General features: G+C 35.6%; 176 protein-coding genes and 2 riboswitches (2 of these 178 cut by a window edge). Of the genes, 92 read left to right on the top strand and 84 right to left on the bottom strand.

All coding sequences use genetic code 11. The features are described from left to right. On the bottom strand, nt 1-794 hold the 5' portion of the coding sequence (locus AC3IS6_RS07140; protein ID WP_489164271.1) for a GYDIA family GHMP kinase. Its footprint begins 121 nt before the window's first position; 794 of the gene's 915 nt are visible here — the first part of the coding sequence; it begins with the start codon at nt 792-794; its stop codon lies off the left edge, out of view. A 103-nt stretch (nt 795-897) separates the two neighbouring features. Further along, complete coding sequence (locus tag AC3IS6_RS07145; RefSeq protein ID WP_489164272.1) at nt 898-2214, bottom strand: hydroxymethylglutaryl-CoA reductase, degradative; 1317 nt, start codon at nt 2212-2214, stop codon at nt 898-900. A 182-nt stretch (nt 2215-2396) separates the two neighbouring features. Between AC3IS6_RS07145 and AC3IS6_RS07150 the strand changes: the two genes are divergently transcribed. From AC3IS6_RS07150 to AC3IS6_RS07180, 7 genes are all read left to right on the top strand, one after another. Further along, on the top strand, nt 2397-4568 hold the full coding sequence (locus tag AC3IS6_RS07150) for a S9 family peptidase (protein ID WP_489164273.1): 2172 nt from the start codon (nt 2397-2399) through the stop codon (nt 4566-4568). Between the two features lie 36 nt (nt 4569-4604). Further along, nucleotides 4605-6281, top strand: a complete 1677-nt coding sequence (locus tag AC3IS6_RS07155) for a peptide MFS transporter (protein WP_489164274.1) — start codon at nt 4605-4607, stop codon at nt 6279-6281. 77 nt (nt 6282-6358) lie between these two features. Beyond that, a complete protein-coding gene (locus AC3IS6_RS07160; RefSeq protein ID WP_489164275.1) occupies nt 6359-8017 on the top strand; it encodes a peptide MFS transporter in 1659 nt (552 codons plus the stop codon). A 14-nt stretch (nt 8018-8031) separates the two neighbouring features. Continuing rightward, on the top strand, nt 8032-9516 hold the full coding sequence (locus AC3IS6_RS07165; protein WP_489164276.1) for a peptide MFS transporter: 1485 nt from the start codon (nt 8032-8034) through the stop codon (nt 9514-9516). A 52-nt stretch (nt 9517-9568) separates the two neighbouring features. After that, nucleotides 9569-10036 (top strand): thioredoxin family protein, encoded by a 468-nt coding sequence (locus AC3IS6_RS07170; protein ID WP_489164277.1) that lies wholly within the window; start codon nt 9569-9571, stop codon nt 10034-10036. A 225-nt stretch (nt 10037-10261) separates the two neighbouring features. Beyond that, a complete protein-coding gene (locus tag AC3IS6_RS07175; protein ID WP_173967106.1) occupies nt 10262-10714 on the top strand; it encodes a thioredoxin domain-containing protein in 453 nt (150 codons plus the stop codon). Nucleotides 10715-10985: 271 nt separating this feature from the next. Further along, nucleotides 10986-11432, top strand: coding sequence for a thioredoxin family protein (locus AC3IS6_RS07180; protein ID WP_489164278.1), 447 nt, complete (start codon nt 10986-10988; stop codon nt 11430-11432). A 126-nt stretch (nt 11433-11558) separates the two neighbouring features. Here the strand turns inward: AC3IS6_RS07180 and AC3IS6_RS07185 are convergent, their stop codons facing one another. The 4 genes from AC3IS6_RS07185 to surE form a co-directional block, all read right to left on the bottom strand. Next, nucleotides 11559-13598, bottom strand: a complete 2040-nt coding sequence (locus tag AC3IS6_RS07185) for a ComEC/Rec2 family competence protein (RefSeq protein WP_489164279.1) — start codon at nt 13596-13598, stop codon at nt 11559-11561. A 46-nt stretch (nt 13599-13644) separates the two neighbouring features. After that, a complete protein-coding gene (locus tag AC3IS6_RS07190) occupies nt 13645-14130 on the bottom strand; it encodes a C40 family peptidase (RefSeq protein WP_489164280.1) in 486 nt (161 codons plus the stop codon). Between the two features lie 12 nt (nt 14131-14142). Continuing rightward, nucleotides 14143-15261: a lipid-A-disaccharide synthase gene (gene lpxB / locus AC3IS6_RS07195; RefSeq protein ID WP_489164281.1), complete on the bottom strand. Its 1119-nt coding sequence runs from the start codon at nt 15259-15261 to the stop codon at nt 14143-14145. A 332-nt stretch (nt 15262-15593) separates the two neighbouring features. Continuing rightward, the gene (surE, locus tag AC3IS6_RS07200; protein WP_489164282.1) at nt 15594-16373 is read right to left on the bottom strand and encodes a 5'/3'-nucleotidase SurE; all 780 of its coding nucleotides are present in this window, start codon (nt 16371-16373) and stop codon (nt 15594-15596) included. 201 nt (nt 16374-16574) lie between these two features. Here surE and AC3IS6_RS07205 point away from each other — a divergent pair, with 201 nt between their 5' ends. Together AC3IS6_RS07205 and AC3IS6_RS07210 are read left to right on the top strand one after the other, a co-directional pair. Then, complete coding sequence (locus AC3IS6_RS07205; RefSeq protein ID WP_489164283.1) at nt 16575-18758, top strand: carboxy terminal-processing peptidase; 2184 nt, start codon at nt 16575-16577, stop codon at nt 18756-18758. Between the two features lie 105 nt (nt 18759-18863). Continuing rightward, entirely contained in the window at nt 18864-19646 is a 783-nt protein-coding gene (locus AC3IS6_RS07210; protein WP_489164284.1) for a DNA/RNA non-specific endonuclease, read from the top strand. An 11-nt stretch (nt 19647-19657) separates the two neighbouring features. On the opposite strand, the gene AC3IS6_RS07215 is transcribed toward AC3IS6_RS07210, so the two are convergent. Next, nucleotides 19658-21181: an MFS transporter gene (locus AC3IS6_RS07215; protein ID WP_489164285.1), complete on the bottom strand. Its 1524-nt coding sequence runs from the start codon at nt 21179-21181 to the stop codon at nt 19658-19660. A gap of 83 nt (nt 21182-21264) precedes the next feature. On the opposite strand from AC3IS6_RS07215, the gene AC3IS6_RS07220 reads away from it, so the two are divergent. Next, on the top strand, nt 21265-22104 hold the full coding sequence (locus AC3IS6_RS07220; RefSeq protein WP_489164286.1) for a helix-turn-helix domain-containing protein: 840 nt from the start codon (nt 21265-21267) through the stop codon (nt 22102-22104). An 88-nt stretch (nt 22105-22192) separates the two neighbouring features. On the opposite strand, the gene rpe is transcribed toward AC3IS6_RS07220, so the two are convergent. The 14 genes from rpe to AC3IS6_RS07290 form a co-directional block, all read right to left on the bottom strand. Further along, nucleotides 22193-22855: a ribulose-phosphate 3-epimerase gene (gene rpe, locus AC3IS6_RS07225; RefSeq protein ID WP_489164287.1), complete on the bottom strand. Its 663-nt coding sequence runs from the start codon at nt 22853-22855 to the stop codon at nt 22193-22195. Nucleotides 22856-23201: 346 nt separating this feature from the next. Further along, nucleotides 23202-24065: a sigma-70 family RNA polymerase sigma factor gene (locus AC3IS6_RS07230; protein WP_007804760.1), complete on the bottom strand. Its 864-nt coding sequence runs from the start codon at nt 24063-24065 to the stop codon at nt 23202-23204. A 122-nt stretch (nt 24066-24187) separates the two neighbouring features. Further along, nucleotides 24188-25924 (bottom strand): hypothetical protein, encoded by a 1737-nt coding sequence (locus AC3IS6_RS07235; protein WP_489164288.1) that lies wholly within the window; start codon nt 25922-25924, stop codon nt 24188-24190. Continuing rightward, nucleotides 25912-27138, bottom strand: a complete 1227-nt coding sequence (locus AC3IS6_RS07240) for a DUF4249 domain-containing protein (RefSeq protein ID WP_489164289.1) — start codon at nt 27136-27138, stop codon at nt 25912-25914. The genes AC3IS6_RS07235 and AC3IS6_RS07240 overlap by 13 nt, the downstream gene beginning before the upstream one ends. A 6-nt stretch (nt 27139-27144) precedes the next feature. Beyond that, nucleotides 27145-29880 (bottom strand): TonB-dependent receptor, encoded by a 2736-nt coding sequence (locus AC3IS6_RS07245; RefSeq protein WP_489164290.1) that lies wholly within the window; start codon nt 29878-29880, stop codon nt 27145-27147. A 20-nt stretch (nt 29881-29900) separates the two neighbouring features. Beyond that, complete coding sequence (locus tag AC3IS6_RS07250; protein WP_489164291.1) at nt 29901-30620, bottom strand: hypothetical protein; 720 nt, start codon at nt 30618-30620, stop codon at nt 29901-29903. A gap of 236 nt (nt 30621-30856) precedes the next feature. After that, on the bottom strand, nt 30857-31108 hold the full coding sequence (locus tag AC3IS6_RS07255) for a hypothetical protein (RefSeq protein WP_489164292.1): 252 nt from the start codon (nt 31106-31108) through the stop codon (nt 30857-30859). Between the two features lie 197 nt (nt 31109-31305). Then, nucleotides 31306-32052, bottom strand: a complete 747-nt coding sequence (locus tag AC3IS6_RS07260) for a LytR/AlgR family response regulator transcription factor (RefSeq protein WP_489164293.1) — start codon at nt 32050-32052, stop codon at nt 31306-31308. Beyond that, on the bottom strand, nt 32045-33592 hold the full coding sequence (locus AC3IS6_RS07265) for a tetratricopeptide repeat-containing sensor histidine kinase (protein WP_489164294.1): 1548 nt from the start codon (nt 33590-33592) through the stop codon (nt 32045-32047). The genes AC3IS6_RS07260 and AC3IS6_RS07265 overlap by 8 nt, the downstream gene beginning before the upstream one ends. A 285-nt stretch (nt 33593-33877) precedes the next feature. Further along, nucleotides 33878-34270 carry a hypothetical protein gene (locus AC3IS6_RS07270; protein ID WP_281923419.1) on the bottom strand — a complete coding sequence of 131 codons (393 nt, stop codon included), beginning with the start codon at nt 34268-34270 and terminating at the stop codon, nt 33878-33880. Between the two features lie 213 nt (nt 34271-34483). Further along, entirely contained in the window at nt 34484-36619 is a 2136-nt protein-coding gene (locus AC3IS6_RS07275) for a polyribonucleotide nucleotidyltransferase (RefSeq protein WP_489164295.1), read from the bottom strand. Nucleotides 36620-36782: 163 nt separating this feature from the next. After that, a complete protein-coding gene (gene rpsO / locus AC3IS6_RS07280; protein WP_026983900.1) occupies nt 36783-37049 on the bottom strand; it encodes a 30S ribosomal protein S15 in 267 nt (88 codons plus the stop codon). Nucleotides 37050-37136: 87 nt separating this feature from the next. Continuing rightward, nucleotides 37137-38090 carry an energy transducer TonB gene (locus tag AC3IS6_RS07285; RefSeq protein ID WP_489164297.1) on the bottom strand — a complete coding sequence of 318 codons (954 nt, stop codon included), beginning with the start codon at nt 38088-38090 and terminating at the stop codon, nt 37137-37139. Between the two features lie 39 nt (nt 38091-38129). Next, on the bottom strand, nt 38130-38585 hold the full coding sequence (locus tag AC3IS6_RS07290; protein ID WP_489164298.1) for a GAF domain-containing protein: 456 nt from the start codon (nt 38583-38585) through the stop codon (nt 38130-38132). 71 nt (nt 38586-38656) lie between these two features. Between AC3IS6_RS07290 and xrtF the strand changes: the two genes are divergently transcribed. The 6 genes from xrtF to AC3IS6_RS07320 all read left to right on the top strand — a co-directional run bounded on the left by xrtF (nt 38657) and on the right by AC3IS6_RS07320 (nt 43485). Then, complete coding sequence (gene xrtF / locus AC3IS6_RS07295; RefSeq protein ID WP_489164299.1) at nt 38657-39193, top strand: exosortase family protein XrtF; 537 nt, start codon at nt 38657-38659, stop codon at nt 39191-39193. Next, complete coding sequence (locus AC3IS6_RS07300; RefSeq protein ID WP_489164300.1) at nt 39183-39629, top strand: exosortase F system-associated membrane protein; 447 nt, start codon at nt 39183-39185, stop codon at nt 39627-39629. The genes xrtF and AC3IS6_RS07300 overlap by 11 nt, the downstream gene beginning before the upstream one ends. Before the next feature lie 45 nt (nt 39630-39674). Further along, the gene (locus tag AC3IS6_RS07305) at nt 39675-40070 is read left to right on the top strand and encodes an HYC_CC_PP family protein (protein WP_489164301.1); all 396 of its coding nucleotides are present in this window, start codon (nt 39675-39677) and stop codon (nt 40068-40070) included. A 114-nt stretch (nt 40071-40184) separates the two neighbouring features. Then, the gene (locus tag AC3IS6_RS07310; RefSeq protein ID WP_489164302.1) at nt 40185-42191 is read left to right on the top strand and encodes a TonB-dependent receptor plug domain-containing protein; all 2007 of its coding nucleotides are present in this window, start codon (nt 40185-40187) and stop codon (nt 42189-42191) included. A 142-nt stretch (nt 42192-42333) separates the two neighbouring features. Further along, the gene (locus tag AC3IS6_RS07315) at nt 42334-42675 is read left to right on the top strand and encodes a heavy-metal-associated domain-containing protein (RefSeq protein WP_489164303.1); all 342 of its coding nucleotides are present in this window, start codon (nt 42334-42336) and stop codon (nt 42673-42675) included. Between the two features lie 129 nt (nt 42676-42804). Next, nucleotides 42805-43485 carry a DedA family protein gene (locus AC3IS6_RS07320; protein WP_173966575.1) on the top strand — a complete coding sequence of 227 codons (681 nt, stop codon included), beginning with the start codon at nt 42805-42807 and terminating at the stop codon, nt 43483-43485. A 205-nt stretch (nt 43486-43690) separates the two neighbouring features. Here AC3IS6_RS07320 and rodA read toward each other — a convergent pair whose 3' ends face one another. The 6 genes from rodA to purH form a co-directional block, all read right to left on the bottom strand. After that, the gene (rodA, locus tag AC3IS6_RS07325; protein ID WP_173966574.1) at nt 43691-44926 is read right to left on the bottom strand and encodes a rod shape-determining protein RodA; all 1236 of its coding nucleotides are present in this window, start codon (nt 44924-44926) and stop codon (nt 43691-43693) included. A 15-nt stretch (nt 44927-44941) separates the two neighbouring features. Then, on the bottom strand, nt 44942-46906 hold the full coding sequence (gene mrdA, locus AC3IS6_RS07330; RefSeq protein WP_489164304.1) for a penicillin-binding protein 2: 1965 nt from the start codon (nt 46904-46906) through the stop codon (nt 44942-44944). Continuing rightward, nucleotides 46903-47409, bottom strand: coding sequence for a rod shape-determining protein MreD (locus tag AC3IS6_RS07335; protein WP_246253240.1), 507 nt, complete (start codon nt 47407-47409; stop codon nt 46903-46905). Before AC3IS6_RS07335 ends, mrdA begins: the two co-directional genes overlap by 4 nt. Further along, the gene (mreC, locus tag AC3IS6_RS07340) at nt 47402-48226 is read right to left on the bottom strand and encodes a rod shape-determining protein MreC (RefSeq protein WP_489164305.1); all 825 of its coding nucleotides are present in this window, start codon (nt 48224-48226) and stop codon (nt 47402-47404) included. The genes AC3IS6_RS07335 and mreC overlap by 8 nt, the downstream gene beginning before the upstream one ends. Nucleotides 48227-48335: 109 nt before the next feature. Then, a complete protein-coding gene (locus tag AC3IS6_RS07345; RefSeq protein WP_007804822.1) occupies nt 48336-49364 on the bottom strand; it encodes a rod shape-determining protein in 1029 nt (342 codons plus the stop codon). 54 nt (nt 49365-49418) lie between these two features. Beyond that, nucleotides 49419-50945, bottom strand: a complete 1527-nt coding sequence (gene purH, locus AC3IS6_RS07350; protein WP_489164306.1) for a bifunctional phosphoribosylaminoimidazolecarboxamide formyltransferase/IMP cyclohydrolase — start codon at nt 50943-50945, stop codon at nt 49419-49421. Nucleotides 50946-51111: 166 nt separating this feature from the next. On the opposite strand from purH, the gene AC3IS6_RS07355 reads away from it, so the two are divergent. Both AC3IS6_RS07355 and AC3IS6_RS07360 read left to right on the top strand, forming a co-directional pair. Beyond that, complete coding sequence (locus AC3IS6_RS07355) at nt 51112-52359, top strand: ABC transporter permease (protein ID WP_489164307.1); 1248 nt, start codon at nt 51112-51114, stop codon at nt 52357-52359. Between the two features lie 97 nt (nt 52360-52456). After that, nucleotides 52457-53503: an NAD(P)-dependent alcohol dehydrogenase gene (locus AC3IS6_RS07360; RefSeq protein WP_489164308.1), complete on the top strand. Its 1047-nt coding sequence runs from the start codon at nt 52457-52459 to the stop codon at nt 53501-53503. Between the two features lie 170 nt (nt 53504-53673). Here the strand turns inward: AC3IS6_RS07360 and AC3IS6_RS07365 are convergent, their stop codons facing one another. The 5 genes from AC3IS6_RS07365 to tamL form a co-directional block, all read right to left on the bottom strand. Continuing rightward, nucleotides 53674-54042 carry a lipocalin-like domain-containing protein gene (locus AC3IS6_RS07365; protein WP_489164309.1) on the bottom strand — a complete coding sequence of 123 codons (369 nt, stop codon included), beginning with the start codon at nt 54040-54042 and terminating at the stop codon, nt 53674-53676. Nucleotides 54043-54096: 54 nt separating this feature from the next. Then, nucleotides 54097-54498 (bottom strand): helix-turn-helix domain-containing protein, encoded by a 402-nt coding sequence (locus tag AC3IS6_RS07370; RefSeq protein ID WP_489164310.1) that lies wholly within the window; start codon nt 54496-54498, stop codon nt 54097-54099. A 428-nt stretch (nt 54499-54926) separates the two neighbouring features. Continuing rightward, nucleotides 54927-55781, bottom strand: a complete 855-nt coding sequence (accD, locus tag AC3IS6_RS07375) for an acetyl-CoA carboxylase, carboxyltransferase subunit beta (RefSeq protein ID WP_017498373.1) — start codon at nt 55779-55781, stop codon at nt 54927-54929. 82 nt (nt 55782-55863) lie between these two features. Then, entirely contained in the window at nt 55864-56931 is a 1068-nt protein-coding gene (fbaA, locus tag AC3IS6_RS07380) for a class II fructose-bisphosphate aldolase (RefSeq protein ID WP_173966567.1), read from the bottom strand. A gap of 58 nt (nt 56932-56989) precedes the next feature. After that, nucleotides 56990-59551: a translocation and assembly module lipoprotein TamL gene (gene tamL, locus AC3IS6_RS07385; protein ID WP_489164311.1), complete on the bottom strand. Its 2562-nt coding sequence runs from the start codon at nt 59549-59551 to the stop codon at nt 56990-56992. A 37-nt stretch (nt 59552-59588) separates the two neighbouring features. On the opposite strand from tamL, the gene AC3IS6_RS07390 reads away from it, so the two are divergent. Next, entirely contained in the window at nt 59589-60317 is a 729-nt protein-coding gene (locus AC3IS6_RS07390) for a TrmH family RNA methyltransferase (RefSeq protein ID WP_489164313.1), read from the top strand. 9 nt (nt 60318-60326) lie between these two features. Here AC3IS6_RS07390 and porT read toward each other — a convergent pair whose 3' ends face one another. The 4 genes from porT to AC3IS6_RS07410 all read right to left on the bottom strand — a co-directional run bounded on the left by porT (nt 60327) and on the right by AC3IS6_RS07410 (nt 63180). After that, nucleotides 60327-61037, bottom strand: a complete 711-nt coding sequence (porT, locus tag AC3IS6_RS07395) for a type IX secretion/gliding motility protein PorT/SprT (RefSeq protein ID WP_489164314.1) — start codon at nt 61035-61037, stop codon at nt 60327-60329. 1 nt (nt 61038) lies between these two features. Next, nucleotides 61039-61770, bottom strand: coding sequence for a bifunctional demethylmenaquinone methyltransferase/2-methoxy-6-polyprenyl-1,4-benzoquinol methylase UbiE (ubiE, locus tag AC3IS6_RS07400; protein ID WP_173966563.1), 732 nt, complete (start codon nt 61768-61770; stop codon nt 61039-61041). Nucleotides 61771-62341: 571 nt separating this feature from the next. Then, on the bottom strand, nt 62342-62824 hold the full coding sequence (locus AC3IS6_RS07405; RefSeq protein WP_489164315.1) for a dihydrofolate reductase: 483 nt from the start codon (nt 62822-62824) through the stop codon (nt 62342-62344). An 11-nt stretch (nt 62825-62835) separates the two neighbouring features. Then, on the bottom strand, nt 62836-63180 hold the full coding sequence (locus AC3IS6_RS07410) for a 2TM domain-containing protein (protein ID WP_173966561.1): 345 nt from the start codon (nt 63178-63180) through the stop codon (nt 62836-62838). Nucleotides 63181-63417: 237 nt separating this feature from the next. Between AC3IS6_RS07410 and AC3IS6_RS07415 the strand changes: the two genes are divergently transcribed. Continuing rightward, nucleotides 63418-63714: an isoamylase early set domain-containing protein gene (locus tag AC3IS6_RS07415; protein WP_173966560.1), complete on the top strand. Its 297-nt coding sequence runs from the start codon at nt 63418-63420 to the stop codon at nt 63712-63714. Between the two features lie 39 nt (nt 63715-63753). Here AC3IS6_RS07415 and AC3IS6_RS07420 read toward each other — a convergent pair whose 3' ends face one another. The 4 genes from AC3IS6_RS07420 to AC3IS6_RS07435 all read right to left on the bottom strand — a co-directional run bounded on the left by AC3IS6_RS07420 (nt 63754) and on the right by AC3IS6_RS07435 (nt 67292). After that, nucleotides 63754-64605 carry a thymidylate synthase gene (locus AC3IS6_RS07420; protein WP_017498364.1) on the bottom strand — a complete coding sequence of 284 codons (852 nt, stop codon included), beginning with the start codon at nt 64603-64605 and terminating at the stop codon, nt 63754-63756. Nucleotides 64606-64720: 115 nt separating this feature from the next. Continuing rightward, entirely contained in the window at nt 64721-65344 is a 624-nt protein-coding gene (locus AC3IS6_RS07425) for a bifunctional nuclease family protein (protein WP_173966558.1), read from the bottom strand. Between the two features lie 166 nt (nt 65345-65510). After that, a complete protein-coding gene (locus AC3IS6_RS07430) occupies nt 65511-66479 on the bottom strand; it encodes an electron transfer flavoprotein subunit alpha/FixB family protein (RefSeq protein ID WP_489164317.1) in 969 nt (322 codons plus the stop codon). A 66-nt stretch (nt 66480-66545) separates the two neighbouring features. Continuing rightward, nucleotides 66546-67292, bottom strand: coding sequence for an electron transfer flavoprotein subunit beta/FixA family protein (locus tag AC3IS6_RS07435; protein ID WP_173966556.1), 747 nt, complete (start codon nt 67290-67292; stop codon nt 66546-66548). 470 nt (nt 67293-67762) lie between these two features. Between AC3IS6_RS07435 and AC3IS6_RS07440 the strand changes: the two genes are divergently transcribed. The 6 genes from AC3IS6_RS07440 to AC3IS6_RS07465 all read left to right on the top strand — a co-directional run bounded on the left by AC3IS6_RS07440 (nt 67763) and on the right by AC3IS6_RS07465 (nt 76360). Beyond that, nucleotides 67763-68740 (top strand): pyruvate dehydrogenase complex E1 component subunit beta, encoded by a 978-nt coding sequence (locus AC3IS6_RS07440; RefSeq protein ID WP_173966555.1) that lies wholly within the window; start codon nt 67763-67765, stop codon nt 68738-68740. Between the two features lie 69 nt (nt 68741-68809). Next, entirely contained in the window at nt 68810-71311 is a 2502-nt protein-coding gene (locus tag AC3IS6_RS07445; protein WP_489164319.1) for a DUF5686 and carboxypeptidase-like regulatory domain-containing protein, read from the top strand. A gap of 34 nt (nt 71312-71345) precedes the next feature. Then, the gene (locus AC3IS6_RS07450) at nt 71346-72398 is read left to right on the top strand and encodes an acyltransferase (protein WP_489164320.1); all 1053 of its coding nucleotides are present in this window, start codon (nt 71346-71348) and stop codon (nt 72396-72398) included. A 48-nt stretch (nt 72399-72446) separates the two neighbouring features. Beyond that, a complete protein-coding gene (locus AC3IS6_RS07455) occupies nt 72447-73046 on the top strand; it encodes a DNA-3-methyladenine glycosylase family protein (protein WP_489164321.1) in 600 nt (199 codons plus the stop codon). A gap of 110 nt (nt 73047-73156) precedes the next feature. Next, nucleotides 73157-73687, top strand: a complete 531-nt coding sequence (locus AC3IS6_RS07460) for an inorganic diphosphatase (protein ID WP_173966547.1) — start codon at nt 73157-73159, stop codon at nt 73685-73687. Between the two features lie 123 nt (nt 73688-73810). Then, nucleotides 73811-76360, top strand: coding sequence for a sodium-translocating pyrophosphatase (locus AC3IS6_RS07465; RefSeq protein WP_489164322.1), 2550 nt, complete (start codon nt 73811-73813; stop codon nt 76358-76360). 249 nt (nt 76361-76609) lie between these two features. Here AC3IS6_RS07465 and AC3IS6_RS07470 read toward each other — a convergent pair whose 3' ends face one another. Together AC3IS6_RS07470 and AC3IS6_RS07475 are read right to left on the bottom strand one after the other, a co-directional pair. After that, the gene (locus AC3IS6_RS07470) at nt 76610-77224 is read right to left on the bottom strand and encodes a deoxynucleoside kinase (RefSeq protein WP_041516522.1); all 615 of its coding nucleotides are present in this window, start codon (nt 77222-77224) and stop codon (nt 76610-76612) included. Continuing rightward, complete coding sequence (locus AC3IS6_RS07475; RefSeq protein WP_489164323.1) at nt 77224-78042, bottom strand: hypothetical protein; 819 nt, start codon at nt 78040-78042, stop codon at nt 77224-77226. Before AC3IS6_RS07475 ends, AC3IS6_RS07470 begins: the two co-directional genes overlap by 1 nt. Before the next feature lie 223 nt (nt 78043-78265). On the opposite strand from AC3IS6_RS07475, the gene AC3IS6_RS07480 reads away from it, so the two are divergent. The 3 genes from AC3IS6_RS07480 (at nt 78266) to AC3IS6_RS07490 (ending at nt 84191) form a co-directional block, all read left to right on the top strand. Beyond that, the gene (locus tag AC3IS6_RS07480) at nt 78266-79180 is read left to right on the top strand and encodes a GLPGLI family protein (protein ID WP_489164324.1); all 915 of its coding nucleotides are present in this window, start codon (nt 78266-78268) and stop codon (nt 79178-79180) included. Between the two features lie 30 nt (nt 79181-79210). Then, nucleotides 79211-81898 carry a carboxypeptidase-like regulatory domain-containing protein gene (locus AC3IS6_RS07485; RefSeq protein ID WP_489164325.1) on the top strand — a complete coding sequence of 896 codons (2688 nt, stop codon included), beginning with the start codon at nt 79211-79213 and terminating at the stop codon, nt 81896-81898. Nucleotides 81899-81989: 91 nt separating this feature from the next. Continuing rightward, nucleotides 81990-84191 carry a CDC27 family protein gene (locus AC3IS6_RS07490; protein ID WP_489164326.1) on the top strand — a complete coding sequence of 734 codons (2202 nt, stop codon included), beginning with the start codon at nt 81990-81992 and terminating at the stop codon, nt 84189-84191. A 63-nt stretch (nt 84192-84254) separates the two neighbouring features. On the opposite strand, the gene AC3IS6_RS07495 is transcribed toward AC3IS6_RS07490, so the two are convergent. Further along, nucleotides 84255-86027 (bottom strand): DUF4153 domain-containing protein, encoded by a 1773-nt coding sequence (locus AC3IS6_RS07495; protein ID WP_489164327.1) that lies wholly within the window; start codon nt 86025-86027, stop codon nt 84255-84257. Between the two features lie 180 nt (nt 86028-86207). On the opposite strand from AC3IS6_RS07495, the gene AC3IS6_RS07500 reads away from it, so the two are divergent. After that, the gene (locus AC3IS6_RS07500; RefSeq protein ID WP_489164328.1) at nt 86208-87674 is read left to right on the top strand and encodes a M28 family metallopeptidase; all 1467 of its coding nucleotides are present in this window, start codon (nt 86208-86210) and stop codon (nt 87672-87674) included. A gap of 346 nt (nt 87675-88020) precedes the next feature. Here AC3IS6_RS07500 and AC3IS6_RS07505 read toward each other — a convergent pair whose 3' ends face one another. Then, entirely contained in the window at nt 88021-90390 is a 2370-nt protein-coding gene (locus AC3IS6_RS07505) for a tetratricopeptide repeat protein (protein ID WP_489164329.1), read from the bottom strand. A gap of 423 nt (nt 90391-90813) precedes the next feature. Continuing rightward, a complete protein-coding gene (gene metK, locus AC3IS6_RS07510; protein ID WP_173966537.1) occupies nt 90814-92064 on the bottom strand; it encodes a methionine adenosyltransferase in 1251 nt (416 codons plus the stop codon). Nucleotides 92065-92594: 530 nt separating this feature from the next. On the opposite strand from metK, the gene AC3IS6_RS07515 reads away from it, so the two are divergent. The 11 genes from AC3IS6_RS07515 to AC3IS6_RS07565 all read left to right on the top strand — a co-directional run bounded on the left by AC3IS6_RS07515 (nt 92595) and on the right by AC3IS6_RS07565 (nt 106683). Next, nucleotides 92595-95441 (top strand): TonB-dependent receptor plug domain-containing protein, encoded by a 2847-nt coding sequence (locus AC3IS6_RS07515; protein WP_489164330.1) that lies wholly within the window; start codon nt 92595-92597, stop codon nt 95439-95441. A gap of 514 nt (nt 95442-95955) precedes the next feature. Beyond that, nucleotides 95956-96144: a hypothetical protein gene (locus tag AC3IS6_RS07520; protein ID WP_173966535.1), complete on the top strand. Its 189-nt coding sequence runs from the start codon at nt 95956-95958 to the stop codon at nt 96142-96144. A gap of 68 nt (nt 96145-96212) precedes the next feature. Next, the gene (locus tag AC3IS6_RS07525; protein WP_489164331.1) at nt 96213-97517 is read left to right on the top strand and encodes an O-acetylhomoserine aminocarboxypropyltransferase/cysteine synthase family protein; all 1305 of its coding nucleotides are present in this window, start codon (nt 96213-96215) and stop codon (nt 97515-97517) included. Nucleotides 97518-97718: 201 nt separating this feature from the next. After that, entirely contained in the window at nt 97719-98807 is a 1089-nt protein-coding gene (locus tag AC3IS6_RS07530; RefSeq protein ID WP_489164332.1) for a homoserine dehydrogenase family protein, read from the top strand. A gap of 613 nt (nt 98808-99420) precedes the next feature. Continuing rightward, nucleotides 99421-99624 carry a hypothetical protein gene (locus tag AC3IS6_RS07535; protein WP_489164333.1) on the top strand — a complete coding sequence of 68 codons (204 nt, stop codon included), beginning with the start codon at nt 99421-99423 and terminating at the stop codon, nt 99622-99624. Nucleotides 99625-99812: 188 nt separating this feature from the next. Next, nucleotides 99813-99921, top strand: a riboswitch (SAM riboswitch). Nucleotides 99922-99998: 77 nt separating this feature from the next. Next, entirely contained in the window at nt 99999-100982 is a 984-nt protein-coding gene (locus AC3IS6_RS07540) for an alpha/beta fold hydrolase (RefSeq protein WP_489164334.1), read from the top strand. A 1-nt stretch (nt 100983) separates the two neighbouring features. Continuing rightward, complete coding sequence (gene thrA, locus AC3IS6_RS07545) at nt 100984-103398, top strand: bifunctional aspartate kinase/homoserine dehydrogenase I (protein ID WP_489164335.1); 2415 nt, start codon at nt 100984-100986, stop codon at nt 103396-103398. 168 nt (nt 103399-103566) lie between these two features. Continuing rightward, entirely contained in the window at nt 103567-103995 is a 429-nt protein-coding gene (locus tag AC3IS6_RS07550) for an OsmC family protein (protein WP_489164336.1), read from the top strand. Between the two features lie 303 nt (nt 103996-104298). Continuing rightward, entirely contained in the window at nt 104299-105471 is a 1173-nt protein-coding gene (locus AC3IS6_RS07555; protein ID WP_489164337.1) for a trans-sulfuration enzyme family protein, read from the top strand. A gap of 67 nt (nt 105472-105538) precedes the next feature. After that, on the top strand, nt 105539-106072 hold the full coding sequence (locus AC3IS6_RS07560; RefSeq protein ID WP_489164339.1) for an alpha/beta hydrolase: 534 nt from the start codon (nt 105539-105541) through the stop codon (nt 106070-106072). A gap of 200 nt (nt 106073-106272) precedes the next feature. After that, nucleotides 106273-106683 carry an RrF2 family transcriptional regulator gene (locus tag AC3IS6_RS07565; RefSeq protein ID WP_179003218.1) on the top strand — a complete coding sequence of 137 codons (411 nt, stop codon included), beginning with the start codon at nt 106273-106275 and terminating at the stop codon, nt 106681-106683. 109 nt (nt 106684-106792) lie between these two features. Here AC3IS6_RS07565 and AC3IS6_RS07570 read toward each other — a convergent pair whose 3' ends face one another. Beyond that, complete coding sequence (locus AC3IS6_RS07570; RefSeq protein ID WP_489164340.1) at nt 106793-107575, bottom strand: sulfite exporter TauE/SafE family protein; 783 nt, start codon at nt 107573-107575, stop codon at nt 106793-106795. 311 nt (nt 107576-107886) lie between these two features. Here AC3IS6_RS07570 and AC3IS6_RS07575 point away from each other — a divergent pair, with 311 nt between their 5' ends. The 17 genes from AC3IS6_RS07575 to AC3IS6_RS07655 all read left to right on the top strand — a co-directional run bounded on the left by AC3IS6_RS07575 (nt 107887) and on the right by AC3IS6_RS07655 (nt 131674). Beyond that, entirely contained in the window at nt 107887-108789 is a 903-nt protein-coding gene (locus AC3IS6_RS07575; RefSeq protein WP_489164341.1) for a sulfite exporter TauE/SafE family protein, read from the top strand. A gap of 27 nt (nt 108790-108816) precedes the next feature. Continuing rightward, entirely contained in the window at nt 108817-109527 is a 711-nt protein-coding gene (locus AC3IS6_RS07580) for a phosphoadenylyl-sulfate reductase (RefSeq protein ID WP_489164342.1), read from the top strand. Between the two features lie 87 nt (nt 109528-109614). Beyond that, nucleotides 109615-110532 (top strand): sulfate adenylyltransferase subunit CysD, encoded by a 918-nt coding sequence (gene cysD, locus AC3IS6_RS07585; protein WP_489164343.1) that lies wholly within the window; start codon nt 109615-109617, stop codon nt 110530-110532. Nucleotides 110533-110640: 108 nt separating this feature from the next. Further along, nucleotides 110641-111885: a sulfate adenylyltransferase subunit 1 gene (locus AC3IS6_RS07590; RefSeq protein WP_489164344.1), complete on the top strand. Its 1245-nt coding sequence runs from the start codon at nt 110641-110643 to the stop codon at nt 111883-111885. A 97-nt stretch (nt 111886-111982) separates the two neighbouring features. Continuing rightward, the gene (locus tag AC3IS6_RS07595; RefSeq protein WP_489164345.1) at nt 111983-114073 is read left to right on the top strand and encodes a nitrite reductase; all 2091 of its coding nucleotides are present in this window, start codon (nt 111983-111985) and stop codon (nt 114071-114073) included. After that, the gene (gene cobA / locus AC3IS6_RS07600; RefSeq protein WP_489164346.1) at nt 114066-114839 is read left to right on the top strand and encodes a uroporphyrinogen-III C-methyltransferase; all 774 of its coding nucleotides are present in this window, start codon (nt 114066-114068) and stop codon (nt 114837-114839) included. Before AC3IS6_RS07595 ends, cobA begins: the two co-directional genes overlap by 8 nt. 105 nt (nt 114840-114944) lie before the next feature. Next, nucleotides 114945-115526 (top strand): precorrin-2 dehydrogenase/sirohydrochlorin ferrochelatase family protein, encoded by a 582-nt coding sequence (locus tag AC3IS6_RS07605; protein WP_489164347.1) that lies wholly within the window; start codon nt 114945-114947, stop codon nt 115524-115526. A 96-nt stretch (nt 115527-115622) separates the two neighbouring features. Beyond that, nucleotides 115623-116675 (top strand): NAD(P)/FAD-dependent oxidoreductase, encoded by a 1053-nt coding sequence (locus AC3IS6_RS07610; RefSeq protein WP_489164348.1) that lies wholly within the window; start codon nt 115623-115625, stop codon nt 116673-116675. Between the two features lie 343 nt (nt 116676-117018). Beyond that, nucleotides 117019-117133: riboswitch (SAM riboswitch) on the top strand. A gap of 324 nt (nt 117134-117457) precedes the next feature. Beyond that, the gene (locus tag AC3IS6_RS07615) at nt 117458-118462 is read left to right on the top strand and encodes a homocysteine S-methyltransferase family protein (RefSeq protein ID WP_489164349.1); all 1005 of its coding nucleotides are present in this window, start codon (nt 117458-117460) and stop codon (nt 118460-118462) included. 335 nt (nt 118463-118797) lie between these two features. Next, on the top strand, nt 118798-121473 hold the full coding sequence (metH, locus tag AC3IS6_RS07620) for a methionine synthase (protein ID WP_489164350.1): 2676 nt from the start codon (nt 118798-118800) through the stop codon (nt 121471-121473). 159 nt (nt 121474-121632) lie between these two features. Next, nucleotides 121633-122589, top strand: a complete 957-nt coding sequence (gene metF, locus AC3IS6_RS07625) for a methylenetetrahydrofolate reductase [NAD(P)H] (RefSeq protein ID WP_489164351.1) — start codon at nt 121633-121635, stop codon at nt 122587-122589. A 133-nt stretch (nt 122590-122722) separates the two neighbouring features. Then, the gene (locus tag AC3IS6_RS07630) at nt 122723-123379 is read left to right on the top strand and encodes a class I SAM-dependent methyltransferase (RefSeq protein WP_489164352.1); all 657 of its coding nucleotides are present in this window, start codon (nt 122723-122725) and stop codon (nt 123377-123379) included. A gap of 168 nt (nt 123380-123547) precedes the next feature. Further along, nucleotides 123548-124810 carry a dicarboxylate/amino acid:cation symporter gene (locus tag AC3IS6_RS07635; protein WP_489164353.1) on the top strand — a complete coding sequence of 421 codons (1263 nt, stop codon included), beginning with the start codon at nt 123548-123550 and terminating at the stop codon, nt 124808-124810. 286 nt (nt 124811-125096) lie between these two features. Continuing rightward, nucleotides 125097-126506: a pyridoxal phosphate-dependent decarboxylase family protein gene (locus tag AC3IS6_RS07640; protein WP_489164354.1), complete on the top strand. Its 1410-nt coding sequence runs from the start codon at nt 125097-125099 to the stop codon at nt 126504-126506. A gap of 293 nt (nt 126507-126799) precedes the next feature. After that, nucleotides 126800-129148: a TonB-dependent receptor gene (locus tag AC3IS6_RS07645; RefSeq protein WP_489164355.1), complete on the top strand. Its 2349-nt coding sequence runs from the start codon at nt 126800-126802 to the stop codon at nt 129146-129148. Nucleotides 129149-129182: 34 nt separating this feature from the next. After that, nucleotides 129183-130427: a DUF4374 domain-containing protein gene (locus AC3IS6_RS07650; protein WP_489164356.1), complete on the top strand. Its 1245-nt coding sequence runs from the start codon at nt 129183-129185 to the stop codon at nt 130425-130427. Between the two features lie 92 nt (nt 130428-130519). Then, nucleotides 130520-131674: a PepSY-associated TM helix domain-containing protein gene (locus tag AC3IS6_RS07655; RefSeq protein ID WP_489164357.1), complete on the top strand. Its 1155-nt coding sequence runs from the start codon at nt 130520-130522 to the stop codon at nt 131672-131674. Between the two features lie 436 nt (nt 131675-132110). Here AC3IS6_RS07655 and AC3IS6_RS07660 read toward each other — a convergent pair whose 3' ends face one another. The 3 genes from AC3IS6_RS07660 to gldA all read right to left on the bottom strand — a co-directional run bounded on the left by AC3IS6_RS07660 (nt 132111) and on the right by gldA (nt 136842). Continuing rightward, nucleotides 132111-134231, bottom strand: a complete 2121-nt coding sequence (locus AC3IS6_RS07660) for a TonB-dependent receptor domain-containing protein (RefSeq protein ID WP_489164358.1) — start codon at nt 134229-134231, stop codon at nt 132111-132113. Between the two features lie 443 nt (nt 134232-134674). Then, entirely contained in the window at nt 134675-135871 is a 1197-nt protein-coding gene (locus tag AC3IS6_RS07665; protein WP_489164359.1) for a DUF8499 domain-containing protein, read from the bottom strand. A gap of 74 nt (nt 135872-135945) precedes the next feature. Beyond that, a complete protein-coding gene (gene gldA / locus AC3IS6_RS07670) occupies nt 135946-136842 on the bottom strand; it encodes a gliding motility-associated ABC transporter ATP-binding subunit GldA (RefSeq protein WP_489164360.1) in 897 nt (298 codons plus the stop codon). A gap of 144 nt (nt 136843-136986) precedes the next feature. On the opposite strand from gldA, the gene AC3IS6_RS07675 reads away from it, so the two are divergent. Both AC3IS6_RS07675 and AC3IS6_RS07680 read left to right on the top strand, forming a co-directional pair. Further along, nucleotides 136987-137565, top strand: coding sequence for an outer membrane beta-barrel protein (locus AC3IS6_RS07675; protein ID WP_489164361.1), 579 nt, complete (start codon nt 136987-136989; stop codon nt 137563-137565). A 595-nt stretch (nt 137566-138160) separates the two neighbouring features. Beyond that, complete coding sequence (locus tag AC3IS6_RS07680) at nt 138161-139507, top strand: deoxyguanosinetriphosphate triphosphohydrolase (RefSeq protein ID WP_489164362.1); 1347 nt, start codon at nt 138161-138163, stop codon at nt 139505-139507. A gap of 87 nt (nt 139508-139594) precedes the next feature. On the opposite strand, the gene AC3IS6_RS07685 is transcribed toward AC3IS6_RS07680, so the two are convergent. Further along, nucleotides 139595-140596 carry a DUF3078 domain-containing protein gene (locus AC3IS6_RS07685; protein ID WP_489164363.1) on the bottom strand — a complete coding sequence of 334 codons (1002 nt, stop codon included), beginning with the start codon at nt 140594-140596 and terminating at the stop codon, nt 139595-139597. A 33-nt stretch (nt 140597-140629) separates the two neighbouring features. Beyond that, complete coding sequence (locus AC3IS6_RS07690; RefSeq protein ID WP_489164364.1) at nt 140630-142417, bottom strand: 1-deoxy-D-xylulose-5-phosphate synthase; 1788 nt, start codon at nt 142415-142417, stop codon at nt 140630-140632. A 247-nt stretch (nt 142418-142664) separates the two neighbouring features. Here AC3IS6_RS07690 and AC3IS6_RS07695 point away from each other — a divergent pair, with 247 nt between their 5' ends. The 3 genes from AC3IS6_RS07695 to pbpC all read left to right on the top strand — a co-directional run bounded on the left by AC3IS6_RS07695 (nt 142665) and on the right by pbpC (nt 151468). Beyond that, nucleotides 142665-143108, top strand: coding sequence for a nucleoside deaminase (locus tag AC3IS6_RS07695; RefSeq protein ID WP_173964272.1), 444 nt, complete (start codon nt 142665-142667; stop codon nt 143106-143108). A 177-nt stretch (nt 143109-143285) separates the two neighbouring features. Next, nucleotides 143286-148955, top strand: coding sequence for an alpha-2-macroglobulin family protein (locus AC3IS6_RS07700; protein ID WP_489164365.1), 5670 nt, complete (start codon nt 143286-143288; stop codon nt 148953-148955). A gap of 137 nt (nt 148956-149092) precedes the next feature. After that, a complete protein-coding gene (gene pbpC / locus AC3IS6_RS07705; RefSeq protein WP_489164366.1) occupies nt 149093-151468 on the top strand; it encodes a penicillin-binding protein 1C in 2376 nt (791 codons plus the stop codon). A 321-nt stretch (nt 151469-151789) separates the two neighbouring features. On the opposite strand, the gene AC3IS6_RS07710 is transcribed toward pbpC, so the two are convergent. Both AC3IS6_RS07710 and AC3IS6_RS07715 read right to left on the bottom strand, forming a co-directional pair. Beyond that, entirely contained in the window at nt 151790-153334 is a 1545-nt protein-coding gene (locus AC3IS6_RS07710; RefSeq protein ID WP_173964268.1) for an Rne/Rng family ribonuclease, read from the bottom strand. A gap of 401 nt (nt 153335-153735) precedes the next feature. Next, nucleotides 153736-154026: an HU family DNA-binding protein gene (locus AC3IS6_RS07715; protein WP_007805026.1), complete on the bottom strand. Its 291-nt coding sequence runs from the start codon at nt 154024-154026 to the stop codon at nt 153736-153738. 140 nt (nt 154027-154166) lie between these two features. Between AC3IS6_RS07715 and mutY the strand changes: the two genes are divergently transcribed. Genes mutY through gldD form a run of 4 tightly spaced genes read left to right on the top strand, consistent with a single transcriptional unit; the run spans nt 154167 to nt 157573 of the window. Then, nucleotides 154167-155234: an A/G-specific adenine glycosylase gene (gene mutY / locus AC3IS6_RS07720; RefSeq protein ID WP_489164367.1), complete on the top strand. Its 1068-nt coding sequence runs from the start codon at nt 154167-154169 to the stop codon at nt 155232-155234. A gap of 16 nt (nt 155235-155250) precedes the next feature. Then, nucleotides 155251-155691, top strand: coding sequence for a single-stranded DNA-binding protein (locus AC3IS6_RS07725; protein WP_489164368.1), 441 nt, complete (start codon nt 155251-155253; stop codon nt 155689-155691). A 23-nt stretch (nt 155692-155714) separates the two neighbouring features. Next, a complete protein-coding gene (locus AC3IS6_RS07730; protein WP_489164369.1) occupies nt 155715-157010 on the top strand; it encodes a gliding motility-associated protein GldE in 1296 nt (431 codons plus the stop codon). Nucleotides 157011-157012: 2 nt separating this feature from the next. After that, entirely contained in the window at nt 157013-157573 is a 561-nt protein-coding gene (gldD, locus tag AC3IS6_RS07735) for a gliding motility lipoprotein GldD (protein ID WP_489164370.1), read from the top strand. A gap of 423 nt (nt 157574-157996) precedes the next feature. On the opposite strand, the gene AC3IS6_RS07740 is transcribed toward gldD, so the two are convergent. Continuing rightward, entirely contained in the window at nt 157997-158458 is a 462-nt protein-coding gene (locus AC3IS6_RS07740) for a VOC family protein (protein WP_489164371.1), read from the bottom strand. 118 nt (nt 158459-158576) lie between these two features. Next, nucleotides 158577-158954: a heavy-metal-associated domain-containing protein gene (locus tag AC3IS6_RS07745; protein WP_489164372.1), complete on the bottom strand. Its 378-nt coding sequence runs from the start codon at nt 158952-158954 to the stop codon at nt 158577-158579. A 101-nt stretch (nt 158955-159055) separates the two neighbouring features. Here AC3IS6_RS07745 and AC3IS6_RS07750 point away from each other — a divergent pair, with 101 nt between their 5' ends. Both AC3IS6_RS07750 and AC3IS6_RS07755 read left to right on the top strand, forming a co-directional pair. Then, on the top strand, nt 159056-159922 hold the full coding sequence (locus AC3IS6_RS07750; protein WP_489164373.1) for a DMT family transporter: 867 nt from the start codon (nt 159056-159058) through the stop codon (nt 159920-159922). A 479-nt stretch (nt 159923-160401) separates the two neighbouring features. After that, a complete protein-coding gene (locus AC3IS6_RS07755; protein WP_263362624.1) occupies nt 160402-160635 on the top strand; it encodes a hypothetical protein in 234 nt (77 codons plus the stop codon). A 210-nt stretch (nt 160636-160845) separates the two neighbouring features. Here the strand turns inward: AC3IS6_RS07755 and AC3IS6_RS07760 are convergent, their stop codons facing one another. Together AC3IS6_RS07760 and AC3IS6_RS07765 are read right to left on the bottom strand one after the other, a co-directional pair. After that, on the bottom strand, nt 160846-162894 hold the full coding sequence (locus AC3IS6_RS07760; RefSeq protein WP_489164374.1) for a M16 family metallopeptidase: 2049 nt from the start codon (nt 162892-162894) through the stop codon (nt 160846-160848). An 11-nt stretch (nt 162895-162905) separates the two neighbouring features. Continuing rightward, nucleotides 162906-164228 (bottom strand): M16 family metallopeptidase, encoded by a 1323-nt coding sequence (locus AC3IS6_RS07765; protein ID WP_173964340.1) that lies wholly within the window; start codon nt 164226-164228, stop codon nt 162906-162908. Between the two features lie 274 nt (nt 164229-164502). Between AC3IS6_RS07765 and rplU the strand changes: the two genes are divergently transcribed. Together rplU and rpmA are read left to right on the top strand one after the other, a co-directional pair. Beyond that, nucleotides 164503-164940 carry a 50S ribosomal protein L21 gene (rplU, locus tag AC3IS6_RS07770; protein WP_068844917.1) on the top strand — a complete coding sequence of 146 codons (438 nt, stop codon included), beginning with the start codon at nt 164503-164505 and terminating at the stop codon, nt 164938-164940. Between the two features lie 24 nt (nt 164941-164964). Continuing rightward, the gene (gene rpmA / locus AC3IS6_RS07775) at nt 164965-165225 is read left to right on the top strand and encodes a 50S ribosomal protein L27 (RefSeq protein ID WP_017497241.1); all 261 of its coding nucleotides are present in this window, start codon (nt 164965-164967) and stop codon (nt 165223-165225) included. A 716-nt stretch (nt 165226-165941) separates the two neighbouring features. Here the strand turns inward: rpmA and AC3IS6_RS07780 are convergent. The 4 genes from AC3IS6_RS07780 to AC3IS6_RS07795 form a co-directional block, all read right to left on the bottom strand. Further along, complete coding sequence (locus AC3IS6_RS07780) at nt 165942-167600, bottom strand: serine hydrolase domain-containing protein (protein ID WP_489164375.1); 1659 nt, start codon at nt 167598-167600, stop codon at nt 165942-165944. A gap of 76 nt (nt 167601-167676) precedes the next feature. Continuing rightward, nucleotides 167677-168489, bottom strand: a complete 813-nt coding sequence (locus tag AC3IS6_RS07785) for a helix-turn-helix domain-containing protein (protein WP_489164376.1) — start codon at nt 168487-168489, stop codon at nt 167677-167679. A gap of 85 nt (nt 168490-168574) precedes the next feature. Next, nucleotides 168575-171331, bottom strand: coding sequence for a hypothetical protein (locus AC3IS6_RS07790; RefSeq protein WP_489164377.1), 2757 nt, complete (start codon nt 171329-171331; stop codon nt 168575-168577). A gap of 51 nt (nt 171332-171382) precedes the next feature. Next, nucleotides 171383-171964, bottom strand: coding sequence for a MiaE family protein (locus AC3IS6_RS07795; protein ID WP_173964336.1), 582 nt, complete (start codon nt 171962-171964; stop codon nt 171383-171385). Between the two features lie 113 nt (nt 171965-172077). On the opposite strand from AC3IS6_RS07795, the gene AC3IS6_RS07800 reads away from it, so the two are divergent. Beyond that, the gene (locus AC3IS6_RS07800; protein ID WP_489164378.1) at nt 172078-173322 is read left to right on the top strand and encodes a glycosyltransferase family 4 protein; all 1245 of its coding nucleotides are present in this window, start codon (nt 172078-172080) and stop codon (nt 173320-173322) included. Nucleotides 173323-173510: 188 nt separating this feature from the next. Here AC3IS6_RS07800 and AC3IS6_RS07805 read toward each other — a convergent pair whose 3' ends face one another. From AC3IS6_RS07805 to porU, 6 genes are all read right to left on the bottom strand, one after another. After that, complete coding sequence (locus tag AC3IS6_RS07805) at nt 173511-175358, bottom strand: hydrolase/aminopeptidase (RefSeq protein ID WP_489164379.1); 1848 nt, start codon at nt 175356-175358, stop codon at nt 173511-173513. Nucleotides 175359-175474: 116 nt separating this feature from the next. Then, the gene (locus AC3IS6_RS07810; protein WP_489164380.1) at nt 175475-177121 is read right to left on the bottom strand and encodes a dihydrolipoyl dehydrogenase family protein; all 1647 of its coding nucleotides are present in this window, start codon (nt 177119-177121) and stop codon (nt 175475-175477) included. Nucleotides 177122-177125: 4 nt separating this feature from the next. Further along, the gene (pdhA, locus tag AC3IS6_RS07815; RefSeq protein ID WP_017497233.1) at nt 177126-178124 is read right to left on the bottom strand and encodes a pyruvate dehydrogenase (acetyl-transferring) E1 component subunit alpha; all 999 of its coding nucleotides are present in this window, start codon (nt 178122-178124) and stop codon (nt 177126-177128) included. A 158-nt stretch (nt 178125-178282) separates the two neighbouring features. Further along, the gene (gene cdd / locus AC3IS6_RS07820; RefSeq protein ID WP_489164381.1) at nt 178283-178765 is read right to left on the bottom strand and encodes a cytidine deaminase; all 483 of its coding nucleotides are present in this window, start codon (nt 178763-178765) and stop codon (nt 178283-178285) included. Between the two features lie 86 nt (nt 178766-178851). Further along, nucleotides 178852-180060 (bottom strand): type IX secretion system outer membrane channel protein PorV, encoded by a 1209-nt coding sequence (gene porV, locus AC3IS6_RS07825; protein ID WP_489164382.1) that lies wholly within the window; start codon nt 180058-180060, stop codon nt 178852-178854. A gap of 41 nt (nt 180061-180101) precedes the next feature. Then, entirely contained in the window at nt 180102-183941 is a 3840-nt protein-coding gene (gene porU, locus AC3IS6_RS07830; RefSeq protein WP_489164383.1) for a type IX secretion system sortase PorU, read from the bottom strand. 214 nt (nt 183942-184155) lie between these two features. Between porU and gldJ the strand changes: the two genes are divergently transcribed. Both gldJ and AC3IS6_RS07840 read left to right on the top strand, forming a co-directional pair. After that, entirely contained in the window at nt 184156-185841 is a 1686-nt protein-coding gene (gene gldJ, locus AC3IS6_RS07835; protein WP_173964329.1) for a gliding motility lipoprotein GldJ, read from the top strand. A 107-nt stretch (nt 185842-185948) separates the two neighbouring features. Next, nucleotides 185949-187235, top strand: coding sequence for a UDP-N-acetylmuramoyl-tripeptide--D-alanyl-D-alanine ligase (locus AC3IS6_RS07840; RefSeq protein ID WP_489164384.1), 1287 nt, complete (start codon nt 185949-185951; stop codon nt 187233-187235). A 35-nt stretch (nt 187236-187270) separates the two neighbouring features. Here AC3IS6_RS07840 and AC3IS6_RS07845 read toward each other — a convergent pair whose 3' ends face one another. Continuing rightward, complete coding sequence (locus AC3IS6_RS07845; protein WP_489164385.1) at nt 187271-190141, bottom strand: triple tyrosine motif-containing protein; 2871 nt, start codon at nt 190139-190141, stop codon at nt 187271-187273. Between the two features lie 345 nt (nt 190142-190486). Between AC3IS6_RS07845 and AC3IS6_RS07850 the strand changes: the two genes are divergently transcribed. The 8 genes from AC3IS6_RS07850 to AC3IS6_RS07885 all read left to right on the top strand — a co-directional run bounded on the left by AC3IS6_RS07850 (nt 190487) and on the right by AC3IS6_RS07885 (nt 205008). Next, the gene (locus tag AC3IS6_RS07850; RefSeq protein WP_489164387.1) at nt 190487-193597 is read left to right on the top strand and encodes a SusC/RagA family TonB-linked outer membrane protein; all 3111 of its coding nucleotides are present in this window, start codon (nt 190487-190489) and stop codon (nt 193595-193597) included. Between the two features lie 14 nt (nt 193598-193611). Next, nucleotides 193612-195120 (top strand): RagB/SusD family nutrient uptake outer membrane protein, encoded by a 1509-nt coding sequence (locus tag AC3IS6_RS07855; RefSeq protein ID WP_489164388.1) that lies wholly within the window; start codon nt 193612-193614, stop codon nt 195118-195120. A gap of 313 nt (nt 195121-195433) precedes the next feature. Beyond that, nucleotides 195434-196888: a glycoside hydrolase family 30 protein gene (locus AC3IS6_RS07860; RefSeq protein ID WP_489164389.1), complete on the top strand. Its 1455-nt coding sequence runs from the start codon at nt 195434-195436 to the stop codon at nt 196886-196888. 90 nt (nt 196889-196978) lie between these two features. After that, a complete protein-coding gene (locus AC3IS6_RS07865; RefSeq protein ID WP_489164390.1) occupies nt 196979-198421 on the top strand; it encodes a glycoside hydrolase family 30 protein in 1443 nt (480 codons plus the stop codon). A gap of 36 nt (nt 198422-198457) precedes the next feature. Then, the gene (locus tag AC3IS6_RS07870) at nt 198458-200200 is read left to right on the top strand and encodes a cellulase family glycosylhydrolase (RefSeq protein ID WP_489164391.1); all 1743 of its coding nucleotides are present in this window, start codon (nt 198458-198460) and stop codon (nt 200198-200200) included. A 303-nt stretch (nt 200201-200503) separates the two neighbouring features. Further along, nucleotides 200504-201343 (top strand): endonuclease/exonuclease/phosphatase family protein, encoded by an 840-nt coding sequence (locus AC3IS6_RS07875; protein ID WP_489164392.1) that lies wholly within the window; start codon nt 200504-200506, stop codon nt 201341-201343. 1 nt (nt 201344) lies between these two features. Continuing rightward, entirely contained in the window at nt 201345-202769 is a 1425-nt protein-coding gene (locus tag AC3IS6_RS07880; RefSeq protein WP_489164393.1) for a glycoside hydrolase family 30 protein, read from the top strand. Nucleotides 202770-202782: 13 nt separating this feature from the next. After that, nucleotides 202783-205008, top strand: a complete 2226-nt coding sequence (locus tag AC3IS6_RS07885; RefSeq protein WP_489164394.1) for a glycoside hydrolase family 3 N-terminal domain-containing protein — start codon at nt 202783-202785, stop codon at nt 205006-205008. Between the two features lie 714 nt (nt 205009-205722). On the opposite strand, the gene AC3IS6_RS07890 is transcribed toward AC3IS6_RS07885, so the two are convergent. Both AC3IS6_RS07890 and AC3IS6_RS07895 read right to left on the bottom strand, forming a co-directional pair. After that, nucleotides 205723-207744: a DUF3857 domain-containing protein gene (locus AC3IS6_RS07890; RefSeq protein WP_489164395.1), complete on the bottom strand. Its 2022-nt coding sequence runs from the start codon at nt 207742-207744 to the stop codon at nt 205723-205725. 308 nt (nt 207745-208052) lie between these two features. Next, the gene (locus AC3IS6_RS07895; RefSeq protein ID WP_173964317.1) at nt 208053-208310 is read right to left on the bottom strand and encodes a hypothetical protein; all 258 of its coding nucleotides are present in this window, start codon (nt 208308-208310) and stop codon (nt 208053-208055) included. 301 nt (nt 208311-208611) lie between these two features. Here AC3IS6_RS07895 and AC3IS6_RS07900 point away from each other — a divergent pair, with 301 nt between their 5' ends. Continuing rightward, nucleotides 208612-209367 (top strand): NUDIX hydrolase, encoded by a 756-nt coding sequence (locus AC3IS6_RS07900; protein WP_489164396.1) that lies wholly within the window; start codon nt 208612-208614, stop codon nt 209365-209367. A gap of 55 nt (nt 209368-209422) precedes the next feature. Further along, nucleotides 209423-209743 carry an MmcQ/YjbR family DNA-binding protein gene (locus AC3IS6_RS07905; RefSeq protein ID WP_173964315.1) on the top strand — a complete coding sequence of 107 codons (321 nt, stop codon included), beginning with the start codon at nt 209423-209425 and terminating at the stop codon, nt 209741-209743. Nucleotides 209744-209753: 10 nt separating this feature from the next. Here the strand turns inward: AC3IS6_RS07905 and AC3IS6_RS07910 are convergent, their stop codons facing one another. The 7 genes from AC3IS6_RS07910 to AC3IS6_RS07940 form a co-directional block, all read right to left on the bottom strand. Next, complete coding sequence (locus tag AC3IS6_RS07910; RefSeq protein WP_489164397.1) at nt 209754-210362, bottom strand: alpha-ketoglutarate-dependent dioxygenase AlkB family protein; 609 nt, start codon at nt 210360-210362, stop codon at nt 209754-209756. Next, the gene (locus AC3IS6_RS07915; RefSeq protein ID WP_489164398.1) at nt 210349-210594 is read right to left on the bottom strand and encodes an Ada metal-binding domain-containing protein; all 246 of its coding nucleotides are present in this window, start codon (nt 210592-210594) and stop codon (nt 210349-210351) included. The genes AC3IS6_RS07910 and AC3IS6_RS07915 overlap by 14 nt, the downstream gene beginning before the upstream one ends. A 195-nt stretch (nt 210595-210789) precedes the next feature. Then, nucleotides 210790-211503 carry a 2OG-Fe(II) oxygenase gene (locus AC3IS6_RS07920; RefSeq protein ID WP_489164399.1) on the bottom strand — a complete coding sequence of 238 codons (714 nt, stop codon included), beginning with the start codon at nt 211501-211503 and terminating at the stop codon, nt 210790-210792. Between the two features lie 153 nt (nt 211504-211656). Then, the gene (locus AC3IS6_RS07925) at nt 211657-212502 is read right to left on the bottom strand and encodes a methylated-DNA--[protein]-cysteine S-methyltransferase (protein ID WP_489164400.1); all 846 of its coding nucleotides are present in this window, start codon (nt 212500-212502) and stop codon (nt 211657-211659) included. A 126-nt stretch (nt 212503-212628) separates the two neighbouring features. After that, a complete protein-coding gene (locus AC3IS6_RS07930; RefSeq protein WP_489164401.1) occupies nt 212629-213090 on the bottom strand; it encodes a GNAT family N-acetyltransferase in 462 nt (153 codons plus the stop codon). A 17-nt stretch (nt 213091-213107) separates the two neighbouring features. After that, complete coding sequence (locus tag AC3IS6_RS07935; RefSeq protein ID WP_489164402.1) at nt 213108-213440, bottom strand: DMT family transporter; 333 nt, start codon at nt 213438-213440, stop codon at nt 213108-213110. A gap of 74 nt (nt 213441-213514) precedes the next feature. Next, nucleotides 213515-214597, bottom strand: a complete 1083-nt coding sequence (locus AC3IS6_RS07940; protein ID WP_489164403.1) for a hypothetical protein — start codon at nt 214595-214597, stop codon at nt 213515-213517. Between the two features lie 96 nt (nt 214598-214693). On the opposite strand from AC3IS6_RS07940, the gene AC3IS6_RS07945 reads away from it, so the two are divergent. After that, nucleotides 214694-216538, top strand: coding sequence for a hypothetical protein (locus AC3IS6_RS07945; RefSeq protein WP_489164404.1), 1845 nt, complete (start codon nt 214694-214696; stop codon nt 216536-216538). A gap of 78 nt (nt 216539-216616) precedes the next feature. Here AC3IS6_RS07945 and AC3IS6_RS07950 read toward each other — a convergent pair whose 3' ends face one another. The 3 genes from AC3IS6_RS07950 to ahcY form a co-directional block, all read right to left on the bottom strand. Further along, a complete protein-coding gene (locus AC3IS6_RS07950; RefSeq protein ID WP_489164405.1) occupies nt 216617-218935 on the bottom strand; it encodes a patatin-like phospholipase family protein in 2319 nt (772 codons plus the stop codon). 154 nt (nt 218936-219089) lie between these two features. After that, the gene (locus tag AC3IS6_RS07955) at nt 219090-219569 is read right to left on the bottom strand and encodes a hypothetical protein (RefSeq protein WP_489164406.1); all 480 of its coding nucleotides are present in this window, start codon (nt 219567-219569) and stop codon (nt 219090-219092) included. A 179-nt stretch (nt 219570-219748) separates the two neighbouring features. Then, nucleotides 219749-221065 carry an adenosylhomocysteinase gene (gene ahcY, locus AC3IS6_RS07960; protein ID WP_263762677.1) on the bottom strand — a complete coding sequence of 439 codons (1317 nt, stop codon included), beginning with the start codon at nt 221063-221065 and terminating at the stop codon, nt 219749-219751. A 286-nt stretch (nt 221066-221351) separates the two neighbouring features. Between ahcY and AC3IS6_RS07965 the strand changes: the two genes are divergently transcribed. Next, the gene (locus tag AC3IS6_RS07965; RefSeq protein WP_489164407.1) at nt 221352-222002 is read left to right on the top strand and encodes a 4'-phosphopantetheinyl transferase family protein; all 651 of its coding nucleotides are present in this window, start codon (nt 221352-221354) and stop codon (nt 222000-222002) included. A 238-nt stretch (nt 222003-222240) separates the two neighbouring features. On the opposite strand, the gene AC3IS6_RS07970 is transcribed toward AC3IS6_RS07965, so the two are convergent. The 3 genes from AC3IS6_RS07970 to AC3IS6_RS07980 form a co-directional block, all read right to left on the bottom strand. Next, on the bottom strand, nt 222241-222633 hold the full coding sequence (locus AC3IS6_RS07970; RefSeq protein ID WP_489164408.1) for a group III truncated hemoglobin: 393 nt from the start codon (nt 222631-222633) through the stop codon (nt 222241-222243). Further along, nucleotides 222630-222917 (bottom strand): hypothetical protein, encoded by a 288-nt coding sequence (locus tag AC3IS6_RS07975; protein ID WP_017497977.1) that lies wholly within the window; start codon nt 222915-222917, stop codon nt 222630-222632. Before AC3IS6_RS07975 ends, AC3IS6_RS07970 begins: the two co-directional genes overlap by 4 nt. Nucleotides 222918-222998: 81 nt before the next feature. Next, nucleotides 222999-223595: a Crp/Fnr family transcriptional regulator gene (locus AC3IS6_RS07980; protein WP_489164409.1), complete on the bottom strand. Its 597-nt coding sequence runs from the start codon at nt 223593-223595 to the stop codon at nt 222999-223001. Between the two features lie 81 nt (nt 223596-223676). On the opposite strand from AC3IS6_RS07980, the gene AC3IS6_RS07985 reads away from it, so the two are divergent. The 5 genes from AC3IS6_RS07985 to AC3IS6_RS08005 all read left to right on the top strand — a co-directional run bounded on the left by AC3IS6_RS07985 (nt 223677) and on the right by AC3IS6_RS08005 (nt 229998). Beyond that, nucleotides 223677-224405: a phosphoglycerol geranylgeranyltransferase gene (locus AC3IS6_RS07985; protein WP_173967965.1), complete on the top strand. Its 729-nt coding sequence runs from the start codon at nt 223677-223679 to the stop codon at nt 224403-224405. 32 nt (nt 224406-224437) lie between these two features. Next, nucleotides 224438-225061, top strand: a complete 624-nt coding sequence (gene pnuC, locus AC3IS6_RS07990; protein WP_489164410.1) for a nicotinamide riboside transporter PnuC — start codon at nt 224438-224440, stop codon at nt 225059-225061. After that, a complete protein-coding gene (locus AC3IS6_RS07995; protein WP_489164411.1) occupies nt 225022-227136 on the top strand; it encodes a DUF4301 family protein in 2115 nt (704 codons plus the stop codon). The genes pnuC and AC3IS6_RS07995 overlap by 40 nt, the downstream gene beginning before the upstream one ends. After that, on the top strand, nt 227136-227540 hold the full coding sequence (arfB, locus tag AC3IS6_RS08000; protein WP_489164412.1) for an alternative ribosome rescue aminoacyl-tRNA hydrolase ArfB: 405 nt from the start codon (nt 227136-227138) through the stop codon (nt 227538-227540). Before AC3IS6_RS07995 ends, arfB begins: the two co-directional genes overlap by 1 nt. A gap of 280 nt (nt 227541-227820) precedes the next feature. Further along, nucleotides 227821-229998, top strand: coding sequence for a TonB-dependent receptor (locus tag AC3IS6_RS08005; RefSeq protein ID WP_489164413.1), 2178 nt, complete (start codon nt 227821-227823; stop codon nt 229996-229998). Nucleotides 229999-230046: 48 nt separating this feature from the next. Here AC3IS6_RS08005 and AC3IS6_RS08010 read toward each other — a convergent pair whose 3' ends face one another. Next, on the bottom strand, nt 230047-230460 hold the full coding sequence (locus tag AC3IS6_RS08010) for a Rieske (2Fe-2S) protein (protein ID WP_489164414.1): 414 nt from the start codon (nt 230458-230460) through the stop codon (nt 230047-230049). Between the two features lie 155 nt (nt 230461-230615). Between AC3IS6_RS08010 and greA the strand changes: the two genes are divergently transcribed. Then, nucleotides 230616-230686, top strand: partial view of a transcription elongation factor GreA gene (gene greA, locus AC3IS6_RS08015; RefSeq protein ID WP_017497969.1) — the 5' end (the start) only. It continues 406 nt past the right edge of the window; 71 of the gene's 477 nt are visible here — the first part of the coding sequence; its start codon is at nt 230616-230618; its stop codon lies beyond the right edge, outside the window.

Genomic DNA, 230686 nt, shown 5'->3' on the forward strand with positions numbered 1-230686 from the left:
CTCTTTACAACACCATGAAAATCCGGAAAAGTGGCCTCTTTGATAGTTTGCATTTCCAGAATATTGCTCAAATGAATCTCATGTTTTTCTACAGCAAGAGCAAACTCCTTTGCTGTTTTAGCATTCAAAATTGCATTGGTAATTTTATTGTTTTCGGTGATATTTTGAGCTAAATTTTGATTCTTATTGTTGTAGTATGCTTTTATAGCAGCTTTGCTATTCTGTTTTTTATTGAGATACAAAAAATGAATCTTTTGTGTGAAATCGGGATGAAAAGAGATTTTTTTTACCGTATTATTTTCAATTTGGTAAGCTATTGGCGTATTATTTTGTGCACAGGCAATATCATAACCACTGCCTCCGAAACTGTTTTTTAACAAAGTAAAAGCATTAACTTTAGTCCATTGAGCAACATTGTTTAGCAAAGTTGAGGAAGTGCCTAATCCCCAGTTTTTAGGGAAACTAAGATGTGTGCTGATGTTGTAGCCCTCTGTATTTTTGAGAAAATCAGGATTTAAGCGGTAGGCTTCGTGCAGAATTTGAATTAAAGTTGTTTTTACAGTTTCAGGTTCCGATTTGGGGTTTTCTACAATCTCCGGGAAAGTGATGGTGTCTTCAAACCAAAGCTGTCCGTCAAAATCATAACTTTTCCAATTGATTTCCTGATTAGAGCCATTTTCGACTACTAAATCCTGACCAAATTTAGTTGGTAAGGCAAAAGCGTCGGCTCCGTCTAAAACAAGATATTCTCCGGAAATAAGCAATTTTCCGTTACTGTAAAAGGTCGTTTTCATTCTTTCAATTTTAAAATAAATTCCAATCCCGAAACGTCGGGATAAAATTCCAATTAACGTTGGAATTTGGAATTTTATTCGGAAATAATATTATTTGGAATTTTTATTTTTTTCTTAATTTTTCAATGAATTCCACCACAGCACTGTGCGAAACGGCATTTTTCTTAAAATGTGTTTTAATTAAATGACGTTCTTCCTCAGTCGCTTCAAATTGGTTGATAATATTGTTCAGGTGCATTTTCATATGTCCTTCCTGAATTCCGGTAGTGGTCAGGGAGCGTAAGGCAGCAAAGTTTTGCGCAAGACCAGCAACCGCTACAACTTCCATTAATTCTTTTGCTGAAGGTTTTTCAAGAATATCAAAACACAATTTTACCAATGGATGTAAAGAAGTTAATCCGCCTACAGTTCCCAGTGCTAATGGAATTTCAAGCCAGAAAGTAAAAATTCCGTCTTCGATTTTAGCGTGAGATAAACTTGAATATTGGCCGTTTTTGGAGGCATAAGCATGAACTCCTGCTTCAACTGCTCTGAAATCATTTCCGGTTGCAAGAATTACAGCGTCAATTCCGTTCATAATTCCTTTATTGTGTGTAACAGCCCTGAATGGTTCTACTTCCGCAATCTGAACAGCTTGTACAAAACGCTCGGCAAACTCTTGTGGATTTGAAATGTGTTTTTCTGTTAGATCTTCTATAGGACAAGAAACTTCTGCTTTAACAATGCAATTTGGAACGTAATTAGACAAAATGCTCATAATTACTTTTAAAGTTTCATCTTCTGAAAACAAATCAGAATGGTGAAATTCGTCTTTTAAGGTAGTGGCAAATTGCTCCAGGCAGGAATTGATGAAATTTGCTCCCATGCTGTCTTTGGTTTCAAAAGTTGCATGAAGTTGAAAGTAATTTTCGAGAAGACTTCTTTTATCTTTTAGTTTTATATCTAGAATTCCGCCACCTCGTTGTTGCATATTTTTGGTAATGCTTTGGGTGTCAGATAAAATTTTAGGTTTAATCTGGTTAAAAAAAGATTCTAGTTTTTGGGCATCTCCGTTGAAGGTAAAGTGAACTTGTCCGATTTTTTCTGTAGCGATTACGGTTGCTTTGAAACCGCCTCTCGTCGACCAGTATTTGGCTGCTTTTGATGCTGCGGCAACTACTGAACTTTCCTCAATTGCCATCGGAATTGTTTTGTATTTTCCGTTGATCAGAAAGTTAGGCGCTACTCCAAGCGGGATGTAAAGATTGGTAATGGTGTTTTCGATGAATTCATCGTGCAATTGTTGTAGCTTTTCGTCTGTATTCCAGTAATTTCTTATAATAGTCAGGGCCTCTTCAGGGCTTGAAAAATAGGTATTGGCAATCCAGTTTATTTTTTCTTTTTTGGATAATTTCGAAAATCCGGCAACAGCGTTGTTCATTCTCAGTATTTTAAATAATAAAGTTGCGGCAAAGATACTATTTTAAGACTTTTGTTTGCAATGTATTTGAAAATTGAAAAGTACGCAATCGTTATTTTTTTTAACATTTAACAATTATAATGGGTATTATGTTCATTTTTTTTACTAAAATTGGGCTCTTTTTTATATTTAAAATAATTCTAATGAATACAGGTAAAATTACTGTTATATTTTTGTTTTTAGTTGCGACTGTTTTCGGCCAACAAAAAATTACTGTCGAGAATATTTATAGTGGAGCATTTCGGGCAAAAGGAATGGATGAACTGAAATCGTTAAAAAACACAGAGCAATATACAGTTCTAAATGTAGATCAGGCCAGCAGAAGCATGCAAATCGATTTATATGACTTTGCAACATTAAAAAAAGTAGCTAATTTAATTGATACCAAGAATCACACAGCGCTTTCTGAAGGGATTGACAGTTATACTTTTGATGCCTCAGAAAAAAAGATTTTAATTGCCTGCAATACCAAAAAAATCTTCCGTCATTCGTTTACAGCAGATTATTTTTTATATGATATTAATACTAAATCGTTAACTAAACTGTTTGATTTTCAAATTCAGGAGCCGACTTTTTCTCCTGATGGGACTAAAATCGCATATGCAAAAGAAAATAACTTGTATGTATATGATCTGGCGTCAAAAAAATCAACAGCGGTTACAACCGATGGAAAGAAGAATGCCATTATCAACGGTATTACGGACTGGGTTTATGAAGAAGAGTTTGCGTTTGTACGTGCCTTCGACTGGAGTAAAGACAGTAAAAAAATAGCTTATATCCGTTTTGACGAAAGTGCCGTTCCGGAATTTTCGATGTCTATCTTTAAAAAAGATTTATACCCAACCATTGAAACGTTTAAATATCCTAAGGCAGGAGAAAAAAACTCGGTAGTATCTTTACATATATATGATGCGGTGGGTAATACGGGTAAAAAAGTAGATTTAGGAAACTACAATGACTTTTATATCGCAAGATTACAATGGACAAATGACAACAATTTATTGTCGGCTCAGGTTTTAAACCGTCACCAGAATAATTTGGATTTGTTGTTTGTAGATGGAACGACTGCAGCCGCAAAAGTGGTTCTAAATGAAAAAGACAAAGCTTATGTCGATGTTACCAGCGATTTGACCTTCTTAAAAGACAATAGCTTTATCTGGACAAGTGAAAAAGACGGGTTTAATCATATTTACGTGTATGATAAAAACGGAAAGCTTAAGAATCAGGTCACAAAAGGAAACTGGGAAGTAACTTCATACTACGGTTTCGACGAAAAAAACAAAACAGTTTTCTACCAATCTACAGAAAACGGTTCAATCAACAGAGATATTTATCGCGTTGCGTTAGATGGAAAGAACAAAGTTCGTTTGTCTAAAAATACAGGAACGAGCTCGGCAACTTTCAGCCCTAATTTTCAGTTCTTTATTAATACTTTTTCAAGTAATCTACAGCCAACTACTTATACTTTGAACGAGGCTAAAACGGGAAAAGAAATTCAGGTTATCGAAAACAATAAAGATCTTTCTTCTAAATTAGTAGCTTACAACTTACCGGCAAAAGAATTTTTCGTTTTAAAAACAGCAAAAGGAAATGAGCTTAATGCATGGATTTTAAAACCGAAAGATTTTGATCCTTCAAAAAAATATCCTGTTTTCATGTACCAGTATTCTGGTCCAGGTTCTCAACAGGTAAATAACGACTGGAACAATCCAGATGATTATTGGTTTGTATCTCTTACACAGCAAGGTTATATCGTAGCTTGTGTTGATGGTAGAGGAACAGGGTATAAAGGTGCTGATTTCAAAAAAGTAACTCAAAAAGAATTAGGAAAATACGAAGTAGAAGATCAGATTGATGCTGCAAAAGTAATCGGAGCTTATCCGTATGTTGATCCTGCAAGAATTGGAATCTTCGGATGGAGTTTTGGTGGATTTATGGCTTCAAATTGTATTTTTCAGGGGAACGATGTTTTCAAAATGGCAATCGCAGTTGCTCCGGTAACAAACTGGCGTTTTTATGACAGTGTTTACACAGAAAGATACATGCAGACTCCTCAGGAAAACGCAAGCGGTTACGATCAGAACTCTCCGATAAATCACGTTGATAAATTAAAAGGGAAATTCTTATTGATTCACGGATCGGCTGATGATAACGTGCATGTGCAAAATTCAATGCAAATGATGGAAGCTTTAATTCAAGCGAATAAACAATTTGATTCTCAGATTTATCCGGATAAAAACCACGGGATTCATGGCGGAAAGACCAGAATTCAGCTTTATAACAAAATGACTAACTTTATCAAAGAAAATTTATAACATAAAACTAAAAACCTTAAATAAATAATAAAGAATATGGGAGAAACTAAAGTAAAAACTGCACATCCAAAAGGACTTTGGGTATTATTTGGAACGGAGATGTGGGAGCGATTCAATTTTTATGGAATGCGAGCTTTATTAACTTTATTTCTTGTGAATTCATTATTGATGAAGGAAGAAGAGGCTTCTTTAATTTATGGAGGTTTCCTTGGACTTTGTTATCTAACACCTATGTTGGGTGGTTTTGTTGCCGATCGTTTTTTGGGAAACAGAAACTGTATTCTATTAGGCGGATTGTTAATGGCAATTGGACAGTTGTTGTTGTTTACCAGTGGTAGTGTTTTTGAAGGTAACAGAGCCTTTGCTACAATCATTATGTATACGGCGTTAGGAGTTATTGTTTTTGGTAACGGATTCTTCAAGCCAAACATTTCAAGTATGGTTGGAAGTTTGTATCCAAAACAGGAAAAAACAAAATTGGATAGTGCTTTTACTATTTTCTATATGGGTATCAATATTGGAGCTTTTTTAGGTCAGTCTATTTGTCCTTTATTAGGAGATGTAAAAGATGCTGGCGGAATTAGAGATATTCATGCTTTTAGATGGGGATTCCTTGCCGCTTCTATTGCAATGTTATTAGGGACGTTACTTTTTTACTTTTTAAAGAATAAATACGTAGTTTCTCCTGAAGGAAAACCATTAGGAGGTTTACCTTCTAAAAATGACGCTTCTGATTTTGAAGAAGGAGAAGCGCAAAAAGCAAATTTCTCAAATAAAGCGTTAGCAGTTGCCGGAATCGCATTTGTAGCTTTAGGATTCTTTTTTCATTATGTGGTAGGCCAAAACCTGATTTATACTTTAATCTACTCTAGTGGTTTATCATTAGCCGGATTAATTATTTCGGACACTTCTTTAACTAAAATTGAGAGAGACAGGATTATCGTTATTTATATCGTTTCCTTTTTTATCATTTTCTTTTGGGCAGCTTTTGAACAAGCTGGTTCATCACTGACTTTTATTGCAGACAATCAAACGGACAGAAACTTTTTTGGCTGGCAAATGCCACCGTCGATGGTTCAGATTTTTAACGGATTGTTTGTGGTAATCCTGGCGGTACCTTTTAGTATACTTTGGGATACTTTAAGAGCCAAAGGAACAGAGCCAATCTCACCGGTAAAATTAGCCGTTGGTTTAGTCGTGATTTCTATTAGTTTCTTCATGATTGCAACTCAGGTTTCTTATATTGGAACTTCAGGGTTGTTATTGGTGAAATGGTTGATTTTATTGTATTTCTTAAATACATGCGCTGAATTGTGTTTGTCTCCAATTGGTTTGTCATTGGTAGGTAAACTGTCTCCAAAACGTTTCGCTTCATTGTTATACGGGGTCTTTTTCTTGTCAAATGCATCCGGTTATGCTTTAGGAGGAACTTTAGGTTCTATCTTGCCTGCAACAGGAGATAAATTTGCAAAAGCAAAAGAATTAGGAATCGATCTTCAGGCAGTTTTAGACAACAAAATTACACCAACAGCGGAACAATTGGCTTTATTAGAAAAGCATCAGATTAGTTCACATAATCACTTCTTTGCTGGATTTGAAATCCATAATTTATACGAGTTTTTCATGGTATTCGTAGTACTTACAGGACTTGCTGCAATCATATTATTTGCGTTAACTCCATTTTTGAAAAAGATGATGCATGGCGTTCGATAATTAATAATTATTAGATATAAAAAATTACCTACAGGTCTAGGCTTGTAGGTAATTTTAATTTTAAAGACTGTATAGTTATGTGGAAAAAACACCCTAAAGCATTGCCTTTTTTGTTTTTATCTGAAATGTGGGAACGTTTTGGATATTACTTAATGATTGGAATATTTACTTTATATCTAAAAGATGTAAAGGATGGTTTTGCTATGACCGAGAAAGAAGCTTCTGACTTATACGGAACCTTTATCGCATTGGTTTTTTTAACTCCTTTTATTGGTGGACTTATCGCAGATCGATATTTAGGCTATAAAAAATCGATTGTTTTGGGAGGGATCTTAATGGGTATTGGTTATTTCTTAATGGGAGTTCATGATATAACGGTGCTCTATATTGCTATGACTTTGGTGATTGTAGGAAATGGTTTCTTTAAACCTAATATTTCTACACTATTGGGAAGTTTTTATTCTAATGAAGAATATAAAGATAAAAAAGACGAAGGCTACAATATTTTCTATATGGGAATTAATGTTGGAGGTTTTATTTGTAATTTCTTTGGTGCTGCACTGCAAATTCTATTAGGCTGGCATTGGGCCTTTATGGCTGCGGGTGTAGGTATGTTTATTGGTGTTATTGTGTTTTTATTGGGTACAAAACATTATGTAGGTCATGATCAGAAAAAAGGAGTACAGGAAGGCGATATGCCGTTTTACAAAATCATCCTGTTTATTTTATTACCATCGTTTGTTTTTGGAGCAATTGGCTGGTTGATAAAAGGAGTAACGTCAGAAACAAATTTAGACAGTTATATTTTTGGTTCAGATAGTACAGATGCCTTTATATTTGCCTGTATTCCGATAATTTTCTTTTACGGATCACTTTATTTTAAAGCGAAAGCAGAAGACAAACGACCAATAGGAGCTTTGTTGGCTATTTTTGGTGTTGTTATTTTATTTTGGGCGGTTTTTAAACTTAATGGCTCAGCGCTTACCACTTGGGCAGATCGCTATACAGACAGAGAAGTTACCGGAACAACGGGTGAGCTTGTTGGAAAATTAAAATTGGCCAAAGAAGTAGAATATAAAAAAGAATCGGTAGAACTTTACGATCATCAGTTTCGTTTGCAAAAAGTAAACGGTGAAGTTCAGAAAGAAGTAAATTATCCGCTATATTTTCGAAACGTTGCGCCAGAGAAACTTCCCGCAGAAGGAGGTAAAGTACATCTATGGGCAACTAATTTAAGTCAATCTATAAACCCTGCCTGGGTAATCATACTAACCCCTTTGATTGTTGCTTTTTTTTCTTTTTTACGTTCAAGAAAAAAAGAACCCTCAACACCTACTAAAATAGCCTTTGGGTTATTAATTTCTGCATTGTCGGTTTTAGTTATGATAGCTGCCGTTCAAATTGGTCATGATGGGGCGGAGAAAGTGAGTGTCTGGTGGTTGGTAGCCAATTACGGAATCATAACCATAGGAGAATTGTTTTTAAGTCCAATGGGATTATCGGTGGTATCTAAACTAAGTCCGGTAAATATTACATCCTTAATGATGGGAGGTTGGTTTTTATCTACTTCAATAGGGAATAAATTAAGCGGAGTTTTGGCTAGTATGTGGGACACCTACGATAATAAAGCTAACTTTTTTTGGGTTAATTTTGCATTGTTAATGTTTGCAACAGTGCTAATGTTTGCCTTGGTAAAGGAGCTTAATAAAGTGATGAAAGAAAAAGGAATTAATTAATTATTTATAAATAAATGGAAGAGAAGATCACTTTAGAGGAGATTCAAAATTTTGAAGGCACTTATCCAAGACAACTGTGGTATTTGTTTTTTGTTGAAATGTGGGAACGTTTTTGCTTTTACGGAATGCGTGGCGTACTTACGTTTTTTATGGTAGATCAGCTTTTGTTGAAAGATGAACACGCCAATTTACAATATGGAGCCATTCAGGCTTTTGTTTATGCTTTTACCTTTATCGGCGGTATTTTTGCTGATAAAGTATTAGGGTTTAAAAAATCATTATTCTTTGGAGGAATCGTTATGATTCTTGGAAATCTTTTGATTGCCTTCTCTCCCCAGGTGATGTTTTATTATGGTATTGCGTTTTCGATCATTGGAACAGGATTTTTTAAGCCAAATGTTTCTTCAATGGTAGGAGAGTTGTACCATGAAGAAGATGGTCGTAGAGACGCAGGTTACGGAATGTTTTATGCCGGAATAAATGTTGGAGGTCTTTTAGGGGGTGCTTTGTGTATTTATTTAGGAAAATACTACTCCTGGCAACTGTGCTTTTTGTCGGCCGCAATAGTGATGTTTTTGGGATTGATCACCTTTTTGTTTACAAAAAAACATTTGGGTCCAATTGGAGATTCTCCATTATTGCATCTGGATGCAGGTAAAAGAAGAATTCGTGAAATAATAGTGTATACAGTATCGATACTGAGTTTGCCATTTATTTTTATAATGGTGAAAAATACCGATTATACGGATTATTTCATGTATACGATTGGTATAATTGCCGTTCTCTATTTTGTTTATGAATTGATAAAACTAGGAGATGTAAAAATGCAGAAAAAGCTCTTCGCAGCCTTTTTGTTTGTATTTTTCTATTTGTTGTTTAACTCGATATACGAACAAAGCGGAGGGTCGTTATCGCTTTTTGCAAAAGACAATTTGAGTGATCAATTGTTGTTTTTTACGATAGACCCTAATGTAGTTAATAATAGTTCTAATACCTTTTTTGTAGTTGTTTTGAGTCCGCTTATTGGTTTATTGTGGATTTGGCTAGGAAAACGAAAAATTGAACCAAACACTTTGATTAAGTTTGGAATTGGGTTTTTATTCCTTGGAGCTTCCTTTTACATCTTTTATCTAACTAAGTTTTTTGCAAGCTCAGAAGGTATAGCTTCTTTAAATGTCTTTACGTTTGCTTATTTGATAACAACTATTGGAGAGCTTTGTTTAGGGCCAATCGGAATGTCAATTATTACCAAATTATCACCAAAAAGATTATTCGGAATGATGATGGGATTGTGGTTCCTGGCAAGTGCATTCGGACAATTATTTGCAGGGAAATTAGGTGCAGAAATATCAAGATCAAATACAGGAGATACATTGCTTTCTAAGCTGCAGTCTTATACAGAAGGATATTACCAATTGGCAATTTATTCGATTGTTGCAGGGGTTATATTAATTGCAATTTCGCCAATTATTAGAAAATTAATGCAAGAAGTAAAATAGACGACATTTTGCGATTCTTTTTTTGTTTAAATTTGTGAAAAATAAAAGGGATATGAAAAAAATATTTTTAATAACACTGTTTTTAACCGGAGCATTCGTAACACAGGCACAAGAGCTAAAATGGTATACAGACGTCAAAGAAGCCATAACAATAAGTAATAAGGAGAAAAAACCTTTGTTAATGTTCTTTACCGGAAGTGACTGGTGTGGATGGTGTATTCGTTTGCAGAATGAGGTTTTAAAAACAGCTGAATTCAAAAAATGGGCTGCCGAGAATGTAGTCTTGGTTGAGTTGGATTATCCAAGAAGAACACCCCAAACGCCAGAACTTAAAAATCAGAATAATGAATTGCAGCAAGCATTCGGAATTCAGGGGTTTCCGACCATTTATTTTACAAGTGCAGAATCCAAAGACGGGAAAGTCAATTTTAAAGGACTGGGTCAGACAGGATATGTTGCGGGAGGTCCGGCTGCATGGTTAACAGTTGCAGAAGGAATTGTACATCCGAAAAAATCTTAAAGTAAATACTCAAATACAATTATAGTTCAAAAAACTCCTTGCCTTTTGGTAGGGAGTTTTTTTGTTTAGTAAGAAAAAGGAATTACCAATTTTACACTTATTAAGTATTTGATATTTTATTTCATATAAAAAAAAGTATAATGCATTTTTTATATTAATAAAAATTGGAAAATTAAAATATTATGTTAATTTCGTTTTGATATTCTAACCAAAAACCAATTTAATATGACCAAAAAAATACTTATCCTACTGTTTTTTTTCGGTTCAATTTTTATGCAGGCACAGAACTTAGTTTGGAAGACGAACATGACGGATGCAATTGCACTTAGTAATGAACAGAAAAAACCGATGTTGATTTTATTCACTGCCTCAGGTGTACCGGAAAATCTTCAAAACGAAATTTTCAAAACTCCGGATTTTGCGGTTTGGTCACGAGACAATGTTATCCTTGTAAAGCTTGATTTGTCTGACAGTACTGCCGATGAAAGTGATAAAGAGCAAAAACTAAAATTAAAGAATGCTTTTGGAGTTGAGGACTTACCAGAGGTATGTTTCGCAAGTGCTTCGATCAGAAAAAATAAAACTACTTTTAGTGCTTTAGGAAAAATTGCCTATAAGCCAGGTGGTGCAAAAGCCTGGATTGCGGAATCAAATGCAATTCTACATCCAAGTGAATGATAAAATTTAAATTAAGTTTCTTAGTTTAATTTGTAGATTCCCTTTTTGCTCTCGGGTGAGAAGGGATTTTTTTTTGAACGGTTTGTTCTGTTGATCAGTGGTTTTGTCAATTAAAGCCGGATATATTTTTATTTTCTTAATAATTTGTGACTTTATTAGTGAATTTATGTTTCTGTTATTTTTTTTATCGTTTTTGTTTAGATATGTCTTGTTTGATAAAGATATTATGTTAATTTAGTCGCATTAACCTACTTAAAAAAACCAACTTAGTATGACCCGAAAACTACTTATCTTATTATTTTTTTTAGGTGCGTTTGGTCTGCATTCGCAAAATTTAATTTGGAAGACAGATATGAATGATGCCATCATGGCGAGTGATTCACAAAAACGGCCTTTATTGATTTTTTTTACTGCCGCTGGGGCACCGCAGAGGATTCAGAGTGAAATTTTTGTCACACCTGATTTTGCGGTATGGTCACGTGATAATGTTATTTTAGTAAAACTTGATATGTCTGATGATTCTGTGTCGGACATGGTAAAAGAGCAAAATCTAAAATTAAAAAATGCTTTAGGCATTGCAGAACTACCTCAAGTATGTCTTTTAATGGCTTCCGTTAGAAAAGGGAAAACGACTTTTAACAATTTAGGTTTGGTTCCTTATAGGCAGGGTGGCGCAAAAGCATGGATAGCAGATGCGAATTTAATTTTGAATCCATAAGCATTTTAGCTGTTTGATTTTGTAAAACTTCTTCGCATGTTAAATGAAAATGTAGTTGTTAGAATCAATCAAAGTATCCCGGACTTAAAAAGAGATTTATTTGTGTTTTCTAGAGTAATTAAAAAATTATTCATTCAAGGAGTAAAATCCCTTTTCGGCTGTGGCATGAAAAGGGATGTTTTTTTTATTACAGCTGCTTTTCCAGATTTTCTGAATAGCGTAAGAATTGGATCCGTCTGCAATTATAATTTTAGGATGTAACTCCTGTAAAACGCGCTCTAAGTTTATTTTTGGAGATTGAATCAACATCAGTATGTCAGGTTGAATTTTACTTTCATAAATTCCGGAACTGTCAATTATTAAGATTTTTTTGCCATTAAAAAACAGTATATTCTTAATTCTAGTAATAGTGTCTAATTTGCCGAAATTCCCCACCAAATAAGAATTTAGAATGGTTGCCTTTGATGTTTGAAGGGGTACTGCATCATTTGAATACACTTTGATTGTGCTTCCTTTTCTTTGAGATAGTAAAGTGCTTTTCTTTGTGTGGTAGACAATCATTTCCTGTTTGGTCTCTGTTTCTCTTTTGGTATAAAGTAGGGAAATTTGAAAGGTGATAATAGAAATCAGTAGAGCAAACGTTGTGTTGTAATTGGTTTTTTTACCCCAAATAATGGAAGTAAAAATTATAAAATAAGAAGTGATTAAAAGATAGAAGTTAAAGCTAATATTCCGTATAACAAACGATTCGTGCGAAGCAACGTAGTGAATCATAAGATTTAATAGAGAAACGCTTTTTTCAAATATCTCAATTAAGAGCATGGGAGGAGGACAAAAAACAGCAAGAAGCATTACTATAATTCCTGCGATCATTATAAAAGAAAGAATAGGAATCACAATAATATTGGTCACAAAAAATAATCCCGGAAATTGATGAAAGTAATACAGGCACAGAGGTAAGGTTCCTATTTGAGCAGCGAAAGAAACGGTTAACGCATTCCAGATGAATTTTGAAATTTTGAATTTTGGAGACCAGATGCTTTTTAACAAAGGCTGTAGCCAAAGAATAAAAAACAAAGCGAGATAACTTAACTGAAAACCAGCATCAAGCAGAAAATAAGGTTCGAAGAGTAGAATTAAAAGTAGAGAAACAAGTAAAGTATGGTAAATACTACCTGCTCTTCTAAGATGATTACCAACAGCCAGGAATGAAAACATGACAACAGAACGCAATACTGACGGAGACAGGCCTGAGAGTATCGCAAAAACTGAAAGAGACAGGAGAATCGAAATTAATTTTAATAAAGAGCCTTTTCGTGTATTGGGAACGGGTTTTAGAATAAAACTGATAAACAACATAATAAAACCAACGTGTAGCCCGGAAACGGAGAGGATGTGTGTGGCTCCCGAGAATTGATAATCCTGAACAAGATCGCTTGAAATTTCTTGTCGTTGCCCCAATATAAGAGCAAGAGCGACATTCATTTCCGTCGGATTAAAATCTGCCTTTTTCAGATTGTTATAGATCCTTGAATGTAAGCGACCTGAATAATACCAAATGTCTTTTGGAATTTTTTTGCTAACCGAGATTTCTGCTGTATTGAAATATACCTGAGCATAAATCTGTTTATCTGAAAGGTATTTTTCATAGTCAAACTGATTTGGATTTTTATTTGGGTTATTACGTTGTAAAATGGTTTTGGCTTTTATTATACTTCCAATAATGATTGGGTTTTTAGTGCTGTCCTTTTGAATGTTTACCAGAATTTTTCCGGAGTAATCTCTGCTATTGATCTTTTTGACTATTGCATTGTAGCGATCATTGTATGCATTGCCCTTTAATTTTTCACGTATGACAAAATTTATAGTCTGAGGAGCTGTAAAAGCTTCTTTGCAATGTGTATAATTGGATTTTTGTAGCGACTCGGTGTGAAATAAAAGTGTCACAACACCAATAAGAAACGAAACGAAATAAGTGCTTATACCGAAGAATAAAGGTGGCTTTTTATTTTTTTGAATCGAAAAATAAACAATTAAAAAAGCAATGAAACCAATAATAAAGGTTGGAACGGCCATCCAGAATGTGAGTGGATAATAATACGAAACTAAAATACCGCAAATAAACCAAATGGTAATTTTAGTTAAAGGGAAATCTAATACTTTCATGAGCTAAAAGTATTAAATTATTTGTAAGAAAAAGAATATAATTTATTTATTCAATTACTCTGTTGATTTGGGTAAATGAATTTTGATAATAAGCTTCTTTGGTTGATGAAATAATGACTCCCTTTGAAGTGGAAGAATGAACAAATTTGATTTCGTCTGACTTTACTTCTACAATCAGTCCGACATGATTGATCTGTTTGCTTCTATTTGTTTTAAAAAAAATAAGATCGCCTTTTTGGGCATCATTAAATTTAATAGTTCTGCCTACCTTGGCTTGTTCAAAAGAGTTTCTGGGTAGTTTTATATTTTCTGATTCAAAAGTAGTAAATACCAATCCGGAGCAGTCATAGCCGCTTTTTGTCGTACCGCCTGCTTTATATCGTACTCCAATATTGTCTGTTGCGTGCTCAATCAAATGATTTACAGTATATCTGTTTTCACGCTTCGATTCCTTATTGCTCACCGCTGTTGAAGCCGATTTACAAGAAGCGAAAAGGACGATGATGAGAATTAAAAGAGTTGCTTTTTTCAAATCAAAAAATATTTAAATTTGTTTTAGGTCAGCAACAATAAGTTTTGCCGTTTTTTTACTGGCACCTATTCCACCTAGTTTTTGCTCCAGGATGTCATAATTTTTTAGTAATTTCTCGCGATAATCAGGTGTTAGCAATTTGTGTAATTCTTCTTTAATTCGTTTGGTGTTACACTCACTTTGAATTAATTCTGTAACCACTTCTTCATCCATGATTAAATTAACAAGTGAAATGTATTTTAGCGTAATAATGCGTTTTGCAATCTGATAAGAAATAGCACTTCCTTTGTAACAAACAACTTCAGGAACTTTAAAAAGAGCCGTTTCCAGAGTAGCCGTTCCGGAGGTTACCAAAGCTGCTGTTGAAGAGCGCAACAAATCATAGGTTTTGTTCGAAATAAATTTAATGTTTTTGTTGCTGATAAATTGCTGATAAAACTCAAAATCCTGACTTGGAGCACCTGCAATTACAAATTCATAATCTTGAAAGTCATCAACCACACTAAGCATAACACTCAACATTTTTGTAATTTCCTGTTGACGGCTTCCGGGTAGAACTGCAATAATGGGTTTTTCTCCCAATTGGTTTTCTTTTCTGAAAATCGTTTCATCAAAGGAAGACTGATTTTGAATCGCATCAATTAAAGGATGTCCCACAAAATCGACTGGAAAATGATGCTTGTCTTCGTAAAAGCTTTTCTCGAAAGGTAAGATTACAAACATCTTGTCGATATCCTGTTTGATTGCCTTAATACGATTTTCTTTCCACGCCCAGATTTGTGGTGAAATATAATAATGAGTTTTGTAATTTAAAGCTTTGGCCCATTTGGCAATACGCATATTAAAACCCGGATAGTCTATGAAAATCAGAACATCAGGTTTGAAAGCTGTAATGTCTTTTTTGCAAATTTTAATATTGTTTAAAATCGTTTTCAAATTGAAAAGAACTTCAACAAATCCCATGAAAGCCAGTTCACGGTAATGTTTTACCAGAGTTCCACCGGCTTTTTGCATTAAATCACCGCCCCAAAATCTAATTTCTGCCTGAGGATCTTCCTCGTACAATGCTTTCATTAAATTAGAACCATGTAAATCTCCTGACGCTTCACCAGCTATTATGTAGTATTTCATATCGATTTTTTTGAAAGTGTGTTTCCAACTTTACACACAAAAGAATTTTTGCAGCACAAAGATAAGATTTAAATAAACAAAGTTGAAATTGCCAGAACAATGACTGCCAAAACAACGCCTCTAGCCATAAAATTCCGATTTGTTTTTAGGAAAATACCAAAAACGGCCAGGTCTAAAACCGTTCCAATTGTAAGTACTTTTCCAAGATATCCTTGTTGTCTGATCGTCTGGATTCCTATAAAACATCAAATTTTGTAAAGAACGAAACAAACAAAAAGCTTCCCGGTAGAGCAGTAAAAATTCCGGTTATAAAACCAACAACCATGTCTTTTTTATTCATTTAACTTCCAGGTATTAAGTTGCTGCATGGCATGATGTGCGGTTAAATCAAACTGCACCGGAACAACCGAAATATACCCGTTTTCTAAAGCCCATTCATCGGTATCTTCACCCTGATCTTCGTTTGTGAATTTTCCCGTAAGCCAGTAATAATCTTTCCCGAATGGAGTTTGTCTTTTGTCAAACTTCTGTGCGTAGTAGGCTTTTGCCTGACGACAAATTTTTATTCCTTTAATTTCTTCTTCTTTTAATTTTGGAAAATTTACATTTAAAACCACTCCGGGAGGTAGTTTGTTTTCGAGAGTTTGCAAAGTAATCTTTTTGACGAACGACTTGATCTGTTCAAAATCAGCGTTCCAGTCAAAATCCAGTAAAGAAAAACCTATTGCCTGAATCCCCTCTATTCCGGCCTCTACAGCAGCGCTCATAGTACCTGAATAAATCACATTTATAGAAGAGTTTGATCCGTGATTAATTCCGGAAACGCACAAGTCCGGTTTTCTTTTTAAAATTTCATTTACGGCCAGTTTGACGCAGTCTACAGGAGTTCCCGAACAGCTGTATTCAGTTACAACGTCTTCTTCTTTAGAAATTTTGTCAAGAAACAGTGTATTGTTTATTGTAATGGCATGCCCCATGGCACTCTGAGGTTTGTCTGGTGCGACCACCACTACTTCGCCAATCGTTTCCATCACACTTATTAAAGCTCTGATTCCAGGAGCTAAAATGCCATCATCGTTGGTAACTAATATTAGGGGTTTCTCATTTTTCATGCTAAAATCGTAAGGTTATATAAGGGTATTAAGCAAATGTAGTGACAGATTTTGGTAGAATACGAACAAATAAACCAAAATTTGTCAACTAATTTGAAGAAGATTTTTGCGCATCAAACATTTTTATATCTTTAACAAAAAATTATAGCGGGCTTGGCTTTGTTGGCACAGTTTTTACCGTAACTTAGATTAAAAAATTTGATGAATGCTATTATTAAGTTTATGAAAAGAAATTATAAAATACTTATAGCCGTATTATGCTTGTCATTGACTTTGTTTGCTTTTAAGATAAATGCAGACAAATCAGTAGATCCGGACCCGAATAGAGATAAAACACTTTTGGAATTATTAGCATTTGTTATTGAAAAAGGGCACTACAGTCCGGCAGAAATAAATGACGAGTTTTCTAAAGGAATTTTTAAAGATTATATCGAAGCATTAGACCCTTCAAAAAGATTCTTTTTGCAATCTGATATTGATGAATTCAAACAATATGAGTTGCAATTAGACGATCAGTTTTTGAATAAAGATTTAACGTTTTTCAATCTTACCTATACAAGATTGATGAAACGAATGGAAGAAAGTAAAAAACGTTATAAGACTATTTTAGCGCAACCTTTCAACTACGATGTGGATGAAACTTTTAATGCGGATTACGATAAACTGCCGTACGCAAAAAATACAGCAGAGATTAACGAAAGATGGAGAAAACAAATTAAATTGTCTACCCTTTCTTCATTGGTAACCAAACAAAAGTTAGAAGAAGATAAAAAGAAAACAGATCCTAATTATAAGGAGAAAACTTTTGAAACTTTAGAAAAAGAAACTCGTGAAAGTTCATTAAAATCTTTAGACGACAACTTTAGTTTGATTAAAGATCTAAATAAGGAAGATTGGTTTTCGGTATATGTAAACTCAATCATGACCCGTTTTGATCCGCATACAAGTTATTTTGCACCGGAAGATAAAGACCGTTTTGATGTTAACATCAGTGGGAAATTAGAAGGTATTGGAGCAAGATTAACCAAGAAAAATGATTTTACTCAAATTGATGAGTTAATTTCCGGAGGTCCGGCTTGGAAAGGAAAACAGCTTGAAGCCGGAGATTTAATTTTGAAAGTTGCACAAGGAAACGAAGAACCTGTAGATGTTGTTGGAATGCGTTTGGATGATGTTGTGAAAAAAATTAAAGGACACAAAGGAACAGAGGTTAAACTTACAGTTAAGAAAGTAGACGGTTCTATTAAGATAATTTCTATCATCAGAGATGTAGTTGAAATTGAAGAAACTTACGCTAAATCGAGTATTGTAGAAAGAAACGGATTGAAATACGGTGTAATCTATTTACCTAAATTTTATATCGATTTTGAAAATAAAGACGGTCGTGATGCCGGGAAAGACATTGCTCTTGAAGTAGAAAGACTTAAAAAAGAAGATATAAACGGTATCGTACTTGATGTACGTGACGATGGAGGTGGATCTTTATCAACGGTGGTGGATATTGCCGGATTGTTTATTGAAGAAGGACCAATCGTTCAGGTAAAATCGGCAGGAAAAAAGAAAGAAGTACTATACGACAAAGATAAAAAAGTCGAGTGGGACGGTCCGTTAGTAATCATGGTAAACAGCTTCTCGGCTTCGGCTTCAGAAATTTTAGCTGCTGCAATTCAGGATTACAAACGTGGAGTGATCATTGGTAGTAAACAAACTTACGGAAAAGGAACAGTTCAAAATGTATTGGATCTAAATCAGTTTGTACGAAATGCAAATTATGGAGATCTGGGTGCTTTGAAAATTACAGGACAAAAGTTTTACAGAATCAATGGAGGTTCAACTCAGTTAGAAGGAGTTCATAGTGATGTGGTAATGCCGGATCGTTATGCTTACTTAAAAATGGGAGAGCGCGATATTGATAATGCGATGCCGTGGGATAAAATAGATCCTGCTGATTACAGTACATGGCATTCGAATGGAAATTTCAACAAAGCAATTGAAAGCAGTAGAAATAGAATTGCTCAAAATGCGCAATTTAAATTAATTGAAGACAATGCAAAATGGATTGATGTTAAGAATAAAGAGAATACTTATAGCTTAAACATCAAAAGTTTCAAAGCCACTCAGGAGCAGGTAGAAAATGAAGGTAAAAAATACAAACCAATTTCTGATTATAAAAACAGTCTGGTTTTTAAATCATTGCCTTACGAAGAGCTTGAAATGAAAAGCGATGCAACACTAAAAGAAAAAAGAGATGCCTGGCATCAGGCACTATCGAAAGATGTTTATGTTGAAGAAGCATTGAATGTTTTAGATGATTTACAAGTTAAAAGTGTGGTAAAAAATACCAACACCACTAAAATCAAAAGAGATAAATTAGTAAAATCTTAGTTTTTTAAAGGATTAATTTGTTAAGAAAACGCTCCAAAAAGTATATTTTTTGGAGCGTTTTTTTGTAATTTAACAGGCTTCTTAGCAACTAAATATTGAAGAAAAATGAAAAACTATATCGTTTGGGGTGTATTGGGATTGGTATTGTTTTCGTGTAAAAAAGAAAGCAACGAAAGTGAAAAATTGCCTCAGCAACAGCAGGCTCCGTTTGTTGCAAACCAAAGCAGTACAGACTCTATATTTACAGTTGCGTATTTGCCAACTTCTACCACCAGACAAATCGTAAAGCACAAATACTACACCCTGTCCTACAATGAAAAGTTTGAACAGGCAGAGTGGGTTGCTTATGAATTAAAGAAAGAATATTTAAAAAATGCCGACTATAAACGCCCATATTTCATTGAAGATCCAAAAGTAACAACGGGCTCTGCCGATTGGAGGAATTATAAAAAATCGGGTTACGATAAAGGGCATCTTTGCCCGGCCGGAGATATGGAGTTTAATGAGAGTGCTTATAACGATACATTTTATACCTCAAACATTTCGCCTCAGGATCATGATTTCAATAGCGGAATCTGGAATAGATTGGAACAAAAAACACGTTACTGGGCTGAAAAGCACAACGATATTTATATTGTGACAGGCGGAGTTTTGAAAGATTCGGATAAAAAAATAGGAACAGAAAAGGTCGCTGTTCCTAAATATTTTTATAAAATCATTTTAACTAAAACCGGAAAAGAGCATAAGGTAATCGCTTTTTTGGTCCCGAATAAGGATAGCGATAAGTCACTTTATGATTTTGTAGTTCCGATTGAAACTCTTGAGAAAATGACCGGAATTGATTTCTTTCCGAATGTGAAGAATCTACAAAATAGTAAAGATTTCTAATTCATCGAAAATTAGATGTGATTTGTTGGTTTTCTCGGATTAAATAACGTGAAACTCATAAAAGCTAAAATCCAAACGCCAATTCCTCCATACAATAAAACCATCTCAAAGCCATAGGAAAGAGCTGAGCGCAAAATAGATGGTGAAAAATCTAATGTATGGTATTGATTATGAAAAGAAAAATTCCCTACAGCTATTTTTTCTGCAATAGAATGTAATGTTTTTTGATCTGCAGTTCTTGAAAAAGTAGTTTTTAAATAAGAGAAAATTCCGTTTACCAGAATAAAGCCCATCAAGGCAATATTAATAGACAAAGTGATTAATCTGGCACTCATGTCTATTCCTGATGCCATGCCGGAACGGTTTGCGGAAACTGAGCCTGTAGTGGTATTAGTAACCGGTGTGTTTGTTAGTCCTAATCCAATTCCTGCAAGTAATGATCCGGGAAGCATGGTGAGCCAGCTAGCATCTTCTGCACTACAGCCATATTTCATCAGGATAAAACCCAGCCCTATAACAAACAAACCTAGGGGAATTACAATTCCAGAACGAAATCTGGAAGAGAGATATTCTGCAAAAGGAGGAATAACCAATGTTGGCAGCGTATAGGCGAGTAGAGAAAGACCAACAGCTACAACATCGTAGTTCAGATAGCTTTGGAAATAAATAGGTAAATAAATTATAAATGGCCAAAAACTAAAATTCATACCTATAGAACCTAGAATGGCACCAGAAAATTCACGTATTTCAAATACCGAAAAATCAAACATCGGATAAGGATTTGTTTTTTCGATCCCAATAAATGTAACAAAGCTTAGTATTGCAATTGCTATAACGCCCAAAGCAGTAGAACTTGTAAAACCAAGATCTGGTCCCTGTGTAATAAAGTAAGTTAACCCAAAAACGGCAACAGATAAGGTAATCATACCCCAAAGGTCCATTTTTTTTGCATCAGGATCTTTAGATTCATCTACATAACCGTAAACAAGAATCGCAGCAAGAATGGCTATTGGAAAATGTATTAAAAATATCCATTTCCAGGATAATATGGCCAGTATCGTCCCGCCAATTATAGGGCCAAAACCTAATCCGATACCAAGAATAATTCCCCAGAGACTAAAAGCCCTGCTACGTTCTTTGCCTGCCTGAAATTGATGTGATAATGTGGCAACCTGGCAGATCAGCATTGCGCCGCCACTTATTCCCTGAAAGAAACGACTTATTATTAATAAAATTACGTTTTGTGCGAGACCGCAAATTAAGGACGAGATCCCAAATAAAATAATAGTAATTATAAGAATCCGTTTTCGTCCGTATCGATCTGCCAGCGTTCCGGCAGCCATTAAAACAGTGGTACAGCCTATGGTGTAGATATTCATAATCCATTGCATGTCTTTGAGGTTGGCACTCAGTACTTTTTCAAGCGTTGGTAATAGAACGGGCACACTTGAAATTTCAAGAGAAAACATTAAATTGGCGAGACAGATGGCAATCAATACGATATTGTTTTTACTGGAATAGAATTTTTGTTTCATTTTGTTTTTAATTTTTAGTAAAAATAAACTGAGTGCAGTTGTTTTTTCGGTACAATTAATGGTTAAAGGAGTACTTTTGCAGTATGAGAAAAGAAAATATGCATCAATCAGTTGAAGTGATTTATAAAAGGGTCGATCAATGTCCGTTGGTCAATTCGCAGTTAAGTTTTTTTCAGATGGTATATGTTATTTCTGGGTCTGGTTTTCTCCATATTAATGGAAATGCAATTTCGTATCTGACCGGAAATTTAATGTTACTAACACCAAATGATTACTATAGATTTGATATTATTACTACAACAGAGTTTTTACTGGTGAAGCTTAACAGTGAATATGCAAAAGAATATAAATCAAAAAGTATCGATCATATCGAATGCTTATTTCATTATGCATCACATTTATCAGGCTGTATTTTGAACCGAAAAGCCGATGAATATCTTGTTAAATCTATAGTAGAATCACTAGTATATACGATGGATAATACAGATATTTATGATGAAGATTTAATCATTCACTATGTAAATGCGCTTGTTGTCATTGCCGCCCGAAACATTGCGAAAATAAAACCATTAGGGATAAAAGAGAGTGCTGATAAAAGAATTTTAGAAATTATTAATTACATCCAGGAGAATATCTTCTTTCCTCAAAAAATAAAAGTGTCGGTAATAGCGGGGAAATTTGATATATCAGATACTTATTTGGGAAGTTATTTTAAGAACCATTGTGGAGAGACGATTCAGTCTTTTGTCTCAAACTATAAAATCCGATTGATAGAACATCGGTTAAGTTTTAGTGATATGAGGATTAATGAGATTGTAGATGAATTTGGTTTTTCTGATGAAAGTCATCTTAATAAATTTTTTAAAAAGCATAGAAACATTAGTTTAACAGGATATAGAAAAGCTAAGGCTTTATTGAATTGATCTTTTTGCTCAAAAATTTATTTTTAGAATTGACATAAAAAAACCGACAGGTTTTAAAATCTGCCGGTTTGTTATTTTTTTTAAGTCTTTAAAAACTAGTCAAAGCTTTTAATTCTGCAATAGTCTGAGTTGGATTTTCGGCTTTAAAGACAAAGCTTCCGGCAACCAGAACATCAGCACCGGCCTCTACTAATTGTTTTGCATTTTTACTGGTTACGCCACCATCAATTTCAATAATTGTAGAAGCATTTTTACGTGTGATTAAGGCTTTTAACTTCTCTACTTTAGCATAAGTATTTTCGATGAATGATTGACCTCCAAAACCAGGATTTACACTCATAATACATATTAAGTCAATATCGTTGATTACATCTTCTAATAAATCAATATTAGTGTGTGGGTTAATTGCAACTCCTGCTTTCATTCCTTCGGCTTTAATAGCCTGAAGTGTTCTATGCAAATGGGTACAGGCTTCATAATGTACGCTTAAGATATTTGCGCCCAAGTCGGCAAAAGTTTTGATGTATCGATCCGGGTCAACAATCATCAAATGTACATCTATAGTTTTTTTTGCATGTCTTGAAATCGCTTCTAAAACCGGCATTCCGAAAGAAATATTCGGAACAAAAACTCCGTCCATAATATCAATATGAAACCAGTCGGCCTGACTGTTATTGATCATTTCGATATCACGTTGTAAATTAGCGAAATCAGCTGCAAGAACAGAAGGAGCAATAAGTGTATTCTTCATTGTGTAGTTGTATGTTGTGTTATTTTTTGCAAAGATAAATTTTTTAATTGCAAAGTTCACAAGGATTAGCGCAAAGTTCTTTTATGAAGATGATTAACTGCAAAAGCAGCAAAGAATATGGATTAAATTAGATGAAAATCGTCCTTTGAGGTTAAACAATATTTTTCGAAATATGATATAATAAAAAACTCCGGTAATCAGCCGGAGTTTCAATCATCAATCAAAAAACGAACAGTCAATCAAACTGTTGTTTGCTTTCGGGTCCAATATAGGCAGTTTTGCAATAAATTCCAAATTCCAACAAAATTATCGGAATTTGGAATTACTATAGTTGGAACTATGGATATTATCCAAGATAAGTTTTTAAGATTTTACTTCTGGAAGTATGTTTTAATCTACGGATTGCTTTTTCTTTAATCTGACGAACACGCTCACGAGTTAAGTCGAAAGTTTCTCCAATTTCTTCTAAAGTCATTGGGTGTTGATCGCCAAGACCAAAATACAAACGAACAACATCAGCCTCTCTTGGAGTTAATGTTTCTAATGAACGCTCAATTTCAGTACGTAGCGATTCGTGAATTAGTTCTCTGTCCGGGTTTGGAGATTCTCCTGAACGTAAAACGTCGTAAAGGTTAGAATCTTCACCTTCAACAAGAGGTGCATCCATTGATAAGTGACGACCTGAGTTTTTCATAGACTCTTTTACGTCATTTACGGTCATGTCAAGTTCTTTTGCAATTTCTTCAGCAGAAGGTGGACGCTCGTTAGATTGCTCTAATAAAGCATACATTTTGTTGATTTTATTGATAGAACCGATTTTGTTTAATGGTAAACGAACAATACGAGATTGTTCTGCCAAAGCTTGAAGGATCGATTGACGAATCCACCATACAGCGTAAGAGATGAATTTGAAACCACGAGTTTCATCAAAACGTTGAGCCGCTTTAATTAAACCTAAGTTTCCTTCATTTATTAAGTCAGGAAGAGTTAATCCTTGATTTTGATATTGTTTAGCTACCGATACAACGAAACGTAGGTTAGCTTTTGTTAATTTTTCTAATGCTCTTTGATCACCGGCTTTTATTCTTTGTGCTAATTCTACCTCTTCATCGGCGGTAATTAGGTCAACTTTTCCAATTTCTTGTAGGTATTTGTCTAATGATGCAGTTTCACGATTGGTTACCTGCTTGGTGATTTTAAGTTGTCTCATGTTTTTTGTCTCCTCAATTTTTAAGTGTACAAGTAGTTATACGTAAGAAGTTGAAAAAAGGTTACAATTACTTTAAATTATTTTTAAAATTAATTGGTTTGTCTTCTTTAACTTGCTTACCTCTAATTTGAAACGGATTCTTTTACGATTATAGTTTCTTTTATAAAAACAGGTTTTCCTGTAGCAGAAAATCCTTCCAGTGTTATTTCAAATTTACCGGATACATCTGAGGTATAAAATTGTGTTTTTGAATTAGCATCACTTAAATCAACGTTGGAAATCCATAAAAGCTGATGTCTGTAATCAGGAATCCTTTCATTTTTATTGCTGGTATAATCAGGTTTAAAATATTCTTTTTTAGGCTGAGGCCTTAAAAGTTCAGGGCGTATAATAAAACTGCCTTTCAGTTTGGTTTCATAATCACCGTTTTTAGTGGTAAAAGAGACGACACCGTTAAAAGATTTAGCGCCATAGTAATAAATTCCTTTTACCACGTTTACTTTATAGATGTTTTTAGGGCTGTAATGAAAAAACTCGTTCAGGTCTTCTATAATCAGCCCATCTACTACTATTAGAGTAGGTAAGGCAGATTCATAGTTAGGATCGTAGTCGTAAACGTGAATGGCATAGGTGTTTTTGTCTTTTGAAAAATAAACACCGTTTACCACTTCGGTAATGGTTTCTTCCATGGTTGGAAATCGGGTAAAGGCATCCAGTTTAAACTCTTTTGATAATTTGTTGTAAAAAGGAATAGTGTCAGTAGAAGCTACTGTGCTGTCTTTTTTAACGTTATAATAAGCGTTTTCTATTTGAGTGGAAATCAATCTTTCGGAAATGTTTTGTTTGAATTCTGAATTGAACTGAAATTCCGGAAAGTTTAAATTCGAAAAATTAATATTTTTAGGTTTGTCCATTTCAATAGTATAATCCTGTTTGTTGTCCTCCAGAATTTGAATGACTACATTTGAATTTGAATTTGGTTTTTCGAGATTGAAAACAAAATTTCCTTCATTGTCAGTTTTTGCAAGCTTTAAAATAGAATTTTTGCCTACTATTGAAAGGGCGACTTTTTTATTTTTAGTTTCTGCGTTACTGGATTTTATTTTCCCTGAAATGATTTCACCTCGTAATTCTGGTAATATAAAATTAGGATTCTTTATTTTTGTTTCAATATTTTTAGCGGCAGTATTTGCAGCAATTTCCTCAAAATTTGTTTTCCTTTGGGCTGTAAAACCATCCGCTTTTCGTACCGAAAGAACATAATTGCCCTTTGTAAACTCATCAGAATTGGTGTTGATTTGTAACTCTGCTAAATCCCTGTTTTTATAGGTTTTGTTTTTTAAATCAAACGAGATGTTTGTATTTGTTATGCTTTCTGTTGAAACCGTTTCTTTTTGAGAAATGGCATTTATGGGCTTGTCTTTATAAGGGTTTAAGATGTAAATGTCAAGGTTAAAGTATTCGGCAGCATCTTTGTTCAACATCCAGTTGGTGTATCCTATTATCTTGTAGTTTCCGGTTTCCAGAGTTGTCGGAATGAAAAAATCACTACTGGCAGTTCCATCTTCAAGAAATAATTTATGAGTAAGAATTGTTGTTTTATTTTTGTCGATCAACTGTAAGTAAGCAATTTTACTATATTTCGATGTTTCGTTTGTTGTTTTATTGATGCAAAAAATTTTGTAGAATAAAGATTCCCCCGTTAGATATGAATTGGAGTTTGTGCTTATGTAAATGGACTCGTTTAGTTTTTTGTCTATTTCGTTCAGCTCAGTTGTAGCATTGTTTTTTTGAGCAAACGAAATTTGCTGAAAACTCATTGCTAAAGCTACGATGGTTATATATTTTAGTCTATCCAAAATGATGGTTTTATGTTTGATGAAAATGAAGTGCAATCTCCGCATTCTACGGGATACAATAAGTACTTTGGACTTTCGTCAGGAAAATAAACTCTAATCCCTGAGTTAAGCAGGTCCAGGACTACATTGCCCTGACATTCTGTTGAAGCACCGAAGCAGTAATTGTAATAAAATTCGTCAGCTTCGTTTTCGGGAATAGGGTAAGGACAATTGTATTGGTATTTAGGAAGAGGTTCCATAGGAAAAAGGTCTTTGTAATTAAAAAAGAGCCTTTTTTCGGAGTAAGAACACACATTGAAAAAACCAATCACTTTCTCACCGGGATTGTCAACAGGATTTATGTTTCCGTAAAAAAATCCAGGCTGGGTTTGCGACAGAATGCTTCCTATGTCGGATATATCTTTTAGTGTTTCATAAAATGTATGAGCAGCAAGATTTTGAACATATTGTTTGACTAAGATGCTATATCTGTTTCTGATGATCGGGTCTGTGCTGCTAATGAATTTGACAGGGAAATTAGTGACTTTATCTTCGCTTAACTGATTGGTATTGGTTAGGATTAATTCATTCGATTTCTTGTCTGAATAACAAGTTCTAACTTCTGTTGTTCTGTCTACAAAGACAACTTGTCCTTTGGGATTTGACCCTGGAGGGAAAAAAACAGCAACGGCTTTTTTCGAATAAGCTTTAGGTGCAATAATCTTATAGGTTTCGTCGTATTCGTATCTGTAATATCGGGATTTATTTGTTGGATCATTACTGCTTACAGTAATTTCAACACCTAATACACCTTTTTTTGTTACTGCTGTTGCTTCTAATTTTTCAATTTGAGTTTGTTGTGGTAGTTTCTCTTCATTCGAGACGTAGCTTCTTCCGTTTTTTGTAAGGATGTGTAATTGATAGGCTCTGTCGGGACTGGCCTGAAACGGATTCAGGGAAACATACGCTTCATTTTTTTCCTGAAAATCGTACTTATTACCCAGATCATCTGTTACATATACCACAGCTTTACTTTCAAAGATTGGTTTCTTGCTTTCAAGTTTATAGGTTCGGGATAATTTAATCTGCTGATTTTTTAATTCGTTCGTAATAGTTGCTTCTATTACAAGAGCATCTTCAAATCCATTGGTTTGATAGGAGTATGGTGTCGTACATCCAACTACCATCGAGAGGAGTATCGTTATAAGAAATCCAGAGAGTAAGATCTTTTTCATAACTTTTTAAAATTTAAAATTATAAGTAATTGTTGGTATCGGAACAGAAAAAATAGAGGTTTGGTAGGCTTTTACCTGTCCTTCTTTTGTTACGAAAAAGATAGAATAAGGATTGTTTCGCCCTAAAACATTGTAAATTGAAATGTTCCAGAAACTGTGTGCTAATTTTTTTATTTTATGGTTACCCTCAATATTTATCCCAATGTCTAATCTGTAATAGTCCGGTATTCTGTATTTATTTCGATCGCTGTACAGTGTATATTCGGCACCGTTATAATTATACTTTCCGATAGGATAGGTTATGGGTCTTCCGGTTTGATATACAAAATTCGAAGAAAAGCTATAACGGTGTGTAAATTTGTAATTCATTACAATGCTTACGTCATGCGGTTTGTCAAAGTTAGTTGGAAAATACGCCCCGTTGTTTACCTTTTCATCGTTAAATTGACTGTCCAGTTTTATAAAAGTTCTGGAATAGGTGTAACCAATCCAGCCGTTAAGCCTTCCGATTGATTTTTTTAGTAAAAACTCTACACCGTAAGCTTTCCCATTGCCTTGAAGTAATTCGGTTTCAAGATCTTTGTTTAAGAGTAAGTTTGCTCCAACTTTGTAATCCAGTATATTTTTAGAAGTTTTGTAATATCCTTCCAGACTTAACTCGATATCTTTATAATCCAGTTTCTTAAAAATACCCAGAGAGTATTGTAATCCACTTTGAGGTTTAACATTCAAATCAGATAATTTCCAGGTATCGGTAGGCGACTGGGTAGTGTTATTGGTTAATAAATGAATGTACTGATAGTTTTTATCAAAACCGGCCTTTGCAAATAAGCTTTCATCAAATATATAACGTAAAGCAACTCTGGGTTCAAAACCTCCGTAAGTGGTGATTACTTTATTATTGCCATACGTTTTTTCTTCTACAACCGTTGAAGGAGTCATGGGTACACCCTCCTGGTAAATTTTCTGAGTAGATGCTCCTAAAGCGGCATATAAAGAATATCGTGCTCCAACGTCTAATAACAGCTTTTCGGTAATTTTAAATTTATCAGAGAAAAACAAAGCTGACTCCAGTCCTTTTTCATCATCAACTTTTATAGGATTTACGATTGAAGATTCTCCATTTGGATTGAGTTCGCCGGGACTAACTTTGTATAATTTGCTTGATATTCCATAAGTGAATTTATGCTTACTACTAACTTCGCTATTGAATTTAAGGCTTGCCTGAGTTTCGTTTATTTTGTATTTGAAAATGAACGATTCAGGATTAACAGACTCATAGTCGATACTGAATTTGTATTCACTATTGGAAACATTAAGTTCGCTGCTGTTTTTCTCGTTGAAAGCGTGTTTCCATTTTAAAGAAATAAGACGGTTGCTATATTGGTACAACGAGTCAGGGGTAATGCTGTACTTGTCTTTGCTGTAGTATGCGGTACCTTCAACAGAATTGTTTTTGTTTATTTTGTGACTGTATTTTGCAAATAAATCATAAAAAGAAGCCTGGCTGTCTTTTAGGTTTTCATCGTCTAAAGTCTTCAGTATCCAGTCAGAGTAAGTGGCTCTGCCGCCTACTAATAAACTTGCTTTACCTTTTACAACCGGAATTGAAGCGGTAAGATTACTCGTAACCGGACCAATACCTCCTTCTCCTGAAAATTTCTCTGTGTTTCCGTTTTTAGAAGTAATATCAAAAACAGACGATAATCGCCCACCAAATTCTGAAGGGATACCTCCTTTGTAAATGTCAACCTTGTTGATAGTATAAGGATTAAGGGAGGAGAAAAAACCAAAAAGGTGAGAAGGATTGTAGATCGTTCCGTTATCCAGTAGCATCAGGTTTTGATCTTCTTTTCCTCCTCTAACATTAAAACCTGAGGAACCTTCTCCGGCAGTTTTAATTCCGGGAATGGTTAGTGCAATTTTTAAAACATCTCTTTCTCCAAGAACCAAAGGAACCGTTTTTACACCTTCGGCTTCAATGGTGGTAACTCCTGTTATGGCAGTTCTTATGTTCTGACTGTTTTTTCCTTTTACGACTACCTCTTTTAATTGGTTTATTTTCTCGATTAGAGAGAAATCCAGAGTACCATCGCTGTAGATCATTATTTTTCGGGTCGTATTATTATATAATATCGACTCGATTTCGATTGTTGCCAATCCAACAGGTAGTTTTAGGCTATAAAATCCCTGTGCATTTGTAATGGTTGTTGCCGCAGTGTTTTTTGCTTTTACCGTTATGTCTGCTAAAGGTTTTTCGCTTTTTAGATCGGTGATATGGCCTGAAATGGTGTAGAAATCCGTATCAGACTCGATGGTTTCCTTTCCAATTAATGCAATAGGAGCGGTTTGGCCTGTTTTGTTTTTCGTAACAGAATCGTATTGTTGAAAAAAGATCGGGATATTAACGGTCCTGACTTTATCATTTTGAAATTTGTCGTAGATGATACTGTTCTTCGTTAAGATGACTTTGTTCTTGGTGATAAAGAAATTAAGCTCAGTATCTTCAAAAACTTTGTTTAATACCTCTTGTAATGTTTTATTGGAGTAATCTCCGGATATTAAGACGTTATTATCGATCCATTCATTTTGAAAGTAGAATTTGTAGTTTGTAGAAGCTTCTATTTTTTTTAAAACTTCAACTCGATTGATGTTGCTGTAATTGATGTTAATTTTTTGATCTTGCGAATAGATTAATTGATTAAAACCGAAAAATAATAAAAAAAGGGTAAGTATTCTCATTTGGATAATTGCTACGGATTTTAGTTATTTATGTACTTCAGGAGGTTTTTCATAAATAGTGCAGCATCTTCCTTCTTTAAATTTCTATACATAAGATAAAAATCATTTATTTTCCTTTTATTATCCTGAAACAGCGTTGTGATTTCCTTTTTATCATTTATAGGATAGAATGTATTTTGCTTTAAGACAATAAATTCATGTTTGGGAGCATAATCTATTAAATCAACTTCGGCTTTGTTGATTTTTTTCTTTTCTTTAGAGTGCTTTATGTAAAGAATTATATTATTTCCTACCGGAACTTCTTCGTAATATCCCTTTCTAAAACTGGCTGAATTTGGAGCTTTAAGGTTGACAAATTTTTCATTGCCTATCGTAAAGGAATTGATGTTTTCGGTAAAAAGATTAACTTTAGTGGTGTTTGACTCTCCGTACGGTTTTATAACCAGTTCATCGCTGTAAGTATCGTAATTTAATAATAAATCAAAATAATTTTGATTATTATAGTTCATACTTCCTTTTTTGAAATCTTCGGAAATATAATAACGATTTTGATTGTTGATTGTTTTGTCGAAGTTTAAATGAGCTGGCCCGTTTTCAAATTCTAGTGATTCTACACCCAGGTTTTTGTCAAACCAGTTGTATACTGAGATTTCATTGTTTGTTTGTCCGTAAATGATGTATGCATTTAAGAATAAGACAAATAAAATTAGATAGTGGTTTTTTATTTGATTTTTCTTCAAAGGATTGGTTGTTTTGATTTTTTGGTTTATAGCTTCTCAAAAATATCAAAAAAATGTTAATAAGCGCAGTGTTTTTGTTAAATAATAATGATGTTGATGTTTTTTGACTTAAAAAGTGAATAATTTTATGAGATGTAGATGCAATCTGAGATATGTTTGGTCTAAAAATAAAAAAACACCCTGACTTAAAAGATTAAGCAGTAGTGTTTCATTAAAAAAGGGGCAAAAAATATTTTTTAGTCTGAAAAATCGTCTGAGGTGTCTAAAATGTCATCAAAGATTTTTTTAAGAGATTTTATATAGACTGGAAAAGCAAGAGCTAATAATAGATATTCTATTCTGAAAACTGTGATGTCGTCGAGAATTTTGTATAAACAAGGAATGATGAATAGAAGAGAGACAGTTACGCCAACCCAGGGGTTGTTTTTTATTTTTTTTAATATTGGTAAAGGCTTCATGTCTGATGGTCTGTTTAATTCAATTCTCATTTATGTTTTATGATTTGGGTTTCTTGGGGTAAAAGTAATTTTGATTTCCGGGAAGGAAATTAAAAATGTCACGAAAGCTGAATTTTCTGTCATGAAATCTTTCGGAACCTCTGTGTATAGGGATATTTCTTTTAAAACAAAAAAATCCTCCCGGATAGAGAGGATTTGTGGAGTCGTTATTTTTTGAACTATTGTTGTTATGACAAAATGTTCATTTTTTTTATAAAATCTTTATAGGTATCACTCAGGTTTATTTTGTGATCGCCTTTTAAAATAATGAGATTATCGGCTAGAATAATTTCCTCTATTTTATTAGTGTTTACAATGGTGTTTCGATGTGTTTTGATGAAACGGTTCTTGTCTAACAAATTACTGATTTTTGTCAATGAGATCAGAATTACAAATTTTTCTTTCTCGGTAATGATGTTGCAATAGCGTTCTTCTACATCAATATATAGAATATCATTAAGGGCTACTTTTTTTAAAGAGTTTTTCTTCTTTATAAATAAATAGTCATTGCTAATCACGGTATCTTGTTCTTCATTCTGAAAAACATTGGTTTGGGCATAAAACTTTTCTACAGCCATTTCTATGGCATAAAGAATTTCCAGTTCGTTAAAAGGTTTCAGTAAAAAACTGAAAGGTTTTGTAAGTTTGGCTCGTTCAAAAATCTGGCGGTCTTGTGAACTGGTTAAAAATACAAATGGTTTAGAAGCGTTTGGAATAATGTTGATTGATTCGGCAAACGTAATTCCTTCGGGTTTTCCGTCTAAAAAGACATCAATAATAATGATGTCTATCGTATTTTCGTAAAAAAGTTTCAGTGCATCTGTAAAATTGGTTGCAACTCCTACAATATTATAATTGTTTTGACGCAGCACCCGGCAAAGATCTTCGCTTTGCTCGGGGGTATCTTCTATAATTAGAACATGAATATTATCCATTGGTTATTGTTTTTGGGAAAGTCAAAATCATTTTAGTTCCTATATTGAGCTCGCTTTCTATGGCTAATGTTCCGCCATTTTTTCTGATCATTTGTTTGCACAGCTGCAAACCTAAACCGGTACCTATAATTTCAGAATTATTTTTTTTGGCGAGTAAAGAAGTATTATCGGTAAGTAATTCTTTAATGGTTTCCGGGCTCATTCCGATTCCGTTGTCCTCAAGGATCAGGTCACAAAAATCAGGATTGGTTTCCCGAGTGTAAAAGCTTATTTTGCCTTCTTCATTCGAAAATTTAATCGCATTGTCTAATAAATTACGAAGTATAATTTTTAACGAATCGAGGTCTACGAAGATAAAATTATTTTTTGAAACTAAATTCTCAAAAGTAATGGCTTTGTCCAGTAGCAAAGGTTTGTAGTTGTATTCGATTTGCTGGACGATAGAATACAAGTGAACGGATTCTTGGTGAAAGTACAATTGTTTGGTTTGCAACATGGCCCAATGCAGTAAATTGTCCAATAAGCTATAGGCACCGCTTGCAATAGTACTGTTTTGAATAATGAGCTGATTCAATTCATCATAATTCTTGGTTTCCAGTGTTGCCGATAACTTCGCGTTACTTGTTTTGAGCGCATTTACCGACGAGCGCAGATCATGGCTTACAATAGAGAACAATTGATCTTTGGTAGCGTTTAATTGATCGAGTTTGTTTTTTTGAAGCAATATGATTTTGCCGTTTTTTACTTTTTGAGCATAGAGATATACTCCCGCCGTTAAGATTAATAATAAGCCAATGGCGGCAAAAAAGAAACCGTTACGTTGGGTATTTTTAAGTCTATTCTCTACTTCAAGTACTTTTATTTGTTTTTGCTTTTGGGCTACAGCGAATTTTTTTTCATAGTCAGCGACTGCCCAGACTTTATTTTGGTTGTTGAGAGAGTCTTTCCATTGATCGTATTCTTTTCGATATTGAATTGCTTTCTTGAAATTGCCTCTGTTTTCTTCAATCATTCCCATGTTAAAAGCTGCGGTTAATTTCTGGTCAAAATCGTTTATTTTTTTTGATAGATTATAAGCTTTTTCAAAATAGGCAATTGCTTCTTTGTCCTTGTATTGTTCATAATATAGATTAGCAATGTTTTGATATAGTCGCACAAGAGAGAGAGGGGCGTTTTCTTTTTCTTTTAATTCTTTACTCTTTAGTAGGTATTCTTCGCTTTTGGTGAATAGATTGAGATGCAGGTAACAAAGTCCAATATTTTCATATACGGCACTTATTCTGTAGTCATTCTGTTTGGTTTTAAGTGCTACTTTTTCTACTTCTGAGAGGTAATAAATGGCTTTTTTGAATTCTTTTAATTCTATTGAGATTTGGCCTAATGCTTTGTTTACTAAAGGATAGAAAGTAAATTGTTTTGAAATTAGGTTCATTTCATATTTGGATTCGTCAAAGAGCTTTAATTCTCTAAATGAGTCTCCGCGAAGATAATGACAATAATCTGATAGTTCCTCATTTTCTCCTATGTTCAGTTGTCTCATGGAATAAACTAAAGTGGAATCCCATTTTTTGAGTAAAAAAAAATGTTGAGCTTTATTAAAGTTGGTTTCGTGTCGGAACTGAATTGCTTTTTTTTTAAGTACTTCGTGAAATGAAGATGTCCTTGTTTGTGCTTTCGTTGATAAAGTGATGAAAAATAAATACAGAACCGAAATAAAGATAATTCTTAGTTTGTACATCTTGAAACTGTATTAGTTTTGTTTAATAAAAAAATAGAAAGGAATGATTAGTTAGTTGTTTTAATCATTCCTTTTCCTTGATAGGGTTTAATTATCTACAGTAGTTCTTGTTCCTCTAGAGGTTTCAGGGTCTAAATTTCTTAAGTAAGATGTGACGCTCTTAATATTGTTAACTGTATCGGAGATATAATCCACTTCAACATACCAAACATCATAAGTATCTGGTGTGCTTTCGTCCCAGTCATAATCAAAATAGATTTCGATATTGGTATCATTTTCTATTAGTGTACGAACTGATGGTGGGGCTGAATCTTGAGAGTTGATGTAAACGGTAGCACATATTTTTAAAGTAAGTACACCTTGATTTCTGTAAAGTTGTGCTGAGGCTAGAGGTGGGACAGGGAAAGTAAGACTGCTTTGGTCAGAAAAGACAAAATCTTGCTCGTTAATTTTTGTGATTTGGGTAACGTTAAAGTACATAATTGTGTTTTAAGGATTATTAATTTGTTTTTTTGGTGTGTTAAAGATATTTTATTTTCTCGTATAAATGTAAGGTTTGTCGTGTTTTTTTGTGATTATTCGGGTATTTGAGGAGATATTTAGTGAAAAAATGCAGTAAAAACGAAAAACCCCAATTCAAAATACATGAATTGGGGTTTTCTATGAATAAACCTTTAGTAAACTAAGATCTGATTACTCTTTTTTCTCCTCACGTGGAGGTCTTTGTAAAAGTGCTTTTCTTGACACTTTTTCTTTTTTAGTTTTAGGATCCACACCTAAGTATTTCACTTGGAATACATCGCCCATGTTTACAACATCGGTAACATTTTCAGTGCGTTCCCATGCTAATTCAGAAACGTGTAATAAAACTTCGTTTCCTGGTGCAGCAGTATATTCTACTACAGCTCCAAAATCTAACATTTTAATTACTTTTACTTCGTAAGCTTCTCCCATTTGCGGTTTGAAAGTGATTGACTTGATTTTTGCCAATACTGCTTCAATTCCGGCAGGATCTGTACCTAAGATTTCAATCACACCTTGTTCGTCAACTTCGTTGATTACAATAGTAGTTCCTGTAGCTTTTTGTAATTCCTGAATTACTTTTCCACCAGGTCCGATCAATGCTCCAATAAAGTTTCCAGGAATAGTTCTGGTGATGATTTTTGGTGCATGTGCTTTTACGTCAGCTCTTGGAGTTGCAATTGTTTCAGTTAATTTACCCAGAATGTGTAAACGTCCTTCACGTGCTTGTCCTAAAGCTTGTTCCATAATGTCATAACGTAAACCATCAATTTTGATGTCCATTTGACAAGCAGTAATGCCATCAGCAGTTCCGGTTACTTTAAAGTCCATATCTCCTAAGTGATCTTCATCACCTAAAATGTCTGACAATACAGCAAATTTCTCACCGTCAGTAATTAATCCCATAGCAATTCCTGAAACCGGTTTTGTCATTTGAACTCCAGCATCCATTAAAGCCATAGTTCCTGCACAAACGGTTGCCATAGAAGAAGAACCGTTAGATTCTAATACTTCAGAAACAATACGAATGGTATACGGACAATCAGCAGGGATCATGTTTTTTAAAGCTCTTTGAGCTAAGTTACCGTGACCTACTTCTCTTCTTGAAGTTCCTCTTAGAGGTTTTGCTTCACCAGTTGAGAAAGGAGGGAAGTTGTAGTGTAAATAGAATTTCTCTTCACCTTGTTCAGATGGAGAGTCAATTTGATTTGCTTCTCTTGAAGTTCCAAGAGTTACAGTTGCCAATGCCTGAGTTTCTCCACGTGTAAACAATGAAGATCCGTGAACTCTTGGTAAATAATCAGTTTCACACCAGATTGGTCTGATATCTGTTGTTTTTCTACCGTCTAAACGAACGCCTAATTCCAACACTACGTTACGAACAGCTTCTTTGTTTGTTTTATAGAAATATTTAGAAACTAAATCTCCGTCAGCAGCCAATTCTTCTTCTGTAAATAAAGCTTTTACTTCTTCTTTTACTTCAGCAAATGCAGCGCTTCTTTCGTGTTTAGCCGAACCAACTTTTGCAATAGCATAGATTTTATCGTATGCTGCAGCTTTTACTTTTTTATAGATTTCTTCGTTTTCTTTCTCACCTTCGTAAGTACGAATTTCTTTTTTACCAAAAGCAGCTTGCAAACGCAATTGCGCCTGGATTTGTACTTTAATAGCTTCGTGAGCAAACTTAATAGCTTCTACCATTTCAGCTTCTGAAATTTCTTTCATCTCACCTTCAACCATAGCAACAGAATCTAATGAAGCGCCAATCATCATATCGATGTCAGATTTTTCTAATTCTACTCTGCTTGGGTTGATTACGAATTTTCCATCGATACGTGCAACACGTACTTCAGAAATTAAGTTATAAAAAGGGATATCTGAAACAGCTAATGCTGCAGATGCCGCTAAACCAGCTAAAGCGTCCGGCATAACCTCTTCGTCATGAGACATCAATTGAATCATAACCTGAGTTTCAGCATGGTAATCATCTGGGAAAAGTGGACGTAAAACACGGTCAACTAATCTCATTGTCAATACTTCGTTATCACTTGGACGAGCTTCTCTCTTAAAGAAACCACCCGGAAAACGACCTGCTGCTGCAAATTTTTCGCGGTAATCTACCGTTAATGGTAAAAAATCAACGCCTGGGTTAGAAGTGCGAGCTGAAACTGCTGTCGCAAGAATCATGGTATCGCCCATTCTTACTACTACAGAACCGTCTGCTTGTTTAGCTAAACGCCCTGTCTCGATTGTGATGCTTCTGCCATCACCTAAATCGATCTTTTCTACAAATAATTGTGGAATCATAATTTTTCCTTATTGGTTATACAATGGGTTTTAGTTGTGTTGTAGTTGTTGTTGTGTGTAGTTATTGTTCTAAAACCCAATGAAAAACCAAACTTTTTTTCTTATAAAATGCTTGTAATGTAAAAACAAAAAGAGGCACTCTCGCACCTCTTTTCTATATTGATTATTTTCTGATATTCAATACTTTGATAATCTCACGATATCTGTTGATCTCTTTCTTTTTCAAGTAGTCCAACAAAGCTCTTCTTTTACCTACTAATAGTACAAGTGAACGCTCAGTGTTGTAATCGTGACGATTTTTTTTCAAGTGTTCAGTTAAGTGTGAAATTCTGTAAGTGAACAATGCGATTTGACCTTCTGCGCTTCCAGTGTTTGTTGCAGCACCGTGTTGTGCGAAAATCTCTTCCTTTTTTTCTTTAGTTAAATACATTCCAATATTATTTAATGATTTTTATGTATGTCGTACAACTTTTGTAAGACGGTGCAAAATTAGAACTTTTTTTTGGAAAAACGAATTTTATAACCCATTTTTTACAATTGTAATAGGTATTGAGTAAAGGGCTCGTGACGGAATACCTCTTTCTATACCCGGAATCCACTTCTCGGCACCGGCAATTACCGCTATTGCGCTTTCGTCCAGGCCGTAACCAAGTCCTTTTAAAATTCGGGGATTTACCAAATTCCCTTCTGCATCTACAATAAAACTAAGGTAAATCTTCCCGGATACCTTATTTCTTGCCTCAACTGGAATGACCATATTACGGCTAAAGTATCTGTAGAATGAATCAATGCCTTTTTTAGGAACCGGCCTTTCACTTATGGTTTTATAGTGATGTTCAACGTTTAAAGAATCAATACTCGTTCCGGAGATTAATTTGCCGTTTTCATAATTTTCTGTAAAGGTGTATTTGCGTTTTAGGTTTTTACCTTTCCACTCACCATCGGGAAAACCATCTTTTATTATGCCGTTTTGTTCCAATTGATTGCTCGTGTCTTCGACTTTACCATTTCCGTTGATTACAGTTTGTTCTTTATTAAGAGTCCAGTAATTGTTAACTTTAAGTTGAACTTCTCCCTTTTTAGTTTCAAAATAGTCAAGCTCTGATTTTAAATTTCCGTTTTCATACCAATTGAACTCCCGGCCTGTTTTTTTTCTTTTTGAATATGTGACAGACAGTTTTTTATTGCCATTCTCATAATAGTAAAGAATTGGACCTTCTTCTTGTAGAATATCTCTGTCAGATGTTGCACCAATTGTTTTTAGTTTTTTAGACTTGAAATACTCTTTAAAAACATAGGTTTTTTGATTGGAGTAATATCCTTCAATAACTCTTATGTATTTATAGTTGTCAGGAGTGCTCTCTATCCAGGTCGAATCGAGGTAAATTACTTTGTCTTTTGAAGTAGGAGCTTGAGCAAACAATTTTGTTGAAATTGTCAAGAAAAAGAAGAGATGTAAAATCAGTTTCATAGAATTTGATAAAATTAAAATCACGTAAAAGTGCTATTTTTAGTATAGTTTAGCAACTTCCTGATTTACGAATTCTAAAAATCTCTCATCGGCTTCTGTAAAAGGATCAATTACATGGCTGTCGATATCGATTTGGCCAATATTTACACCCTCAACAAATAAGGGAACTACTATTTCTGATTTTACAGTAAAGCTACATGCAATATAATTGTCCTGAGCCGCAACATCCGGTACTACAAAATTGGCATTACTTTCTGCTACCTGACCGCAAATTCCTTTACCAAAAGGAATAACAGTATGATCTGTTTCTGCTCCCACATACGGGCCTAAATGCAGGGTTTTGTTCTCGTGATTGGCAAAATAAAAACCAACCCAGTTATAGTATTCAATATTTTCGTTTAGTAACTGGCAGATTGCTAATAATTTTTCGTTTCTAACTAATGCCGAATCAGAAACAATAGCGCTTATTTTTGGTTGTAATTCTTGAAATGTCATGATGTTAAAATTTTATACAAAAGTATTTAAAGCTAAACTCAAAAAATACATAAATTTGAAAAAAAAATCCGTTGAAAAAATATTTAGTACAGTTTAAGCCCTTTCTGATTTTTATAAGCACTTTTTTTGCGGCTTATATTGTACTAACCCTGTTGTATAAGTTCTATTTGAACGGTTTTGGGGCAAATGAAGTAGATGGAATAACCAATGTTGTGGGACGAAATGTAGAACAATTGATGCAGACATTTAATTGTGATATCAAAATTCACAAGAGTCTCACAGATTCTTGGTTGGAGGTGTGGTATAATAGACACTATTCTGTTCGAATCGTTGAAGGCTGCAATGCTGTAAGCGTTATGATTTTGTTTGTTGCTTTTGTGCTGGCGTTTTCCGGAAAATTTAAAGCCACATTGTTGTTTATACTATTTGGAATTTTTGCTATTTATGTTTTAAATGTTGCCAGAATTGCACTATTGGTGGTTTTACTATTTCATTTTCACGAGTACAATCATTTTTTACATGGGACTTTGTTTCCTTTAATTATTTACGGTTTCGTTTTTCTTTTGTGGATTATTTGGGTAAACAAATTTTCGAAGTATGCTAAATAAAATCCTCGATCACAAATTGAAGTTAATAATTGCGATTGTAATCGTATTGTGTTTTGCCGTTATTAGAGCTTTTGAAAATCAGCTTTTTTATGATCCTTTTCTGAGTTATTTTGACGGGAATTTTAAAGACTTGCCATTTCCGGAAGTAAAAACGTTTACTCTTTTTTTGAATCTTTTGCTGCGGTATGTATTGAATACTTTTCTGTCTCTGATATTGATCTATACCTTGTTTCAGGATCGTGACATGTTTAAATTCAGTTTGTTTTTATATGTGTTTTTTGCCGTGATACTTATGGGGATGTTTTTTGTTATTCTCGAATGTTTTCCAGACTGGAATTGGCTTCTTTTTTATGTACGACGATTTATTATTCAGCCCATATTTGTACTGTTATTTATTCCTGCGTTTTATTATCAGCAACAAAATTTAAAAAAATAACACTTTATACAGTCTTTTTTGGAGTCTTTTAAATAATTTTGCAGTATGAAACTAAAAAAGTGCACGGGATTATTTTTAGCCTTCCTACTGTTGGTCTCCAATATTGGGTTTGCTTTTGATGTGCACTATTGCGGAGGTGAGATTGCTTCCGTTTCGTTAAACACAACAGCTGCAGCTTCTGAAAAGAATTGTTGTGGAGTCTCTGAAAAAAAATCATCTTGCTGTAAAGACAAAGTAGTTCATTTTGAGAAAAAATCGGACAATGCTACTCTTAAGATTTTCTTTTTTCAGTTTGCTTTTCTTCCGGTGACTCAGGAATATAAGTCAATTGCTTTTCTTGCAATTCCAAAATTCAAAAGCAGCCAGGTTGCTTCGTATTATTCTGATGCAAATGCACCTCCCTTATTTAAATTATACCATCAGTACATCTTTTATTCCTGATTTTAATGTTTAGAATCAAGTCGTTTTGACTTGTGCTATGTTGTTTTGTTATTTCTTTTTTTTGAGAAATTTTGATAAAAACAGCCTTCTAATTAACATTAAAATCATTTTTTCATGCAAAAAAATATAATGCTTTTTGTTGTGTTTTTGCTTTCAGTATCCATGTTTTCGCAAGAAGATTTACAGGAAGTGAAAATTACAAAAAAACAGAAAGGAATAAAAAAATCCTATACCCTTACTGCCAATACATCTGTTATCACAAGCAAAGAGTTGCTAAAAGCAGCCTGCTGTAATCTAGCCGAGAGTTTTGAAACAAACCCTTCAATAGATGTGAATTTTTCTGATGCTTTAACAGGAACGAAACAAATTAAAATGCTTGGCTTGACAAGTCCTTATTTATTAATTAGCGAAGAGAATCTTCCTTCGGTACGAGGAGCTTCACAAGCTTACGGCTTATCGTTTACTCCGGGAACATGGATAGAAAGTGTTCAGATTACAAAGGGAGCGGGGAGTGTTATTAATGGTTACGAGAGTATTTCAGGACAAATTAATACTGAGCTTTTAAAGCCATTAAACGACATTCCATTTTTCTTAAATGCTTACGGTTCTACCGATGCCCGTTTTGAATTAAATACCCATTTTAATAAAAAATTATCGGATAAATGGGCGACGAGTTTATTTGTTCATGGTAATGCCCGTGTAGCAAAAAACGACATGAATGACGACGGCTTTTTAGACAATCCGTTGGGGAAACAAATTAACGTTTTAAACCGTTACCAGTATTATAATCCCGATAACGGTTTGGTGAGTTTTATCAATTTCAGATATATGAATGATAAGAAACAAACCGGAGAAGTAGATTTCGATAAAGATACCGATCGCGGGACAAAAAATCATTGGGGTTCAGAAATAAATACTGAGCGTTTTGATGTTTCTACTAAGATAGGATATGTGTTCAAAGACATGCCGTATCAAAGTATTGGTTTTCAGAATGCCTTTAATACCCATAATCAAAACTCTTATTTTGGTTTGAGTCTTTATGATATCAGACAAAATAGCTTTTATTCGAATTTAATTTTCAATTCGATTATTAACAATACGAAGCATAAATTCTCTACCGGTTTAAATTTTGCTTACGATCAGTATCAGGAATTTGTAAACGCAAATGATTACAGTCGAATTGATAATTCAGTTGGAGCGTTTTTCGAGTATACTTATGATAATACCGATAATTTTAGTTTGATTTTGGGAGGTAGAGTAGACAATCATAATCGATTGGGGCTATTTGTTACGCCGCGTCTGCACATGCGATACAATCCCTGGAAGTTTGGTGTGCTTCGTGTTTCTGCCGGAAGAGGGAAGCGTTCGGCTAATATTTTTGCCGAAAATCAGCAGCTTTTTGCAAGTTCCAGAACGTTTTCAATTTTAGATCAAAGTGGAAAAATTTATGGATTGAATCCCGAAATCGCATGGAATTATGGAGTGAGTTTTTCTCAGAAATTCCGTGTTTTTAATAAAAATGCTGAAGTTGGATTTGATTTCTATCGTACCGATTTTCAAAATCAGGCCGTTGTCGACTTGATGCAAAGTCCGCAGGATGTTTTGTTTTACAATCTGAAAGGAAGTTCGTTTGCCAATAGCTTTCAGTTAGAATTCAATTTTGAATTTATCCATAACCTGAATTTAAGAACGGCTTACAAGTATTATGATATTCAAACGGATTATTTGCGTGGTACTTTTCAGCGTCCCTTACAGGCGAAACACCGTTTTTTAGGGAATTTGGAATATGAAACCAAGCTGAACAATGATAAACAATGGAAATTTGATTATACTTTTAACTGGTCCGGAAAACAACAATTGCCTTATACAGCGTCAAACCCGACTGCAGATCAGTTTCCTGATTTTTCGCCTTCGTATGCGGTGATGAATGTTCAGATAACGAGAATTTTTTCGCCTGTTTTTGAAGTATATGTAGGAGGGGAGAATATTGGAAATTACAAACAGGACAAAGCCATTTTAGGAGCTTCAGATCCATTTGGTCCTAATTTTGATGCTTCTGTTGCGTATGCTCCTATTTTTGGACAGATGTATTACGCAGGATTACGATTTAAGATAAAATAGAGGTAAAATGTGAAATGTGATCTGTAAAAAGTGATCTGTAAAATGTAAAATATAAAAATTTATTCAACCATCTTACATCTAGCATCTCACATAAAACATCTCACATATAAGATAAAAATAATAACACTAAATAATAAACAAGATGAATAGAATAATTTTAATGGCGCTGATTACTTTTTTAGGATTCTCGGCTCAGGCACAAACGAAGAAAAACAAGAATTTAAAGTATACAACCGAGGTAAATGGTACCTGCGAGCAATGCAAAAAACGTATTGAAAAGGCGGCCTTTAGTGTTCCGGGAGTAAAATCGGCAAGCTGGGATATTAGTACGCATCAGCTTGCGGTGATTTTAAACGAAGAAAAATCATCTCCTGCAGATTTGAATGCTGCTGTAGCTAAAGTTGGACATGATACTAAGGACGTTAAAGCTACGGATACCGATTATGACAATTTGCATTCTTGCTGTAAGTATGTAAGAGAATAAAAAACAGCAGAGCCCGGGTTTATACTCGGGCTTTTAATAGTTAATTTATCTTTAAAATATGGCTTTTAATTGTGGTTGAAGCAAATTATTGCTAATTTCACAAACTTATAAATATAACCAAACGCATTTATGAATAATTTTGATTGGACGCAATTAATCAACCCTGAATTTTATATAACATTAAGCATTGGAGGGGTTCAAATTGGTTTATTTATTGTTCTCTTTATAGTTTTTGCAGAAACTGGACTTTTTGCAGGATTTTTTCTTCCGGGAGATAGTTTACTTTTCTTAGCAGGGATTTACAGTCGTGATTTAATGCAGAACGTTGTTGATATTCCGGCAGATTTTCTTAATGTCTTTATACTTTCAACCCTTGTTGCCATAATGGGAGTTTTGGGGAATATGACCGGATATTGGTTTGGAGCGAAAAGCGGTTACTATTTATTCAAAAAGGAAGATTCTTTCTGGTTCAAGAAAAAGTACTTACTGCAATCAAAAGATTTCTTTGAGAAGTACGGTGGAAAAGCGATTATCTATGCGCGTTTCCTTCCAATTTTCAGGACTTTTGCTCCTATTGTTGCAGGAATTGTTTCTATGGATAAACAAAAATTTATGTTCTATAATGTTTTGAGTTCTTTCTTATGGTCGTTTATATTGATCTTCGCAGGACACTATTTATATGGCGTGTTCCTGAAAGAAGGAATAGACTTAAAACATCACATTGAATACATCATTATTATAATTGTAATCATATCTACATTTCCGGTATTGGTAAAGCTTTTTAAAAAGAGACCAAGCGAAAAGATATAATTAAAATAGAAGGTATAAAAAAGTCCGAAACAGTTAAGTTTCGGACTTTTTTTATGGGATATATTTTCTTTTGTGAAATGTGAGATGTAAAGTGTGAAATGTGAGTTGTGAAATGCAACTCTAAATGTCAACTTCTGAATCGTTGTGCCTCCGAATAAAAACTTAGCACCTTAGTACCTCAGAACCTTAGCGTCTTAAGAAAAAACTACCATTCATTCACTTTATTGGCATCCATTTTTAAGAAGATAAACAACAGAATTGTGAATCCCCAGAGTCCGGAGCCTCCATAAGAAAAGAAAGGCAGAGGGACCCCAATTGTTGGGAAAATTCCAATAACCATGGCAATGTTAACAAAGAAGTGGGTGAATAAAATTCCAGCAACACAATATCCATATACCCTGCTAAATTTTGTTTTCTGTCTTTCAGCTAAGTAGATGACTCTTAGAAATAGCCCCACGAAAAGTGCAACTACAACTAAAGATCCTGCAAAACCCCATTCTTCACCAACGGTTGTAAAGATGTAATCGGTGTGTTGTTCAGGAACGAATCCTCCTTTGGTTTGAGTTCCTTCGAGGAAGCCTTTTCCGATCCATCCTCCTGATCCAATAGCAATTTCAGATTGATTGGTGTTGTATCCAATACCTTTCATATCTACACTTTTTCCTAATAAGATATTAAAACGGTCACGGTGATGCTGTTTAAAAACGTTATCAAAAACATAATCTACAGAGAAAACAAAACCTGAGATAATAAGCAGAAGAATACCGCTTAAGATAATGTTTCGGTCAACTACTCTTCCTTTAAAATGTATGATGGTTAAAACTCCCAGAGCAATTAGAATAACTACATAGGGCTCCAGAACGAGTGTTAATACAAATAATAGTATGGTGATAAAGCCGGTCCAAACATACCAGGATGGCAAACCTTCTCTATATAATACAACAATGAAAATACTGTAGATTAAGGCACTTCCCGGATCGGGTTGAGGTAAAATCAATAATACCGGTAAAAATACAATGGCCAGGGCCTGAATCTGTCGGTTGGTATCTTTCAGGTTGATTTGTGTATCACTTAAATATTTGGCCAATGCCAATGATGTAGCGGCTTTAGCAAACTCGGATGGTTGTAAAGTGAAGCTTCCTATGGCATACCAACATCTTTGTCCGGCAATAGTTTTTCCAAATAAAAATAAACCGGCTAAGGATAATAACGAAACTCCAAAAATAATAGTTGCGTATTTTTCGTAGAATTTTCCGTCCACAAAAAGCACCACAAAAATTAGAGGGATAGTACATCCAATAAAGATTAATTGCTTTTGGTAGGTTCCTTCTGTTGATAGTAATGATGAAGAATAGATATTTAGCCACCCTAATATCACCAACGAAATGTAGATAAAAACGCTTATCCAGTCAATGTTATTTTTTACACTTTGATTTTTCATTTGAAATAATCTTTGTTAGTTCTTTTTAGTGGTGTCTGATACTGTCTTCTTTACTTCTGCTTTAGGTGTTACCGGCTTAGGGGTAATAATTTTAGCTTTTAAAAGAGAATCTTTTGGAGTAGATTCAATCGCGCTGGCTTCGTTCATACCGCCTAATTTTGCATACTCACTTGCTAAGCTTTTGTTTAGGACCCGGGTTTCTAAATCGGTTCTTGTGATTTTATGTCTTAGATATTTTTCAATCATTAAACTGGCAATTGGACCTGCTACTGTTGCTCCGAATCCTCCATTTTCAATCATAATTGCGATTGCAATTTTCGGATTGTCTTTAGGTGCAAAAGCGACAAATATAGAGTGGTCTTTTAGCTGTGTTCTTTTTCCGTTAATTTTTGCAAAATTCTCTGCCGTACCCGTTTTTCCGCAAATATCAATACCCTCTACGCGAAGTGCGTAAGCCGTTCCTTTGTTATAAACATCAAACAAACCGCTTATGACCGGTGGGAAATACTTTTGGTCAATTGTGGTAACGTGTTTGGTGGTGAATTTAGCGTCAATTTTCTTTCCTTCAATTTTTTTAATAATGTGAGGCGTGTAATAGTAGCCTTGATTGGCTACAGTTGCCATCATATTGGCTAGTTGAATAGGAGTCATTAAAACTTCTCCCTGACCAATGGAATTGGATACAATGGTTGTGCTTCTCCAGCCTCCGTTAGGATAAATTTTCTTATATGTTTTTGATGTCGGAATGTTTCCTCTTTTACCTGTTGGTAAATCATACCCCATAAACTGTCCTAATCCAAAACTTTTTACGTGGTCACTCCAAACGTCAACCGCCTTAGCGGGATTTGAATATTTGTTTATAGTTAACATGTAAGATTGTGCAAAATAGGTATTACAGGAATTGTAAATTCCGTTATGTAATTGATGAGGTCCAAAACCGTGACATTTCATAAAGCGACCTCTACCATAACTAAATCCATGATGACACATAAAAGTAGTTTGTTCGTTTATAACGCCTTCCTGCAAAGCAACCAGACCTGTCAGGATTTTAAACGGAGAACCCGGAGGATACTCGGCCAAAAGCCCTCTGTCGTAGAGTGGTTTTGCAATTGAATCGTGATACAAAAGGGTATAGTTTTTAGAACGCTGTCTTCCAACTAAAATTCCAGGATCATAAGAAGGTGCAGTTACTAACGCCAGGATTTCCCCCGTTTTAGGTTCGATAGCGACAATTCCTCCTCTTTTATTGATCATTAGCTCTTCTCCGTATTTCTGAAGCTCAGCATCAATTGTTAGATTGATATCTTCTCCGGCTACGGCAATAGTATCGTACTTGCCATCTTTGTAAGAGCCAATTTCTCTGTTGTATTTGTCTTTCTGGATGTATTTTACGCCTTTAATACCGCGTAGGATGTCTTCATAGCTTTCTTCAACACCTTGACGTCCAATTAAATCCCCGCTATTGTAGTAAGGGTTTTTAGCGATCAAACGTTCGTTTACCTGAGTGATAAAGCCAAAAATGTTTGCACCGTAATCTACTTCATAGTCACGAAGAGAGCGCTTTTGAAAATAGAAACCTTCATACTTTCGAATTTTTTCCTGAAAAGCTGCAAACTCATTCTTGTTCAATTGTGATAAAAATACCGAAGGAAGTCTTGGGCTGTATACCTTAGCTTTTGCGATTCTTTTGTCGTAATCTTCTCGGGTAATGTTCAATAAAGCACAGAATTCAGGGATATTAAGGTCTTCCTTGATTTCTCTGGGAATTACCATGATGTCATAAGAGGCCTGATTGGCGACTAATAATTTTCCATGTCGGTCATAAATATAACCCCTTTCAGGATAGTCATATTTTTTCTTTATCGCATTATTTTCGGATTTTAACTTAAATGTATCATCGATAATTTGCAAATAAAAGATCCTAATCACTAGCAAAGATGCTGCAATAATAATTAAAGAGGGCAGCAGAACTTTTCTCATCGTTTATTAGGCTTAATAAGGTAAATTATGATAATTGAGGTGATTATTGTAAAGATAGAACTAAATAAAGTTCGGAGTAAAACATCCAGAATAAATTTAAACTGAAAAGCTTCTAGTATAAATAACACGATATGATGCAATACAACAGAAACCAGAATAAAAGAAAACCGTTCAGGGGTTAAGGAATCATTCAGCTTAATGGTTTGATATTCGTAACTAAGCCCAAAAGAGAATTTAAAAATGTAAGGTCTGTAATAAGCAAGTACAAGACAAGCTGTTGCGTGAATCCCGCCTGAATTACAAAACATGTCCATGATAATTCCAAGTAAAAAGCTCGATACAATCAAGCCGGTTCTGTTGCTGTTAACCGGATACAAAATAATGTACAAGATGTATGGGAAGGGACTTATGTACCCTAAAAAATTCATATTATTGAAAATAACAACCTGAATTGCTAGTAACATAATAAATCGAAAAATATTGAGTAACAAAGCGCTATTCATTTTTTCCCTTGTTTTCTAAATTAATAAGTTCTTCTCTGTCCTTACTTTTGATGATATATACGTGTCCAAGATTGGTCATGTCGTTAAATAGCTTAACTTTTATAACATAAAAACTTGAATTTTCCTTTTTGTATATATTTTCTACAGTACCAATATTAATTCCTTCCGGGAAAATTACAGATTGCCCTCCGGTTACGATGGTATCTCCTTTTCTTACAGAAGCTAATCTAGGAACATCTTCCAGTTGTACAAAGCCTGTGCTTTTTCCATCCCAGGTTAAAGAACCAAAGTGGTTTGTCTTTTTTAGTTTAGCATTTATCTGTGATTTCATATTCAAAATACTCACAACAGTTGCGTATCTTGGTGAAGTATTGTCTACAACCCCAATAATTCCTAAGCTATTGATTACTCCCATATCTGGTTTAACACCATCATTTGATCCCGAATTAAGCGTGATGAAATTTTCGTGTGTGTTGTAGGAATTGTGAATTACTTTTGAAACAATAATGTCCGCAGGCTTAACCCCTTTTACGCTGTCTGCTAAAGGTAGTTTTGAGGTGTCTTGTTTATTGAATAATAGACTTTTTAATCTTGCGTTTTCAAGTACAAGTTCGTCATTTTCAGTTCTTAAGTTCAAATATTCGTTTACGTGATTGATTTTCTCATAAACACCTCCGGTTAAAAAATTAGCCGAACTGATTATTTTACTTCTGTGGTAAGAATGTGATTGAACTGAGAGTGCTAACGAAATACCTAAAAGCAGCAAAAACAGCAATCGATTACTGTTTCTTATAATGAAATTAAAAATTTGCTGCATTTCTTGTTTGGTTATTTTGTTTCAGGATATGCTTTTGGTTTCAAAATTTATTAGAGTTGAATGTTTGAATTCAACTCTAATAAAAATATATTGATTGTTATTTTGAATCTTATTTGATTAAGATACTTTTAAATTTCGCAATGTTTTTAAGCGCCATTCCGGTTCCGCGAACAACAGCTCTTAACGGGTCTTCAGCAATATAAACAGGTAAATCTGTTTTTTGCGAAATACGCTTATCAAGGCCTCTTAACATAGATCCACCACCAGCTAAGTAAATACCTGTATTGTAAATATCGGCTGCTAATTCAGGAGGAGTCTGAGATAATGTTTCCATTACCGCGTCTTCGATACGTTGAATTGATTTGTCAAGTGCTTTTGCAATTTCACGGTAAGAAACATCTACCTGTTTAGGTTTACCTGTAAGTAAGTCTCTACCTTGAACTGACATATCTTCTGGTGGTCCGTCTAAATCTTCGATAGCGGCACCAATTTGAATTTTTATTTTTTCAGCAGTACTTTCTCCAACAAAAAGGTTGTGTTGTGTACGCATATAATAAACGATATCGTTTGTGAAAACGTCACCTGCAATTTTTACAGATTTGTCGCATACAATTCCGCCTAATGCAATAACTGCGATTTCAGTTGTACCTCCTCCAATATCAACAATCATGTTTCCTTTTGGTTGCATAATATCGATACCAATACCAATTGCAGCTGCCATTGGCTCATGAATTAAGTAAACTTCTTTTCCATTTACTCTTTCACAAGACTCTTTTACAGCTCTCATCTCAACCTCAGTAATACCAGAAGGGATGCAAACCACCATTCTTAAAGCTGGAGTAAACATTCTTTTTTTCAATGCAGGAATACTTTTGATGAACATATTGATCATCTTTTCTGAAGCATCAAAATCTGCAATTACACCATCTTTCAAAGGCCTTATGGTCTTGATGTTTTCATGCGTTTTACCTTGCATCATATTGGCTTCCTTACCAACAGCAATGATTTTGCCTGATATTCTATCACGTGCAACGATCGACGGACTATCAATAACAACTTTATCATTATGAATGATTAAAGTGTTTGCGGTACCAAGGTCTATCGCAATATCCTCGGTCATGAAATCAAAAAATCCCATAAGTTTTTTAGGGGTTTAAAATGTTATAAATTATTTTGAACAAAGTTAAACAAATTAATGTTTAAAATGACGTGTTCCCGTAAATACCATTGCAAGATTGTTTTCATTGCAATAATTTATGCTTAATTCGTCTTTTATTGAGCCTCCTGGCTGAATAACAGCAGTTATTCCTGCTTTTTTGGCTAATTCTACACAATCCGGAAACGGGAAAAATGCATCACTTGCCATTGAAGCACCGGTTAAATCAAATCCAAAGGCTTTTGCTTTGTCAACTGCTTGAACTAAAGCGTCTACTCTTGAAGTCTGACCTGTTCCTGACGAAATTAATGTTCCGTTTTTGGCAAATACGATTGTATTTGATTTGGTGTTTTTACAAATTTTTGAAGCAAATATTAAATCTTCTATCTCTTCAGCTGTAGGCTCAGTAATAGTAACGGTTTTTAAATGCTCTTTAGTATCTGTAATATTATTTCTGTCCTGAATTAACAAACCATTAAGACATGTTCTTACTTGTCTTGATGGTAATTCAACTTCATTTTGAATTAATATGATTCTGTTTTTCTTTTCTTGTAAAACAGCAATTGCTTCTTCATCATAACTTGGAGCAATTACTACTTCGCAGAACAACTTGTTGATTTCCTGTGCTGTATCCAGGTCGATTTTAGTATTTGCAATCAAAACACCTCCAAAAGCCGATGTAGGATCACAAGCCAAAGCTGCTAGATAAGCCTCGCTGATTGTTTTTCTTGAGGCCAAGCCACAAGCATTGTTGTGTTTTAAAATAGCAAATGTTGGTCCGTCAGTTTTAAACTCATTAATTAAGTTTACTGCGGCATCAACATCTAATAAGTTGTTGTATGATAATTCTTTTCCGTGAACTTTTTTGAACATAGCATCAAAATCACCAAAGAAAAATCCTTTTTGATGAGGGTTTTCCCCGTATCTTAAAACCTGACCATCTGCAATACTTTCTTTGTAAATGGTTTCGTCAGTATTGAAATAGTTAAAAATAGCGCCATCGTAGTGAGATGAGACGTGGAACGCTTTTGTAGCAAGTAATCCTCTGTTTTCAAGAGTTGTTGCTCCGTTTTGCTCTGTAATCAAATCTAAAAGCAGGCTGTATTCGTTTACTGAAGCTACAATTACGGTGTCTTTGAAGTTTTTTGCACCGGCACGGATTAATGAAATTCCGCCAATGTCAATTTTTTCAATAATATCCTGCTCGCTTGCACCTGAAGCAACAGTTTTCTCAAACGGATACAAATCAACAATTACCAAATCAATTTGTGGAATATCAAATTCCTTCATTTGCTGAACATCACTTTCGTTATCCTGACGGTTTAAAATTCCACCAAAGATTTTCGGGTGAAGTGTTTTTACTCTTCCTCCAAGAATCTCAGGGAAAGAAGTGATGTCTTCAACAGGAACAACAGGAATGCCAAGATTTTTTATAAAATCTTCAGTTCCTCCAGTCGAGTAAAGTGTTACGTTTTGTTCGTGTAATTTTCTAACGATTGGCTCTAAACCGTCTTTTGAAAAAACAGATATTAATGCCGATTGTATTGTTTTAGTTGTGCTCATCGTGTAGTTATGATTTTTGAGACTGCAAAAGTAGTTTTTTTAAACCTTATTTTAAAGAAAATTAATGTAACATTATGCTAAAAAAAACTACTGATGAGTAAGTTAACTTTTATTAGGTTTTTGATTTTAAATTATTGAATTTTACTTTATTGAAAAATACTACTATATGCTTGTTTATCTTAGATTATTAAAAGAAAGTTTGAGCTTTGCTGTTAATGCTTTGCGAAATAATAAACTACGAACTTTATTGTCTTTGTTGGGAGTAACAATTGGGATTTTTTCAATTATTGCTGTTTTGGCGGCAGTTGATTCTTTAGATCGTAAAATTTCTAAGGATTTAAGCAGCTTAGATAAAAATACGATTTATTTAGTGAAGATGTCTTTTGGCCCAACTGAAATTCCGCAATGGAAAAGAGATCAGTTTCCAAATGTGAAATACGACGAGTACATAGGACTTAAAAATTCTCTTACGAATACTGATCAGGTTGCTTATCAGCTTTTTGTAAAAAGGGAAAGTTTAAAATACGATTCGAAGACAGTTAGCGATGTAAATATTGTTCCTTCGTCAAATGAAATGGTTGATATTGACGGATTGACTTTAGAAAAAGGAAGATTTTATACCGAATCTGAATCGAATTCCGGAGCTGCGGTTATTGTTTTGGGATACGAAATTGCTGAAGGACTTTTTGGTACAAGTGATCCTATTGGAAAAAATATTCGTTTGTACGGACAACGTTTTACCGTTATTGGTGTAATTGCAAAGCAAGGTGCGGGTTTTTTTGGAGAAAGCTATGATACCACCGTTTATTTACCTGCTAATTTTCTTCGTCGAATGTATGGTGACAGTGATGCCATGACCCCCGTAATTGTTATAAAACCATCGAAAGGGATAGATATGGACGCTTATAAAGCGCAGGTTGCACAGAAATTAAGAGCAATGCGCGGAATGAAAGCCGGCGAAGCAGATAATTTTTTCATTAATGTACTTTCTGGTTTTACCGATTTTATAGATGGGATTTTGGGACAGATGAATGTTGTGGGATGGATTATTAGTGGATTTTCTCTTTTGGTTGGCGGTTTCGGAATTGCGAATATCATGTTTGTATCCGTAAAAGAAAGAACCCATTTAATTGGAATTCAGAAATCATTAGGAGCTAAAAATCGATTTATTCTATTTCAGTTTTTATTCGAAGCGGTTATTCTTTCTGTTATTGGCGGAATAATTGGCTTGCTGATGGTTTGGGGTATTGCCCTTATTTTGACAAAAGTACTTGACTTTGAATTTGTTTTAAGTACAGGAAATATAATTTTAGGGACCGGCCTGGCTGCAATTATCGGATTAATTTCCGGGATATTACCGGCTATCTCTGCCGCAAATTTAGATCCGGTTGAAGCGATTCGAACCGGGATGTAAGCACACTACAGAAAAAAATCATTTGTAGATCATTTTAATTTTGGTGTTGCTGTTGAATTTTATCGTAATTTTAATACCCTAATTTAAAAACGATAATATGATACCAGTAAAAGCTTATGCAGCCTATGATGCTGTAAATCCGTTAAAACCTTATACGTTTGAAAGAAAAGAAGTTGGTGCTCATCAGGTTCAGATCGAAATTTTATACAGTGGCGTTTGCCATTCTGATATTCATACTGCAAAAGGCGACTGGGGGCCTGTTGACTATCCTTTAGTTCCCGGTCATGAAATTGTTGGCCGAATTGTAGCTGTTGGAAGTGAAGTCTCTAAATTTAAAGTTGGAGAACTGGCTGGGGTAGGCTGTTTCGTAGATTCTTGCAGAGTTTGTCCAAGCTGTCAGTCGGGTGAAGAGCAATTTTGTGATGAAGGAATGACAGGAACTTATAACAGTGTCGAAAGAGGAACCAATATTCCAACCCGTGGAGGATACTCAAACAGTATTATTGTTGATGAAAGTTATACCCTTCATGTTTCTGAAAAACTGGATATTAAAGGAGTTGCTCCGCTACTCTGCGCAGGAATTACTACTTACTCTCCGTTACGATATTTAAAAGTAGGTAAAGGGCATAAAGTTGGAGTTTTGGGACTTGGCGGTTTAGGACATATGGCTGTGAAATTTGCAGTTTCTTTTGGTGCCGAAGTTACAATGTTAAGTCACTCTCCTTCAAAAGAAGCTGATGCGAAGAAATTAGGAGCACATAAATTTGCTTTAACCTCAAATCCTGAAACAATGGAATCGTTGGCGAATAGTTTCGATTTTATCCTCAACACTGTTTCTGCAAAACACGATCATAATGCCTATCTGAATTTATTAACTACTAACGGAACCATGATTGTTGTTGGAGCTCCACCAGCACCCGCTGAAATTCCTGTTTTTACTTTAATCATGAAAAGAAGAAGCATTATTGGAAGCTTGATTGGAGGAATAAAAGAAACTCAGGAAATGTTAGATTACTGTGCTGAACATAATATTACTTCTGATGTTGAGATTATCGATATGGGGTATATTAATGAAGCTTACGACCGAATGAATAAAAGCGATGTGAAGTATCGTTTTGTAATTGATATGGCTTCTTTGAAGTAGTTTTTTTAAGGTTCAGAGAGGCAAAGGTTCAAAGGTTTTTTTTCTTTGTGTAAACTTTGCGAGCCTTGCGGTTAAGATTTAAACGCAAGGCTCGAAGAGTTTTTTATTTTGAAGATTTGGTATAAATTTTAGTATTCCTTAATGTCTAAAGACTTCCGGTTTTTAAGGTATTAGTTGTCTACCTTTTTGTATTCTAGAGTTCCAAGCTGATCTTGAGTAATCACACGTTTTTGACTGTCGAAGTATTCAATTTGAAATTTCACAGGCATTAAATCAACCGTAACAGTTAAAGCATCGTTGTTTTTTGAGAGCTTCCATTTGCCGTTGATGCTTTTTTCTCCTACAATTCCTGTAAATTTCCCATCTTCATTGAAGACCTGAAAAACCTGATCACTTTTAAATTTCTCTTTTATATCTTTTTCTTTTCCGTTTTTAGTAAGTTTTACCAATTGCCATTTGCCTACCAATTCTTTTGACGTTTGTGCCTGGATGGAGAATGAAACTAACATAATTAGTGCTAAAAAAACAATCTTTTTCATAAGGTTATAATTTTAAAGTTAGGTTTTGAGGAACTAATATGTTTTTGAAAGAATTTATTTTTCTTTCAGTAATTTTTCTAAATACTCAACTTTTTCTTTTTCTGACTGAATCATACGCTCGTAAAGTTCAACTACTTTATCTATAGGATTGAAAGAACAGTGACTTGGGCTGAATATCCCATTTACTCCACTGCTAGTGCTGTTGTCGTAAAAATTATTGAAGTAACTAATCATATTTTCGTCTGTAAAGTTTTTTATAGCTTCAACACTTACGCCAAGTGCTTTTGCTACTTCTGCAAGTTTTGCATCGTCTATGGTCTCGCTGTTTTCTATTGCAGATACGGTCTGCTGAGATGTTCCTAAAGCTTGAGCCAAAGCTTCCTGCTTCATATCTCTTAGTTCACGAATACGACTAATTTTTCGTCCTATATGATTGGGTTTTGTTGCTGTGCTCATAGTTCAAAGATATTTATATTGCTTAAAAAAAAGTGGTTTTGGTAGAAAACAAGTTAGTTTTTGTTAAATACATTTTCTGGTAGTTCGCTTGGGTACAAAAACTGTTATTTATGTATCAAAAACAAAAATACAATTTTTCAGACAAGTATTAATTAGTTGCGATTAAAATTATAAGTTGCGAAAAATTCCGTATGAATGGAATATTGATAACAATATGATTTATCGCGTTGAAGTTGGAGTTAGGATTGAGGTCAAGCACCGATAAAAATTCCGTAGGAATGAAATGTTGGTAGCAACGGAATTTATTCCGTTGAAAAAATGAAAACGCAATTCAGAAGTTCCGTAGGAACGATACATTTTATCCCGCACAAAAAAATCCCAAGAAAAATATTTTTCTTGGGATTTGGTATAATTTAGAAGTTTAAAAACTATCTAATATCGTTATTCTGAATCAAATCGATATACAAGTTGATTTTGTCTTTTAATTCTTTTCTTGGCGTGATAAAGTCAAGGAAACCGTGCTCTAATAAGAACTCAGCAGTTTGGAAACCTTCCGGTAAATCTTTTCCTGTAGTATCACGAACAACACGTGGACCGGCAAAACCAATCAAAGCACCTGGCTCAGAGATGTTGATGTCTCCTAACATAGCGTATGATGCAGTTGTTCCTCCGGTTGTTGGATCTGTACAAAGTGAAATGTATGGTAGTTTAGCTTCTGCTAATTGCGCTAATTTCACAGATGTTTTTGCTAATTGCATTAAAGAATAAGCAGCTTCCATCATACGAGCTCCACCAGATTTAGAAATCATTACAAAAGGTAATTTGTTTTTGATCGCGTGATCAATACCTCTGGCGATTTTTTCTCCTACAACAGCTCCCATAGATCCACCGATAAAGGCGAAATCCATACAGCAAATTACAAGTTCTTTTCCTTTAGATTTTCCCACTCCGGTACGCACAGCGTCCTTTAAGTGTGTTTTCTCCATTACATCTTTTAATCGTTCTGCATATTTTTTTGTATCCACAAAATGCAGAGGATCTTTAGAAGTCATGTTTTTATCTAATTCAACAAACTCATTATTGTCGAATAAAATTTCAAAATAGGTTGCGCTTCCAATTCGAACATGAAAATCATCTTCCGGGCTTACAAATAAGTTTCGGGCTAATTCGTCAGCGTCAATAATTTTTCCTGTAGGAGATTTGTACCACAATCCTTTCGGAACGTCCATCTTGTCTTCAGTAGCAGTTGTAATCCCTTTTTCCTGTCTTTTAAACCAAGCCATATTGAGTGTTTTTTTTGTTTCAGGTCTCAAGTTTCAAGTTGCGAAACCTGAAACTTGAAACCTGAAACTTTCAACTTTTTTATTATAATGTATTTACGTTATTCAAGTCTGCAAAAGCTTGTTCAAGTCTTGTGTTGAACGTTACTTCGCTTTCACGTACCCATTTTCTTGGGTCGTAATATTTTTTGTTAGGAACATCAGCGCCTTCTGGGTTACCAATTTGAGTTTTTAAATAGTCAATGTTTTTAACCATATAATCACGAATTCCTTCTGTGTATGCAAATTGTAAATCGGTATCGATATTCATTTTGATTACTCCGTATCCAATTGCTTCTCTGATTTCTTCAAGTGTAGAACCTGAACCTCCGTGGAAAACGAAATCTACCGGATTATGACCAGTGTTGAATTTGTTTTGAACGAAATCCTGAGAATTTTTTAAGATTTTTGGAGTTAATTTTACGTTTCCTGGTTTGTAAACACCGTGAACGTTTCCAAAAGCAGCTGCAATTGTAAATTTAGGGCTTATTTTAGATAATTCTTCGTAAGCAAAAGCTACTTCTTCTGGTTGTGTGTATAATTTTGAACTGTCAACGTCAGAGTTGTCAACACCATCTTCTTCACCACCTGTAATACCAAGTTCGATTTCTAATGTCATTCCCATTTTGCTCATTCTTGCCAAGTACTCTTTACAGATTTCGATGTTTTCTTCGATTGGCTCTTCAGACAAATCGATCATATGAGAACTGTATAATGGTTTTCCTGTTTCTGCAAAATGTTTTTCAGAAGCATCTAATAAACCATCAATCCAAGGTAATAATTTTTTTGCACAGTGGTCAGTATGAAGAATTACAGTTGCTCCGTAAGCTTCTGCTAAAGTATGAATGTGTTTTGCTCCGGCGATTCCACCGGCAATTGCTGCTTTTTCTCCTGCATTAGATAATCCTTTTCCAGCGTTAAATTGTGCTCCTCCGTTTGAAAATTGGATAATAACCGGTGCGTTTAATTTTGCTGCAGTTTCAAGAACTCCATTGATTGTACTTGAACCAGTAACGTTTACTGCAGGTAAAGCAAATCCTTTTTCTTTCGCATAGTTAAAAATTTCCTGAACCTGATCTCCTGTAGCTACCCCCGGTTTAATATTGTGTGCCATTGTAATTTTTTTTAGTTGTTTTTAGTTTTTAGGTTGCAAAAATAAGAATTAATTAGCATTAGAATGGATAATTTATTCCAAAATTTAAAACCGAGTGTCCAAAATTGTATTCTTTAAACCAGCGATCTCCCTTCTCATGTGCTGGGTTATAGGTCTTAAAGCCCATATCCAAACGAATAACAAAAAAGCTCAAATCGTAACGTAAACCAAATCCCGTACCTAGTGCAATTTCAGCTAAATCGTTTACGCCAGAGAATTTTGCCTTCTCGTCAATCACATTATCGAGCACATTCCAGATATTTCCGGCGTCTGCGAAGATGGCTCCTTTAACACTTCCAAAAATTTTAAAACGAAGTTCGGCACTCATTGCAATTTTCATATTGGCCTCATTAAAATCGTTTACCGCATCGGTACTTCCCGGACCTAAAGCGTATGGCTGCCACGCGCGGTTGTCATTTGAACCTCCCGCATAATAACTTCGTGAAAACGGAATGTAGTTTGAGTTACCAAATGGAATTGCAATTCCGAAAAATGTTCGTACAGCCAGTACTTTTTCTTTTCCAAAATCCCAGTGTTTGATATAATCAAACTCGGTTTTGATGTATTCTGAATACTCGAGATTGAAAATTTCATAATTGTTGTTTACATTTTTTTGAAATTTTCCAACACTTGAAATAGCCGACAATAAAGTACCAGCCGATTCTATTTTAGTTTTAAACTGATAAAAAGTATTATCGGCAAGATCTTTTTTAGTGGTCTTGGTAAAAGTATAGCTTGTGGCTAATATAAAATCATTTTCGGTCAGACGGACTCTTCTTTCTTCGATGCTTTCTACATCTCTATAGTTCGGATCTGAAGGAGTCAGAGTTGTTTTAGCTGATAAGACATCACTAGTAAATCCGGTAGTTCCCTTTGGAATGGTTAAGTTCTGAGTATTTGGATCGTCAAAATACTCCTGATTTTTATTATAGATTTTCCCAATGTTATTTAACTCTCTATAAGAGGAGGTGTAAACGTTAAAATAGTTATTCGGATTTAAATTACGTACAAATTGTGCATTAAGCAATTCAAATTTTGCTGTATTTCCTCGTTTCGGAGACCAGTTATAAGCAATACCTCCGGTGAAATTTTCTTTGTCCAGACCAATGTTTCTTTGTTTGGAAAAACCTCCGGCAATACTGGTGGAAGGAATCATTCTTTTCGGAATAATTTTTTCAGTTCCGAAGGGCAATAAAATCCTTGGGAAATTTAGTTTTAAATCAACACCATATTCTGAAACGTTGAAGAAATTGTTGTTGGGATTTGCCATATCCCGTGATGAACCTAAATTCAAACGGGTAGAAATTTCTAAAGTTTCAGCTCTGTTAAAAACGTTTCGAATCGTTTCGGAAATACTGGCTCCGATACCAAAATCCTGAATGTTAGAATGCGTAACGTCAAAAGTAGCTCCGAAACTATATTTTTTTCTAGGTGTGAGGTAAACATTTGCAATTAAGGACTGTGCGGTCGAGTCGCGTTTGTCAACTTCATATTGAATAGACGGATAGTTGAAAATTTTCAAATTGTTCAGATATCTTGAAGAAAGGGTGGTTCTGGTATCCGAGAAAGTACTTCCCTTACTGATAAAAACCGCATCGGTAATGGCGCGTGGTTTGTATTTTAGTTTTTTATAACTGTATAGGTTAAAGTTGTTGTAAGTGGTGCTATCTGTAATTTTATTTTTTGCATTTGCAGCAGAATAATCGGTGTAGATGTTTACATCGCTGATTTTGTACAATTTAAAAGGTTCTGTTCTGCTGGAATCTCTTTCCTGGATGTTGTTGTTGTTTACAATTAGCATTACATTGGCTTTGTCTTTTTTGCCAATGGTATCAATATCAAAAGTCACATAGGTAGGTTGAAAATAATAAGCACCATGATTTCGAAAGTAGGTGGTAAGACGATTTTTTTCTTCTTCAAAATCACTGGTTTTGTATTGTTTTCCTGATTTTAAAGCTGAAGGATCGTTGTTAACTTTATATAATGAGTCTAAGGCAGGAGTCATTATTTTGGTTTTAATAGTATCTAAAGTATAGGCTGGACCAGTTTTGATATTGTAATTTATCTTTGCTTTCTTCCTTCCGACACTGTCAACGGTGTAATCTGTAGCAACTTTAAAATAACCATTGTTGAAATAATAATATTTTAAACGCAGGAGTGTTTTCTTTGTTTTTGAAGTATCAATAATTACTGGTGCTTCACCAGTGCTTTTTAAGAATTCATGAATACCTTTGTACATGAAAGATTGTCCAAGACGATCGACTTGTTTTGCTGATAAAAGTTTTGACTGGCGTTCGTATAAACCCGGATTGTTCTTGAATTTAGCCTGATACGTAGAATCCGGATTTAAATTTGCTAAGTTGTATAAATTCAAACGAAGACGATATCCTAATAGGGTACCATTTGGTTTTTGGTACATTTGATTAAAGGCAGTTTCGTCGTTAGTTGACTTGCCATTTACAAGAATAGTATTTTTAACAAGAAGATTTTTTCCATCAGGAACTCTTTTTACAGCATCACAAGCGCAAATAAATATTGCTATTAGGATAAATGCTATTATTTTTGTGGAATTCTTTTTCAAGTGTTCTTAAATATTTAATTCAAAAGTACATTATTTTATGGTTAGTAAAAACCAAATAAAACTTATCTCAGGTTTACATCAAAAAAAGCAACGTTTTGCAAATCAATTGTTTTTCGCCGAAGGAGTAAAAGTAATTCAAGAATTGTTGCAATCCAATTTTGAATTAGAGCATTTATACACGACTCTAAATGATTTTGAAGAGGTTCATTCTTCAAAGCGAACACTGATTTATGAGCAGGAACTTAAAAAAATAAGTGCTTTGTCTACTCCTAATTCCTGTTTGGCGGTCTTTAAAATCCCTGCTGAAAACGAAATAATCAATTCGGGCTTAATTTTGGCTTTAGATGATATTCGCGATCCCGGAAATTTAGGCACAATCTTGCGTCTTTGTGATTGGTTTGGCATCAAGCAAATTGTTTGCTCTAAAGAAACCGTTGATATTTACAATCCAAAAGTGGTGCAAGCTACAATGGGTTCTATCACCAGAGTAAATGTTAATTATGTTGATCTCGAAACTTTTATAACTCAAACAGAATTACCTGTATTTGGAACTTTTATGGATGGCGAAAACATCTATAGATCCAATTTGCCTCAGGATGGAATCATTATTATGGGTAATGAAGCCAATGGTATTTCGGCAGAAATTGAAAAAATGGTAACAAGCCGAATCACAATTCCAAGATTTGGGGAGCTACAAAAAACTGAAAGTTTAAATGTAGCTACAGCAACAGCAATTATCCTTAGTGAATTTAAACGAAATAGTTAAGTATTTGTTTTAATGAAAAGTGAAATTTATTAAAATAGCTCTTGATTTCATAGAATCGATATTATCCGTCCATGGACTAGGTCCATTTGCCGGATTATCACGAATAAGTTCATCGGATATACCAAACATTCCTCGTATAGAAGGAGAGAAGATGAAATATTCAGAGAAAATGTCAATTCCAAAGCCCAGTTCGTAAGCGGCGGTCCATTGTTTAACTCTGAATTTTCCTTCAAAGTTATCGTCTTTTGATTTGGCGTTACTTGATAAATTGAGTGTCGTAGACATCCCTCCAACTAAATATGGACGGATGTTTCCGGTACGCAAAGCAGAGAACTTTAAGAGTAAAGGAAAATGGATGTATGTACTGTTTACCTCTCTTAGATAGTCTTTCTGTAAAGGTAAATTTGGGAAGTATAAGTCGCGTTTTGTATAGTATAATCCAGGTTCAAAACGAAGATTGATGTATTCCTGTAATCTTAAATCGGCTACAACACCAACGTTAAATCCAGTAGTCTTTTTTGTCTGAATATCGGGGCCGGGAGCTTTGTAGTCAAACTTAAAATCGAAGCTGTTAAACCCAAGATAGTAACCAAAATACAGGCGCTGTTTTTGCCAGTTTTCAAGATTAATAATAGGATCTTTGCTAAACATACTCTTAGCAAATTGCGAATATCCTTGTGTCGATAAGACTAATAAAAGTAAGACTACAGTTTTTTTCATACTATTTTTTAGATGCAGAATAAATGGTTGCAACGCCAAAAGTTTGAGGCATCGCTACAACATCTATAAACCCAATTTTTCTTAAAATATTGTTCAATGCTTCTCCGTAAGGAAAAACTGCGGCAGATTCAGATAAATAACCGTATGCTGAATTGTCTTTAGAAAACAGTTTTCCTATAATTGGAAGGATATTTTTGCTGTAAAATTTATAACCTTGTTTGTAGGGTGTTTTGTCCGGAACCGAAGTTTCCAAAATTACAAAAACACCATTTGGTTTTAAAACTCTTAAGATTTCTGCAAAACCTTTTTCCAGATTTTCGAAATTTCGAACTCCAAATCCAACCGTTATAGCATCGAAATAATTGTCGTCAAAAGGTATTTTTTCAGAATCTCCTAAAACTAAATCGATAGTATTGGATAATCCTTTTGCCTGAACTTTTTTCTTTCCTACTTCAAGCATTCCGGCTGAAATGTCCAATCCAATGATTTTTTCAGCATTTGTTTGTGACATTAAGATAGCCAGATCACCTGTGCCGGTTGCTATGTCAAGAATGATTTTTGGTTTTGTATCCGAAACAATTTTGAGTACTTTTTTTCTCCATTTGGTATCAATTCCAAATGAGATCACACGATTTAAATTGTCATAGTTACCGGAGATGTTGTCAAACATTTGGGCAACCTGCTCTTTTTTACCTAAAGAAGAGTCTTTATATGGGGTTATTTTTTCAGACATTTTTTTTATTTACGCAAATATAATACAATCTGTCTTAACTGTAATTGGGTTTTTTATTTTGTGTCTTAATTGTTTTAAGAGTAGGTTTTTAATTGGTGCGGAATATCATATTTCTGAGCATCACCAAAAATGGTTATTTTGAAAAAATCACCAAAAGTGGGTATTGTGGGGTGATGGATTTATGTGCACTTTTGCCTTAGTAATAATGATGAAGTTTTAAAGATTGATCTTTTAAAATGGCTCAAAGCAATGTGAGTATTGTTTTGCACTTGTACTTAACTTGTTCAGGGAAGAGGTTAAAAAAGTATTGTTCTTGGGGGTCAATACTCTATTTTTTAAAAGTGTGAAATACGTTCTTAGGATTAAATTTGTTTTTGGAAAAATTGTCTTTAATATCTTAGTGGTATTTGTTATTAAAGACGCCCGTGAGATAAAATCTCAATAAACAGTGTTATTCAATTATTTCAAATGTTATTTTTAATATTTGTTATTTTATTAAACTTATTTCCTGAATGAGCCCATTTAAAAGATTAATTATTTTTGAAAACATCCTCAACAAGAGGATGTTTTTTTATTTCTTAATATAGGTTTCGTAGGTATAATCGTAAAGATGTTTTTCGTCTTTAAAGTTTTCTTCCGATTCTACAAGCTGCCAGTCGGTTTTGCTAATTTTAGGGAAGAAAGTGTCTGCGTCAAAAGTGTGATGTACTTTGGTAATTTCAATGATGTCTGTATAAGGTAGGCCAAGGTTGTAAATTTCACCGCCTCCAATAATATAGGAGTCTTCGTTTTCAGGGCAGATTGCTATTGCTTTTTCAATAGAGTCAACAACAATACAGCCTTCTGGTTGATAATCGCTTTGGCGTGTTATTACAACATGAACTCGGTTGGGTAAAGGTTTAGGGAAGCTTTCAAAAGTTTTTCTTCCCATTATAATGTGATGATTGGTAGTAAGAGATTTAAATCTTTTAAAATCATTTGGTAAATGCCAAACTAATTCATTGTTTTTCCCAAGTGCGTTATTTTCGGCAACAGCCGCTATCATTATAATCATGGCATTCTAAACTAAATTTTATTTTCAGAATCTTCATTTATTTTCGACTCTAACTGACTAATTCTTTTCTGTTGCAAAGCAACAAGCCGGTCAATTTGTTCTCTCTCCCATTTTTTGTTCATGAACCGGTCTGTAATATACACTTTGATGAAATGCAAAATAAAGACAAAGAACCAAATTGTTATGGCCCAAACGCACCAATTTTGTTCGCTGGTGGCTCCTAAATCGAAAAATCTATTGCCGATAAACAAAAATAAACTTCCTAAAAGAAAAAGTACAAAATGAAAATAAAGGATTTTCTTTTGTCTGATTCTTCTTCTGGCGTATTCGTATTGTTCGTGTACTTCCTTTTCCATAAGATATAAATGAGGTCATAAAGTTAGAATTTATTTTGTAATGACCCTATTTAGATTCGGGAATATTTCTGTCAAAGTAACTTAGAGCTTTGGAATCTAAAATTTTATGCGGATTTATTTATTGATATGGTTAAAAAAATATTGTGTTTTTGATATTATCACAAATCGCTTATGGGGGTGTCGGGAGTTCAGATGAATTTATGTAATTTAGTCTATGAATCTAAAAATTAAACAGTTATGTCTTTGAAGAAACAGTTTGTAAAAACAAAGCCGGTGTGTAAAGTTACTTTTACAGTCGATGCAAAAGATGCAAATTCGGCAGCAGTTGTTGGTGATTTTAACAATTGGAATCCCGAAGAAGGAACTTTAAGTAAGTTGAAAAACGGAACTTTTAAAGCAACTTATGACCTAGTGAAAGATGCCATTTACGAATTTAAGTACGTAATTGACGGAGTTTACGCGAACGATCCTGAGGCGGATTCGTATAAGTGGAATGATTTTGCCGGAAGTGAAAACAGTGTTCTGGTAGTATAAAAAAATCCGCTTAAATTTTAAGCGGATTTTTTTATGTTTTTATACAGCAACACTTCCTTTTATACCAGCATGTGGCTCGTAATCTAAAAGCGTGAAGTCGTTATAATCAAAATCAAAAATGTTTTTAATCTCCGGATTTAAAACCATTTTTGGTAAAGGTTTTGGCTCGCGTGTTAGTTGCAGTTCCAATTGTTCAAAATGATTGTTGTAAATGTGTGCGTCTCCAAAAGTATGGATAAATTCCCCCGGTTCAAGATCGCAAACCTGTGCAATCATTAAGGTAAGCAAAGCATAAGAAGCGATGTTAAACGGAACTCCTAAAAATATATCTGCACTTCGCTGGTACAATTGACAAGAAAGTTTTCCTTTTGTTTCTCCTTTTTCAGTGTCAGGACTTGTGACGTAAAATTGAAAAAAGGCATGACATGGAGGTAAAGCTGCTTTGTTATTAGCTACATTCTCTTCAAATGATTTTTTGGTATCCGGTAATACTGAAGGGTTCCATGCTGAAACTAACATTCTTCGGCTATTCGGGTTCGTTTTTAGTTCTGTAATCAATTCGGAGATCTGATCAATTTCTTCGCTGTTCCAATTGCGCCACTGATGTCCGTAAACAGGGCCTAAATCGCCATTAGAATCTGCCCAGGCATCCCAGATTTTTACTCCGTTTTCCTGAAGGTACTTTACATTCGTATCGCCTTTTAAGAACCAAAGTAGTTCATATATGATCGATTTTAAATGTAGTTTTTTGGTTGTAACCATTGGGAAACCTTCACTTAAATCAAATCTCATTTGGTAGCCAAAAACACTTTTGGTTCCCGTTCCCGTTCTATCTCCTTTTTGACAGCCGTTATCTAAAACATGCCGTACTAAATCTAAGTATTGTTTCATGATTGCTTTAAGCTTTAGGCTTTAAGCTTTAGGTTTTTTCCTAATGCTCTAAGCTTGTTTTTTATGTTTTTGCTTTAAGCTTGTAGCCTAAAGCTTACGGCTTACAGCCTTAAAATTATCTTTTCGAAATTTCGTCTCGAATTTTTGCTGCTTTTTCATAATCTTCCTGAGAAACGGCTTGATCTAAAAGTTCGTTTAGTTCCTGCAGGCTATGTTTGGCGTAAACATCTCCGGATTGATTACTTTCTTCTTCGCGACCAAAAGTCTCAGGGTTCGAGAGTACATCATCAATTTCCTGAGAACCCTGATCGGTTTCTGCAGTATTTGATTTTAAGTAAATTCCGGCTTTGTCTAAAATGTTTTTGTAAGTGAAAATTGGCGCGTTAAAACGTAAGGCCAATGCTATGGCGTCAGAAGTTCTGGCATCGATAATTTCCTCGATTTTGTCTCTTTCGCAGATTAAACTCGAATAAAAAACGCCGTCAACAAGTTTATGAATAATAACTTGTTTTACAACAATGTCAAATCTTTCAGCGAAGTTTTTGAACAAGTCGTGTGTTAACGGACGAGGGGGTTTAATTTCTTTTTCCAGGGCGATAGCAATAGATTGTGCTTCAAAAGCACCAATAACTATGGGTAATTTTCTTTCGCCATCAACTTCATTCAAAATTAAGGCATAAGCGCCATTTTGAGTTTGACTGTATGAAATTCCTTTTATAGATAATTTTACTAGACTCATATATGTGGGTAAAAAAGGGCAATTATTGCCTCATTTTAATACTTTTTTTGATTGAAAAATAAAGGTGCAATTTTAATCAAAAAATATGGAACAAAAAAGCTACCTAAAACAAAGATACGATTTATCTTGTTTTTAGGTAGCTATATTTTTATAGAGAATTTTTAAACTAAGAATGTTGTGCTTTAAAAGCTTTTAATTTCTCAATTAATTGCGGAACAATTTCGAAAGCATCACCAACTACTCCGTAATCAGCCACTTTAAAGAAAGGAGCCTCAGGATCATTGTTGATTACAACTTTTACTTTTGAAGAGTTGATACCTGCAATGTGCTGAATTGCACCGGAAATTCCTATTGCAATATATAAGTTAGTGGCAACCGGTTTTCCTGTTTGTCCAACGTGTTCACTGTGAGGTCTCCATCCTAAGTCAGAAACTGGTTTAGAACATGCTGTTGCAGCACCTAATACCGCAGCAAGATCTTCAACTAAGCCCCAGTTTTCCGGGCCTTTTAATCCACGTCCTCCAGAAACTACAACGTCAGCATCAGCGATAGATACTTTTCCGCTTACTTTTTCTACAGATTCTACTTTTACTCCAAAATCATTGTCACCAATAGATGGATTGAAATCTTCTTCGGTAGCAGATCCTGCACTTTCAAAAATTCCGTAAGAGTTTTTAGCCAGACCAAGAACTTTTATGTCTGTTGAGATTTCAGTAATGTTGAAAGCTTTATTAGAAAAAGCATTTCTTTTTACTTGAAAAGGAGAAGTACTTACCGGTAATCCAACTACATTTGAAGCGAAACCAGCGTTTAAAGCTACTGCAACTAATGAAGAAAGGTAAATACTGTCTGTTGTAGAAGAAAGTAAAACTACTTTTGTAGCTTCTTTTTCAGCAGCTTGTTTGATAACATCAGCATAAGCTTTAGCAGTAAAACCTGCTAATTTATCGTTATTTACTTTTAATACTTTATCAACTCCGTATTTTGATAATTCGCTTACATCGCTAATGTTTACAGTTAAAGCGGTAACCGTTGTTCCTAAAGTTTCGGCTACTTTTTTAGCGTAAGAAGCCAATTCGAAAGCTACTTTTTTAAATTTTCCTTCTGCAGATTCTGCATATATTAATATTGACATAATTTTTTGTTTAGAAGTTTAAAGTTTCAGGTTTCAGAGCTGAAAACTGAGACTGAATACTGATTACTAGATTACTTTCGCTTCGTTGTGTAATAAATTGATTAACTCATCTAAATTATCAGGAGAAACTAATTTTACTGCTGATTTAGGAGCTGGTTTTTCAAATTTCACCGCTTTTGTATTTACAGGAGCATCAACTGGTTCAAGAATAGTTAAAGCTTTTGTTCTTGCTGTCATAATTCCTCTCATGTTTGGAATACGCAGGTCTTTTTCTTCAACAAGACCTTTTTGACCACCAATGATTAAAGGTAAAGTAGTGCTTACAGTTTCTTTTCCACCATCGATTTCGCGAACGGCTTTTACATTGTTGCCTTCAACAGTGATAGCAGTACAAGAGTTTAAAAAGTTAGAGCCTAAGATTCCGGCGATCATTCCAGGAACCATTCCTCCGTTATAATCTAAAGATTCTTTTCCAGCAATTACTAAATCATAACCACCGTTTTTAATTACTTCTGCCAATTGTTTTGCAACAAAAAAACCATCAGTTGGGTTAGCATTTACACGAATTGCTTCGTTTGCACCAATTGCCAAAGCTTTACGTAAAGTAGGCTCAGTATCAGGTCCTCCAACATTTACAACGGTTACAGTTGCACCTTGTTGCTCCTGAAACCAGATTGCACGGGTAAGACCAAACTCGTCATTAGGATTAATTACATATTGAACACCATTGGTATCGAATTCTGAGTCACCATTGGAGAAGTTAATTTTTGAAGTAGTATCAGGCACATGGCTGATGCAAACTAATATTTTCATAAGTATATATTTTGATAAATTATAAAATGCTTCTACAAATTTAGAAATTAAAATTGAAATAATATACTATGCGTGCATAATATTTTTTAAAAACTATTACGTTTTCGCAGATTGTGCAATTATGAAAGTCTTTCGGAGTCACCGAATATTGATAATACATTGATACCGGCTGATTCTTAAGGATTTTGCAAAGAGGGTTTTATGGGAACTGTTAAAATTTGCTTCATTTTATACTATAATTTGAGTTGTTGCGTTAGAGAGGAAGAATTTTGCTGAATCAGAATCCAACAGAAAAAGTTTTTGGTGATAAAGTTGCAATTACATCGATTTCGTAAATATCACAATAAATTTTAAAAAGTTAAAAGCGCAAGACAGGAGGAAGTTCGTGTGATTTTAAATTCAATTTATGCTTTTAAGTTATTTAAAATATTTATTTTTGCTCTTCAGAAAATTCAACATACAATATAAATATGAGAACAATACAATTTAGAGAGGCCATTTGTGAAGCGATGAGCGAAGAAATGCGTCACGATGAATCCATATATTTAATGGGCGAAGAAGTTGCAGAATACAACGGAGCTTACAAAGCTTCAAAAGGAATGCTTGCTGAGTTTGGAGAAAAAAGAGTAATCGATACTCCAATTGCTGAGCTTGGTTTTACAGGGATTGCAGTAGGATCAGCGATGAACGGTTGTCGTCCTATTGTAGAGTACATGACTTTCAACTTCTGTTTAGTAGGTATTGATCAAATTATAAATAACGCTGCTAAAATGCGTCAAATGACAGGAGGACAATTTAATGTGCCTATCGTTTTTCGTGGACCAACTGCTTCTGCAGGTCAATTAGGAGCGACTCACTCGCAAGCTTTAGAAAACTGGTTTGCTAATACTCCGGGACTTAAGGTTGTTGTGCCTTCAACTCCTTATGATGCAAAAGGACTTTTAAAATCTGCTATTCGTGATAATGATCCTGTAATTTTTATGGAATCTGAGCAAATGTATGGTGACAAAGGTGAGGTGCCGGACGGAGAATATACAATTCCGTTAGGAGTTGCCGATGTTAAACGTGAAGGAAAAGATGTTACAATTGTTTCTTTTGGAAAAATTATCAAAGAAGCTTTTATTGCTGCTGATGAATTAGCTAAAGAAGGAATTTCTTGTGAAATTATCGATTTAAGAACAGTTCGTCCAATGGATAAAGAAACTATTCTTACTTCTGTTAAAAAAACGAACCGTTTGGTAATTTTAGAAGAAGCTTGGCCGTTTGCAAGTGTTTCATCTGAAATCACATACATCGTTCAGGAACAGGCTTTCGATTTTCTTGATGCGCCAATTCAACGTATTACAACAGCAGATACACCTGCGCCTTACTCTCCTGTTTTACTAAAAGACTGGTTGCCAAATGCAGCTGATGTAGTAAAAGCAGTAAAGAAAGTAATGTACAAATAGTAAATAAACGATACTTATAAAACTTCATCAGTCATACTTATTATTGATGAAGTTTTTTTTTGCCAGATTATGAAAAGAATAATTTTACTTAGCTTGTTTTTTGTACTCGCAATGGCGGGCAGCGTTATTGCACAAACTAAAGTGAGTGGAATTGTTTTGGACAAATCTAATCAGCCCATTCCGTTTGCTAATGTTGTTTTTAAAGGATCAAATACTGGAATCGTTTCTAATGAAGATGGGCGTTTCTATCTGGAATCACCTAATACTTATACCACTTTATTAGTAAGTTCGGCAGGATTCTCAGATCGGGAAGTTACACTGGAAAAAGCCGTAAACTATGACTTTAAGATAGTTTTAAGTGAAGCTGAAGCATTGAATGAAGTCGTAATTTTTACCGGAAAAACCTCTAAGAAGAATAATCCGGCACTAGATATTTTGAGAAAAATATGGGAGCGTAAACGTAAAAACGGACTGTACCAATTCAATCAGTATCAGATGCAAAAGTACGAAAAAGTCGAGTTTGATATGAACACGATTGATAGTGCTTTTATGAAGAATAAACTCTTCAAAGGAATGGAATTTGTATTCAAACACGTTGATACATCTGAAGTTACCGGGAAAACATATCTGCCGATTTTTATTAGCGAGTCGCTGTATGATGTGTATGGAGATAATAAATTAAAGAAAACAAAAGAGAACCTGACCGGAAATAAAACTTCGGGGTTCAATGGCAATCAGCAGATTTTATCTTTCGTGAAGGATCTGTACTCTGATTATAACATCTACGACAATCATCTTAAATTCTTCGACAAGAGCTTTACAAGTCCGCTTTCCAGAACAGGAATTGATGTCTACAATTACGTTTTAAAAGACAGTGCTTATGTCGATAAAAAATGGTGTTACAATATCGTTTTTTACCCAAGACGTAAAAACGAACTGACTTTTAAAGGAGATTTTTGGGTAAACGATACCACTTTTGCTATCAAAAAAATTAATATGGCTGTTACTAAAAGCGCCAATATTAACTGGGTAAAAGATATTTATATCGAACAGGAATTTGAGGTTGAGAATGATTCTGTATTTCTCTTGACCCGTGATTATATGATGTCTGATTTTGCTTTGAATAAAAAAGAAAAATCAAAAGGAGTTTACGGGAAACGAACAACTTTGTATAAAGATCATAAATTCAATCTTCAAAAACCGGAGAGTTTTTACAAGCAGGAAGTCAATTTTATTGATAATGCTGTTTACAACAAATCGAATGAATTTTGGGATGAAAACCGTTTTGAAAAACTCAATAAGGACGAGCAGGGTATTTACAAGATGCTCGATACGCTGCAAACGGTCAAAAGATTCAAGCAGCTCTATAGTTTAGTTTCTATTTTGGGTAGTGGTTATGTCGAGTTCAAGAATTTTGATTTTGGACCTATCTTCTCCACTTTCGGGTATAACGAAGTTGAAGGGTTGAGATTGCGAGCAGGAGGAAGGACTTATTTTGGACCTAATGATCCATGGCGTATACAAGCTTACACCGCATATGGTTTTGACGATAATAAATTCAAATATGGAGTTTCCGGAAAATGGATGGTGGACAAGAAAAGCCGAATCATTATTTCCGGAGGAAACAGGCGTGACATCGAGCAAATTGGTGCCAGCTTAACGACTACAAATGATATTTTAGGACGAAGTTTTGCTTCTTCCGCATTATTTACCACGGGAAGTAATGGAAAATTGACCAACATTAATCTGAGCAATATTTCGCTTGAAATGGAGCCTATGAAGAATTTCGTTGTTCAGGCCGGAGTTTCATACAGAACTTTAGAATCGGCTTCTCCGATCTTTAGTTTAGACTATTATACTACTTTGCCAACAGCAGCAAATCCGGCTGGTGTAATAGCAAACAAAGTAACACAGTCAGAAGCGAATATTCAGTTTGAGTTTATGCCTAATCGTAAGACAATCGGTTTTGGAGTAGAACGAAATATTGTTGACAGCCCGTTCAGTCATTTCTTTGTCAACTTTAGTTATGGTTTGAAAGGGGTTTTAAACAGCGATTTTGCGTACCAAAAAGTACAGTTGTTTTACAAGCAGCCTATTATTATCGGGCCATTAGGAAGATCGAATATTATCCTTGAAACCGGAAAAACCTTTGGTACCATTCCATTAGGATTGATGAGTGTAATTCCCGGAAATCAGACTTATTTTACCATCGAAAATACCTTTAGTAACTTAAATTTCTACGAGTTTATAACTGACCAGTATACTACTTTACAATGGAATCATGATTTTGGAGGAAGGCTGTTTGCAAGAATTCCGTTCATGAGAAAATTAAACTGGAGAGAATTTGTAGGAGTAAGAGCGGTACACGGAACTATTTCTAATGCTAACCGTGCCATTAATGCTTCAGGATTGCCTTATAATGCGCCGGAAAATGTGTATTGGGAATACAATGCCGGAATTGGAAATATCTTCAAAGTATTCCGTCTTGATTTCTCATGGAGAGGAAATTATATGAACATGCCGGACGCTACTAAGTTTGCGATAAAAGGATCGTTTGGTTTTTATTTTTAGATAAATTGTCAGATTTTTTCTTAATTTAGTTGCTATGAGTATAGCTATCGAAAGTAAGAATTTAAATTGGACAAATAATCTTAGAGTTTTAGCCACTGTCAGTGTAATTGTTGTACACGTAGCCTGTGATATTCTGTATCAGTATGGTACGATATCTAATTTTACCTGGTGGACTGGTAATGTTTATGATGGTCTGGTGCGTTTTTGCGTTCCGGTTTTCCTGATGCTTACCGGAGCATTAATGCTCAATAAAAAATACGAACTGAGTGATTTTTTGAAAAGAAAATTTTCAAGAATAATTCTACCCTTCCTGTTCTGGAGTTTCTTCTATATACTGTTAACCGTCAGAAGTGAATTTTTGGTGCAATCTGAAAAAGCATTTGGCGATATTTTTAATCGGGCCTTCACGCTTCTTATAGGAGGGAGTTCCTTTCATTTATGGTACATTTATATGATCATCGGGATTTATCTTTTTATTCCGATTATAAGCAAGTGGATTCAGAATGCTACTGAAAAAGAGATCTTGTATTTTTTGAGCATTTGGATTTTTGCTTTAATGCTTAATCAGCCCATTTTTGCTGCCTTTCGAATCAATGTTGATCTGACCTACTTTACAGGTTTTTTAGGTTATCTGGTTTTGGGATATTATTTGTCGGTTAAGTCCTTTCAATACGATGCCCGAAGACTGAAACAGATTTCGGTGTTGTTACTTTTTTTAGGTACTCTTATTACCATTCTCGGGACTTATTTCCTGTCGACAGAAGAAGACTGTTTCAATGAATATTTCTATGGCTATCTGACTTTTAATGTAATGCTGGTTTCTATTGGATTATTTGTTTTCTTTAAAAATTCGAAAATTTCAAATCCAATTCTCGTTCGGGTGATTGGTTTTATCAATAAATACAGCTATGGTATTTATCTGGTTCATATTTTGGTTCTCCGGTTTCTGGTGTCTTCAGGAATCGATTATGATTTTATAAATCCGGTTTTGGCTATTCCAATTACGACGCTATTGTGTTTGTTATTATCTTCTATCATTATTTATGCTGTGAATAAACTTCCTTACGGGGAATATATTTCAGGATAATTATTGCAGTAATTTTTATTTAATTTTGAATAAACTTAAAATAAGGTTATGCAAGAAGCCATCGATTTTTTATCTGCAAAGAATCCGATTTTTCTGGAAATTATCGAAAAATATGGACTGCCGCCAATTCCAAAGCGGCCGCAAGGTTTCGAGACCCTGGTATTGTTGATCCTGGAGCAACAAGTTTCAATCGATTCGGCGAAAGCTACATTCTTAAAAATAAAAGCTTATACCACCTGTAATCCTGAAACCATGGCGGTTTTATCGGACGAAGAGTTCCGCGCATTGGGTGTAAGCCGTCAAAAAACAAAATACATTAAAATATTGGCCGAAGCAGTCCTAAGTAAAGAGCTGGATATTGAAAGTTTGGCTGTAAAATCAGCAAATGAAGTTCGCGAAGAGCTTATTAAGCTGAAAGGGATCGGAAACTGGACGATTGATATTTATCTGATGTTTTGTCTTCAGGAGCCTGATTTGATTCCGTTGGGAGATATTGCAGTTGTCAACACCATCAAAGAATTATTGAACATTCACGACAGGCGGGAAATGGAAATTCATGCTGAACAATGGAGTCCGTATCGATCCTATGCAACCTATTTGCTTTGGCATTATTATCTAAACAAAAGAAATCGGAAGATTACCTATTAACTCCCTGTTTTTTAAAAGAAAAGTATATAGATAAATGCAGTTTTTTATTGTAAAAAGGGATTCTTTAGTTACTTTTGCAGTCGAAATTATAGAAACAATAAAAAACGAAAATGACCGCAGACAAACTAACAACTTTCGATGTGTTAATCGAAATACCAAGAGGAAGCAGAAATAAATACGAATACGATTTTGAAATTAAAAGAATGCGTTTCGACAGAATGTTATTCTCTTCAATGATGTACCCAGCTGATTACGGATTTATTCCGGAAACTTTAGCTCTTGATGGTGACCCTCTTGATGTATTGGTTTTAGTAAACGAACCAACTTTTCCAGGATGTGTTATGGAAGTAAAGCCAATTGGAGTTTTCCACATGGCAGATGATAAAGGTCCAGACGAAAAAATTATTTGTGTACCAGTTTCTGATCCAATCTGGAATTCATTAAATGATCTTTCTGATATCAACGGACACTTATTAAAAGAAATCGAGCATTTCTTCCAGGTATACAAAGATCTTGAAAACAAACAAGTAGATGTAGAAGGTTGGGGAGATGTAAACGAAGCATTTGCAATTATCGCTGAGTGTACAAAACGTTTTGATGATATTGAAAACAAACCGGAAGGATTATTTAGCATTAAATAATTTTTAGCCCGCTCTATTATAAAAAAAGCAATACTACCGTCAGGAGTATTGCTTTTTTGTTTAAATTCGTTTTAGTTAGACTATTGACTTTTAACTATTAACCAAAAAAACCATTACTATATTATGAATGCATTTATGATTTATTTGCCAATTGTTATGGCAATTTTAGGATTACTTTTCATGGGAATAAAAAGGGCTTGGGTTTTAAAACAAGATGCGGGCGACGGAAAAATGAAAGAGATTTCAGAACACATTTATGAAGGGGCTCTTGCCTTTTTAAAAGCAGAATATAAATTATTGACCATTTTTGTAATTATTGCCAGTATTGCTCTGGCCGGAATTACTTTTATTCCAGGAGTTAAAACGCATTTATTAATAGTAGTTGCTTTTATATTTGGAGCCTTATTTTCAGCTTATGCTGGTAATATAGGTATGAAAATCGCAACTAAAACAAATGTTAGGACTACACAGGCTGCCCGTACAAGTTTACCGCAGGCTTTAAAAGTTTCGTTTGGCGGAGGAACTGTAATGGGACTTGGTGTTGCAGGTTTAGCGGTTTTAGGACTTACAGGTTTCTTTATTATCTTCTTTAATATTTTATCCGGGGGTGTATGGAAAGATACAGAAACAATGACTATTGTTCTGGAAACGTTAGCTGGGTTCTCACTTGGTGCTGAATCAATTGCTTTGTTTGCAAGAGTAGGTGGTGGAATTTATACTAAAGCTGCCGATGTTGGTGCCGATTTAGTAGGTAAAGTGGAAGCCGGAATTCCGGAAGATGATCCTCGTAATCCGGCTACAATTGCAGATAACGTAGGAGATAACGTAGGAGACGTTGCTGGTATGGGAGCCGATTTATTTGGTTCGTATGTAGCGACAGTTCTGGCCGCAATGGTTTTAGGAAACTATGTGATTAAAGATATGGGAGGCAATATTCAGGATGCTTTTGGTGGAATCGGACCAATTTTGCTTCCAATGGCAATTGCCGGTTTCGGAATTCTATTTTCGATTATTGGAACGACGCTGGTAAAAATATCCGATGATAATGCCAAAGAAGCACAGGTACAAAAAGCACTAAATATAGGAAACTGGGTTTCAATTGTTTTAACCGCAATTGCCTGTTTCTTTTTAGTACAGCATATGCTGCCGGAAACTATGCAAATGAGTTTCTTCGGAGAAGGATCCAAAGACATCTCATCCATGCGTGTTTTTTATGCCACATTGGTCGGATTAGTGGTTGGTGGAGCTATTTCATCAGTAACAGAATATTATACCGGATTAGGAACAAAACCGGTTATGGCAATTGTACAAAAATCATCAACAGGAGCGGGAACAAATGTGATTGCAGGTTTGGCAACAGGAATGATTTCGACTTTCCCAACTGTTTTATTATTTGCGGCTGCTATCTGGATTTCTTATGCTTTAGCAGGATTTTATGGAGTTGCCTTAGCAGCTTCTGCAATGATGGCTACTACGGCTATGCAATTGGCGATCGATGCTTTCGGACCAATTTCAGATAACGCCGGAGGAATCGCCGAAATGAGTGAATTACCAAAAGAAGTTCGTACCCGAACAGATATTTTAGATTCAGTTGGTAATACTACCGCTGCAACCGGAAAAGGATTTGCTATTGCCTCAGCGGCTTTAACGTCTTTGGCTTTATTTGCAGCTTATGTAACTTTTACCGGAATTGACGGAATCAATATTTTTAAAGCACCGGTTTTGGCTATGTTGTTTGTGGGTGGAATGATCCCTGTAGTTTTCTCGGCATTGGCGATGAATTCTGTTGGAAAAGCAGCTATGGATATGGTATACGAAGTACGTCGTCAGTTTAAGGAAATTCCTGGAATTATGGAAGGAACCGGAAAACCTGAATATGGTAAATGTGTTGAAATTTCGACAAAGGCAGCTTTGCGCGAAATGATGCTTCCGGGAATTTTAACTATTGGTTTCCCAATTGCAATCGTGCTTTTAGGTAAACTGGTTTATGCAGACAACAATCAGTTAATAGCTGAAATGTTAGGAGGATATATGGCCGGAGTAACAGTGTCCGGAGTATTGTGGGCTGTTTTTCAAAACAATGCCGGTGGCGCCTGGGACAATGCTAAAAAATCATTTGAAGCTGGAGTCTTAATCAACGGTGAAATGACGTACAAAGGTTCTGATGCGCACAAAGCAGCAGTAACGGGAGATACAGTCGGAGATCCGTTTAAAGATACTTCAGGACCATCTATGAATATTTTAATCAAACTGACTTGTTTGATCGGTTTGGTAATTGCACCTATTTTAGGAGAAGGACATTCGTCTTCAGGAATGACCGAAAAAGGAACTTGCTGCAAAACGGAAATGCATGTAGCTGGTGTTTCGAAATGCGGTGATTTCTCATTGATGAGCAAAGAAGAATGTATAAAAATGTGCAAAGACAAAGGTTGTTCAGCAGAAGAAACAGCAAAATGCCTGTCACATTATGATGCAAACGGAAAATACATTCACCAAAAAACAGATTGTTTTGATACTACAAAATACAGTAAAAAAAGAGTAGAGGTAAACTTGTCTACTGCTAACGGTGTCACAGTAGGAACAGTAACCAAAACTGAAAACGGTAAAACCACTACAGAAGTTTTTGAAGGAACAGAAGCAGAAGTAAAAGCAAAAATTGAAGCAACAAAATAATACAATTATACCTAACAGGTTTTTAAAACCTGTTAGGTATAATTAGGTTTGGGAATCGGATAATGTATTTCTTCTTATTTTTCGATGAACATTCCCGAAAAAAAGAGCCATCGGCTCGATCTATTTTGTATGTTTCGAAATAAACACACAAAACAAAGAACCGTAGGTTCGAAACATATAAATCCATAAAAAATGCCTCTAAATATTTAGAGGCATTTTCATTGGTGTAAATTTGTGAAATTCGTGTTTCTAGAACAGTCCGTTCAACTCAGCATCAATTCTATTAATGATGTTTCCTAAGTCTTCAGGATTGTCTACGAAATTAATATTGTCAACGTCAATAATTAATAATTTTCCTTTGGTATAGGTTTGCACCCATGCTTCGTATCTTTCATTCAAACGACTTAGATAGTCGATTGAAATAGAATTTTCGTAATCACGGCCACGTTTGTGAATCTGACCCACTAAGTTTGGAATTGAACTTCTTAAATAAATTAATAAATCAGGAGCTTTTACTAAAGATTCCATTAATTCAAAAAGAGAGGTGTAATTTTCAAAGTCACGGCTTGTCATCAATCCCATCGAATACAGGTTGGGAGCAAAAATATAAGCATCTTCGTAAATAGTTCTGTCTTGAATAATTTTCTTTCCACTTTCGCGAATTTGCAGTACCTGACGGAAACGGCTGTTCAGGAAATAAATCTGAAGATTAAAAGACCAACGCTCCATCTGATGGTAAAAATCATCTAAATACGGATTATCAACTACATCTTCGTAATGGGGTTCCCATTTGAAATGTTTAGCCAACAATTTAGTTAAAGTAGTTTTTCCAGCTCCTATATTTCCTGCTATTGCTATGTGCATTACGGTGTTACGATTTTATAATTTGTGATTTCTTTAGTTGTAAAAATAGATAAAATTTGGTCTTTGTAGCAGAATTTGTCAAACGATTTTTCTAAAACTTCAATTTCAGAAAATGCATTTGAGTCCGTGGTAGTAATGTCTTTAAAATACAGCAAATTAGCCTTGCTAAAAATATACTGGTAATTGTTAACAATTTCGACAGCATCAAAATCGGGTACTTTCCCCAAAGCAGTGGTTTTTCCAAAAATAGTACACGAAAACCAATTGTTTTTTTTGTCGATCCAATAAAAAGTATTGAAATCGGTCTGGTAATATTTTATCGTTTCTGTTAAAGGTGTAGAAACGGTTTTGTATTCATTATTCAGATAATCAAAAAGACCAATTTGTTGATTTAGAGCATTGTAAATCCATAATTGGTTTTGTGTTGACATTCCGATTGCAGAAACAATAATTGGTGTATTGTTCAGGGAAAAATTAATCTCTGTGATTTTATTCAGTTGATTGTCCAGTAAAATAACTGTGTTGAAGTTTTCATAAAATAAAACTATTTTAAGCGGATTTTGTAAATCGACTTTCGTGATTGTTCCGAGTGAGACATTTTTATATTCAAAGATCTCTTTTTCTTTGATTTTGCTGAAGACATTATTTTTAATCTGATAGTAGTAGCCAAAAGAATCATAACCCAGAAATTGATCTGAAGTATTGGTAAAATGAGAAAGAGGCACCGTCTTTATTTTTTGACTTTGCGAAAAAACAGCTGAGAAAGAACAGACCACAAAAAGAAAAGATAAAAGAAATAAATGTGTCGCTCTGTTCATGATGTTTACGTTTCTAAAAGCCAAATTACGAAAAACTAAAGAAGAAATGGCGCAAAACACCAAGATTTAGACTTTGACACTTCAGAAATCATAATTGTCTGGCTAATAGATGATTTTGTCTATAAGATATAGGAGTTGATATATTTAACTTTCTGTATTTTAAAATAAACAATACATTTGAATATAAGTTTGTTACACTCTCTCACTTTTTAAAGAAAACACAATGAAAAAAGTAATCTATTATATGTCGATGCTGCTTGTAATTACACAGATGCAGGCTCAGAAAGAATTTCAGGGAATGGCGGTTTACGAATCAAAAACACAGGCGCCAAAATTTGAAGGCATGAGTACGAACCGCGATATTACGCCCGAAATGCAAAAGAACATAGAAGAGCGAATGAAGAAAATGCTTGAAAAAACATTTATTCTGAATTTTGACAAATCGGCTTCTATTTATAAAGAAGAAGAAAAGCTCGACGCTCCGGGACAACAGGGAGGAGGAATGCGTGTCATGGTAAATTCGTTTATGGGTGGTGGCGGAACCTTTTATAAAGATGTAAAGGCTAAAACCTACACTGTAGATAAGGAGTTTATGGGAAAAGAATTTCTGGTAATAGACTCTCTACCTAAGCTAAACTGGAAAATGGAAGCTGAAACAAAACAAATAGGAGGGTATACCTGTTACAAAGCAACGGCAGTAAAAGAAGCCAGTAAAACCGATTTCAGGAATTTCAGGCCTAAAAATAAGGAGGATAAACAACCTGAGGTGAAAAAAGGCGATGCAGGAAAAACTTCAGGAGAAACCAAAACGAACTTCGCAGACAATTTTGAAATGCCTAAAGAGATTATTATAACAGCCTGGTACTCGCCGGAGATTCCTGTAAATCAGGGTCCTGAGAATTATTGGGGATTACCGGGTTTAATTCTAGAAGTAAATGACGGAAGAACTACCATTTTATGTTCGAAAATCGTATTGAACGCCAAAGATAAAACAGAGATCAAACCTTCCAAAAAAGGGAAAGTGATTTCTCAAAAGGATTATGACGAAACGGTCATTAAGAAAATGGAAGAATTTAGAGAAATGAACCGTGGTCGCGAAGGCGGTCCTGGCGGTGGTCCTGTATTGATAAGACGTTAATATTTAGCACATCACCTTTAGTTTTTTCCAATGAAAAATATACTTGTCTTCGTGATTTTTTTAATGACCTCTCTTTGTGTTGCCCAAACGGTTCGGTTTGACGGCTTTATTCAGGATGAAAAAAAGAATCCGCTGGAAATGGCCAATGTTATGGCTGTTAACACCGCTACAAAAGCTATGGATTCTTACGGAATTACCAACGACAAAGGAAAGTTTCAATTGACATTGAAGCCAAACACTTCTTATTTGATTAAAATCAGTTACCTGGGGATGAAATCTAAAGAAATTGCGATTACAACGCAAAGCACTAATATCGTTCAGAATATTGTTATGGATGATGCTGGTATTGAGTTGGAAGGTGTTGAGATTGTTCACGAAATGCCTGTTTCGATAAAAGGCGATACCATCGTTTACAATGCCGATTCGTTTAAATCCGGAACCGAAAAAAAACTGGAAGATGTATTGAAAAAACTACCGGGTGTTGAGGTAAATGCCGATGGAGAAATCGAAGTTGAAGGAAAAAAAGTCAGCAAATTAATGGTCGAAGGAAAAGATTTTTTTGACGGAGATACCAAACTTGGAGTTAAAAATATTCCGGCAGACGCGATCGATAAAATTCAGGTTTTAAGAAATTACAATGAAGTTGGGGCATTAAAAGGATTAGAAAATGATCAGGATAACGTGGCGATGAATATTAAACTGAAAGAAGGTAAAAAGAACTTCTGGTTTGGTGATATGACAGCCGGAACCGGAGTTGGAGAACTGGAGAGTCGCTATATTATCAATCCGAAATTGTTTTACTACAGTCCGGAATACAGCATTAATTTGATTACGAATTTTAATAATATTGGTGAATTACCCCTTACAGCGCAGGACTATTTTAAATTTACAGGCGGATTTAAAAACATGATGAAAAAGGGAGGGAGTAATTTTAATGTTTCGTCTAATGATTTGGGAATATCCATTCTGAGAAATAATAGGGCGAAAGAAATTGAAACAAAATTCGGAGCCACAAACTTTGCCTACTCCATTACAAAAAAATGGAATATTAGCGGTTTTGGAATACTATCTACTTCAAAAACAGATCTGGAAACTAAATCACAAACCACTATTTTAGATTCGGGAGACGAGCAAAAAAGAGATGAACTCACCCATCAGAAAAATAACTTGGGATTGTTTAAACTCAGTTCGAGTTATAAACCCAACGACAAATTTCAGTTTGACTATGACATCCTCACAAAATTATCCTCACAAAATGAAGACACCAATCTGTTGCGGGAATCGGTTGTGAGCAATGTTTCGGCTTTAGAGACTATTTTAACCAATAAAAAACAGGACCCGACCTCAATAAATCAGGACCTGAGTTTGTATTATACCCAGAGCGACAAAAACATTTTTGCTTTTGAAATGCAACACTTGTATCAGGATGAAAATCCATTTTACAATGCTAATTTGCGCACACAGCCTTTTGATCTGGCAGGCTATACTTCAGGACAGGATAGAAACGATCTGAATCAGCAGCGATTTGTGAAAACTAATAAAGTAGATGCTAAATTGGATTATTACTATATGGTAACGCCAAAAAGCAACATCAATATTACCCTTGGAAACACATTTTCGTATCAGGATTTTAATTCGCATATTTTTCAGGTTCTGGACAATGGTATTAAAAATGATTTGAGCAATCCGGAGAATAACAATCGGGTAAAATACAATTTTAATGATGCGTTTCTGGGATTTCATTACAAGATACTGGCTGGAAAATTTACCTTGACACCCGGGGTGAGTGTGCATACTTACAACATGAAAAATACCCAATCCGGAACAGATTATTCGCAAAATTTCATCAAAGTACTTCCTGATTTTTTTGCCTTGTACCAAATCAAAAAATCAGAAACGCTGACCTATAATTTCTCTTTGTCGAACGATTTTACCGATATCAATCAATTGGCTTCAGGTTATGTTTTGTCCGATTACAGCAGTTTGTTTAGAGGAAATCGCTATCTCGAAAATGCCACTTCGCAGGTACATTCGTTGCGTTATTTCAAATACAATATGTTCAATTTTGAGAATATTTTTGCCAATGCAACCTATACAAGAAAAGTTGACGCCATTAAAACAAAAGCCAATTTTGAAGGAATTAACCAGTCTTCGTCGCCCTATAATTCGAATCTGGCCGATGAAACTTTTACAGGAATGGGAAATTACGGGCGTTCGTTTTTAAAGAATTATAAAGCTTCGGTAAATGCTAGTTTTAATTGGTCTAGATTCAATAATATTCAAAATGACCAATTGTCAACCACAGAAAGTTTCAGTCAAAGTTATACCGTCAAAGCTTCAACAAATTATAAAAAGCTTCCAAATATAGAATTTGGCTATAATCTTTTGGTTAACAAATACAGTGGTTCAACTTTTTATACCGACAAGCCATTTGCAAGATTGGATTATTATTTCTTAGACAGTTTTTCTTTTGTTTCAGAGTATGAGTTCTACCATTATTATAATGGAAACAAAACGGTTGACAACGAATATGATTTCTTAAGCGCGAGCTTAATTTATCAAAAAAAGGACAGCAAATGGGAGTATAAAATCGCGGCTACTAACCTCTTAAATACAAAATATCTTAATGATGATAGCTTTTCTCAGTTTTCTACAAGAGTTTCGCAATACACAGTGCAGCCTCGTTATATCATCTTTTCAATGAAATATAATTTATAGTATTTTAAGTACAAATGTTATATTTTTAGTACTCAATTTCAATTACAATAGGGTATCTTTGCGCGCGATATTAACAACCAAAATTTTAAACATGCGCAATTTTACATGGAGTTTTTTAATGTTTTTTTGTTTAGTTTTTACTTCTTTTTCTCAAACAAAAAGTATTGAAAAAGGAACTTATTTGTCGACGAACAGAGGGCAAAAGATCAAATTAAATTTATTAGAGAATAATAAGTATGAATTAATATTGTATTCGGGAGATTACAGTATAAAGGGAGATTCATTATCCTTCTCTCAAGAGTTGAGTACTGAAGAAGGTTTCGATCTTGCTATGATAAAGGATAAGAATGCAAAAAAAGTTAAAGTTAAATTTATAGATCCTTCTTTTTATCCATTTTATATAGGAACACAAAAAGGAAGCGGGGCAATTCAATATCAAAAACTGTTAGATATTAAGAATGAAATAGATCCAGAATGGAGAGATGCGGATATAGAATTTAAGATTGATAGAAGTGATTTTTTGTATTTAGTATTAGAAGGTTCTGAAACCGAAACTAAGCTTTATAAGTATGCTCTGCCGAAGGATGTTGCAGAAATAACAATTAAATACAATTCGGGTATTGAGAAGGACTTAAAGATTTCCGGTTTTTTGGATAAGAAAACAAATAAACTTCAGATTTCTGATAAAGGAGGGAAGAATCCGTTGTTTTTTGTAAATGAGAAAGAGCAGAAGCCTGAAAGTGAAGTAAAAGTTAGTGCTATTGAGAGTCAGAATATTCCTAATTGGACCTATCCAGGCAAAGAGTCGTTAGTTGATGAAAATTTTGGCAATGAAGCGGTTTCTACAGATAGTATAGCTGGTGTAGATGAAAACGATTCTCCGAAGTTCGATTTTAAACTTAAAATCGAAAATAATTTGAAGGATGCTATTGCGGCAACTAAAAATTCAAAAACGAAATTTTTGGTTGTTTATTCAAACGATAAAAATCCTTCCGCAAAAGCCGATTTTGATCAATTTGTGAAAGATAGGGAAGCAGAAATTTCAACTAATATGTATGATGCCTATCATGCTGAATTTGATGTTTTTAATTATTATTTAGCGAGTGCAGATGATAAAAACTGGCTTAAGAAAAATAAGTTTTCAGATACACCCAGTGTGATTGTTTTAAATAATGCCGGTGATGTTCTGACCAGTGTGAAATCTACTTTAGAGGAGGAGAAAGGAGTATTTAATTTTTATAACGGATTTCCAAAAAAGCTTGAGAAAGCAAATGCTTTCTATATTTTTAATAAGGTTATCAGAAATAAAAAAGCGACAGATGCTGATCTGATTGCGGCCTTTAACCAAGCAGCCATTTTAGGGGATTATGAGACAGGTTCCGAAACGGAAAATGGAGTAATTTCGACAGGCTTTAAACTGGGTAAGTTTGCTTTTGAAAAAAAGAATGTTTTGCAAATTTGGAAAAAAGTAATTGAAAACCATCAAAAAGATACAAAACCGAATATGCTTTTGGTTGAAACGATCCTTAAAGAAATTAATAATCAGGGGTTTTATAAGTTGTTTTTTAATGAAGACAGAGTGTTTAATACTACTGATTTTCTTGCGATTGATTATTTAATTAAGCATTATGATGCGATTGAAGCAACCAAAGGCGAAGAAAAAACAACTATACCGGTGGATTTTTCTTTAGTAGATCAAATTTCCAACGCTTTGTATACGAATGGTAACAGTTTAGGAGATGAAATTCCTGGTAAAACAAATAAAAACCAGACAATTAAGAGTTATAAAAAGCTAATCGAATCAGGCAAGGGTAGTTTATTTTTTTATAAAAACTATTTTGCTATTCTGGAAGATGAGCCTGCATATCCGAAAGAATTTAATGGTTTCTTTAATGAATATTTATCGTTAGAAAAAGGCAATCCGTTTGAAAGATTAGACGAATTGTACAATGCACTAGATTCTTCTGGTGAATTTTCTTTTGAAGGATGGAATTCTTTGAAAGCATATTTTTCTGATCTGTGCAATTCAGCAGCCTGGGAAGTTGTTTCAAAACAGGACAATGTTGATTTTGTAAAAAATGCAATTAATTGGTCTGAATACAGTCTGATTGTAACTAAAAACAATCCTTATTATTTAGATACATTAGCACAGCTGTATTATAAAAACGGGCAAAAAGAAAAAGCAATCCAAACTCAGGAAAAAGCATTGCAGTACTCCGGGACAGTTCAGGATGAAGAAACAGTAAGCGAGATGAAAGAAGTCTTAGAAAAAATGCAAAACGGAACCTACTAAAATAGGAGTCTTTCGTAAAGTAATACCCCGACAGTTTTCCGGTAAACTGTCGGGTTTATTTTTTTATTGATTCTTGATCTTCACCAGGACCTTTATGCTGTAATAATTTAATGTTTTCTTTTTGTTTTTCAGTGTGCCGCTCGCATTAAGATAAGTAATTAAAATTTTATAATGATCCGTTTCAACTTCCTGATTGATTTTTTTATTCGAATTGTGATTTGGACTGAACTTAGGATTTGCATTCACAAAATCAATAATGTTTAAAGGAATATTATCCTGATTGATCTTTAAGTTGAGGCCGTAATCTTCAGTTGTGGAGGTAATCGAATAACTCTTGTTGTCAATTTTGATGCAGTCGGTACATTCGAAAGAGTCATTATTGGAAAGGGTGAAAGCCATATCATAACCATGAATATTCTCCACCGTACTTAAGTCGTAGTTGGAATAATAAAATTGTTCACTTTTGTTTTCTTCGCGGGCATAGCTGGATTGATATTCATAGCCTAAAGCTTCCATGATTTCGTAATCACTCGGATCCTTATCTTTTTTAAGCAGCGCTTCCAGTTTGGTTTTAGCATAAGGGACCATAATTTCGACGCCATAATTATCCGTTAGAAAAGACACAATACTGCTTAGCTCCTGTTGCTGTTTGAAACTTAGTTTTTTGTCGTCTGTTCTCTGCATATAAGTTTCAAATCGGGTCAGCTGACTGTATTTCGAAATCGAATTGGCGCTTTGTGGTCCGGCTATAGAAAACAAACCTGCGAGGCATAAACTTATCGGAATGAACTTTATTTTAGGATGTTTTTGAATCAGAAAATAAGCCACTATAATCAATAACCAGATGGATAAGAGCAACACATAATAACGCTCATGTGTAAATCCGTAAAGATCGATTCGGTATAAAATGGCCCAAAAAAGTAATCCCAATAGCGGAATCAACAGAAAGTAAAACCAACGATTGAAAGTTCGCATCCAAAGATTGCCGGTTTCTGTCGCAATAGGATGAACCAATAAAAAGGAAAGGATTCCGAAAATTGCAAACACCAGAACGAGATAAGAAACCCAGCCGACAGGCAGTGAAAGGGTTATTATAATTTTTGCTTCATAACAGATTAGAATAACCAGATAAAGACTTATCAAAGGCAATAGTACAAACTGAGTAAAGTTTTTAAGTCCTTTAGGATAATTCAAAGCCAAAGGAACCTGAGGGTTATTAGTCTCGGGAACTCCGCTCAAAAAGAAAGTCGTATTGAAAATTCCGGCAATAATAAAAAAGACATGCAGATAAATATGATCGTAAAAATCAACATTAAAAAGCTTGTCAACGGCCAAAATTGCTAAGGCCAAACCTGAATAAAGTACGATGCTGTACAAACCGGCCGTTAGAATTCTAAGGAAAAGCTGTTTGTTGAATTCCCAAAATTCATCCTGATTATAAGTTCTGGGCAGAAAACCCGCAAATGAAACTAACAAATGGAATACAATATTCAGGACAAAAAACTGCTGTATTTCTACATCCGTTGTGTATTTATGAAAACTATTCACAAACAGAAAAACCAGGCTCCCTAAAACGATACTGACTGTAAAGCGCAGTACGTTATTTTTTTTAGAAGCGAGGAAAAATAAGCTGATGGAGAGAAATAAAACCAGACACAATGAACAGCTCATTAAAACTTTTTCGTAAAACTCTTTGTTGGGATTATTGTAACGCACTTCATTAAGAATGATGGCAAATATAGTTCCTGAAATGGCGGTGATTATTTCTAACGGAAATCGAAGAAGCGTTTTTAGCGTTGCGTTTAGAACGTTTTGTAAGGATGGAAGTCTGCTCATTTTTTATCAGTTATTTTGTACTAAGGAAGGTAAATTGTAAGAGATAAACAAATAAAAATGACAATGCTAAAAAAAGGATGCCGGCATTTTGCTGATTTTGTATTTTAGTAATGTTTCAGAGCCTGAGAAGCGTTTTTTTCTCTTTAAATCACTAAGTTTGGAATACTAAATTTAAAACGTATGAAAAATAAAATGATCCTCGTTTTAATGGCTTACGGAGGAGTAGTTTTTTCGCAGGCGATTAAAAAACCTTTAGTTTCAGCAATTACAGATAAAGACCTAAAAACCGATATGTACCAAATGGCCGGTGATCACTTTAACGGTCGTGAAGCAGGAACTTTAGATGAATTAAAAGTATCAATGTGGCTGGCCAATAAAGCCAAAGAAGCAGGAATGGCTCCGGCAGGTGATGACGGAACGTATTTTCAGTTTTTTGATATGTACAGGCATCAGGTGACACCCAATACAAAATTTAAAATTGGACAAAAAGAATACAAGTTGTGGAAAGATGTTTTAGTAGCAGAAACCACCAACATTAAAGTAGAAGCACCATTGCTTTATTTGGGTGCGGCTACAAAAGCAGAAATTGAAAAAGCCGATATCAAAGGAAAAGCAGTTGTATTACTTGCTTCCAAAGAAGGTATCGCAGACGATATTTCGCTTTTTGACAGACGTTATCCGGGTCTGGTTCGAAACAAATATTACGACCTTGTAGTCAAAAAGGGAGCAACAGCCTTGATTATGGTTGCCGATGAATTGGCAGAGCAAAGCTGGTCTCAAGTAGAACCGCAAATGACAAGAGGAATCTATGGAATTGAAGGTTTTCGTGATAAAATTGGTGGTACAATGCCTGTTTTCTGGGTGCACAACGATCAATTGGAATATTTAAAAAGTACCAAAGATCTCTTGTCGACAGAGGTAATTTCAGAAACCTATAAATATCCTTCGGTGAACGTTGTCGGTAAAATTGAAGGGACAGATCCTAAACTAAAAAACGAATATGTTCTTTTTAGCGGACATCAGGATCACGACGGTGTGAGACAAAAGTACGGACAGGATTCTATTTACAACGGAGCCGACGATAATGCGAGTACCTGCGTTGCCATGCTGGCCATTGCAAGAGCCTATAAAAAACAACCCGGAAAAAGAACTTCTTTATTTGTGTTTCATGGTTCAGAAGAAAGAGGATTATTAGGTTCAAGATGGTATGCCTCGCATCCAACAGTTCCTGAAAAAGACATTATAGCAGTATTAAACGGAGATATGATCGGAAGAAACAACGTCAATCAGGCGGCACTTTTAGGGTCCAGTTCTCCCCACGAAAATTCTTCAGATTTAGTCGCTATTGCTAAAAAGGCAAACGATGAAGGTCCTAAATTTGATTTAGACAAACTTTGGGACAGACCGGAACATCCGGAGTATTTTTATTTCCGCTCTGATCATTTGCCTTATGCCAGAAAAGGAATTCCATCTGTTTTTTATACCAGTGTTTTACACAGTCAGTATCATACACCGATGGACGAGTCTGAAAACATTGACTTCGTGAAACTGCACAAAATGACCGAATGGATCTACCGTACAGGCTGGATTTTATCGAATGATGCAGGTCGTCCTAAGACCTTACCAAACGTACAATTAGAGCGTTAGAAAATAGTGGTCTGCGTTGAATTTGAGACGCGGATAAAACGGATTTACTTCGTAAAAACGCTGAAAAAAACAGATTGAATTAGATTACTATCGATTTATGGAATGTAAAAGCTTTCAGGGATTTTTAGCAACTAATAAATCAGGAAAAAAATCTGTTTTTATCCGTGCTTTCGCGATAGCGAATCTGTTTCATCCGCGTTGAAATAACGCACAGATTTAAACATTAGAAAACGACCATATTCAATTAAAAAAGAGGCTGTCTAAAATGAATAGACAGCCTCTTTTTGTTTAGATCTGAGTTATTAGCCTTTTTTACTTCGATAGAGTTGTTGTTTTTAGTATTGTTTTATTTATTTGAATCAGAATAACTTCGAATAACTTTTCGTACACTTTTAGAAAAATCACCGATTCTTGGAAAATTTTCTGTAAAATCGCGTTTCTTTAAAACTTCTTTGGCTATTTCTGCCGAGATAAATTTTTTGGGAACATACATCAATTCATAAGGATGATGTTTTAAAAATGCATCAGCAATGGCTTGTGTATATTTTTCTTTAGGTATATCTGAACCAGATATACCCGTATATTTTTGGACAATTTCAGACAACAGTAATTTTTCATCCCAAAATACAGCCCAGCAATCATCTGCTAAACTTGGGTGATCGATATGTTCCCTAAAATTCGTACTATGCTTACGGGCTAGTTGAGCAAATATATCAGGATCGATACTGTTTTTAGCATGATTAAATACATGCTCATTAATGTATTTCCCGGAAATTCGATCAATAGCCATAGGGTTAATATCTATCGCTTTGCAGATCATTTCGGAACTGTAGTATAGTGATGGGATATAATAGCTTTTTTGATAGCTATAGGCCAAAGCTGTTAAATACATGTGTTCATCACGATATTGGTCCGGAACATTCTCAATAGAATGGGTTTTGTGCTGAACGGCTTTTAGGCATAAATTGTAATTTAATAAATGTTTGGGCAGTTTATTTAGTTCAGAGGTAACGGTAACCGCCCAATCACACAATTCCTGATCCCATAGCCCAGCAGGAATATATTTAGGATCAAGAAAATCACCTTTGGATTTAAGCAGCAGCTCTTTGGTAATACATTTTTTAGGAACATAATTAAGGCTACAGATGCTGTGTTCTAATAAAGCTTCGATAAGCTCATTAGTTTCAAGCAGGTTTTTTGGGAAATACTTAGCAATACTTACAATATAACCAGAGCGAATCATTTTTATAGCATTGATACAAAAGTCTAAAGTTCTGTATTCCTTAGGAACTTTATTAAACTCTTCATATCCTTCTCTTTTTAAATAATCTAACCAATACGCACCATCCTGAACAATTTCGGTTACTTCAATGTTCTCATCTGTCCAGTTTACTTTAGTAGGAGCTTTATAAAAGAAATCGGAACTGTTATTTATGTCATAATCTGCTTCAAACCTTTTATTTGTTTTTTTAGCCAGGTCATGGTATTTTTTTGCATTCTGTGCATCACCAAAATGATGAAATACCAAGCCTATCAGCCAATTTGAGGAACTATGGTCATGCATTATATCCAGCGCTGTTTCTAAGTCAGATTTTGCTTTGTTCCAATCTCCTTTGAGGAGATAAGCTTCTGCGCGTACGCGATACGAAAAATGCAGTTTATCTTCTTCATTATAATAATCATAAGCATCTTTATTTTTATCACGATCTGTCTTTTTATCGCCTATTGAAAAGTCAGTCCATTTTACCGCTTCATCTAATTGACGAAGACGTATTCTTGCCAGGGCAGTAAAATCGGCAGCTTGATTACTTAAATTTTTAAATTTATCCGGAAAGAGATTGGCTGCAGTATCTAAATAAGGGATTGCCTGCTCGTAAGCTCCAGTATTAAAAAGGAGTATTCCTGCCCTGAAGTATGGATCATAACAGGTGGGTGATAATGCTAATTGTTGTTTGCGTATAGCAAAAGCTTCTTTAGAGCGTTGTAAACGGGTATACTCTTTGGCTTGTTCCTCAAGAAGTAAGGAATCAGGATTAAAGCCCTCGATAAAGATGCTTTCGCCTTTTTGCAGTGTTTGAGATATCATGTCAAAATTCCATATTAGAGAATCATCGACAGCGCCATAGTAAATCGGATATAATAATTCGGGCTTTAGGACAAAAAATTCACTATGCCAGAAAAAACAAGGGTTTTTAAAAGCCATTTTTTGATAATCTGAGCCGTCGCAGAGGATAAAAACGATGGCATCACGATTTAATTTAATATTAGATAAATCGTAAAACCACGAAAAGACATATGGGGTTTCAATCTTTAATTTAGAGGTGGTCCACAATACTTCATGGTCTTCGGCTAAAAAAGAAACAAAATAACGGGCCGTTATTTTTCCTTTCACTCTTAAAGATGCAGCATTAGCCAGAGAGTCGCAATAAAGGTTACCAGTGACCCATAAATTATTACAGCCGGTATGAAAATGTCCTTCAAGGGTAAGATTTCCCTTTACAGCAATGTTAAAATGATAGTCTTTTTCTTTTAAGGTTTTAAGCTGATTTTCAGAAAGAGTGACATCGCCGTCAAAATACAGCATGTCTGGATTCTCTGTGTCATCTTCATCTTCGTCATAAATATAAAATCGGGATGGTGGTGGAAGTTTGCCTATCTTTTTTTCTATCTCACTTGCAGCGAGAATCTGGTACGGAGGTAATTCTTCTTTTTTCATATTATATTAATTTTGTTGTTCATTATCTGCGTTTATAAGTCAAAGACTAGTAAAGCTTTATTAAGAAACTTTGTTTTTTTTTCGTACAAAATAGGCGTAAATTTAATTTCTTATTGTAGATGATTTTGTGAGAATTAAATAAGTGGTACCAATGATGAAATAAATGGTCGAACAACGAAACAAGTGGTTATAATCAATTGAAGGAAGCGATAGAAAATATGTATTTGCGTTGAATTTGAGACGCGGATGATACGGATTTACTTCGTAAAAACGCAGTAAATCCGTATCATCCGCGTTGCAGTAAAATATAGATCTTCCCAAATAATGCAGGTCGTCAGATATTAAAATAAAAAAACCGATTTCTAAAAATAGAAACCGGTTTTTCTTATGCTTAAGACAAATAGTTGTCTAATAATCTAAGATCTATAATCCGAAAGCAGCTTTTACCTGGTCAACAAAATCAAGTTTTTCCCATGTAAACAATTCTACAGTAACTGTTTTTTCGTTTCCGCCCGGAGCAGAGAAAGTTTTAGTTACAGTTTCTGGTTTACGTCCCATGTGTCCGTAAGCTGCAGTTTCGCTGTAAATAGGGTTTCTTAATTTCAAACGTTGTTCGATAAAGTAAGGACGCATATCAAAGATAGCTTCTACTTTTTTAGCGATTTCACCATTAGTTAAGTTTACTTTAGAAGTTCCGTAAGTATCAATAAAAATACCCATTGGCTCAGCAACACCAATTGCGTAGGAAACCTGTACTAAAATCTCGTCAGCAACACCTGCTGCTACTAAGTTTTTAGCGATATGACGAGTTGCATAAGCAGCACTTCTGTCTACTTTACTTGGATCTTTTCCTGAGAATGCACCACCACCGTGAGCACCTTTTCCTCCGTAAGTATCCACAATAATTTTTCTTCCTGTTAAACCAGTATCTCCGTGAGGTCCTCCAATAACGAATTTTCCTGTTGGATTAATATGGTAGTTGATTTTATCATTGAATAAATGCGCGTGAGCTGGATTTTTAGCAATGATTCTTGGAATCAAAATTTCGATAATATCTTTTTTGATTTTAGCAAGCATTGTAGCTTCTTCATCAAAATCATCGTGTTGAGTTGAGATTACGATAGCATCAATACGAGTTGGTTTATTATCGTCGCTATATTCTAAAGTTACCTGTGATTTAGCATCAGGGCGTAAATAAGTGATTTCCTTATTTTCACGTCTTAAGATAGCTAACTCTTGTAATAATTTATGAGACAAATCAAGTGCCAATGGCATGAAGTTTTCGGTTTCGTTTGTAGCGTAACCAAACATCATTCCTTGATCTCCAGCACCTTGCTCTTCTGGCTTAGCTCTGTCAACCCCTTGATTAATATCTGCTGATTGCTCATGAATTGCCGAAAGAATTCCACAAGAATTAGCCTCAAACATATATTCGCTTTTAGTATATCCAATTTTACGGATTACTTCGCGAGCAATTTGCTGCACATCAAGATAAGTATTCGATTTTACTTCACCAGCTAAAATTACCTGACCTGTAGTAACCAGAGTTTCACAAGCTACTTTTGAGTCAGCATCAAATGCCAAAAAGTTATCAATTAATGCATCCGAAATTTGATCTGCAACTTTGTCTGGATGCCCTTCACTAACAGATTCTGACGTAAATAAATAAGCCATAATAATTTATTAAATTAAAATTAAGCGAGAAAAAATAATTGCTAAAAATGGCTAAAGGAGAATTTCTGCTTTAGCATTTTTTACTACCGAAATCAATGTTTCAGTACCCATAACGAACCGTTTCATTATGAAGAGGTTGCAATCAGTTCAAATTTTTCCTCTGTATTCGCGTGCAAAGGTATAAAACCATTTTGATTTGCAAATTAAACTTTGGTTTTTTTTGATTTTATAAGCAGAAATTTAACATATCATACTATTTTGATAGGGTAATAGAAATTATTTTGGTTTTTGTTTGGCCGATTAAAAAATAGTTCGCAAATTTGCCCCATCAAAACAAAACAAGAAATGAAATTAACAATTTGCAATATGTCATGTATGATGCCGGAGCCTTCCGCAGAGACGCTGTTGTAGTTTTTTTTTAAATATACATATAGAACCTCTGCCGCTCGCAGGGGTTTTTTTGTTTCAAAAAGAAACCAAATTGTAAATCACTTTTTAAGTCAGAAAACAATATAAACCAGTAGAAAGTAATGAAAAAAAATGTAGTATTAGCTTTAGGTCTTTTGACATTCTCGGGCATTTATGCACAGGAAAATAAAAAAGAGCAGGACAGTTTAAAGAATAATGAACTGACCGAAGTGACCATTGTAGGATCGCGCAGTAAAAACAGAGTAAAAACAGATGTACCGGTTCCGGTTGATGTTTTTAATATTTCCGAAATAACAAAAGGAGCACCACAAACCAGCGTGACCCAAATTTTAAATTATGTTGCACCTTCTTTCACTAGTAATGCAACTTCTACCGCTGATGCTACAGATCACGTTGACCCTGCGCAGTTAAGAGGTTTAGGACCAGATCAGGTTTTAATTCTGGTAAACGGAAAACGCAGACATACAAGTGCATTAGTAAACATTAACGGTTCGCCGGGAAGAGGATCGGTAGGAACGGATTTAAATGCTATACCTTCATTTGCTATCGAGAGAATCGAAGTACTGCGCGACGGTGCAGCGGCTCAGTACGGTTCAGACGCTATTGCGGGGGTTATTAATATAGTGCTGAAAAAGAATGCCAACTATCTTTCAGGAGACATACAGTATGGTACTAACTTGTCTTCGGGATCGAATAATTTTAAAGGAGGAGCCGACGGGCAAAATCTGCAAGTTGATTTAAATTACGGAACCTCTTTGGGGAAAGCAGGAAGTTATTTAAATGTTACTGGTAGTGCTGTGACCAGACAGGCAACAAGCCGTGCGGGAGTTAGAAGCAACGCAATTTTTAATGCTTACAATGCTGTTGAGAACAGAGCGGCTCAGGATGGTGTATACATTAATTCCTTCTTTAGTAATATCAACAACACAACAAATTCCGCACAAATTCTGAATTCGTTAAAACAGTATGCGCCAAAGGTTGGTTATTTTACACCGGCACAGCAAAGTGCAATTGCTTCGGCTGGTACTATCGCACAAATGCAAACCGCTTTGAATTTTGATACAACCAACAATGAATTGGCATACAGAGGTCAGGAAAGAAGCGACTATAACATGAGTGTGGGGCAGTCTGAATTGGCATCGGGACAACTGTATTATAATACAAAATATCCATTGACCGAAACAACCTCATTGTACTCTTTTGGAGGGCTTTCCTATAGAAATGGTAAATCGTATGCTTTCAACAGGCTTCCAAACGGTTCCGGAACCTTCACGCAAGTGTACCAAAACGGATTTTTACCAGAAATAGAATCTTCGATCTTAGACGCTTCTGCGGCGGTTGGAGTTACTACAGAATTATTTGGTTTTGATACAGATATCAGTACAAACCTTGGAACAAACTCTTTTAAATATGATGTAAATAATACTATTAATGCTACTTTGGGAACCAATTCGGCTTCAAGTTTTTATGCCGGTAAAGTTTCGTTTTTGCAAAGTACAACCAACTTGGATTTAAGTAAAAAGTACGATGTTTTAAATGGACTAAACGTTGCCTTTGGTGGAGAATTCAGATATGAAAATTATAAGATTCAACAAGGAGAAGAAGCTTCTTACGGGCTGTATGACACCAACGGAAATTTGGTTCCTGGAATTTTACCCAGTAACTCACCTTTAATAGTAACCGACTTTTTTGGAAACAAACGAGGAGCAGGAGCACAAGGATTTTCAGGATTTCAGCCTTCAGATGCTAAAGTTAAAGACCGAAAAAGTGGTGCCGCTTATGTAGATTTAGAGTTAAATGCGACCGAAAATTGGCTTATAAACGGAGCAGCACGTTACGAGAATTATTCAGATTTTGGAAGTACAGTTACCTTTAAACTGGCTTCTCTTTTAAAATTGACAGACAATATCAACTGGAGAATTTCAGGACAAACAGGTTTTAGAGCACCGTCTTTACAGCAAAAATATTTTGAAAGCAGTTCAACTCAGTTCATAAACGGTTCGCCTTATCAGGTGGGTTACTTCACAAACGATTCGCAAGCGGCCAAAAGTATTGGGGTTGAAAACTTAAAACCGGAGAAATCAAAAAGCATCAGTACAGGATTTACATTTAAAATTCCTGAAGCAAACATTACCATTGCAACAGATGCTTATTTTACCAGAATCGACGACAGAGTGGTATTAACCGGACAGTATGCCAGACCAACAGATGCACAGATAAATGGAGCAACATCACCGGAGCAAAAAGATGCTTTAACCTTATTTCAACAGGCATTTGATTTAAAAGGTGTTGAAAGAGCTTCGTTCTGGACAAACGGAATCAACTCTGAAACAAAAGGTATTGATGTTGTAATTTCACAGAAATACAATGTTATCCCGGATTTCACGATCAGAAACGATTTTGCATTGAGTTACAATACTACCAAAAGAGTAGGAGAATTAAATGTTCCGCAATCGATCATCAATGCAGGTGGAGAGCCTTTTAAATATTCATTCTTTCCGGAGTCAAGCCGAATTTATTTAGAAGAAGCCATTCCAAAATTGAAAGCAAATTTGATGACAACCTTCAGCATTAAAAAACTGGACATCTATTTAAGAAACAGTTATTTCGGTGCCGTTACAGATCCGGGAGCAACAGATGTAAATTTAGACGGATCGTCTTCTGTTTACGAACATCCGGAATACAGTGCTAAAGTGGTGACTGATTTGTCTTTTGGATATCAGATTAACGAGAAATTCAGATTCACAGTTGGTTTTAATAATATAGGTGATGTTTATCCGGACCGCAACAATCCAGCAACACCTGCCTTTACTAATACAACACCAACCTTGTCGCCGGCGCCAAGTACAGATTTAAGCAATGCCAACCAGTTTGCTTATTCCAGAGCAGTATCACAATTTGGATTAAACGGAAGATTTGGTTTTGCGCGTTTAAGTTTTAAATTCTAAAATATAAGAATTAAGATTGGCCACAGATTGTACGGATTAAACGGATTTGCACAGTTTTGTTTTATTCTTTGATTTGTGGCTAATTTTTTTTAATAGATACGGATGATCTTATAGCGAGTAGCTTCGGTATTAAGCTGAACAGGGAAATAAAAACCTGCGTTAATCCGTTTAATCCGTGATATCTGCGGCTGTTTTTTATAGCTTAAGGTCTATGTTTACAGGGAGTAATTAAATTTTCACATTAAATATTGATATTTAATTTGGTAGTTAGGAAAATACTTATTACATTTACTCTATAGAATTAGTCGAATTAAAAAAGCATTAATTTTAAATCAAATAAAAATGAAAACAATAGCAAATAGTATGATGATGTGTTGTGAGATGATGCAAATGTGCATCCCAAATTGCTGTTACCAAAAGTGAAAGAGTGAATCTTTGTTATAGTTAGAACTATAAGCCCTTTTGGTCGCCATCCGAAAGGGCTTTTTTTAATTCTGAAACTAAAACGAATATCATGAAAACACTACATATTATATTAAGAGAGATTTTATACCGATTGAAAACAGATTTTAAACGATTTGCAGGTATAGTTAAGAACAAAAGAGAGAATGCAGTTAAAATAAAAGGAGAGCTGTATTCGAGTGAATCAAACTCCCTGCTCTTTCAAATGTATTTACACGAAGAAGAAGATCTTTTTATATGAGATAAAAAACGACTTAAGAAATCAATAATAAACCAAAAGCTATTAACAATATCTAAAACTAAGAAATCATGAGCACACAAAAATTTGCCACAAACGCACTACACGCAGGACACGATGTTACTAAAAATGCAGGAACCAGAGCAGTTCCAATTTACCAGACATCCTCATATGTTTTTAACAACTCAGATCACGCAGCCAATTTATTTGGTCTTGCCGAAGCCGGATTTATTTACACCCGATTGAACAATCCGACAAACGATGTTTTGGAACAACGTCTTGCAGCGCTTGAGGGCGGAATTGGGGCAGTAGTTACAGCCTCAGGAGCCTCGGCAATTTCTACCGCTTTACTGACTTTGCTAAAAGCGGGAGATCATATTGTGGCTTCCAATAGTTTATATGGGGGAACTTATAATTTACTGAGTGTAACTTTACCGCGTTTAGGGATCACAACCACTTTTGTAGATCCTTCAAAACCTGAAAACTTTACTAATGCTGCCAAAGAAAACACACGTGCTTTTTTTGTAGAATCTTTAGGGAATCCAAAATTAGATGTATTGGATCTGAAAGGAATTTCGGTAGAAGCCAAAAAATTTAAAGTTCCTTTTATTGTAGACAATACAGTAGCAACACCTTATTTGTTAAACCCAATCGAACATGGGGCTGATATTGTTATTCACTCCCTAACCAAATATATTTCAGGAAACGGAACCTCGTTAGGAGGAGCTATTATCGATGCCGGAACTTTTGACTGGTCAAACGGTAAATTTCCTGAATTTACAGAGCCTTCACCAGGATATCATGGTCTGGTGTATCACGAAGCTTTAGGAAATGCAGCTTTCATAGCAAAAGCCAGAATCGAAGGTTTACGTGATTTTGGAGCAGCTCTGAGCCCGTTTAATGCTTTTCAAATCATCCAGGGCTTAGAAACCTTACCAATCCGAGTTCAGAAACACAGTGAAAATGCTTTGGCACTTGCTTCCTGGTTAGAAAAACAGGATGAGGTAGCCTGGGTGAATTATCCGGGATTAAAAACCAATAAGTATTACGACTTGTCACAACAGTACTTGCCAAAAGGGCAAAGTGGAGTCGTTACTTTTGGATTAAAAGGCGGTTTCGAAGCTGCTAAAAAAGTAGTAGATGAAACAAAACTCTTCTCGCTCTTGGCTAACATTGGTGATACAAAATCATTAATCATTCATCCTGCAAGTACAACCCATCAGCAATTGTCTGATGTGGAACAATTAGAAACGGGAGTTTCAAAAGATCTGGTGCGACTTTCTGTCGGACTGGAAGATATCGAAGATTTAATAGCTGATCTGCAAATTGTTTTTGCAAGCGTGACCCAGTCACAATACAGCATTAATAAAAATTAGGTTTTTTTGTTTTTTGTTTGAAAAATTGCCTTTAGCAGCGTGAGTTCTGCTAGAGGTGATTTTTTATAAAAAGTAAATCAGTATAAAAATTTTTAAATCCTATAAGCGATACGAGTAAGACTAAGAAAAGACAGAGTGTAACTCAAGCTTTACAGTGACCTGCATCGCTTATGTGGTTTGAAAAATTAAAAATTAAAAATTATGTCAAAGCTTAAAATAAATATCATTCTTTTTGGAATTGGAAATATCGGAAGCACTTTGATCAATCAAATTATCGAAAGTCAGGAGTTTTTTCTCGAAAGTAAAAATGTAGATTTTCATTTTCCGATTATCACAAATTCAACTGTAGCTTTTTTCGAGAAAGAAGGCGTAGGATATGCCTGGGAAACCAATTTTCTGGAATTGGCAGTGCCTTTTAAAGTGCAGGATATTATTGAATTTGCCAAAGAAAATGAATTTGAGAATTTAATTGCAGTAGATGCAACTGCGAGTGATGAGTTGATACATCATTACAATACATTGATCGAAAACGGATTTAATATTGTAGCGGTAAATAAAAAAGCCAATACATTACCGATTGATTTATACAAAGAGATCAGAGCAAACCTTAAAAAGTACGACAAGGAGTTTTTGTATGAAACATCAGTCGATACGGGGTTTCCGGTTTTACAGACCCTAAGAGATTTGTATTATTCAGGGGAAAAAATCACAAAAATCCGGGGTGTTTTTTCAGACAATCTGAGTTACGTATTTAATCGGTTTGCTGTTGAAGAAACAACTTTCTCTTCTCTCTTAAAAGATGCGAGTTTGCTTGGATTAATGCGTTCGACTTTTAAAGAAGATCTGTCCGGAAATGATACCGCCAGAAAACTGCTGATTCTCACAAGAGAAATTGGAAAAGATTTTGAGCTTTCGGATATAAAAATCAATTCACTTATACAAGAAGAGCATCTGGAGCAAAACGGCATTCTGAATAAGGAAGCGCTCGACAGATCGTTTAAAATTGCTAAAATTAGTCAGGCAGATAATAATGTCTTGCGATATGTAGGCGAATTTGATGTCGTAAAAAATACTTTAGAAGTTAAACTGGTTTCAGAACCTGTTTCCTCAGCAATAGGTCAACTGAAAGGATCAGATACCATTTTTGAAATTTATACGCAATCGTATGCCGATGTGCCAATAGTGATTCAAAGTGCTTCGGCATGTAAGCAAGCCATTTCGAGAGGGGTAATTACAGACATTTTGAAAGTGGCTGAAAAAATTAAAAACAAAGAAGCGGTCTGGCTGTAAGTGGTTCCAAAATAATAGTAAGTTGTTCTTTGATATAATGAAACAGGAAAGTTTTTTGTGTTATTATTTGTAAGATTTATCTTTTAAATAGTGATGTGTTAATTTTGTAAGATGTTTTTTAACGGAAAAAAGCTGTTTTTTAACGTTTTTTGGGATTAATTTGTTGAGTCCCACTTGTATAATTGAGAAAATATTCGCAAATTTGTAAGACTTCAAAACGAAAGAAAAAATAAATTTAGTATTCTTAGTAAAAGTTATGTCGATTGGAACAAAAGTGAAATAGGTTTTGTTTTTTGTTGATCTAAAAAAAAGAGTAAATAAAAATATTTTGAGAGTTTAAGGAAGTTTATTAAAATAGAAAAAATGCAAGAATTTTTTAAAATAGCAATTAAGTCCCAGATGAATAAATCCCTACAGATGAATAAGATGTTTAACGTCGCACGTATTTGTGTATGCGTCTGTTGATACTAAAAGTATATATAAGTTGTAAAAAACTTAAACCCTTTTGGTATTCAAATCCAAAAGGGTTTTTTTATTCCATTTGGTTACGATAACAAAGAGATAAACATAAAATAAAGATAATAACACGCAAACTAACATAAACTTAAATATCATGAGCACAATAAACTACTTAACAAAGACTTTTTCAACATTGAAAAACATTAGAGCTAAAAGAAACAATCCGCCACCACCAACAAATGAATTGGTACATCCGAGATTCGGAATGACTGAGACAGACAAAAAAGTGGAGAAAAAAAATCCGGACTCATTATTGTTTTTGATGTATTCAAAAGAGAATGAAACGCTTTTTATCTAAATCGGGAAGCATCATAAAATAGAGGGAAACCTGCTTAATTTTACTGGGCAAATTGTTCGGTAATTTTTTGCGTACACTAGTTTTTGTTTGAATTATGTTTAAGAAATTGAGGAATCAGTTTCGATAAAATTTGTTTGTTTGAGAAATTAGTAGTTAATTTGCACCTTTAAGTTCAAAAACGTATTGAAATGTTATAAAGAAAGGACGAGGGATTAGACCCGATGAATCCTTAGCAACCCTTCGTTAATTCGAAGAAGGTGCTGCATTCTACCACGCCCAAACGTGGAAAGATAACAACAAGAAATTTTCTGGTTTCACTCTAGACTTTCTTTCTAATATTTCCACATACAAATCAAAAATAAAAAGATTTGAAATTGGAAAATATACCAAGTCCCATTATAATTCAGGAATTCATCACCGAAAGCGGTGTGGCATATCCATCATTACCCTTAAGTTTTACGCTTTCCGGTTTACCATTATTTAGTGCGCCTATCGTTCTGGTCAATCATGCTTTGACAGGAAATGCTGAGGTCACCGGTGCAAATGGCTGGTGGAATGACCTTATTGGTGAAGACAAAACAATCGATACCCATAAATTTACCGTACTGGCTTTTAATGTGCCTGGAAACGGAAATGATTCCTTCATCATCGAAAACTATCAGGATTTCACTACCAGAGATATTGCCCGTATTTTTATTAAAGGTTTAGAGCTTTTAAATATTCACCAATTGCACACCATCATTGGAGGTTCGGTTGGCGGAGGCATTGCCTGGGAAATTCTTGCATTAGAACCTCACATTACTCAAAACCTTATTCCCATTGCAACGGATTGGAAGTCGACCGACTGGATGATCGCCAATTGCTATTTACAAGAGCAAATTTTGAATAATTCTTCAAAACCTATCGAAGATGCCAGAATTCATGCAATGTTGTGTTACAGGTCTCCTGAATCATTCAAAGAGAAATTTCAACGTACAATCAATGCCAATCATCCTGTTTTTAATATCGAAAGCTGGCTGGCACATCACGGCGAAAAACTGCAAAAAAGATACCAATTGGCTTCGTATAAACTCATGAACCAATTGCTTAAAACGATAGACATCACCAGAGATAGAGAGGATTTCGATACTTTGTTATCCAAAACAGATGCCGCGATTCACATTATCGGAATCAATTCGGATTTGTTTTTTATTCCCAAAGAAAATCGGGAAACTTTTAAGGAATTAAAAAAGTTCAAAGACAATGTTTTTTACAGCGAAATAGATTCTGTTCATGGACATGATGCTTTTTTAATCGAGTACAAACAATTAGATCATTTACTTGCCGATATTTTTAAGGCAGAAACAATAGAAAAATAAAATGAAAATATTAAAATTTGGCGGTAAATCGTTATCAAACGGAGAAGGACTTAATAAAGTAGTTTCAATTATTACGGATAAAGTACAGCAGAACGAAAAAATTGCCGTAGTAGTTTCCGCTCGCGGAAATGCTACAGATGAACTGGAATACATTTTAAAAATTGCAGCTAAAAACGGCAATTATAAACCTTTATTCGAGAATTTTAAAACGTATCAGATTTCAGATTACCCTGAGGTTGATTTGTCGGAAGAATTTAATGTATTGGATAAACTTTTTGAAGGAGTAAGTCTGATAGGAGATTACAGCAATAAAATTAAAGATCAGATTTTATCAAAAGGCGAGCTGCTTTCGGCTAAGTTATTGACAGCCATTTTAATTGGAAAAGGTGTTCCGGCAAATTTTGTAGATTCAAGAGAATTGTTGAAAACCGATTCTAAATTTGGAGATGCACAGCCTTTGGAACAACTTTCTAAGAAAAATGTAATCAATTATTTCAAAGAGCATAACGGTACAACAGTTAACATCGTAACCGGTTTTATTGGATCTAACAATAACAACGACACGACCACTCTAGGAAGAAACGGAAGTAATTATACGGCATCGCTAATTGCAAATTACCTAAATGCCGAAGAATTGCAAAACTTTACGCATGTTGATGGAATTTACACTGCAAATCCTGATCTGGTTGCTGATGCTAAAAAGATCGAATTTTTGTCGTTTAACGAAGCCAACGAATTAGCCAATTTTGGAGCCACCATTTTGCATGCTAAGACAATTATTCCATTATTGGAAAAAAATATCCCGCTTCGTATCTTAAATACTTTTAATCATGAAAATCGCGGGACTTTAATTACTTCAGACTCTGCTAAAGAAGGAATTAAAACACTCTCTGTTTTAGAGAATGTATCTTTGGTAAATCTGGAAGGTCGCGGATTATTAGGAAAATCAGGTGTAGATGCCCGAATTTTTAAAGTAATGGGCGATCACAATATCAGTGTTAGTATTATCTCGCAAGGTTCTTCGGAGCGAGGAATTGGTCTTGTTGTGGCGACTGAGAAAGCTACATTGGCCATGGTTGAATTAGAAAAAGAATTCGAAAACGACTTTTATTCCAAAGATGTAAATCAGATTACAGTAACAGATAATGTTTCGGTAATTTCGATTATCGGACAGGATTTGAGTACTTTCCATAAACCATACACGGCATTAATTAAAAATAAAATTGTTCCGATCTTATTTAACAACACCGTTACAGGTAAAAACGTGAGTTTGGTAGTTAAAAAGACGGAACTGCATAAAGCCTTAAATGTAATTCACGGTGAGATTTTTGGTGTTTCCAAAAAAATCAACATTGCCATTATTGGTCATGGACTAGTGGGAGGAACTCTAATCAATCAGATTTTAGAATCGACAGCCGCTATCGAAAAACGAAAAGACGTGAGACTGAATGTTTTTGCAATAGCCAATTCGAAAAAGGTACTTTTAAATAAAAACGGAGTAAGCTCAAACTGGAAAACAGATATTGATAAAGAAGGGCTTGCCTATACCATTCAGGACATTATTGCTTATGCCAACCAACATCATTTAGAAAATTTAATTGCTATTGATAATACAGCGAGCGCTTCTTTTGTTGAGAATTATATTCCGTTGGTTGAGAGTAGTTTCGATTTGATATCTTCTAATAAAGTAGCCAATACACTGAGTTATGGTTTTTATAAAGAATTGAGAAAAGCTTTAGCCGAAAACCAGAAGAATTATTTATACGAAACCAATGTTGGTGCAGGATTACCATTAATAGATACCATTAAATTATTGCATCTTTCGGGAGAAAATATCACAAAGATAAAAGGAGTATTCTCCGGAACATTGAGTTATTTATTCAATAATTTTTCGGCAAAAGACGCTCCGTTTAGTGAGATTTTACAAGAAGCGATTGATAATGGATACACAGAACCGGACCCTCGTGAGGATTTATGTGGAAATGATGTGGGAAGAAAATTATTGATCTTGGCAAGAGAATTGGACTTGCAGAACGAATTTGAAGAAATCTCAATTCAGAATTTAATTCCGGAGCATTTGCGTGAAGGAAACGTTGGAGATTTCTTAACTAAATTGAAAGAGTTCGATCCGATTTATGAAAAAATAAAAGCCGATCAAAAGCCAAACCACGTATTAAGATATATTGGTGAATTGTCAGGAGATTTACAAAACGATAAAGGAATTTTGGAAGTAAAATTAGTTTCAGTGCCTTCTGATACTGCCTTGGGTGGATTAAAAGGATCTGATTCTTTCTTCGAAATTTATACAGAATCTTACGGAGACCGTCCAATCGTAATTCAGGGAGCTGGCGCAGGCTCTGCTGTAACAGCGAGAGGTGTATTTGGAGATATTTTGAGATTATCTGATAAAGGGTAAGGGATTTAAGATTTTAGAGTTTAGATTTCTGATTTGTCATTTCGAGGAACGAGAAATCACATTAGATTATCGACAAAGATTAGGATTTTTCGTTTCGGAATTCCTGGTGTGATTTTTCCTTACGTCGAAATGACAAGATTGTAAAAAATAAAAAAAAATAACAACACAATGAAAGTAACTTTGAACAGAGTAAATGACGCGTTTCATTTTAAACTTAAAAACGAACGTGGTCATGTAGTGGATGTTGACAGCAGAGCCGAATTTGGCGGAAGCGATTTAGGTGCAAGTCCAATGGAATTAGTATTAATGGGGGTTGCGGGATGCAGCGCCATTGATATGATTTCGATCTTAAAAAAACAACGTCAGGAAATCACTTCATTTAACGCTGAGGTAGAAGGAGAGCGTGTGCAAGTTGGTGAAGCAAAACCTTTTAAAGAAATCAATGTGGTTTTTTATTTAGAAGGAGATATTAACCCTGAAAAAGCACATCGTGCAGCCCAGCTTTCTTTTGAGAAATATTGCTCGGTTTCTAAAACAATTGAGCCAACTGCTACTATAAAATATAAAGTGGTTCTGAACAACGAAGAATTAAAATAATTAGATAATTAGATAATTTTTTGATTTTTAATCACACAATGAAAATTCACATTAAACTCCAGGCGAAACACTGTGTTTTGCTTTGTGAATCTTTGTGAAATTTTATAAAAAGCGAATTTGTGCTAATCGGTGCAATTCGTGTTTTAGTCAATTAGATAATTTTTGGACCATTTTTATACAATGAAAATTCACATTAAACTTCTGGCGAAACGCTGTGTTTGGCTTTGTGAATCTTTGTGAAATTTTATAAAAAAAGCGAATTAGTGCTAATTAGTGCAATTCGTGTTAAACAAAAACAAAAAAATGAACACAGAAGAATTTGGTTTTGAAACACAAGCCATCAGAACACAATTAGAAAGAAGTCAGTATTTAGAGCATTCGGTGCCATTATACTTATCGTCAAGCTTTGTATTTGAGGATGCCGAAGATATGAGAGCTTCTTTTACAGAAGAAAAAGAAAGAAATATTTACAGCCGTTTCAGCAATCCGAACACGACAGAATTTGTTGATAAAATTTGTAAAATGGAAGGTGCCGAGGCGGGTTATGCTTTTGCAACCGGAATGGCAGCAGTATATTCTACTTTTGCAGCATTATTAAATTCAGGAGATCATATCGTGTCAGCGAGCAGCGTTTTTGGTTCGACACACGCTTTGTTTATGACTTATTTTCCGAAATGGAATATCGAAACCTCTTATTTTGATATTACTAAACCGGAAACAATTGAAGGATTCATTAAGCCTAATACAAAAATTTTATACGCAGAGTCGCCTACAAATCCGGGTGTTGATGTGATTGATTTGCAATTGCTGGGAGATCTTGCTAAAAAACACAACCTGATTTTAATTATCGATAACTGTTTTGCGACACCTTATCTTCAGCAACCTATAAAATTTGGAGCGCATTTAGTAGTGCATTCAGCAACTAAATTGATTGACGGTCAGGGTAGAGTTTTAGGAGGAGTTACGGTTGGAAGTGAAGATTTAATCAGACAAATTTATTTGTTCTCCAGAAATACAGGTCCTGCTTTGTCTCCGTTTAATGCATGGGTTTTGTCGAAAAGCTTAGAGACATTGGCAATTCGTGTTGAAAAACACTGTGAAAACGCTTTAAAAGTAGCGGAGTTTTTAGAAGCGCACCCAAATGTAAAAAGCATCAAATACCCGTTCCTGAAATCACATCCTCAATACGAAATTGCCAAAAAGCAAATGAAATTGGGAGGAAATATTATTGCCTTTGAAATTAAAGGCGGAATTGAAGCCGGAAGAAAATTTTTAGATAAAATAAAACTGTGTTCCCTATCGGCAAATATTGGCGATACGAGATCGATTGTGACGCATCCTGCTTCAACCACCCATAGTAAATTGTCTGAAGAAGATCAGCTGGCGGTTGGAATAACTCAGGGATTAGTGCGTGTTTCAGTAGGTTTGGAAACGGTAGAAGATGTGATTGCCGATTTAAAACAGGCGCTAAGTTAAATTTTAGATTAATGATTTTAGATATTAGATTTCTGAAAACTGATATCTAAAATCGTATCTTTTATATATGACTAAACCAAGACTAATCATTTTATCAGATTTATTTGGAGGTAAAGTCCCGGACTGGGTAAAAATCTATGCTGATTTATTAAAATCTGAATTTGAGATTCAGTATTATGATGTGCTTGAACTAGCCGGCATTAATGCTGATAACCTTGTGGAAAGCGATGTTCATAATCAATTTCTTAGCGGAGGAATGGATAGGGCAGTTGAAGCTTTATTGAAATTAGAAAATGATAAAGTAACGGTTTTAGGATTTAGTATTGGAGGAACAATCGCCTGGAAAGCTTCTTTGCGAGGATTGAATATTGTTGGTCTATTTGCTGTTTCTTCAACAAGATTGAGATACGAAACGGAAGCCCCAAATTGCAGTATAAAATTATATTTTGGAGAAGAAGATTCAAACAGACCGGACTCACAATGGTTTTTTGACTTGAATGTGGTCCATAAAATGATAAAAAAAGAGAATCATCAGCTATACAGAACGGAAAATAATGCGTTCTTGGTTTGCAATGATATTTTGAAAACTTTATTAAGATGACGGCCTTTAACTGGAAAAAAACAGTTAAAGGCCTTTTTTTATTGGGCTTTATTTAAACTATACTAATTTAGTAGAATTTAAATTTTTGTTCTATTACTATTCTCATTTAAAAAGTTTATTTTTGTGGCAGAAAAACAAGACGATTGTTGTTTTAGGTCAAAAGTCTAAGATTGGCAATCCACAATTAAAATAGATATAACGTGCTTTCAAAGAAAACAAAATACGGAATTAAAGCTTTAACTTATCTGGCCAGACGTGAAAACAATGAGCCTGTACAAATTGCTGAAATTGCGAAAAGTGAACATATTTCAATTAAGTTTTTAGAAAGTATTTTGCTGCTGCTTAGGAACTCAGGTTTTCTGGGAGCTAAAAAAGGAAAAGGCGGTGGTTATTATCTGATAAAAGATCCTAAAGATATTAGTATGGCTAAGGTGTATCGTATTCTCGAGGGGCCTATTGCATTGCTTCCCTGTGCAAGTCATAATTTTTATGAAAGATGCGACGACTGCGATGATGAGGCAAGCTGTGCTGCACGACGATTAATGACTGAGGTTAGGGATAATACCCTTAAAATTCTTGAAAGTAACTCGTTGGCGGATATTGCATTTTAATTCGATCTCTCCTTCAGAATTCTTATAAAAAAAAGACCATTTCAATATTTTTAATGAAATGGTCTTTTCTTTTTGGGTTCAGATTCTATTTTGAAAGGCTGTACTTAATTTAAAAAATCAATTTATAACCGGCCAGAAACAGCATTACGGCAATCGCATTTCTAAGAAATAAATCGGGTACTTTTCCGCTTAACATACTTCCGATAAAAATTCCAGGTAGTGATCCTAATAATAATTGTCCCAATAAAATAAGATCTAAATTTCCCATTGAGGCATGTCCGATTCCGGCGACCAGCGTTAAAGGTACAGCGTGTGCAATTTCGGTTCCTACCAAACGCGGAGTAGGCAAGAGCGGATATAAGAAAAACAAAGTAACGGTGCCCAGTGCCCCGGCTCCAATCGAAGTAAGAGTTACAGTTGCGCCCAGTAAAATTCCAATTCCAACCGTCAGCATATTTTGTGTGTGACTTTCACTGTGAAATTTGTCTCCCGCATGTTTTTGCGAAAACACCAATAGTCTTTTCTTGAATAGTATGGCAATCGAAGTAAACAGTAACGCCCATCCCAAACTGTATTTGATGACCGCATTTATAGTAGTAATATCTGTTTTGATACTGTTTAGGATCCATAAAGTCAGTAAAGCGGCAGGAACGCTGCCCAGAGTGAGCCATCCGGTGATAGACCAATTGATGTTGCCTTTTTTATGGTGGACAAAAACGCCTCCCATTTTGGTAAAAGCAGCATACAACAAATCGGTACCAACCGCTGTCGTTGGAGGGATGCCAAACCATAATAAAATGGGAGTCATCAAAGAGCCGCCTCCAACACCCGTCAGACCTACGACAAAACCTACAACTAAACCCGCAATTACAAGACCTATTTGAAAATCCATGAATAAAAATTTGAGGTAAAAATAGTAACAATTTTACAATTATCCTATAGATGTGGTAGACTTTAAAAAAGGTATTCTAAGAATACGAAAAGTTTAAGAGCTATAGTGTTGAAATACAATATAATGAGTTTTTTTACTTGTGAGAATGATTTGTTGATACCTTTGTGTGGGGCACTCCATTAGCCTTATATCAAATAGCCACGTAAAAATATCAAATATTGTTTTGATATTTAGAAATAAGTAGTAATTTTGCCATTCAATCTACTAACCCGATAGGGTAATGGATTTTTAAAATAAAACGAACCATTAGAATGGAAAAAGAGCTAAAAATAAATACCGTAGCAGTTAAGTCTGATACAGCAATAAAAGAAAGATTGTGGGTTTTAGTACCGGCTGTTTTACTAATCGGTTTGTTGACAACGTTGATTTACAATCACCATGCTGAATTTTCATGGAATGGGTTTATTGACGGTTTCAATCAGGAGTTTTTAGTGTTTTTTGCCATTGGAGTTTTTGCACAATTGGTCGACGGGACTTTAGGAATGGGTTATGGGGCTACTTCGACATCGTTTTTATTAGCGTACGGAGTTCCGCCAGTGATTAGTAGTGCCGCGGTTCACGTATCTGAAATGTTTACTACGGGAGCATCGGCACTTTCCCATCACCGATTTGGAAATATCAATAAAAAACTGGTTAAACATTTATTGATTCCGGGAGTTTTAGGTTCAATAATGGGAGCTTATTTATTATCGGATGTTATTAATGGTGATATTATAAAGCCTTTTATTGCAGTTTATATGATTGTTCTGGCCATTATAATTATTCGAAAAGCTTTAGTTAAAAAGATCATTAAAAAGAAAACTAAAAAATTAGGATTTCTGGCCATTTTTGGAGGTTTTATGGATTCAGTTGGAGGCGGAGGCTGGGGGCCGATTGTGACTTCAACATTATTGGGAAGAGGAAGAAATCCAAGATATACTATAGGTTCTGTAAATGCAGCAGAATTTGCAATTTCATTCGCAAGTGGTTTAACTTTCATGCTTTTTGGAGGGATCCACGGTTGGCAGGTTATTATAGGTTTGATTTTAGGAGGTGTAATCGCAGCGCCATTAGGAGCTTATCTTTTAAATAAAATCAGAAGAAAGCCAATGATGATTGCAGTTGGGATTTTAATAATACTATTGAGTTTAAAAACATTATCTAAATTATTGTAATATTTTTTAGAAGGAAAGAAAGAGAATATGAGTGCGACTATTATACAATCATTATTAGATAAAACGAAAGATTTTTCACTAGATGAAACCTTAGCTTTCTTAGCAGGTGAATATCCGGGGAAAGTAATTTTTTCGACATCTTTCGGACAGGAAGATCAGGTTATCACTGATTTTATTGCAAAAAGCAATCAGGATATTACGATTTTTACATTAGATACCGGAAGGTTGTTTCAGGAAACGTATGATGTTTTTCATAAAACATTAAAAAAGTACAAAAAGCCGATCGAGGTTTATTTTCCTGAAGCAGCAGCAGTAGAAAATTTACTAAAACATAAAGGCCCAAACAGTTTTTATGATTCAGTTGAGAACAGAAAAGAATGCTGTTTCATTCGAAAAGTAGTTCCGTTACGAAAAGCGTTGGCAGGAAATTCTATTTGGATTACAGGTTTAAGAGCAGAGCAATCAGAGAATAGAAACGATTTACAATTGTTCGAATACGACGGAGGTTTTGAAATTATAAAGTTCAACCCATTACTAAAATGGACTTTAGAAGAGGTTGATGTTTATTTATCAGAAAACAATGTTCCTCAAAATGCTTTACACAAACAAGGTTTCGTAAGCATTGGTTGTGCGCCTTGTACCAGAGCAATTTTCCCGGGTGAAGATATCAGAGCCGGAAGATGGTGGTGGGAATCAAGTCATAAAGAATGTGGTTTGCATAGTGCTAAGAAAGATTAGAGAGGATAGAAACAAGAGTATAGAGTAAAGAATAATAGTAGAAAGTTTTAGGAAACTCACAATAAACAACAACCTGAAACTTTAAACTTGAAACAAAAAAACAAAATGAGTTCAGTATTAAAAACAAACGCTTTAGAGAGCGAAGCAATATACATTTTCAGAGAAGTAATTTCACAGTTCGATAAACCGGTTTTGCTTTTTTCTGGAGGAAAAGATTCGATAACATTGGTACGTTTGGCACAAAAAGCATTTTTTCCGGCAAAAATTCCGTTTCCCCTTTTACATGTTGATACGGGACATAATTTTCCGGAGACCATTGCTTTCAGAGATAAATTGGTAGAAGAATTAGGATTGGAATTAATCGTACGTAACGTTCAGGATGCTATTGATGAAGGAAAAGTAGTTGAAGAAACTGGAAAATATTCTAGTAGAAACAGCTTACAGACAATTACACTTTTAGATGCAATCGAAGAATTTAAGTTCGATGCTTGTATTGGTGGAGCGCGTCGTGATGAAGAAAAAGCAAGAGCTAAGGAACGTATTTTTTCAGTTCGTGATGATTTTGGTCAATGGGATGAAAAAAATCAAAGACCTGAGTTATTTGATATTTTGAACGGAAAAATAGAAAATGGACAAAACGTTCGTGTTTTCCCAATTTCAAACTGGACAGAATTAGATGTTTGGAGTTATATCGAAAAAGAACACATCGAGATTCCATCAATCTATTTTTCACATAAAAGAAAAGTTTTTTTGAGAGACGGTTTAATCTGGTCGCATTCTCCTTATGTGTATCAGGAAGAAGACGAGCAAATCGAAGAAAGAATTGTTCGTTTTAGAACCGTTGGAGATATGAGCTGTACAGCAGCTGTTGAATCTTATGCAGCAACCATTGAGGAAGTGGTTGGTGAAATCAGAACTTCTACTATTTCAGAAAGAGGAGCAAGAATTGATGACAAACGTTCTGAAGCTGCGATGGAAAAGAGGAAACAACAGGGATATTTTTAATAATTATTAATTGTGAATTATTAATTAAAAAGTAAAGATCAAAAAAACATACAGATTTATAAGTTTTGAGGAAACCTGAAACTTTAAACCTGAAACAACATAATAAGAATGGAAGTTTTAAAAATAGCAACAGCAGGAAGTGTAGATGATGGAAAAAGTACTTTGATCGGAAGATTATTGTATGATACAAAATCATTGACTACAGATAAAATCGAAGCGATCGAGAAAAGCAGCAAACAAAAAGGATATGATTATCTTGATTTTTCATTGGCAACGGATGGATTAGTAGCCGAAAGAGAACAGGGAATTACAATTGATGTAGCACATATTTATTTTTCGACTGCAAAGAAAAGTTACATCATTGCCGATACTCCGGGTCACGTAGAATATACCAGAAACATGGTAACGGGAGCTTCAACTTCACAAGTATCGATCATCTTAATTGATGCGAGAAAAGGAGTAATTGAGCAAACGTACCGTCACTTTTTTATCAATAATTTATTGAGAGTAAAAGAGGTAATCGTTGCAATCAATAAAATGGACTTAGTGGATTATTCAGAGGAAGTCTTCAATAAAATCAAAGCCGATTTTCAAGCCTTAAATGCTAAGAGTACTTTCAAAGAACAAAATGTAAGCTACATTCCGCTTAGTGCGATCAATGGAGGAAACGTAGTGGATAAATCGGAGAACATGAAGTGGTACGATGGGCAAACTGTTTTGGAGCACTTAGAAGGATTGCATTCTTCAGATGTTTTTGAAGCAGGAAAAGCACGTTTTCCGGTTCAGACAGTAATTCGTCCTAAAACCGAAGAATACCATGATTTTAGAGGTTACGCCGGAAAATTATACGGAAACTCTATAAAAGTAGGAGATGCTGTTACCGTACTGCCTTCTTTAACAGAATCAAAAGTAACTAAAATTCATTTTTTCGATAAGCAATTTGATGAGGCTGTTGCAGGTTCTTCGATCACAATCGAATTAGAAAATGATATCAATGTGACGAGAGGTGATATGATTGTAAAATCGTCAGAACTTCCAAAAATTGAAAAAGAAATAAACACAACGGTATGCTGGATGGACAGTAAAAAACTTGTTCCGGGTACCAAATATATTGTTCAGCACAACACCAATTCGGTTTTGGCAAAAGTTGAAAGTATCAAAAATACGATCTCAACGGATTATTCGGGAACAAAAGAAGCTTCACAATTAGCAATCAATGAAATTGGAGAGGTAAACATCAAATTAAGCAAGCCTTTATATTTTGATGCCTACAACGACAATAAATCAAATGGGGCATTTATCTTAATTGATACTGCAACAAATACAACAGCAGGAGTAGGATTCATCAGGTAAACCTGCTATAAGCTTTAAGCTATAGGCTTTAGGCTAAAAATACAAAGTTAAAAAAGCCTAAAGCATACAGCTTAAAGCCTAAAGCAAGAGAAAGAAAATGGAAAGTTTTAGAACAGAAATAGAAAATCCGGTAGTTCAGAAAGAGATTATCGATTTAGAAAAAAAGATTCATTTGTTCCGTGGAGGAAAAATTGATGATGAACGTTTTCGTAGTCTTCGTTTAGCGCGTGGAATTTACGGACAGCGTCAGGAAGGTGTTCAAATGATTCGTATTAAATTGCCTTATGGTAAAGTAACCAGCGAACAATTGATTCGTATTACAAAAGTTTCTGATGAATATTCTACAGGACGTTTGCACATTACAACACGTCAGGACATTCAGATTCACTATGTAAGTCTGGACAGAACTCCGGAGCTTTGGGCAAATTTGGCTAAAGACGATGTTACTTTACGTGAAGCTTGTGGTAATACCGTTAGAAACATTACCGGAAGCGAATTAGCAGGTGTAGATGTAAACGAACCGTTTGACGTTTCGCCTTATGCACACGGACTTTTTCAATATCTGTTAAGAAACCCAATCTGTCAGGAAATGGGGCGTAAGTTCAAAATTTCGTTCTCGTCTTCAGACGAAGATACTGCTTTGAGTTATTTGCATGATTTAGGATTTATTCCAAAAATTGTCAATGGCGAGCGAGGTTTCAAAATTATGTTTGGTGGAGGATTAGGTTCTCAGCCAGCCCATGCCGAATTGCTTTCAGAGTTTGTGCCGGCGAATCAGATTATTCCAACGGCAGAAGGCATCATTCGTATTTTTGACAGATACGGGGAACGTGCGAAAAGAATGAAAGCCCGTATGAAATTTTTAATCAAAGAAATGGGAAGAGATGTCTTCCTTGATTTGGTTGAAAAAGAGAAAAAAGCAATCGCTTTTGAAACGTACGAAATTGATACAACTGCTTTTGACGGACCAATTTCGGAGCCGTTATTAGAAGTTCCGCAAGTTACGATCGAAGATACGGAAGCTTATGAAGCCTGGAAAAAATCAAATGTAATCGCTCAGAAACAAGCAGGTTATTATGCTATAGGAATTAAAGTTTTATTGGGAGATTTTTACACCGATAAAGCCAGATTATTAGCTGATTTAATTAAAAACTACGCCGCAAATGAACTTCGTTTTTCATTGCGTCAAAATATTGTAATACGCCATGTGAAAGAAGAGAACTTACCTTTCTTCTATCAGGAATTAGCGAAGTTGAATTTTGTTCATCTGGGATATAATTCAACGGCAGATATTACAGCATGTCCGGGTACAGATACTTGCAATTTGGGGATTGCAAGTAGTACCGGAATTGCAGAAGAATTAGAAAAAGTATTAAGTGCTGAATATCCTCAGTATTTAAACAACCGCGAAATTGAAATCAAAATCAGTGGTTGTATGAATGCTTGCGGGCAGCACAATATGTCGGCAATTGGTTTTCAGGGAATGTCAATTAATTCCGGAAAACTGGTAGCTCCGGCTTTACAGGTCTTGTTAGGCGGAGGAAGATTAGGAAATGGAGCTGGACGTTTTGCCGATAAAGTAATCAAAATTCCAAGCCGAAGAGGACCGGATGCTTTGCGTACCATTTTAAATGATTTTAATGCGAATGCAAACGGACAAAAATTCCTAGATTACTATGATGAAAAAGGAGAGAAATATTTCTATGAAATCTTAAAACCTTTATCAGACGTAACGAACTTAACCGAAGCTGATTTTGTAGATTGGGGTAATGCCGACAATTATGTAAAAGCTGTTGGAGTGGGTGAATGTGCCGGAGTAGTAATTGATTTGGTGGCGACTTTATTGTTGGAAGCCAAAGACAAACTGACTTTTGCTCAGGAATCTTTTGACGAAAATAAATGGTCGGATGCAATTTACCATGCTTACGCCGGATTTGTAAACGGCGCAAAAGCGTTGCTGCTTTCTGAAAACGAAAAAACAAACAATCACGCAGGAATCGTTGATTTATTTGATACCGTTTTCATTGCAGCCGGTAAAATTGAACTGGCAACATCATTCAGAGAATTAGTGTATCAAATTAATACAACACAGCCTTCAGAAGCTTTTGCAAAACAATACATTCAGGAAGGAATTGCATTTTTTGATACCATAGAAAAATATAGAGCTCAAGAATTAGAAAATGCATAATATCAAACCAAAAGTAACTTTAGTTGGTGCGGGTCCCGGCGATCCGGATTTACTTACGCTCAAAGCCGTAAAAGCACTTGCTGAAGCGAAGGTGGTTTTGTACGATGCATTGGCCAATGAAGAAATATTAGCACATGCACCTAAAAATGCAATCCGTATTTTTGTGGGAAAAAAAATAGGGAATCATGCTTACACACAGGATCAGATCAATCAATTGATTGTTGATAATGCATTAACGTACGGAAATGTGGTACGTTTAAAAGGTGGTGACCCGTTTATTTTTGGACGTGGAAGTGAAGAAATTGAATTTATAGAAAGTTTCGGAATCGAGACATTTGTAGTTCCTGGAATATCTTCGGTAGTGGCGGTTCCGGCAAGTCAGGGAATATCGATTACCAAAAGAGGAGTTTCCGAAAGTTTTTGGGCCATAACAGGCACAACTTCAGACAGGAAATTGTCTTCGGATGTTGCTTTGGCTGCACAATCATCAGCAACAGTCGTAATTTTGATGGGAATGCACAAATTGTCTCAGATTATCAGCTTGTTTCAAAAAGAAAACAAAGGAAATTTACCCGTAGCGATTATTCAAAACGGAACATTGGCCGATGAAAAAGTAGGTGTAGGAACGGTAGATTCGATTTTAGAAATTGTAAAGGAGAAGAAACTAAGCTCACCAGCAATTATCGTTCTTGGAGAGGTTGTTCGCGAAAGCAACAAACTAAAAGGGTTTTACGAAGAGTTTCTCTCAAAAGAAATGATTCGTTAATAATTGTTCCATCGGGAACGACCAATTTTGCAGCTTCAGGTTTTAATCCGATGTTTGCATGATAAATTGTTCTGAACGAACTTTATATCGGTAATAAAAATTAAAATGGAACAAAACGAATTATATCCCGTATTCCTAAAACTTCACAATCTAAATGTTCTGATTGTTGGCGGAGGAAATGTAGGATTAGAGAAGCTCTCTTTTTTGTTAAAGTCGAGCCCTAATGCCAATGTTGAGGTAGTAGCGCCAAATTTTCATTTAGAAATAAAGATTTTGGCCGAGAAACATCCTTCGATTACATTGACAAAATCGAAGTTCAAAAAGAAAATGCTTAAAAAACGCCATATGGTAATTGCCTGTACCGATGATTTAAAAGTCAATAAAAAGGTATACGAATTATCCCGAAAGCGTTATTTGATTTGCAATATAGCCGATACACCGGATTTGTGTGATTATTATTTGGGAGGAATTGTAACGAAAGGGAATGTAAAAATCGCCATTTCGACCAACGGAAAATCACCAACAACAGCCAAAAGGCTTCGGGAGTTTTTTGAAGAGGTAATCCCTGAAGATATCAATACAATGGTTGAAAACCTTAATGAATATCGAAAGACATTAAAAGGTAATTTTGAAGAGAAGGTTAAAAAAATGAACGAAATAACCGCTTCATTAAAAAATAAAGAGTAAAAAATTCCGCAAAGAAATCAATGACAAAAATCATTGAAAATAGAATAAATTATTCGTTCCTTTGCATTATTAAGAATGATTATAAACAACAACATAATGATTAAAACAGATATACTTATAATTGGAGCAGGCCCAACAGGTTTATTTGCCGTTTTCGAGGCAGGATTATTAAAATTAAAATGTCATATTTTAGATGCTTTGCCACAAGCGGGAGGGCAACTTTCAGAATTGTATCCTAAAAAACCTATTTATGATATTCCTGGTTTCCCGGAAGTTTTAGCCGGAGATCTGATTGATAACTTACAAGAACAAATTAAACAATTTGAACCTGGTTTTACTTTAGGAGAGCGTGCAGAAACGATTGACAAGCAAGAAGACGGAAGTTTTATTGTAACCTCAAATAAAGGGACTAAATTTCACGCACCGGTTATTGCTATCGCAGGAGGTTTGGGAAGTTTTGAACCACGTAAGCCACTTATCGAAGATATTGAGTTTTATGAAGATAAAGGAGTAAAATACTTTATCAAAAATCCGGAGAAATTCAGAGATAAAAGAGTAGTAATCGCCGGAGGAGGAGATTCAGCATTAGACTGGAGTATCTTTTTGGCGAATGTAGCTTCAGAAGTTACTTTGATTCACCGTAGAAACGAATTCAGAGGAGCTTTAGACTCTGTAGAAAAAGTACAGGAATTGAAGACCGCTGGAAAAATTAAATTAATTACACCGGCAGAAGTAATCGGAATCAATGGTGCTGAGCATATTGAATCATTAGATATCGAAGAAAATGGAGCACATCGTAAAATCGAAACGGATTATTTTATACCACTTTTCGGGCTAACGCCAAAGTTAGGACCAATCGGAGATTGGGGATTAGAAATCGAGAAAAATGCTATTAAAGTAAATAATGCATTAGATTATCAAACCAATATTCCGGGTATCTTCGCTATTGGAGATGTAAACACTTATCCAGGAAAATTAAAATTGATTCTTTGTGGATTCCACGAGGCAACTTTAATGTGTCAGGCAGCTTATCAGATTATCAATCCGGGTAAAAAATACGTTTTAAAATACACTACAGTTTCGGGTGTAGACGGTTTTGACGGAACTCGTAAAGAAGCTCCGAAAGCAGTTGTGAAAGCGATTGTTTAATCTGAGGTTCTGAGTTGCTAAGCGACTAAGGTTCTAAGATTTTATATAGAAAGCCCAAACCATTATGGTTTGGGCTTTATTTTTTTAAAATATACAAAACATAGCCGGTGGTTTCAACCACAGGAACACAACGCATTGATGTAAAAACAATTTGTTACCATGCGTGTCCCACGGTTGAAACCGTGGGCTATATTTGAAAAACAATAGCCCAAACTTAAACTCAGTATCTTAGAGTCTTAGTCTCTCAGCACCTTAAAAAGAACCTTAGCCCCTCAGAAACTTAAAAAAAACTTGCAATTGTTAAGCTTATGTCTTTACTTTGCACTGTTCTTAAAATTATTGAAAGTTATCACGAAAGGCGGAGGGAAAGACCCAATGAAACCTTAGCAACCCTTTATCATAAAGAAGGTGCTACATTCTACTTAATACAAATTCATTGTATTTAAGATAGATAACACAAATACATTACCAGTATTTCTCAAACTTTTCCTGACAACCTTACAATATTATTTTACTGAATTCAGTATCATGAGCGAATCATTGGCGCATTTTTGCCGTCAATCGTTCCCGCTTTTCGTTGCAATCTTTTATCCGCCGCTGCGGACAAAAGGATTTCCACTTCAATCGGGGCTAATGAGCCATCAATAGTGAATTTTTGGAATTAATGTGAATCAAAATAACGTGTCCTATCAGGTTTCAAAAACCTGTTAGGTATGATCAAGTAAGTAAAAAACTTAGCCTCTTAGCGCCTTAGCGCCTTAGTAGCTAAAAGATAAAAAGTCATGGCAATAACAATTCAGGAAGCAATAAAAAAAAATATCCTAATCCTTGACGGGGCAATGGGAACGATGTTGCAGCGCTATAATTTCTCGGAAGAAGATTTTAGAGGAGAGCGTTTCAAAGATTTTCCTCATCCGTTAAAAGGAAACAACGATTTACTATCCATAACACAACCACAAGCCATTCGCGATGTTCACGCTGCTTATTATGAAGCAGGTGCAGACATTGTAGAAACCAATACTTTTTCAGGAACTACGATCGGTATGGCCGACTATTTCCTGGAAGATTTGGTTTATGAATTGAACTACGAATCGGCTAAAATTGCCCGTGAAGTAGCAGATGAATTTACCGCTAAAAATCCGGACAAACCACGTTTTGTTGCAGGTTCAATCGGACCAACAAACAGAACGGCAAGTATGTCACCGGATGTAAACGACCCGGGATACAGAGCCGTAACGTTTGATGATTTGCGAATAGCCTACAAACAACAGGCAGAAGCCCTAATGGATGGTGGATGTGATTTACTTTTGGTAGAAACCATCTTTGATACGCTAAATGCCAAAGCGGCACTTTTTGCGATTGAAGAAGTAAAAGAAGAACGTAATCTGGATATTCCAATCATGGTTTCAGGAACCATCACTGATGCTTCGGGAAGAACACTTTCAGGGCAAACGGTTGAGGCATTCCTGATTTCGGTATCTCATATTCCGTTATTGAGTGTAGGTTTCAATTGTGCTTTAGGAGCCGATTTGTTGAAACCGTATTTGAAAACATTATCACAACACACACAGTTTAATGTTTCGGCACATCCAAATGCAGGTCTGCCAAACGCTTTCGGACAATACGATGAAACCCCGGAGCAGACTCAAGCCTTAATCAAAGAATATTTAGATGATAATTTAATCAATATTATTGGCGGTTGTTGCGGAACTACTCCGGATCATATTCGATTAATTGCTGAGGTTGCAAAGGATTATAAGCCGAGAGTAGCGCCTGTTTTTGCATAATATAATTTTATTGATTTTGGGAAATGGATTAAAATTCATCTCTACAAAATAGCCCGAGCCTAAGGCTCTTAAAAAGTTCCGTAGGAACGATATATTTTATAGCAACGGAATTTATTCCGTTGAAGACGATGATTCATCAGTAAGAGTTCCGTAGGAACGAAACATTATATATGTTGCGGTTGTAACATACAAATGGAAATAAATGTTCCGTTAGGAACAACATATCGGTAAAACGAATATACCTACAAGGTTTTAAAAACCTCGCAGGAAATAAAATAGAATAAAATAAAAAACTTAGAACCTAAGCAACTTAGGACCTTCGTAACATAAATAAAATGGCAGAAAACAGAAGAGACCTTGTATTAGCAGGATTAGAACCGTTAATTATTACACCTACCAGTGTTTTTGTAAACATTGGAGAGCGTACGAATGTGACGGGTTCAAGAAAATTCCTTCGCTTAATCAAGGAAGAGAAATATGATGAGGCACTTGATATTGCAAGGCAACAGGTAGAAGGAGGAGCACAAATCATCGATATTAATATGGATGAGGGAATGCTTGATGGTGTTCAGGCAATGACTAAATTTTTGAATTTAATTGCCTCAGAACCGGACATTTCGAGAGTGCCTATTATGATTGACAGCTCGAAATGGGAAATCATAGAGGCGGGTCTGAAAGTAGTACAAGGAAAAAGCGTTGTAAACTCGATTTCGTTAAAAGAAGGAGAAGAAGCTTTTATTCATCATGCTAAATTAATCAAGCGCTACGGAGCGGCAGCCATAATCATGGCTTTTGACGAAGTAGGTCAGGCTGATAACTTCGAACGAAGAGTGGAGATTTGCCAGCGTTCGTATGATATTTTGGTAAACAAAGTTGACTTTCCTCCACAGGATATCATTTTTGATTTGAATATTTTCCCGGTTGCAACCGGAATGGAAGAGCATCGCCTCAATGCGATTGACTTTTTTAGAGGAACAAAATGGGTTCGTGATAACTTACCACACGCACATATTAGTGGGGGAGTAAGTAACGTTTCGTTTTCTTTCAGAGGAAATGACACCGTTCGTGAAGCGATGCACTCGGTATTTTTGTACCATGCCATCAAGAACGGAATGACTATGGGAATCGTGAATCCCGAAATGCTTTCGATTTACGATGATATTCCAAAAGATTTATTGGAGCATGTTGAGGATGTAATTCTGGACAGACGTGACGATGCAACCGAACGACTTTTAGATTTTGCCGAGAACGTAAAAGGGGAAGTAAAATCAGATGAAAAAGCAATTCAGGAATGGCGTTTGGGAACCGTTCAGGAACGTATTACACACTCACTGGTAAAAGGAGTAGATGCTTTTATTGAAGAAGATGTAGAAGAAGCACGTTTGGCTGCTAAAAAACCAATTGAAGTTATCGAAATCAATTTGATGACCGGAATGAATGTCGTGGGAGATTTGTTCGGAAGCGGAAAAATGTTCCTTCCACAGGTAGTAAAATCGGCACGTGTAATGAAAAAAGCGGTAGCCTATTTATTGCCTTATATCGAAGCCAGTAAACAGGCCGGAGACAAACAAGGAAACGGAAAAATCCTGATGGCTACTGTAAAAGGAGACGTTCACGACATTGGTAAAAACATTGTTTCGGTGGTTTTGGCCTGTAACAATTACGAGATTGTAGATCTTGGCGTTATGGTGCCTCCGGAAAAAATTATTGCAGCTGCCTTAGAACACAATGTAGATATCATTGGTTTAAGCGGATTGATTACGCCTTCGCTGGACGAAATGGTGTATCTGGCCAAAGAATTAGACAAACAAGGAATTAAAATTCCGATTATGATTGGTGGAGCAACCACTTCGCGCGCGCATACAGCCGTGAAAATTGCGCCTCAATATAGAGAAACTGTAATTCACGTAAACGATGCTTCGAGAGCCGTTACCGTTGCAGGGAATTTATTAGATCATAACCGTAAAATATATGCAAGCGATATTCGTGCAGAGTATGATTCTTTTAGAGAAACATTCCTGAACCGTTCAAGAGATAAAAATTTCCTAAACATCGAAGACGCCCGTAAAAATAAATTGCAATTGGATTGGGAAAATTTCAATCCAGTTAAACCGAATATAATTGGAGAGCAGATTGTTGAAGTCGACCTGGACGTTTTGGTTCCGTATATCGACTGGACACCGTTTTTCAGAACCTGGGAATTGTTTGGTAAATACCCGGCAATTTTAACAGATGAGGTTGTGGGGAAAGAAGCGACTTCTGTTTTTGCAGATGCTCAGGCGATGCTGAAAGTAATTTTGGAAGAGAAAAAACTATCTGCGAAAGGGATTTATGGAATATTTCCGGCCAATCAGATCAACGATGATGATATTGAATTGACGGATGAAAACGGAAAACCACTTCAGACATTTTTGACTTTACGTCAGCAATCACAAAAGACAAAAGGGGCACCTAATATTGCATTAGCTGATTTTATCGCTCCAAAAGAAAGTGGGAAAGTTGATTATATGGGGGCATTCTGCGTAACAACCGGTTTTGGTGTTGACGAATGGGCAGCTGAATTTGAAAAAGACCTGGATGATTATAATTCGATTATGGTAAAAGCACTGGCAGATCGTTTTGCTGAAGCTTTCGCTGAATATCTTCATGAAAAAGTGCGTAAGGAAATTTGGGGTTACTCGTCAGATGAAAACTTAAGTACCGAAGAAATGATTTCTGAAGATTACAAAGGAATTCGTCCTGCTCCGGGTTATCCGGCTTGTCCTGACCATTTGGAGAAACCAACGATCTGGAAACTTTTAAATGTAGAAAAAGAAATAGGTGTTACCCTAACCGAAAGTATGGCAATGTGGCCGGCTTCATCAGTTTCGGGATACTATTTTGGAAACCCGGAAAGTAAATATTTCGGACTGGGGAAAATAAAAGAAGATCAGGTGGTCGATTACGCCAAACGACGTAATGTTCCGACCGATTATGCAATGAAATGGTTAAACCCTAATATAGCGGATTAATATAGAGTCATAAAGTCAAAAGTCATAAAGTCTCAAAGAAAGTGACTTTCGACTTTTGACATTCGGACTTTAGACTAAAAGATATTTGATTTATGTTTTTGATTCAGATTTTTTACACAATTTTTCAAAACACATAATTCATAACACATAATTTAAAAAATGAAAGTAACAGAACATATAGAAAACGCGAAGGGAGATACATTATTCTCGTTTGAACTTATTCCGCCTCAAAAAGGAAAAAGTATTCAGGAATTATATGATAACATCGATCCTTTGATGGAATTTAAACCACCATTTATCGATGTAACGACTTCACGTGAAGAGTATATCTATATTGATAAAGGCAACGGGCTTTTAGACAAAAAGCTAACGCGTATGCGTCCGGGAACACTCGGAATTTGTGCTTCTATAAAACATAAATACAATGTTGATACGGTGCCACATTTGCTTTGTGGAGGCTTTACGCAGGAAGAAACGGAATACATGCTGGTAGATTGCCAGTATTTAGGAATCAATAATGTAATGGCACTTCGCGGTGACGCTATGAAAGACGAACAATCTTTTGTACCAAAAGCCGGTGGGAATAGTTACGCTATAGATTTGGTACGTCAGATCAACGATCTAAATAGCGGAAAGTACCTTCATGAATTAATGGATACTGATAATAAAGCCGATTTTTGTATTGGTGTTGCGGGTTATCCGGAAAAACATCTGGAATCCCCTTCTTTGCAATCTGATTTAAAAAGATTGAAAGAAAAAGTAGATGCGGGAGCCGATTATGTGGTGACGCAAATGTTTTTTGATAATGCTAAATATTTTGCCTTTGTAGAAAAAGCAAGAGAAATTGGTATCACAATTCCGATTATTCCGGGAATCAAGCCCATTGCCGTTCAAAGACATTTACAGATTTTACCTCAGGTTTTTAGAATCGATTTGCCTGAAGATTTGATTGATGCTGTGGATAAATGTAAAAATAATGCAGAAATCAAGCAAGTCGGAATCGAGTGGGCCGTTCAGCAATCATTAGAATTAAAAGCTGCCGGAGTCCCTGTTTTACATTATTATTCAATGGGGAAATCAGAGAATATTCGCCAGATTGCAAGGCAGATTTTTTAAGAGTTTCAGCATAAAGTTTATCGTTTCGACCAAAGGGAGAAATCACAATCACTCGAGTCTCCCTTCGGTTGAAAAGACAAAATTTTACCGATAATTACTTTTTAGGACTAATTTTGAATTTATTTTAAAGACGATGAAAAAAGAAGAATTACAGGCAATAGCCTCTCAGCTAAAGCATCCTACAGGAGAAAAAGGAATAGAAATGGCGAATATGATGCATGAAATCAACATCAATATGACGCGCCATTCCGTTCAAAATCTGCACGTAATATCGGGAAATACAATTTTAGAATTAGGCCACGGAAATGCCGGACATTTAGAGTATGTACTAGAGCAAGCTCAGGATCTGACTTACTACGGACTTGAAATGTCGGAGTTAATGTGTCAGGAAGCACAACAAATTAATGTCGCTTTTGTAGCTAAAAAACAGGCTCACTTTTCTCTTTATAACGGAACCGATATTCCATTTGAAGAAGCCTCTTTTGATAAAATATTCACGGTAAACACCATTTACTTTTGGCAGGAACCGGAGAAGTTACTCTCAGAAATTTACAGAGTTTTAAAACCGGAGGGTACTTTTTGCATCACCTTTGCTGAAGAAAGTTTTATGAAACAGCTTCCTTTTACTCAGTTCGAATTCAATCTTTACAGTACTGAAAAAGCGGAAAGTTTGATTGAAAAAACAGCTTTTCAAGTCGTGCATAAAGAAACACTGACTGAAAGTGTAAAAAGTAAGCTAGGCGAATGGGTAGACAGAGATTTTACCACTTTGGTATTAGGAAAACCTTGATCTCCGGATCTTTATCACCATGTTTTTTTTGCATATTTTCATAGATTCCGGAGTAATTTGACTCTTTGGAATTAAAAAAATGATACCGTTAATTTTAGTACTCCTTTTTTGAGTAATTTAATTGACTTTATTTTATGTTGCTATTTCTGAATGTAATCCTTTAAAATTATGGAGATTAAAAAGATCGATTTTCTAAAAAGTTACAGCAGTATTCTATTGCTTTTAGGTGGAATCCTGCTCGGAAGTATTCTGGGATTAGTTTTCAAAGAAAAAGTTGAGGTCATAAAACCACTTGGAGATATTTTCCTCAACCTGCTCTTTACGGCCATTATCCCTTTAATTTTCTTTACCATTGCGTCTTCAATTGCCAGTCTGGAAAGAACAGAGAAATTGGGAAAACTGTTTGTAATCATGGTTCTGGTTTTTTTAAGCACCATTTTAATTTCGGCAATTGTAATGATTTTGGCAGTATATCTTTTTCCAATTCATCAGAATATTATATTATCTAAAGTCCCGATAGAAAACATCCAATCAGGAAGTATTGGTGAGCAAATAGCACAGCTGGTTACCGTAAATGATTTCTTTGAATTGCTTTCCCGAAAAAGTATGCTGGCGCTTATTATTTTTTCTTTTCTAATTGGTTTTGCCAGTCTGCAATCCGGAGAAAAAGGAAGCGCTTTCAGAAGTTTTCTGGATTCCGGTAACGAAGTCATGAAGCAGCTTTTGAACCTTATTATGAAATTGGCTCCAATTGGTTTGGGGGCTTATTTTTCCTATCAGGTTGGAGTTTTTGGTCCGCAATTGTTTGGCGTTTATGCCAAGCCTTTAGGGGTTTATTATGCGGCCTGTATATTCTATTTCTTTGTGTTTTTCAGTTTGTACGCCTTAGTGGCTGGAGGGAAAAGAGCTTTTGTGGTATTTTGGAGCAATAATATTACGCCGGCTTTAACGGCGGTTGGAACCTGCAGCAGTATTGCCACCATCCCTGCGAATCTGGAAGCCGCTGAGAAGATGAACATTCCTAAGCACGTTCGCAATTTGGTCATTCCACTTGGAGCGCCTTTGCATAAAGACGGTTCGAGTATGTCTTCTATTCTTAAAATAACCGTTCTTTTTGCCATGTTTGGAAAAGATTTCACTGCACCTTCGACCATACTTTTAGCGCTCGGAATCACCGTAATCGTTTCAATTGTAGAAGGAGGAATTCCAAATGGAGGTTATATCGGAGAAGTTCTGGCCATCACAGTTTATGGACTGCCAATGGAACAAGCCCTGCCGGTCGCTATGATTTTAGGAACTCTGGTCGACCCGATAGCGACTTTATTAAATGTCAATGGCGATCTCATTTGTTCGATGGTGGTCTCGAGGTTTTCTGAAAAAACGAAGTGGCAGCGGGTTTCCTTCATAACAAAAAAAGGACTTGACATATAGGAGCATCGATTTTAGGATGTGAAATGCGAGATGTGAAATGTAAGATGTGAGATGTGAAAAGAAGGTTTAGAAGAAACTTATTTTTTTCATGCCGTTTCTGTTTTATTAAAAGTGAACGTCTTTTTTCGGCTGGAAAAATCTATGTTCCTATGTGTTAAAATAAATTATACCCAACGAATTAACTTAAATACTAAAATCAGCGTTAATCTGCTTAACCTGTAAAATCCGTGTGCTAATTTTTAGCAGTAAGGAAGTCTTACAGCTAGGCATAAAAAAGTAGTTTACAATGAATTCAATACTTCAAAATGATCTTAATGATCTTGAAAACATTCTGGAAAAAACAAAACAATACGGAATAGCATTTCTGGACAATCTTGAAAACATTCCGACTTCCAGTAAAAAAACAATTGATCCAACACGAAAGCTAAACGAGACAGGTTTAGGATCGTTGGTGGCTTTAGAAGAATTTAATCAAAGACTGGCACCCTTGATGGTCGCTTCACCAGGTCCTAGATATTTGGGTTTTGTAACGGGAGGATCTACGCCGGCGGCTATTGTTGGAGATTGGCTGTCTACCGTATACGATCAGAATACACAGGCGGTAAAAGGACAGGGAGGTACGTCGGCTCTAATTGAGTTCGAGACCATCCATTTATTACGACAGTTATTGGGGTTGCCGGAGTCATTTTTAGGAGGATTTGTTACGGGAGCTACAATGTCAAATTTTACCTGTCTGGGTGTGGCAAGACAATGGTTAGGGGCACAGTCCGGAAAAGACTTTGCTAAAAACGGAATTTCTGAACCCATACATATCTTAACCGCGACACCTCATTCGTCTTCGGTAAAAACCTTATCGATGCTGGGGATCGGCAGCAACAATTACACTGTAATTAAAACTGCAGAAGGCAACCGTGAAGCAATTGATATCGATGATCTACAAAAGAACATTGAGGCTTTAAATGGAAAACCATTCCTCTTGATTTCGAGTGCAGGAACGGTTAATACTGCTGATTTTGATGATTTTACTGCTATTGCAAAACTTAGAGAGAAATATAAGTTCTGGTGGCATATTGATGCTGCTTTTGGTGGATTTGCTGCGGTTTCTGAAAAATTCAGACATCTTGTGGAAGGATGGGATGGAGCAGACAGTATTACAATTGATTGCCATAAATGGTTAAACGTACCTTATGAAAGCGCTTTTTATTTAATTAAAAAAGAGCATATTGGACTGCAAATCGAAACGTTTCAGAATTCTAATGCTCCTTATTTAGGGAATCCGCTCGAAAATTTTAACTACCTGAACGTGCTGCCCGAGAATTCACGCCGATTAAGAGCATTACCGGTTTGGTTTTCTTTACTGGCGTACGGAAAAGAAGGGTTTCAGGACATTGTAGAAAAAAGTGCTTCATTGGCGCTGCACTTTGCAAACGCCCTGATTGAAGATGATAATTTTGAACTTTTAGCTCCAATCCGACTGAATAATGTTTGTTTTACGCTAAAAGGAGACGATAATCAGGAGAATATAAGTAAATTCTTGACGCATCTAAATGATACGGGGAAAGTATTTATGACACCAACCGTTTACCAAAACCGTAAAGGAATCAGAGCCTCTTTTGTCAACTGGCGTACGACAGAAAATGACATCAGAATAATTATGGAAGAAGTAAAAAACACCATTTCGGAATTGGATTTATAATCCGGTTAAACGAATTTTTGAAAGCCTGATTGCATTGTGATCGGGCTTTTTTTTGTTCTTTTTTGAGATTTCAAAGAAGAAAGTACTGGAAATTTTAGCTTTTACTTGAAAAAAAATTAATGAAATCTTAGGCTAAATTTAATTATTCTTTAAGAATTAGCCTGTTCGTTATTTATTCTTAGGTTTAAAAGTTAATTATTATTCTTATTTAGAATAATTAAAAATAACTTGGAAAAAACTTATTGAGAGCCTAATTTTGTTGCTAATTTAATTTTCAAACCAAAATTTAACGGATGCAAATAAGTAGATTAATGTTCTTGATCACCATTTCTTTGACTTCACTTCAGGGGTACTCGCAAAAGAACAAAGTAAATTTAACCGGAGTTATTGTTACCCATTTGGGAAAAACTGCCGAAGGAGTTTCGGTAGCTTTAAAAGGAACAGCATACAGGACTCTAACCAACAATAAAGGAGAATATAAAATTAGCGCCGAACCGGGAGATTATATTTTGCTCGTTACTCATGTAGGCTATAAAACAACTGAAGCGGCAATTTTTTTGAAGCAGGGAGGAAAACCAACTCAAAATATAACGATGGAAGAAGATATGGCGGCTCTAAACGAAGTAGCTGTAACAGGAAAGTCCAAAGTTCAAAGAGTACGTGAGCAGGCTTACAACATTACTGCCATAGATTTAAAGAAAATCTACAATACATCCGCCGATTTAAATCAGGTTTTGAATAAAACGACCGGAGTCCGCATTCGTGAATATGGCGGATTGGGATCCACTTTTAACTTTTCGCTGAATGGTTTCTCCGGCAATCAGGTTAAATTCTTTTTAGACGGAGTGCCTATGGACAGCTATGGTTCTGCGCTTACGCTGAATAATATTCCGGTAAATATGGCCGAACGAATTGATGTTTACAAAGGAGTTGTTCCTATAGAACTGGGAGCAGATGCCCTTGGAGGTGCTGTTAATATTGTAACCAACAAAAATGTAAACCGATATATTGATGCTTCTTATAGCTACGGTTCGTTTAACACCCACAGAGCTGCAATAAATACCAGGTTCTCAGGAAGAGATGGTTTTATCGCCAACATTAATGCTTTTGCGAATTATGCCGATAACGATTATAAAGTAGATGTAAGTGTGGTTGATAAAAATACTTCGAAGTTTTTGCCGGAACAAAAATACAAGCACTTTCATGATGCTTATAAATCCGGAACCATAATGGCCGAAGCAGGATTTAAAAATAAAAATTTTGCCGATTATCTGCTTGTTGGTTTTGCCATGGCGGGAAACAAAAAAGAAATTCAGCAAGGTAAGACGATGCAAACAGCCGTTGGACAGGCTTTTATGGATAGTAACAGTTTTATTACGTCTTTAAAATATAAAAAAGACAACCTGTTTACGAAGGGATTATCTGTAAATATTAATTCGACTTATGCTTTGGTAAACAGTCGTTCTGTAGATACTTCGTCAAGAGTATACGACTGGACAGGAAATTATGTATACAGACAATTTGCCGGAGCGAATGATAGAGGAGAATTGAGTAACACCAAAAGGCTGTACGTTTATGATGAAACAAATGCTCAGTTAACATCAAACTTGAAATACCAGTTGAGTGAACAACATATCGTAATGCTAAATTATTCTTACCAAGACTATAAGCGTAAACAATCGAACGAATATCTAAAGGCTGTTGACCTTGGCAGACCAAGGATTACTAAAAATATCTTAGGGTTAAGTTACAATTTTAGCGGTTTGGATAATAGGTTGGCCATTTCAGTTTTTGGAAAAATGTTTGATTTAAGTACTGAGATGATTTCTAATAGTATAATTCAATCTTCATCAACAACAAATTACGGTTATGGGGCAACTTTGGCTTATCGTTTATCCGATAAACTTCAAGTAAAAGGATCTTATGAACATGCCTATCGTTTGCCTTCTGCTGAAGAAATGTTGGGCAATGGATTAACCGTGCTTAGTAATACAGGATTGAAACCTGAAAATAGTGAAAATGTTAATTTAGGTTTAGCTTTTCTTACTCAAAAAAATAACAATCAAATTAGCGCCGAAACGAGTTTGATTTACAGAGAAGCAAAAGATTTTATAAGAGAAGAATTGTTAGTTAATACTTCTGTTTATGAAAATCTGGCAAATGTGCAAATAACGGGTGTTGATGGTGTTCTTAGATATGGATATAGAGACTTCGTAAATTTTGAAGTAAACGGAACCTATCAAAAAAGCTTAAACAGAAACAAATTTAAAAAGGGAACAACCAGCCCTGATGTATTGTATAATGCACAATTGCCTAACGTACCGATCTTCTACGGAAACGCCGATCTGACGTTTAATTTTAAAAACATCAGACACCAGGACGACAGACTTTCTTTAAACTTAAGTGCTAATTATGTAGATGCTTTTTATCTGACCTGGCCAGTGTTAGGAAGTCGGGAAACCAAAAAAGCAATTCCCGAGCAGTTTACACAAAGTGCTATGGTGGCTTATTCTTTCTTGCACGGCAAATACAATCTGGCTTTCGAGTGTCGAAATATTACCGATATAAAGGTGTACGACTACTTTAAGGTTCAAAAACCGGGACGTGCTTTTTCTGTTAAGTTCAGATACTTTCTACAGTAATCAATTTTAATAATAACCCTTAATAATTATAATCATGTTTGTAAACAAATTCGCAAAATGCTTTGCATTGGCTTTTCTGTCATTATCTATCTTTTCATGCAGCAGTGATGATTCGTCTAAAGATGAAGTGCCAACTGTAAATGGAACTAAATATGTTGCATCGTACTGGTTGGCCGATTATACTCAGTATATCTTAGATTTTAATTCTACAGATCAGTTAATGACTGGAGAAATCAGTGCAAAAGGAGTTGGAATTGAACAGGATGGAAGCTGTTTTCCAGTGAGTAACACATTTTTTGCCCTAAGTACAGGTGATGAAGGATCGGTATCTTTTCGTTTAAATAATACAGGAAAGTTAGCAGCTGGTGATAAGCTTTCTTTCGAGTCTTCTTATGCAGTTGGTTATACTGACGATAAAAAAATGATCAATATTGGTGCAACCTGGGATGGTAGTTCATCTGATTATGAATTGATGATTTACAACCCTGCTACCGTTTCTATTGATGGTCGTAAGTTTAACGATTTTAGTGTTAATCCGGCAAATAAAAAGATATTATACTGGCCAACAGGAGCGGCAGTTTCGGGAGATAAACTTTTTGTTCCGGTTTATACGAAAGATGTTAGTGACGGAAGTAATAAAGTATTGTCATCAGATGCTACAGTAAGAGTTTACAAATACCCATCTTTAGAATATGTAAGCACAATAAAAGATGCGAGAACAACCGCAATTGGACTGTACTATACCAATACCGGAATTGTTCAGACAGAATCCGGAGATGTTTATACGTTCTCTTCAAATGCCCGTGCCGGAGGTTATCCAGTTACAGGTGTTTCTTCCGGAGTTTTACGTATTAGAAAAGGGGATGCCAAGTTTGACCCGGGTTACTTTTTCGATCTTCAGTCAAGCACGTTAAAAGGAAAAGTTCTTGCTGCGTATCCTTTAGGTGGAGAAAAAGTTTTTATCTCTTATATTCCTAACGAGGTTGATGCTGTCAATTCAGTTTATAGTTTCCTTAGCACTAAAACTATTTTCAAGTCGGCCATACTTGATTTATCTGCTAAAACAATTTTAGCCGTTACCGGATTGCCGGATCATGGAGGAGATGAATTCTTCGGATTAGGTAGTATGTTTGTGGAAAACGGAAAAGCATACAAAAGTTTTGTAACAGGAGATCAGGCCCGTGTGTACCAAATTGATATTGCAACCGGTACTGCAAAAGCCGGAGCGCTTATTAAAGAAGGTCTTTACTTGCCTTCAATTGGTAAACTTACCTACTAAATTAATGCCCCTTCAAACGGTTTGAGGATTATTTATAAATCCTCAAACCGTTTTGTTTATAAATCCTGTCCTAGTTTCTAATTATCATTGCAATGAATATTTTTAAAAGCCGTACCGGCAAGCCACCCAATAAAGGGAAATCACGTTTTAGTAAAATTAATGCCTGGCTACACTTATGGCTGGGGCTTGTTTCAGGAATAATTGTATTTATCATGGCAATTACCGGTTGTATATTGGTTTTTGAGCATGAAATCAAACAGTTTACCTCTCCCTGGCTCAACGTCGAAGCACAAAGTCCGGAGCGATTGTTACCCCCTTCTCAAATTTATGCAGCTGTTCAAAAAGTACTGCCCAACAAAGAAATTCATGGGGTCTGGTATAATGGTTTAGACAAATCAGTTAAAGTCGATATCGAATCGGATTCGTTGATTTATGTAAATCCTTATAATGGTAAAATTACCGGAATGGTAGATCATGAAGATTTTTTTCATATTATCGATGAAGGACATCGAAACCTTTGGCTGGAACGGGATATTGGAGCACAGATAACAGCCTGGGCAACCTTTATTTTTTTCTTTTTACTGATAAGTGGGCTTATACTGTGGTTCCCTAAAAAATGGAACAAAACAACCCTTAACGGCAGTTTTAAAGTAAAGTGGGATGCTAAGTTCAAACGTCTCAACTATGATTTGCATAATGTAATGGGGTTTTATGTGCTCATTCTGGCCCTACTAATTTCGTTTACCGGATTGTTAATGAGTTTTCATTGGTTAAGAGAAGGTACTTACTGGATCAGTGGAGGATGGACAGAGGTAAAAGAACAAACCGTTTCGGTTACAAAGCCCCTGTCTAAGCAACAACTGGACAAACTGGCTGCAGCCGATTTTATTTGGAAAAAAGTTCGCACAGAAATTGCCAAAGAAAATAAAGAAGCGGTCATCATTCATTTTCCGGATGATCCAAAAGAAGATTTTTATGCCTGTACGGATATGCATAAAGGCATTTGGAGAGATTTGTATTTTGATTCCAAAACACTTCAATTACTTCCAAAATCAGAAAAATATATTGGCAACGAACGTTTTTCAGATTGGTTAATGCGATCAAATTACAGTCTTCATATTGGTGCAATAGGAGGATTGTCGACCAAGATAATTTATTTCACCGCCAGTTTAATCTGTGCCAGTTTGCCCATCACCGGATTTTATATCTGGTGGGGAAGAAAGAAAAAACTAAAATCAAAAAAGTAAATCCATTTTATTTTAGTTGTTTAGTGTTAGTTAGTTTTCTTAAAGTCTTTTGTGTGAAGTAAGATTCCTCAAAAGACTTTTTTTTGCTTGGTAAGTAAAGAAAAGCAGTTATGTCTGTTCAATTTGTCAGACGAATTGAAGTAGAAATTTTGTGTGTCGAATCACTTTGGGGGGACTTCGACTTCGCTCAGTCTGGCAAAGTTATCAATAATGTTTTCAAGACTTTTTTAGTTGTGGCAGTGTGGCTGCAGGATAAATAATCTCAACAAGATGTTAAGCGCCAGAAAATTAAACTTTGCGTCTCTGCGTCTTAGCGAGCAAAAAACACTATGCCTGCTTTGCGGTTAACCCCACAAACAAAAAGAGCCTGCTAACTACAAACAGGCTCTTTCATTCAAAAAAAAAACAAAAACAAGGAAACTAAAGATCCAAAATATTAAATTCTATATGTAAAGGCTATGGTGGCAATACGGTTGTCAAGATCATATCTTTTATTGATGCTCGTTTGAGCTATAACCGAATTGATGTGAAAATTATTGGTATTAAAAATGTCTGTAATATTAAATTTGATATTTCCTTTTTTAGCCAGTACCTGTTTTGAAATACCAATACTAAAATCAAAAAAAGCATCTCTTTCGTAAATACCAAGATTCGATTTTGACTGGTATTGTGCATTGGCTTCGGCTTTCAGGGTTTCGGTAATCGTAAAGGAGTTCTGAACACTTAGATTCAAAGTAACAATTGGGGCAATCTTATCCGTATTTACCACATTCCCCATAAATCTATTCTCGAAAATATTGAAAAGAGTATTCACTGACCACCATTTGTAAATTTCGGCTGTATTGGTAATATTTACACCATAATTGTACGATTTGTCCACGTTTATTTGGGATGTCACAGTGGTATTATTGGCGGGATTGTAATCGTAAACCTCTGTAAAAACGTCTTTGGTTTTGCTAAAATACAGCGAAGCCATAAAAGCACTTTTCCAGGAATATCCAATTTCTGCCGAATGTGTAATCTCAGGAACCAGATTCGGATTTCCTTGTGAATAATTGAATGAATCATCGTAAAAACGAAACGGATTCAAATCAAACTGACTCGGTCTGTTGATTCTTTTACTGTAGGAGGCATGCAAAGAGTGATCGTTGCTTAATTCATATTTCAAAGAAACACTTGGAAACCATTTTAAATAATCGTCTTTATGCGTCTCATTTAAGGTCTTCTGTAAAATATTTATAGCAGTATATTCCGTTCTTAAACCTCCCTGAATATTGAAATTCTCCAATTGGTATTTATAATTGGCGTAAGCGGCATAAATTTGCTCTTTGTACTCAAAATGATTGGTCGAGTTAAGGTCAACGATCCACTGATTGTTGTCATAATACTCATAAACCGATGGATTGTCATTGTTTTTTATGCTGGCTTTAACTCCCCATTCGATAGATTGTTTTTCCTTTAACGGATTGACGAAATCAATCTTTCCCGTAAAAACACTCAATTGCGATGGAATAAACCCTTTGCGGTCATTAACAGCTACAGCTGCAGGATCTGTATTTTTGGCACTTTGAAACTGATTCGATCTGAACTTTGACGTTTCATACTCAAAATCAAAAGACATGTTTTTTCCTTCCGTATTAAACTTATGAACGCCGGAAAAAGCATAAGTATAGTCATTCCATTTTTCTTTGCTGTCATTGTAGGTAAAAGCATCAAATTGTGCCTGATCTAAGGCATTAAGCAAGGTATTTCTACCGTTGGCCATGTTTTCGTAACGGCCTAGTTTTGCATCCACATAAACTTCTAAATTTGTTTTTGGAGAAACCTCATAAGTGGTTCCGATCTTAAAGTTATTAGAAGTCAGTGGTTCATCTGTAACCGATGTTTGATGGTTTTTTGTCGCAATAGTTTGACGGGTGCTGTTTGTGTATTGAATCTGATCAAATTCTTTGCGTTCTTCCTCACCTCTAAAAGTGTAACTGTAATTTCCGTAAACACCAAACTTATCTTTGTTGTAACTCAGGTTTATACCTGAATTTGTTCTGTTTTTGCGGCCTCTTCCATAATTGGTAAATACCGTTCCTTTAAGTCCGCCCGCATTGGGTTTTTTAAGAATAATATTAATGATTCCGGCTTTTCCGGTGGCATCGTATTTTGAAGAAGGATTGGTGATCACCTCGATTTGTTTGATATTGGATGAGGTTGTAGACTTTAGGTAATTCGCCAGTTCTTTTTGCGAAAGCTGCGTTAATTTACCATTAATCATCACCCCGACACCTTGTTGTCCGCGAATGGATAACTCTCCGTCCTGTGATACCACAACACCGGGAGCGCGCGATAAAACGTCTAAGGCAGTACCACCTTCAGAAACAATACTATTTTCTACATTAAAAACCAATCGATCTGATTTTTGAGTATATAAAACCTTCTTTTTTGTGATTACAATTTCATCTAAAGCATTGATCGAGGTTTCGACGATGCTGTCTCTTCCTTTTTCCGTCTGCGAGTATCCGTAGACTGAAAATACGAGTAAAATAGATGTTATAATATTCTTCATGATGTTTGTAATGTTTTTTGCAATGGGGGATTTAAAGTAATTTGTTAATCTGGGCGGATAAGCAGTAGCCAATATTTTGTAGCAGATAAGTTCTACTGTAAAACGAGTTGTTCGAGTTTGTCAGAAAGCATGTTTTGAAGAAGTGACAAGCGGTTTGATAACTTGTAAATTGTGGTTTTTATAGGAAGGATTGTGGAAAACATAGGAGTGATATTTGATTTCAGTTGTCAAATATAACACTATTTATATTAAGTCTAAATAAATATAGATGTAAAATTTATAAAAAAACATTAAAAGCCTGGAAATAAGATGTGTTTTTTAATGTAATAGATTAAACTTCAAATAAAAAAAGTGGAGTATTATGAAATTCAAGGATAGGATAAATGAAAGAAAGGCTCATTGATTAAATCAATGAGCCTTTTCAATAATACTTTAAGAAGGATTTATTTGAAATCTAATAGTACTGAATCACCATATCTCCCATTGTAATAAACACTTACTCTCGTGGTTCTTGGAGATTGTTGTCCCATTGAAGAAGGAAACATTTGATAAGCATCCATATAATATTTTAATATTGTTTTTTCTGAGTTTAAAGAGACATAGTGGTCAGTTAAGTTATATATACTAGCATTAGCAGGGATACTAACTCCCGGAATAAGATCTGTTCCAGTAAGGATTAAAGTGTCATAATTAGTGTATGAAGTCTGATTCGCTGATATGATTTTTGGAGCATTTTCAGCTAAGACATCAATTGTGTAATTGGTTTCAGCTTTAATTTCCCCATTTAGTTTAATTCTTAATTTATAATTGCTGGCCGTTAGTATTTTTTCATCAAATTTAAAGTCAAAATAACTATTTGTTCCATTCTTACCAATATCGGTTCGAACATTAAAGGAATTTAACAAATAAGAATTTTTATCATTTTCAAGATATAATTTATAATTGGAATTAGATAGTAAATCGATGTTATTTACTCGTGCTGATGATACTGCTCTGATATAACATTTGATAAGAGTTGATGTAATTTCTGGTTTTGTAACATGAATCTTGTATACATTACTTGAACCATTTTGAGCAGTAACTTTATATTCTACATCAAAGGCGAAATTCTGATTTATTTCTCCAGCTGGTGAAATACTGGCAAAGGGTGATACCGTTATTTTTGGAGAAATATTTGAAATATCTTTATATGTGGTAATATTAATTAATAAATTAGTATGATCTATTGTTCCTGCATATGTTTCATTATCAATGTTAAATTTAAAATCAAGAATTTTCTTTTCACTTGATAAGGGAGTATTGTTCGTAATAATAGTATAAATAGCATTATCGCCATTTTCAGCAGTAATAGTATATTTAATCTGCATATTGAAATCTTGCGCAATTTTTTCTGGAGAAATCGTTGCTTTCTCAGAAATTTGGATGTTTGGAATTAGTTTATTTTCTAACTCAAGACCTTTTGTTGTTAAAGTAATTGTCTTAGCTATATCATCAATTTTGCCAATATAGATATCACCTTTTGGGGAGGTCAATTTAAAGGATAAGATTTTGTTTTCAGAGCTTAATTTTGGGGAATCATCTTTTGAGCAATTAAATAATAATAAACTGGTAAGAAAAATTAGGAATGTTTTTAGTTTCAATGTCTTGGTTTTGAGTTTTTAATAAATCTATTTCGTTTTGGTAATATGATTCTTTTTAGTTTTATTCAAGGAACTTATTTTGTAATTTCTCTAAAAACGGCTTCCAGATTTTTATTCTTCTGATTTAGCTGAAGAGTCTTTAATCCATTTGCATTGGCAAAATCAAAAATAGCCGGACGCATGTCTTTTTCGGAAACAAAAGTCAGCTCCCAGGTCATATCGTGAGTGTTTTTATAAGCAGTAATATTTTCAAGTTTTGCCAAAAGCTGTTCTTCGATTTGATAATCAAATTCAACTTCAATCACTTGCGCTTTATCTTCAGAAACCAGGTGGTCTAATTTTTTATCGGCAACAATTTGTCCTTTGTCAATAATAATGACACGATCACAAATGGCTTCAACCTCTTGCATAATATGAGTAGATAGAAAAACGGTTTTATTTTTCCCTACATTTTTAATTACATTTCGAATTTCCATCAACTGGTTGGGGTCCAGTCCTGTAGTAGGTTCGTCCAGAATTAAAACTTCCGGATCGTGCAGTAAAGCATTGGCAAGGCCTACACGTTGGCGGTATCCTTTAGACAATTGTCCTATTTTTTTATGACTTTCAACTGACAGTCCTGTCAGTTGAATGACTTCTTCAATTCTTGATTTTGGAACTTGATAAACATCGGCATTAAAAGCCAAATATTCACGAACATACAAATCTAAATACAATGGATTATGCTCCGGTAAATAGCCAATAGAACGTTGAACTGCTTTCGCATTCGTCATGACATCATGACCGTTTACAAGGGCTGAGCCGTTATCTGCCAACAAGTAGGTGGTCAAAATTTTCATTAATGTAGATTTTCCTGCTCCGTTTGGCCCAAGAAATCCAACAATTTCTCCTTTTTCAATAGAGAATGAAATTCCGTTTAACGCTTTTTGAGTTCCGTAACTTTTTGATATGTTGTTTACTGCTATCGACATGACTTTTTATTTGCTACAAAAGTAAACAGAAATACGCTCGATTGCTACATTTTTGTCTTTTAAAGAAATCATAAAAAAATCATAAAAGCCAGTCGTTGCGGCATCGTTCTTGTTAAAGGGATATTAAATTTAAAATAATTTATAATGAAAAAAATGTTGGTGGTTCTTGCATTAGCTATGGTTAGCTTTGCAAACGCACAAAAAGGAACAATCTTAGTTGGTGGTGGTATTGGTTACAAGTCTCAAACCAAAACTTTAGGAAACAATGAGGTTAAAACGAATGAATTTGATTTTTCTCCAAAAGTAGGTTACCAATTTCACGACAACTGGACTGTAGGGGGTGAGGCTTCTTTTGGTTCAAGCAAAACTGAGCAAGGAGTAAACGAAGTGAAACACAACACTACTAAATTAGGTGCATTTTTACGTTACACTATGCCATTGAACCAAACTTTCGCTTTCTTCGCTGAATTAGGAACTGGTTTTCAAAGTGCAAAAGACAAAACGTACACAGGACCACTTACTTCAACTGCTAAAGCAGACGGTATGTACATTGGTATAACACCAGCTCTTTTCATCGATATGAAAAAAGGTTTTGGTTTAAACTTTAATATCGGTGGTTTAGGTTACAACACCTTAAACTATGATAACAACGGACCAGAAGTTAAAAACTTCGATTTTAATTTTGGTAGAACATTTAACATTGGAGTTTCTAAAAACTTCTAGTCTTAAATACTATTCAATTTCAGAAAAGCATCCGCCGCGGCGGATGCTTTTTTTTGTTTATTGAATATCTTATGAAAAGTAAGAATTTGTCGTTTAGCCCCGATAGGAGTGATATCCTTTTGTGGCGGGGTTCGCCATAAAAGATATAACGGATAGCGGGACTGAAGTTTTTTTGAAAAAGGATCTTCTGCTTCTAAAAAAATAATGCCAATAATAGCGAAGTCGAAAAAAATCATAACTACAAGAATTTCGACTCCGCTGGTTGACAATAAAAAAACAAAATATATTCAAAATAGAAACTCGTTGCGCGAAATTGTTTTAACACATAGAGACATAGTTTTTGTTGCATTAAAAGGCGTTACACTTGTTTGAAGGATACATAAACTACTATGTGAAAGAAATATATTTCTTTATTTTACGGCTAAGATCTATGTCTCTATGTGTTTAGTGAAATTTTGGAATTGACTTATGATATTCAAAATGCAATTTTGTTTTACAAGTATATTTTTGTCCCGGTAAAATCCTAAAATAAAACGTATTTTTGACGTTTAGATCAAAAAGTCTAAAATCAACCATCTGAAATTTAAAATTGAAAATGAACTGGGAACAACTTTTATCACTCAAGCGCCAAGGCGACACTAGCAAGAGATTACGTGCAGAACAAGATGATACGCGATTGGGATTTGAGGTTGATTATGACCGAATTATATTTTCGGCGGCTTTTCGCTCTTTACAGGATAAAACTCAGGTAATTCCGCTTTCAAAAACAGATTTTGTACATACCAGATTAACACACAGTTTAGAGGTTTCGGTTGTAGGGCGTTCTCTGGGGCGTTTGGTAGGGAAAAAAATAATTGAAAAATATCCACATCTAAAAGAAGTTCACGGATACCACATGAATGATTTTGGAGCCATTGTGGCTGCGGCTTCTCTGGCACATGATATTGGGAATCCTCCTTTTGGACATTCAGGAGAAAAAGCAATTGGCGAATATTTTTCGATAGGAAACGGATTGAAATACAAAGAGCAGCTAACGGCAAAACAATGGCAGGATTTAATTGATTTTGAAGGTAATGCAAACGGTTTCTCAGTTCTCACGGCAAGTCGGCCGGGGATTGAAGGCGGACTTAGAATTTCGTATGCTACGCTAGGGGCTTTTATGAAATATCCAAAAGAGAGTTTGCCTAAAAAACCAACGCAGAATATTGCCGATAAAAAATACGGTTTCTTTCAAACAGACAAATCATTTTTTGAAGAAGTTGCTAAAGATATGGGTTTGATTGTCAATAAATCCGGAGACGATATTGGTTTTGAGAGACATCCTTTGGCCTATTTAGTCGAAGCGGCTGACGACATTTGTTATACTATTATCGATTTTGAAGATGGAATAAATCTGGGATTAGTTTCGGAAGATTATGCGCTCGAATATTTAATCAAACTGGTAAAAGACAATATCGGAGTAGCCAAATACAAGACTTTAACAACAAAAGAAGACCGAATTAGTTATTTACGTGCTTTGGCTATCGGAACCCTGATTAATGACGCTGTAAATGTTTTTGTTGAAAATGAAGAGGCTATTCTGGATGGTAAATTTCCTTTTGCTTTAACCGATAAAAGCAAATACAAAGCACAAATGGATGATATTATCAAACTAAGTGTCGATAAAATCTACCAAAGCCGGGAAGTTGTTGAAAAAGAAATTGTAGGATATCAGATTATCCAGACCTTGCTGGACAAGTTTATAATAGCTTTTAACAATAAATACGAAGGAACAGCTTCAAACTATGATAAATTGATTTTGAAAATGCTGCCTGAAAAACACCATTTAGAGAAAACCAATTTATACGAACGTTTGCTGCATATTTGTCACTACGTTTCTTTATTGACAGATGGGAATGCTCTTGAATTGTTTGAAACAATCAACGGAAGAAAAAATAAATAATATGCTTTAATTAGCAAGAAAATGCTTTAACACACAGAACCTATGTCATTATGTGTTAAAATGAATTACCTTCAAATTGATAATAATTTATTGAAAAGCATAAACCAGACCTACGCCTAAGACTTGTCTTAGCTGGGCTCTTGGTCCGTTGTTAACCTGTGAAGTTGCTCCGGTAGCAGGGTCAACCACGTCTTTTTTTGTCTTGATATCGTCGTCATAAACTAGGTGTACACCAATATTAGCTTTTACATAAGCATTTACTACAAGATCCAGACGAGTATCATAATCGATGTCGACGTTTCCAAATTTGTTCAGATAATCAGTATACAAACTCAGTCTGTTTTCGTAAAAGATATTTTTGTAAATCTCGCTTTTCATGTATCCGGTAAGCAGAATACCAAATTCGGCTTTAACCTTCTGTCCGTTTTCTAGTAAAATTTTAGAATTTGGATCCATAGGGTCTACCATATAAGTCGCTTTTCGAACCCCAAAAGCTCCCTGATTTGCTAAATACTGATCCAGAACCAAAGTAGTTTTTAAGGTTATTGGAGAGAAATAAAGTGTTCTGTTTTTCTTTTTATTTGAGTTTTCAGCTCCTGCTCCAAGAAAGACATAGGCCGGTGCAAAAGGTTTAGAGATCGCAACATCTTTATTTGGGTAATTGTATCCGTCAGTAAATTGAGTATTGAAGTTGAATTTTGCCGAGTAATACCAATTAGAGATCGTATCTTTTCTAAAACCGTAAGTCGAGTTGAATAAAAAAGCATCATCGGTTTTTCGCAGTTCGGTACCGTCTTGTTGGTTTAAACCGTATTTTATAATAAGTTCATTCGCCCATTTGTGATTTCCTTTAACGTAAGTTCGGTTAAATTCGCCTTTAAAAAGACCTGAAATCGAACTTGTCCCCCCTGCACTCCAGTTTACAAAAGCAATCTCGGAAATGTCAAAGCCCAACTGATTTTTTTTTGTCCAGTTTGACGGTGGCTCAGGTAATTCGCCCGGGTCTAAGGTCGTTTGGATGATTTGGGCAAAGTTATTTGAAGTACACAAAAGCAACAGAAGCAAAAGGGTAGAACGCAATAATTTCATTAGGATTTTTTATTTTTTGACAGCGCAAAATAATTATTTTGTGTCGTTTGAAAAAAGATTTATCAAACTTTTAACGTCAATTTTGCACAATTGTTGTAACTGATTTACAGTTCCGTGCTCTATAAACCTGTCTGGAACACCTAAAACCTCAATGGTATTTTTGAAATTATTAGAGGCTGCAAACTCTAAAATTGCACTTCCAAAACCACCGTTTATACTGCCGTCTTCGATAGTAATTATCTTCTCGAAATTAAAAAAAACATAGCTTAATGTGTTGGTATTTAATGGTTTGATAAAAGGAAAGTCGTAGTGAGCAATTGTTTCGGAATTGGGACATTCGTTTATCGCTGCAATCACATTATTCCCAATTGTTCCGGTGGATAAAACGGCCGTTTTTGTTCCTTTTTTTAAGCAGGTTGTCGCGCCAATTTCAATTTTTTTATAATGTCCGAAATTTTCTACTTCCCAATTTGGTAAAACACCTCGACCTCTTGGATATCGAATTGCAATAGGATGATTTAATCCTAATTGAGCGGTATATAAAATATCTTGTAAAGCAATTTCATTGAGGGGAGCGTAAATAATCATGTTTGGAATAGCGCGTAAATAGGCAATATCAAAAACACCATGATGTGTCGCACCATCTTCACCAACTAAGCCTGCGCGATCCAGACAAAAAATAACGGGTAAGTTTTGTAATGCAACATCGTGAATGACCTGATCGTAAGCACGCTGTAAAAAAGTCGAATAGATATTGCAATAGACAATCATACCCTGTGTGACCATCCCGGCAGCAAGTGTTACCGCATGCTGTTCGGCTATTCCCACATCAAAAGCACGTTCCGGAAGTTCATCCATCATAAATTTAAGAGAACTTCCGGATGGCATCGCAGGAGTGATCCCGATTATCTTTCCGTTCTTTTTGGCTAAATCTAAAATAGTCAGGCCAAAAACATCCTGATATTTCGGAGGTAAGTTTTCTTCCGATTTTGAATGAAGTTCTCCGGTTGAAGCGTCAAATTTTCCGGGTGCATGATACTTTACCTGATTTTCTTCGGCTTGCTGTAAACCTTTTCCTTTTGTGGTAACAATATGTAGAAATTTTGGACCTTTTATTTTCTTTAAGCGATTGAGCTCTTTGATTAATACCGGAAGATCATGACCATCAATCGGACCCGAATAATCAAAGTTTAACGATTTTATGATGTTATTTTGCTTCGGGTTTTTTCCGTTTTTAACTGCTGTTAAATACTTTTTCAAAGCACCAACACTCGGATCAATTCCGATCGCATTATCGTTTAAAATCACTAAAAGATTAGCATCTGTAACCCCGGCATGATTTAAACCTTCAAAAGCCATCCCTGAAGCAATTGATGCATCGCCAATCACGGCAACATGCTGTTTGTCGAAATCGCCCTTTAGTTTTGATGCAATGGCCATTCCAAGAGCTGCAGAAATAGAAGTCGAGGAGTGTCCCACACCAAATGTATCGTAAACACTTTCACTTCTTTTTGGAAAACCGGATATGCCTTCCAGTTGCCTGTTGGTATGAAAAATTTCTCTTCTCTCCGTCAAAATTTTATGACCGTAAGCTTGGTGACCAACGTCCCAAACCAATAAATCGTCGGGAGTATTAAATACATAATGCAACGCTATAGTCAATTCGATCACGCCCAGACTGGATCCTAAATGTCCTTCTTTGACCGAAACAATATCAATAATAAAATCGCGTAATTCTTGTGCGACCTGAGTAAGTTGCGCTTCGGGTAACAAGCGTAAATCAGAGGGATTGTGAATGTTGGAGAGTAAGTTATTTTTCATTGTAAGGTAAAAAGCAAATTTACGGTTTTAAATTTAATTATTATTTCTTGAATGTTTAACGTAAACTTTAATACAGGGCTTTTATGGAAATGAGGTAATTAACGCTATTAATAGCTTTAAATAAGCACCATTTCTGAGGTGATTAATTTTATTGAATTAAACTTTATTGGAAAAAGATAAGGTTTGATTGCTACTTTCTTGATTTTAGGTCAGGGGAAATTATTTCAAAAAACCTATTTTTGCACTTATGATAAATCCCTTCACCGACGAATATTTTATGAAAAAAGCTTTGCAGGAAGCTGAAATGGCTTTTGATAAAGGCGAAATTCCTGTTGGCGCAATCATTGTGGTTGCAGATAAAATCATTGCTAGAAGTCACAATTTAACCGAACTGCTTAACGATGTTACAGCTCATGCCGAAATGCAGGCCATAACTGCTGCGGCTAACTTTTTAGGCGGAAAATATCTCAAAGACTGTACTTTATATGTCACCCTCGAACCTTGTCAGATGTGTGCGGGAGCTTTGTATTGGAGTCAGATTTCTAAAATTGTTTTTGGTGCACGCGATGAACAACGTGGCTTTATGACCATGGGAACCAAATTACATCCAAAAACGACTGTTGTTTCCGGTATCATGGCAAATGAAGCTGCCGATTTAATGAAACGTTTTTTTGTGGAGAGACGAAAATAGCTTTTCTTCTAAGGTTTAGAAAAAAATCAATTCACTGAATTTTCCTCTTAAAAGATTTAGAAAATTACGTTATATTTATGCAATATAATTGACGTACTACTAGTTTATCTGTTTAATGGTAAAAGTTAGACAGTACTGTCAATTTCCAAATTCATAAACCTGTAATTCTAAATTAAAGTGAAAGTAAAAGGACTATTTCTCGCGTTTTTTGTGTTTTTTATTTTTCAATCCTGCGGTAGAAAATCAGCTGCCGATTTCAATTCCGATTTTTCATTATTCAAAGAGTACATTGTTAGTTTTACGGGGGGCATCGTCTCTTCGGAATCTGACATTAGAGTCGTTTTGGCTTTTGATAAAAAAGAATGGAAAGTCAATCAGGAATTAGATGACGATTTATTTGATATTTCGCCCAATGTCCGCGGAAAAGTAGTGGCGCTTTCAACTAATACCATTGCTTTTATTCCTGAGAAAAAATTAGAAGCAGGAACAGAATATCAGGTGACTTTAAACTTAGACAAACTCATCACTATTCCGAAAGAGAAGGAGGAAACACTTTCGAAATTCAACTTTACAGTCAAAACAATCAAGCAGGATTTCACCATCAATACGATGGATATTCAGTCGTACAGCAAAGATTACCAATATCTGAACTGCGTTTTAAAAACGGCAGATAATATGGATATTGAAACGGCTAAAAAAATAATTACGGCCCGTCAGAATGGGAGTGACCTTAAAATTAAATTCGAGAAAAAAACAGGTTCAGCCAAAGAATTCAATTTTAGAATTGACAGTATTCAACGCTATTTAGAAGCTTCGAATCTGGAAATTGCATACGATGGCGGTGATTTTGATATTGAGCAAAAAGGGCAATTGGATTATGCTGTTACTGGTTTAAAAGAATTTAAAATTGTAAAAGTCGATATTCCGGAAGGAAGCAATCAGTCGATTTTAATTAATTTTTCGGAACCCTTAGAAAAAGGACAGGATTTTAAAGGATTGGTTTCGATTCAGAATACCAACAATCTGAAATTTTCGACGCAGGGAAATGTGCTGAAAGTATATTTTAGTAATACAGCTCCTGCGAAAAAGGAAGTACCGGTAGTTGTAGAAGAAAGTGCAGTTGCAGCTGTTGATTCCGCTGCGGTCGTTGTTGATTCTGTAGCAACCGTAACGGATAGTGCTGTGGTGGTAGTTCAGAACGAGGAAGAGACTCAGGAACCGGAACCAGTTTTATCGGGGGAGTTGCTGCTTGAAGTTTTTCAGGGAATTGAAAGCCAGTATGGCAAAAAGATGGACGCAAATTATACTGAAAAAATCACTTTTGACCAGATAAAACCTAATGTCAGATTTGTTAAAAACGGAACGATTCTGCCAAGTTCAAACAATTTGAAATTGAATTTTGAAGCGGTAAATTTAAGTGCTGTCGATGTAAAAGTGTATAAAATTTACAAGAATAACATTCTTCAGTTTCTTCAGTATAATGAATTGAATGGAAGCCAGAACCTCAAAAAAGTAGCACAGCCGGTGGCGAAAACCACGCTTAATTTAATCGAAAGCAAATTGATAAATCCTGCTAAATGGAACACCTTTGCTTTGGATTTGTCTAAAATAATTACACCTGAACCGGGAGCTATTTATCGCGTAGAATTTGTTTACAAAAAGAAATATTCACTGTACAAATGTGAAACGTCTGAAGGAGATTCAGAAGGCGAAGAGGAAGAAGAGGTAGATGAAGATGATGTAAACTACAGTGGCAATTCGTATGATGATTACTATTATGACGATTACGACTGGAGAGAAAGTCAGGACCCTTGTTCAGGATCTTACTATTACAATGCCCGAATTGCGACAAATATTTTAGCAACAGATCTGGGAGTTATAGCTAAAAGAGGTGAAAACAAATCGTACTTATTTGCCGTAAATAATATTGTAACCACAGAACCTGTTTCGAACGCAAGAGTGGATCTGTACACCTTTCAACAGCAAAAAATTGCGACTGCCGCTACGAGCAGCGAAGGAATTGCCTCGTTTCAGCTCAATAAATTCGCCTATTTCGCTATTGTTACTTTGGGGGATCAATCGACTTATGTGAAACTGGATGACGGATATTCGTTATCGGTGAGTAATTTTGATGTTGCCGGGGAGACTTTGCAAAAAGGTTTAAAAGGGTTTATCTATGGAGAGCGTGGCGTTTGGCGTCCGGGAGATAATGTGTATTTGTCCTTTATCTTAAACGATGTGTCGAATAAACTTCCGAAATCACATCCAATTAAATTGCGACTGAACGATCCGAATGGTAAAACGACCTATCAAACCATTCAGAAAACAAATGACCTGAATCATTATAGTTTTATAGTTCCGACAAGTGCTGATGCTCCAACCGGAAATTGGGAAGCAATGATAAGTGTAGGAGGTGCTAAGTTTTACAAAAGCATTAAAATTGAAACGATCAAACCTAATCGTTTAAAAATCAAAAATACTTTCTTAAGAAAAACATTATCATCATCTTATCCTAATACCAGTAATCTTGAAGTGACCTGGCTTCATGGTGCCATTGCAAAAAATCTGAATGTAGAAATGCAGGCAAAATTTTCGCAGCAAACGACTACTTTTAAAGGATATGAGAAATTTAATTTTGACGATCTGGTACGCCAGTTCAGCACGGAAGAAATCAATGTTTTCTCCGGGAAATTAAATGAGAGTGGAAGAGCTTCAGTCAATATTCAGCCAAAATTGCAAGGACAGGCTCCCGGAATGCTTCGCGCTTCATTTATTACAAAAGTATATGAAGAAGGAGGTGATTTTAGTACCGATGTTATTTCGACTACCTATTCGCCATACAAAACCTATGTAGGAATAAAGGCGCCGGAAGCTAATAAATATGGAATGCTGGAAACTAGAACGAACAATCGTTTTGATATTGTTACTGTTGATGAAAATGGAAGGCCAAAATCAGTTAGAAATCTGGAAGTAAAAGTATATAAAGTAGAGTGGCGTTGGTGGTGGGATGCTTCGAGTGATAATCTCTCTAATTATAATTCATCGAATGCGACAACTTCATATCAAACTTTCGTGGTTAATACAGATTCCAGTGGGAAAGGAAGTGTTCAGTTTTCTTTAACCGATGAAGAATGGGGGCGTTACTTAATACGTGTTGCAGATAATACTGATGGACATGCAACTGCTTTAACCGTGAATATTGACTGGCCAATCTGGTCCGGAAAAACCCGTAACAGAGATGCATCAACCGCCAATATGTTAGTGTTTTCTACCGATAAGAAAAATTATGCGGTAGGCGAAAAGGCGCAAATATCTTTCCCTTCAAGTGAAGGTGGCCGTGCTTTGATTTCTATTGAAAACGGATCAAAAGTGGTACAGACAATCTGGGCTAAAACAAAACAGGGAGAAACCAAAGTTGAGATTCCAATTACGGCCGCAATGGCACCAAACGTATATTTTAATATCACACTTTTACAGCCACACGCTTCTACTAAAAACGATTCGCCTATTCGTATGTACGGAATCGTTCCGATCGAAGTGGTGGATAAAAATACCATTCTCGCACCAACCCTTTCAATGCCGGATGTCTTAAAACCGGAGCAGACTTTTACTGTGAAAGTTGGAGAGAAAACAGGGAAAGAAATGACCTATACGATTGCAGTTGTAGATGAAGGACTCTTGGATTTAACTCGTTTTAAGACACCAAATGCCTGGGACAGTTTTTATGTTCGCGAAGCATTGGGGGTTAAAACCTGGGATGTTTACGATGATGTAATCGGGGCCTATGGCGGAAAAATAAATCAAATTTTCAGTATTGGAGGAGATCAGGATTTAGGAGGCGGTAAAGCCAAAAAAGCCAACCGATTTAAACCTGTAGTGTTGTATTACGGACCGTTTAAATTAGAAAAAGGCCAAACAAAAGCACATCAGTTAAAACTACCTAAGTATATAGGTTCTGTTCGAACCATGGTTGTGGCGGGTGATGCCAATACAAGTGCCTACGGAAGTGTAGAAAAAGCAACTCCGGTTAAAAGTCCGCTGATGGTATTGGCTTCGTTGCCAAGAAAAATATCACCTTCAGAAAAAGTGACGCTTCCGGTTACCGTTTTTGCGACCGAAAAGAATATTAAAAAAGTAACCCTTCAGCTTAGAACCAGCAACGGATTAAAAGTAATGGGAAGTGCCATCCAAAGCCTGAATTTTGCACAGCCTGATGAAAAAATGGCGTATTTTAATCTCGTAGTAGGTTCTGCTACCGGAATTGCTAAGGTTCAGGTAATTGCGACCTCCGGAAAAGAGAGATCGGTTTATGATGTCGAGATTGATATGACCAATCCTAATCCGGTTACCAATACCTATACCGATGTTGTTTTACCTCCAAACAGTACCAAAACAATTACATGGAAAACCTTTGGAGTTTCGGGAAGTAATAAAGCCAGATTGGAAGTTTCGTCAATGCCAACCATCAATTTGAATGGAAGACTGCAATACCTTATTCAGTATCCGCATGGCTGTGTAGAGCAAACTACTTCGTCTGTTTTTCCACAGTTGTTTTTAAGTGATATTGTCGATGTGGACAATACCCGAAAAGGAATTATCCAGAAAAATATAACAGCCGGGATTACCAAATTAGGAAGTTTTCAATTGCCTTCCGGTGGCTTATCGTATTGGCAGGGAAATACAACCGCCGATGATTGGGGATCTTCATATGCCGGACATTTCCTGATTGAAGCAGAGAAAAAAGGATATGTTTTACCGATTAACTTCAAATCAAAATGGATTTCATACCAGCAAAAAGAAGCCAAACAATGGCGTTTTGAAGCGAAGTATGGCAATGATCTTGCTCAGGCCTATAGATTGTATACATTAGCTCTGGCAGGCAATGCAGATTTGTCTTCGATGAACAGATTGCGTGAAACAAAAGGTATTTCAAATGAAAGTATGCTTCGTCTGGCAGCTGCGTATGTTTTAGCCGGGCAGAAATCGGCCGGACAAAATTTATTATTGCGTAGCAGTATCGATAATGAATCCAGTGAGTATAGTTATTACTACTATGGTTCAAGCGAAAGAAACAGAGCAATGGCCTTAGAAACGATGCTGCTTTTAGGACAAAAACAAAAAGCATTCACTATGGCTTCAAAACTGGCTAAAGAAATGTCGACGAACCAATGGATGAGCACACAAACAACAGCTTACTGCCTGTATGCCATGTCTAAATTTGCTGCGAGCAACGGACCAAAAGGAATTAATCTCCAATTTAGTAAAAACGGAAAAGTTGAAACTATTAGTACACAAAAAACTATCGCAGACAGAAGTTTAATCGTTCAGACAGGTGTAAATAGTGTTGTTTTGAAGAATCTTAAAAACAATACCGTTTATGTTCGTGTTTTAAATACCGGAATATTACCAATAGGACAGGAAAATGCAATTCAGAGTGATGTCTCTGCCAATATTGTTTTCAAAAACAGAAAAGGAAGTGTCATTAATGTTTCGAAAATCAGTCAGGGAACCGAGTTTGTTGCAGAAGTTACGGTAAGAAATCAAAGAAATGAAAGCGTTCAGAATGTGGCACTGTCGCAAATTTTGCCTTCAGGATTTGAAATCGTTAATACCCGTTTCACAGATTATGGTGATGCAACAAATAATATTGCAGATTATATTGATATTCGTGACGACAGAACCAATTTCTATTTTGGAATGAAAGCCAGAGAAGCCAAAGTATTCCGAATTTTGTTAAACGCATCGTATTTAGGGAATTATTATTTGCCGGGATTACAGTGTGAAGCCATGTACGACAATACATTTCTGGCCCGAACAAAAGGGTTCTGGGTTGAGGTCGTGAAATAGAAAATAAAATGGCCCATGGGTTTTACGGATTAAGCGGATGTTCACTGATTAAATTTAATCCAGTCTAATCCAATAAAAAAGATCTGTGCGAACCTGTTTAATCCGTAAAACCCGTGGGCTAAAATTATTACTAAACTTTGAAAAATAAATTAAAAGCGTTTTTACAGCGCATTATAAACTGGATAAAAAAGAATAAAATAAAATCAGCAATTGCATTTGTGCTCTTGCTGATTTATTATTTCTCTATACCCCGAACGTTGTTTAAAGAGCCGTACTCAACGGTTATTGAAAGTAAAGAAGGAGAATTACTTGGTGCTAAAATTGCCCGTGACGGACAATGGCGTTTTCCGGCACAGGACAGCGTACCGGATAAATTCAAAAAATGTATCGTTTATTTTGAAGACGAGTACTTTTATAAACATCCCGGTTTTAACCCGGTTGCGATGGTAAATGCGATCAAGCAAAACCGAAAAGCAGGAAAAGTAGTTCGTGGCGGAAGTACACTGACACAGCAGGTGATCCGATTGTCCCGAAAAGGAAAGGGAAGAACTTATTTTGAAAAACTGATCGAAATGATTCTCGCAACCCGATTGGAATTGGGGTATTCTAAGAATGAAATTCTCGAATTGTATGCAGCTCATGCTCCGTTTGGAGGAAATGTTGTAGGCCTTGAAATGGCCGCGTGGCGCTATTTTGGTGTGCAATCGAATCAATTGTCTTGGGCAGAAAATGCTACACTGGCAGTTTTACCCAATGCGCCGAGTCTGATTTATCCGGGTAAAAATCAAATAAAATTATTGAACAAACGAAACAGGCTTTTGCTGAAACTGTATCAGGAAGGCGTAATTGACAAACAAACCTATGAACTTGCAGTTGAGGAACCTTTACCGCAAAAGCCATACGATTTACCTCAAATAGCACCGCATCTGTTGCAGAGGGTTGCTAAAGATGAGGAAGGAACCAAGGTGAAAACAACAATTGATTATGCTTTACAAAACAGAGTCAATCAAATTGCCAGGTACAATTACAATCAATACAAACAGAATGAAGTGCATAATCTGGCTATTCTGGTAATTGATGTTTCCAATAGAAATGTGATTAGTTATGTTGGGAATGCTCCAACGGATAAAGATCACCAAAAAGATGTTGATATTATTGATGCCCCAAGAAGTACAGGAAGTATCCTGAAACCGCTTTTATATGCCGGAATGCTGGACGATGGTGAATTACTGCCGAATACTTTGGTTGCCGACATTCCAACGCAGATTGCAGGTTATACTCCGCAAAATTTCAATCTGACCTTTGATGGCGCGGTACCGGCACATCGGGCTTTATCACGTTCGCTAAACATTCCGTCAGTTTTAATGTTGCAGGAGTTTGGAGTCAATAAATTCTATGAGGAATTGCAAAAGTTCAAATTACGCGATATTAATAAAACACCGGATCACTACGGATTGTCCCTTATCTTGGGAGGAGCCGAAAGTAATTTGTGGGATTTATGCCGAACGTATGCGAATCTGTCTTCTACATTAAACTATTATGTTAAGAATCAGGCACAATACCGAACGAATGAATTTACAGAATTAAATTATAAGAGCAATTTTGAGCCTGATTTTGGCTCGGAAAGTGATCAGAAGAACATCTTGGGCGCCGGATCAATTTGGGCGGCTTACAATGCCATGGAAGAAGTAAACAGACCAGAAGGAGATGAAGCTTGGAAGTTTTACGACAGCTCTCTTAAAATTGCCTGGAAAACCGGAACTAGTTTTGGTAATCGTGATGCGTGGGCAATTGGTACCAATTCAAAATATGTAGTAGGCATCTGGGTTGGAAATGCAACAGGCGAGGGCAGGCCTACCTTAACGGGAGTTACAAGTGCTGCGCCAATTTTATTTGATATTTTTAATTTACTGCCGAGACAAAAATGGTTTCAAACGCCTTATAAGGATTTAGAAGAAGTTGAGGTGTGTCGTTTAAGTGGCTACTTAGCCAAAGACGAATGTCCTAAAATGAAACAATGGGTTCCTAAAAAAGGAAAATCAACAGGTGTTTGTCCGTATCATAAAACCGTTCATTTGGATAGGGCCGAACAGTTTCAGGTAAATAGCAGCTGCGAAAACATTGATAATATAGTGACTAAAAACTGGTTTATTTTGCCTCCGGTTATGGCATGGTATTACAAGAGCCAACATATCGAATACCTGCCTCTGCCTCCGTTTAAAGAAGGCTGTGAGGGTACGCAAGCCAAAACAATGGATTTTATTTATCCAAAAACTAATGGTAAAATTTATTTAACGAAGAATTTTAATAGTGAAGTCCAGCCTGTCATTCTAAAAGTAGCCTATTCTGAACGGGATAAAGAACTCTTTTGGTACGTGGATGATGTTTATAAAGCAACCACAAAAACCTTTCACGAATTGCCTGTTGCCCCAACTTCAGGAACGCATTATATCACAGTTGTAGATGCTTTTGGAAATGAAATTAGGAGAAAAATAGAAATTGTTAGGGAATAGAAGGAAAAAATAAACGCCAATTTTTAAATTCCAAATTCCACACTGTTTGTTATTTGTTTTCGGAATGACAGAAAAACTTCTTATGAAAACGAGTTCGTAGCCTAGATAGGAGCGGTATCCTTTTTCTGGCTTCTTTAGACAGGAAAAGATACAAGCGGATAGCTGGAAATTGCTCCTAAATAAAATCATTCACCACGACTCGGGCGATAGTGAGCAGGTGAAGCAATTCACAAATTATTGCAAAAATTAATTCGTGTAATTCGTGGCTAAAAAAAAAACACATAAAAAAACCGCCAGTCTTTCGAAAGGCGGTTTTGATTTTTATTCTGAAATAACATTTCCTTTTTTATCATAGAAATGGTATTCTAAGTACGTGTAAGCGTCACGAGGTATGATTTTCACCCATTTCTTATGTTCAAAAAACCATTTTGAACGTAATGATGGAAAACCTTTGCTGAGGTATGCAGCCACAAACGGATGTACATTAAGTACAACACCCTTGTGGGTTTTTAAGATTCTATCTAAATCAGATGAGATTTTATCAATGATTAAAATTGGCGCTTCAATTTCGCCATGTTCATTGTTTGGATCTTCTTCTCTAGTTTTAATATTAACTTCTGGTCTTACGCGTTGTCTGGTAATTTGAACTAAACCAAATTTACTAGGCGGTAAGATTTTATGCTTTGCTTTATCGTCGCTCATTTCTTCTCGCAAGAAGTCGAACAAAACCTTCCTGTTTTCAGGATTAGACATATCGATAAAATCAACTACGATTATTCCCCCCATATCACGCAAACGAAGTTGTCTGGCAATTTCGGCGGCGGCAATCATATTCACCTCCATGGCAGTGTCTTCCTGGTTGGTTGCTTTATTCGAACGATTTCCGCTGTTTACGTCTATAACGTGAAGAGCTTCAGTGTGTTCGATGATAAGATAAGCACCTTTACTCATGGAGACGGTTCTTCCAAATGAAGTTTTGATTTGTCTCTCTATATTGTATTTCTCAAAAATTGGAGTGTCATTTGATTGATAAAACTTAACAATCGATTGTTTTGAAGGTGCAATTTCTTGCAGATATTCCTTCGTTTGATGGTACAACTCTTCGTCATCTATTTGAATACCGCTAAAGGTATCATTGAATACATCTCTTAATATTGAAGAAGCTCTGTTGAGTTCTCCTAATACTTTTGAGGGATGATGAGCAGTTGGTAATTTTTTACACATTGCAGTCCATCTGCCAAGCAGGTTCTGCAAATCTTTTTCTAATTCGGCTACGTTTTTGCCTTCGGCTACTGTGCGAACAATAACACCAAATCCTTTAGGTTTGATCGATAGAACAAGTTTTTTTAGGCGATCCTTTTCTTTTTTGTCTTCTATTTTTTGAGAAATAGAAACACGGTCAGAAAACGGAACGAGAACAATAAATCTTCCTGCCAATGAAAGCTCAGCGCTTATTCTTGGACCTTTGGTCGATATAGGTTCTTTTACAACTTGAACTAAAACAGATTGATTGGCACTTAAAATATCAGTAATGATGCCATCTTTGTCAATCTCTTTTTCAAACTGAAAGGTTTTTAGGGAGAAATCTTTTATTTTACCTGCGCTTACAAGTTTTATGAATTTCAGTTGAGAAGCTAAGTTAGGTCCTAAATCGTGATAATGTAAAAAGGCATCTTTTTCGAAGCCTACATTTACAAAAGCAGCATTAAGTCCAGCAACTGGTTTTCGTATCTTGGCGATAAAAATATCACCAACCTGAAAATTGCTTTTCTCTTCTTCTTTGTGTAATTCAATTAGTTTTCCATCTTTTAATAAGGCAAAATCTACGGCTTCAGAACTAGATCTAATGATTAATTCTTTATTCACACTGTAAATTTTTATCTGTTTTTTCAGAAAATAGAGTATAGAGAAAAGAGCATAGACTTTAAGAAAATCTAAAATCTAAAATCTAAGATCTAAAATCTTATTTACAGATGGATTAAACAATATTTTTAACAGGTATTGAACCCGGGGAAAAGAAGATTAATAGAGAACAGAGTATAGAAGATAGATTTTTACGTCTATATTCTATTTTCTTTTCTCTTTTCTCTTTCGTCTTTTTTCAATTTCAATGAACGTTTAAAAAGAAAAAAGTAGTTTAAAACTACTTTTTCTTCTTGTGACGGTTAGCTCTCGCTCTTTTTTTACGTTTGTGAGTAGCTACCTTATGTCTCTTTCTTTTTTTACCACTTGGCATATCGTGTCGATTTTATAATTAATTAATAGTATTATTTTGCTTCGTTATTTGTTTTTACTCCTTCTACAAAAACTTTTGCAGGTTTAAACGCAGGAATGTTGTGTGCTGGAATCTTGATAGTTGTATTCTTAGAAATGTTTCTACCAGTCTTTTCAGCTCTGGTTTTTACGATAAAACTTCCAAAACCTCTTAGGTAAACATTGTCTCCAGTTTCTAGTGAAGTTTTAACTTCTTCCATAAAAGTTTCTACTGTTGCTTGAACATCTCCTTTTTCAAGACCTAGTTTCTCTGAAATTTTCGCTACGATATCTGCTTTCGTCATTTTCTTTCCTATTTTATTTTATAAATGGTGTACTATTTTTTTGAGTTTGCAAATATAGGAATTAAAAAAATAATTAATCAAGCTAAATCGTTAAATTTTAATTACATAAACATTTACTTTTGTATTCTAAGTATTTTGCAATGAATTTTTCTAACATATTGATAAAATGGTATTTACAAAACAAACGTGATTTGCCATGGCGAAAAACGACCAATCCATACCATATTTGGCTCTCAGAAATTATGTTGCAACAGACGCGAGTTGCGCAAGGAACTCCATATTTTTTTGCATTTACGAAGGAATTTCCTACTGTATATGATTTAGCAAATGCTTCAGAAGAACAGGTTTTGAAACTTTGGCAGGGATTAGGTTATTATTCTCGTGCCCGAAATTTGCATAAAACGGCTCAATATGTCGCAAATGAACTAAATGGAATTTTCCCTCCTAATTATAAAGAACTTTTAAAATTAAAAGGAGTTGGCGAATATACAGCTGCTGCAATCGCTTCTTTTTCTTACAATGAAGCTGTTCCTGTTGTTGATGGAAATGTATTTAGAGTATTTTCCCGTTATTTTGATATCGAATCGGATATTGCTGCACCCGCAACTAAAAAAGAATTTACTGAATTGGCGCACGAATTAATGCCAAAAGACAATCCTGCTGTTTTTAATCAGGCGATAATGGAATTTGGGGCTTTACAGTGCGTACCTAAAAGTCCGGATTGTACCGTTTGTGACTTTAATGATAGCTGTGCAGCATTACAAAAGAAAAAGGTTGCTGTTTTACCGGTTAAGTCTAAGAAAGTTAAAGTAATAAATCGTTTCTTTAATTATCTGATTTTAGAAGACGTTTTAGGGAATACTTTAATTCAGAAAAGAACGGCAAAAGGAATCTGGCATAACTTATATGAGTTTCCGCTTTTAGAAACTACTGAAATTGTAGACTTTGATGTGGTTTCAAAAGCTGTTAAAGACAGTGTTTTTTCGTCGTATACAATAATAGGTATAGAAGATTATGCAGAGAGCACTGTTATTCATAAACTTTCGCACCAACATTTACACATACAGTTCTGGAAGGTTAAAATAAAGGAGGTGATAGTAAATGGGTTGAATGCCAGTGATTTAAAAAGTTTTCCTTTTCCAATTGTGATTTATAATTTTATCGAAAAGCAGGAAATAATTTGCAAAAAAAATGTATCTTTGGGATAAATACCACTAATAAATTATGAACGGAACATTAAACAAAGTGATGTTAATTGGCCATTTAGGTGATGATGTAAAAATGCATTATTTTGATGGAGGAAATTGCATCGGACGTTTTCAGTTGGCTACAAATGAGGTTTATATCAATAAAACGACCAATGAAAAAATAACGTCAACAGAATGGCACAATTTGGTTGTACGTAATAAGGCGGCCGAAATTTGCGAGAAATACTTGTCTAAAGGTGACAAGATCTATATTGAAGGACGTATAAAATCACGTCAATGGCAAGCTGAAGATGGTACTACAAAATATACTACAGAAATTCAGGTTACGGAGTTTACCTTCTTGACTACCAAAAAAGAAACCGGAAATCATAAACCTATTCCCGATACAGAACCGGCAAAAAACACTAACTTTGACGCGGCGAACGAAGGCTTACCTGTTAATGATTTGCCTTTTTGATTGTTTAACTAATCTTTTTTAATTTGGACCCGGAGCCCAGTTTGTTTTTTAATACGACACTAGACATCAATTTGATAATTGGTTTTGTCGGAATATTTGTTTTGCTGTTTTTATCGGCAATAGTTTCAGGTGCCGAAGTGGCACTTTTCTCTTTGTCTCAAAAAGACATCGACAACACATTACAGGAAAATCAGTCGAAAGGAAAGATTATTTCTAATCTTTTAGATAAACCCAAGAAACTTTTAGCGACCTTATTAGTAGCAAATAACTTTTTTAATATTGGAGTTGTTATTTTGTTCTCTTATACAGGGCAAAGTATTTTTGCTAATATTGATTCGCCAATCCTTAAGTTTATTCTCGAGATCATTCTGGTTACTTCCCTGATCTTGCTGTTTGGAGAAATACTTCCTAAAGTTTATGCGAGCCGTAATAATGTAAAATTTGCGAAACGAATGGCTTATCCGTTGCTGGTTTTGGATAAATTACTATCGCCAATCAGTTTGCCTATGCGTAGTGTTACCTTATATTTGCACAACAAATTGGGAAAACAGAAAAACAATTTCTCTATTAATCAGCTTTCACAAGCATTAGAATTGACAGATTCTGAAGGTACATCAAGCGAAGAGCAAAAGATACTGGAAGGTATAGTGTCTTTTGGTAATACCGATACAAAACAGGTAATGAGTCCGAGGATTGATATTTTTGCATTAGAAATGTCTGAGTCGTTTGCTGGGATTTGTCCAAAAATAATTGAAAAAGGATTTTCGAGAATTCCGGTATACCGTGACAATATTGATCAGATAGAAGGCGTTTTGTTTGTGAAGGATTTACTGCCTCATATTGATAAGGAAGAATTTGACTGGACGTCGTTAATCAGAGAAGCATTTTTTGTTCCGGAAAATAAGAAACTGGATAATTTGCTGAAAGATTTCCAAAGCCTTAAAAGCCATTTGGCGATCGTAGTTGATGAATATGGAGGAACATCAGGTTTAGTTTCGCTGGAAGATGTTATCGAGGAGATTGTAGGAGATATTAGTGACGAGTTCGACGATGAGAACCTCAATTTTTCTCAGATTGATGAAAAGAATTTTCTTTTTGAAGGAAAAATTAATCTCAAGGATTTTTACAGAATTGTAGATGTTAACGAAGAAATCTTTGAATCTCGTAAAGGTGAGGCCGAGACACTGGCGGGGTTTATTTTGGAAATCCTTGGTAATTTCCCTAAAAAAGATCAAAAAATAGCGTTTGAAAACTGCATTTTTACTATAGAAACTGTGGATAAGAAACGTGTAAAACAAATAAAAGTAACAATAGATTAAGAATGCTAAAAAAGACAATTTCGATAGCAACAATTTTACTGGCATTGACGGTTATAAGCTGTAAAGATGATGTGGTACCAAAGCCCGCAAGTTTCCTTCGTTTGGATTATCCTGAAGCAAAATACGTAGGTTTTGAAAATAATTGCCCGTTTACTTTTGAAATGAATGAAGCGGCCGTAATCAAAGGAGAGAAAAATTGCGGATTTGCGATTACCTATCCAAAGATGAAAGCTACAATTTACCTGACTTACAAGCCGGTTCATGGTGATATTGAAAAATTGCTTAAAGATGCTCAGAAATTAACTTATGAGCATGTTATTAAAGCCGATGATATCTTAGAACAGCCATATTTAAACCCGGAAAAAAAGGTCTACGGCATGTTTTACCGAGTAGATGGAAACGCTGCTACAAACTCACAATTTTACGTGACCGACAGTACAAAACATTTTATCACAGGATCGGTTTATTTTTATGCTAAACCTAATTTTGATTCCGTTATGCCGGCTGCGAGTTACATCAGAAATGATATGCAGCGATTGATGGAAACATTAAAGTGGAAATAAAAGATACACTCAATTTTATACTGCCCCCAAAAAGTTAGACACTGTTTGGGGGCATTTTATTTGAAAGCCTTTTTGGGTCAGTCTGAAAATCTGTGGAATCAGAAAATTTACGATCAGGTATAAAAATTTCGGATTAAGCGGGCTGAAAGCCCAAAAGAAAAATGAGCATAGTGCAACGCACTATGAACTAAATAAATGGGGGTATTGCCCTGAAAGGGCAAGAGCAGGTTTACGTGATATTGATTCTACTCAAAATCGGCTCGCTTAAAAAAAATGGTAAGCCAGACTTGAATAGGCATTTTCCTTTGAGCTTAGGCTTTTGCCCTTTCAGGGCGAAAAAAATAATTATTATAATCCATATAGTGCGTTGCACTATACTATTGCTAAGGCTCTTTCAGAGCAGCGAATTTTATTATTTACAAATCAGGGAGCAGAAAAGGCTTCATTCATAAATTGTTGAAGTCCTGCTTCTTCGAGGATTTCAATCGAGAATTCTCCAAAACGTTTCGGAAGCCAGATGATTCTAACGCCACTTGGAGAGTTAAGACTTTCTCGTGACAAGGCATTTCCGTTTTCATCTTCCGGCTGCACGCCTGAATTTACTAATTCGTCAAAAGCAGCTTCGATGTCGGGAGTAGAATAACAATGACGGTAAATTGTTCCTTCGCCCTTTGAGATTATTAGGTTCTTTAGATTTCCGGAAAAAGGCTGCACTAGCATAAATCGTTCCTCACTAATTTTTACAACAGCGTAGGTAACGCGTAACTCGCCTCTCTCCCAGGTGAATTTTTTCGAGATCGTTGCTCCGAGGATCTTTGCATAATAGTCGCATGCCAATTGCAGATCGTTAACTAAGATGTCTATGTGGCTAAATTTAAGTTCCATTGTTTTTAAGGGCTGTATTGAAGGTGATTTGTAAAAAAAAACAGTAGCAAGCCTGAGTTTACTACTGTTTAAAGATTTGTTTTTTGTCAATTCTTTTAGAACTGAATAATCGCCTAATTTACGATTTGATATCTAAAACTTTATACGTTTTGCCGTCTCCGGTTGCCTGAACTGTCTTGGTTAAATTTTCCTGGTTTTGAACCGTTTTGTCAAAAACCACAGTTGCTGTTTTTTTCTCAAAATCAACGGTTGCTTTTTCTACACCGTCCAGATTTGATAATTCTTTCTCGATCGTTTTGGCGCATCCCATTGCACAAGTCATTCCTTCGATTTTAAAACTTGAAGTCTGTACATTTTCGGCAGCAATTGCTTTGTGTTGTTTAGGAGCTGTGTTCTCTGATTTTATATTAGCCAGATTTTTATCTTCTTCTTTTTTGCAGCTTACCATTACTAAACCTGCGATGGCAATAGCAGCGATGATTTTTGTAAATTTCATATTATAAGATTTTAATTTGCGAATAATGTTCTTTGCAAAATTAGTAAAAAGGAAGAGGTCAATTCGTAAAATTATTACAAATTTGCAGTAAAATACGATTTATGGACGCAAAACAATTAAAGTGGGCTTATTTATTGGTACTCTCGCTAATCTGGGGAAGTTCTTTTATCCTCATCAAAAGAGGTTTGGTGGGATTGACAGCGGTTCAGGTTGGTTCGTTCCGAATTATATTTGCAGCTTTGTTTTTGCTGATTGTTGGCTTTAAGAGTTTGAAGAAGATTTCGCGTCGTCAATGGAAATTTGTTGCCATAACTTCTTTCTTTGGGACCTTTATACCAGCATTTCTTTTTGCAATTGCCGAAACGGAAGTCGACAGTTCGATCGTGGCTATTATGAATTCGCTTACGCCTTTAAATACATTGGTTTTAGGTGTACTTATTTTTGGAATCCAATTTCAAAAAAGGCAGGTTGTCGGCGTTTTTGTTGGTTTGGTTGGGTGTTTGTTGTTGGTTTTAAGTGGGGCATCTTCACATCCTGGGCAAAATTATTATTATGTTATTCTTGTTGTTATTGCAACGCTTAGTTATGCGATAAATGTCAATTTGATTAAGAAATATCTATCCGATTTAAATTCACTGAGCATCACCACGGGAAATTTTGCGGTGTTGCTTGTTCCGGCTTTGCTTATTTTAAGTACAACCGATTTTCCTCAAAGAATAAGTCTTGAAGCGACGCAGCATTCTATTTTGTTTGTGATGATTTTAGGGGTTCTGGGAACTGGAATCGCCAATGTTTTGTTTTTTAAATTAATACAAATGTCATCGCCTGTATTTGCAACTTCGGTAACGTATTTAATTCCGATCGTGGCATTTTTCTGGGGACTGTTGGATAATGAAATGCTTACACCGATTCAGTTTTTTGGCGCTTTTATAATCCTGATTGGGGTGTATTTATCGGCTAAAAAGTAGATTTCAGGTGTGAAGTGCTATTGTTGGTCTTGATCAAATTTTCTTTCAGGAGCTAATCCCGCTATTCGTTCCAATCTTTTGTGGCGAACCCCGCCACAAAAGGATTTCCACTTCTATCGGGGCTAGGACAGTTATTTTCATCTGAATATTTTTGTTAAGTTTGTCATTTTGAAGCTGAAGTAACATCGAAAAAACTTATACCCGTATGATATGCTGGTGGTATTGGAAACAACTGCAACGCTATCTTAACTGCATAGGACAGCTAAGGCATATGGGGTTGTATTTAATTTATTAAAGAAAATTCGTACTTATTTAATTGGTTTTAGGTATCTTTGTGATCCTAACTGTTCTAATTATGATTTACGAAAAAACTTTTGCCCGTGCAATATGGTGGCGATATTGGAAACATTCGCAACGCCTTGAACAGCGTAGGACACCTAAAATGTGCGGGCTTCCTATTTTCCTAACTGTTCTAAATTATGAGTACAAACACCCTTTCGAAAGAGACAGAATTGAAATTGATTGATTTTTTCAGCAAATCAGTAGATCCTGAATTTATGGCAAAGACAATTCGAAAAGTAAATTATCTGCTTGCTTTAAGTATGATGAGAGAATGTGAAACATTTGAGACAGACAAAACAAGCCTTGAAAACGGCTTTTACTGGCTGAATGAATTAGCGGAAATTTTAAGCCCTTATTTAGAGGTTGAATGATTAAGATGAGAAAGGCTGTCGTAACTGACAGCCTTTCTTTTGTTTTGTTTTGTTTTGTTTTGTCGCCCTGAGCGGAGTCGAAGGGCGCATCAATTGGGGCGGGGGACTTCGACTTTGCTGTGCCTGTCAAAAAAGAAGAGGTTTAGTCAAAGTTTTAAACTTTGACTAAACCTCAAAAATCTTAGTGTCTCAGGACCTTAGTACCTTATCTTATAAGAAATCTGCTTCAGAAACTCCTTCGTTGATTTTGATATCAGACATTTTGATGTCTAATTCAAAACCTACATTCTGAACAATGTTAAAAGGAACTTTTATCCCTTTTACATCTTTATAGTCGTTGAAGTTTGTGATTTGTGTAGTTGCTTTTCCACCTTGTTCACGATCTTTTGATTCGGCCAGTTTAAGCCCTGAATTAACATCGTAGAAATAAGTTGTTTTACCTTCTTTGATTGCATAAGCATCTTTACCATTAATAGGCTCGATACGGTCTACTTTTAAGTCGGCTCTTTTTGCAAGTTGAAGTTCTTCAAAAGGAGCAGCACTAGCTTTCATTTCTGCAAGATCGGTTCCTTCAAGGTTTTTACGTTGTCCTTGTTGTTCGATATAAGCACCTTTGTCATTCACCACTTGTTTCATTAAATTCATTGTTCCCATTGCAAGAGAAACCATCATTTTTCCTTTTGAATCTAATTTAGAAGTAAATGTTAATGGGGCAGGAGCTTGCGGAACAGTTGTAGATCCAGTCATCGAAAGTGTTTTAACGGCCGTAACTGCTTTTTCTCCACCAATTGCTTTAAGGTAGTTTTCGAAAACTGTTTTAGCGGTAATTCCGGCTGGAACTTCTTTTTTGGTTACTGGTTTTTCAACAGGATTTCCGTATTTATCGAAATAGAAAATCGGAATTTGAAGTTTCTCTAAACCTGTAATCACGTCAGAACCTTTTCCGGCAATAACAATTCGCATATTGTCCAGTAAAAAGTATTTGTTGGCAACGCGGTAAATATCGTCAGCGGTTACATTGTTTATGGTTTGAATGTATTTTTCGTAGAAATCAGCAGGAAGTTTTTCTGTTTCAATGTTTAAAGCATATTGAGCAACGGTTTGTGGTTTTTCAATCTGCATTACAAAACGTCCAATATATCCGGCTTTTACATTTTTCAAAATGTCTTCAGAAACTTTCTCAGTTCTGATTCTTTTGATTTCTTTAATAAATTGCACTACTGCACTATCAGTTACAGTGTTTCTAACGGCAGAAGAAGCTCTAAATTTGGTTACATATTTTCCGCTTCCAATGTTGGAGCGAGCACCATACGTCCAGGCATGTTTCTCACGTAAATTCATGTTTAGGTAACTGTTGAAATCACCTCCTAAAATTTGATTCGCAATTACAGCAGGGAAAAAATCAGGATCGCTCATTTTTAAATTTACGATATTTACCAATGAAATTTCAGATTGAACCGCATTCGGAACATCAACAAAATCAATTTGAAGTTTAGAAGCGTTCTCCGGAGTAGGGTAAGTGTTTTTTGGAGCGGCTTGTTTTTTCCATCCGCTAAAAAGTTTTTCTACCGCTGCTTTGGTTTCTTTAAATTTAACATCACCAATAATTACCAAATAAGCATTTTCAGGAACAAAATGAGTCGCATAATTGGACTGAACATCAGCAAGAGTCACATTTTTTACGGTTTCTTCTGAAAGATATTCTCCTGAAGGGTGATTTTTTCCAAAAGCCAGAACATCAACAACTCTGTTTGCAATTGCAGGAACGCTTTTTTCGTCGGCTTTAAGTCCTTCGATTAATTTTGCTTTTTCCTTATCAAATTCTGCCTGAGTAAAATTCGGTTGGAAAGCTCCTTCGGCTAAAAGTTCTAAAACACGTCCTGAGTATTTAGAAAGCGAACTTGCAGAAGCTCCTGAAGAAGAAAAATTAATATTTGCTCCGTAAAAGTCGATCTCTTCGTTGAAAGCTTCTTTGGTTGTTTTTTTAGTTCCGTTACCAATCAAACTGCTTGTTAAATCATCAACACCTTTTTTGTTTCCTTCTGTAAAAGGAGCGTTGTCTAGTGTTAGGTTAAAGCTTACTCGGGGTAATTTATGATTTTCAACTACCAAAACCTTCATCCCGTTTGCCAAAACAAAAGTTTGTGGTTTTTTGATGTTGACTACAGGCGAGTTCCCTGGTTTTGGTTGTGGACGGTCTTGTGCTTGCATAATTCCAGTTAGGAATAAAAGGATTAAAAATGTATGTATTTTTTTCATGATTCGATGACTTAGTTTTGAGCTTTAGTTGAAGGGATATAGTCTAAAATTAAACGCTGGTTAGGGTTTAGGTACTTCTTGGCTACTTCTCTGATTTCTTCTCTAGTGATAGAATGGTAAAGATCGATCTCCGTATTAATCAAGTTTACATCTCCGTAAAGCAGGTAGAAAGAAGCAAGATTTTCTGCAATTCCTTCAACGCTTGCATTGGCATTCACAAAATTATTATCGAATTTGTTTTGTAATTTTTGATAATCCTTCTCAGAAATCAAATCCGTTTGAATTTTTACGATCTCTTCGTCCATTTCTTTCAAAATGTCAGCTGTTGTATTGGGAGCCATTGGTAAACCATACAAAATGTACATTCCGTAATCTTCCTGACTAAATCCTACCGCTCCAATCTGAAGAGCCATTTTTTTGTCGTCGACTATTTTTTTGTACAATTTTGAGCTTTTCCCATCACTTAAATAAGAAGAAATTAAGTCTAAAACTCTGGCATCTCTGGTTTTCATAGATGGAGTTCTGTACGAAGCAACTACCATTGGAATCTGAATGTTCGGGTCTTCGTAAGTGGCTTTTATTGTCTGATTGATTGGCTCTTCTACGTAAGTTTGTTTTTTTACTTCTTCGCCTCTCGGAATTGGTGCAAAATATTTCTGAATCCATTCTTTTGTTTTGGCTTTGTCAAAATCACCTGCTACGACTAAAACAGCATTGTTTGGCGTGTAGAATTTTTTATTAAATGCCTGAAATTCTTCAAGAGTTGCAGCATCCAAATCTTTCATAGAACCGATAGTAGTCCAACGGTACGGGTGTTTTTTGAACATGTTTTCTTTTACAACCGGGAGGATGTTTCCGTAAGGCTGATTGTCGTAACGCATTCTTTTTTCTTCCTTAACCACTTCATTTTGTGTGTCGACACCAATTTTATTGATCACCGGATGCATTAATCTTTCTGATTCCATCCATAAACCAAGTTCTAGGCTGTTTGAAGGGAAAACTTCGTAGTAATAGGTTCTATCATCAGTAGTGTTGGCGTTGTTTACACCTCCATTAGCGGTAACAATCTTCATCCATTCGCCACGTTTGATGTTTTTAGTTCCTTCAAACAACAAATGTTCAAAGAAATGTGCAAAACCTGTTCGGTCCGGACGTTCGTCTTTTGATCCTACATGGTACATGACCGAGGTGATCACAACCGGAGCTGAGGGATCATTATGCAAAATGACGTGCATTCCGTTATCTAAATTGTATTCTTCAAAAGCTACCTTTTGAGCATGAGCCACTCCGCCGAGCATTAGTGCCGCACTTAACATAATTATTGAATTTTTCATAAAGATTAATAAATTTATATTTACCTAAATAAATAGGTAGTCAAGAGTTGATTATAGTTACACCAAAAATAACTTTTTTTAATTAGCATTCAGGGATACGGGGGTAAAATGATTAAATATTAACAGTCTTTTACTTCTAAATGTCTTTTTTGGAGTACAGAAATGCCTTGAAAAACAGCTGTAAAGCGGAAATAAATATTTTTGGAATAAGGGATTGCATAGTAAATTAATAGTTGTATATTTGCAACCTTAAAAATCAATAAATCAATTTGGTATGTATGCAATCGTAGAGATAGCAGGGCAACAATTTAAAGTAAGCAAAGACTTAAAGGTTTATGTTCACCGTTTGGCTAATGAAGAAGGTTCAAAAGTTTCTTTTGACAAAGTTCTTTTATTAGACGATAACGGAAATGTAACTTTAGGCGCCCCAGCTATAGAAGGTGCTTCAGTAGAAGCTAAAGTGTTACAACACTTAAAAGGAGATAAAGTTATCGTTTTCAAAAAGAAAAGAAGAAAAGGATACAAAAAAAGAAATGGTCACAGACAATATCTTACTCAAATTGTAATTGAAGGTATTACTGCAGCAGGAGGAACTAAAAAAGCAGCAGCTAAAAAAGCAGTTGTAGCAGAAGATGCAGCTACTGAAGAAGTAGAAGCTCCAAAAGCGAAAAAAGCAGCTCCAAAAGCAAAAAAAGAAGCTACTAAAGAATAATAACAATATTTAAACTCATACGTCATGGCTCACAAGAAAGGTGTCGGTAGTTCGAAGAATGGTAGAGAATCAGAATCAAAACGTCTAGGCGTTAAGATTTTTGGTGGTCAAGCTGCTATTGCTGGGAACATCATCGTTAGACAAAGAGGTTCAAAACATAATCCAGGTGAAAACGTTTACATCAGTAAAGATCACACACTACACGCAAGAGTAGCTGGAGTTGTTAAGTTCCAAAAGAAAAAAGATAACAAATCTTATGTATCTATCCTTCCATTCGAAGCATAAGCATTAGACTACTTATTACAAAACCCGTTCTGAAAAGAGCGGGTTTTTTGGTTTAAGTCCGTTAGTAGTATAATGGGGAGTTGTAGTTGAATAAAAAATATTCCGTATATCAATATCATCAGCTCTCCATTTTTTTAAGGTCCTATTTTTATTGAAGGTTGTTTTATCACAGTTGATCTTATTTGTAGCATTACCTTGTGGTATAAGTATTCGAAACCGCTAAACAGGGCTGAAAGCCCAAAAGCACTAACATAGTGCAACGCACTGTGAATTAGGATAACGAGTCAGGCAGCCCTGAAAGGGCAAGAGCAGGAGGATGCAATATGAAGGTTTTACAAAAGAACCTCTTGTCTTAAAAAATATGGGAAGTGTTTTCGCGGTCAGGCTTTCGCCCTTACAGGGCTTAAACAATTATTATTATTATTATTATTCATGATGCTTCGCAACATGTTATTGCTGAGGCTCTTTCAGAGCAACAATTTTTAAGTGTTTACTTCTTAAGAGGTAAAGCATCATGCTATTGCTGGGGCTTTTTCGGAGCAACAGGTTTCAAGTGCTTATGTTCTACGAGATAAAATGTACATTAAATCTTTTGTGACAGGACAGGTGATTTTAGAAAAAACAAAGCTATTAGAGATCGCAAAAGATCAGTTATCGCCATCTCTAACGTGCTTTATAGTAAAGAGAATACCTTTTTTTGAACCTGATTCTGAATTTTATTTTAATAGTGATGGAAGTATATAGTTCTGTACAATTCTTTCAGCTTGTGCATGTCCATAAGGTTTGTTGTAGGCTTTTGAAGTAATGATAACAACGAGAGGAAGATTCTTGAAAATCATAAGCTCATTTCCTCCATTTCCGGCGCAGTAATAAGTTTCGTAAGGAGTGTTTTTATAAGTAAAAGTTCTGTTCCAAAACAGGTAACCATAATATTCGTTTTCTCTTTCCGGAATCTGCAACTGGTGGGTTAGAGTTTTTTGGACCCAACCGGTAGTAAGGATTTGTTTGCCATTCCAAAGACCATTATTTTGGTATAATTGAGCATATTTGGCATATTCCAATGAGGTCATTTGTAGGCTTCCTGCTGTATTGGCTACTTTCTGTGGAGTATACTGCCATTGGTAATGTGTTATGTTTAGGGGTTTGAAAAGCTTTTCGTTTGCATATTTTTCTAATCCGCCAGGAACTGATTTGTGGATGATGTCGCCCAGTAAAACAACACCTGCTGTAAAATAATCCCATTGACCGCCGTTGGTTTTGGATTTATCCATAGGTAAGTCTAAAGTGAACTTCACCCAATTGTCTGTAGGATACATGTTTTCTTCGTTTCCGGGAGAATCGCTATTTTGATCAGAACCCTCAAAGGCGGAGCTCATGTTGAGTAGGTCTTTTATTTTTACGCTGTCTTTTTTAGACTCATAATTGGCATAGTTCTTTAAATCGTAGAACTGATTCAGCGTTTGATTTTCATTTTTAAGATAACCATCGTTTATGGCAATTCCTGCTAGGGTTGAGGCGAAAGATTTTCCTGCCGATCGGGTATCGTGCAAAGTGTTTCTGTCGGCATCATTAAAATATTCTTCAAGCAGCAGTTTTTTATCGTAAATGACAACTACACTTGTGATTTCCTTCAAATCGTAACTGGCAATAGCTGCGTTGAGTTGTTCAATTTTCTTTTTGTCAAAAGTAAAGTTTGAAACTTCCCAGCCGCTGTTGGGTTGAATGGGCTGAATTTCGATTTGTTTGGCTGTCAGTTTGGGCGCTTTTAAGATTAGTTGAATTTCTCCTTTTGCAATTAAATCCCCCGTTTTGATTGCTCCATTTTGATTCGTTTGATAAGGACGAATTTCGATTTTTAGTTTATGCTTGCCATTGGTTAGTGCTTTCTCTCCACCATTAAGTTTAAATCGCTCCCAGAGGTAAATGGACCACCAGTCTTCTTTTTTGGAACTTGTTAAAGGAACTCTGAAGGTTGTTGAAGTATCTTTGCTGCCTCCCGATCCAAAACTGCATCCGTAGTTAAGGTTTTCGGTATAGAGAAGTTTATTGTCGATGTAAAAGGTAAATTGAAGGTTTCCTGTCGTTAAAAGTTGATCTGCGGGTAATTCCGGATTCAATTGATGCAGGTAATTTGTAACAGAGTTGTTCATGAAAACCCTAATGTTCAGGTCGGATTTATAAGTTAGTTCAAAGGATTTGAGAAAATCAGCTTCTTTATACTGGTCTAGTGGAATATTGCCTTTCATAAAAGTAATTTTACCTACATTATTTTTATGCAGTTCAGTTGTAATTCCATCGGTTTTGAACAGGTCATTGTTTTGTGCTGAAATAATGTTGTTGCAAAATAGCAGGGCAAGTAAAAGAATGTGTTTCATTTGATTGATTGTAAGGATTGAAATGCAAATCTACCGTACAATAAACTTTGAAAATTGTACAGGATTAACATTTGATTTATTTTTTGAAAAGTAATTTTTTGTGTGCTGACGGATTGAGTCCGTTTATTTCTCTGAAAGACCGGGTGAGATGACTTTGGTCGGAGAAACCACATTCGTAAGCAATTTCCGTTAGAGATTTGCTTTGCATTGCAATGAGCGACAATGCTTTTTCTACTTTTAATTTTCGGATGTATTCTCCTAAGTTGCAATGAAAATACTTTGAAAAATCTCTTGAAAGGTGAATAGGGTGTATTCCTAATGTTTTCGACAAATAATCCAGTGTCATGGTTTCGGTAAGCTGATCGTGAAGGATTTCGTCAATCATTGAAACCCATTTGGGATTTTTATGTAGGACCGACTGAAAATCACCATTTAGTTTTGACATGATCTCGATCAATAATGTTTGGGTTGGCAGATCAAAATGAAAGTCATCAACCTTGGTTGCTCTGAAAATTTTATACATCAGAAGTTTGATGTCGGGGTTCAGGATGGTTGCGCTTCCTTGTAGGTTGTCGCTGTTCATGGTCAGGTCATCAAGCCATTTTTTTTCGATTTCGAGATGAAAACCTCTTGTGAAACCTTCCGGTTTAATGTTATAGTGTGGTTCCTGCCAGTTGTGAAAAAGGAGGCTTCCGGGGGCACAATTATAAACTTCTTTTTTGTTTCCTTCAATTACATTTCCTTGCAGAATAAAGGTAAAGTAAGCATGCTCGTGATAATGCCAATCTACTTTAGGATGTGTATATACGGTATCTGTTAACGTTATTCCTTCGAGGGAAATCGTTTTGTTTGTCTGGCCGTAAAACTCTCCTTTTTTTGATTGTTTCATGAGTAAGTTGCATTGCTGTTCAAAACTATAAATATAATTTGATTTAAATGAAAAAACCTGTTCATTATGAACAGGTTTTTAGTTTTTATTCCTCGGTATCTTTTGTTTCTTCTAAATTTTGAGATTTTCTTCCCACTTTTATTTTTGGATTGTCCTGAGTTCCGGTAATGGTCAGCGGAATTCCGAAGATTCCCAATGGAGGAAGGCCTAAACGCATTTTTAAGTTCAGTTTTCCGTCTAAACTTGTTGTACCTTCGATTCTTGGTCGGAAGCCTGCAAACTTAAACTTAAAGCGTTCTACGGTCATGATATTGTTTTTGATCGTAGTTTTAATGTCTACTTTTGAAAGATCCGGATTTTTTATCGATTCGGTATTGGTTTGTTTGCTTACGGCACTAAACATTTTCAATCCCCTAACTTTTACCTCTTTTATCGAAAGAGTTCCTCCACCGGCAAGCGACGGATAAACCGGTTCCATATTGCTGTTTAAACGGCCTTTTAACTGGTAGTCTAAAGAAACAATTCCTTGTGCTTTTTCGGCAGCACTTGCCATTTTTCTAAAAACTTCAATTTCGTTGTAGGCCCTTTTAATGTCAAAATCAGAAGCTTTAATCGCGTAATCAAAATTGGCTTTTTTAGGAGTTATCGCCTGATAATTAGCGTTCATGCTCACGTCGCATCCAATTAGATTAAAACCGGTATTCTGCATATTCAGTTTGCCTTTGTTCATGCTTAAATTTCCAACTGCATTTAAAAGATTCAATTTGTCGAAATTTACTTTTTGGGCATTCGCTGTAAATTGCAGATTTAAATTGGAAGGAATAATAATAACTCCTGTTTGTGTCGTTTGCTTTTGAGGCTGAGTTTCTGTTTTGGCTTCGGTAGTCGAAGTAGTTGTCGGAGTAGCCGACATAAATTCATCCACATTAATATAACGTGATGTCGATTTGAAAGAACCTTTTAGGACACCGGTATTGGTAGTTGCATAATTAAAAACGTTCTGTAAATAACCATTTAACCTAAAGTCAGATTGGCCGTAGGCTGCCAAAAAATTATTGAAGGACATTTTATCCTGATTGATCTTAAAAATACCTTCTTTGATGATGAATTTCTTCGGAAGATATTCAGAAGCAATTCCGATATTTCTAAGTTCAAGGGTTCCTTTGTTGTACAGCTTGCGGTAGTTTCCTTTTTCGGCATCGCTTTGTTTACCTTTTAAAACCAAATCAGCTTTTACAAAACCGTCTAAATCAAGTCCTTTTTGAGAGAAAACTTTATAAATTTTGTTGACATCCAGTTCTCCTTTCGCTTTAATGTTATAAGTCAAATCATTAAAATTGCTAAGATCAGCTTCTACAAAAACAGGTTTTCCTTCAAAAGTAAACTGAGTAGGTTTTAGACTTATTTTTAAGTCACTAAAAGTCCCTTTTTGATTCTCAACCTTAGATTTGATGGTGATGTCTGTGATAGGATTTGGATAGTAAGGTGTTTTTAAATAACCGTTTTCCAAATCAATAACTCCCTTGGTAACCGGAAGAAGTTTGTTTTTTAAATCAAATTTCCCGTTTGCTTTCACATCTCCTGTTAAGTTTCCTTTCAAGACGATGGTTGGAATTCCAAGTGCCTGTATTAATTTCCCAAGATCAATTTTAGCTTTAAAATCGGCGTTGATATCCGGTGTTTTTACACCTTTAACGTTGAATTTCGTTTTTAAATAATCTTGCTTGATGTTTAAAGACAGGTTTTTGGCATCAACAATAAGCAGGTCCGGATTTAAAGACGGAACTTTTGTCTTTATGTCTAAATTCAGATTGGAAACCGGAAAAGCACTTTTGTTGTAATTAACAAATCCGCTGTCAACTTTTACATCCACATTAAGATCCGGAGCAATGTTTTGTGCTGCAATATAGTCACCTTTTAAAGTTAAAAGCAGGTTGGTATTTCCTTTCAATTCTGTTTTAGACAGCCAGGTAATGTATTTTGGAGGGAAGGCGGTAAAAACATCGTGTAAATCACTGTTGTCTGATTTTATCACAAAATCCATATTGTATCCATCTTTCAGGAAGTTGAATTTTCCAATAAAGTCAACGATAAGGTCATTTATTTTAAGGTTATTTTGTTGGAAATAAAAAGACAAAGAGTTTACATTTACTTTTGTGATCAGATCTGCATTCACCTTTTTGTTCATCAAATAGGGTTCATTTTCATAAACAATATTTAATTTTTCAATTTTTGCTTTCGAATACAAATCAAAAACGGCTTTGTTTAAATCTCCTTTTCCTAAATAATCAAATCCAAAAGCATCAAAATGTATTTTCGTTGATTTGTCATCGTAAACAATCTTACTGTTTAAAATCTCGATTCGTTCCAGTTTTAAGGCAGTTTCAGTGCTGTCTTTAGGGTTTGAATCCTGTGAAGATCCTTTATAGATGTTGTAATTGGCTTCTCCTTCTTCATTTACCTTTACATTGATAAAAGAATCAGACAAATAAATTTGGTCAATTTTTACCTCTTTGCTAAAAACCAGACTGGCTACATTTATGCCAAAAGAAACTTCTTTTGCGGTAATGAATTTTTCGCTCTTATAAGGTGCAGATCCGTTAAGGTGTAAATCGCTTAAGGTTAGAGTAAGAGAAGGGAAATGTTGAAAAAACGAAACCGCAACATCGGAATAATTTAATTCAGCACTAAGTTTTTCGTTGGCAGTTTTTTTGATCTGTTCCTTGATCGTATCTTCAAAAATAATGGGAGTAAGGAACAGTAATCCTATAATGACAACAAAAGTAATCCCAAGGTATTTGGCCGTTTTTAGTAAAATGGTCTTTATTTTATTTGCAGACATAACAAATTGTGGTATTTATAGGTAAAAATGAAAATCGATTTTTAAGAATTATTATCCGTGTACGGTTTCACTTTTTCCGTAGTTGGTGATAATTGAACCTTCGTATTCAATCCATTCTTTCCAGCGTTTATCAATATCTATATTGTCGGTATATTTTCTTGCAAAACCTAAAAATGTAGTGTAATGTCCGGCTTCAGAAATCATTAAATCACGGTAGAATTTAGCCAGTTCTTCGTCTTTTATGTTTTCTGAAAGTACTTTAAAACGCTCGCAGCTTCTGGCTTCAATCATAGCCGAAAACAACAGGCGATCGCAAAGAGCATCTCTGCGGCTGCCGTCTTTTTTCATGAATTTAAAAAGTTCATTTACATAGTGATCTTTTCTTTCACGTCCCAAAGTCAAGCCTCTTTTTTTGATGATATCGTGCACCATTTGCAAATGCTCTAGCTCTTCCCTCGCGATCACAAGCATTTCTGTCACCAGCTCTTCCAATTCAGAATTGTAAGTAACTAAGCTGATTGCATTTGAAGCGGCTTTTTGTTCGCACCAGGCATGATCCGTCAAAATTTCTTCGATATTTGATTCTACGATATTGACCCAGCGAGGGTCTGTGGCTAATTTTAATCCTAACATAATTGCTTCCGAAATTTGTATTTGGCAAAATTAGTCTTTTTTCGACCAAAAACAGGAAATATCGTGCGAATACGCTCGAAAAAGCATTATTTTGCAGGTTGAAGTGAATATAAATGAATACAGTGCGTAAACTTTTAATTATCGGTTCTGTCTGGCCCGAGCCAAATTCGTCTGCTGCCGGAGGAAGAATGATGCAGTTAATTTCCATTTTTAAGCAAAATGGATTTGAGATTACATTCGTTAGTACGGCCCTAGACAGCGATTTTATGGTGGACTTGTCTGCTTTTGGAGTTGATAAAAAAAGTATCGAACTCAATTCCGCCAGTTTTGATGATTTTATAGTTGAATTAAATCCGAATGTCGTTTTATTTGATCGTTTTATGATTGAGGAACAATTTGGATGGCGTGTGACGGAAAATTGTCCGGAAGCAATCCGGATTCTCGATACCGAAGATTTACATTGTTTGCGTGCAGCAAGACAAAACGCTTTTAAGAAAGGCCGAAAATTTGAATTGACAGATTTGTTTTCAGAAGAAGTCGCGAAACGAGAAATTGCCAGTATTTTAAGGTGTGATTTGTCTTTAATTATTTCAGAATTTGAGATGAATATTTTGAAAGAGATGTTCAGGATCAATAACGAGCTGCTTTTGTATCTCCCTTTTCTAGTGGAGGCAATGCCGGATGATGCTCTTTTGAAATTGCCTTCCTTTGAAGAAAGGAAAAAGTTTGTTTTTATTGGAAATTTCTTTCATGAACCCAATTGGAATACAGTTCAGTATTTAAAAGAAACCATCTGGCCTTTGATTAAAAAGGATTTTCCGGAAGCTGTTTTAGAGGTTTATGGAGCTTATCCGTCGCAAAAAGTAGTACAGCTGCATCAGCCCAAAAATGGGTTTTATATAATGGGCAGGGCAGAAGATGCTACTGAGGTAGTGAAAAATGCCAGGATTGTTCTGGCGCCTATTCGGTTTGGAGCCGGTTTAAAAGGTAAATTGCTTGAGGCAATGCAATGCGGAACACCTAGCGTAACTACAACAATTGGTGCTGAAGCCATGCATGCCAACTTGCCTTGGAATGGATTTATAGTCGATGATGTGTCTGAATTTGTTAAAAATGCAATTGCACTTTATCAGGATGAAAATCTTTGGAAAGAAGCTCAGAAAAAAGGTGTCGCTATTATTAACGAATGTTATTTGAAGGATAAAATTTCAATTGGATTAGTAGCTGTGGTCAATTCATTGTTGATAGATTCTAAAAATCATCGTCTGCATAATTTTATGGGTAATTTATTGCAGCATCACGCGTATAGAAGTACGATGTACATGTCAAAATGGATCGAAGCGAAGAATAAGAACTAAAAAAAACCAGATTGCACGAAATGTAATCTGGTTTTTTTTAGTTTTCAGTCGCGGTTTTCAGTCTCAGTTTTCGGTCTCAGTCTCAGTTTTCAAGCAGCACCGTGTACTGTGACTGAAAACTGAGACTGTTCACTGCAACTGCCTACTGCGACTGAAAACTGCGACTAAAAACTGCGACTAAAAAAAGTCTATTTTAAAACCCCTTCAACAGCCTGAATAGTAGTAGCATGATAACCTGATTTCGCTTTTTCGAAAATCTGTTTTGCCCAAACTTTTCCTTCCGGAGTTTTTACCATTTCTTTGTAAAGCATCATTACTGATCCTGTTCGGCTTATTCCGATTAGAAATTGCTCAATTGCTGGATTGGCTGCTTTGTATTGATGTTCAATGGCCTGAACAAACCATTGGCGTTTAATGATGAAATTACCGCCTTTTGTAAAGTTGAATTCTTTGTCAATCGCTTCCATTTCTGTTGCTGTAATGTCAGCCGGAAGATGGTCTATAAAATGCTGTTTTTCGGCAGTTGTTGTAATTTTTTTGCTTAAACCTGCTACGCCAGTTTCTCTCCAGGTTTTTTGGATTTGATCAATTGCATCAAAATCAGGAGAACTTACCGGAAGGATGTTTGACGGAATTCCCGGTTTGTAGATCCAGTCTTCTAATTTGATTTTATCCGCTAAAGCTTTGTCGCCTTTAATCAGGTTTTCATTAATATATTTTACAAAATCTTCTGTTGTGATTGATTTGAACGCATGAGAATCGAAATAGTTTTTAATAAACGGATCGAATTTCTCACGGCCAACGGCATTCTCAATAACTCTTAAAAAGGCATACCCTTTTACGTAAGGAATCATGCTGATACCATCGTCAGGATTTCTTCCTGTAAGGCTTACTTTTAATCGGGTATCCGGACTATCTGCTCCATATTCGGCTACATTATCCACTAATTCTTTGTTGGTGATAACGTTTTGCATTTCAAATTCTTTCTTTCCGAAGATGGCTTCTCCAATTCTGTGTTCTACATAAGTGGTAAATCCTTCGTTTAACCAGATATCATCCCATGTTGTATTTGTAACAAGATTTCCGCTCCAGCTGTGTCCTAGCTCATGTGCTAAAAGACTTGTTAGAGAACGATCTCCTGCAATTACGCCCGGAGTTAAGAAAGTTAGGTTCGGGTTTTCCATTCCGCCATAAGGAAAGCTTGGAGGTAAAACCAATACATCATAACGTCCCCAACGGTATGGGCCGTATAGTTTTTCGGCAGCAACGACCATTTTTCCAAGTTCAGCAAATTCCCAAGCCGATTTTTTCAGCATTGAAGGTTCTGCGTAAACCCCGGTTCTGTTATCGATTGCCTGGAATTCAATATCTCCAACGGCAATTGCCATTAAATAAGACGGAATTGCTTTGTCCTGCTTGAAAGTATAAACTCCGGTATCGTTTTTCTTTTGTGGATTCACAGCACTCATAACAGCTAATAAATCTTTAGGAACGGTAACTTTTGCATTGTAAGTAAAGCGAATTCCCGGTGAATCCTGACACGGAATCCAGGTTCTTGACCAAACGCTTTCGCCCTGAGAGAATAAGAATGGTTTCTTTTTGTCTGCAGTTTGTTCTGGTTTCAGCCATTGTAATGCTACAGCATCTTTGGTGGTGTTGTAGTAGATGTTTACTTTGGTTGTGTTTGGTTCAATAGTAATGCGAAGCGGTTTTCCGTGAAATTCAGTGTCCGCACCAAGCTCGAATTTGGTTTCTTTCTCTTCGTCTCCTAAGGTTACTTTGGTAATGTTAAGGGTGTTTTCGTCGAAGATAATTTCATTTCCTTTACTGATGTTGTCAATTTGCCAGGAAGCTTTTCCTGTGATGGTTTGGGTATTGAAATCGACTTTAATGTCAAGATCGAGGTGTTTAACAACAGCCAATTCCGGTTTAGAATAGCTGTGTTCGTCAATGACGGCTGTATTTTTTTCGGTTTGTTCTTTTTTCTGGCAGGCAAGAGCTGTTAAGAATAAAGTTACAAGGATTATTTTCTTCATTTTTATGTGTTTTGGATTTGCGGATGAAAATTAAACAAAAAATCCCGTTTTGAATGAACAAAACGGGATTTTATTATGGGGTCTTCGACTTCGCTCAGACGGACATGGCATAAAAATTATGCTAACATGGTCACCGGGCTTTCGATGTATTGTTTTAGTGTTTGTAAAAATTGAGCTCCGGTTGCGCCGTCAATCGTTCTGTGGTCACAAGCTAATGATAACATCATGGTGTTTCCAACTACGATTTGACCATTTTTTACTACCGGTTTCTCAACAATTGCACCTACAGAAAGGATAGCAGAGTTTGGCTGGTTGATGATCGAATTGAATTCAGTGATGCCAAACATTCCAAGGTTAGAAACTGTAAAAGTGCTTCCTTCCATTTCCTGTGGTCCTAGTTTTTTGTTTTTAGCTCTTCCGGCAAGATCTCTTACTGAAGCGCCAATTTGAGATAAACTCATGGCGTCTGTAAATTTCAATACTGGAACTACTAATCCGTCTTCAACAGCTACAGCAACACCAATATTTACGTGGTGGTTGATGATGATAGCATCTTCTTTCCACTGAGAGTTGATTTTTGGATGTTTTTTCAAGGCTAATGCACAAGCTTTGATTACCATATCGTTAAAAGATACTTTTGTATCCGGAACGGTATTGATTGTTGCTCTCGCACCCATAGCTTCGTCCATGCTTACTTCGATCACTAGGTTGTAGTGAGGAGCTGTAAATAAAGATTCAGCCAAACGTTTTGCGATAATTTTACGCATTTGAGAGTTTTTGATCTCTTCGGTGAAAACTTCTCCGGCAGGAACAAATACTTTTGGTGCAGCAGCAGGAGCAGCTTCTTGCGGTTTAGCAGCAGCTGTTGCAGTTGCAGCAGGTGCCTGAGCGGCAGCTGGAGTAAAGTTTTCGATATCGCTTTTTACAATACGTCCGTTTTCTCCTGAACCCTTAACCTGAGTCAATTGGATTCCTTTGTCAGAAGCGATTTTCTTTGCTAATGGTGAAGCTAAGATTCTTCCTCCGTTTGAAGTTTCGGCTACAGTTTCTGTTGCTTTTTCAGCAGCAGGAGCAGCTTTTACTTCTTCAGTTGCAGGAGTGCTTGAAGCACCTCCGGCAGTATAGTTTGCAGAAATTCCCGAAACATCAGTTCCGGCAGGTCCGATGATAGCTAATAAGCTGTCAACAGGAGCTGTATTTCCTTCCTGAATTCCAATGTGTAATAAGGTTCCGGCATTGAAAGACTCAAACTCCATAGTCGCTTTGTCTGTTTCAATTTCGGCTAAGATGTCTCCTTCAGCAATAGTATCACCTACTTTTTTCAACCAGGAAGCTACAGTTCCTTCGGTCATGGTATCGCTCAAACGTGGCATGGTAACCACTACAACACCTTTTGGTAATTCAGTTGCAGCTTTTGCAGGAGTAGCAGTTTCTGTTTTTGTTTCTGCAGCAGGGGCAGCTTCCGCTTTTGGAGCTTCTGTAGCAGGGGCAGCACCACCAGCTAAAAGAGCAGAGATGTCTTCTCCTTCGTTACCAATGATTGCTAATAAAGAGTCAACAGGGGCAGTTTCTCCTGCTGGTATTCCAATATGCAAAAGAGTTCCTTCGTTGAAAGACTCAAATTCCATTGTTGCTTTGTCTGTTTCAATCTCAGCTAAGATGTCTCCTTCGCTAATTTTGTCGCCTACTTTTTTAAGCCAAGTCGCTACCGTTCCTTCCGTCATTGTATCGCTCAAACGAGGCATTGTAATAATTGTTGCCATTGATTTATAGTTTATGAGGTGTAAATGGATAGTCTTCTTGTGCGTATACTACATCATATAATTGTTGTAATTCAGGATATGGAGATTCTTCAGCAAATTTCACACATTCTTCAACCAAATCTTTTACTCTTTGGTCGATTACTTCAATTTCTTCTTCTGTAGCATATTTTTGATCCATAATTACATCTAAAACCTGAGTAATAGGGTCAATTTTTTTGTATTCTTCTACTTCTTCTTTTGAGCGGTACAATTGTGCATCAGACATTGAGTGTCCTCTGTAACGGTACGTTTTCATTTCAAGGAAAGTTGGTCCGTCGCCACGACGTGCTCTGTCAATTGCTTCTGTCATTGCTTCTGCAACTTTTACAGGATTCATTCCGTCAACAGGTCCGCAAGGCATTTCGTATCCTAAACCAAGTTTCCAGATGTCTGTGTGGTTTGCAGTTCTTTCAACAGAAGTTCCCATAGCATAACCGTTGTTTTCAACGATAAATACAACAGGTAATTTCCATAACATGGCCATGTTGAAAGCTTCGTGTAAAGAACCTTGTCTGGCAGCACCATCACCAAAGTAAGTCATAGTAACTCCGCCAGTGTTGAAATATTTATCTGCAAAAGCCAAACCAGCTCCAACAGGAATTTGTCCACCTACGATTCCGTGACCTCCGTAAAAACGGTGTTCTTTAGAGAAAATATGCATAGAACCTCCCATACCTTTAGAAGTTCCTGTTGCTTTTCCTAAAAGCTCTGCCATTACGTTTCTGGGATCAACTCCCATACCAATTGGCTGAACGTGGTTTCTGTAAGCAGTAATCATTTTGTCTTTTGTCAGGTCCATAGCGTGCAATGCACCCGCTAATACAGCTTCCTGACCATTATATAGGTGTAAAAAACCTCTAACTTTTTGTTGAATGTATAATGCTGCAAGTTTGTCTTCAAACTTTCTCCAAAGTAGCATGTCTTCGTACCACTTTAAATATACTTCTTTTGTAACTTCTTTCATCTGAATTCTTTCTTTTGCTAAAGTTTGTTTGTGTTATCAATTGTTGCCTATAACGCAAAATAGTTTCCTCCCACAAATTTGCGCCCGAAAGGTCGGGATGCAAAAATAAGACATTCCTATTAAGAAGTAAAATTTAAAAGCCACTTTTTGGCTTTTTTTTACAAGAACTTTTTATCAAACATAAAAGGGAGTAAATTTTTTAGGGATGCCGATTTGTAAACTTCACCAATTTCACCCATAAAATAGATTTCGATAGGGGTATCCTGTCTGATCTCGTATTCTGCAATAGATTGTCGACAAGAACCACATGGCGGAATGGGTGCCGTTGTCTGGTTGGTGTCTGAAGCTGCTGTAATGGCTATTTTTAGAATTTTTGCTTCCGGATATACACTCCCGGCATGATAAATGGCAACACGCTCTGCGCATAATCCTGAAGGATAGGCTGCGTTTTCCTGATTAGATCCGATCACTATTTTTCCATTGTCTAAAAGTAAAGCGGCTCCAACCCGAAATTGCGAATAGGGAGCGTAGGCATTTTTACGAACTTCGACTGCCTGACGCATTAAGTCCTGAATGTCGATTGGAAGCTCTTCAAGGTTATTGTAAATGTTAAAGGATGATGTAATGCTTATTTCTTTCATTTGTTTTTAAGGGAAAAAAAATCCAAATCTCTAACTTAATAGAAATTTGGATTGTTATTATTTTTTTATTTTCTTATTTTCTGGTTTTAATAAACTTCGTATTTGTCGCCAAAGTTAAAGGTTAAAGAAAAACGAAGTGTATTTTCTAACGGATTTTTAACTTTTGATGTTGAAAATAAATACGAAACGTCAACTTTTACAACATTATATTTGAATCCGGCTCCTAAAGAGAAGAATTGTCTTGCTCCTTTTTGCGGGCTTTCGTGAAAATATCCTGCACGTAATGCAAATGCATCCTGATACATATATTCTGCACCTACGCTATAAGTGATTTCTTTTAGTTCTTCACTGAAACCTCCTGGTGCATCTCCAAAAGATTTGAAAATTCCAGATACCCATCCGATGTCTTTATAGTTTTTGTAGTTTGATGCATTAGCTTGTTCCTGAGAGATATCTCCAGGATCTGTAAAATCGCCATCGCCATTTGCGTCTACAGGAGTTCCAGGTCCCGGTGGAGTTGGAACTAAAAGTTTGGTGAATTCGACACTAAGACCTACTTTGTTGTAATCGTCTAAGATAAAGTCGAAACCTCCTCCTAATCTAAGATTGGCTGGTAAAAAGTTAGAACTGATATCGTCGTTATCATAGCTTATCTTTTGTCCAAGGTTTTGCAGGTTGAAACCACCTCTCCATCTTCCGTTAAAATCAGAATAGGCAATTTCTTCCGATTGGTAGAATCCGGCAACGTCTACGGCAAAAGAACCTGAGGCTGACGCATCGACATCTTCCGAAGCAATTTTTAGGTTAGAACGAATGTATCTTGCAGCTACTGCCATTGAGAATTTTTCACTTAATTTCAGAGAGTAAGATCCGTCGAAAGCAAATTCATTCGGAGAAACGATTCTTGCAGCTTCATTTGGGTCTCCAGTTGTTCTTAACTCAATATCTCCAAAGCCGAAATAACGGAAACTTCCCGCAAAGGCGCTTCGCTCATTGATTTTGTTGTAGTAGGTTACCTGACCTAATGAAATGTCATTGGCTAAGTCTGTTAAATAAGGAGTGTAGCTGATAGAAAATCCTTGCTTGTCTACAGAGAAAGCATATTTTGCAGGATTCCATTGTTGTGAATAGGCATCGGCTGATGTAGCGACACCCTGATCGGCTAAACCAGCGGCTCTTGCGTCTGCTGCGACTAGTAAAAAAGGTACTCCGGTAGTGATGGGGCGCTCAATGTTTTGGGCTTTTGCGTACGGAATAATTAAAAAACAAATTAATAAAAGTGATATTTTTTTCATTTACGTAATTAATGGAGTTGGTGATACAAATATATAGATTATTATAAGATGACAAGCTTTTCGTATTTTTCTGCCTTTTTATTTGTCAAATTTGATTTGACGGTGAGTTTGTAAATGTATACGCCTTTCCCGATTCGATCACCAAAATCATCCTTTCCGTCCCAGGTTATTTCTCTTGACAAGAAGCCTTCTGTGGTGACTATCTGGTTTTTTGTCCAGACTACTTTTCCTGTTATGGTCATTACCTGAACCTGAACGTCTAAAGGTTCGTAAGGTCTGTTGTGTGAAAACCAAAATTGGGTATAAGTTGAAAAAGGGTTAGGGTAATTAAGAACGTGAGTTAAGGTTAGTGATTCATCTCCAACGACTATAAACTGTATTTCACTGGTTACAGGATTGTTGTAAACATCCCATGCTGTAAAAGTTATAGTGTGCATTCCAGCAGTCAGATTTCGCAATGGAAAACGTAAATTTCCATTGGTGTAATCGTCTAGTTTTGTCTGATAATAATCATTTAGAACAAAAGGATTGCTTACATCGCCATCCAGCACTGCTATAATATCATGCCCGATTCCGCTTGCTGTATTGATTCCGTTTTCATCTTCAAGAAACGCTAATAAAAATGGCGATTCGTTTGTAATTCCTCCCGATACAAAAGTTTCATCGTTCATATATAACTTCACTTTTGGACTTATATTGTCTTGTGGAGCATTTTCATTTATTCCTCCAATTTTTATATTGGTGTTGTAACCTGTTTGGTTTTCAAGTATTTGGATCTTCTTTGAGTAAAAGCTAATTCGGCCGTAATCAACAGGAACGCGAATGTCTCTTGGTACGACAAAGCTAAATTCAAACTGACCGTTAGTTACCGATGCATTTCCTCTGAAAATAGTTTCACCTAATATTTTGAATGACATTGCAGGGCTATATCCATCGTTATTCAGGGTTGTGGTTGTGATTAATTTGTCGAAAATAGCTGTTGCTAATTCGCCATTGTAATTGCTTAAAAGGTTGTTGTTCTCGTCGGTAATTTCTCCTGTGATCTTGATTTTTGATAATGATTTAAAATCGGGAATTGCCTGAGAAATTGCAATATCATTGATTTTTGTTAAATTGATTTTTGGTTTCGGAATGGCCAGCATCAAGGCAGGATCTCCAATGTAAAAAATAACATTACTGGCAGAGCTTGGGTTTTCGTTTTTAGAAATTCGGAGCGCTTCTGCGATGGTAGTGTATTGACTTGATCCGTAAGAAAGTAGGTTTTTGTTAAGGCTGTCGTTAAAGTTTTCGGCATTGTATTGTCCGATGGCGCGAATGGTGGTTAGCATTGAAATGGCGCCGCCTTTCGGATTCCAAAAAGTGTATTCCCCTGCGGTTGGTCTTGTAGGGTCGTCAAATCTTGAAAACTCGCAGGTTATGGTAATAAATAAAGGGTATTTGTATTGATTGCTTAGGTTTTGGCCATCTGATTTTTCCCAGATTCGTTCGCCTGCGAGGCCATCTTCTCCACCATGTCCAAGATAGTTGAAAACTAAAGCACCTTTTTCAAAAGCATTAAACATATCAGTTCTGGCTTTAGGGTATCTTGCGCCTCCTGCAGAAGCTTCCTGAGTGTAAGAGTCGAGAAGGATTTTGTCGATATTAAAGAATGGTTTTTGGGTAGAGATTGCATCGGCAAGGTTGTTTTGGCGGGATTGCAGACTCGCATCTGAAGGCCCGTCGGAGTCATCGCTTATCATGACAATGTTGTTGCGCCAGTTTCCAAATGATTTTTGGTCGTGGTACTCTAAAACTTTATTGACCATTTCGCCTGCCTGTGCATTGTCTGAAATTAACATTCTGCCTACTGCGATATCAATTCCTCCAAAAGGAAAAACGACAACTCCTTCGTTGGTATCCATTAGCCCGTAAAAATCATCAGATGCAAATGAGGCTTCTCCGGTAGAGTTGCTAATTGCAGATTGATATATAGGTACGATGTTGGTGTTGTTTGTAATTCGATCTTTATAGTCAAATGAGGCGTCTCCGAATAAGTTTACATATTTAAGTTTTTTGTCGGGAGATGAAGCATTATTATAAAGGTATCGAATGCAATTTCGGATGGCTGCTACATCTTGTTTTCCTGAAGAGAATTCCTGATAGATATTTTCTAATGTAATTACTTTTACATTTAAATTGGAGTTAAGTCGGTGAAAATTGGCTAGTTTTTCCGCTTGGGAAGTTAGAAATTTCGGAGTTATAATAACGTAGTCGATATCCTGAAAGCTATTTTGGGCATTCCTGAAAAGTGTTCCTTTTAAGTTTTGATTAACGATTTTAGATTGGTTCTCTTTTGAAGGAGCAAAATAATCTGCGGGGTCAATCGCTATGTATTTTCTGACTTCTCCTAAAGATGCTTTAAAGCTAAAATTGGTTTGGCGGGAGTTTTCTATTTTTAAGGTATTGGTTGGATCTGTGATATCCCAAATTTGAGAAATACTGGCGGCGTTTCCTATAGTGTAATTGACTATTCCTGGGGTTGAACCTGCTAAGTCGTATTGAAATTTAAATTGTTTGCCGGTGCCCAGGAGTTTTCTTTTCGCAATTAGATTAATGAAATCAAGGTATCCTTTTGATCCCGGAACACCATTGTTCGTATAAGTAAGTTTTATTTTTACATTTTCGGCTCCGGTAAAGGCTGCATTAGCGGGTAGTTCCTGAGCGTAAAATTTTATATCGGAATTGAGGACCAATGGTTGAAAATTGAGATTGCCAATATTTTGTCCGTTGGCGGAAATGGCAAACGAAGTAGGAGTATATGCCGCCGAAGCCGCTTTGACGTCTATTTTAATAGGAGTCGATGTGTCAATATTTGGAAAGTTGAAGTTGAACTCCTGTTCCTGAGTAATGTCGAAAGATTCGCCATACCATTCGCGGCCTAAGTGAGCGATGTTTGTTTTGTCGATCTCATGAAACTGGTAATCGTCAAAAGTGTTTAATTCTAAAGTGCTGTTTCCGGTTGGTTGATTTAACGGGGAGATTCGTTTTCCGTCGCCGCCTGTAATGGTGATGTAATAGTAAGACTTGGTGTCGTACAGGTTTAAGTTGGTCTGGCTTTCTGTATTCCAGTTTTCAATTCCTTCACCATAAAAAAGAATGTAATCTTCGTTGTTGAAAACGCCATCTGCTTCACCGATAATCTGAATGGCATTTTCTGCCAGATCCTCCGGATAATAAACATTGTTGGCCAGAGGAAGCATTTTTCCTCCATTTCCATAGATTTTGATTCTTCTTGGGTCCGTTTTTCCCGGGTCAAATCCCAAGCTTTGTAAAAAGGATCTGGAGATTTTATAAACGCCCGATTTTTCGATGTAAAAGCGGTACCAGTCTCCGGAAGATAATATAGAATTGTAGACCGTATTTGTTTTTTGAAAAGAAGAAGAGGTGTTGCTTTTTGTTGCTGTGTTGGTGGTTGTGCTGTAAGAAAAAGATCGTATTCTTTTAAAGCTGTTTCCTTCTTTGATAATAGGTGACAAAGATAAGAACACCTGTTTCAGGTCTCTTGAAGTGGTCGTTTTTAAGGTTTCATTTGGTTTTTCAGGGATGTTTTCAAGTGAAAGATCACCAAGATCAGTAATTGAAACAGATTCGTAAATAATGTTAGAAATTTGAATCGAATTGTAGTTTGTGTAACCTGATTCAGTCAGATTCAGTAATAATATTATGCTTTTTTTAGTAGTATCATACCGAAAACCGTTTCCTGAAAAGTACGGTATTTTTAATTTTGAGTCGCCAAAGCTCATCTCTTTTTTGTTTTGCCAATCTAACGTAAAGCCTCCATTTATCTGGGAAAATGAGATAAAGGGAATAAGAAAAAGGTATAAAATCAGGGCTTGTTTCATTAGTGGATAAAACGGTTTTTAATTAAAAATATTTTAGTAGGTAAAAATATAGTATTTCATGTTATAGTAAATAATAAAAAGTATATTTTTGCGTTCGTAACAATAGGTTATTTTCTGGTAAAAAACAGCTAAATAAAATTATTAGACCGGATGTTGCTAATTAAATGTTAATTATTATATTGCAGCACCTAAATTTATCACCTACAGAATGAGTATGAAAGTAAACAAAATTGTAGTCTTGCAATTAATGATGTCAATGGTATTGATGTTAGGCACGGCTAGTTGTAGCAAAAAATCGAGTTCCAGTCATGCTTCCAGGGCAACTGGTTGGGACGTAGACAGTCAGAATGGAACTGCTGCCAGAAATGCAGGAAAAAAACAACAGGCTGGTCCTGGTTTAGTTTTTGTTGAAGGAGGTACATTTACAATGGGTAAAGTACAGGATGATGTTATGCACGATTGGAATAACACACCAACTCAACAACACGTTCAGTCATTCTATATGGATGAAACTGAAGTTACCAACGGTATGTACTTAGAATACCTAGAGTGGTTAAAGAAAGTTTTCCCACCAACAGAAGAAAATTACAAGAACATTTACGAAGGAGCATCTCCTGATACTCTTGTGTGGAGAAATCGTTTAGGATATAACGAAACGATGACAAACAACTACTTGAGACACCCATCTTACGCAAACTACCCGGTAGTAGGTGTAAACTGGATTCAGGCTGTTGAATTTGCTAAATGGAGAACTGACCGTGTGAACGAAGCAGTTTTAGAAAAAAACGGTTACCTTAAAAAAGGAGCAAAAACTCAGGATGTTAGCGCTGAAAGTTTATTTAATACAGAAGGTTATGTTGCCTCTCCAAGTACTACTTACGGTGGTAACGAAGAACTTGTATTAAAGAAAAATCCTAACGGAAGAAGACCTAAAGCAGGTAAAGATGGAGTAGTTCCGGAAGAGAAAAATGTGTACGCACAACGTTCTTCAGGTATTATCTTACCGGAGTACAGACTTCCTACCGAAGCAGAGTGGGAGTATGCTGCTGCTGCTGACGTTGGACAAAGAGAATACAACATCTATAAAGGACAAAAGAAATATCCTTGGTCCGGAGATTATACGCGTTCTTCAAAACGTAAAAACAAAGGAGATCAATTGGCTAACTTTAAACAAGGAAACGGTGACTACGGTGGAATTGCAGGTTGGTCTGATGATGGAGCAGATATTACAAATTCTGTAAAAAGCTACGCTCCTAATGATTTCGGATTGTACGATATGGCTGGAAACGTAGCCGAATGGGTTGCCGATGTTTACAGACCTATTATTGATAACGAAGCAAATGATTTTAACTACTTTAGAGGAAATCAATATGCTAAAAACAAAATCGGGAAAGATGGTAAAATTGAAATTATCACTAAAGATAATATTCAATACAAAACATTAAGTAACGGTAAAAAAATTGCAACAAATTTACCTGGAGAAATTGCTCAGGTTCCAGTTGATGAAAATGAAACTTATCTAAGAACAAACTTCGATACTAGTAACAACATCAATTACAGAGATGGTGACAAACAATCTTCTAAGTATTTTGATTTTGGAGATTCTGAATCAGGATCTAAAGCAGATCAGACGATGTACAACTCTCCTAAGCACAATATCACTACAGATAGTTTAGGTCAGATGGTTAAAAAATATGACAACTCAAGTAAACGTACAACATTAATCGATGATAATGTAAGAGTTTACAAAGGAGGTTCATGGAGAGACAGAGCTTATTGGTTGGATCCGGGTCAAAGAAGATATTTCCCTCAGGATATGGCAACTGATTATATCGGATTTAGATGTGCGATGTCTAGAGTAGGAGCTAAATCTGAAAAAAGAAAATCGCCTAGAAACTAAATTCTGGCAAATTCAATAAAAAAATTCCAAATTCCAACTGATTTACTCAGCTTTTGGAATTTGGAATTTTTTTATTGCTTATTTTTAATATGTAAATATTTTTATAAATGAATATCCAGGACATTCATAGCTTGTTTTTAAAATGCAAATCAGTTTCAATTGATACCAGAAAAATTGAGAAGGATTCTATGTTTTTTGCCATTAAAGGTGAAAATTTTGATGCTAATACGTTTGCTGATCAAGCAATAGAATTAGGTGCTTTATTTGTTGTTATTGATAATGCGGCTTATGCTATTGACGACAGAACAATTCTGGTTGAAAACAGCTTAGAAACGTTGCAGGAATTAGCTAGGTATCACAGAGCTTATTTAAAACTTCCAATTATTGCCCTGACGGGAAGTAACGGGAAAACAACTACCAAAGAACTTATCAATGTAGTTTTGTCGAAAAAATATAAAACCAAAGCAACAGTTGGAAATTTAAATAACCATATTGGTGTTCCCTTAACTTTGTTGTCTTTTACAAAAGATACAGAAATTGGAATCGTTGAAATGGGCGCTAATCATAAGAAAGAAATAGCATTCTTATGTGATATTGCACAGCCTGATTTTGGTTATATCACCAATTTTGGAAAGGCACACCTCGAAGGTTTTGGCGGTGTTGAAGGGGTGATTATTGGGAAAAGCGAGATGTACCAGTATTTAGCAAAAAAGGATAAAATTGCTTTTGTTAATCTGGAAGATCCAATTCAGATTGAAAAATCGGCGGGAATTAAGTCTTTTACTTTTGGGGTAAACAATGCTCAGGCAAACTTAAACATCAAGAATATTAAGGCTAACCCTTTTGTTGTGATCGAATACGATAACTTTAATGTTAAATCACATTTAATAGGGCTTTACAATGCAAATAACATTAATGCGGCTGTAGCAATAGGGTCTTATTTTAAAGTTGAAGATACTGCAGTAAAACACGCTATCGAGAATTATATTCCGGAGAATAATAGGTCTCAGCTCTTGAAGAAAGGATTAAACGAAATTATTCTAGACGCCTACAATGCAAATCCGAGTAGTATGGCGGTGGCGATTGCCAATTTCCTGCAATTGGAAAACGGGAATAAGGTTATGATTTTAGGAGATATGTTTGAGCTTGGTGATGAAAGCAGGCAGGAGCACCAATTAATTGTGGATTCATTATCAGATCAGGATAAATCCATTTGTTATCTGATAGGGAAATCTTTTTACGAAACGAAAGTAAGCAGAGATAATCTTCATTTTTTTGAAACCTTCGATACTTTTGCGGAGTTTTTAAAGACGATACATTTTGAAGAAAATACAATTCTGATAAAAGGCTCCAGGGGAATGGCTTTGGAACGAACGTTGGAATTTATTAATTAACAAAAGGGCATTCTGTAAAGAATGCCTTTTTGCTTTTAAATACTCATTAAAAAACCAATCAGGTTTTCTTTTTTATTCAGTCCTAGCTTTTTTCTCAGTCGATAACGGGCTAGTTCGACTCCTCCGGTAGAAATATTCATAATTTCGGCTATTTCTTTCGTTGACATATTCATAAGTAAATAGGTCGATAAATCCAGTTCACGTGGGGATATCGTCGGATATTTTTCTTTTAAGCGTTTTAAAAATTCAAAATGCACATTTTTAATGTGTTTTTCAAGGTCTTTCCAGCTTTTGTCAGTGTTGACTTCTTTGACAATGCTTTTGTTTAATTTACTCACTTGAAATTTTGTTGATTCGTCAAGAGCTTCAATATCAATTTCTTTGAGTTTGTGTATGATTCCGTTCAGGATCTTGTTTTTCTTCACTACTTGTAAAGAGTTGTTTACGAGTTCTTTGTCTTTTGCCAGAATTTTGATTTGTAGTTTGTCATTTTTTAGTTTTTCAATTTCTTTTGCCAGCTCATATTGTTCTTGTTTTATTTTTGATTCTTTTTCGAGATACAGCTTTCTTTGTAGAAGGATTTCATAGAGTTTGTTTTTTCGAATTTTTACTTTTATTCGATTGGAAACGAGGTAAATTAAGATTATAAGTAATAAAAAATAGAGCATAAAGGCTAAAAAGTGCCTGTACCAGGGCGGCGCAATCGTAAATAAAAGCGTCGACGGTTCGGACTGTATTCCGTAACTATTTCTAACCTTAACGTTCATCGTATATTCTCCTTCCCGAAGGTTGGTGTATTCTTTTATAGAAATGGTAGACCAATTGCTCCATTTATCATCAAAAGGCTCTAGCTGATAAGAGAATTGCACATTTTCCAGATTTTCGTAGGTAGGAGAGGAGAATGTAAAGCGTACATGGTTTGACGAATAAGGAATGCGAATTTTTTTTATTTTATTTTGATTGTTCCCCAAAACAATTGTGTCACCGGGAAATGAAAAGCTTCGGATGAAAGCCTTTGGTTTGGTTACAAAATTGGTTAATAATTTAGAATTATAATGCGCCAGTCCATCTGTTAGTCCTATAAAAATGTTTTGAGGGTCAATGGTGTTTATAGATAAATAGTTGCTCACCAGATTGCCTGTTAAATTCGAGAATGGTACAACAACATTTTTGTAGGTATTGTTTTCTTTCATTAAGACTCCAATAGACTCGTCAAAGGCATACCATAAATTAGATTGGGAATCTTCGCTTAGCGCATTTATAAGAGGTATGTTTTTGAACAGCCTGGATAGCGCCTTGTCTTCAAAAAACAAGTCTTGTTGTTTGACGTACTGATAAAAATGATTGTTGGATTGAAAGTATATTTTGTTGTCAATTTTCTGAATGCTTCCAATGTTTTTGTAAGCAGGAGTTAATTGGTCTATTTTTTTTATGTATGAAAAATGGGTTAGTTCGTCGTTTAAAGACATCCTGTAAATAGACTCATCTCTTTTAAGCCATAAATAAGACTCGTCAACCTCGAAACTGTTGGATGATTTGTCAAAACCGTTAATCTGATTTTTATATACTAAACCGCCTGCTGTTTTTTCAAAAATGGCAAATCCATCATAATTTGAGCCGATAAAATAGGTGGGGCGATTTGGGATCCTCTTAAAACCATAGTAACCTTTTGAATCGATCATTCGGGTTACTTTTCCTTCCTTTATAACTAATGCCCCTCTGTTGTTTGAACATATAAGTTCATTTTCTATCACTTGTACATTCCAGGTTTGTGCGGTTGTTCCTTCTACAAGTTTAAAAACCCCTTCTTTAGAAGTATTGTTCCAGGCATGATAAAAAAGACCCTGATTGGTTGCCACATATAAATTTCCCTGATCAATTACAGAAGCATAAACGGTACTGATGTCGTAGCTGAATCCAAAATAGGTAAAGGGAGAGTTTTCGTTAATGTAGGCAATACCGTTGTCCAGGCCAAGCCAGAGATTGCTCTTGTTGTCTATAAAAGAAGTCAGGATGGTATTGTTTTGCAGTCCTTTTTTACGGTTAACATGTTGAATGATTTTACCGTTAAAGTCGCAAATAATCACACCGTCTAAGACTGAATTTAAAACAATAAAGTTGTTCTTAATAATAGATCCGCCAAGAGAATTGTTCTTTTTTACAAAATCATTGGCTTCCGTATTCCATGGTTTTATAGTGTTGTTTTCGTAGAGAAATAATCCTTTTTCAAGGGTAATTATTAGTGTTTTGTTTTTCTCTAACGGATACATGGCCCAAATCTCAGTATTGTTTAGGGACTTAGTGTTGGGTAAAGTATAGAGTCGATTGTTTCGGTACTCTAAAATACCGTTTTCGACATCCTGAAAATAAAGCCTGCCGTTTACCAAAAATGAAAATTGAAAACGTTTTGGTGCTTTTAGGATCGAAAGCTTTCCATTTTTGAAAAGATAAGCTCGTGCAAAGGACTGAAAGACGATCTCATTGTTTATAGCATGAATTTTCCATATAAAATCAATGATCTTGATTTTGTTTTTGTCTACTTTTTGAGCCAATGAGGTGTATTTAAGTCTGCCTTTTGCGTCTGGTTGAAAGTATCCAAACTCATTGTAGCCTCCAACAAAAATTTTTCCTGAAGCGTCAATTTTTAAACAGCGAACTGAGGTTCGATTAGGAAGAGGGTATTTTCGCCATGAAGCTCCATCAAATTGTAAAAGACCATTATTGTTTGCGAAGTAAAGATTTCCATTTTTATCCTGACCAATATTCCAGTTTTGTGTTCCTCCTTTGTATTCGTTACGCTTGTAATTTCTTACATCCGGTAATCCTATGCTTTTAACCTGACCGAAAAACGTAATTGAGAATAAAGTAAAAAAAGTTATAATAAAATGTGATTTTATCAATTTCATGTTTTTTTTGAGTTGTTATGGTTTTTGGTGGTTAAGTTGTTTGTTTTTAATTGTTTATGGTGTGTTTTTGCCTACTATCACGATGTAGGAGCCTGTTTTTTTTATAAAAATAAGCATTAAAGGGTAAGTGTAGTGTTTGTTTTTGAAATTAACATTTTGATAACATCTTAAAATTAAATATTAATTAGTTGTAAATTAGTTGTTTATAAAAAAAATGATGTGTTTTTGTATGGCATGTAAATTTAGTTTGATGTGTTTTTGTAGTGAATGTTAATTGCCGATAGTAGAAATTTAGGATTATTATTGCATCAAATTACTAATTAATTAACCAAAATTTTTAGAAAAATGAAATTAACAAAATTACTTACTTTTTGTATTTCGTCTCTATTGTTTTCAGTTATCGCAATGGCACAGGATATTACGGTAAGCGGAACCATAAATGATGAAAGTGGAATGCCAGTTCCGGGTGCGTCTATTTTATTAAAAGGCACAACCAAAGCAACAGCATCTGATTTTGATGGAAAATTCCAAATACAAGTTCCTTCAAATGGAACGTTAACGATCACTTTTATTGGATATGCTCCAGTTAATGAAGCTGTAAATGGAAGAACAAAAATTTCAATTAAGTTAATACCGGAATCACAGTCGTTAAATGAGGTTGTGGTAGTCGGATATGGTACTCAAAAGAAATCAGTGGTCACAGGAGCAATCTCCAGCGTAAAATCTGCCGATTTGGAAAAAGTGCCAAATGGTAGAGTGGAACAATCTTTACAAGGTAGAGTCGCCGGTGTATCAGTAGCTGCTACATCAGGACAACCGGGCTCTGCTTCAAAAGTTCGTGTTAGAGGTGTAACTACTTTTAGAGAAGGAGGTAATGATCCTCTATGGGTTGTTGATGGTATTGCTGTAGATGCAAACGCAATTGGTTTTATCAATCAGAGTGATATCGAGTCTATCGAAGTCCTTAAAGATGCTGCTTCTGCCGCAATCTATGGTACTCGTGCTGCAACCGGGGTTATTCTGGTAACCACTAAAAAAGGAAAGTCAGGAAAAATTTCTGTGAATTATAATGGTTTTGCAGGGACTTCAGCTCCGGCAAAAAGATTGGATCTGTTAAATGCGGAGCAATATGGAAGAATAATGAATGATAAGTCTGTAGCAGACGGTGGTGCTATCAAGTATCCTAATCCGGCATCGTTAGGAAAAGGTACAGATTGGCAGGATGCGATTTTTAATAATTCTGCTTTTAGATATACACATGAATTAAGCATCAGCGGAGGTAGTGAAAAATCTACTTTTTATGTTTCTTTCGGAATACAGGATCAGGAAGGAATTGTTGCAACAGATATTTCAAACTATACCAAGAAAAACTTCCGTTTAAACTCTACCCATAAAATTTCGGACTACTTTACGTTTGGACAAACTTTTGGTTATACGCATCAAAAAACCAAAGGTATCGGAAACACAAACAGCGAGTTTGGAGGTCCTTTAAGTTCGGCAATTAACTTAGATCCGCTTACCCCGTTAACCGTGACAGATCCGGCAGTTGCAGGTACTGGTTTTTACACCAATCCAAATGCAGTTAGAGATGCAAACGGAAATCTTTACGGAATTTCGTCATTGGTACAACAGGAGATGACCAATCCTTTGGCTTATACTCAGACAAGACTGGGAGGTTTTGACTGGTCAGATGATTTTGTTGGAAACGCTTATTTAGAGGCAAACATCACAAGTCATTTAAAATTTAGAACTACACTTGGTGGTAAGATCGCTTATTGGGGGAAACAAGGTTTTACTCCGATCTTCTTCTTAAATCCAAACATGAAAGAGGACCGAAACAATTACAGTCAGGACAATAACAAATCATTCTCTTGGACTCTTGAAAATACATTGGCGTACTCTAATAAGTTTGGTAGTCATAGTGTAAATGTTTTGGCAGGGCAAGGTGCTTATGTGGAAAACATTGGGGGTACGATTGGGGTAACTATGTTTGGTTTGCCAATTACAAGCTACAAAGATGCGTCTTTCAATTTTGATATTCCTCAAACGGATCGTGTAAACAGAGCAACTGATCTTGTAGAACATAAATTAGCGTCCTTGTTTTTGCGCGCCAATTATGATTATTTAGAAAAATATCTTTTTACAGGGATCATTCGTCGTGACGGATCGACCCGTTTTGGTGAGAACAAAAAATGGGGTGTTTTTCCATCATTCTCTTTAGGATGGGTGATTTCGAAAGAAGGCTTCTGGAAAGAGAATAATGCAGTGAATAGTTTAAAATTGCGAGGCGGATATGGAGTTGTTGGTAATGATAATATAGAGGATTTCAAATACAGAGGTTTGGTTGTTGGAGGATACAATTATTCTGTTGGAAATACAGGTTCAATCACAACCGGTTATGGAAACTCTACTTTACCTAACGCAGATTTAGGATGGGAAGAAACCTCACAGACTACAGTAGGTCTTGATGCAAAGATTTTTAGTGATTTTTCTCTAACTCTGGATTACTTCAAAAAGAGCACGAAAGGAATTTTAAGAAATGTTGTTATTCCGGGATATGTTGGAGTTGTTGATGCTCCTTCGGCTAATATTGCAGATATGGATAACAGTGGTTTTGAAGTTGAATTGGGCTACAGAAAAAAACTTGGGGATTTCAATTTGGGGATTAATGCCAATTTTGCCTATTTAAAAAATGAAATCACTTACGTTGGATCGTCTACCAATTACATTGTTGGAGACGCTACTTTCCAGTCTATGGGACCGGTAACAAGAACACAGGTTGGTCATTCATTCAATGAGTTTTATGGTTTTAAAACAGCAGGTATTTTTCAGAATGATGCCGAAGTTGCTGCCTACAAAAATGCTGCAGGAGGTTTAATTCAGCCAAATGCCAAACCGGGAGATTTCCGTTGGACAGATACCAATGGTGACGGAGCCATTACAGATGATGACAAACAATTCTTAGGAACTAATATCCCAAAATATAGTTTTGGATTTACTGTAAATCTGGATTATAAAAACTTTGATTTCATGGCATTTGCTCAGGGAGCTGCGGGAAGTAAAATTTTTCAGGGATTACGAAGACTGGATATCCTGAATGCAAACTATCAGACAAGCGCTTTAGGACACTGGTCAGGAGAAGGAACTTCAAATGATTATCCTAGATTAACAAATAATGATCCAAATAAAAACTTCAGTAATATGTCTGATTTTTATCTTGAAAACGGCAATTACCTGCGTTTAAAAATCGTTCAGCTTGGATACACACTTCCGACTAACTTATCTTCTAAGATCGGTTCAGACAAAGTTCGTTTTTACTTAACGGGAGAAAACTTGCTCACTTTTACGAAATACAGTGGATTTGATCCGGAAATTGGAGGACAGGTTTATGGTGTAGATAAGGGAGTTTATCCACAAGCCAGATCTATTTTGTTAGGAGCTAACGTTCAATTCTAAAAATTAAAAGCATCATGAAAACTATAAAATTTAAATACTTATACATTGCTGCTGCAATGGCTGTTCTTGGATCTTGTTCTGAAGATTTTGTAACGATTGATCCGCAGGGAAAATTTGATACCAGTACTTATTTCTCTAACGAACAACAATGTTACGCCGCATTAATGGGAGTTTACGATCCAATAAGAAAAAATACCGGCGGTTTCGAAAACCTTGTCGCAATGCTAAATGCCGGATCGGACGATTTCTATGCCGGAGGCGGAAGCGCGACAGACGGAAACGGAATCCAGAATTTCTCTACGCACTCTCTTACTTCTATCAGTATTCCGGGAAGTTACTGGAACGATCATTACCAGGGAGTTTCAAGAGCAAATATTTTATTAGATAAACTTCCGGGCGCTACTATGAGCGAAACGGTAAGAGCCAGATTTGCTGCAGAAGCTAAAACCTTACGTGCACTTTACTATTTCAATTTAGTGCGATTGTTTAAAAACATTCCTTTGGTTTTGGTGCCTTTAAATACGCAGACTATTTTCGACCCGGAGCAAGTTGCGCCAACGGTAATTTATGCACAAATTGAAAAAGATTTATTAGAAGCTATTGCTGCTTTGCCTAATACCGTTGTTGCCGAGACTGAAGCCGGGAGATTGAACAAAGGGGCAGCACAAGCGATATTAGGAAAAGTATATTTGTTTGAAGGTAAAAATCCTGAGGCAGCGGCTGTTTTAGCACAAGTAAATGGTACACCGGGGCAGGTAAATCAATACGGAAATAAATTACTATCTGAGTTTAGTGATCTGTGGGTGACTACTAATAAATTTAATGCAGAGTCATTATTAGAAGTATCTCATACCAGCGCAGGGAATTCTGACTGGACATTTTGGGGAACAGGTAGAGATGAAGGAAATACACTAAACATTATGGTTGGACCAAGAGGATATTCAAGACCAACAGGTTCTACTGCGCCTGATCTTCCTTCAGGATGGGCTTTTAATGTGGCTACTCAAAAGCTGTATGACGTAATGAAAGATGATCCAAGATTTGGAGCTACTATATTAGATTTAAAAGCTTTAAAAGCAGCAGGTAAGGCAAACTACATTCCGGCTTATCAGGATACCGGTTACTTCCTTAACAAATACCTTCCAAGACAGTCAGACGTTCGTACTGGTGGAGGTAATGCGGAGTTGAACTACAAACAAAATTCTTATATAATCAGACTTGCTGACACCTATTTAATGGAAGCCGAGGCTTTAGGATCAGGAGCCAGAGCGCAGGCATTGCTTGACGAAGTTAGAAAAAGAGCGCATTTGCCTTCAGTTCCTGTAACCTTAGCGGCAATTAAAAACGAGAGAAGAATGGAGTTAGCCGGTGAGGGGCATCGATTTTTTGATTTGGTACGTTGGGGAGATGCAGCCTCTGCACTGGCCGACAGAGGGTTTAATGCCGGTACAGACGAAATTTTCCCGATACCTTATACAGAACTTAATGGTACAAAGTTGAAACAAAATCCGAATTACCAATAGAGCACTGGTAGTTCAAAAACTAAAAATAATCCAGCTATAAAGGGTATTCCTAATGACGCCTTTAGCATTAGGAATACCAGATAGTTGCGATAATAAAGCAACAGCAATTTCTTCGCTGTTCGCAACACTACGATAACAAGCGTTGAAAGACGCTGAAAAGGAAGTTTTGAGTTAAGTTTAAGTTTGGTTGGCAATAGCCCATAATCAGTATGAGTATGGGCTATTTTTAAATCTCTTAAATGGCCAGAGCTATTTTTATTGAAAAGAGTTCAGTAAGAAAATCGATTTTAGAATTAAAAATAATACTGTAAGAATGAGAAAAAATAGTTTTAAAATACTATGTTTTTTGTTTTCGTTGTCGGCTTTTGCACAACAGCCTAAAACAAAAAAAGAATTTACAACCACTGGGAAAAAGATAACGGTTTATACCACTGCCGAAAATTCAAATTTGAGGTTGGCTTCTACCGCTAATCTAAGTTTTTCATCGGCAAAACAGCCGCTTGAAATCGAGGCCTCTATTTTTGTAGAACCGTCTAAAAAATTTCAGACTTTCATGGGAATCGGAGGAGCCATTACCGATGCAAGTGCCGAAGTTTTTGCTAAACTTTCAAAAGAAAAACAAACTGAATTCTTAAATGCCTACTACGATAAAGAAAAAGGGATAGGCTATTCATTGCTAAGAACCACAATCCAAAGTTCTGATTTTAGCAGTGGAAGCTATTCTTATATCAAAGAAGGAGATAAAGATTTAAAAACGTTTTCGATTGATCACGACAAGCAATATCGTATTCCGTTGATCAAACAGGCTATAAAAACGGCGGGTGGGAAATTAACTACTTATGCAGCGCCATGGTCGCCAAATGCTTTTATGAAAAGCAATAAAGATGTCTTGAAAGGCGGAACCTTATTACCGGAATACTATCAGACGTGGGCCAACTTTTATGTCAAATTTATAAAAGCCTATGAAAAAGAAGGAATTCCAATTTGGGGAACTTCTACTCAAAATGAGCCCATGGCAGTACAGAAATGGGAATCGTGTATTTATACCGCTGAGGAAGAAAGAGACTTTATTAAAAACTTCCTTGGACCGACTTTAAAAAAGGAGCAATTAAATAAGGTTAAAATTATTGCCTGGGACCATAATCGTGATTTAATGAATTACAGAGCAAATGTGATTTATACAGATCCAGAAGCATCAAAATATGTATGGGGAATGGGGTTTCACTGGTACGAAAACTGGTCTGGAGGAGCATCTATGTTTGACAACGTAGCCAAAGTAAATGAAGCCTATCCCGACAAAGGATTGCTATTTACAGAAGGTTGTGTAGAAAAATTTGATGCTAAAAAATACCAATTTTGGGGCAATGGAGAACGTTATGGAATTTCTATGATTAATGATTTTAACAATGGAACGGCCGGATGGACAGACTGGAACATTCTTTTAGATCAAAATGGAGGACCTAATCATGTGGGTAATTTTTGCTTTTCACCTATTCACGCCGATACTACAACCGGAGAATTAATCTACACTCCATCTTATTATTACATCGGACATTTTTCAAAATTTATTCACTTAAATGCCGTGAGAGTAAGTTCTGCCGTAAGCAGAAGCGCTTTGTTAAGTACTTCATTTTTAAATGCAGATGGTAAAATGGCAACTGTTGTAATGAATCAGACAGACAAAGATGTGACCTACAATTTAATCATAGCTGCTGAACAGGCTGTATTAAAAATTCCGGCACATGCGATACAAACACTTGTTTATTAGTGTGCTTTTACAATTGAGGGGCTAATCTGATCTTCAGGATTGATCCTCAATTGATTTCAAACTTAAATCAAATCTCTTTTGAAAGTAACAATGAGAAACCTAAATAAAATTTTAATTGCGCTTGTATTAGTTTTAGAATTAAGTTGTTCGTCATCCAATGATGCCGTTGTTCCTCCAGTCGTACCGCCAGTTGTTGTAACGAATGATGTCGATTTTTGGCTCACAAAAGGAGATCAGAGCGTTTTATTGGCAAAGCAACCCGGAAACTTAGGATTTAACACCATCCCTAATAGTTATCCAAACATTGAAGTAAATGCAGCTCAAAAATACCAGACCATTGATGGTTTTGGTTATACCCTGACAGGTGGAAGTGCGAGCGTTATCAATCAATTAAATGCGACAAAAAAAGCAGCACTTTTACAGGAACTGTTTGGTACTTCAGAAACAGCAATCGGAGTGAGTTACATTAGAATTAGTATTGGAGCATCGGATTTAAATTCGGAACCTTTCACCTACAATGATATTCCTGTCGGAGATACTGATTTAGATCTTACGAGGTTTAGCTTAGACAAAGACAGAAACGGAGTAATTGCGCTTTTAAAACAGATTCTGGCCATTAATCCTAAGATTCTAATTTTGGCAACCCCATGGTCTGCGCCACTTTGGATGAAAGATAAAAATAGCTTCGTTGGAGGGAAGTTACAAACCAAATATTACGAAGTTTATGCGAAGTATTTTGTAAAATACATTCAGCAAATGAAAGCGGAAGGAATTGCCATTGATGCCATAACTCCTCAGAATGAACCGTTGCATGGCGGCAATAATCCAAGTATGGAAATGACTTCTTTAGAACAGACGAATTTCATAAAGAATCATTTAGGACCTGCCTTTAAAACAGCCAATATTGCTGCGAAAATTATTGCATACGATCACAATTGTGACAATCCAAATTATCCCAAAGCGATTTTAGCGGATGCCGTGGCATATCCTTTTGTAGATGGTTCGGCTTTTCACTTATATGCCGGTGACATTACGGCTCTTTCAGAAGTTTATAACGCTTATCCCGCCAAGAATATTTATTTCACAGAACAGTTTACCGCTTCAACAGGGGATTTTGGCGGAGATTTAAAATGGCACCTAAAAAATGTAATCATCGGTTCGATGCGCAATTGGAGCAAAAATGCATTAGAATGGAATTTGGCCAACAATGCTGCTTTTGAACCTCATACGGCAGGTGGATGTAATACTTGTAAAGGAGCACTAACAGTTAATTCAAGCGAAAGTTTTCAGCGTAATGTAGCCTATTACATTATTGCTCATGCGTCTAAATTTGTTTCGGCAGGTTCTGTCAGAATTGGCAGCAATATAAACGGAAGTCTGCAAAATGTGGCTTTCATTACGCCTTCAGGTTCAAAGGTTCTGATTGTGGAAAATGACGGATCGGGAAGTGTAAATTTCAATATTAAGTTTGACGGTAAGTGGATTACAACATCCTTAGACGGAGGAGCTGTAGGGACTTATACATGGAAATAATCAAATAATTGATTAAAGAAAATAAATAGTTTTCAGATGAAAAAAATAATTATAGCATTACAACTGTTGCTTTCGGCTACTATTTTTGGACAAGGATTTTTGCACAGAGAAGGACAGAAAATCGTTGACGGAAATGGAAAAAACATAGTATTAAGAGGATTAGGTTTAGGAGGCTGGATGGTGCAGGAAGGGTATATGTTACAAACGCAGCCTTTCGCAAGCCCTCAATATATTATCAAACAAAAAATTCAGGATGTCATTGGAGAACAGGGAACAAAAGAGTTTTATGCAGCCTATAAAGCAAACGGAATTACAAAACGCGATATCGATTCTTTAGCAGCCTGGGGTTTCAATTCCATTCGTTTGCCGATGCACTATAATTTGTATACTCCATCCATTCAGGAAGAAAAAAATGGAGAAATTACCTGGATCGAAGAGGGATTTACTATGACCGACAATTTATTAAAATGGTGTGCCGAAAATAAAATATACCTTATTCTCGACCTGCACGCTGCTCCCGGAGGACAGGGGAATGATGCGGCAATTTCAGATTATGATACTACCAAACCTTCCTTATGGGAGAGTGAAGCCAATCAGAAAAAAATGATTGAGTTATGGAAAAAACTGGCGTCTCGTTACAGAGACAACCCGTGGATTGGGGCTTACGACATTATCAATGAACCCAATTGGAATTTTACCGGAACAAACAAAAACGGCTGTGACGAAAACTCCAACGGCCCTTTAAGAGAGCTGATGGTTCGGGTCACAAAAGCCATTCGGGAAGTCGATACCAACCATTTAATTTTTATTGAAGGAAATTGTTGGGGGAATAATTACAATGGAATTTTTCCTTTATGGGATGAGAATATGGCTTTGAGTTTTCATAAATACTGGAACTACAATACCAAAGCGTCGATCCAGAAAATACTCGATTACAGAACGCAATATAATGTGCCGATCTGGCTTGGAGAAAGCGGCGAAAACTCGAACGTCTGGTTTAAGGATGCACTGACATTGGTAGAAAGCAACAATATCGGGTGGGCGTTCTGGCCTATGAAAAAAATCGAAAATATTGCGGGAGTGACTTCCGTAACCAAAATTCCGGAATACGATGTTTTATTAAAATATTGGAAAGAGGGCGGTCAAAAACCAGCTGCTGATTTTGCGAAAAAAACGCTAATGAAAATGGCCGATAATTATAAAATGGAAAGGGTAACCGTAAAACCAGATGTGATTGATGCCATGTTCAGACAGGTACAAACCAACGATACAAAACCCTATAAAAAACATTTGATTCCGGGGAAAATTGCAGCAACTCAATATGATTTAGGAACCAATGGATATGCCTATTCTGATACAGATTTTATAAACTACAGAGTCGAAACCGGAAAATTTGACGAGTGGAACAAAGGAAATTCGATGCGAAATGACGGTGTAGATATTCTGCCCTGCAAAGATGCCGGATCAAACGGGTATCAGGTTTCCTTTATCGAAGACGGAGAGTGGTTACAGTTTACTGCCCAGGTGGCAAAACAAAAAACATACAAAGTAGCGATTCGTTATTCGGGCGAAAATGCAGAGGGAAAACTATATCTCGAAACACAAAATGGAAAGAGATCTGAAGTCCTTACGCTGCCAGCCACGGGAGGAAATGATAAATGGAAAACAGTTGTTTTATCGGGAATAGCATTAAACGCCGGAACACAAAAAATTAAAGTTGTTTTCGAAAAAGGAGGTTTCAACCTGAATTATTTAGATTTTTCAGAACAGAAAAAATAGATGCGTAAAATGTAAAATGTTGGATGTTAGATGTGAAATGCGACTGTAAACTGCGACTGCAATCTATCTACTTAAATAACCGCCACAGATTAAAAGGATCTTAAAAAATAGATACGTAAAATGTGGGATGTTAAATGTGAAATGCGACTGAAAACTGTGACTGAAAACTGTGACTGTAAACTGCGACTGTAAACTTTCTATGTGTTTAAATACATCCAACGGGTTAAATTAACATTATTTTGAAGTTTATATTTTTCTTCGAGACCAATGAAATGGTAGTTTTACGAATCAAATTTTTTTAAGATGAAAAAGACAAACACAATTGCTCTCGTACTGTTTCTGCTTTTAGTTAGTGGCTCATTTTATGGCCAAAATGTAAAATTAATGACCTATAATATTCGTTTGGATGTTGCTTCTGACGGAGAAAACGCCTGGCCCAACCGGAAAGATTTTTTTACTTCTCAAATCAGATTTTACAGTCCGGATATTTTTGGAATTCAGGAAGCACTGCCCAATCAGGTGGCCGATATAACTTCCGCTTTTCGGGATTACAACCAATTTGGAATAGGAAGAGAAGAGAAAGGAACGGGAGAAGCCTGTACGATTTACTATAAAAAAGATCGTTTTCAGGTACAGGAAAGTAACACCTTTTGGTTGTCAGAAACACCAAACGTCGTTTCAAGAGGTTGGGATGCTGCCTGTAACAGAGTTTGTACCTATGGATTGTTTAAAGATTTAAAAACAAAAAAAGTGTTTTGGGTTTTCAACCTGCACCTTGATCACATGGGCGAGGTGGCCCGTGTAAAAGGAGTAGAGCTGGTTCTCTCCAAAATAAAAGAAATAAATACTAAAAATTATCCTGTGTTTTTAATGGGAGATTTTAATTCAGAACCCAACACAAAACAAATTAAAGAGATAAAAAAAGTGATGGATGATACACAAGAGGTTTCGAAAGAAAAACCTTTTGGTCCTTCCGGTACTTTTAATGATTTCAAACACAATGAACCTGTAACCTTATTACTGGATTATATTTTTATCTCCAAAAACAGCGGATTAAAAATTCAAAAACACGTAGTCTTAAGTGATTCTAAGGATTTAAGATATCCGTCAGATCATTTGCCTGTCTTAATAGAAATAGATTAAAATGAAAAACATCAACAAAAAACTTCAGATTTTACTCTTACTGCCGCTCATCGCAGTTCAGATAAAATGTGGGACTTCAAAAAACTCAGTTGTCCAATCCGGAAAAGTCGAGGGCTGGATCACCACTACTAATGAATCTTCAAAACTTCAAAAACAAAGTGATTTGGTTTTTAATACTGAAATCAATTCGAATTCAACGATTTTGGTAGACGCTTCTCAAAAATTTCAGACTATTGAAGGTTTTGGATTTTCGTTAACGGGAGGAAGCGCTCAGACGATATTAAAACTCGATAAGGCCAAAAAAGAAGCTTTGCTTCAGGAATTGTTTTCCAGAAAAAAAGATGCTATTGGTTTGAGTTATCTGCGAATTAGTATTGGCGCTTCTGATTTGAATGAAAAAGTTTTTTCGTATGATGATAGGCCCGAAGGGCAAACGGATTTAAAATTAGAGCACTTTGATCTGGGGCCCGATTTAAAGGATGTAGTGCCGCTTCTAAAAGAGATTTTAGCTATAAATCCACAGTTGAAAATTATGGGTTCACCATGGTCGCCGCCCGTTTGGATGAAAGACAACGGAAGTTCGAAAGGCGGAAGTTTACAGCCCAAATACTACCAGGTTTATGCTGATTATTTTGTAAAATACATACAGGCAATGAAATCGCACGGGATTGTCATTGATGCCATAACGCCACAAAACGAGCCTTTGCATCCGGGTAACAATCCAAGTATGTACATGACCGCATTGCAGCAGGCCGAGTTTATCAAAACGAATTTAGGCCCTGCTTTTGCAAAAGCTAAAATTAAAACCAAAATTGTAGTTTACGACCACAATTGCAACAAACCCGAATATCCTTTAACCATTCTGAATGATCCGAAAGCATTACCTTTTGTAGCAGGTTCAGCCTTTCATTTGTATGAAGGAGACATTAGCGCTTTAACCACTGTTCATAATGCCTATCCCAAAAAAGAGTTGTATTTTACAGAACAATATACTGGCTCGGGTAGTAGTTTTGAATCTGATTTAAAATGGAGTGTGAAAAATGTTGTCATTGGTTCTATGCGCAACTGGAGTGTGAATGCACTTTCGTGGGGACTGGCCAATAATGAAAATTATGAACCCTTTACACCGGGCGGATGTTCAACATGTAAAGGAGCTTTGATGATTGATAAAAATCAGAACATTAAAAGAGAAGTAGGCTATTATATTATTGGTCACGCCTCAAAATTTGTTCCCGAAGGTTCTGTGAGAATTGCAAGTAACATTAGCGGGAATCTGTATAATGTCGCCTTTAAAACACCAGCCGGAAAAATCGTTTTAATTGTTGAAAACGATGGTGCAAACAAAGAGACCTTCAATATAAAAGAGAATCAAAAACAAGTTTCAACATCATTGGACGCAGGTTCGGTAGCAACTTACGTATGGTAATTCTAAATTAAATATGAAAAAAATAACCACATTCACTTTACTAATGGTGTCGTTTTTTGCGGCAGCTCAACAAGAAACAATAGATCAAAAGGTAAATGCGCTATTGAAAAAAATGACCCTTGAGGAAAAAATTGGTCAGCTCAATCAATACACAGGCGACAACGCAGCAACAGGTCCCATTACCATAAACGCAAACAAACAGGCCGAAATAAAGGCAGGACTTATAGGTTCGATGTTAAACGTTGTGGGAACAACCTATACCAGACAGTATCAGGAATTGGCGATGCAGTCTCGTTTGAAAATTCCATTGCTATTTGGTCAGGACGTCATTCATGGTTACAAAACCACTTTTCCTATTCCGTTAGCCGAAGCTGCGAGTTGGGATTTAGCAGCAATCGAACTGGCGGCCAGAGTTGCAGCTACAGAGGCTTCAGCAAGTGGTATTCACTGGACCTTTGCACCAATGGTAGACATTGCCCGTGACCCACGTTGGGGAAGAGTAATGGAAGGTGCCGGAGAAGATACCTATTTGGGATCTAAAATTGCCTATGCCAGAGTAAAAGGTTTTCAGGGAAATAAACTGGGAGATCTGAACTCGGTTATGGCTTGCGTAAAGCACTTTGCAGCTTATGGCGCTGCGGTGGGTGGTAGAGATTACAACTCCGTAGATATGAGCGAACGAATGCTTTTAGAAACCTATTTACCTCCTTTCAAAGCAGCTCTTGATGCCGGGGCAGCAACTTTTATGAACTCCTTTAATGATGTAAACGGAATTCCGGCTACAGCAAATGTACATTTACAGCGTGACATTCTAAAAGGGAAATGGAACTTTCAGGGATTCGTAGTTTCAGACTGGGGATCGATAGGCGAAATGGTAGCACATGGTTACTCTAAAGATCTGAAAGCTGCTGCACTTGCTGCGATTACTGCCGGAAGTGATATGGATATGGAAAGTAATGCCTACAGATATCATCTGGCAGAATTGGTTAAAGAAGGCAAAGTAGCTGTTGATTTGATTGATAATGCCGTAAGACGTATTTTACACAAGAAATTTGAATTGGGTTTATTTGAGGATCCATACCGCTATTCTGATCAAAAAAGAGCCGAGAAAGCTTTAAGTAATCCTGAAAACAGAAAAGCAGCGCTCGAAGTGGCGCAAAAAAGTATAGTGTTATTAAAGAACGATAACGAAACATTACCCATTTCAAAAAATGTAAAAACAATCGCATTCATAGGTCCAATGGTCAAGGAGTATAAAGCCAATATGGGATTTTGGTCAGTAGAATTGCCTGAGGTTGATTATGATAAATGGGTCGTTTCCCAATGGGACGGATTGCAGAATAAAGTGGGTAAAAACACAAAATTATTGTATGCCAAAGGTTGTGAAGTAGATGGAGATAATAAAGACGGTTTTGCAGAAGCAGTTGCAACGGCTAAACAGGCCGATGTTGTTATTTTGAGCATCGGAGAACGACGCGATATGAGTGGTGAAGCAAAAAGCCGCAGTGATCTTCATTTGCCGGGTGTTCAGGAAGATTTAGTAAAAGCAATTCAGGCAACAGGAAAACCGGTGGTCGTTTTGGTAAATGCGGGGCGTCCTCTTGTTTTTAACTGGACGGCTGATAACGTTCCGGCTATTGTTTACACTTGGTGGTTAGGGACCGAAGCCGGAAACGCAATCGCGAATGTATTATTTGGAGATTACAATCCCTCCGGAAAATTGCCTATGACTTTTCCGAGAGAAGTAGGGCAGGTTCCAATTTACTACAATCATTTCAGTACAGGAAGACCTCCTAAAGATGAAGACGCAAAAAACTATGTGTCAGCCTATATTGATCTGAAAAACTCTCCTAAATTTCCTTTTGGATATGGGTTGAGTTATACAAAATTCAATTATGCTGATTTGAAATTGTCTTCGACTAAAATGAAAAACAAGGAAACTATAAAAGTTTCTTTTCAATTATCCAATGTTGGAAAAGTAGCCGGAGAAGAAGTCGTACAATTGTACTTAAAAGATAAATTTGGATCTGTAGTTCGTCCGGTTTTAGAATTGAGAGATTTTCAAAAAGTAAAACTAAATGCCGGAGAATCTAAAACAATCGAATTTACAATTGACAAAGAAAAACTGTCTTTCTATAATAACAAATTAGAATGGACAGCAGAACCGGGTGATTTTGAAGTAATGATTGGAGCTTCATCAGCAGATATCAAATTAAAAGCAGATTTTGAATTGCTTTAGATTTTTAAACACGTAGAGATATAGATTACTGCTATAAAAAGTAACACGAATTGCACGAATTGTCACTAATTTGTTTGTGGAATTAATTTCACAAACAAGGTTAACGGATTAAAATTTGTGCAATTTGTGTTTAGATTATAGGCTTCAATTCCTCCTTATTTGGTGTCATTTATTTTAACACATAGTAACATAGGTGTTGCATCCATAAAAAAGGCTTTTCACTTCAAATAAAGCACATATTCTGCTATGTGAAAGAAATTTATTTCTTTTTGTATCCTCTTTTAAGAATTAAAATCTATGTTTCTATGTGTTTAAAATTTAGCGTTCCAATCAGCAGCACTTGTATTCAAACACCACAAGGTTAACGAATTAAAATTGGTGCAAATTCGTGTAATTTGTGTTTAGATTATAGGCTACAATTTCCTCTTATTTGGTGTCATTTATTTTAACACATAGTAACATAGGTGTTGCATCCATAAAAAAGGCTTTTCACTTCAAATAAAGCACATATTCTGCTATGTGAAAGAAATTTATTTCTTTTTGTATCCTCTTTTAGCAATCCAAAATTTATGTTTCTATGCGTTAAAAATTTGAGCATTTCAATCATTAGAACTTGTATTCAAACACCCAACAAGGTTAAACTATTAATATTAGTGCAAATTGGTGTAATTCGTGTTTAAACTGTGGCCTACAATTAACTTCCTTCTTGTATGATTATTTTACTAATTTTTTGAAATTGAATTTCAGCTTGTTCAGCAGACCTTCTTCTATAATATCAACCCCAATTCCATAATTACTGTCCGCAACCTTGTTATGGGCCTCCCTGAAAGCTTCAAAGTCTTTTTCTGGAATTTCTAAATTAATTAAGGGCTTCGAATCGATATAAACTGTCCCTCCGTTTTTGTTGATTTTTTTTCGGCTTACATAATCAAAATATGGATTACTGACGGTGCTTTCCTGCACCGTAAATTTCTCACTAACATCAATTTTTTGATCCGTTACCAGCGTGATTTCATATCTTTCATTGTCAAAATTATGCCAAAAAGAGATGTCTTTGTGTATAAAATCTCTGACCCTGCTTTTAACAATATTAGCATCAAAATACATTAAGAAACGGTTGTTCTTATCATCGGAATAATAAGGATTTTCAATAGTGGTCTGATACTCCACTTTAAATTCATTAAGCTTTTTATCATCGCTTACAATTTCAATTACAGCATCTTTAAAAATCTTTCTCAGATCAGTTCCGTTTCTGTCGTTGGTATAGTTTAAGGTATAAAAGAAGAAATTATTCCAGCTGTCAATGATTTCTCTTTTATTAGTGTTTTTAAAATATTTTCGCATACTGTTTGCGCGATTTCCTTTGTATACCGTTGTTAGTTTTAGCTTGCCCACATTTTGCTGTGCGACAAGTTCTGATTTTTCGTCTACGGCATAATAAGAAAAACGATGAGCTGGTTTTAGCTGTAATTCCAGATTTGGTTTTACTTCCAGATAATGAAGGAAGAAAATAAAACCACGGTTTTCGATTAACCCAAATTCATCGCGTAGTGTCGCATCCACAAAGTAACTTTCGTCCTTGTAATTGATCTTAACAATTACGTGATTAAAAGTCAGTAACGATGGTAAATAGTACTTGATATAAAAGTCCGTACCGAAATTGACCAGAATGATCGAAGAATCAACCCCAATATAATCTAAAATTACTTTTAATAAAACCGATTTTGCCTTGCAGTCTCCTTGTTTGTTAGCAAAGGTAACGGCAGGTTCCTGGGGTTTATGGCCGTTCATCTCGTCGGCATTGTAAATATAATTGATATGGTTTTGAACATATTCTATGGCAAATTGCAGCTGCTCTTCCTGATGACCAATTTTGTCCAGTTTTTCAACCAGATCGGGAGCAAATTCAATCAGGGAAGACTTGTCGAAAATAGCTTCATAAATAGGAGAGATATAATTAGACAACTCCTTCCAGTCGGCTGCTGTAGCAAAATCGATATAAGAAGAAACCTCTCTGTTGGAATCCACAAAATTGATATAGTTTTCTTCTTCCCGAACATATTGCTCTCCTTTTTTTAAATAACCTATTTGCGGCTCCAGAACATTTCCATCTTCATCTCTAAAGAATGTTTTTTTGTAGGCAACTGTCTTCTCGCGATCATTTTTAAAAGTGAATTTGTATTTTCCGTAAGCCCAGTAACTGTCCGGTCCTACCCAAACATATCTGGAGAATTCTTTTCGCAGGAAATCACGTTCTGTAAAAATTTTAATTCTGGAATCTTCCATAATCAAAATATCATACAAACGAAGGTCTTTTATGGTAATATTAATTTTTTTATTACTGCTTAGAACACCACCACCACTTTGGTTTTCGCTATCCAGTATTTTAACTTTAGTATCGGGGATTTTGTCTACTAAAACACCATCTCTCAATACACTGATTCGGTGGATTACGTAAGTTTCATTTTCTTCCAGTACTACATCTACAACAGAAGCTCTCTCTAAATTAGAAGGCTCATTTAGTGTATAAGCCAGGCAGGCATATTCACTGTTTTCGTTATCATTGGTGTAATAAATTTTATCTAAAAAATAACAATAATCACGTCCCTCGTCTGCTTGTTTTTGAGAGAACTCAGATTCTTTTATATAATCAATAAGTTGATTGTCGGTAATAACACTGGCCCAGTGTTCCGGCTTTTGAATTTTGTAAATTTCCGACTGAAGGGCTTGTTCCATAATTAGGCTTTTAGTTGAAGTAAGTAAAATCTTTCGTTTCTAGCAAAAATATAGATTTTTGTCAATATTCAATGAGGCCGAATGTATTATTAAGATAAGTTCAGTTTTCTTACAATAAATAATTTATTATTTGATTTTGAAGAAATTTCACCTTTAATAATTTAATGAACATCTGAAAGAATTGAGAAAATTACGGCAGGTAACAGCAGATCAATTTTAGAAGTAATGAAAGAATTTAAAATGTAGCCTTCTTTTTTAACTACAAAGAGGATAGAGCAGTAAAAGTTCTATTGGGTGTTGACTAATACTTATTTTAAAACGGTATTGATAAAGTCCATCGCACCAATCCCTTTGTAAGATGCATATAGTGCTTTATCAAAAGCCTCACGTTTCGCTTTTTTATCTTTTGATTCAGTTTCAACAATCATTTCGTTGAAAATCCTTTCCTGTTCTTCACTATATTTTAAAGAAGCTTCAAGGAGATAAGTTTTAGAAACAAATCCGAAAGACGTCCAGATTTTATTTCTGATTTTCTCATTCATGTTTTTTAACGAATTATTAATCATATCTCTCTACGTTTCATGTTGGATTAAAAGCTGTAAATTGGGTATTGATTTACAGAGTGTTTTCGGTTTTTTGCTCAAAAATAACAAAATGCTTTTTAAATGTGTTGTTATGACGCAATGTAAAAGTTTTTTTTAATTCAGTTCTTATTTTAAGTAAAAATTGTGATAATTACACGTGCTGCTTTTTACGGAAATCCTCATCGCAAGGAAAACTCATTTGTGTAAAAAGGCTTCGGATTTATAAAAATGCATTAAATTGCAGATCTATTAAAGAATACCATGCTGATTTAAGAACCATTGAATGCCAAAAAAAATAATAGAAAATAGCGAAAATTACCAACCCGGACTTTCAATTGACTGTGTCATTTTTGGGTTTCATGACAATCAGCTTAAAGTTTTACTCATTAAAACTTCCTTTGATGATAAATGGGCTTTGCCTGGAGGATTTATACCTATTGAGGAGGATATTGATACTGCAGCAGTTACCGTTTTAAAAGAACGTACCGGAATGCAGGGGATTTTTTTAAGGCAATTTGCTACTTTTGGTCATGTAAAACGATACGATCAGCATTTTGGGAATACGGTACTGGATCATTTTAATATTCCGAGAGAGCATGGTAAATGGCTTCTCCAGCGTTTTGTGACGATAGGATATTATGCTTTGATTGATTTTTTAAAAGCGGTTCCCCAAAAAGAAAACAGTCAGGAAATCATAGAATGGATTGATCACAAAGAAGTTCCCGAACTCATTTTAGATCACAGAGAAATTCTGGATAAAGCTTTGACAACCCTCAGAATTGAGCTGAATTTAATGCCGGTTGGTTATAATCTTTTACCTGAAAAATTCACAATCCCTCAGCTTCAAAAGTTGTATGAAACGATTTTGGATCGAAAATTAGACCGACGAAACTTTCTGCGTAAAATTACCAACATCGGTATTCTGAATAAACTCGACGAGAAGAAAAGCAACGTTGCACACAAAGCGCCCAATTTATATACTTTTGATATAGAAAAATACAATGAAGTCCTTAAAAATGGACTGAATCAGGGGTGGTAAAAGACGGAACCTAATAGGTTTTTAAGTAATAGGATCTTAAAAAAAAAAATCAGATATGGTCACAATTGAAACATTCAGAACCCTTGCATTGTCGTTTCCGGATGCAACAGAAGAACCTCATTTTGAGAAAACATCTTTTCGGATCAGTAAAAAAATATTCGCCACTTTTGATGAAAAAAACAACAGAGCAGTCTTGAAATTAAACGAAATTGATCAATCGGTTTTTTGTGCTTCGAGTGACTTGATTTTTTATCCGGTGCCTAATAAATGGGGCAAACAGGGCTGGACAATTGTAGAACTTTCAAAAGTAAGACCGGAAATGTTTGAGGACGCTTTGATCCTTTCGTATCAAAATGTGGCTTTTAAGAAAAAGTAAGAATGTACTGTTAAGTTACAATAGTTCTGAACGTCAGATTTACTCTTGGTTTTGAAGTCGTTTTTGTGGGAGGCAAACGATGCAACCAATTCGTTTGAGTAGCATCTTTCATAACCAGTAAGCTTCCGTGTTCTAAAATTAAAGACACCGTTTCTTTGGTTTCTTTGTGTTTGAAGGCAAACTTTCGCTCAGCACCAAAACTCACTGAGGCAATTGCACCGTCCTTTTTTAAATCTTTTTCGGCATCACTGTGCCATGCCATTCCTTCCTCACCCGAATGATATAAATTAAGCAAGCAGGAATTAAATGTTTCTCCCGTTTTTTCTTCTATAATTGTCTTTAGTTCCAGTAATTCTGCTGTCCAAGAAAGTGCTTTTTTGGTCGTATTGGAATAGGTATATTCAAAGCCAGAATCGCCGTACCAGGCCACTTTCCGTTTGGTTAGAATTAATTTACCAAAGATAATTGCTTCATCATTTTTCCATTCAATTGTATTTAATAGGACGTCTAAATAACAATTTGAATCTTCTCTCGAAAACAGCTTTCCATAATAATTAACAGTCCCGTCTTTAGGAAGCAGGTTCGTTGTTTCGTCTATGTGCGGATTAAATAAGTCCATTTTTCCAGTTTTGATATTCGGTTTTCATGCAATGACCACAAGGGCGAAAATCGTTTTTGTGGGCTTCTTCTTCAGTAGAAAAGAAAACCCGGTTCTCGCGTTTCATTCTTTTACCGGATTTGCATTTTAGCGTTCCGTAGATTTTTAGTTTTCGGTTTCCACCGAAGCAAATTTCCACATTTTTAATTTTATTCCGTAAATCCGAATCGGAAATTTTAGAGTGTTGAATCAATTTTTTTTAAGTTTTAAAGGTTCTGAGGTACTAAGATTCTGAGGTATTATGGTTTAGAGAGACAAAGGTTTATAGCTTTTGTATTTCTTAAATTCCCGCCAGAGGTTTAAGAGTGTTGAGTTATTTTCTAAGTCACAAAGAGTTATAGCATTTCATCTCAGAACCTTAGTAGCTTAGTACCTCAGCACCTTAAAATCAACTCAACGCATCATGAAAAATAATCCCCAAGGTGTATCGTTCTCCCGAATGGATCTCACTAACGCCATGTTTCATATTGACTCTATAATATCCTTTTGTTCCTTTGACAGGTCTGAAATTGGTGGTAAAAACCAAAACGTCTCCTTTTTTAGGTTTCAGTACAATAGCTTTAGATTGCGCTCGTGGTGTTTGCTGTGTCAATACAAATTCACCGCCGGTAAAATCTTTGTCAGGTTCATTGAGAAAAAGGACAATTTGAATTGGAAAATAAACATCTCCGTACAAATCCTGATGCAGCGTATTGAAACCGTTTTTGCCGTATTTTAAAATTAGAACTGTTGCCTTAAATTGTTGGTTTGCATGGCATTGCTCCAGTAATTTTTCGTGCGTATCCGGGAAAACGGTCGAAATATTAAGTGCTTTCATCCAGGCGTTTGCGATAGGAGCCAATTTAGGATAAATAGAAGTACGGAGGCTCTGAATTAAATCAGGTAACGGATAAGTGAAATATTTGTACTCCCCTAGACCAAAGCGGTATCGTTCCATAACAACCGTTTTTCGATATAAATCCGGATTGCAATAATCGGCTTTTAAGGCTTCACATTGTTGGTTGTCCAACAGATTTGGAATAACGGTAAATCCGTTTTCATGCATAGATTCGGTGATGCTGTCCCAATTTTGAGACGCAATTTTTGATTGTATAGTTTGCATAATAATTTTAGATTGAGTTTTTCTTGCTCCGGCCCGAGCGATAGCGAACGGACGAAGTAATTCATGAATTTCTTTTTTGCATCTTGGAAAAAATTATACTGTAGAATTAGTTTAATTCGTGAATTCGTGGCAGAAAAAATAATAGGGTTTTATTTATGGATTTATCTGCGCGCCTTCCCAGCCAATAATAGCGGTTTTACGGGTGTTTCCCCACATGTATCCGCCAAAGGTTCCGGTAGATTGAATTACGCGATGGCAAGGGATTAGAAAAGCTACGGGGTTGCTTCCAATAGCGGTTCCTACAGCGCGCGAAGCATTTGGTTTTTCAATTTGGTGTGCAATAGAACCGTAAGTAGAAAGTTGTCCCATTGGAATTTTTAAGAGCGTTTCCCAAACTTTCAATTGAAAATCGGTGCCTTTTAAATGCAGTTTAATTTCCGCTAATTTACTCCAGTCATTTTGAAAAATGAATAGCGCATTTTGCTGTATTAAATCGAGTTTTCGGGAGAAGTTTGCGTTAGGGAATTTATGTTTTAAATCTTCGAAACCCATTTCTTCATTTTCTGCAAAAGCCATAAAACAAATGCCTTTGAGAGTTGAAGCCACAATGATATTTCCAAACGGACTCTCGGCAAAACTGAAATTTATGTCTAAGTTCTTTCCCCCATTTTTATACTCAGCAGGTGTCATGCCTTCGATATTGACAAACAAATCATGCAAACGGCTGGTTCCTGAAAGGCCAGTGTCAAAAGCAGCATCGAATAAAGTAGCCTGACGGTCTTCCTGAAGTATTTTTTTGGCGTGTTCAACACTAATGTACTGTAAAAATTTCTTCGGACTTGTGCCTGCCCATTCTGTAAACAAACGCTGAAAGTGAAAAGGACTTAGGTGCACTTTTTCGGCAACTTCATCGAGATTGGGCTGCGTTTTAAAATTGACTTTGATATAATCAATTGCTTCAGCAATTCGATTATAATTAATGTTTTCCTGTGTGTTCATTTTCGTTCCATTTTATAAGGCAAATATCGACAGGTTTTTACAGGCAGAAAATCCGAAACTTGCGGAAGTAATTTTTTGTTTCAGGTTTCACGTTCTGTTCAAACCTGAAACCTGAAACAATTACAGCTACAGTTCTTTTTCCATCTTATAATTAATCAGTTCAACCTCCAATCTTATATTTCGTTGTTTGGTTTTTGCGGTAAAACCGTTCTTTTCAAAAAATGGTCTAGCGGTAATACTGATGTCTGATGTTATGGTTTTTGAACGTTGTTTTTTCGCTTCAAGTTCTAATTCGGTTAAGAGTTTATTGGCGATGCCTTGTCTTTGATAGTCTTTGTGGATGTAAAAGAAATCAATATAATCTCCGTTTTTCAAAGTGCCAAAACCAACAATTTTGGATTCAATAATAGCAAGTAAAACAAACTGTGTATGGACAACTTCTAACCAGCGTTCGGTATTATGAACACCATAAGTCCAGGCCTCAATTTGTGCAGGATTGTAATCGTTCTTACAAACCGATTGTATAGTTTCGGTATACAATTGCTGCATTTCCGATAAATCTGAAATTGTTCCTTTTCTGAAAATCATTTCTAAAAGATTTAAAATTAATGCGCTGTGGTCTTCGAAAAAACATTGATTACAACAACACCAATTAAGATTAGAGCCAGTCCAATTATCGCTGGTAAATCAGGTATTTGCTTGAAGAAAACAGCTCCAATGATGGTAATCAATACAATTCCGACTCCAGACCAAATAGCGTAAGCAATTCCAACCGGAATGGTTCTGATTGCAAAACTTAAAAAGTAAAATGCACCGCAGTATCCAATAATGGTTATAATGCTTGGGATCAGTTTTGTAAATTCTTCCGATTTTTTTAAAGCAGAAGTGGCAATGATCTCGAATATAATGGCAATTCCTAAAAAGAGAAAGTTTTTCATGGTGTATATTTTTGAACCTTCAAAGGTTTTATTTGAGTTATCTGCAAAGTTAGATCTTTAGGAAAACGGATTGTTTATTTAAGATCATTTTTTGCTGTTGTAACACTGATCAATTTATACCCATCTCCAGTTCTTAAAAATTCAAAATGATCTTGTTTAAAGTCGGCTTTGTTTTTTGAGGTAATGACTATGTTTTTAACGGGATAAATCCATTCTTTAGGTTCATTGCAATTGTTGAAGTAAACCTCGTATTCATCTGTTTCAAAAATGAATTGGTTGAGCCCGTCATTTGAGACGAAATAGTCCGTTTTTGGATTTTTTAACTCTTCAAGTTTTAATTTTATGTAAGTATAATTCTGGTCGATAAAAGCAGCTTTGGCCTCACTTATCCATCCTGTTGGCTCTTTCCAGTAGGTGATTTTATCAAAGGAGAGTTTTATTAAATTCTTTTTTGATAGGTCAGAAAGCAAATTCTTTTTTAACCACAGTTTGAATTCTTTCTCATAATTGATGAACGAATAATATTGACCGTCAACACCAAGGAAATTTTCTCTTGTTTCATCTTTATTTGGGGCTTTTGATTTTTGTAAAGAATAAAAATTTAGTTCGTCATTATATCCGAAATTTTCAATTAGGATTTTATTGTTGGTGTCAATAAGATATTCCTTTCCTCCGGACCAGCTAAAATGTTCGTCACCAAGTTTCTCTTTAGTAGCCCCTTTTAAGGCGATAATCATCCCGTTTCTGGCTTTGGTAAGGGCGCTATAATCGGCAGGAATTGTATTTTTGCCTTCACTATTAAACATTCCGGTTTTATCTGTTTTTGGGTCTGTAAATCTGATGTAACCTTCATTTTCACAATCCGGTCCATTGTCAAAAATATAGAGGCTGTCGCGTCCTACGATTTTACCGGATTTGGTGAGATAATAACTCTTCCAGTTTTCGCCAGTTTCTTCGGTTACGGCAATAATTTTATCGAATTTACGGGCAGTAGTGAATCCCATAAACTTTGGAGTTATTTTGATAGCTCCGTTTACATCTTTAAATCCGATGTGCGTAGTGTCTTTATCCCAAAATGAAACCCAGATGTCTTTGCTTTGTGCTGATATAGTGGAGCTTGTAAAGAAAAACAAGTAAAGAAAAAGGAATTGTTTCATGAAAAGAAATTTCCAGTAAATATAAGCATAACGTTTTTGAAAAAAGATATTGGTTTTTTGGAACAAAAAAATGTAATTTTCAACAAAAATAAATTAATGAATAGAATTGTATTGATTTTGATGAGCTTTAGTCTTTCTGTGTTTTCCCAGAAAAAACAACCAAGTAAAGAGGAGAAAGACATGATTTATGAAGTTACGTATAATGTAAATAAAGAAATTTTTAAAGCTCCTAATTTCCCGTTTAAAAAAGTAAATAGAAAAATGGATGAAATTCAAAAGAAAACAATTCAATCTGCTGAAGTGATCAATTCTTCAATAGATACGATTATTTCAAGAGGAGTTTTGAAATTGGAGAAATCTAATTATGGATACGACCTGCTGTTCAATTCACGCTTTCCTTCCTATTATAAAGAAAATGATGAACCTACTATTGTAGATTTTCACCCTGTAACGAGCAAACTGTTTAATTTGAAAAAAGAGTTGATTGAAATTCAGCATGTTGGTGGAACTTCTTTTGGAAGCGAGCTTTTGTACAAATACAAGAACGGAAAAGAGACTAATTTACACTTTACTACGCTGCGCAAACAGGATCAAATAAACAATGCTGTAAATTTTAAAAACAACAATGAACTTGCTGAAATTAGAGGAAGTGTAATTTATAACATTAAATTCATTACAGATTATTCTCAGGTAAAGCTTTCCCAAAAAGATATAGGAAGCACTTTTAAGCTGAATAACATCGCGTACAACTTGGTAGAGGTTATAAACAATGCAGTTTTGATAGAGGCCGTTGATCAAAATAGTGATAGGGAAAACAAGATGCGCTTGGTCAATTATGATGAGTTGGGCAATGTATTGGTTACTTACAGTGACAAGGAGATGGCAGAATTAAAGAAGAAAAATAAAAAAATCAATGATGAAAGGGCTGGTTTTGGTGATTTGAGAGGTAATATAAGTAAACGCGTTTTTGATGCTTTTAAAACTAATCCCACGTTGAGTTTTGAAGAATTTAAAAAAATGTTTACAATAGAGGATATACTAAATGAAAAAAGGAAGTACATCTTTATTCAGACTATCGCCCCAATTAAAAATGATTTTGTCCTTTATGAACCCATTTATGGTATAGACAGGACTTTTGAGATGATTCCGAATCTGAAAGAGCCAGAGCCTAAAAAAATGAGGACAGAAGATTACAATGCCCCACAATTATCTGCAAATTGGGACGAGAAATTGTTTGGAAATATTAAAGAATACACAGAGAACTTTTACTATGCAACAAAAAAGAACGGCAAGTATGTAAAAGGTAAAATGCAAAATTATACCACTTATAAAAAGAATGCAAACGGAGAATTTGTAAAAGATGATATGTTCCCTGAAAAATCGGATTATCCGGAGAACAAGTATAATGATTTGAAGCAAAAGACAGAGTCTATAAGTTATGACGATGATGAAAAGGTGACTGGAAGAACGATTTATAGTTACGGACCAGATAAAAAAATAGCAGAAGAGAAAAATTATTCTTCGGATAATGATACTTTAAGAAGTTTAGTGAAGTATCAGTATAATAAAAATCAAGTTATAAAAACAAACTTTTCTTATGACTATCAGGGAGGAGAAACGCAAATTACAGAGTCTGAGGATGTGTTTGTGTATGATGAAAGAGGAAATCTTATAGAAGAACATTCGAAATTGAACAAAGAAGATTCCGGCTATTTAGATGAATTGGTGATTTTTAGTAAATATGATGTTAATAATAGAAAAATTGAACAATCAAGTAAAGATTTACAATTGGGCAGGAATGGTAAAATCGAGTTGGATACAAGATGGCAGTATCTTAAAATTGATAATCAAAAAAACTGGACAGAAATGTTTTTTGAGGGAGGTTTGAGTTCAGAGAAACAAGACGCGAATTTTGTTGAGCGAATTTTTGTCTATGAATAAGAAGTAGTACTAAAAACAAAATCCGACAGGTTTCTAAAAACTTGTCGGATTTGAAAGCTATTTGAGATTATTAGTGCCTTATGGATTAAGTGATAATCCGACGCTGAAAAACAATCTGACTTTATCGATATTATTGATCCATGAAGTGTCGAAATGAATTGGGCCTAAAATGGACTGATAGGAGATAGCAGCCCCTCCGGATATCAGAAGACTGGTGTCGAAATTATCATCCCATCTTCCTTTTGGCTTAAACACATTGTCGCGGAAATCGCGAAAAGTGTCAAAACCTACAGAGGCAATATTAACATGAGGGGTCAGATAGATTTTTCCGGTAATATTTATTTGCGATCCGAGTTTAAGCCCCATATATTGTGTAACATTGAGTTCATCTTCATGCAGACCTGGGAATGAAAAGCGATTACTGCCAGAACTCGGGATAATGCCACCAAGAAAATATTTTGCTGCATAGCCAAAATCTGAAAATGGTAGTTGATAGTCTTTAAGTTTATCCTGAAAAACAAAATAAGCATCAAATCCTATGATTCCCGTAATTTTCTTTTTTAGGGATAATCTCTTTTCATAGCTAAAACCAAATTTTGTGTAATCATTTGTTGAGCCCGAAACACGAGTTAAATCCTGATCGGAAAAGGAGGCATTGATATCGGTAAGAAATGATCGCGAAATATTTGATTTTATAATTGTTCCGTTTGTAGCAAAGAAAACTTTATCCATATCATTATAGGAATAATGCATGTTGAATTCGATGTTATTAAAGTTGTAGCTTTTTAGTGAAATGGTGTTCGGACTGTATTCCCGATCATATTTTGGTTTTAAATTGGTGTAGTTATAGTTTAAGCCAAAGCCAAAATAGCTTTTCAGCGAATTTAAATTTCGATTTATCTCGCTGCTGAATTCAAATGAATTATAAAGGATATTGTCTGAGGCCCTGCCATTGATATAAATTTCCTGTTTTAGGAGAGCTCCGTAAAGTTCAGTTCCCCACCACCATTCTCTGCGTCCTCCAAAATTTTTCTGAAAATTGATTCTGGCTTTTGGCTGTTCTGCAATATCGGCAGTTATCAAAAGGCGAGAGGCATCAGCAAGAATATTTCTGGCGGTGTAATTAAAAATAATGCCAACCCCTCTATAAGTGTCATAGTGTAGGGAAGTGTTCAGCTGGTTTTTGGCACGCTCAAATCCAAATAACGTGATGCCCGTTTTGTTACCATCTTTAATGAAATAGCTATAGCCAATTTCATCAAAAAGATTGGTTCCCATAGCTCTGTTTATACCTGCGATTAAATCTTTAGAGGTGTATTTTACATGGGGTCTAAGATTGGCTCTTCCAACGACCAGAGGCAGGTTTTCCGGGCTTATTTTTTTATAAACTATAGAGTCAAGAACAAATTCTTTGGGCATATAGGGTAATTTGTGAGTTCGTTGCGGAAATCCCTTTAACTTTTCCGATAAAGCAATTAAAGCCGGAAGATTTTGATTTGCGGCTATTTTACCGTCTTTGTAGATTTCGTTACTAGCCGCAAAGTCTGCTGTCGAGAAGCGCAGGTTGGGCATATGATCGACTAATATGGTACACAGATCACGGTTTGCCGGGTTTTTAACATTACTCGGAAACATACTGGTCTGCATTAATATCATCATAATATTATTTAGTTTGCCCATTGGCTGCATTCCTCCACCTACATCACTGCCAATAATAATGTCGGCACCCATTTGTTTGGCAACATCAGTTGGAAAATTATTTAATACACCTCCGTCTACTAATACCGTTTTTTCGTAAGGCACAGGCTTGAAAATAGCAGGTAAAGACATACTTGCCCGCATGGCGTAGGCTAAATTGCCTTTACTTAAAATAACTTCTTTGCCTTCAACTAAGTCGGTAGCCATAGCTCTAAAGGGTATCGGGAGACTGTCAAAATCTTTAACATTATAGACAGGAAAGGTTAATTCAGAAAGAGATTCTCTAAGGTTTTGATCGTTTAAAAGCGAACCAACACTATTGAGCTTTCCGTCTTTAATACCTATTCCGACCAAATATCTTTGGAATTCTCTTTTTTCTTCGGCACTTACAGATCGCAACGATTGGCCTCCGCCAAGGAGTTTATCCCAATAAATATTCTTGGTGATTTTTTCGATACTATCGCCCGAATACCCCATGGCATATAAACCGCCAATAATACTTCCCATACTGTTTCCAACAATAAGATCCGGAACGATATGCAAGGAATCTAGTTTTTGCAAAAGTGGAATATGTGCAATTCCTTTTGCACCGCCACCACTTAGCACTAAGACAACTTTAGGCTTTTTTTCCTGTGAAAAAATTACGTGCGGAAGACACAACAAAAACAATAAGACGAATAAATAAGATGTTTTTTTCAAGAGTACAGTTTTTATGTATTTGAGAAATTGATTCTTATCCTGGTTATTAAAAGTAAGCAGATATTTAGAAACGTGCAATTTTTCGAGAAAAATGTTTTTTTGCTGAAATGTAAAAACAACTAAGCCTTGCAGAAATGCAAGGTTTAGTTAATTGTTATTTCGATAAGGTATATATAGTTTTTCCTTCCTTTTTCATTTTTTCTTCTTCCTCAGATTTGAGAGCTTCTACTTGTTTTTTTAAATCGTCTATTTTTTTTGAACTCAATTCTAATTCTTTATTGTTTTGATTAAGTTTTTCTTGAGATTTTTCGATGTTTTTTTGAAGATCAATATTATTGTTGGTTTTTGCGTTATCTTTAATATTTTCAAGTTCGTCCTGATTCGCTTTTAAATCAGCTTTTAATTTTTCTGCTTTCTCCTCTAGTTTCTTTTTGTTTTCTTCTTCTTTGACTAATTTTTTTTCAGCAGCTTGAATTTTATTTGATGAGTGAGGTTTCATTTGTTGCATATGCCAGTCATTTGACCACCTTTGTCGCTGGTTGTTAATTTGTTGATGCATTTGTTGACTGCTAGATTGTGCAGAAACAAAAAATGGTAGAATTATTAATGCTAATAAAATAAATCGTGGTATCATAATTTGGGTAAAAGGTTGGTTCTGAATCCAAATGTAAATGTTTATTATAAAAATTATGATAAAACATCTGAATAATTGTAAGGTTAAAAAAAGAAAACCCGACAAGTTTTTAAAAACCTGTCGGGTTTGAATATGTAATTAAAGAAATCTAAAATCAGAAATCTTCAATCTAAAATTTACTAGTATCTGTAGTACTCTGGTTTGAAAGGGCCTTCAACCGGAACACCAATATAAGCAGCCTGATCGTCACGTAAAGTTTCCAATTCAACTCCTAATTTAGCTAAGTGCAAAGCAGCAACTTTTTCATCTAAATGTTTTGGTAACATGTAAACGTCGTTGTTGTAAGCAGCGCTGTTGTTCCATAATTCGATTTGAGCTAGAGTTTGGTTTGTAAATGAGTTACTCATTACAAAACTTGGGTGACCTGTAGCACAACCAAGGTTTACTAAACGACCTTCAGCAAGAATGATAATATCTTTTCCAGCGATAGTATATTTGTCAACTTGTGGTTTGATTTCGATTTTAGATGCACCGTGGTTTTTGTTTAACCAAGCCATATCAATTTCGTTATCAAAGTGACCAATGTTACAAACAACAGTTTTGTCTTTCATTTGCTCGAAGTGCTCTCCAAGAACGATATCTTTATTTCCAGTAGTTGTAATGATGATATCAGCATTAGCAATTACAGTGTTTAATTTTTTAACTTCATAACCGTCCATTGCAGCTTGTAAAGCACAAATTGGATCGATTTCAGTAACAGTTACAATAGATCCTGCACCTCTAAAAGAAGCAGCAGTTCCTTTTCCAACATCACCGTATCCACAAACGATAACTCTTTTTCCAGCTAACATTAAGTCAGTTGCACGACGAACAGCATCAACTGCAGATTCTTTACAACCATATTTATTGTCAAATTTAGATTTAGTAACAGAGTCGTTAATGTTGATTGCAGGCATTGGTAAAGTTCCGGCTTTTACTCTTTCGTAAAGTCTGTGAACACCCGTTGTAGTTTCTTCAGATAATCCTTTAATTCCAGGAACCAATTCAGGGAAACGGTCAATAACCATATTAGTTAAATCTCCACCATCATCAAGAATCATGTTCAATGGTTTTCTGTCTTCACCAAAGAATAAAGTTTGCTCAATACACCAGTCAAATGATTGCTCATCAAGACCTTTCCATGCATAAACCTGAATTCCCGCAGCAGCAATAGCAGCAGCAGCCTGATCCTGAGTAGAGAAAATGTTACAAGAAGACCAAGTAACTTCAGCACCAAGAGCAATTAAAGTTTCGATCAAAACAGCAGTTTGAATCGTCATGTGTAAACATCCAGCGATACGAGCACCTTTAAGAGGTTGTTCATCTTTATATTCAGCACGAAGTGCCATTAAACCTGGCATTTCAGCTTCAGCCAATTCAATTTCTTTTCTTCCCCAAGCCGCTAGAGAGATGTCTTTTACTTTGAAAGCCACAAAAGGCGTAGTTGTAGTACTCATTTATAGTATATTTGTAATTGTAAAATTTTTGCAAATTTACGGAATAGGTTTTTAATTTTGACTACTTTCTGTCAGATTTGTGAAATGTTTAATTTCTTAATCTCTAGAATATTAGTTGATTATTTTTTTTAGAAGCTAATCCTGCTGTCCACTATATCTTTTGTGTCGAACCCCGCCACAAAAGGATGCCGTTTCCATCAGGGCTAAAAGACGAGACGTTAAATAAGAAATTTCGTTTTCAATTTAGGAAAACAACTCATAACTCACAACCCATAATTAAAGAAGAATGCCTTTATTTCAAACCATACAATTCAACGAAACGACCAAAATCTTAGTTTGGCACATAACCGAATCATTTGAGGAGTTAGTGAGCAAAGTAGTTTTAAAAGAAAAAACACAGTTACGGTTGAACGGAATGAAATCTCAAATGCATCAACGTGCCTTTCTGAGCGTTCGCATGTTGATTCAGGAAATGGGCTTTACAGATCAGGATTTGCATTATGACGAATTTGGAAAACCATACTTTAATTGTCACAATCATATTTCAATCACACATTCACATGATTTTGCAGCCATTATAATTAGCGATGAAAGAGTAGGAATCGATATGGAATTGCAACGCGAAAAGATTCTTCGAATCGCCGACAAATTTGTCGATGGTGAATTTGATTATTTAAACCCTAATGTTTTAGAAGAATATATAAAAAAACTCACCATTATCTGGGGCGCAAAAGAAGCTATTTTTAAAATCAGAAACGAAAAAGGAATCAGTTTTAAAGACCATATAAAAGTAGGAGACTTTTCCCTTACCAAAAATCAAACAGAAGCGAGTCTGCATTTTGACAATTTGGTCAAAGATTTTGATGTGCATTACAAAGAAATTAAATCAGATGCTTCAGGGCAGGATTTTACTTTGGTATATGCTTTTGAGAAATAGTTTTTGATTGAAATTTTAATGAATAAAACCCAAATCCCAAGGTTTGATCTCGATTTTGTTATTTACAGAAATGACAAGGTAGAGTTGATGAAATCCATTTTAATCTGTGTTTTCGCAAAGCGAATCGGCGTCATCCGTGTTCTATATTGTCGCTAATCTTTGTCGGGCTTCTAGTGTGATTTCTCTTCGCGTCGAAATTGACAAAAAATAAACTTAATTTAAGTTTTCTAAATAAACCTCACTCATTTTTTTTTCGGTGCTCAAACATACTCATAAATAAAAACGTCCCCATTTTTCTGGCACGTCGTTTTAGCGTTTCGGCATTTTCGCCTTCAAAATGTTCCTCTAAAGTTTGAAACCAATAGTTCAGCCAGATTCCAAATTCATTTGAAGTGATTTTTCCTTCAAAATGCGAGTCAACTTCATTATGTACTGCATGTGGATTGCCTTTGTATTTTTTGACTGCGAATAAATTGGTTTCCCAAAAATCGGTCAGCTTCTCTAAATGCGCGTCCCAGTCTTTGATTATGGTATTAAAATAAAAGCCGATTTCTTCATCGGCTCTTATTTTAGTGTAAAACTGATGTACCAAAAATTCGACATCTGCCCGGTTCTCTATTTGTTTTCTCATAGAATAAAACTATTTAATAGAATAAAAAAGACACTTAAAAGTGCACTTGCAATAATAAGGTTAAAAACAGTTTTGTGCTTCATTTGTGCCAATATAGAAGTATTTGCAAAAACACAAGCTAAAACAATAATGGCAAGTTGTATCATTTGAGGTATTGATGTTCCGTTAGCCAGAACATACATTGCCGCAGCACCACCTAAGCAGCTTTGACCAATTACAGCCATTGCTGCAGAACCCATATAGTTTTTATTGAAATTTTCGAATGTTGTTTGATATAGTGTCATGATATTGAAGTTTTTATACTACAAAGGTACAGGCACTATAGAGATGTATTTTATGACTTAAATCATAAAAACTGAATTATTTTATCGGTATACTTTTCTATTTATAATTTTTAAAACACCCTTTTTCTCCAGAGTTTTTATGGTTCTGATGACCGTTTCGACGCGTAAACCGGTTAGATCTCCAATTTGTTGTCTCGTAAAATTGATGAGGTAGCCATTCTCGTTTTTTTTAAAATTGAAATAAGCAATTCCATGATCGATTAATTTTAAAATGCGATGTTCCGGTTCTTGCGTTGATATTTCAGCTGCCATAACCGATTTATAATACAGACGCTGAGCCAGATTTTCGATTATTCTAAGACTGACACCGGGATTTTCTTCCAGCAGTTTCATAAAGCTACTTTTTGTAAGCAGCAACACTTCTGAGGCTTCAACCGCGATGGCATTTGCGGGATAACTTTGGTTTAAAAATAAAGGAGGTTCTCCAAAAGACTGTTCCTTATAAAAAATACCCTGAATAAACTCGCGTCCGTCATCGTTATAATTACTCATTTTTACTTCACCGGAAACAATCTGGTAATAATGCGTTGGCAGGTTATTTTCTTCAAAAATAATTTCATTTTTGTCGAAAGACTTTTTTAGAGCACCGTATTTTTTCAACAGATCAGTTGCGATCATAATTTTGTTTAGATATAACACAAATATAATTCATTCAAAATAGTTCTTCTGCATCAAAAAACTTTTACTTTTACGCCCATTATGAGACAAAAATTACTCACTATACGGCAAGAAATTCTGGAAGCTAAAAGTAATGGTCAAAAATTACTGGCCATCTTGTTAGATCCGGATAAGATTGTTTGGGAAAATTTAGATCATTTATTGCTTAAAATAAATCAATCTCCGGCAACACATATATTTGTGGGAGGAAGTATTGTAAAGGCAAGAATTTTAGAAGATTTAATTTCAAAATTAAAACAAGAAACCAATTTACCCGTTGTTATATTTCCGGGTGATCCCTCACAGATTTCACCTCAGGCAGATGCTATTTTGTTCTTATCTTTGTTATCAGGCCGGAATCCGGATTATTTAATAGAGTATCAGGTTCAGGCCGCTCCAATTCTAAAAAAAACAAATCTGGAAGTCATTTCGACAGGTTATATTTTGATTGAAAGCGGGAATGAAACGGCTGTAGCACGCGTAAGTAAAACAAAACCACTGGATCGGGATAATTTTGATCTGGTTTTGGCCACAGCACAGGCCGGAGAGATGTTAGGAAACCAATTGATTTATTTAGAAGCAGGAAGCGGTGCAAAAAAAGCAGTTCCGTTAGAAATGGTGCGGTTAATTGCCCAAAATGTCGAGATACCTATAATTGTTGGAGGAGGAATTGTAGATTTGCACGGAATTCAAAACGCTTATAACGCGGGAGCAGATTTAGTGGTTATTGGAACCGCTTTTGAAAACGACAGTCATTTTTTTGAATTATAAAATAAAATCAACCCAAAATAACCAATTCGATTATGATTGATTTTTTTCTGGACAGTTATAAAAACGCCCCATTATGGCATATTGCGCTGGAGTTTTTAGTTTTTATCTGCGGTATTTTGAGTGTGTGGTTTGCAAAAAAAGAAAATATATGGGTATATCCGACAGGTTTGATCGCCACCGTTATTTCGGTTTATCTCTTGTATGTTGCAGGTTATATCGGTGATATGATCATCAATGGATATTTTTCTATAATGAGTATTTATGGTTGGTACGTATGGGCCAAAGGAGGAACGATAGAAGATAATTTGCCTATAACACGTACAAATGCAAACGAAAAAATAATTGGAATAATGTTGTTTTTTATAACTGTTTTTGTAGTTTTCGGCATTTATAAATATTTTGATTATGAAATTAGAAATGACAACTATGTCGATATGATTTCATCAGGAATATTTTTTGCAGGAATGTGGTATATGGCGAAGAAAAAGATCGAGAACTGGACGCTTTGGATCATTGGTGATATTATTGTAGTACCTCTCTACGCTTATCGCGGTTTAGGGATGTTGTCACTTCAATATTTAATTTTTACAATTTTGGCTATTTCAGCTTATTTAGAATGGAGAAAAATCTTAGACAGCAAAAAACAGCTATCATAAAAATTGCTTTATTTGGTCCTGAAAGTACAGGGAAAACTACCTTAGCAAAACAACTTGCAGAATATTATGATACCGAATGGGTTCCTGAATTTGCACGTGATTATTTGCAGGAAAAATGGGAAGAGAACCAGCACATTTGTGTAGCCGATGATATGCTGCCTATTGCATACGGACAAGTAGCTTTAGAAAATCAAAAGCTCGCGTTGTCCCGAAAATATCTTTTTTGCGATACCAACTTAATGGTAACAAAGGTTTTTTCTGAAATGTACTATGGTTTTTGTGATCCGCTTTTAAATGAGGCGGCATTAGAGCATGAATACGATTTATTTTTCTTAACAGACATTGATGTTCCATGGGAAAAGGACGATCTCCGGGATACTGCAGAAGGTCGGGAGACAGTGTTTTCTGTTTTCAAGCAAACGCTTATTGATACTGAAAAACCTTATATAACCCTTTCTGGAGATAAAGAAAGCCGTTTGGCCAAAGCAGTAGCAATTGTCGAGCAATTGGCTGTTGCAAAACAACATGGTTTCTCATCAGAAGATTTCGTTCAGATGTACGAGCATGGAATTCCTTTTGAGAAGATTTTGCAGCAATTGCAAATTTTTAAAAATGGAATAACAAAATCTAATTTAATTAGCCCAGCTACAACTGCTAATGGTATTCTAAGCTTGTCAGAAGCTGAATTTGAAGAAAAAGCTGTTTTTTTTGATGTCCAAAAATCGAAGATAAAACTTAAAAAGTTTGTTCCGGCCTCGGGTGCAGCAAGCAGAATGTTTAAATTTTTAAGTGCTTTTTTGAATGATTTTGACATTCAAAAAGAAACGATAAATGCTTATATCAATAGAAAAAAAGATAGTGATTTATCTATTTTTATTGTAGCGATGGATAAGTTTCCTTTTTTTGAGGCTCTGGATAAAGATCTTAGGGAGATTTATCCTGATTTTGAAGTTTTAGACAGAGATTATAAAAATTATTATTTTATAAAAACATTATTGTCTTCAGCTTATTACGACTTTGCCAATAAGCCAAAGGCAGTTTTGCCTTTTCATCAATACAAAACGCATATAGCGAATCCAATCGAAGAACATTTGAATGAATGTGCGCATTATGCAACGTCAAATCAGGTTTCTAATTTGCATTTTACCGTTTCGGAAGCACATCAAAATCTGTTTGAAAATGAAGTTGAAGTTCTTAAAGAAAAAGTGGAAGCAGATTCAGGAATCAAAATAGACATTTCTTATTCCTATCAAAATAAAAGCACAGATTCGATTTGTGTAGATGCTAAAAATAGCCCGATTCGGGATAAGAATAATAGACTAGTTTTCAGACCTGGAGGACATGGCGCTTTAATTGAGAATCTAAATGAACTGGATGCCGATATTGTTTTTGTGAAAAATATTGATAATGTAATTCAGAATCATATTGATCAAATTGCTTTGTATAAGAAAGCATTGGCAGGAGTTTTACTTGAAGTTCAACAAAAGGTTTTTGGTTATTTAGATGCAATTGAAAAGCAGGAGGTAAAAGAAGAAGGCCTTGAAGAGATCATTGTTTTTTTATTGAAGAAGCTGAATGTTGAATTGAATAGTGATTTTAGTAAATTTACTTTTGAAAATAAAATCAGTAAGATTAAAGATTTGTTAGACAGACCAATTCGTGTTTGCGGGATGGTGAAAAATGAAGGAGAACCGGGTGGTGGGCCATTTTGGGTAATGAATGATAAAGGATCGGTTTCACTTCAGATCGTAGAAGCTTCACAAATAGATCTAACTAATAAAAAGCAACAGGAAATTCTGACTTCGGCAACTCATTTTAACCCTGTTGATTTAGTATGCGGAATTAAAAATTACAAAAATGAAAAGTTTGATTTACTGCAATTTGTAGATCAAAAAACAGGCTTTATTGTAGAAAAAAGTGTTGAAGGCAGAGTAGTGAAAAGTTATGAACTCCCAGGATTGTGGAACGGAGCAATGGCCAATTGGCTGACTATTTTTGTCGCAGTGCCATTAATTACTTTTAATCCCGTGAAAACAGTAAATGATTTATTAAAAGCAGCACATCAGCCACAATAATGGAGGTCGAAAAAATCATATCAGAGTTAAGTTTTAAAGCAGTACGCAGCAGCGGTGCTGGAGGGCAAAATGTAAACAAAGTATCATCAAAAGTTGTTCTGACTTTTGATATGAATTTGTCTCAGGCTTTATCTGAAGAAGAAAAACTCCTTTTGCAAAAGAATATCGGAGCCCGTTTAACAACGGAAAATATTCTGATTTTAAATTGTGATGAAGACAGAAGTCAGCTTAAAAACAAAGATATTGTCATAAAACGATTCTTAGAAGTAATTAAAAAAGGATTGCATGTTCCTAAAGTTCGTAAAGCAACTAAGATTCCGAAATCGGTAATTAAAAAACGAATCAAGGATAAAAAAAATGTCTCAGAAATAAAACAATCCAGAAAGAGACCTAATTTAGATTAAACACCAACTCTTTCAAATACCAAATTCCAATTATAGCGTTTAGATTTCATTGTCAAAAATTGGAATTTGGAATTTGAAAATTGGATTTTTTAACATTACATTTGCACTGTCTCAAAGGGGTGCTCTAAATAACGAGCTGAGATCATACCCAAAGAACCTGAGCGAGTAATGTCGCTAAGGGAAAGACGACAATTTTAGCGTATACACTATACTTTGTCGTGAAACATTTATTAATTTAACAAAAAGAATAATTCCCCCTTTTATTCGTAATTATTTACGGATGAAAACTTTTATTTTAGGTGCTAAGGCACAAAATTACAAAGGTTCGAAATTGAACCAAAAATCTATTTTCTTACTTCTATTTTCTATTTTCTATTCTCTTTTTTCTTTCGCGCAAGAGCAGGACTCTACTAAAGTCAATAAACTGGATGATGTTTTAGTTTCGGCAGTTCGTGTTACAACCAAAACTCCGGTAAGTTTTAGTAATCTCGATAAAAAAGACATTAAATTTAGAAATTTAGGTCAGGACATTCCAATCCTGATGAACTATCTGCCGTCGGTGGTTACTACTTCTGATGCAGGAGGCGGAATAGGGTATACCGGAATCAGGGTGCGTGGTAGCGATGCTACCAGAGTAAACGTGACCATTAACGGAATTCCCTACAATGATGCCGAAAGTCAGGGAACTTTTTGGGTAAATATGCCCGATTTTGCTTCTTCTGTCGAAAGTTTACAGTTGCAGCGAGGAGTTGGAACTTCTACCAATGGTTCTTCTGCTTTTGGAGCCAGTTTGAACATGCTGACAGATAATTATGCTACAAAAGCAAGTGGAGAAATTTCAAGTTCTTACGGAAGTTTCAATTCAAATAAAAATACGGTGAAATTCAGTACAGGTTTATTAAACGATCATTTTGAGCTGGCGGGACGTTTGTCTACCATCAAATCCGATGGTTATGTAGATCGTGCAAGTTCAGATCTAAAATCGTATTTTCTTCAGGGAACTTATGTAGGTAAAACGACTTTGATTAAGGCTCTGGTTTTTGGAGGAACCGAAAAAACATACCAGTCCTGGAATGGTATTGATGTTGAAAAACTAAACTCAGATCGTACCTATAATTCAGCCGGAAAATATAAAGATGAAGCAGGAAACGTTCATTTTTATGATAATGAAACTGATAATTACAAACAAAACCATTATCAATTGCATTGGAGTGAATCAATTTCTGATCAATGGAGCAGCAATTTAGCCGTTCATTATACTAAAGGACAGGGATTCTACGAAAACTTTAAATACAATGAACCTGTGGCAGGTTATGGACCAATTCAGCCCACTAAAATGGTAGAGAATGATCTTGGTGAATTAGTTCCCGGAACCGATTTAATTCGTCAGAAATGGTTGGACAATGATTTTTACGGGACAACTTTTTCAGTAAAATATGCAGCAGAAAAACTAGATGTAATCGTAGGTGGCGGCTGGAATAAATACGAGGGTTCTCATTTTGGTAAAGTAATTTGGGCAAGGAATTCTTCTCTAGTCCTGCCAGGAGATCATTATTACGATGATTTTTCGACTAAAACGGACGGGAATATTTTTGCAAAAGCAAATTATCAGTTCACAGAAAAACTAAGTTTTTATGGTGATTTACAATACCGAAATGTAAAGTATAAAGCGAATGGTAAAGATACAGGATTAGTGGATGACAGCTTTGATTTCTTTAATCCGAAAGCAGGTTTGAATTATGAAATCAACTCAAAAAACACCCTTTACTTTTCATACGCCAGAGCCAATCGTGAGCCTAACAGAACCGATTATGAAGGCGGGAATGTAAAGCCTGAGAAACTAAATGATTTTGAATTAGGATGGAGATTTAATTCGGATAAATTTCAATTGAATTCGAATGTTTATTACATGGCCTATAAAGATCAATTAATCTTAACCGGAAGACTGGACGATGTTGGAGCTCCAATTCGTGCGAATACCGAAAAAAGCTACCGTTTAGGTTTAGAAGTTGATGCTACAATAAAACTTTCTGAAAAAATAATTCTTAGACCAAACTTCACTTTAAGTAATAATAAAAATATTGATCTTGCGGTTGAAGGCACACATTATGGGACAACTGATATCGCTTATTCACCGTCAGTTATTGCCGGGAATATTATTGTATACAGTCCGATTCAAAGTTTACATATTTCGTTATTACAAAAATATGTAGGAGAGCAATACATGAACAATATTGAATTGCCGGCTGCTAAACTGGCGGATTATTTTGTGAACGATTTGAATGTTTCTTATGAGATCAAGCCAAAATCTGTTTTCAAATCGATTTTAGTTACAGGTTTGGTAAACAATATTCTGGATAAAAAATATGTTTCTAATGGAGCAATGTGGGACGTTTATCCCTACTACTATCCTCAGGCCGGGATTAATTTCTTAGCGGGATTAACATTGAAATTCTAAGAAAAATAGAAAAGCCTGAAAAATTATTTTTTCAGGCTTTTGGTTTTTTTAATTGTAAACGTGAATCACTGTTCCGGTTACTTCTACACGATATTGTTTTAAGGGATATTCTTTACCTCCCAATCCGGTGAATAAACTGTAGGCCGTTTTGTCGCAGGAGCAAACAGCATTTATGCCATCAATAGTCATGGCGGTGCATGAAGTTACAGCCTGATTAGGACAGGCAGCATCAAATGCATTGTAGCCACTTCCTGTATTAAAAATAATAATTCCTTTTGCACCGTAATTTGGAACAATTACACCATTACTTACAAATTTAAGATTGGAATAGGCAGGCAAATTCATATCGACAGACAGGTTAACAGCATAACTTGGAATGTAAGGGTTTTTATTGCTGCGGTTATTATCACTACAAGAGAAAAGCACAGAAACAAAGACAATTAAGTACCAGAATTTTTTCATTATTTTAATAAGAATTAGTGAAACAAAAATAATTTATTTAGATTTGAATTCTATATGATTAACATATAATTATGTACTATTAAAAATAATAGTATATTTGTAATAAGAAATCCCGTCCCGATGGGATTTTTTGTATTTATATAAACGACGAAGTTATGAGTAAAGTATCTTATTATACAGCAGAAGGATTAAAAAAATTAAAAGATGAGTTGGAGCATTTAAAAAG

It is taken from the genome of Flavobacterium sp. KH_035, from assembly GCF_057839565.1.

Excerpts from the sequence above, each read along its gene's own strand:
- AC3IS6_RS07145 (WP_489164272.1), bottom strand. The coding sequence starts at position 2,214 with ATGAACAACGCTGTTGCCGGATTTTCGAAATTATCCAAAAAAGAAAAA.
- AC3IS6_RS07150 (WP_489164273.1), top strand. The coding sequence starts at position 2,397 with ATGAATACAGGTAAAATTACTGTTATATTTTTGTTTTTAGTTGCGACT.
- AC3IS6_RS07155 (WP_489164274.1), top strand. The coding sequence starts at position 4,605 with ATGGGAGAAACTAAAGTAAAAACTGCACATCCAAAAGGACTTTGGGTA.
- AC3IS6_RS07160 (WP_489164275.1), top strand. The coding sequence starts at position 6,359 with ATGTGGAAAAAACACCCTAAAGCATTGCCTTTTTTGTTTTTATCTGAA.
- AC3IS6_RS07165 (WP_489164276.1), top strand. The coding sequence starts at position 8,032 with ATGGAAGAGAAGATCACTTTAGAGGAGATTCAAAATTTTGAAGGCACT.
- AC3IS6_RS07170 (WP_489164277.1), top strand. The coding sequence starts at position 9,569 with ATGAAAAAAATATTTTTAATAACACTGTTTTTAACCGGAGCATTCGTA.
- AC3IS6_RS07175 (WP_173967106.1), top strand. The coding sequence starts at position 10,262 with ATGACCAAAAAAATACTTATCCTACTGTTTTTTTTCGGTTCAATTTTT.
- AC3IS6_RS07180 (WP_489164278.1), top strand. The coding sequence starts at position 10,986 with ATGACCCGAAAACTACTTATCTTATTATTTTTTTTAGGTGCGTTTGGT.
- AC3IS6_RS07185 (WP_489164279.1), bottom strand. The coding sequence starts at position 13,598 with ATGAAAGTATTAGATTTCCCTTTAACTAAAATTACCATTTGGTTTATT.
- lpxB (WP_489164281.1), bottom strand. The coding sequence starts at position 15,261 with ATGAAATACTACATAATAGCTGGTGAAGCGTCAGGAGATTTACATGGT.
- surE (WP_489164282.1), bottom strand. The coding sequence starts at position 16,373 with ATGAAAAATGAGAAACCCCTAATATTAGTTACCAACGATGATGGCATT.
- AC3IS6_RS07205 (WP_489164283.1), top strand. The coding sequence starts at position 16,575 with ATGAATGCTATTATTAAGTTTATGAAAAGAAATTATAAAATACTTATA.
- AC3IS6_RS07210 (WP_489164284.1), top strand. The coding sequence starts at position 18,864 with ATGAAAAACTATATCGTTTGGGGTGTATTGGGATTGGTATTGTTTTCG.
- AC3IS6_RS07215 (WP_489164285.1), bottom strand. The coding sequence starts at position 21,181 with ATGAAACAAAAATTCTATTCCAGTAAAAACAATATCGTATTGATTGCC.
- AC3IS6_RS07220 (WP_489164286.1), top strand. The coding sequence starts at position 21,265 with ATGAGAAAAGAAAATATGCATCAATCAGTTGAAGTGATTTATAAAAGG.
- rpe (WP_489164287.1), bottom strand. The coding sequence starts at position 22,855 with ATGAAGAATACACTTATTGCTCCTTCTGTTCTTGCAGCTGATTTCGCT.
- AC3IS6_RS07230 (WP_007804760.1), bottom strand. The coding sequence starts at position 24,065 with ATGAGACAACTTAAAATCACCAAGCAGGTAACCAATCGTGAAACTGCA.
- AC3IS6_RS07240 (WP_489164289.1), bottom strand. The coding sequence starts at position 27,138 with ATGAAAAAGATCTTACTCTCTGGATTTCTTATAACGATACTCCTCTCG.
- AC3IS6_RS07245 (WP_489164290.1), bottom strand. The coding sequence starts at position 29,880 with ATGAGAATACTTACCCTTTTTTTATTATTTTTCGGTTTTAATCAATTA.
- AC3IS6_RS07255 (WP_489164292.1), bottom strand. The coding sequence starts at position 31,108 with ATGAGAATTGAATTAAACAGACCATCAGACATGAAGCCTTTACCAATA.
- AC3IS6_RS07260 (WP_489164293.1), bottom strand. The coding sequence starts at position 32,052 with ATGGATAATATTCATGTTCTAATTATAGAAGATACCCCCGAGCAAAGC.
- AC3IS6_RS07265 (WP_489164294.1), bottom strand. The coding sequence starts at position 33,592 with ATGAGACAACTGAACATAGGAGAAAATGAGGAACTATCAGATTATTGT.
- AC3IS6_RS07270 (WP_281923419.1), bottom strand. The coding sequence starts at position 34,270 with ATGTACTTTAACGTTACCCAAATCACAAAAATTAACGAGCAAGATTTT.
- AC3IS6_RS07275 (WP_489164295.1), bottom strand. The coding sequence starts at position 36,619 with ATGATTCCACAATTATTTGTAGAAAAGATCGATTTAGGTGATGGCAGA.
- rpsO (WP_026983900.1), bottom strand. The coding sequence starts at position 37,049 with ATGTATTTAACTAAAGAAAAAAAGGAAGAGATTTTCGCACAACACGGT.
- AC3IS6_RS07285 (WP_489164297.1), bottom strand. The coding sequence starts at position 38,090 with ATGAAACTGATTTTACATCTCTTCTTTTTCTTGACAATTTCAACAAAA.
- AC3IS6_RS07290 (WP_489164298.1), bottom strand. The coding sequence starts at position 38,585 with ATGACATTTCAAGAATTACAACCAAAAATAAGCGCTATTGTTTCTGAT.
- AC3IS6_RS07300 (WP_489164300.1), top strand. The coding sequence starts at position 39,183 with ATGCTAAATAAAATCCTCGATCACAAATTGAAGTTAATAATTGCGATT.
- AC3IS6_RS07305 (WP_489164301.1), top strand. The coding sequence starts at position 39,675 with ATGAAACTAAAAAAGTGCACGGGATTATTTTTAGCCTTCCTACTGTTG.
- AC3IS6_RS07310 (WP_489164302.1), top strand. The coding sequence starts at position 40,185 with ATGCAAAAAAATATAATGCTTTTTGTTGTGTTTTTGCTTTCAGTATCC.
- AC3IS6_RS07315 (WP_489164303.1), top strand. The coding sequence starts at position 42,334 with ATGAATAGAATAATTTTAATGGCGCTGATTACTTTTTTAGGATTCTCG.
- AC3IS6_RS07320 (WP_173966575.1), top strand. The coding sequence starts at position 42,805 with ATGAATAATTTTGATTGGACGCAATTAATCAACCCTGAATTTTATATA.
- rodA (WP_173966574.1), bottom strand. The coding sequence starts at position 44,926 with ATGAAAAATCAAAGTGTAAAAAATAACATTGACTGGATAAGCGTTTTT.
- mrdA (WP_489164304.1), bottom strand. The coding sequence starts at position 46,906 with ATGAGAAAAGTTCTGCTGCCCTCTTTAATTATTATTGCAGCATCTTTG.
- AC3IS6_RS07335 (WP_246253240.1), bottom strand. The coding sequence starts at position 47,409 with ATGAATAGCGCTTTGTTACTCAATATTTTTCGATTTATTATGTTACTA.
- mreC (WP_489164305.1), bottom strand. The coding sequence starts at position 48,226 with ATGCAGCAAATTTTTAATTTCATTATAAGAAACAGTAATCGATTGCTG.
- AC3IS6_RS07345 (WP_007804822.1), bottom strand. The coding sequence starts at position 49,364 with ATGGGATTTTTTGATTTCATGACCGAGGATATTGCGATAGACCTTGGT.
- purH (WP_489164306.1), bottom strand. The coding sequence starts at position 50,945 with ATGAGCACAACTAAAACAATACAATCGGCATTAATATCTGTTTTTTCA.
- AC3IS6_RS07355 (WP_489164307.1), top strand. The coding sequence starts at position 51,112 with ATGCTTGTTTATCTTAGATTATTAAAAGAAAGTTTGAGCTTTGCTGTT.
- AC3IS6_RS07360 (WP_489164308.1), top strand. The coding sequence starts at position 52,457 with ATGATACCAGTAAAAGCTTATGCAGCCTATGATGCTGTAAATCCGTTA.
- AC3IS6_RS07365 (WP_489164309.1), bottom strand. The coding sequence starts at position 54,042 with ATGAAAAAGATTGTTTTTTTAGCACTAATTATGTTAGTTTCATTCTCC.
- AC3IS6_RS07370 (WP_489164310.1), bottom strand. The coding sequence starts at position 54,498 with ATGAGCACAGCAACAAAACCCAATCATATAGGACGAAAAATTAGTCGT.
- accD (WP_017498373.1), bottom strand. The coding sequence starts at position 55,781 with ATGGCTTGGTTTAAAAGACAGGAAAAAGGGATTACAACTGCTACTGAA.
- fbaA (WP_173966567.1), bottom strand. The coding sequence starts at position 56,931 with ATGGCACACAATATTAAACCGGGGGTAGCTACAGGAGATCAGGTTCAG.
- AC3IS6_RS07390 (WP_489164313.1), top strand. The coding sequence starts at position 59,589 with ATGGTTAGTAAAAACCAAATAAAACTTATCTCAGGTTTACATCAAAAA.
- porT (WP_489164314.1), bottom strand. The coding sequence starts at position 61,037 with ATGAAAAAAACTGTAGTCTTACTTTTATTAGTCTTATCGACACAAGGA.
- ubiE (WP_173966563.1), bottom strand. The coding sequence starts at position 61,770 with ATGTCTGAAAAAATAACCCCATATAAAGACTCTTCTTTAGGTAAAAAA.
- AC3IS6_RS07405 (WP_489164315.1), bottom strand. The coding sequence starts at position 62,824 with ATGATTATAATGATAGCGGCTGTTGCCGAAAATAACGCACTTGGGAAA.
- AC3IS6_RS07410 (WP_173966561.1), bottom strand. The coding sequence starts at position 63,180 with ATGGAAAAGGAAGTACACGAACAATACGAATACGCCAGAAGAAGAATC.
- AC3IS6_RS07415 (WP_173966560.1), top strand. The coding sequence starts at position 63,418 with ATGTCTTTGAAGAAACAGTTTGTAAAAACAAAGCCGGTGTGTAAAGTT.
- AC3IS6_RS07420 (WP_017498364.1), bottom strand. The coding sequence starts at position 64,605 with ATGAAACAATACTTAGATTTAGTACGGCATGTTTTAGATAACGGCTGT.
- AC3IS6_RS07425 (WP_173966558.1), bottom strand. The coding sequence starts at position 65,344 with ATGAGTCTAGTAAAATTATCTATAAAAGGAATTTCATACAGTCAAACT.
- AC3IS6_RS07430 (WP_489164317.1), bottom strand. The coding sequence starts at position 66,479 with ATGTCAATATTAATATATGCAGAATCTGCAGAAGGAAAATTTAAAAAA.
- AC3IS6_RS07435 (WP_173966556.1), bottom strand. The coding sequence starts at position 67,292 with ATGAAAATATTAGTTTGCATCAGCCATGTGCCTGATACTACTTCAAAA.
- AC3IS6_RS07440 (WP_173966555.1), top strand. The coding sequence starts at position 67,763 with ATGAGAACAATACAATTTAGAGAGGCCATTTGTGAAGCGATGAGCGAA.
- AC3IS6_RS07445 (WP_489164319.1), top strand. The coding sequence starts at position 68,810 with ATGAAAAGAATAATTTTACTTAGCTTGTTTTTTGTACTCGCAATGGCG.
- AC3IS6_RS07450 (WP_489164320.1), top strand. The coding sequence starts at position 71,346 with ATGAGTATAGCTATCGAAAGTAAGAATTTAAATTGGACAAATAATCTT.
- AC3IS6_RS07455 (WP_489164321.1), top strand. The coding sequence starts at position 72,447 with ATGCAAGAAGCCATCGATTTTTTATCTGCAAAGAATCCGATTTTTCTG.
- AC3IS6_RS07460 (WP_173966547.1), top strand. The coding sequence starts at position 73,157 with ATGACCGCAGACAAACTAACAACTTTCGATGTGTTAATCGAAATACCA.
- AC3IS6_RS07465 (WP_489164322.1), top strand. The coding sequence starts at position 73,811 with ATGAATGCATTTATGATTTATTTGCCAATTGTTATGGCAATTTTAGGA.
- AC3IS6_RS07470 (WP_041516522.1), bottom strand. The coding sequence starts at position 77,224 with ATGCACATAGCAATAGCAGGAAATATAGGAGCTGGAAAAACTACTTTA.
- AC3IS6_RS07475 (WP_489164323.1), bottom strand. The coding sequence starts at position 78,042 with ATGAACAGAGCGACACATTTATTTCTTTTATCTTTTCTTTTTGTGGTC.
- AC3IS6_RS07480 (WP_489164324.1), top strand. The coding sequence starts at position 78,266 with ATGAAAAAAGTAATCTATTATATGTCGATGCTGCTTGTAATTACACAG.
- AC3IS6_RS07485 (WP_489164325.1), top strand. The coding sequence starts at position 79,211 with ATGAAAAATATACTTGTCTTCGTGATTTTTTTAATGACCTCTCTTTGT.
- AC3IS6_RS07490 (WP_489164326.1), top strand. The coding sequence starts at position 81,990 with ATGCGCAATTTTACATGGAGTTTTTTAATGTTTTTTTGTTTAGTTTTT.
- AC3IS6_RS07495 (WP_489164327.1), bottom strand. The coding sequence starts at position 86,027 with ATGAGCAGACTTCCATCCTTACAAAACGTTCTAAACGCAACGCTAAAA.
- AC3IS6_RS07500 (WP_489164328.1), top strand. The coding sequence starts at position 86,208 with ATGAAAAATAAAATGATCCTCGTTTTAATGGCTTACGGAGGAGTAGTT.
- AC3IS6_RS07505 (WP_489164329.1), bottom strand. The coding sequence starts at position 90,390 with ATGAAAAAAGAAGAATTACCTCCGTACCAGATTCTCGCTGCAAGTGAG.
- metK (WP_173966537.1), bottom strand. The coding sequence starts at position 92,064 with ATGGCTTATTTATTTACGTCAGAATCTGTTAGTGAAGGGCATCCAGAC.
- AC3IS6_RS07515 (WP_489164330.1), top strand. The coding sequence starts at position 92,595 with ATGAAAAAAAATGTAGTATTAGCTTTAGGTCTTTTGACATTCTCGGGC.
- AC3IS6_RS07520 (WP_173966535.1), top strand. The coding sequence starts at position 95,956 with ATGAAAACACTACATATTATATTAAGAGAGATTTTATACCGATTGAAA.
- AC3IS6_RS07525 (WP_489164331.1), top strand. The coding sequence starts at position 96,213 with ATGAGCACACAAAAATTTGCCACAAACGCACTACACGCAGGACACGAT.
- AC3IS6_RS07530 (WP_489164332.1), top strand. The coding sequence starts at position 97,719 with ATGTCAAAGCTTAAAATAAATATCATTCTTTTTGGAATTGGAAATATC.
- AC3IS6_RS07535 (WP_489164333.1), top strand. The coding sequence starts at position 99,421 with ATGAGCACAATAAACTACTTAACAAAGACTTTTTCAACATTGAAAAAC.
- thrA (WP_489164335.1), top strand. The coding sequence starts at position 100,984 with ATGAAAATATTAAAATTTGGCGGTAAATCGTTATCAAACGGAGAAGGA.
- AC3IS6_RS07550 (WP_489164336.1), top strand. The coding sequence starts at position 103,567 with ATGAAAGTAACTTTGAACAGAGTAAATGACGCGTTTCATTTTAAACTT.
- AC3IS6_RS07555 (WP_489164337.1), top strand. The coding sequence starts at position 104,299 with ATGAACACAGAAGAATTTGGTTTTGAAACACAAGCCATCAGAACACAA.
- AC3IS6_RS07560 (WP_489164339.1), top strand. The coding sequence starts at position 105,539 with ATGACTAAACCAAGACTAATCATTTTATCAGATTTATTTGGAGGTAAA.
- AC3IS6_RS07570 (WP_489164340.1), bottom strand. The coding sequence starts at position 107,575 with ATGGATTTTCAAATAGGTCTTGTAATTGCGGGTTTAGTTGTAGGTTTT.
- AC3IS6_RS07575 (WP_489164341.1), top strand. The coding sequence starts at position 107,887 with ATGGAAAAAGAGCTAAAAATAAATACCGTAGCAGTTAAGTCTGATACA.
- AC3IS6_RS07580 (WP_489164342.1), top strand. The coding sequence starts at position 108,817 with ATGAGTGCGACTATTATACAATCATTATTAGATAAAACGAAAGATTTT.
- AC3IS6_RS07590 (WP_489164344.1), top strand. The coding sequence starts at position 110,641 with ATGGAAGTTTTAAAAATAGCAACAGCAGGAAGTGTAGATGATGGAAAA.
- AC3IS6_RS07595 (WP_489164345.1), top strand. The coding sequence starts at position 111,983 with ATGGAAAGTTTTAGAACAGAAATAGAAAATCCGGTAGTTCAGAAAGAG.
- cobA (WP_489164346.1), top strand. The coding sequence starts at position 114,066 with ATGCATAATATCAAACCAAAAGTAACTTTAGTTGGTGCGGGTCCCGGC.
- AC3IS6_RS07605 (WP_489164347.1), top strand. The coding sequence starts at position 114,945 with ATGGAACAAAACGAATTATATCCCGTATTCCTAAAACTTCACAATCTA.
- AC3IS6_RS07610 (WP_489164348.1), top strand. The coding sequence starts at position 115,623 with ATGATTAAAACAGATATACTTATAATTGGAGCAGGCCCAACAGGTTTA.
- AC3IS6_RS07615 (WP_489164349.1), top strand. The coding sequence starts at position 117,458 with ATGGCAATAACAATTCAGGAAGCAATAAAAAAAAATATCCTAATCCTT.
- metH (WP_489164350.1), top strand. The coding sequence starts at position 118,798 with ATGGCAGAAAACAGAAGAGACCTTGTATTAGCAGGATTAGAACCGTTA.
- metF (WP_489164351.1), top strand. The coding sequence starts at position 121,633 with ATGAAAGTAACAGAACATATAGAAAACGCGAAGGGAGATACATTATTC.
- AC3IS6_RS07630 (WP_489164352.1), top strand. The coding sequence starts at position 122,723 with ATGAAAAAAGAAGAATTACAGGCAATAGCCTCTCAGCTAAAGCATCCT.
- AC3IS6_RS07635 (WP_489164353.1), top strand. The coding sequence starts at position 123,548 with ATGGAGATTAAAAAGATCGATTTTCTAAAAAGTTACAGCAGTATTCTA.
- AC3IS6_RS07640 (WP_489164354.1), top strand. The coding sequence starts at position 125,097 with ATGAATTCAATACTTCAAAATGATCTTAATGATCTTGAAAACATTCTG.
- AC3IS6_RS07645 (WP_489164355.1), top strand. The coding sequence starts at position 126,800 with ATGCAAATAAGTAGATTAATGTTCTTGATCACCATTTCTTTGACTTCA.
- AC3IS6_RS07650 (WP_489164356.1), top strand. The coding sequence starts at position 129,183 with ATGTTTGTAAACAAATTCGCAAAATGCTTTGCATTGGCTTTTCTGTCA.
- AC3IS6_RS07655 (WP_489164357.1), top strand. The coding sequence starts at position 130,520 with ATGAATATTTTTAAAAGCCGTACCGGCAAGCCACCCAATAAAGGGAAA.
- AC3IS6_RS07660 (WP_489164358.1), bottom strand. The coding sequence starts at position 134,231 with ATGAAGAATATTATAACATCTATTTTACTCGTATTTTCAGTCTACGGA.
- gldA (WP_489164360.1), bottom strand. The coding sequence starts at position 136,842 with ATGTCGATAGCAGTAAACAACATATCAAAAAGTTACGGAACTCAAAAA.
- AC3IS6_RS07675 (WP_489164361.1), top strand. The coding sequence starts at position 136,987 with ATGAAAAAAATGTTGGTGGTTCTTGCATTAGCTATGGTTAGCTTTGCA.
- AC3IS6_RS07680 (WP_489164362.1), top strand. The coding sequence starts at position 138,161 with ATGAACTGGGAACAACTTTTATCACTCAAGCGCCAAGGCGACACTAGC.
- AC3IS6_RS07685 (WP_489164363.1), bottom strand. The coding sequence starts at position 140,596 with ATGAAATTATTGCGTTCTACCCTTTTGCTTCTGTTGCTTTTGTGTACT.
- AC3IS6_RS07690 (WP_489164364.1), bottom strand. The coding sequence starts at position 142,417 with ATGAAAAATAACTTACTCTCCAACATTCACAATCCCTCTGATTTACGC.
- AC3IS6_RS07695 (WP_173964272.1), top strand. The coding sequence starts at position 142,665 with ATGATAAATCCCTTCACCGACGAATATTTTATGAAAAAAGCTTTGCAG.
- AC3IS6_RS07715 (WP_007805026.1), bottom strand. The coding sequence starts at position 154,026 with ATGACGAAAGCAGATATCGTAGCGAAAATTTCAGAGAAACTAGGTCTT.
- mutY (WP_489164367.1), top strand. The coding sequence starts at position 154,167 with ATGAATTTTTCTAACATATTGATAAAATGGTATTTACAAAACAAACGT.
- AC3IS6_RS07725 (WP_489164368.1), top strand. The coding sequence starts at position 155,251 with ATGAACGGAACATTAAACAAAGTGATGTTAATTGGCCATTTAGGTGAT.
- gldD (WP_489164370.1), top strand. The coding sequence starts at position 157,013 with ATGCTAAAAAAGACAATTTCGATAGCAACAATTTTACTGGCATTGACG.
- AC3IS6_RS07740 (WP_489164371.1), bottom strand. The coding sequence starts at position 158,458 with ATGGAACTTAAATTTAGCCACATAGACATCTTAGTTAACGATCTGCAA.
- AC3IS6_RS07745 (WP_489164372.1), bottom strand. The coding sequence starts at position 158,954 with ATGAAATTTACAAAAATCATCGCTGCTATTGCCATCGCAGGTTTAGTA.
- AC3IS6_RS07750 (WP_489164373.1), top strand. The coding sequence starts at position 159,056 with ATGGACGCAAAACAATTAAAGTGGGCTTATTTATTGGTACTCTCGCTA.
- AC3IS6_RS07755 (WP_263362624.1), top strand. The coding sequence starts at position 160,402 with ATGAGTACAAACACCCTTTCGAAAGAGACAGAATTGAAATTGATTGAT.
- AC3IS6_RS07760 (WP_489164374.1), bottom strand. The coding sequence starts at position 162,894 with ATGAAAAAAATACATACATTTTTAATCCTTTTATTCCTAACTGGAATT.
- AC3IS6_RS07765 (WP_173964340.1), bottom strand. The coding sequence starts at position 164,228 with ATGAAAAATTCAATAATTATGTTAAGTGCGGCACTAATGCTCGGCGGA.
- rplU (WP_068844917.1), top strand. The coding sequence starts at position 164,503 with ATGTATGCAATCGTAGAGATAGCAGGGCAACAATTTAAAGTAAGCAAA.
- rpmA (WP_017497241.1), top strand. The coding sequence starts at position 164,965 with ATGGCTCACAAGAAAGGTGTCGGTAGTTCGAAGAATGGTAGAGAATCA.
- AC3IS6_RS07780 (WP_489164375.1), bottom strand. The coding sequence starts at position 167,600 with ATGAAACACATTCTTTTACTTGCCCTGCTATTTTGCAACAACATTATT.
- AC3IS6_RS07785 (WP_489164376.1), bottom strand. The coding sequence starts at position 168,489 with ATGAAACAATCAAAAAAAGGAGAGTTTTACGGCCAGACAAACAAAACG.
- AC3IS6_RS07790 (WP_489164377.1), bottom strand. The coding sequence starts at position 171,331 with ATGTCTGCAAATAAAATAAAGACCATTTTACTAAAAACGGCCAAATAC.
- AC3IS6_RS07795 (WP_173964336.1), bottom strand. The coding sequence starts at position 171,964 with ATGTTAGGATTAAAATTAGCCACAGACCCTCGCTGGGTCAATATCGTA.
- AC3IS6_RS07800 (WP_489164378.1), top strand. The coding sequence starts at position 172,078 with ATGAATACAGTGCGTAAACTTTTAATTATCGGTTCTGTCTGGCCCGAG.
- AC3IS6_RS07805 (WP_489164379.1), bottom strand. The coding sequence starts at position 175,358 with ATGAAGAAAATAATCCTTGTAACTTTATTCTTAACAGCTCTTGCCTGC.
- AC3IS6_RS07810 (WP_489164380.1), bottom strand. The coding sequence starts at position 177,121 with ATGGCAACAATTATTACAATGCCTCGTTTGAGCGATACAATGACGGAA.
- pdhA (WP_017497233.1), bottom strand. The coding sequence starts at position 178,124 with ATGAAAGAAGTTACAAAAGAAGTATATTTAAAGTGGTACGAAGACATG.
- cdd (WP_489164381.1), bottom strand. The coding sequence starts at position 178,765 with ATGAAAGAAATAAGCATTACATCATCCTTTAACATTTACAATAACCTT.
- porV (WP_489164382.1), bottom strand. The coding sequence starts at position 180,060 with ATGAAAAAAATATCACTTTTATTAATTTGTTTTTTAATTATTCCGTAC.
- porU (WP_489164383.1), bottom strand. The coding sequence starts at position 183,941 with ATGAAACAAGCCCTGATTTTATACCTTTTTCTTATTCCCTTTATCTCA.
- gldJ (WP_173964329.1), top strand. The coding sequence starts at position 184,156 with ATGAAAGTAAACAAAATTGTAGTCTTGCAATTAATGATGTCAATGGTA.
- AC3IS6_RS07840 (WP_489164384.1), top strand. The coding sequence starts at position 185,949 with ATGAATATCCAGGACATTCATAGCTTGTTTTTAAAATGCAAATCAGTT.
- AC3IS6_RS07845 (WP_489164385.1), bottom strand. The coding sequence starts at position 190,141 with ATGAAATTGATAAAATCACATTTTATTATAACTTTTTTTACTTTATTC.
- AC3IS6_RS07850 (WP_489164387.1), top strand. The coding sequence starts at position 190,487 with ATGAAATTAACAAAATTACTTACTTTTTGTATTTCGTCTCTATTGTTT.
- AC3IS6_RS07855 (WP_489164388.1), top strand. The coding sequence starts at position 193,612 with ATGAAAACTATAAAATTTAAATACTTATACATTGCTGCTGCAATGGCT.
- AC3IS6_RS07860 (WP_489164389.1), top strand. The coding sequence starts at position 195,434 with ATGAGAAAAAATAGTTTTAAAATACTATGTTTTTTGTTTTCGTTGTCG.
- AC3IS6_RS07865 (WP_489164390.1), top strand. The coding sequence starts at position 196,979 with ATGAGAAACCTAAATAAAATTTTAATTGCGCTTGTATTAGTTTTAGAA.
- AC3IS6_RS07870 (WP_489164391.1), top strand. The coding sequence starts at position 198,458 with ATGAAAAAAATAATTATAGCATTACAACTGTTGCTTTCGGCTACTATT.
- AC3IS6_RS07875 (WP_489164392.1), top strand. The coding sequence starts at position 200,504 with ATGAAAAAGACAAACACAATTGCTCTCGTACTGTTTCTGCTTTTAGTT.
- AC3IS6_RS07880 (WP_489164393.1), top strand. The coding sequence starts at position 201,345 with ATGAAAAACATCAACAAAAAACTTCAGATTTTACTCTTACTGCCGCTC.
- AC3IS6_RS07885 (WP_489164394.1), top strand. The coding sequence starts at position 202,783 with ATGAAAAAAATAACCACATTCACTTTACTAATGGTGTCGTTTTTTGCG.
- AC3IS6_RS07890 (WP_489164395.1), bottom strand. The coding sequence starts at position 207,744 with ATGGAACAAGCCCTTCAGTCGGAAATTTACAAAATTCAAAAGCCGGAA.
- AC3IS6_RS07895 (WP_173964317.1), bottom strand. The coding sequence starts at position 208,310 with ATGATTAATAATTCGTTAAAAAACATGAATGAGAAAATCAGAAATAAA.
- AC3IS6_RS07900 (WP_489164396.1), top strand. The coding sequence starts at position 208,612 with ATGCCAAAAAAAATAATAGAAAATAGCGAAAATTACCAACCCGGACTT.
- AC3IS6_RS07905 (WP_173964315.1), top strand. The coding sequence starts at position 209,423 with ATGGTCACAATTGAAACATTCAGAACCCTTGCATTGTCGTTTCCGGAT.
- AC3IS6_RS07910 (WP_489164397.1), bottom strand. The coding sequence starts at position 210,362 with ATGGACTTATTTAATCCGCACATAGACGAAACAACGAACCTGCTTCCT.
- AC3IS6_RS07920 (WP_489164399.1), bottom strand. The coding sequence starts at position 211,503 with ATGCAAACTATACAATCAAAAATTGCGTCTCAAAATTGGGACAGCATC.
- AC3IS6_RS07925 (WP_489164400.1), bottom strand. The coding sequence starts at position 212,502 with ATGAACACACAGGAAAACATTAATTATAATCGAATTGCTGAAGCAATT.
- AC3IS6_RS07930 (WP_489164401.1), bottom strand. The coding sequence starts at position 213,090 with ATGATTTTCAGAAAAGGAACAATTTCAGATTTATCGGAAATGCAGCAA.
- AC3IS6_RS07935 (WP_489164402.1), bottom strand. The coding sequence starts at position 213,440 with ATGAAAAACTTTCTCTTTTTAGGAATTGCCATTATATTCGAGATCATT.
- AC3IS6_RS07940 (WP_489164403.1), bottom strand. The coding sequence starts at position 214,597 with ATGAAACAATTCCTTTTTCTTTACTTGTTTTTCTTTACAAGCTCCACT.
- AC3IS6_RS07945 (WP_489164404.1), top strand. The coding sequence starts at position 214,694 with ATGAATAGAATTGTATTGATTTTGATGAGCTTTAGTCTTTCTGTGTTT.
- AC3IS6_RS07955 (WP_489164406.1), bottom strand. The coding sequence starts at position 219,569 with ATGATACCACGATTTATTTTATTAGCATTAATAATTCTACCATTTTTT.
- ahcY (WP_263762677.1), bottom strand. The coding sequence starts at position 221,065 with ATGAGTACTACAACTACGCCTTTTGTGGCTTTCAAAGTAAAAGACATC.
- AC3IS6_RS07965 (WP_489164407.1), top strand. The coding sequence starts at position 221,352 with ATGCCTTTATTTCAAACCATACAATTCAACGAAACGACCAAAATCTTA.
- AC3IS6_RS07970 (WP_489164408.1), bottom strand. The coding sequence starts at position 222,633 with ATGAGAAAACAAATAGAGAACCGGGCAGATGTCGAATTTTTGGTACAT.
- AC3IS6_RS07975 (WP_017497977.1), bottom strand. The coding sequence starts at position 222,917 with ATGACACTATATCAAACAACATTCGAAAATTTCAATAAAAACTATATG.
- AC3IS6_RS07980 (WP_489164409.1), bottom strand. The coding sequence starts at position 223,595 with ATGATCGCAACTGATCTGTTGAAAAAATACGGTGCTCTAAAAAAGTCT.
- AC3IS6_RS07985 (WP_173967965.1), top strand. The coding sequence starts at position 223,677 with ATGAGACAAAAATTACTCACTATACGGCAAGAAATTCTGGAAGCTAAA.
- pnuC (WP_489164410.1), top strand. The coding sequence starts at position 224,438 with ATGATTGATTTTTTTCTGGACAGTTATAAAAACGCCCCATTATGGCAT.
- AC3IS6_RS07995 (WP_489164411.1), top strand. The coding sequence starts at position 225,022 with ATGGAGAAAAATCTTAGACAGCAAAAAACAGCTATCATAAAAATTGCT.
- arfB (WP_489164412.1), top strand. The coding sequence starts at position 227,136 with ATGGAGGTCGAAAAAATCATATCAGAGTTAAGTTTTAAAGCAGTACGC.
- AC3IS6_RS08005 (WP_489164413.1), top strand. The coding sequence starts at position 227,821 with ATGAAAACTTTTATTTTAGGTGCTAAGGCACAAAATTACAAAGGTTCG.
- AC3IS6_RS08010 (WP_489164414.1), bottom strand. The coding sequence starts at position 230,460 with ATGAAAAAATTCTGGTACTTAATTGTCTTTGTTTCTGTGCTTTTCTCT.